This is a genomic window from Agrobacterium sp. 10T429 (genome assembly GCF_056393925.1).
The window spans coordinates 1-214,985 of record NZ_JBFTGV010000011.1 but is presented as its reverse complement, the minus strand read 5'-3'; the positions used below and the strand labels follow the sequence as shown (position 1 = coordinate 214,985).

The 214,985-nt window shown below is 59.2% G+C and carries 203 protein-coding genes, 2 tRNA genes and 2 pseudogenes; 93 read left to right on the top strand and 114 right to left on the bottom strand.

Annotated features, from left to right (window positions below; translation table 11 throughout):
- The 7 genes from AC1DCP_RS22235 to uppW form a co-directional block, all read right to left on the bottom strand.
- On the bottom strand, positions 1-771 hold a 771-nt coding region (locus AC1DCP_RS22235; RefSeq protein WP_476774620.1), incomplete at its 3' end, for a HAMP domain-containing protein.
- Positions 772-1,197: 426 nt separating this feature from the next.
- The gene (locus tag AC1DCP_RS22230) at positions 1,198-2,112 is read right to left on the bottom strand and encodes a homocysteine S-methyltransferase family protein (RefSeq protein ID WP_025594292.1); all 915 of its coding nucleotides are present in this window, start codon (positions 2,110-2,112) and stop codon (positions 1,198-1,200) included.
- A 20-nt stretch (positions 2,113-2,132) separates the two neighbouring features.
- Positions 2,133-2,822: an ABC transporter permease gene (locus tag AC1DCP_RS22225; RefSeq protein ID WP_013636681.1), complete on the bottom strand. Its 690-nt coding sequence runs from the start codon at positions 2,820-2,822 to the stop codon at positions 2,133-2,135.
- A gap of 12 nt (positions 2,823-2,834) precedes the next feature.
- Positions 2,835-3,557 (bottom strand): ABC transporter permease, encoded by a 723-nt coding sequence (locus tag AC1DCP_RS22220; protein ID WP_065687535.1) that lies wholly within the window; start codon positions 3,555-3,557, stop codon positions 2,835-2,837.
- 22 nt (positions 3,558-3,579) lie between these two features.
- A complete protein-coding gene (locus AC1DCP_RS22215) occupies positions 3,580-4,350 on the bottom strand; it encodes a transporter substrate-binding domain-containing protein (protein ID WP_003513835.1) in 771 nt (256 codons plus the stop codon).
- A gap of 44 nt (positions 4,351-4,394) precedes the next feature.
- Positions 4,395-5,171: an ABC transporter ATP-binding protein gene (locus tag AC1DCP_RS22210; protein WP_013636684.1), complete on the bottom strand. Its 777-nt coding sequence runs from the start codon at positions 5,169-5,171 to the stop codon at positions 4,395-4,397.
- Positions 5,172-5,332: 161 nt separating this feature from the next.
- Positions 5,333-6,748, bottom strand: coding sequence for a Wzy-type polysaccharide biosynthesis protein UppW (uppW, locus tag AC1DCP_RS22205; protein ID WP_013636685.1), 1,416 nt, complete (start codon positions 6,746-6,748; stop codon positions 5,333-5,335).
- A 510-nt stretch (positions 6,749-7,258) separates the two neighbouring features.
- Between uppW and AC1DCP_RS22200 the strand changes: the two genes are divergently transcribed.
- Positions 7,259-8,329 (top strand): hypothetical protein, encoded by a 1,071-nt coding sequence (locus AC1DCP_RS22200; RefSeq protein ID WP_003513839.1) that lies wholly within the window; start codon positions 7,259-7,261, stop codon positions 8,327-8,329.
- A gap of 37 nt (positions 8,330-8,366) precedes the next feature.
- On the opposite strand, the gene uppG is transcribed toward AC1DCP_RS22200, so the two are convergent.
- Complete coding sequence (gene uppG, locus AC1DCP_RS22195) at positions 8,367-9,446, bottom strand: polysaccharide biosynthesis glycosyltransferase UppG (protein ID WP_013636687.1); 1,080 nt, start codon at positions 9,444-9,446, stop codon at positions 8,367-8,369.
- A 2-nt stretch (positions 9,447-9,448) separates the two neighbouring features.
- Positions 9,449-10,519 (bottom strand): polysaccharide biosynthesis UDP-hexose transferase UppI, encoded by a 1,071-nt coding sequence (gene uppI / locus AC1DCP_RS22190; protein ID WP_003513843.1) that lies wholly within the window; start codon positions 10,517-10,519, stop codon positions 9,449-9,451.
- A 280-nt stretch (positions 10,520-10,799) separates the two neighbouring features.
- On the opposite strand from uppI, the gene uppH reads away from it, so the two are divergent.
- Both uppH and uppJ read left to right on the top strand, forming a co-directional pair.
- On the top strand, positions 10,800-11,711 hold the full coding sequence (uppH, locus tag AC1DCP_RS22185) for a polysaccharide biosynthesis endo-1,4-beta-xylanase UppH (protein ID WP_013636689.1): 912 nt from the start codon (positions 10,800-10,802) through the stop codon (positions 11,709-11,711).
- Between the two features lie 8 nt (positions 11,712-11,719).
- Positions 11,720-12,664, top strand: a complete 945-nt coding sequence (gene uppJ / locus AC1DCP_RS22180) for a polysaccharide biosynthesis UDP-hexose transferase UppJ (RefSeq protein WP_065687543.1) — start codon at positions 11,720-11,722, stop codon at positions 12,662-12,664.
- 33 nt (positions 12,665-12,697) lie between these two features.
- Here the strand turns inward: uppJ and AC1DCP_RS22175 are convergent, their stop codons facing one another.
- Both AC1DCP_RS22175 and uppL read right to left on the bottom strand, forming a co-directional pair.
- Entirely contained in the window at positions 12,698-12,946 is a 249-nt protein-coding gene (locus AC1DCP_RS22175) for a hypothetical protein (protein WP_065687534.1), read from the bottom strand.
- Positions 12,947-13,194: 248 nt separating this feature from the next.
- On the bottom strand, positions 13,195-14,010 hold the full coding sequence (uppL, locus tag AC1DCP_RS22170; RefSeq protein ID WP_034502051.1) for a polysaccharide biosynthesis UDP-hexose transferase UppL: 816 nt from the start codon (positions 14,008-14,010) through the stop codon (positions 13,195-13,197).
- 241 nt (positions 14,011-14,251) lie between these two features.
- Between uppL and AC1DCP_RS22165 the strand changes: the two genes are divergently transcribed.
- Positions 14,252-14,461 carry a hypothetical protein gene (locus AC1DCP_RS22165; protein WP_003513853.1) on the top strand — a complete coding sequence of 70 codons (210 nt, stop codon included), beginning with the start codon at positions 14,252-14,254 and terminating at the stop codon, positions 14,459-14,461.
- A 19-nt stretch (positions 14,462-14,480) separates the two neighbouring features.
- Here AC1DCP_RS22165 and uppM read toward each other — a convergent pair whose 3' ends face one another.
- Entirely contained in the window at positions 14,481-16,100 is a 1,620-nt protein-coding gene (uppM, locus tag AC1DCP_RS22160) for a polysaccharide biosynthesis protein UppM (RefSeq protein ID WP_065687533.1), read from the bottom strand.
- A 258-nt stretch (positions 16,101-16,358) separates the two neighbouring features.
- On the opposite strand from uppM, the gene uppO reads away from it, so the two are divergent.
- From uppO to AC1DCP_RS22145, 3 genes are all read left to right on the top strand, one after another.
- Positions 16,359-17,774, top strand: a complete 1,416-nt coding sequence (gene uppO, locus AC1DCP_RS22155; RefSeq protein ID WP_065687542.1) for a polysaccharide biosynthesis phosphomannomutase UppO — start codon at positions 16,359-16,361, stop codon at positions 17,772-17,774.
- Between the two features lie 135 nt (positions 17,775-17,909).
- Entirely contained in the window at positions 17,910-18,311 is a 402-nt protein-coding gene (locus AC1DCP_RS22150) for a group II truncated hemoglobin (protein ID WP_367078106.1), read from the top strand.
- A complete protein-coding gene (locus tag AC1DCP_RS22145; protein ID WP_013636697.1) occupies positions 18,308-18,673 on the top strand; it encodes a DUF423 domain-containing protein in 366 nt (121 codons plus the stop codon). The genes AC1DCP_RS22150 and AC1DCP_RS22145 overlap by 4 nt, the downstream gene beginning before the upstream one ends.
- Before the next feature lie 7 nt (positions 18,674-18,680).
- Here AC1DCP_RS22145 and AC1DCP_RS22140 read toward each other — a convergent pair whose 3' ends face one another.
- From AC1DCP_RS22140 to AC1DCP_RS22130, 3 genes and pseudogenes are all read right to left on the bottom strand, one after another.
- Entirely contained in the window at positions 18,681-18,968 is a 288-nt protein-coding gene (locus AC1DCP_RS22140) for a hypothetical protein (protein ID WP_003513867.1), read from the bottom strand.
- Positions 18,949-19,272, bottom strand: a pseudogene (locus AC1DCP_RS22135) (DUF2325 domain-containing protein); the annotation flags it as partial. The gene AC1DCP_RS22140 and the pseudogene AC1DCP_RS22135, both read right to left, overlap by 20 nt.
- Before the next feature lie 254 nt (positions 19,273-19,526).
- Complete coding sequence (locus AC1DCP_RS22130; protein ID WP_003513869.1) at positions 19,527-20,168, bottom strand: TetR family transcriptional regulator C-terminal domain-containing protein; 642 nt, start codon at positions 20,166-20,168, stop codon at positions 19,527-19,529.
- A gap of 262 nt (positions 20,169-20,430) precedes the next feature.
- Between AC1DCP_RS22130 and AC1DCP_RS22125 the strand changes: the two genes are divergently transcribed.
- From AC1DCP_RS22125 to AC1DCP_RS22075, 11 genes are all read left to right on the top strand, one after another.
- Positions 20,431-21,678: a Zn-dependent hydrolase gene (locus AC1DCP_RS22125; protein ID WP_065687530.1), complete on the top strand. Its 1,248-nt coding sequence runs from the start codon at positions 20,431-20,433 to the stop codon at positions 21,676-21,678.
- Positions 21,679-21,680: 2 nt separating this feature from the next.
- Complete coding sequence (locus AC1DCP_RS22120) at positions 21,681-22,661, top strand: hypothetical protein (RefSeq protein WP_065687529.1); 981 nt, start codon at positions 21,681-21,683, stop codon at positions 22,659-22,661.
- A gap of 14 nt (positions 22,662-22,675) precedes the next feature.
- Positions 22,676-24,133 (top strand): dihydropyrimidinase, encoded by a 1,458-nt coding sequence (gene hydA / locus AC1DCP_RS22115; protein WP_065687528.1) that lies wholly within the window; start codon positions 22,676-22,678, stop codon positions 24,131-24,133.
- Positions 24,130-24,573, top strand: coding sequence for an NUDIX hydrolase (locus AC1DCP_RS22110; protein WP_019565127.1), 444 nt, complete (start codon positions 24,130-24,132; stop codon positions 24,571-24,573). Before hydA ends, AC1DCP_RS22110 begins: the two co-directional genes overlap by 4 nt.
- Complete coding sequence (locus AC1DCP_RS22105) at positions 24,570-25,364, top strand: ABC transporter ATP-binding protein (protein ID WP_065687527.1); 795 nt, start codon at positions 24,570-24,572, stop codon at positions 25,362-25,364. The genes AC1DCP_RS22110 and AC1DCP_RS22105 overlap by 4 nt, the downstream gene beginning before the upstream one ends.
- A gap of 42 nt (positions 25,365-25,406) precedes the next feature.
- Positions 25,407-26,282: an ABC transporter permease gene (locus AC1DCP_RS22100; protein WP_112153294.1), complete on the top strand. Its 876-nt coding sequence runs from the start codon at positions 25,407-25,409 to the stop codon at positions 26,280-26,282.
- Positions 26,279-27,151, top strand: coding sequence for an ABC transporter permease (locus AC1DCP_RS22095; RefSeq protein WP_013636703.1), 873 nt, complete (start codon positions 26,279-26,281; stop codon positions 27,149-27,151). The genes AC1DCP_RS22100 and AC1DCP_RS22095 overlap by 4 nt, the downstream gene beginning before the upstream one ends.
- A gap of 21 nt (positions 27,152-27,172) precedes the next feature.
- Entirely contained in the window at positions 27,173-28,165 is a 993-nt protein-coding gene (locus tag AC1DCP_RS22090) for an ABC transporter substrate-binding protein (protein WP_003513879.1), read from the top strand.
- 365 nt (positions 28,166-28,530) lie between these two features.
- The gene (locus AC1DCP_RS22085) at positions 28,531-29,724 is read left to right on the top strand and encodes an efflux RND transporter periplasmic adaptor subunit (protein ID WP_065687525.1); all 1,194 of its coding nucleotides are present in this window, start codon (positions 28,531-28,533) and stop codon (positions 29,722-29,724) included.
- A gap of 13 nt (positions 29,725-29,737) precedes the next feature.
- The gene (locus AC1DCP_RS22080; RefSeq protein WP_065687524.1) at positions 29,738-33,058 is read left to right on the top strand and encodes an efflux RND transporter permease subunit; all 3,321 of its coding nucleotides are present in this window, start codon (positions 29,738-29,740) and stop codon (positions 33,056-33,058) included.
- A gap of 334 nt (positions 33,059-33,392) precedes the next feature.
- On the top strand, positions 33,393-34,082 hold the full coding sequence (locus AC1DCP_RS22075; RefSeq protein ID WP_019565122.1) for a Crp/Fnr family transcriptional regulator: 690 nt from the start codon (positions 33,393-33,395) through the stop codon (positions 34,080-34,082).
- 74 nt (positions 34,083-34,156) lie between these two features.
- On the opposite strand, the gene aidB is transcribed toward AC1DCP_RS22075, so the two are convergent.
- The 21 genes from aidB to AC1DCP_RS21970 all read right to left on the bottom strand — a co-directional run bounded on the left by aidB (position 34,157) and on the right by AC1DCP_RS21970 (position 51,406).
- On the bottom strand, positions 34,157-34,981 hold the full coding sequence (gene aidB / locus AC1DCP_RS22070) for an AidB family quorum-quenching N-acyl homoserine lactonase (protein ID WP_174049900.1): 825 nt from the start codon (positions 34,979-34,981) through the stop codon (positions 34,157-34,159).
- A gap of 3 nt (positions 34,982-34,984) precedes the next feature.
- Positions 34,985-35,596 (bottom strand): urease accessory protein UreG, encoded by a 612-nt coding sequence (ureG, locus tag AC1DCP_RS22065; RefSeq protein WP_013636707.1) that lies wholly within the window; start codon positions 35,594-35,596, stop codon positions 34,985-34,987.
- Between the two features lie 106 nt (positions 35,597-35,702).
- Positions 35,703-36,374: an urease accessory protein UreF gene (locus AC1DCP_RS22060; RefSeq protein ID WP_162696141.1), complete on the bottom strand. Its 672-nt coding sequence runs from the start codon at positions 36,372-36,374 to the stop codon at positions 35,703-35,705.
- A 3-nt stretch (positions 36,375-36,377) separates the two neighbouring features.
- The gene (gene ureE / locus AC1DCP_RS22055) at positions 36,378-36,872 is read right to left on the bottom strand and encodes an urease accessory protein UreE (RefSeq protein ID WP_038492924.1); all 495 of its coding nucleotides are present in this window, start codon (positions 36,870-36,872) and stop codon (positions 36,378-36,380) included.
- Between the two features lie 150 nt (positions 36,873-37,022).
- Positions 37,023-37,559, bottom strand: coding sequence for a redoxin family protein (locus AC1DCP_RS22050; RefSeq protein WP_476774619.1), 537 nt, complete (start codon positions 37,557-37,559; stop codon positions 37,023-37,025).
- Between the two features lie 168 nt (positions 37,560-37,727).
- Entirely contained in the window at positions 37,728-38,396 is a 669-nt protein-coding gene (locus AC1DCP_RS22045) for a TIGR02117 family protein (RefSeq protein WP_162696142.1), read from the bottom strand.
- 9 nt (positions 38,397-38,405) lie between these two features.
- A complete protein-coding gene (gene ureC / locus AC1DCP_RS22040; RefSeq protein WP_013636712.1) occupies positions 38,406-40,115 on the bottom strand; it encodes an urease subunit alpha in 1,710 nt (569 codons plus the stop codon).
- A 4-nt stretch (positions 40,116-40,119) separates the two neighbouring features.
- Positions 40,120-40,764 carry a hypothetical protein gene (locus AC1DCP_RS22035; RefSeq protein ID WP_038492010.1) on the bottom strand — a complete coding sequence of 215 codons (645 nt, stop codon included), beginning with the start codon at positions 40,762-40,764 and terminating at the stop codon, positions 40,120-40,122.
- 5 nt (positions 40,765-40,769) lie between these two features.
- Positions 40,770-41,180, bottom strand: a complete 411-nt coding sequence (locus AC1DCP_RS22030) for a lysozyme inhibitor LprI family protein (RefSeq protein ID WP_025594323.1) — start codon at positions 41,178-41,180, stop codon at positions 40,770-40,772.
- Between the two features lie 9 nt (positions 41,181-41,189).
- Entirely contained in the window at positions 41,190-41,546 is a 357-nt protein-coding gene (locus tag AC1DCP_RS22025; RefSeq protein ID WP_038492016.1) for a GFA family protein, read from the bottom strand.
- A gap of 1 nt (position 41,547) precedes the next feature.
- The gene (locus tag AC1DCP_RS22020) at positions 41,548-41,853 is read right to left on the bottom strand and encodes an urease subunit beta (RefSeq protein WP_003491734.1); all 306 of its coding nucleotides are present in this window, start codon (positions 41,851-41,853) and stop codon (positions 41,548-41,550) included.
- Positions 41,854-41,873: 20 nt separating this feature from the next.
- Positions 41,874-42,131: a DUF1272 domain-containing protein gene (locus AC1DCP_RS22015; RefSeq protein WP_003513907.1), complete on the bottom strand. Its 258-nt coding sequence runs from the start codon at positions 42,129-42,131 to the stop codon at positions 41,874-41,876.
- Between the two features lie 10 nt (positions 42,132-42,141).
- Complete coding sequence (locus AC1DCP_RS22010; protein WP_003513909.1) at positions 42,142-42,444, bottom strand: urease subunit gamma; 303 nt, start codon at positions 42,442-42,444, stop codon at positions 42,142-42,144.
- Positions 42,445-42,553: 109 nt separating this feature from the next.
- Positions 42,554-43,405, bottom strand: a complete 852-nt coding sequence (locus tag AC1DCP_RS22005; protein ID WP_003513912.1) for an urease accessory protein UreD — start codon at positions 43,403-43,405, stop codon at positions 42,554-42,556.
- The gene (locus AC1DCP_RS22000) at positions 43,312-44,565 is read right to left on the bottom strand and encodes a CE1 family esterase (RefSeq protein ID WP_019565111.1); all 1,254 of its coding nucleotides are present in this window, start codon (positions 44,563-44,565) and stop codon (positions 43,312-43,314) included. Before AC1DCP_RS22000 ends, AC1DCP_RS22005 begins: the two co-directional genes overlap by 94 nt.
- A gap of 255 nt (positions 44,566-44,820) precedes the next feature.
- Entirely contained in the window at positions 44,821-45,516 is a 696-nt protein-coding gene (gene urtE / locus AC1DCP_RS21995; RefSeq protein ID WP_038492022.1) for an urea ABC transporter ATP-binding subunit UrtE, read from the bottom strand.
- Between the two features lie 209 nt (positions 45,517-45,725).
- Positions 45,726-46,487: an urea ABC transporter ATP-binding protein UrtD gene (gene urtD / locus AC1DCP_RS21990; protein WP_003513917.1), complete on the bottom strand. Its 762-nt coding sequence runs from the start codon at positions 46,485-46,487 to the stop codon at positions 45,726-45,728.
- 7 nt (positions 46,488-46,494) lie between these two features.
- Complete coding sequence (gene urtC, locus AC1DCP_RS21985) at positions 46,495-47,673, bottom strand: urea ABC transporter permease subunit UrtC (protein ID WP_003513919.1); 1,179 nt, start codon at positions 47,671-47,673, stop codon at positions 46,495-46,497.
- Positions 47,670-49,283, bottom strand: coding sequence for an urea ABC transporter permease subunit UrtB (gene urtB / locus AC1DCP_RS21980; protein ID WP_065687541.1), 1,614 nt, complete (start codon positions 49,281-49,283; stop codon positions 47,670-47,672). The genes urtC and urtB overlap by 4 nt, the downstream gene beginning before the upstream one ends.
- A 283-nt stretch (positions 49,284-49,566) precedes the next feature.
- Positions 49,567-50,856, bottom strand: coding sequence for an urea ABC transporter substrate-binding protein (urtA, locus tag AC1DCP_RS21975; protein ID WP_003513924.1), 1,290 nt, complete (start codon positions 50,854-50,856; stop codon positions 49,567-49,569).
- 343 nt (positions 50,857-51,199) lie between these two features.
- A complete protein-coding gene (locus AC1DCP_RS21970; protein ID WP_003513926.1) occupies positions 51,200-51,406 on the bottom strand; it encodes a DUF2735 domain-containing protein in 207 nt (68 codons plus the stop codon).
- 481 nt (positions 51,407-51,887) lie between these two features.
- Between AC1DCP_RS21970 and AC1DCP_RS21965 the strand changes: the two genes are divergently transcribed.
- The 5 genes from AC1DCP_RS21965 (at position 51,888) to AC1DCP_RS21945 (ending at position 59,005) form a co-directional block, all read left to right on the top strand.
- Positions 51,888-52,922 (top strand): glutamine synthetase beta-grasp domain-containing protein, encoded by a 1,035-nt coding sequence (locus AC1DCP_RS21965; protein ID WP_003510168.1) that lies wholly within the window; start codon positions 51,888-51,890, stop codon positions 52,920-52,922.
- Positions 52,923-53,139: 217 nt separating this feature from the next.
- Positions 53,140-53,910, top strand: coding sequence for an SDR family oxidoreductase (locus AC1DCP_RS21960; RefSeq protein ID WP_065687522.1), 771 nt, complete (start codon positions 53,140-53,142; stop codon positions 53,908-53,910).
- A 43-nt stretch (positions 53,911-53,953) separates the two neighbouring features.
- Entirely contained in the window at positions 53,954-57,349 is a 3,396-nt protein-coding gene (locus AC1DCP_RS21955; protein ID WP_065687521.1) for a hybrid sensor histidine kinase/response regulator, read from the top strand.
- Positions 57,346-58,275: a response regulator gene (locus AC1DCP_RS21950; protein ID WP_112153296.1), complete on the top strand. Its 930-nt coding sequence runs from the start codon at positions 57,346-57,348 to the stop codon at positions 58,273-58,275. The genes AC1DCP_RS21955 and AC1DCP_RS21950 overlap by 4 nt, the downstream gene beginning before the upstream one ends.
- 193 nt (positions 58,276-58,468) lie before the next feature.
- Positions 58,469-59,005, top strand: coding sequence for an AAA family ATPase (locus tag AC1DCP_RS21945; protein ID WP_065687520.1), 537 nt, complete (start codon positions 58,469-58,471; stop codon positions 59,003-59,005).
- A gap of 203 nt (positions 59,006-59,208) precedes the next feature.
- Here AC1DCP_RS21945 and AC1DCP_RS21940 read toward each other — a convergent pair whose 3' ends face one another.
- The 6 genes from AC1DCP_RS21940 to AC1DCP_RS21915 form a co-directional block, all read right to left on the bottom strand.
- Positions 59,209-60,327 (bottom strand): branched-chain amino acid ABC transporter substrate-binding protein, encoded by a 1,119-nt coding sequence (locus AC1DCP_RS21940; RefSeq protein WP_003513936.1) that lies wholly within the window; start codon positions 60,325-60,327, stop codon positions 59,209-59,211.
- A gap of 118 nt (positions 60,328-60,445) precedes the next feature.
- Positions 60,446-60,799, bottom strand: coding sequence for a DUF6867 family protein (locus AC1DCP_RS21935; protein ID WP_003513938.1), 354 nt, complete (start codon positions 60,797-60,799; stop codon positions 60,446-60,448).
- Between the two features lie 170 nt (positions 60,800-60,969).
- A complete protein-coding gene (locus AC1DCP_RS21930) occupies positions 60,970-61,698 on the bottom strand; it encodes an ABC transporter ATP-binding protein (RefSeq protein WP_003513939.1) in 729 nt (242 codons plus the stop codon).
- Positions 61,698-62,576, bottom strand: a complete 879-nt coding sequence (locus AC1DCP_RS21925) for an ABC transporter ATP-binding protein (RefSeq protein WP_019565106.1) — start codon at positions 62,574-62,576, stop codon at positions 61,698-61,700. The genes AC1DCP_RS21930 and AC1DCP_RS21925 overlap by 1 nt, the downstream gene beginning before the upstream one ends.
- The gene (livM, locus tag AC1DCP_RS21920; protein WP_370647612.1) at positions 62,576-63,928 is read right to left on the bottom strand and encodes a high-affinity branched-chain amino acid ABC transporter permease LivM; all 1,353 of its coding nucleotides are present in this window, start codon (positions 63,926-63,928) and stop codon (positions 62,576-62,578) included. The genes AC1DCP_RS21925 and livM overlap by 1 nt, the downstream gene beginning before the upstream one ends.
- A 49-nt stretch (positions 63,929-63,977) precedes the next feature.
- Positions 63,978-64,880 carry a branched-chain amino acid ABC transporter permease gene (locus AC1DCP_RS21915; protein WP_003513958.1) on the bottom strand — a complete coding sequence of 301 codons (903 nt, stop codon included), beginning with the start codon at positions 64,878-64,880 and terminating at the stop codon, positions 63,978-63,980.
- A 335-nt stretch (positions 64,881-65,215) separates the two neighbouring features.
- On the opposite strand from AC1DCP_RS21915, the gene cysQ reads away from it, so the two are divergent.
- The 4 genes from cysQ to AC1DCP_RS21895 all read left to right on the top strand — a co-directional run bounded on the left by cysQ (position 65,216) and on the right by AC1DCP_RS21895 (position 68,408).
- Positions 65,216-66,010 carry a 3'(2'),5'-bisphosphate nucleotidase CysQ gene (cysQ, locus tag AC1DCP_RS21910; protein WP_065687519.1) on the top strand — a complete coding sequence of 265 codons (795 nt, stop codon included), beginning with the start codon at positions 65,216-65,218 and terminating at the stop codon, positions 66,008-66,010.
- 385 nt (positions 66,011-66,395) lie between these two features.
- Positions 66,396-67,439 (top strand): DUF2793 domain-containing protein, encoded by a 1,044-nt coding sequence (locus tag AC1DCP_RS21905; protein ID WP_112153298.1) that lies wholly within the window; start codon positions 66,396-66,398, stop codon positions 67,437-67,439.
- A gap of 191 nt (positions 67,440-67,630) precedes the next feature.
- Positions 67,631-67,906 (top strand): CtrA inhibitor SciP, encoded by a 276-nt coding sequence (sciP, locus tag AC1DCP_RS21900; protein WP_003513963.1) that lies wholly within the window; start codon positions 67,631-67,633, stop codon positions 67,904-67,906.
- Between the two features lie 220 nt (positions 67,907-68,126).
- The gene (locus tag AC1DCP_RS21895) at positions 68,127-68,408 is read left to right on the top strand and encodes a GNAT family N-acetyltransferase (RefSeq protein WP_065687540.1); all 282 of its coding nucleotides are present in this window, start codon (positions 68,127-68,129) and stop codon (positions 68,406-68,408) included.
- A 210-nt stretch (positions 68,409-68,618) separates the two neighbouring features.
- Here AC1DCP_RS21895 and AC1DCP_RS21890 read toward each other — a convergent pair whose 3' ends face one another.
- A complete protein-coding gene (locus tag AC1DCP_RS21890; protein WP_003513967.1) occupies positions 68,619-68,822 on the bottom strand; it encodes a DUF1059 domain-containing protein in 204 nt (67 codons plus the stop codon).
- A gap of 312 nt (positions 68,823-69,134) precedes the next feature.
- Entirely contained in the window at positions 69,135-69,485 is a 351-nt protein-coding gene (locus AC1DCP_RS21885) for a flagellar export protein FliJ (RefSeq protein ID WP_013636730.1), read from the bottom strand.
- A 481-nt stretch (positions 69,486-69,966) separates the two neighbouring features.
- Here AC1DCP_RS21885 and ctrA point away from each other — a divergent pair, with 481 nt between their 5' ends.
- Together ctrA and AC1DCP_RS21875 are read left to right on the top strand one after the other, a co-directional pair.
- Positions 69,967-70,671, top strand: a complete 705-nt coding sequence (gene ctrA, locus AC1DCP_RS21880) for a response regulator transcription factor CtrA (protein WP_003491823.1) — start codon at positions 69,967-69,969, stop codon at positions 70,669-70,671.
- Positions 70,672-70,753: 82 nt separating this feature from the next.
- Positions 70,754-71,269 (top strand): GNAT family N-acetyltransferase, encoded by a 516-nt coding sequence (locus tag AC1DCP_RS21875; protein WP_065687517.1) that lies wholly within the window; start codon positions 70,754-70,756, stop codon positions 71,267-71,269.
- Between the two features lie 50 nt (positions 71,270-71,319).
- Here AC1DCP_RS21875 and AC1DCP_RS21870 read toward each other — a convergent pair whose 3' ends face one another.
- The 3 genes from AC1DCP_RS21870 to chpT form a co-directional block, all read right to left on the bottom strand.
- Positions 71,320-72,366, bottom strand: a complete 1,047-nt coding sequence (locus AC1DCP_RS21870) for an alpha/beta hydrolase family protein (protein WP_065687516.1) — start codon at positions 72,364-72,366, stop codon at positions 71,320-71,322.
- Between the two features lie 122 nt (positions 72,367-72,488).
- Positions 72,489-73,016, bottom strand: a complete 528-nt coding sequence (locus AC1DCP_RS21865; protein ID WP_065687515.1) for a GNAT family N-acetyltransferase — start codon at positions 73,014-73,016, stop codon at positions 72,489-72,491.
- 86 nt (positions 73,017-73,102) lie between these two features.
- Entirely contained in the window at positions 73,103-73,750 is a 648-nt protein-coding gene (gene chpT, locus AC1DCP_RS21860; protein ID WP_003513974.1) for a histidine phosphotransferase ChpT, read from the bottom strand.
- Between the two features lie 250 nt (positions 73,751-74,000).
- Between chpT and AC1DCP_RS21855 the strand changes: the two genes are divergently transcribed.
- On the top strand, positions 74,001-74,597 hold the full coding sequence (locus AC1DCP_RS21855; protein WP_003513975.1) for a DUF1134 domain-containing protein: 597 nt from the start codon (positions 74,001-74,003) through the stop codon (positions 74,595-74,597).
- A gap of 143 nt (positions 74,598-74,740) precedes the next feature.
- On the top strand, positions 74,741-75,940 hold the full coding sequence (locus AC1DCP_RS21850; protein ID WP_065687514.1) for a coiled-coil domain-containing protein: 1,200 nt from the start codon (positions 74,741-74,743) through the stop codon (positions 75,938-75,940).
- Between the two features lie 213 nt (positions 75,941-76,153).
- On the opposite strand, the gene AC1DCP_RS21845 is transcribed toward AC1DCP_RS21850, so the two are convergent.
- Together AC1DCP_RS21845 and AC1DCP_RS21840 are read right to left on the bottom strand one after the other, a co-directional pair.
- Positions 76,154-77,026, bottom strand: a complete 873-nt coding sequence (locus AC1DCP_RS21845) for a TrmH family RNA methyltransferase (protein ID WP_065687513.1) — start codon at positions 77,024-77,026, stop codon at positions 76,154-76,156.
- Positions 77,016-77,408, bottom strand: coding sequence for a hypothetical protein (locus tag AC1DCP_RS21840; protein ID WP_003513978.1), 393 nt, complete (start codon positions 77,406-77,408; stop codon positions 77,016-77,018). The genes AC1DCP_RS21845 and AC1DCP_RS21840 overlap by 11 nt, the downstream gene beginning before the upstream one ends.
- Before the next feature lie 38 nt (positions 77,409-77,446).
- Between AC1DCP_RS21840 and AC1DCP_RS21835 the strand changes: the two genes are divergently transcribed.
- The 4 genes from AC1DCP_RS21835 to rpoH all read left to right on the top strand — a co-directional run bounded on the left by AC1DCP_RS21835 (position 77,447) and on the right by rpoH (position 80,646).
- Positions 77,447-78,469 carry an RluA family pseudouridine synthase gene (locus AC1DCP_RS21835; RefSeq protein ID WP_065687512.1) on the top strand — a complete coding sequence of 341 codons (1,023 nt, stop codon included), beginning with the start codon at positions 77,447-77,449 and terminating at the stop codon, positions 78,467-78,469.
- A 2-nt stretch (positions 78,470-78,471) separates the two neighbouring features.
- On the top strand, positions 78,472-78,720 hold the full coding sequence (locus AC1DCP_RS21830) for a hypothetical protein (RefSeq protein WP_003513980.1): 249 nt from the start codon (positions 78,472-78,474) through the stop codon (positions 78,718-78,720).
- A 33-nt stretch (positions 78,721-78,753) separates the two neighbouring features.
- Positions 78,754-79,578, top strand: a complete 825-nt coding sequence (locus AC1DCP_RS21825) for a class I SAM-dependent methyltransferase (RefSeq protein WP_112153299.1) — start codon at positions 78,754-78,756, stop codon at positions 79,576-79,578.
- A 165-nt stretch (positions 79,579-79,743) separates the two neighbouring features.
- Entirely contained in the window at positions 79,744-80,646 is a 903-nt protein-coding gene (rpoH, locus tag AC1DCP_RS21820) for an RNA polymerase sigma factor RpoH (RefSeq protein ID WP_003491840.1), read from the top strand.
- A 253-nt stretch (positions 80,647-80,899) separates the two neighbouring features.
- On the opposite strand, the gene AC1DCP_RS21815 is transcribed toward rpoH, so the two are convergent.
- Both AC1DCP_RS21815 and AC1DCP_RS21810 read right to left on the bottom strand, forming a co-directional pair.
- Entirely contained in the window at positions 80,900-83,203 is a 2,304-nt protein-coding gene (locus AC1DCP_RS21815) for a hypothetical protein (protein ID WP_065687510.1), read from the bottom strand.
- 70 nt (positions 83,204-83,273) lie between these two features.
- A complete protein-coding gene (locus AC1DCP_RS21810; RefSeq protein WP_003513983.1) occupies positions 83,274-84,572 on the bottom strand; it encodes an adenylosuccinate synthase in 1,299 nt (432 codons plus the stop codon).
- A gap of 241 nt (positions 84,573-84,813) precedes the next feature.
- Here AC1DCP_RS21810 and AC1DCP_RS21805 point away from each other — a divergent pair, with 241 nt between their 5' ends.
- Complete coding sequence (locus AC1DCP_RS21805) at positions 84,814-85,701, top strand: DMT family transporter (protein ID WP_025594357.1); 888 nt, start codon at positions 84,814-84,816, stop codon at positions 85,699-85,701.
- A gap of 52 nt (positions 85,702-85,753) precedes the next feature.
- Here the strand turns inward: AC1DCP_RS21805 and AC1DCP_RS21800 are convergent, their stop codons facing one another.
- The gene (locus tag AC1DCP_RS21800) at positions 85,754-86,287 is read right to left on the bottom strand and encodes a transglutaminase-like cysteine peptidase (RefSeq protein WP_013636741.1); all 534 of its coding nucleotides are present in this window, start codon (positions 86,285-86,287) and stop codon (positions 85,754-85,756) included.
- 682 nt (positions 86,288-86,969) lie between these two features.
- Between AC1DCP_RS21800 and AC1DCP_RS21795 the strand changes: the two genes are divergently transcribed.
- Positions 86,970-87,554: a transglycosylase SLT domain-containing protein gene (locus AC1DCP_RS21795; protein ID WP_013636743.1), complete on the top strand. Its 585-nt coding sequence runs from the start codon at positions 86,970-86,972 to the stop codon at positions 87,552-87,554.
- 117 nt (positions 87,555-87,671) lie between these two features.
- On the opposite strand, the gene AC1DCP_RS21790 is transcribed toward AC1DCP_RS21795, so the two are convergent.
- The 5 genes from AC1DCP_RS21790 to AC1DCP_RS21770 form a co-directional block, all read right to left on the bottom strand.
- Positions 87,672-88,286, bottom strand: coding sequence for an alpha/beta hydrolase (locus AC1DCP_RS21790; RefSeq protein WP_065687509.1), 615 nt, complete (start codon positions 88,284-88,286; stop codon positions 87,672-87,674).
- A gap of 169 nt (positions 88,287-88,455) precedes the next feature.
- The gene (locus AC1DCP_RS21785; RefSeq protein WP_065687539.1) at positions 88,456-89,400 is read right to left on the bottom strand and encodes a VOC family protein; all 945 of its coding nucleotides are present in this window, start codon (positions 89,398-89,400) and stop codon (positions 88,456-88,458) included.
- Between the two features lie 165 nt (positions 89,401-89,565).
- Entirely contained in the window at positions 89,566-90,642 is a 1,077-nt protein-coding gene (locus AC1DCP_RS21780; RefSeq protein WP_065687508.1) for a siderophore-interacting protein, read from the bottom strand.
- Between the two features lie 120 nt (positions 90,643-90,762).
- Positions 90,763-91,455: a uracil-DNA glycosylase gene (gene ung, locus AC1DCP_RS21775; protein WP_025594362.1), complete on the bottom strand. Its 693-nt coding sequence runs from the start codon at positions 91,453-91,455 to the stop codon at positions 90,763-90,765.
- A 14-nt stretch (positions 91,456-91,469) separates the two neighbouring features.
- On the bottom strand, positions 91,470-91,865 hold the full coding sequence (locus AC1DCP_RS21770) for a VOC family protein (protein ID WP_003514001.1): 396 nt from the start codon (positions 91,863-91,865) through the stop codon (positions 91,470-91,472).
- 259 nt (positions 91,866-92,124) lie between these two features.
- On the opposite strand from AC1DCP_RS21770, the gene AC1DCP_RS21765 reads away from it, so the two are divergent.
- Positions 92,125-92,481 carry a YbaN family protein gene (locus AC1DCP_RS21765; RefSeq protein WP_003514002.1) on the top strand — a complete coding sequence of 119 codons (357 nt, stop codon included), beginning with the start codon at positions 92,125-92,127 and terminating at the stop codon, positions 92,479-92,481.
- A gap of 71 nt (positions 92,482-92,552) precedes the next feature.
- Here the strand turns inward: AC1DCP_RS21765 and AC1DCP_RS21760 are convergent, their stop codons facing one another.
- The 3 genes from AC1DCP_RS21760 to AC1DCP_RS21750 are packed head-to-tail and all read right to left on the bottom strand — an operon-like array spanning position 92,553 to position 95,310.
- Positions 92,553-93,335 carry a heme ABC transporter ATP-binding protein gene (locus AC1DCP_RS21760; protein ID WP_019565087.1) on the bottom strand — a complete coding sequence of 261 codons (783 nt, stop codon included), beginning with the start codon at positions 93,333-93,335 and terminating at the stop codon, positions 92,553-92,555.
- Positions 93,332-94,420 (bottom strand): FecCD family ABC transporter permease, encoded by a 1,089-nt coding sequence (locus AC1DCP_RS21755; protein WP_003514007.1) that lies wholly within the window; start codon positions 94,418-94,420, stop codon positions 93,332-93,334. Before AC1DCP_RS21755 ends, AC1DCP_RS21760 begins: the two co-directional genes overlap by 4 nt.
- Positions 94,417-95,310 (bottom strand): heme/hemin ABC transporter substrate-binding protein, encoded by an 894-nt coding sequence (locus AC1DCP_RS21750; protein ID WP_003514008.1) that lies wholly within the window; start codon positions 95,308-95,310, stop codon positions 94,417-94,419. Before AC1DCP_RS21750 ends, AC1DCP_RS21755 begins: the two co-directional genes overlap by 4 nt.
- Positions 95,311-95,506: 196 nt before the next feature.
- On the opposite strand from AC1DCP_RS21750, the gene hmuQ reads away from it, so the two are divergent.
- From hmuQ to AC1DCP_RS21725, 5 genes are all read left to right on the top strand, one after another.
- Positions 95,507-95,854 (top strand): heme-degrading protein HmuQ, encoded by a 348-nt coding sequence (gene hmuQ, locus AC1DCP_RS21745; RefSeq protein WP_003514016.1) that lies wholly within the window; start codon positions 95,507-95,509, stop codon positions 95,852-95,854.
- A 9-nt stretch (positions 95,855-95,863) separates the two neighbouring features.
- Positions 95,864-96,385 carry a heme utilization cystosolic carrier protein HutX gene (hutX, locus tag AC1DCP_RS21740; RefSeq protein WP_476774618.1) on the top strand — a complete coding sequence of 174 codons (522 nt, stop codon included), beginning with the start codon at positions 95,864-95,866 and terminating at the stop codon, positions 96,383-96,385.
- Positions 96,386-96,542: 157 nt separating this feature from the next.
- Positions 96,543-97,319: a YbaY family lipoprotein gene (locus AC1DCP_RS21735; protein WP_065687506.1), complete on the top strand. Its 777-nt coding sequence runs from the start codon at positions 96,543-96,545 to the stop codon at positions 97,317-97,319.
- Positions 97,320-97,523: 204 nt separating this feature from the next.
- Entirely contained in the window at positions 97,524-98,408 is an 885-nt protein-coding gene (gene purU / locus AC1DCP_RS21730) for a formyltetrahydrofolate deformylase (protein WP_003514019.1), read from the top strand.
- Positions 98,409-98,506: 98 nt separating this feature from the next.
- Positions 98,507-98,836: a hypothetical protein gene (locus AC1DCP_RS21725; RefSeq protein WP_065687505.1), complete on the top strand. Its 330-nt coding sequence runs from the start codon at positions 98,507-98,509 to the stop codon at positions 98,834-98,836.
- Positions 98,837-98,878: 42 nt separating this feature from the next.
- Here the strand turns inward: AC1DCP_RS21725 and AC1DCP_RS21720 are convergent, their stop codons facing one another.
- Complete coding sequence (locus AC1DCP_RS21720; protein WP_367078086.1) at positions 98,879-100,255, bottom strand: sensor histidine kinase; 1,377 nt, start codon at positions 100,253-100,255, stop codon at positions 98,879-98,881.
- Positions 100,252-100,932 carry a response regulator gene (locus AC1DCP_RS21715; protein ID WP_065658689.1) on the bottom strand — a complete coding sequence of 227 codons (681 nt, stop codon included), beginning with the start codon at positions 100,930-100,932 and terminating at the stop codon, positions 100,252-100,254. Before AC1DCP_RS21715 ends, AC1DCP_RS21720 begins: the two co-directional genes overlap by 4 nt.
- A gap of 69 nt (positions 100,933-101,001) precedes the next feature.
- On the opposite strand from AC1DCP_RS21715, the gene AC1DCP_RS21710 reads away from it, so the two are divergent.
- The 10 genes from AC1DCP_RS21710 (at position 101,002) to dps (ending at position 110,338) form a co-directional block, all read left to right on the top strand.
- Positions 101,002-102,081, top strand: a complete 1,080-nt coding sequence (locus tag AC1DCP_RS21710; RefSeq protein ID WP_112153301.1) for an ABC transporter substrate-binding protein — start codon at positions 101,002-101,004, stop codon at positions 102,079-102,081.
- Between the two features lie 252 nt (positions 102,082-102,333).
- Positions 102,334-103,278 carry a Bug family tripartite tricarboxylate transporter substrate binding protein gene (locus tag AC1DCP_RS21705; RefSeq protein WP_003514032.1) on the top strand — a complete coding sequence of 315 codons (945 nt, stop codon included), beginning with the start codon at positions 102,334-102,336 and terminating at the stop codon, positions 103,276-103,278.
- Complete coding sequence (locus AC1DCP_RS21700; protein WP_013636754.1) at positions 103,275-103,769, top strand: tripartite tricarboxylate transporter TctB family protein; 495 nt, start codon at positions 103,275-103,277, stop codon at positions 103,767-103,769. Before AC1DCP_RS21705 ends, AC1DCP_RS21700 begins: the two co-directional genes overlap by 4 nt.
- Before the next feature lie 107 nt (positions 103,770-103,876).
- Positions 103,877-105,394, top strand: a complete 1,518-nt coding sequence (locus AC1DCP_RS21695; RefSeq protein ID WP_003514036.1) for a tripartite tricarboxylate transporter permease — start codon at positions 103,877-103,879, stop codon at positions 105,392-105,394.
- A 129-nt stretch (positions 105,395-105,523) separates the two neighbouring features.
- Positions 105,524-105,784, top strand: coding sequence for a hypothetical protein (locus AC1DCP_RS21690; protein ID WP_003514037.1), 261 nt, complete (start codon positions 105,524-105,526; stop codon positions 105,782-105,784).
- 200 nt (positions 105,785-105,984) lie between these two features.
- The gene (locus tag AC1DCP_RS21685) at positions 105,985-106,923 is read left to right on the top strand and encodes a siderophore ABC transporter substrate-binding protein (protein ID WP_013636756.1); all 939 of its coding nucleotides are present in this window, start codon (positions 105,985-105,987) and stop codon (positions 106,921-106,923) included.
- 119 nt (positions 106,924-107,042) lie between these two features.
- Positions 107,043-108,008: an ABC transporter permease gene (locus AC1DCP_RS21680; RefSeq protein ID WP_038492099.1), complete on the top strand. Its 966-nt coding sequence runs from the start codon at positions 107,043-107,045 to the stop codon at positions 108,006-108,008.
- Positions 108,001-108,969, top strand: coding sequence for an iron chelate uptake ABC transporter family permease subunit (locus AC1DCP_RS21675; protein ID WP_065687503.1), 969 nt, complete (start codon positions 108,001-108,003; stop codon positions 108,967-108,969). Before AC1DCP_RS21680 ends, AC1DCP_RS21675 begins: the two co-directional genes overlap by 8 nt.
- Positions 108,966-109,724 (top strand): iron ABC transporter ATP-binding protein, encoded by a 759-nt coding sequence (locus AC1DCP_RS21670; RefSeq protein WP_025594380.1) that lies wholly within the window; start codon positions 108,966-108,968, stop codon positions 109,722-109,724. The genes AC1DCP_RS21675 and AC1DCP_RS21670 overlap by 4 nt, the downstream gene beginning before the upstream one ends.
- Positions 109,725-109,849: 125 nt before the next feature.
- The gene (dps, locus tag AC1DCP_RS21665; RefSeq protein ID WP_065687502.1) at positions 109,850-110,338 is read left to right on the top strand and encodes a DNA starvation/stationary phase protection protein Dps; all 489 of its coding nucleotides are present in this window, start codon (positions 109,850-109,852) and stop codon (positions 110,336-110,338) included.
- Between the two features lie 77 nt (positions 110,339-110,415).
- Here dps and AC1DCP_RS21660 read toward each other — a convergent pair whose 3' ends face one another.
- On the bottom strand, positions 110,416-110,637 hold the full coding sequence (locus tag AC1DCP_RS21660) for a hypothetical protein (RefSeq protein WP_013636760.1): 222 nt from the start codon (positions 110,635-110,637) through the stop codon (positions 110,416-110,418).
- Between the two features lie 373 nt (positions 110,638-111,010).
- Between AC1DCP_RS21660 and AC1DCP_RS21655 the strand changes: the two genes are divergently transcribed.
- Positions 111,011-111,085: transfer RNA gene (locus AC1DCP_RS21655), tRNA-Gly, on the top strand.
- Positions 111,086-111,489: 404 nt separating this feature from the next.
- Positions 111,490-113,451 carry a methyl-accepting chemotaxis protein gene (locus AC1DCP_RS21650; RefSeq protein WP_193559213.1) on the top strand — a complete coding sequence of 654 codons (1,962 nt, stop codon included), beginning with the start codon at positions 111,490-111,492 and terminating at the stop codon, positions 113,449-113,451.
- A gap of 142 nt (positions 113,452-113,593) precedes the next feature.
- Here the strand turns inward: AC1DCP_RS21650 and AC1DCP_RS21645 are convergent, their stop codons facing one another.
- Positions 113,594-114,427, bottom strand: a complete 834-nt coding sequence (locus AC1DCP_RS21645; protein WP_065687500.1) for an aldo/keto reductase — start codon at positions 114,425-114,427, stop codon at positions 113,594-113,596.
- A gap of 66 nt (positions 114,428-114,493) precedes the next feature.
- Positions 114,494-115,675 carry an MFS transporter gene (locus tag AC1DCP_RS21640; protein WP_065687499.1) on the bottom strand — a complete coding sequence of 394 codons (1,182 nt, stop codon included), beginning with the start codon at positions 115,673-115,675 and terminating at the stop codon, positions 114,494-114,496.
- A 162-nt stretch (positions 115,676-115,837) separates the two neighbouring features.
- Here AC1DCP_RS21640 and AC1DCP_RS21635 point away from each other — a divergent pair, with 162 nt between their 5' ends.
- Positions 115,838-116,737 (top strand): LysR family transcriptional regulator, encoded by a 900-nt coding sequence (locus tag AC1DCP_RS21635; protein ID WP_013636764.1) that lies wholly within the window; start codon positions 115,838-115,840, stop codon positions 116,735-116,737.
- Between the two features lie 9 nt (positions 116,738-116,746).
- Here AC1DCP_RS21635 and AC1DCP_RS21630 read toward each other — a convergent pair whose 3' ends face one another.
- A complete protein-coding gene (locus AC1DCP_RS21630; RefSeq protein WP_003514057.1) occupies positions 116,747-117,646 on the bottom strand; it encodes a LysR family transcriptional regulator in 900 nt (299 codons plus the stop codon).
- A gap of 134 nt (positions 117,647-117,780) precedes the next feature.
- Here AC1DCP_RS21630 and AC1DCP_RS21625 point away from each other — a divergent pair, with 134 nt between their 5' ends.
- The 4 genes from AC1DCP_RS21625 (at position 117,781) to AC1DCP_RS21610 (ending at position 123,686) form a co-directional block, all read left to right on the top strand.
- Positions 117,781-118,578 (top strand): alpha/beta hydrolase fold domain-containing protein, encoded by a 798-nt coding sequence (locus AC1DCP_RS21625; protein WP_013636765.1) that lies wholly within the window; start codon positions 117,781-117,783, stop codon positions 118,576-118,578.
- A 116-nt stretch (positions 118,579-118,694) separates the two neighbouring features.
- Complete coding sequence (locus tag AC1DCP_RS21620) at positions 118,695-119,885, top strand: efflux RND transporter periplasmic adaptor subunit (RefSeq protein ID WP_065687498.1); 1,191 nt, start codon at positions 118,695-118,697, stop codon at positions 119,883-119,885.
- A 114-nt stretch (positions 119,886-119,999) separates the two neighbouring features.
- Positions 120,000-123,194: an efflux RND transporter permease subunit gene (locus AC1DCP_RS21615; RefSeq protein ID WP_476774617.1), complete on the top strand. Its 3,195-nt coding sequence runs from the start codon at positions 120,000-120,002 to the stop codon at positions 123,192-123,194.
- A 288-nt stretch (positions 123,195-123,482) separates the two neighbouring features.
- Positions 123,483-123,686, top strand: coding sequence for a hypothetical protein (locus tag AC1DCP_RS21610; protein ID WP_003514064.1), 204 nt, complete (start codon positions 123,483-123,485; stop codon positions 123,684-123,686).
- A 32-nt stretch (positions 123,687-123,718) separates the two neighbouring features.
- Here the strand turns inward: AC1DCP_RS21610 and AC1DCP_RS21605 are convergent, their stop codons facing one another.
- A complete protein-coding gene (locus AC1DCP_RS21605) occupies positions 123,719-124,564 on the bottom strand; it encodes an endonuclease/exonuclease/phosphatase family protein (RefSeq protein ID WP_013636769.1) in 846 nt (281 codons plus the stop codon).
- A gap of 59 nt (positions 124,565-124,623) precedes the next feature.
- Positions 124,624-126,084: a phospholipase D-like domain-containing protein gene (locus AC1DCP_RS21600; protein ID WP_025594389.1), complete on the bottom strand. Its 1,461-nt coding sequence runs from the start codon at positions 126,082-126,084 to the stop codon at positions 124,624-124,626.
- Between the two features lie 270 nt (positions 126,085-126,354).
- On the opposite strand from AC1DCP_RS21600, the gene pdxY reads away from it, so the two are divergent.
- Together pdxY and AC1DCP_RS21590 are read left to right on the top strand one after the other, a co-directional pair.
- A complete protein-coding gene (pdxY, locus tag AC1DCP_RS21595) occupies positions 126,355-127,230 on the top strand; it encodes a pyridoxal kinase PdxY (RefSeq protein WP_025594390.1) in 876 nt (291 codons plus the stop codon).
- A gap of 74 nt (positions 127,231-127,304) precedes the next feature.
- Positions 127,305-127,946, top strand: coding sequence for a carbonic anhydrase (locus AC1DCP_RS21590; RefSeq protein ID WP_003514071.1), 642 nt, complete (start codon positions 127,305-127,307; stop codon positions 127,944-127,946).
- Between the two features lie 168 nt (positions 127,947-128,114).
- On the opposite strand, the gene AC1DCP_RS21585 is transcribed toward AC1DCP_RS21590, so the two are convergent.
- A complete protein-coding gene (locus AC1DCP_RS21585) occupies positions 128,115-128,930 on the bottom strand; it encodes a lytic murein transglycosylase (protein WP_003514072.1) in 816 nt (271 codons plus the stop codon).
- Positions 128,931-129,145: 215 nt separating this feature from the next.
- Positions 129,146-130,180: an aspartate-semialdehyde dehydrogenase gene (locus AC1DCP_RS21580; protein WP_003514078.1), complete on the bottom strand. Its 1,035-nt coding sequence runs from the start codon at positions 130,178-130,180 to the stop codon at positions 129,146-129,148.
- 508 nt (positions 130,181-130,688) lie between these two features.
- On the opposite strand from AC1DCP_RS21580, the gene AC1DCP_RS21575 reads away from it, so the two are divergent.
- The 3 genes from AC1DCP_RS21575 to AC1DCP_RS21565 all read left to right on the top strand — a co-directional run bounded on the left by AC1DCP_RS21575 (position 130,689) and on the right by AC1DCP_RS21565 (position 135,788).
- A complete protein-coding gene (locus tag AC1DCP_RS21575) occupies positions 130,689-132,572 on the top strand; it encodes an MFS transporter (RefSeq protein WP_003514082.1) in 1,884 nt (627 codons plus the stop codon).
- A gap of 188 nt (positions 132,573-132,760) precedes the next feature.
- Complete coding sequence (locus AC1DCP_RS21570) at positions 132,761-134,335, top strand: Re/Si-specific NAD(P)(+) transhydrogenase subunit alpha (protein WP_003514084.1); 1,575 nt, start codon at positions 132,761-132,763, stop codon at positions 134,333-134,335.
- A gap of 19 nt (positions 134,336-134,354) precedes the next feature.
- Positions 134,355-135,788 (top strand): NAD(P)(+) transhydrogenase (Re/Si-specific) subunit beta, encoded by a 1,434-nt coding sequence (locus tag AC1DCP_RS21565; RefSeq protein WP_003514086.1) that lies wholly within the window; start codon positions 134,355-134,357, stop codon positions 135,786-135,788.
- A 173-nt stretch (positions 135,789-135,961) separates the two neighbouring features.
- On the opposite strand, the gene rutF is transcribed toward AC1DCP_RS21565, so the two are convergent.
- The 7 genes from rutF to AC1DCP_RS21530 form a co-directional block, all read right to left on the bottom strand.
- Complete coding sequence (gene rutF / locus AC1DCP_RS21560) at positions 135,962-136,486, bottom strand: NADH-dependent FMN reductase RutF (RefSeq protein WP_013636774.1); 525 nt, start codon at positions 136,484-136,486, stop codon at positions 135,962-135,964.
- A gap of 26 nt (positions 136,487-136,512) precedes the next feature.
- Positions 136,513-137,103, bottom strand: coding sequence for a malonic semialdehyde reductase (locus tag AC1DCP_RS21555; RefSeq protein WP_003514089.1), 591 nt, complete (start codon positions 137,101-137,103; stop codon positions 136,513-136,515).
- Positions 137,104-137,120: 17 nt separating this feature from the next.
- Complete coding sequence (rutD, locus tag AC1DCP_RS21550) at positions 137,121-137,912, bottom strand: pyrimidine utilization protein D (RefSeq protein ID WP_065687497.1); 792 nt, start codon at positions 137,910-137,912, stop codon at positions 137,121-137,123.
- Between the two features lie 14 nt (positions 137,913-137,926).
- Positions 137,927-138,313, bottom strand: coding sequence for a pyrimidine utilization protein C (rutC, locus tag AC1DCP_RS21545; RefSeq protein ID WP_003492069.1), 387 nt, complete (start codon positions 138,311-138,313; stop codon positions 137,927-137,929).
- Between the two features lie 26 nt (positions 138,314-138,339).
- Positions 138,340-139,080 (bottom strand): pyrimidine utilization protein B, encoded by a 741-nt coding sequence (rutB, locus tag AC1DCP_RS21540; protein WP_003514094.1) that lies wholly within the window; start codon positions 139,078-139,080, stop codon positions 138,340-138,342.
- On the bottom strand, positions 139,077-140,168 hold the full coding sequence (gene rutA / locus AC1DCP_RS21535) for a pyrimidine utilization protein A (protein WP_065687496.1): 1,092 nt from the start codon (positions 140,166-140,168) through the stop codon (positions 139,077-139,079). Before rutA ends, rutB begins: the two co-directional genes overlap by 4 nt.
- A 464-nt stretch (positions 140,169-140,632) precedes the next feature.
- On the bottom strand, positions 140,633-141,244 hold the full coding sequence (locus AC1DCP_RS21530; protein ID WP_003514096.1) for a biliverdin-producing heme oxygenase: 612 nt from the start codon (positions 141,242-141,244) through the stop codon (positions 140,633-140,635).
- Positions 141,245-141,524: 280 nt separating this feature from the next.
- Between AC1DCP_RS21530 and AC1DCP_RS21525 the strand changes: the two genes are divergently transcribed.
- The 9 genes from AC1DCP_RS21525 to AC1DCP_RS21485 all read left to right on the top strand — a co-directional run bounded on the left by AC1DCP_RS21525 (position 141,525) and on the right by AC1DCP_RS21485 (position 150,489).
- A complete protein-coding gene (locus AC1DCP_RS21525) occupies positions 141,525-142,409 on the top strand; it encodes a dihydrodipicolinate synthase family protein (RefSeq protein ID WP_003504010.1) in 885 nt (294 codons plus the stop codon).
- A gap of 21 nt (positions 142,410-142,430) precedes the next feature.
- Complete coding sequence (locus AC1DCP_RS21520; RefSeq protein WP_065662132.1) at positions 142,431-143,087, top strand: GntR family transcriptional regulator; 657 nt, start codon at positions 142,431-142,433, stop codon at positions 143,085-143,087.
- 104 nt (positions 143,088-143,191) lie between these two features.
- Positions 143,192-144,523: an ABC transporter substrate-binding protein gene (locus tag AC1DCP_RS21515; protein WP_003514099.1), complete on the top strand. Its 1,332-nt coding sequence runs from the start codon at positions 143,192-143,194 to the stop codon at positions 144,521-144,523.
- Positions 144,523-145,461 (top strand): carbohydrate ABC transporter permease, encoded by a 939-nt coding sequence (locus tag AC1DCP_RS21510; protein ID WP_003514101.1) that lies wholly within the window; start codon positions 144,523-144,525, stop codon positions 145,459-145,461. The genes AC1DCP_RS21515 and AC1DCP_RS21510 overlap by 1 nt, the downstream gene beginning before the upstream one ends.
- Positions 145,461-146,297: a carbohydrate ABC transporter permease gene (locus AC1DCP_RS21505; RefSeq protein WP_003504003.1), complete on the top strand. Its 837-nt coding sequence runs from the start codon at positions 145,461-145,463 to the stop codon at positions 146,295-146,297. The genes AC1DCP_RS21510 and AC1DCP_RS21505 overlap by 1 nt, the downstream gene beginning before the upstream one ends.
- 32 nt (positions 146,298-146,329) lie before the next feature.
- Positions 146,330-147,388: an ABC transporter ATP-binding protein gene (locus AC1DCP_RS21500; protein ID WP_013636780.1), complete on the top strand. Its 1,059-nt coding sequence runs from the start codon at positions 146,330-146,332 to the stop codon at positions 147,386-147,388.
- A gap of 49 nt (positions 147,389-147,437) precedes the next feature.
- On the top strand, positions 147,438-148,400 hold the full coding sequence (locus AC1DCP_RS21495) for a sugar kinase (protein ID WP_013636781.1): 963 nt from the start codon (positions 147,438-147,440) through the stop codon (positions 148,398-148,400).
- Between the two features lie 143 nt (positions 148,401-148,543).
- Positions 148,544-149,602, top strand: coding sequence for a P1 family peptidase (locus AC1DCP_RS21490; RefSeq protein ID WP_112153303.1), 1,059 nt, complete (start codon positions 148,544-148,546; stop codon positions 149,600-149,602).
- Between the two features lie 20 nt (positions 149,603-149,622).
- A complete protein-coding gene (locus tag AC1DCP_RS21485; protein ID WP_013636783.1) occupies positions 149,623-150,489 on the top strand; it encodes a D-amino-acid transaminase in 867 nt (288 codons plus the stop codon).
- A 6-nt stretch (positions 150,490-150,495) separates the two neighbouring features.
- Here the strand turns inward: AC1DCP_RS21485 and AC1DCP_RS21480 are convergent, their stop codons facing one another.
- The 7 genes from AC1DCP_RS21480 to AC1DCP_RS21450 form a co-directional block, all read right to left on the bottom strand.
- Positions 150,496-151,392, bottom strand: a complete 897-nt coding sequence (locus AC1DCP_RS21480; protein WP_013636784.1) for a LysR substrate-binding domain-containing protein — start codon at positions 151,390-151,392, stop codon at positions 150,496-150,498.
- 88 nt (positions 151,393-151,480) lie between these two features.
- Positions 151,481-152,992 (bottom strand): serine hydrolase domain-containing protein, encoded by a 1,512-nt coding sequence (locus AC1DCP_RS21475; RefSeq protein ID WP_065662129.1) that lies wholly within the window; start codon positions 152,990-152,992, stop codon positions 151,481-151,483.
- 116 nt (positions 152,993-153,108) lie between these two features.
- Positions 153,109-153,849, bottom strand: coding sequence for an ABC transporter ATP-binding protein (locus AC1DCP_RS21470; RefSeq protein ID WP_003514115.1), 741 nt, complete (start codon positions 153,847-153,849; stop codon positions 153,109-153,111).
- Entirely contained in the window at positions 153,846-154,676 is an 831-nt protein-coding gene (locus tag AC1DCP_RS21465) for an ABC transporter ATP-binding protein (RefSeq protein ID WP_003503986.1), read from the bottom strand. Before AC1DCP_RS21465 ends, AC1DCP_RS21470 begins: the two co-directional genes overlap by 4 nt.
- A 3-nt stretch (positions 154,677-154,679) precedes the next feature.
- Positions 154,680-155,582, bottom strand: a complete 903-nt coding sequence (gene nikC, locus AC1DCP_RS21460; protein ID WP_013636786.1) for a nickel transporter permease — start codon at positions 155,580-155,582, stop codon at positions 154,680-154,682.
- Positions 155,579-156,592 (bottom strand): ABC transporter permease, encoded by a 1,014-nt coding sequence (locus AC1DCP_RS21455; protein ID WP_003514118.1) that lies wholly within the window; start codon positions 156,590-156,592, stop codon positions 155,579-155,581. The genes nikC and AC1DCP_RS21455 overlap by 4 nt, the downstream gene beginning before the upstream one ends.
- A gap of 2 nt (positions 156,593-156,594) precedes the next feature.
- Positions 156,595-158,190 (bottom strand): ABC transporter substrate-binding protein, encoded by a 1,596-nt coding sequence (locus tag AC1DCP_RS21450; RefSeq protein ID WP_003514121.1) that lies wholly within the window; start codon positions 158,188-158,190, stop codon positions 156,595-156,597.
- Between the two features lie 235 nt (positions 158,191-158,425).
- Here AC1DCP_RS21450 and AC1DCP_RS21445 point away from each other — a divergent pair, with 235 nt between their 5' ends.
- Positions 158,426-159,466 (top strand): dipeptidase, encoded by a 1,041-nt coding sequence (locus tag AC1DCP_RS21445; protein ID WP_065687537.1) that lies wholly within the window; start codon positions 158,426-158,428, stop codon positions 159,464-159,466.
- A 60-nt stretch (positions 159,467-159,526) separates the two neighbouring features.
- Here the strand turns inward: AC1DCP_RS21445 and AC1DCP_RS21440 are convergent, their stop codons facing one another.
- Positions 159,527-159,820, bottom strand: a complete 294-nt coding sequence (locus AC1DCP_RS21440) for a hypothetical protein (RefSeq protein ID WP_003514125.1) — start codon at positions 159,818-159,820, stop codon at positions 159,527-159,529.
- 275 nt (positions 159,821-160,095) lie between these two features.
- Here AC1DCP_RS21440 and mprF point away from each other — a divergent pair, with 275 nt between their 5' ends.
- The 4 genes from mprF to AC1DCP_RS21420 all read left to right on the top strand — a co-directional run bounded on the left by mprF (position 160,096) and on the right by AC1DCP_RS21420 (position 168,397).
- Positions 160,096-162,696 (top strand): bifunctional lysylphosphatidylglycerol flippase/synthetase MprF, encoded by a 2,601-nt coding sequence (gene mprF / locus AC1DCP_RS21435; RefSeq protein ID WP_065687491.1) that lies wholly within the window; start codon positions 160,096-160,098, stop codon positions 162,694-162,696.
- 11 nt (positions 162,697-162,707) lie between these two features.
- The gene (locus AC1DCP_RS21430; RefSeq protein ID WP_019565052.1) at positions 162,708-164,078 is read left to right on the top strand and encodes a virulence factor; all 1,371 of its coding nucleotides are present in this window, start codon (positions 162,708-162,710) and stop codon (positions 164,076-164,078) included.
- 288 nt (positions 164,079-164,366) lie between these two features.
- Positions 164,367-165,692, top strand: a complete 1,326-nt coding sequence (gene telA, locus AC1DCP_RS21425; protein WP_065687490.1) for a telomere resolvase TelA — start codon at positions 164,367-164,369, stop codon at positions 165,690-165,692.
- Between the two features lie 377 nt (positions 165,693-166,069).
- The gene (locus tag AC1DCP_RS21420) at positions 166,070-168,397 is read left to right on the top strand and encodes a DUF1217 domain-containing protein (RefSeq protein WP_476774616.1); all 2,328 of its coding nucleotides are present in this window, start codon (positions 166,070-166,072) and stop codon (positions 168,395-168,397) included.
- A gap of 53 nt (positions 168,398-168,450) precedes the next feature.
- Here the strand turns inward: AC1DCP_RS21420 and AC1DCP_RS21415 are convergent, their stop codons facing one another.
- From AC1DCP_RS21415 to graD, 7 genes are all read right to left on the bottom strand, one after another.
- Positions 168,451-169,737: an MFS transporter gene (locus AC1DCP_RS21415; protein WP_065687488.1), complete on the bottom strand. Its 1,287-nt coding sequence runs from the start codon at positions 169,735-169,737 to the stop codon at positions 168,451-168,453.
- A 220-nt stretch (positions 169,738-169,957) separates the two neighbouring features.
- On the bottom strand, positions 169,958-170,296 hold the full coding sequence (locus AC1DCP_RS21410) for a YciI family protein (RefSeq protein ID WP_065687487.1): 339 nt from the start codon (positions 170,294-170,296) through the stop codon (positions 169,958-169,960).
- The gene (gene graB, locus AC1DCP_RS21405; protein ID WP_038492156.1) at positions 170,293-171,180 is read right to left on the bottom strand and encodes a hydroxyquinol 1,2-dioxygenase; all 888 of its coding nucleotides are present in this window, start codon (positions 171,178-171,180) and stop codon (positions 170,293-170,295) included. Before graB ends, AC1DCP_RS21410 begins: the two co-directional genes overlap by 4 nt.
- A 40-nt stretch (positions 171,181-171,220) precedes the next feature.
- On the bottom strand, positions 171,221-172,276 hold the full coding sequence (gene graC / locus AC1DCP_RS21400; protein ID WP_038492159.1) for a maleylacetate reductase: 1,056 nt from the start codon (positions 172,274-172,276) through the stop codon (positions 171,221-171,223).
- A 3-nt stretch (positions 172,277-172,279) separates the two neighbouring features.
- The gene (gene tsdA, locus AC1DCP_RS21395; protein WP_003514143.1) at positions 172,280-173,263 is read right to left on the bottom strand and encodes a gamma-resorcylate decarboxylase; all 984 of its coding nucleotides are present in this window, start codon (positions 173,261-173,263) and stop codon (positions 172,280-172,282) included.
- A gap of 46 nt (positions 173,264-173,309) precedes the next feature.
- Positions 173,310-174,539 carry an FADH(2)-dependent resorcinol hydroxylase oxygenase component gene (gene graA / locus AC1DCP_RS21390; protein WP_038492162.1) on the bottom strand — a complete coding sequence of 410 codons (1,230 nt, stop codon included), beginning with the start codon at positions 174,537-174,539 and terminating at the stop codon, positions 173,310-173,312.
- Positions 174,540-174,575: 36 nt separating this feature from the next.
- Positions 174,576-175,115, bottom strand: coding sequence for an FADH(2)-dependent resorcinol hydroxylase reductase component (gene graD, locus AC1DCP_RS21385; RefSeq protein WP_003514147.1), 540 nt, complete (start codon positions 175,113-175,115; stop codon positions 174,576-174,578).
- A 206-nt stretch (positions 175,116-175,321) separates the two neighbouring features.
- On the opposite strand from graD, the gene AC1DCP_RS21380 reads away from it, so the two are divergent.
- A complete protein-coding gene (locus AC1DCP_RS21380) occupies positions 175,322-175,753 on the top strand; it encodes a MarR family winged helix-turn-helix transcriptional regulator (RefSeq protein ID WP_476774615.1) in 432 nt (143 codons plus the stop codon).
- 104 nt (positions 175,754-175,857) lie between these two features.
- On the top strand, positions 175,858-176,244 hold the full coding sequence (locus AC1DCP_RS21375) for a hypothetical protein (protein ID WP_065687486.1): 387 nt from the start codon (positions 175,858-175,860) through the stop codon (positions 176,242-176,244).
- A gap of 248 nt (positions 176,245-176,492) precedes the next feature.
- On the opposite strand, the gene AC1DCP_RS21370 is transcribed toward AC1DCP_RS21375, so the two are convergent.
- The 3 genes from AC1DCP_RS21370 to AC1DCP_RS21360 all read right to left on the bottom strand — a co-directional run bounded on the left by AC1DCP_RS21370 (position 176,493) and on the right by AC1DCP_RS21360 (position 179,369).
- The gene (locus AC1DCP_RS21370) at positions 176,493-177,890 is read right to left on the bottom strand and encodes a sensor histidine kinase (protein WP_320187483.1); all 1,398 of its coding nucleotides are present in this window, start codon (positions 177,888-177,890) and stop codon (positions 176,493-176,495) included.
- Between the two features lie 35 nt (positions 177,891-177,925).
- Positions 177,926-178,600 carry a response regulator transcription factor gene (locus AC1DCP_RS21365; protein WP_003514154.1) on the bottom strand — a complete coding sequence of 225 codons (675 nt, stop codon included), beginning with the start codon at positions 178,598-178,600 and terminating at the stop codon, positions 177,926-177,928.
- A 139-nt stretch (positions 178,601-178,739) separates the two neighbouring features.
- Positions 178,740-179,369: a TetR/AcrR family transcriptional regulator gene (locus tag AC1DCP_RS21360; protein WP_003514156.1), complete on the bottom strand. Its 630-nt coding sequence runs from the start codon at positions 179,367-179,369 to the stop codon at positions 178,740-178,742.
- Positions 179,370-179,514: 145 nt separating this feature from the next.
- Between AC1DCP_RS21360 and AC1DCP_RS21355 the strand changes: the two genes are divergently transcribed.
- Positions 179,515-181,551, top strand: a complete 2,037-nt coding sequence (locus AC1DCP_RS21355) for an oxidoreductase (protein WP_112153305.1) — start codon at positions 179,515-179,517, stop codon at positions 181,549-181,551.
- A gap of 27 nt (positions 181,552-181,578) precedes the next feature.
- Here the strand turns inward: AC1DCP_RS21355 and AC1DCP_RS21350 are convergent, their stop codons facing one another.
- From AC1DCP_RS21350 to AC1DCP_RS21335, 4 genes are all read right to left on the bottom strand, one after another.
- Positions 181,579-182,640, bottom strand: coding sequence for an ABC transporter ATP-binding protein (locus tag AC1DCP_RS21350; protein ID WP_065687483.1), 1,062 nt, complete (start codon positions 182,638-182,640; stop codon positions 181,579-181,581).
- Positions 182,637-184,868 carry an ABC transporter permease gene (locus tag AC1DCP_RS21345; protein WP_065658625.1) on the bottom strand — a complete coding sequence of 744 codons (2,232 nt, stop codon included), beginning with the start codon at positions 184,866-184,868 and terminating at the stop codon, positions 182,637-182,639. Before AC1DCP_RS21345 ends, AC1DCP_RS21350 begins: the two co-directional genes overlap by 4 nt.
- Before the next feature lie 86 nt (positions 184,869-184,954).
- The gene (locus AC1DCP_RS21340) at positions 184,955-185,980 is read right to left on the bottom strand and encodes an ABC transporter substrate-binding protein (protein ID WP_003514162.1); all 1,026 of its coding nucleotides are present in this window, start codon (positions 185,978-185,980) and stop codon (positions 184,955-184,957) included.
- A 117-nt stretch (positions 185,981-186,097) separates the two neighbouring features.
- Positions 186,098-187,090, bottom strand: coding sequence for an ABC transporter substrate-binding protein (locus AC1DCP_RS21335; RefSeq protein ID WP_041694495.1), 993 nt, complete (start codon positions 187,088-187,090; stop codon positions 186,098-186,100).
- Positions 187,091-187,319: 229 nt separating this feature from the next.
- Here AC1DCP_RS21335 and AC1DCP_RS21330 point away from each other — a divergent pair, with 229 nt between their 5' ends.
- From AC1DCP_RS21330 to AC1DCP_RS21320, 3 genes are all read left to right on the top strand, one after another.
- Entirely contained in the window at positions 187,320-188,060 is a 741-nt protein-coding gene (locus tag AC1DCP_RS21330) for a response regulator transcription factor (RefSeq protein ID WP_003514167.1), read from the top strand.
- Positions 188,057-190,171 (top strand): sensor histidine kinase, encoded by a 2,115-nt coding sequence (locus AC1DCP_RS21325; protein ID WP_065687482.1) that lies wholly within the window; start codon positions 188,057-188,059, stop codon positions 190,169-190,171. The genes AC1DCP_RS21330 and AC1DCP_RS21325 overlap by 4 nt, the downstream gene beginning before the upstream one ends.
- A 139-nt stretch (positions 190,172-190,310) precedes the next feature.
- Complete coding sequence (locus AC1DCP_RS21320) at positions 190,311-192,038, top strand: chemotaxis protein (protein ID WP_081308439.1); 1,728 nt, start codon at positions 190,311-190,313, stop codon at positions 192,036-192,038.
- Between the two features lie 58 nt (positions 192,039-192,096).
- Here AC1DCP_RS21320 and AC1DCP_RS21315 read toward each other — a convergent pair whose 3' ends face one another.
- The 10 genes from AC1DCP_RS21315 to AC1DCP_RS21270 all read right to left on the bottom strand — a co-directional run bounded on the left by AC1DCP_RS21315 (position 192,097) and on the right by AC1DCP_RS21270 (position 201,522).
- A complete protein-coding gene (locus tag AC1DCP_RS21315; protein ID WP_013636809.1) occupies positions 192,097-192,798 on the bottom strand; it encodes a ParA family protein in 702 nt (233 codons plus the stop codon).
- Between the two features lie 117 nt (positions 192,799-192,915).
- A complete protein-coding gene (locus AC1DCP_RS21310; RefSeq protein ID WP_003514176.1) occupies positions 192,916-194,004 on the bottom strand; it encodes a protein-glutamate methylesterase/protein-glutamine glutaminase in 1,089 nt (362 codons plus the stop codon).
- Positions 194,005-194,016: 12 nt separating this feature from the next.
- Positions 194,017-194,886, bottom strand: a complete 870-nt coding sequence (locus tag AC1DCP_RS21305; RefSeq protein ID WP_065687480.1) for a CheR family methyltransferase — start codon at positions 194,884-194,886, stop codon at positions 194,017-194,019.
- Positions 194,883-195,377, bottom strand: a complete 495-nt coding sequence (locus AC1DCP_RS21300; RefSeq protein WP_003514179.1) for a chemotaxis protein CheW — start codon at positions 195,375-195,377, stop codon at positions 194,883-194,885. The genes AC1DCP_RS21305 and AC1DCP_RS21300 overlap by 4 nt, the downstream gene beginning before the upstream one ends.
- 2 nt (positions 195,378-195,379) lie before the next feature.
- Complete coding sequence (locus AC1DCP_RS21295) at positions 195,380-197,197, bottom strand: methyl-accepting chemotaxis protein (protein WP_065687479.1); 1,818 nt, start codon at positions 197,195-197,197, stop codon at positions 195,380-195,382.
- 1 nt (position 197,198) lies between these two features.
- A complete protein-coding gene (locus AC1DCP_RS21290; protein WP_003514184.1) occupies positions 197,199-197,744 on the bottom strand; it encodes a chemotaxis protein CheW in 546 nt (181 codons plus the stop codon).
- Positions 197,741-199,708, bottom strand: coding sequence for a chemotaxis protein CheA (locus AC1DCP_RS21285; protein ID WP_003514186.1), 1,968 nt, complete (start codon positions 199,706-199,708; stop codon positions 197,741-197,743). The genes AC1DCP_RS21290 and AC1DCP_RS21285 overlap by 4 nt, the downstream gene beginning before the upstream one ends.
- Entirely contained in the window at positions 199,705-200,073 is a 369-nt protein-coding gene (locus tag AC1DCP_RS21280) for a response regulator (RefSeq protein WP_003514188.1), read from the bottom strand. Before AC1DCP_RS21280 ends, AC1DCP_RS21285 begins: the two co-directional genes overlap by 4 nt.
- Positions 200,070-200,396 (bottom strand): hypothetical protein, encoded by a 327-nt coding sequence (locus AC1DCP_RS21275; protein WP_003514190.1) that lies wholly within the window; start codon positions 200,394-200,396, stop codon positions 200,070-200,072. Before AC1DCP_RS21275 ends, AC1DCP_RS21280 begins: the two co-directional genes overlap by 4 nt.
- The gene (locus AC1DCP_RS21270) at positions 200,389-201,522 is read right to left on the bottom strand and encodes an HD domain-containing phosphohydrolase (RefSeq protein ID WP_035198757.1); all 1,134 of its coding nucleotides are present in this window, start codon (positions 201,520-201,522) and stop codon (positions 200,389-200,391) included. The genes AC1DCP_RS21275 and AC1DCP_RS21270 overlap by 8 nt, the downstream gene beginning before the upstream one ends.
- A gap of 425 nt (positions 201,523-201,947) precedes the next feature.
- On the opposite strand from AC1DCP_RS21270, the gene AC1DCP_RS21265 reads away from it, so the two are divergent.
- Positions 201,948-203,312, top strand: a complete 1,365-nt coding sequence (locus AC1DCP_RS21265; RefSeq protein ID WP_065687478.1) for an LLM class flavin-dependent oxidoreductase — start codon at positions 201,948-201,950, stop codon at positions 203,310-203,312.
- Positions 203,313-203,323: 11 nt separating this feature from the next.
- Complete coding sequence (locus AC1DCP_RS21260; protein WP_065687477.1) at positions 203,324-203,839, top strand: flavin reductase family protein; 516 nt, start codon at positions 203,324-203,326, stop codon at positions 203,837-203,839.
- A 23-nt stretch (positions 203,840-203,862) separates the two neighbouring features.
- On the opposite strand, the gene AC1DCP_RS21255 is transcribed toward AC1DCP_RS21260, so the two are convergent.
- Entirely contained in the window at positions 203,863-204,783 is a 921-nt protein-coding gene (locus AC1DCP_RS21255; protein WP_029658811.1) for a LysR family transcriptional regulator, read from the bottom strand.
- A gap of 129 nt (positions 204,784-204,912) precedes the next feature.
- Here AC1DCP_RS21255 and AC1DCP_RS21250 point away from each other — a divergent pair, with 129 nt between their 5' ends.
- The 6 genes and pseudogenes from AC1DCP_RS21250 to AC1DCP_RS21225 all read left to right on the top strand — a co-directional run.
- On the top strand, positions 204,913-205,953 hold the full coding sequence (locus AC1DCP_RS21250) for an aromatic ring-hydroxylating dioxygenase subunit alpha (protein ID WP_065687476.1): 1,041 nt from the start codon (positions 204,913-204,915) through the stop codon (positions 205,951-205,953).
- A 138-nt stretch (positions 205,954-206,091) separates the two neighbouring features.
- Positions 206,092-208,053: a DUF2817 domain-containing protein gene (locus AC1DCP_RS21245; RefSeq protein ID WP_081308437.1), complete on the top strand. Its 1,962-nt coding sequence runs from the start codon at positions 206,092-206,094 to the stop codon at positions 208,051-208,053.
- Between the two features lie 71 nt (positions 208,054-208,124).
- Positions 208,125-208,919, top strand: a complete 795-nt coding sequence (locus tag AC1DCP_RS21240; RefSeq protein WP_003514202.1) for a transporter substrate-binding domain-containing protein — start codon at positions 208,125-208,127, stop codon at positions 208,917-208,919.
- Between the two features lie 137 nt (positions 208,920-209,056).
- Positions 209,057-209,764, top strand: a complete 708-nt coding sequence (locus AC1DCP_RS21235; protein WP_013636822.1) for an ABC transporter permease subunit — start codon at positions 209,057-209,059, stop codon at positions 209,762-209,764.
- A 4-nt stretch (positions 209,765-209,768) separates the two neighbouring features.
- Positions 209,769-210,455, top strand: a complete 687-nt coding sequence (locus tag AC1DCP_RS21230) for an ABC transporter permease (protein WP_003514208.1) — start codon at positions 209,769-209,771, stop codon at positions 210,453-210,455.
- Positions 210,434-210,559: pseudogene (locus AC1DCP_RS21225) on the top strand (S-(hydroxymethyl)glutathione synthase); the annotation flags it as partial. The gene AC1DCP_RS21230 and the pseudogene AC1DCP_RS21225, both read left to right, overlap by 22 nt.
- Positions 210,560-210,610: 51 nt before the next feature.
- On the opposite strand, the gene AC1DCP_RS21220 reads toward AC1DCP_RS21225, so the two are convergent.
- The 4 genes from AC1DCP_RS21220 to AC1DCP_RS21205 form a co-directional block, all read right to left on the bottom strand.
- Positions 210,611-212,032 carry an FAD-binding oxidoreductase gene (locus tag AC1DCP_RS21220; protein ID WP_112153306.1) on the bottom strand — a complete coding sequence of 474 codons (1,422 nt, stop codon included), beginning with the start codon at positions 212,030-212,032 and terminating at the stop codon, positions 210,611-210,613.
- The gene (hisC, locus tag AC1DCP_RS21215; RefSeq protein WP_065687474.1) at positions 212,029-213,150 is read right to left on the bottom strand and encodes a histidinol-phosphate transaminase; all 1,122 of its coding nucleotides are present in this window, start codon (positions 213,148-213,150) and stop codon (positions 212,029-212,031) included. Before hisC ends, AC1DCP_RS21220 begins: the two co-directional genes overlap by 4 nt.
- 41 nt (positions 213,151-213,191) lie before the next feature.
- Positions 213,192-214,301 carry a 2Fe-2S iron-sulfur cluster-binding protein gene (locus tag AC1DCP_RS21210; protein ID WP_065687473.1) on the bottom strand — a complete coding sequence of 370 codons (1,110 nt, stop codon included), beginning with the start codon at positions 214,299-214,301 and terminating at the stop codon, positions 213,192-213,194.
- Positions 214,302-214,837: 536 nt separating this feature from the next.
- Positions 214,838-214,914: transfer RNA gene (locus AC1DCP_RS21205), tRNA-Met, on the bottom strand.
- Between the last annotated feature and the right edge of the window lie 71 nt (positions 214,915-214,985).

The window sequence follows — 214,985 nt, the reverse complement described above, 5'->3', positions numbered from 1 at the left end:
GCGGAACACCTGAACGGCAACCGCCATCTGGCCGACTTCGTCCTTGCGGTCCATGCCATCGATCTCGGCTGCCGTATCGCCGCCTGCCAGCGACACCATACGCTCCCGCAGGCGGGCAATCGGCGTTGTGATGCCACGCGAGGCCACGAACAGAGCGAGAATGATGCCGGCTGCAAAGCTGATGCCAACCACAACAAGCGAGGTCAGGATCGTGGAATTCGTCTGATCCGTCAGATCGTCGCTGCCTGTCGCAACACCCTTGGCAAGCTTGTCCAGCAATGCCGTTATGATGGCTGACGTTCGTTGGATGGAGACGTCTGCGTGGGCGAGTTGCACGGCGGATTCCGCATTTCTGTTCGCCATTCCCAGCTCAACGGCCTTGTCGGTAATTTGCGCGATGGACTGGGATTGTGCGATCAAGGTATCGACAGCAGCGCTCTCTTCCGGAAATACTGTCTTGACATTGCCCAGCCGCTCCAGAAGCTCGCGTTTGCTGTCAATATAAGCCTGCTTGGCAACGTTGATTTCCGCAGCATTCGCATCGTAAGCCATGACCTGATAGGCGCCATATGCCAGGGCGACGAGATTACGGTTTGCCCGCGCAAGCTCCACCAGCGCAGCATTATCGCTGGCGATGAATTCGGAATAAAGCGTGTCGGCTTCCTTGTAACGCGTTGCCATGAACGCGGTGGCACCGAGACCGACGATGCAGAGTGGCAAAATGAGTGACAGGATTTTGGTGCGGATACGGGCATTTTGAAGAAAGGACACGGGAAGCTCCTGAAATGGATGCCGCTCCTTTCCCGTGCCGGAGGTGTTCGGCAAAAATGACATTGCACGTCTAAAGCCTTCATCATCAAGGCCCATCAGCCGGATCATCGGCCCTTGTCGCAAACTGCATCATGCATCTGGCCCGCAGGGGGATGCCTGCCCTGAAATTTATGCAAGCACCTGTTCCGGGAATCCGGCGGCTACGCAACAGACGGAAAAGACTGGCCGCAACAGGAAGAAGATCAAGAAAAAGTACTTTATAATATTCTTTTATTTGCTTACAAATGCAACAATTATACTTTAAAACTTTAGGATTCCTTTATGCCGCATGATCTGCTTCGAATTTGCGCGGGACAAAAAAACGGCAGGCCTTTCAGCCTGCCGCATGCATTTCCGATAGTGGCGTTGGGAGCGCTCGCGGTAGCGTCAGGCGGCCGCGCGCCGCAATGCCGTTGCAACCGTGTGGATATGGGCAGCGCCAATGCCGCAGCAGCCGCCGATCATGGTTGCGCCGGCATCCGCCCAGGAGCAGGCGAACCGCGAATAGACATCGTCGGTCAGGTCGGTGCGCGTGCCGTGCAGACCTTCATTGGCGGCGGAATCGCCCTGTTCACCTTCGAAGGCATTGGCATAAACGCCGATCTCAAGCGAAACGCCCTTTTCCGCAAAGACGGCGGATGCCGTTTCCACGGCGGCTTTCATGATTTCCGGCTTGCTGCAATTGAACAGCAGGGCGGCAGCGCCAGATTGCGCGGCCCATTCGGCCGCCGCCTTTACCGTTTCACCAGAGCGCAGCGCAGGCTCGCCGCCGCCTGTCGCAGCCGCATCGTCGTTCAACGTGAAGGAAATCCAGAACGGTTTGCCGGTTGCGGCCACGGCTTCCCGCACCGCCTCGCCTTCGGCGATCAGGCTCAGCGTCTCACCCAGCCAGACATCGACGAAGGGCCCGAGATTGTCGACCAGTACCTTCAGATAGTCCTGCACCCTCGTGGCATCGAAATTCTGCGGCTCATAGGAGCCGAAGATCGGCGGCAGCGAACCGGCCACCAGCACGTCGCGACCGGAGGCGTCCGCAGCCTCGCGTGCCAGCCTGCCGGAAAGGGCGATCAGCGATGCGCCATCCTTCTGGAAACGCTCCTCGCCGATATGGAACGGCACCAGCGCATAGGAATTGGTGGTGACGACATCGGCACCGGCCTCGATGAATTCCTGATGCACCTGCCGCACGATATCAGGTGAATTGATGAGCGCCAGCGCCGACCATTCCGGCTGTTTCAGCTCGGCGCCGAGCCGCTGCAATTCGCGGCTCATGCCGCCGTCGAGAATACGGATAGTGCCCATGTTCATGCTCCTTGAACGGTTTACCGCCGGACCGGCACCTGCTGTTCGATGAGACCGAAACAGCGGGCAATTATGGCGGTGAGAATGAGATAGAAGACGGTGACGACGATCAGCGGCTCATAGACGAGCAGCGTGTCCTGCCGCACCTTGTAGGCGACGGCGTAGAGGTCCATCACCGTCACGGTAAAGGCAAGCGGCGTGGCTTTGAGCTGCATCACCACCTCGCCCGCAATTGTCGGCAGCGCGATACGGATGGCGCGCGGCAGCCAGATGCGGCGAATAAGGGTGAAACGGCCCATGCCGAAAGCCCGGCCCGCCTCCAGCTCACCCTTTGGCACAGCCAGCAACGCGCCGCGCAGAACCTCGGCCTCATAGGCCGCGTAATTCAGTGTGAAGCTGACGGCGGCGAAAAAGAAGCCCTCGCGCAGCACCGGCCACATGAAACTCTGACGTAAGCCGGGGATCATCGGCAGAAACGAGCCGACGCCATAATAGAGCAACCAGAGCTGGATCAGAAGCGGTGTGCCGCGAAAGAAGGTGCAATAGGCGCGCGCCAGAATTTTTGTCACCCGCCCGCCGCTGACCTGCGCGAAGGCAAGCCCGATAGCGAGAAGAAAACCAATGCTGACGGAGATGACGAGCAGCGCCAGCGTTTGCCAGGCACCGGACAAAAGCAGCGGCCAATATTTGGCGATCCATGAAAAATCCATGCCGCGTCCCCTTTATGCCAACGCCGGCTGGCCGCGCCGCACACGGCGCTCCAGCAGCGAAAAGACGAGGTTGGAAACCAGCGTAATGGAAAGGTAAAGCAGGGCTGCGGCAAGAAAGAACAGGAAATATTGCTTGGTGCTGGCCCCCGCCAGCCGTGTCGCAAGCGCCAGTTCCTGATAACCGACAACCGCCACCAGCGCGCTATCCTTCGTTACCGCAAGCCAGAGATTGGCAAGGCCCGGCAGTGCGTTCGGCAACAGTGCAGGCAAGACCACACGGCGGAAACGCAAGGCCGGCGACATGCCGAAGGCGCGGGCCGCCTCGATCTGCCCGTTCGGAATGGCAAGGATCGCACCGCGCAGCACCTCGGTCATATAGGCACCCTGCACGAAACCCAGAACCGCAACAGCGGCAACGAAACCGTTGACTTCCAGAGGCGGCAGGCCTGCCAGTTGTAGCAGCCGGTTCAGGCCATCAGTGCCGGCGTAATAAAGCCCGACGATGAGGATCAGTTCGGGAACGGCGCGGATTGCCGTCGTGTAGAGATTGAGCAGAAGGCCAAGCGGCCTGTTGCCGGAGAGCTTGCCGAGTGCACCGGCAAGCCCGATGACGATGCCGATCAGATAGGCACCGGCGGAAATGGCAAGCGTCGACGCCGCACCCTTCAAAAGGGTGCCGCCCCATCCCGGAGGATAGGGTGACAGCAGTTGCAGCGTGGTTTCAAGGCTTGCCATTTATCTGACCGGTCAGGAGAAATTACTTACCGTAGATATCGAAGCTGAAGTATTTCTTGGTGATCTCGTCATACTTCCCGCTGGCGCGAACGGCAGCGAGAGCAGCGTTCAGCTTGTTCTTGAGTTCGGTGTCGTCCTTGCGCAGGCCGCCGGAAACGCCAAGGCCGAGGATTTCCTTGTCATCCGCAACGTTGCCCATGTCGGCGCAGCAATCCTTGCCGGCATCGCTCTTCACGAAGGCATCGAGAACGAGCGAGTCGCCGAACACGTAGTCGATACGGCCGGCTGCGAGATCCTGAAACGCCTCGTCCAGCGTCTGATAGGTCTTTTCGTCTGCGACAGCAGCGAAATATTTCTTGTAATATTCGGACTGGATGGTCGCGACCTGAATACCGATGGTCTTGCCCTTGACGTCTTCCGGCGCCGCACCCGGCTTGCCATCCTTGGCGCCGATCAGCTTGCTCGGCGTGTTGTAATATTTGTTGGTGAAATCGATGACCTTCTCGCGCTCTTCCGTGTTGGACATGGACGACCAGATAACATCGAACTTCTTCGTCTGCAGCGCCGGGATGAGGCCATCCCAGGAAAGCTCGACGATCGAGCATTTTTCCTTCATTTCCGCGCAGACGGCGTCCATGAGATCGATTTCCCAGCCCTGCCACTTGCCGCTGGCATCCTTGGCGAAGAAAGGCGGGTAGGATTCGTTCATGATGCCGAACCGGACATCGGCGCTGGCGGTGAAGGCGGAAACCGCAAATGCCGTTCCGGCAAGCAGCGTGGCGAAGAATTTCATTTAAAGTCTCTCCTGTTAAAACAAACGGCGAAGCGAAACGGCCATCACGCCAGCGCGCCGGTAAATTCCCTGCAACGGGCGCTTACGGGATTGCCGAACACCTGCGCCGGTGGCCCCGCTTCCTCCACACGGCCCTGATGCAGAAACATCACCTCGGTGGAAACATCGCGCGCAAAGCGCATCTCGTGAGTAACGAGCAACATGGTGCGGCCTTCCTCGGCCAGATCGCGGATGACCTTCAGCACCTCGCCCACAAGTTCCGGATCGAGCGCCGAGGTGGGTTCGTCGAACAGCATCACCGCCGGCTCCACGCAGAGCGCGCGCGCAATCGCGGCGCGCTGCTGCTGCCCGCCGGAGAGGAACGCCGGATAGGCATTTTTCTTGTCGTAAAGGCCAACCTTGTTCAGCAGGGCTTCGGCCTTTTCCACCGCCTCCTGTCGCTTGACGCCGAGAACGTGAACAGGCGCTTCGATGACATTTTCCAGAACGGTGCGGTGGGCCCAGAGATTGAAATTCTGGAACACCATGCCAAGCCCTGTCCGCAGCTTTTCCACTTGCCGCCAGCTTTTCGGCACAGCCTTGCCGTCCCTGCCAATCTTCATGGCGATCTCCTCGCCATTGACGATGACCCGGCCGCGATCCGGCGTTTCGAGAAAGTTGATGCAGCGCAGGAAGGTACTCTTGCCGGAACCGGACGAGCCGATGATCGATATCACATCGCCTTTGTGGGCCTTCAGCGAAACGCCCTTCAAAACTTCGTGTGTGCCGAAGCTCTTGTGGATGTCATCCGCTTCGAGCGCACAGGCGCCTGTATCTGCCATTTATTGACCTTGCCGATCCGGTTCATTGCGTGTCGAGCAAAATGCGGAGCGGTTTTGCGACAGGACATGCATAACAACAAAGACTTAAGCCACGCATGTTTAGCGAAACCTGCCGCAAACGCGCGCAATATCAGGCTCTTTTACACATTTGAAACGAAAAATCATTTCAAAATATCATCTGCGAGCAACGATCTGCGCGATTTGCCCCTGATGCGCCTCGCCACGCTGGCCGCGTTACTGCCAGTCAGGGCCAATTGCGGTTCCGCCTGCGCCTCATCCTCGACAAGGCTGGCATTCGCCTGCAAACGCAGGCCCATCACGGCAACGACGAGGAAAAACCAGACGAAACCGGTACTGAGGAAGAACATCGTTTCGAGAAAGCCGTAGAGCAGGACATAAAGCCAGACGCCGACATAGAGCTTCGTCAGCGGGCTTTTGCGCGTGGCCTCATCCATCTTGCCGAGATCGCGAAGCGGCATCAGACAAATCCACGTCAGCACCAGAATAAGACCTGGCACGCCGCCGCCAAGCACAAGGTCGAAATAGCCATTGTGGGAATCCGGCGCCGTCGTTGCCCAGGTATTGTTTTCGGTGAAGCTCGTCATCAGGGTGTCGCTGCGCCAGAAGGCCTGGTAGCCGTATCCGACGATCGGGCTTTGGCGGATATAATCTATCGAGACGGTCCAGATATCGGTTCTGCCGGTGAAACTGGCGTCGATCCCCAGTTTCGTCAGCATCTGTGAAAAGACCGGATCAACGGTCGTGCCGACGATCACCACGGCGAAGGTTCCCAGAAGCAGGGTCACGACCGCGTAACGCCATCTTGGCCAGCCCACGATGAACCAGCCCGTGGCGATGATAATCGGCATCAGGCCGAGCGCGGTCTTGCCACCCGACTTGACGAGAAAGATCAACGACAGCAACAGCACCGCGAGGCCGCCGATAAGGGACCAGCGCTTGCACAGATAAATCCCGACGATCATCAGCACCGCCATGATCGAGGCTGCCTCGTTCTTGTGACGGAAGACCCCGCGCCAGTTGCCTGCAAGGAGCGGCTCCAGCGCATCGCTTGCCTGATGGATCGACCGCGACGGCAGGACAGCAACGCCGAAATAACAGAGGAACAGGATAATCAGCACGCATGTGGCAAGCAGCGTGGTGAAATGCCGCTCGGTGCGCGGCAATTGCAGGAAGCAGCTGGCGAGCACGCAGATGATGGCGCACATGGCAAGCCGCCGCAGCGAAAACACCGGCGCGCCGCCCACCACCGAGGTGAAGATATACCAGCCGAAGATCGCGAGCATCAGCAAACGCGGCGTAAAGACGATGGAAGACGACCGCTCCTTTGCCATGAACGCCACGAAACTGATGAGCAGGATGATCGCGGTGAGCTGGTTGAGGAGGTTGGACCCGGCCGCCATGGCGGACCCCAGATAGGTCGAGGAAAGCGAGATATAGGGCGAGAAGCCGACCGTGAAATAAAAGAACGTCACATAAAACAGTGCATTCCGCCAGGCGACACTCGCCTGCTCATCATGCGCTGCATCCATCAGGTAATTTTCTCTACCTTTTTCCATACGTTCTCACATCGTACCCGATGCTTCGTCTCGGTAACATGAATATCCCGTCAAAACCCTATTTTTTAGTTATCCATAATACACGGAGGAATAGCGCCGGGACTTGCCGCTTTTTTCTTCAGGAAATCGGAATCGGCAGACAAGGGACACCGCCCTCGCATCTGGAAGTTAAATTCCAAAACTCAAAAATAACAGCAAAATTGCTCCATATTTCGTCCATTAGTTGCTTGTTTAAGTATATTTTGTTAACCTAACGCAATACGGGCGGCATCCACTAACAGATTGAAACAAGGCGTTTTATTCTCCGGATGATATTACGGTACCGCAGAATTGCAAGTTTTATACCTATATTAAGATATTAAAATCTACACTGCCTATGGTTGATTTCATAAACGCGTAAATAGCTGGAAACCGACGGTGGACGTTCCGATACACACCAATATGGACGATAGCAACAACGAAGGGGCGACACAACGCCCGGTTCAGCCAGCTGCGCCCGGCGTTCGACCCATGCGCAGGGACGATCTTCCGGCTGTCGAGGTTGTGCTCAACAGCGCGTTCAAAAAGACCGGGCTTGATAGAAACTTCGACTTCGGCGCTTACGTCGAAACATTGTTTTTCAGCAGTCCTGTGTTTGATCCCGAATATGGCAGCGTTGTCTACGATGCTGGAGAGAGCGGCGTTACAAGCGTTATCCTTGCCGTCCCCATGCGGTTTGTCGCGAATGGAAAACCCATTACCGCAAGGTTGTTATGTGCTTTCGCGTCGAAAGGAAAACTCGGCGCACTCGGCGCCGCGCGCCTGTCCCGCGGCATGCGGGCGACGAAACACGATATGCTGTTTTCGGACACGGCCTCCCCCGTCAGCGCCGATCATTGGCTTGCGATCGGCGGCAGCATGTTGCCGATGGAAAGCCTGCAATGGCACAAGGCGCTCAAGCCTTTCAGCGCGATTGCCCTGCGCATGCCGCGCCGTTCGCAGGTAGTCAAATCCAGGCCCGGACTTATGGCGCTTGGATTTGTGGACCGTATCCTGCGATCGTGGAAAAAGGGCATAAGGCCCAATGAAGTTGCCGGCACCACGGTCAGACCGGTGGATTTCGAGACGTTCCGACGCAACGCGCTGAAAATGATCGAGCGTTTTTCCGTCCGCCCGGAATGGTCCCACGAGGAATTCCACTGGCTGATCGAAATGAGTAAAACCAACGGCACCCTTGGTGAATTGAGTAGCCTGGCGATCGAAAATGCCGAAGGCCGCATCATCGGCGCTGCCCTGTTTTTCGGACAGGCGGGACGGACCGCCTATGTGCTGAACCTCGTCTGCGATGCCGGTCGCGAAAACGACGTACTCGGTGCGCTGTTCCGCCATTTCGATGATGAGAACTATGCCCATGTCACCGGCATGTCGCAGCCGTTTCTCATGAACGCGCTCTACCGTCAGAACCACGTGACCTTCCATCATCGCGGTTATTTCTGCATGGCCACCCGGGATGAAGCCCTCCGGGATCGGGCGCTTGCCGGCGATATCTATATTGGCGGGCTAAGCTCGGAAAGCTGGAGCAAGCTCATCACAGATTTCTAAGGCACATGCGCCGGTTGTGAAGAAAATGCCGAGCCTTCTATGCCCCAGTGAAGCGCTGGACATTCGCTGAAATCAGGTGACGCAGCGCCTTCGCGTAACGTTTGGAGCGCGTCTTGGCCGCAAGGGCGCTCGACCAGTCCACCATCGATCCGTTGATATCGAAATCTCCGAGCTGGCCTTCGGGAACGTCACCCTTTTCGATGCGCTCGACGATGGAGCCCAGCGCCGCGTAAAACTCGGGCGAGCGATAAGGCGGATGCAGCGAATACATGCCCTTGCCCGTGCCGAGAAAATCAAGCCGGTATACGCCGATGCGCATCATGTTGTCGCTTAGCACCTCTTCGGCAGGCATTGAGACCGGTTGCTGATTATAGGCATAGGAGCGGATGCGCCGTTTGACGTCGGGTCTCAGCAGTTCGAGCGAGCCGATACGCTTGGCGAAACGGTCCATGTCGATCATGAACAGGCGGGTGGAAACGGTCGCGAACCGCCATGTGGGAACGCGGCTCGGCAGCTTGCGCGGTTCGGGAATGTTCTTCACCCCCGGCATGCCGACATGGCGGGAGATATCGAGATCGCCGCGCACGGTGGGCGGCCCGGAAAACGGCGTGATGCAGAGCGCGTCCGGGTTGGCCTTCTGCAGCGCAATGGCTTCGTTGAACCAGCTCTGGCTACCGCCGCCAAACATCATGTCGCTGTCCATATGCAGCACATAACGGGCGTTGGCACGTTTCAACCCGTGAAAATAAACATGGAAAGGCCCGCCGTCGAAAGCCTTGGCGGGATAAGGAACCGGCGAGCGCGAAAAGAACGTCTCCGCCACCGCACTGCGCGCCGCATCGCTATAGTCGGCAATATCCACATACAGATGCGGATAGTTGGCCTGCATTTCCTCCAGCATGTCAAACAGGCGTTTGCTGGCGGCCTCGAAACCGTTGCCCTTGTAGCGGCCGGCTCCAACCTGGCCGGTATCCACCGTCAGGAGAATGCGGTCCACCTGCCCGCCCCAGACCCGCAGCTGATGCGGAACGGTCAGGGCCGCATGCGGTGCGTCGAAGGGATGCAGATTGATTTGCAGCGCCTTTTGTACGGGAGGAAGCGGCATTTCAGCAGTCATAATTACGCACCACGGTTCCGGAATTCATTGATGACGGCCATCATGGGTTTTTCGTTGAAGCTCCAGTCGAGCGGCAGCGGCCGGTTCGCGGTGCCATCCCGGCGGGGATAGGCCCAGCGGATCCAGGTATATTGGTCCGAAATGCCCCATGTGGTGATGGAGGAAAGCGGGCCGCCTTCGCACGCCGCTTCGAGAAAATCGCGGACCTGACCGTTTATCAGCATGTCGCGCTCGGCTTCCGGGGCGGGAAGCGTCTGGTCCATCGCGTCCAGTTCCGTCACCAGAACGGCAAGACCATAACTGCGCATTTCCTTGGTAAAGGCTGCAAGCTCGTCTTTCGCAATGGGCCAGCCACCGCGCAGATGCCCCTGCAGGCCGATAGCGTTGATCGGAGCGCCTTTCTCTAGCAGCTCGAGGATGAGATTGCGGAAGGCCGCGCGCTTGGCCGGCGATTTCTCGACCGCAAATTCCACATCATATTCGTTGAGGACAAGCTGGGCCTTCGGATCGACGGAATGGGCGATGTCAAAGGCCTTTTTGATGGCGTCCGGGCCTGCGCCATAATACCAGGCGTCGCGGCGCGAGCGCACATTGCCGGGCACGTCGGGGATAGGTTCATTGACCACATCCCAGCTGTGTATCACGTCCTTGTACCGTTCCATCACCTTGACGATGTGGGTTTCCATCAACTTCTCGACCTTCGCGCCGCTGCCGATGCTGGCAAGCCAGGGCGCGTTGGAAGCGTACCAGATAAGCGGATGACCATGCATGGTGAGTTTGTTCTGGCGCGCGAAGTTCGCAAGCGCATCGGCAGCGGCAAAATCGAAAACGTCTGCCGAAGGCCGCATGACCTCCCATTTCATTTCAGTAACGGGTGTGATGCGCGAGCAATATTTGACCACCGCTTCGCCGATGCGGCTATCGGCGGTAAGGTCCGGCAGATAGATGGCCGCACCGTAAGGGGCAATCTTTGTCGACGTTTTCCTGGTAGCGGCAACGCCCTGCCCTGCCATGGCATGCAACAGGCCCGCGCTTGCAGCACCACCCAGAAAATTCCGCCGCCCGATCCGCATTCGCCCGCCTCCACAACCCCGGCGCATCGGCCTGAAAATCGAAAGCGATTTTCGACAGGGACGATGCGCATATCACAACTGTCAGAACGTCGCTGATGCGTCCCAATGGCCGCACGGCGCTCTAATTCTCAAAACATAACATCTTGATCATGCCAAAAGGATATTAAAGATTTGCAAGGTTAACTGACGCTATACCACGTCACAATTGGCGCAAGCCGGCTTAATCCGGTAGTAACTTCAGTGTGAGAATTATTGATCCGCCCCTGATGGAGTAAAAATATTGGTTTCCGTCTCGATTGTCATTCCCGTTCGCAACGGCGAGCGTTACATCGTGGAAGCGATCGAAAGCGTGTTGTCTCAGGGGAAAACCGTTTGCGAAGTGCTCGTCGTCGATGACGGCTCCACCGACACAACGGCGCAAAAGGTGCAAAGTTTCGCCGATCCCCGCGTAAAACTGCTGGCCCGGCCGCAGGGACGGCAGGGCGTTTCCGCCGTGCGCAATTTCGGCCTGTCGCAGGCGCGCGGTGAATGGACGATGTTTCTCGATGCCGACGACCGCGTGAAGCCGGGCGCGATCGCCGCCCTATGCGCCGGCATCTCCGGACCGGATGTCGTTGCCGTCTACGGTGATTATGAGCGCATTGACGAGAATGGCGCTAAGATCGGACGGCGCAACCTCATCAGACGGCGGGAAAAACCTGATGGTTTCATCCTCCAGCCGCTTTTGGGCGGAAACTTCATCGTCAATGGCGGCATCATGCTGGTCAAAACCCGCATCTTTCAGGATTTCGGCGGTTTCGACGAGACATTGCGTTATGCAGAAGACTGGTATGGCTGGTGTCGGCTGGCTGCCTCCGGCCGTTTCGCCTATCTGCCCGGCCGCCACGTGCTGGATTACCGGGTGCACCGGACAAGCGTGATGATGAACCGCCTTTTGACCTTCCGGGATTGCGAACCGGCGATCGAAGCGGTGTTTTCCGATCCCGCCATCGTCGCCGCCATTGCGCCGCAGGAATTGCGCCGGCTTCGCCGCAAATCCGAAAATCACATGAATGCCTATACCGTGGCGCAGGCCTTTCGCGCCCGGCGCTATCGCGAGGCCTTTTCGGCGCTTGCCGATACATTTGTCAATCGCCCGCGCCAAAGCCTGCGCGCCGTCGTGTTTTCCGCCGCAGCCCTTGCCGGAATTTAGGAGTGTTCATGTCCGAAATCATGCCGGAAGCGGTGGTGTGCATTCCGAGTTTCCGCAGGCCGGAAGGTTTGCAGAAAACGCTGAACTCGCTGGCAGCCCAGAAGGTCGATTTCCCCTTCGCCATCGTCGTCGTCGATAATGACGGGGTGGGCCAGGCGGGGCTGGCCGTCGCGCGCGCTTTTTTTGCCGAGAGCGGAATGATGGGCCAGACGCTGGTTGAGCCGACGCAGGGCAATTGTTACGCCATCAACACGGCATTCCGCACGGCGCGGCAGAGCTATCCATCCGCGCAGTGGTTTCTGATGATTGATGACGACGAAGCGGCCTCGCCCGTCTGGCTCGCTGAAATGGTCTCTGCCGCAAAATCCTTCGGCGTCGATATCGTCGGCGGGCCGGTCGATCGCGAATTCGATGCGCCCGCACCCAAGGCGGTTCTGGCACACCCGCTGTTCGGCTCCATCGAGGCGCCGACCGGCGTAGTCGATCAAATCCATGGGTCCGGCAATTGCCTGATCTCGAGGCGGGTTTTCGAAACGCTGGAAAAGCCGGAATTCGATGTACGGTTCAACTTCCTCGGCGGCGGCGACATGGATTTCTTCACCCGTTGCCGAAAGGCGGGTTTCAAATTCGCCTGGAACGCTCAAGCCCTCATCATCGAATATGTGCCGGAAAACCGCATGGCGCCGCGCTGGATCATGGAGCGCTCGCTCCGAACCGGGATCATTAATTACAGCATCGACCGCGCCCGACGCCCCGGCCTGAAGGGCGGGCTGCTGCTTGCCGCCAAAAACGTTGTCAGCCTGTGCCTGTCGCTGGTCCGCGCCGTTTCCGCATTCCTGAAAACCGGTGCGCTGCTGCCCGCCACGCATCCACCGCTGATGTCCATCGGCCGCGTCATGGCGAGCCTCGGTATTACGCTCACGCCCTATAAGGCGCCGGCGAAAAAGGCCTGAACGCGGGCTCGTCCGGCAGTTAATATCAGCTTTTCAGCTCAGGGTTTTTTCCCTGCGCAAAGAGATCCCATTCACATGCCGTTTCTGGGAAGCGAATGACGAAAAAACGGCTGCAAGAATGAGAAGCGGCACAAGAATCGGCCAGAAGAAACAAAGGATGATACCGGTCACCCGGTAAAAGTCCCAATCCTTGTCGCGGCGGGCGCCTTCTATATAGGTCATGGCAAGAGAAGTAACGGTGCCAATCCCATATACGAAAAGAGAAATGGACGTAATTACCATCGCTGTCCTCAATATATTTCTGATTCGAATAAATATGTAATATCCGCTCAGTGTACCGCCGTTACGCCCACTTGCAACGATTTTCCGCGGAAAGACACCTCCACCCCGATACGTTAGAGCGACCTCATATAGCGCGACTCCATATGATGATTGCATGCGCCGGCAGATGCCGCTCAAATGAGCTCAGTCCTGAACCGGCCGGACGGTCAGGGGCAATTCCGTAAAGAATCAATGAGAATGCGCAGATTTCAGACCTTGCCGGCCCCGAACCCGTAGCGATGCTTCAGCAGCGAATATATGGCGATGGGATTGGTCAGCAGGTAGCGCTTGCCGAGACGCCTCGGCTCAAGCATGGCCCTGTAGAGCCATTCGAGCCCCATATCCTGCATCCATTGTGGTGCCCTGCTATTCTTGCCCGCGAGAAAATCGAACAGACCGCCGCAGGTCTTGATCACCGCAATGTCGGAAAGCCTGTCGAGATTGCGCGCGACGAAACGTTGCTCCAGCGGTATGCCGAAGCCCACCCAGAGAATATCGGTCTGCGATGCGACGATATCGGCAAGGATCGCCTCCTCGTCGCCGGGTCTGAAATAACCATTGCGCCGACCGGCAAAAACAAGCCGTGGATAGAGCTTTTGCATTTCCTCGACTGCCGCACGGTTCACCTCTTCGGAACCGCCGAGAAAATAGAACCGCGTGCCGGTCGCCTCAGCCCTCCGGGCCACCGCATGAACGAGATCCGTCGTCGCCACACGTTCCCGCAGCGCTCTTACGCAGAACTGGCGGGAAAAGATCACCAGCGACATGCCGTCGGCATGAATCTGGTCCGCCTGCCGCAGCAGGGCTTCGAATTCCTTGTCTTGGTGACAGAGTGCGATGACCTGACCGTTCGCCGATGTCGAATAGAACGGCTTTGCGCCGGCCGCGCGTTCACGTTCCGCCCGCAGGATAAAATCCTGCGCCGTCTCTTCGATGGTCGCATCGGTGATGGGCAAAGCCGCAAGCGGAACAACCGGCCAGTGTGTGCCAGGCCCTTCCGCATGCGGGACATCTCTCCCTGTCATATTCTGTCCGGTGTCCAAGATAGGCATCGTTTCACTGTTATATTCACGCATAGGATTAAGGTATAAGGCTTCAAACACTACGAATAACTATCATTAATATTCTTATAAATCTGACGCTTGAATCAAACAATTATACGCCCGGGGGTTGAGTGACCACCCCAACCTCTCCTCCCCCCTATTCCGGTTTTGCGGCTGATGGGTTAAGGGACGACGAAACCACACCATAGAAAAGGTCCCGGCCATGGAAACCATATCGATCGACAACCGCGGCGATTTCGGCCTTTGGGCCATCGAACGGGCAAAGGAAATCGTCGCCAACGAGGCGTCCGATCTTGCCGTTTCGGTCCGTGACGGCGACGAGACAGGCATTCGCGATGCGGGTAATGCGCTGGGTGCCGCCATCGCCGCCGCCCTGCTCGAGGTCTATGACGGCCTGATGTCCGAGGAATAAGCGCGCGCGGTCGCAGCCCTCAGGCGTAGCGTTCCGCGTGGTCTGTCCGGCGCAGAAAACCCAAAAGCCCCAGTGCGATGGCAATTCCGAGACCAAGGAACAGACCGCCCACGCCACCGGCGATCAGGAAGATCAGCTTGCCGGGCGGCCAGCTTCTGGAATTGGGCGCTACCGGCTGCGAAATCACCCGCACATTGGTGGAATCGATTGTCTGCTGCTCGGCGATCTGGCGTGATCGGTTGAGATAGGTCTCGTAGATCGCAGCAGCTGAGTTGGCGTCTCGCTCCAGATCGCGCAGCCGCACCTGCGCCTCATTGTCGGTGAAGACATTGGCGCGTTCCGCAACCGCCTTCAGCCGCAGGGCATCAAGCGAGGAGCGGGCCTCGGCGACATTGGTCTTGGCCGCCAGCAAAATCCGCTGCGCCTCATCCGCAATGCCGCGTTCCAGCATGTCGCGTTCCGCCCCCGCCGTCGCCAGACGCGGATGGCGGGCGCCATAGGTCAGCGTCATCGCCCCAATCTGCTGCTGCAAGGTGCTGTATTGCGCACGAATGGTGTTCATGGTCTGGCTGTCGAAGATCGCGTCGCTCTGGGTGCGGTTCTGGGCAATCGCCGCCTGCATCTGCTTGAGGCGCGACTCCTCCTGAATGACGCGCTGCTGCGCGGCAAGAACCTGCGCATTCAGCTCGCCGGACGCCAGATTGCTGACCAGCTGGCCGTTATTCTCCTGCAGGCCGTTTTCGCGGCGGAAATCGGCGACGCGCTTTTCCGCAACCGTCACGTTCTGACGCATTTCCTCAAGCCGCTTCTTTAGATCATCGACGATACGCAGGCTGCTGTCGGAGGTCGTCTGGAACAACTCGCTTTCGAAAGCCTTCACGATCGCCTTCGAGACTGTCACGGATTTGTCCGGATCATTGGTCCAGACCGCAAGCGTCACCACGAAGGAACGCGGATCCCGTTCCGCCGCAACCCGTTCGCCCAGCGAACGAAGCGCGCCGACCTTGTTGTCACCATCTTCCGGCTTGGGTGAAAAAAATGCTTTCAGCCGCGCAAGAGGCGGTGGGGATATGAATTCCGGGTCCTCATCCAGTTTCAGCTCGTCCACCACCCGCGCCAGCACGTTGCGCGACGTGACGGTGCGCAGCTTGCTCTCCACTTCGAGAATCTGGGTGTCGCGCTGCTGGTTGGGCGAAAACACCCCGTCATTGACGACATTCAGGTTGGAGGGATTGACGACGATATCCGTATAGGCGGTGTAACGCGGCGGCGTCATATAGGCATAGGCGAGTGCAGCGGCGACGCAGAGAATGATCGCAAGCACAATCCAGACGATCCCGGCACGCAGCCAGCCGAGTACCTCGTCCACACCGATCCGGTCGATATATTTCAGGCCCGGCAGCGTGGCCGCGAAACTGTTGCTTGGCGAGGCCGGCCTTGTGGGCTTTTCAGCCGGAGCGGGTTCGGCAACGGCAGCCGCCGGCTTCGGCTCAAGATGCTCTTTCAGCACCGTGCGCTCGAAAACCTCATCCTCATCCACCAGATCGTCCAGCAGGGAACCGTGGGGTCTGGCGGCGGGCGCCGCTTTTTCATCCAGCGGACGTGCCTGCTTATGTCCCGCCTTTTGAAGCCTGTACATCAGCCAATCCAACTTGAACGAACCACAAAAAAGGCCTGCAACAGATGGTTTTCATCGTCGCCAGAACCACTATTAACCGGCAAGTCTAGATATAACGGGTGAATTTTAGGTTACCCGCATCATCCCCGCCATCATCACCTATTCGCCGCGTCCATGAAAGAGATGATTGACTTGAATGGATCGATACGGTTCTTTCTGGCGTTATATTTTTGTATTATCCATTTGAACCTCAAAGATTTTATCGAAACGGAGTTTGGCATGAGCCTGAAATTTGGAACGAGCGGCCTTCGCGGCCTGTCTGTCGATCTGAAAGGAAAGGCCTCGGCCGTCTACGCAACGGCATTTGCAAGGCACCTTCTCACATCGGGTCAGACAAAGGCGGGCGACCCCATTCTCGTGGCCCGCGATTTCCGCGATTCGAGCCCGGATGTTTCCGCAACCTGTATCGCCGCGCTGAAAAAGGCCGGCCTCACACCGCTCGATTGCGGCACGGTGCCGACACCGGCACTGGCGCTTTACGGACTTTCCCTCAAGGCCGGCGCGCTGATGATAACCGGTTCGCATATTCCGGCCGACCGCAACGGCATCAAATTCTACCGCCCGGACGGCGAAATCGACAAACAGGACGAAACGGCGATCGCCGCACTCGCAGCCGAAGTCGAGGCTGAAGGGATTAACGACGAGGCCGCAACGGCGGACGACCATTCTGCAATTGCAGCCGAGCTCTTTTATGAGCGCAATGCCGCACTCCTGCCGGCAAAGGCGCTGTCGGGCCTGAAGATCGGCGTTTACCAGCACAGCACGGTGGCGCGCGATCTCTTCGTCGACGTTCTCGCCCACTATGGCGCCGAAGTTGTGTCGCTCGGCCGTTCCGAGACCTTCATTCCGGTCGATACCGAGGCGGTCTCCCCTGAAACGCTGGAGCTTCTCAAAAAATGGGCACCGGAACACGGCCTCGATGCCATCGTTTCCGCCGATGGTGACGGCGACCGGCCCCTGCTTGCCGATGAAAACGGCGTGCCGCTGCGCGGCGACCTGATCGGATTGATCACGGCGAATTTTCTCGATGCCGGCGTGGTCGTCACCCCCGTCACCTCCAATTCCGGCATTGAGGCGAGCGGTTCGTTCAAGGTCATCCGCACCAGGGTCGGTTCGCCTTTCGTGATTGCCGGCATGGCACAGGCCCTTGCCGAAGGAAACAACGGCGTCATGGGTTTCGAGGCCAATGGCGGCCTTCTGACAGCCTCCACCTTCACATTGAACGGCAAACCGCTATCGCCCCTGCCGACGCGGGACAGCTTCCTGCCCATCCTCGCCGTATTGCTTCTCTCCGCCGAGCAGAAAAAGCCGCTATCGCAGATTGCCGCCGCCTATAACCTGCCGGTCGCGGCTGCCGATCGTCTGGAAAACTTCGCACAGGAAAAGAGCGCTGCCCTGATGACGCATTTGCGCGCCTCGCGGAATAATCTCGAAACCTTCCTCGCCCCCGTGGGCACGGTCAAGGCGCTGAGCGACATTGACGGCCTGCGCGTGGCCCTGACCGACGGCAGCACCATCCATTTCCGCCCGTCCGGCAATGCTCCGGAAATGCGCTGCTACGTCGAGGCAGCCAATCAGGACGAAGCCGAAACGCTGCTCAGCAAGGGCCTCGATCTCATCCGCAACTTTGGATGAGTGGATGGCGCTGAACGCTTGAAGCGGACGGCCACCATGAATGTCCCAGTGTCGCAAATGTCGCATCCCGTCTTTGCCTGTTGCTCTTCCCGCTCGGGAAAGCGATAAGGGCCGCAGGGCTCAAGGAGGCGGGATGTGAGCGGCGAGACCATTACCCTTTATGAAGCGATCGGCGGCGATGCCACAGTCAGAGCACTGACCCGGCGCTTCTACGAATTGATGGACACCCTGCCAGAGGCGGCGCATTGCCGCGCCATCCATCCAGCCGATCTTTCCGGCAGCGAAAGCAAGTTCTACGATTATCTGACCGGATATCTTGGCGGACCGCCGGTCTATTTCGAAAAACACGGCCACCCGATGTTGCGCAGGCGTCATTTCGTGGCCCCTATCGGACCCGCCGAGCGGGACGAATGGCTGCTCTGCTTTCGCCGCGCGATGGACGAGACCATCGAGAACGCAAAGCTCCGGGACATCATCTGGGGACCCGTGGAGCGGCTGGCCTTTCACATGCAAAATCAGGAAGCGAATAACCCATGACGACGGAAAGATTGCGCGCCTTGATTTTGCTGCTGGGCAGCCTTTTGGGTGCTGCCGGCGTCATGCTTGCCGCCGCCGCCACCCATACCGGCGAAACCTATATGCTTGGCAACGCCTCGGCCATGGCGCTTGCCCATGCGCCGGTGCTTGTGGCACTGCATATCGGCGCGGACCGCATCAGAACCGCCATTCCGGCAGGGCTGATCCTTGGCTTCGGCACGGCGGTTTTTGTTGGTGATCTCGTCACCAGACATTTTTCCGGTCACAGCCTGTTTCCCTACGCGGCTCCCTTGGGTGGCCTCGGCATGATCGCGGGATGGCTGGTGCTCTGCGCCGGTGCATTTTTGAAGCCGAGGGGCTAAATCGGCATCAACGCCGTTTCCAGCGAAACGACAGGATGTTGCCGCCACGTTGAGCCGCGTCACCGATCTCGAAGAACGGCTTTTCGCCCGGCTGGCGGGTGCGCAGATAGGGAAAAGCGAGCACATTGCCGCCGTCAGCTGCGGCGCGGTTGCGCCGCTCGCGTTCGCCGACGACTTCATACATCTCCGTCAGGGCCGGATCGGCGCCCTGGTCGGCCATCTTGTGCAACTCCACGCGGCAGGCCTCAGCCACCGCCTGCTCTGCATCCTTAAAATTATTGCGCTCGTCGCTCATCGTTTAAGGTCCGTTCATTCATCGTCTGCAGCGCCCGCTCCAGACTGGATTTGCTGCCATTGCGCAGCGGAATGAACGTCTTGCCGAATTTCTTGCAACCGGACTTCACCCGCAGACACGCATCGTGGCTGATACAGTCGATCGGGCAGAAAACGCAGTCGACGGACGGAAGAACAGTGTCGATACGCGAGACCGCCTCACGCAATCCGCCATCGTGATGGATAAGCTCGGCGCCGAAATTGCTGGCGATCTGGCGAAGATGGGCAACCTGACAGTCACGGCCGCCAACATAAAGAAAGCTCTTCGGACCGGAAAGCTGCTGTTCGGCCACATCCTTTTCAGGTTGAGGCGCGCCCTTGCCCTGCTTGCCGCCGCGTTCGGCTTTCTTCTTTTCCTTGCGTGCCATTCCCTCACCTGCCGGTTGATTTTTTCATGCCCCGACGTTCGGGATGCCGGCACCATAATAAAGATGAGTTTTGGAGTAAAGTATAAAGGTGATAATTTTCCTCATGTTTTGACATAAAGAATCGATCACATATTCGCGATAACCTCACCAGATCAGTTGTTGATCTTCAATCCACCCATGAAAAGCTGCTCCAGGTGCCGGGCTGCATCCTCAAACCGGCCTTCACCACCGTTCTTGTCGCCCAGCACTGCCCGCACCTGCACGTCGAAATCCGCATAGTGCTGCGTGGTCGACCAGATAGAGAAAATCAGGTGATAGGGATCGCATTTCGCCATCCGCCCGGCCTTGATCCAGACGCGGATTACCTCCGCCTTTTCATCCACCAGTTGCTTCAGCGGACCCTTCAGCTCATCCTCGATATGTGGCGCGCCCTGCAGGATTTCATTGGCAAACAGGCGGCTCTCGCGCGGAAAATCGCGCGACATTTCCAGCTTGCGGCGAATATAGGAGCGGATTTCGCTTTCAGGATTGCCCTCGGCATCAAAAGCCCTGAGCGGATCCAGCCAGGTATCCAGCACCCGCTCGATCAACGCGCGATGCATCGCCTCCTTGGTGCGGAAATAATAAAGTACGTTCGGTTTCGACATGCCGGCGGCCTCGGCAATCTGGTCGATGGTGGAACCGCGAAAGCCGTTGGTGGAAAACACACTCAGCGCGGCCTCAAGAATCGCTTCCTGCTTTTCTTCCTGAATGCGGGTCCGCTTCTGTGTTTTCGCTGCGCGCGGTATGGCCATACTCTGCTCTCTGTGTTTCTTTTCGATGCAATTGCCGCTACAGTATGCTTAAAAAATAATCGCCGCGTACAGTTTAGGCAAAATTAGTGCGATTCGTCACGAAAATCCCTTGCTGACGTCATGGCGAATTTGCAATGTTTACCAGCCGGTCAATTTATCCACCATCACCATCACAAGGCAATGGCTGTTATCTTAACCGGCAAAAACGGGAACGGCACAAGCTTTGCTTCGATAAAAACAAAACAGGTGAGGACGACACTTCATGGCAGCGGGTAAGAACTTGACGGTCAATGGCGACCGTCTGTGGGACAGTCTGATGGACATGGCGAAAATCGGCCCCGGCATTGCCGGCGGCAATAATCGCCGCACGCTGACGGATGAAGATGCTGAAGGCCGCAGCCTGTTCAAGAGCTGGTGCGAAGCGGCCGGCCTCACGATGGGCGTCGACAAGATGGGCACGATGTTCGCCACCCGCCCCGGCGAGGACCCGGATGCACTGCCGGTCTATATCGGCAGCCATCTCGACACCCAGCCGACCGGCGGCAAGTTCGATGGCGTTCTCGGCGTGCTGGCTGGACTGGAAGTCGTGCGAAGCCTGAACGATCTCAACATAAAGACGAAACACCCTGTTGTCGTCACCAACTGGTCCAACGAGGAAGGCGCGCGCTTTGCTCCGGCCATGCTGGCTTCCGGCGTCTTCGCCGGCATTCACGATCTCGATTACGCCTATAGCCGCACCGATACCGACGGCAAGACCTATGGCGACGAGCTGAAGCGCATCGGCTGGCTGGGTGAGGAAGAGGTGGGCGCCCGCAAGATGCACGCCTATTTCGAATATCATATCGAACAGGGGCCTATCCTCGAGGCGGAAGGCAAGCAGATCGGCGTCGTTACCCATGGTCAGGGCCTGTGGTGGCTGGAAGTGACGCTGACAGGCAAGGAAGCGCATACCGGCTCGACGCCGATGGCCATGCGCGTCAATGCCGGCCTCGCCGCCGCCCGCATCCTCGAAAAGGTGCAGGAAGTGGCGATGGCCCACCAGCCGGGCGCCGTCGCCGGCGTCGGCCAGATGATCTTCACGCCCAATTCCCGCAATGTGCTGCCCGGCAAGGTGGTTTTCACCATCGACCTCAGAACCCCCTCGCAGGCAAAACTCGACAACATGCGCGCCATTTTCGAACGCGAGGTGCCCGTTATCGCCGAAGAACTCGGCGTCGGCTGCTCAATCGAGGCCATCGGCCATTTCGATCCCGTCACGTTCGATCCGGTGCTGGTGGGCCGCGTGCGCGCTGCTGCCGAAAAGCTGGGCTACAGCCATATGGACATCATTTCCGGCGCTGGCCATGATGCTTGCTGGACGGCAAGGGTTGCCCCCTCCACCATGATCTTCTGCCCCTGCGTGGACGGTCTTTCCCACAATGAAGCCGAAGACATCTCCTCCGAATGGGCCGCCGCGGGCTGCGACGTGCTGCTGCATGCGGTGCTGGAAACTGCGGAGATCGTGGGATAACGATGGACCTGGGCACCATAATCGCAGGAATGACTCTTCTGTCAGGCGTTCTGGCGTTCTTCTACAAGAAGGATGGCGCGGTAGACAAAGTTGGTGGCGTGGGCGTTCTACTGATTATGCTCATTATAGTAACCGGTAGCGTCAACATCTTCATCAGCCGGGAATCGGCCTATCAGGCAGATCAGGCGAAGAGGGAGACGGAAACGCTCAAAACTGAAAACCGACGAGCGCAAACCACCATTCAGCTACAGTATCTGGATATAGAAAAGCCTTTTGACGGCGGACATATCTCCTTCTCGGTCTTCGAGAAAAGCGAAGACTTTCCTGACAGGCAAGCGCACCCACTCGGAGAGCAAAACCTGATCATATTCCGTAACCCGGCGAATGATGGACCAATCGGCAAACTATGGTTGGACGCGGCAGACATGGGGTTTACGAGCGCGGAACTGGTAAAGGAGAAAGGCAGAATAAAAGTCACGCAGGAAGGCTCAAAGCGAGGAACATTCGCCTACGACCTCGAAGAAGGAAACCACTGCGCGATGGCCGGAGAATGCCCGAAACAGTTCGGGCGGGACGATTATCTCTTCTTTACACAGGAACTGGCCGGGATCGACGGTGATTTTCATATCGGATTGGACATTCCGGACTTCGTCGAGCAACCTGCCCTAATGTCGGTTTCAAAAATTCTGCAAAACCCGGTGATCGGTTATTTCAAGACAAACGTACAGTATAAAATGAACGTTGAAAAATTTGAGAAATATTATTCAGATAATATAAATGGGAAAATCTATCTCACCCAGTCCAACGCCAAAAACTCTTCTCTTGCCGACTGCAAGAGAACAGCCACGCTTCCTATTCGAATCGAGAAAATCGAAAAAACCAAACAGGATATAGATGCGGAGTGCGCAGGATCGGGAACATGCTTCCGGATGGTTCACGATAGCAATTTTACAATAAACGCTTGTCAGATCTCGGAATTCTAGCAGGGAACAGCCCTATGAAGAGCACAGTCATCAAGAACGGCACCATCGTCACCGCCGACCTGACCTACAAGGCCGATGTTAAAATCGAAGGCGGCAAGATCACAGAGATCGGACCCGATCTGACCGGCGGCACAGTGCTCGATGCCACGGGATGTTACGTCATGCCTGGCGGCATTGATCCGCATGTGCATCTGGAAATGCCCTTCATGGGCACATATTCCGCCGATGATTTCGAGAGTGGCACGCGTGCCGCCCTTGCCGGCGGCACGACCATGGTGGTGGATTTTTGTCTGCCCGATCCCGGCCAGTCGCTGCTCGATGCCCTGCAAAGATGGGACAACAAGGCAACGCGCGCCAACTGCGATTATTCTTTCCACATGGCCGTTACCTGGTGGGGCGAGCAGGTCTTCAACGAGATGAAGACTGTGGTTCAGGAAAAGGGCATCAATTCGTTCAAGCACTTCATGGCCTACAAGGGCGCGTTGATGGTGAATGACGACGAGATGTTCGCCTCCTTCTCGCGCTGCGCCGAGCTTGGCGCCATTCCCTTCGTGCATGCGGAAAACGGCGATATCGTCGCGCAGATGCAGGAAAAGCTGATGGCGGAAGGCAATGTCGGGCCGGAAGCGCATGCCTATTCACGGCCGCCCTCCGTCGAAGGTGAGGCCACCAACCGCGCCATCATCATCGCCGATATGGCCGGTGCGCCGCTTTATGTCGTTCATACATCCTGCGAGCAGGCACATGAAGCCATCCGCCGTGCGCGTCAGAACGGCATGCGCGTTTATGGCGAACCGCTGATCCAGCACCTCATCCTCGACGAAAGCGAATATGCCAATGCCGACTGGAACCATGCTGCCCGCCGGGTCATGTCGCCACCCTTCCGCAACCGCCAGCATCAGGATAGCCTCTGGGCGGGTCTCTCCTCCGGCTCGCTGCAATGCGTGGCGACCGACCATTGCGCCTTCACCACCGACCAGAAACGCTTCGGCCTCGGTGATTTCCGCAAGATCCCCAATGGCACCGGCGGGCTGGAAGATCGCATGCCGCTGCTCTGGACCCATGGCGTGGCGACCGGCCGGCTGACGATGAACGAATTCGTCGCCGTCACCTCCACCAACATTGCGAAAATCCTCAACATCTATCCGAAAAAGGGCGCGATCCTCGTCGGCAGCGATGCCGATCTCGTCGTCTGGGACCCGGCGCGGGAAAAGACCATCCGCGCGGAAAACCAGCAATCGGCCATCGATTACAACGTGTTCGAAGGACAGAAGGTGAAGGGCCTACCGCGCTTCACCCTGTCGCGCGGCATCGTCAGCATCGAGGAAAGCACGGTCAAGACGCAGGAAGGTCACGGCACGTTCGTCGCCCGTGATCCCTATCCCGCCGTCAGCAAGGCGCTGTCCACATGGAAAGAGCTCGTCGCGCCACGCAAGGTGGAACGCAGCGGCATCCCGGCATCGGGTGTATGACCTTGAGCACCGATCCGAAACGCGAAATCGTCATCGCTGCCGCCGTTCTCCTGAATGCGCGGCGGCAAATGCTTGTCGTGCGCAAGCGCGGCACCACGCAATTCATGCAGCCGGGCGGCAAGATCGATCCGGGTGAAACGCCTGAGCAGGCGCTTCACCGTGAACTTGCCGAGGAAATCGGCCTCACGCTTCCTGAAAATGCCGCGCGATACGAGGGCATCTTTCGGGAGGAGGCCGCCAATGAGACAGGGGCGGAGGTCGTGGCCCATGCCTTCGTCGCCCAACTGAATATCGACGTTACCCCGCAGGCCGAGATAGAGGAGGTGCGCTGGCTCGATCTGGATGCGGCCTCCAATCTGCCGATCGCCAAACTCACGGAAACACGTATGCTGCCGCTGGCACGCGCAGCCCTGACGGAAAGTGGAAACAAGCCACGATGAACCAAGCCTCGTCCTATTCCGTCGTTTCCGCCGGAAATCTCGGCCTCACCTTCGAAACCGGCGATGGCCCGGTGCACGCGCTTTCCAATGTCGATCTGGAAGTGGGCAAGGGCGAGTTCGTCTCCTTCATCGGCCCTTCCGGCTGCGGTAAGACCACGTTCCTGCGCGTGATTGCCGATCTCGAAAAGCACACATCCGGCGATATCACCGTCAATGGCACCACGCCGGAAAACGCCCGCAAGGACCGGTCCTACGGCTATGTCTTTCAAGCCGCCGCACTCTATCCGTGGCGGACCATCGAAAAGAACATTGCACTGCCGCTCGAAATCATGGGCTATACGAAGGCCGAACAGAGGGAGCGCATCGACCGCACGCTCGATCTCGTCAATCTCAGCGGTTTCAGCAAGAAATACCCATGGCAGCTTTCCGGCGGCATGCAGCAGCGCGCCTCCATCGCCCGCGCGCTGGCCTTCGATGCCGACCTGCTGTTGATGGACGAACCCTTCGGCGCGCTGGACGAGATCGTCCGCGACCATCTGAACGAACAGCTGCTGAAACTGTGGGATACGACCGGCAAGACCATCTGCTTCGTCACCCATTCCATCCCGGAAGCCGTTTATCTCTCGACCAAGATCGTCGTGATGTCACCACGGCCCGGCCGGGTAACGGATATCATCGAATCCACGCTGCCAAGGGAAAGGCCGCTCGAGATCAGGGAGACTCCGGAATTTCTGGCAATTGCGCATCGCGTGCGTGAGGGATTGAAGGCGGGGCATAGCTATGAGGGTTGAGGTCAGCGCCAGCATTACCCCCCATCAACCGAGGGCAACCCGATGACCCTCCTCCGCCACCGCGTCCTCCCCATCCTCACCGTCCTCCTCGCCATCCTCATCGTCTGGCACCTTTCCGTCATCTACCTCAACATGCCCTTCGTCCGCGATCAGGCAAACCGCGCCGGCCGGACGCCGAGCTTCATGGAGCTTCTGCCGCAAACCTTCGCACAGGAGCGCCCGGTTCTCCCCGCCCCGCACCAGATCATCGCGGAACTGTGGGACACCACCGTCAACAAGGCGATCACCTCGAAGCGCAGCCTCGTTTATCACGCGGGCGTCACGCTTTCGGCCACGCTCCTCGGTTTCGCCATCGGCGCGGTGCTCGGCATCCTGCTTGCCGTCGCCATCATCCACAATCGCGCCATGGACCGCTCGGTCATGCCGTGGATCATCGCCAGCCAGACCATCCCCATCCTTGCTGTCGCGCCGATGATCATCGTCGTCCTGAATTCCATCGGCATTTCCGGGCTTTTGCCCAAGGCGCTGATTTCCACCTATCTCTCGTTCTTCCCGATTGTCGTCGGCATGGTGAAGGGCCTCAGAAGCCCCGAAACCATCCAGCTGGACCTGATGCACACCTATAATGCCTCGCCCGCACAAATCTTCTGGAAGCTGCGCTGGCCGTCTGCCCTGCCCTATCTCTTCACCTCGCTGAAGATCGCCATCGCGATTGCGCTGGTCGGGGCCATCGTCGGCGAATTGCCGACGGGCGCCGTCGCCGGTCTCGGCGCCCGTCTGCTCTCCGGCTCCTATTACGGCCAGACGGTGCAGATATGGGCAGCGCTGTTCATGGCCGCCGGTGTGGCCGCCATTCTGGTATCGATCATCGGCATCGCCCACGCTGCCGTCCTCAAGAGAATGGGAGCGCGGCCATGACAAATCCCGTCTGGTTTATTGGCGCAATCCTGTTCTGGCTTGCCGCCTGGGCCTCCAACGAATGGCTGGTGCGCCACACCTTCGCATCACAGTCGGCAAAGCGAATGAGCCGCATGGCCGTACCGCTTCTCTTCGGGCTGGCCATTCTCGCGCTTTGGGAAGGTGTGGTGCGCGGCTTCTCCGTCCCACCCATCCTGTTGCCTGCCCCGAGCGCCATCCTCGCCCGCCTTCTCGGCTCGCTACCGATCCTCTGGGCGGATTTCCGCCAGACCTTCCTCAAATCGGTGCTGACAGGTTATGTGCTCGGCTGCGGCCTCGGTTTCCTCGTCGCCATCCTCATCGACCGCTCGCCTTTCCTGCAACGCGGGCTTCTGCCCATCGGCAATTTCGTCTCCGCTTTGCCAGTCGTCGGCATCGCGCCGATCATGGTCATGTGGTTCGGCTTCGACTGGCAGTCGAAAGTGGCTGTCGTCGTCATCATGACGTTTTTCCCGATGCTGGTGAACACGGTTCAAGGGCTTGCCGCCTCCAGCCACATGGAACGCGACCTGATGCGCACCTATGCCGCAGGCTGGGGGCAGACATTGCTGAAACTGCGCCTGCCCGCCGCCTGGCCCTTCATCTTCAACGCCCTGAAGATCAATTCCACACTGGCGCTGATCGGCGCCATCGTCGCGGAATTCTTCGGCACGCCCATCGTCGGCATGGGTTTTCGCATCTCGGCGGAAATGGGCCGCAGCAATGTCGATATGGTCTGGGCAGAAATTGCCGTGGCGGCGCTCGCAGGCTCAGGATTTTACGGTCTGGTGGCGCTCATCGAGCGCGCCGTCACCTTCTGGCATCCGTCCGTCCGTGGGGGACGAACGTAAATAACGAAAAAGGGAACAGCGATGAAAATGAAACTTGCCTCCATGCTTCTTGCCGGCGCGTCACTTCTGAGCGCATTTGAGGCTCAGGCCGCCGACAAGATCACCCTGCAGCTGAAATGGGTCACCCAGGCGCAGTTCGCCGGTTATTACGTCGCCAAGGACAAGGGCTTTTATGAAGCCGAAGGCCTCGATGTCGATATCAAGCCGGGCGGACCGGATATTGCGCCTGCGCAGGTTCTGGCCGGCGGTGGCGCGGATGTGATCGTTGACTGGATGCCATCGGCACTCGCCACCCGCGAAAAGGGCGTGCCGCTCGTCAACATCGCCCAGCCGTTCAAAACGTCAGGCATGATGCTGACCTGCCTCAAGGAAACCGGCATTACCAAGCCGGAAGATTTCAAGGGCAAGACGCTCGGGGTCTGGTTCTTCGGCAATGAATATCCGTTCCTGTCGTGGATGGCGCACCTGAAAATCCCGACCACCGGCGGCGCGGATGGCGTCACCGTCCTCAAGCAGGGTTTCAACGTCGATCCGCTACTGCAAAAGCAGGCCGCCTGCATTTCCACCATGACCTATAATGAATACTGGCAGGTCATTGATGCCGGCATCAAGCCGGAGGAACTCGTCACCTTCAAATATGAGGACGAAGGCGTGGCAACGCTGGAGGACGGGCTCTACGTTCTCGAAGACAAGCTGAAGGACGCCAAGTTCAAGCAAGACATGGTCAAATTCGTCCGCGCTTCCATGAAGGGCTGGAAGTGGGCGGAAGAACACCCTGACGATGCAGCAGGTATCGTTCTTGAAAATGACGCCTCCGGCGCCCAGACCGAAAAGCACCAGAAGCGCATGATGGGCGAAGTCGCCAAGCTGACCGCCGGCTCGAAGGGCGCGCTGGACAAGGCGGATTACGAGCGCACCGTCAAGACGCTGCTCGGCGGCGGTTCCGATCCCGTCATAACCAAGGAGCCGACAGGCGCCTACACCACTGAAATCACCGATGCGGCGCTGAAATAGTCACGTCGAAGCCGAAAACATGGAAACGCGCGGCCATCACCGCGCGTTTTTTTGCGCGCTGGTGACCCGTTTGATGAATTACAACACTCGGCCATATACAAAAATGTATATCAACCCTCGAGGCTATGCGGATTGATTTGTATAGCAACAACAATTAGAGTCCCCGCCAACAAGACTGCCGAATTTGATCTTGTAAAAAAGCACGAGGCAAAGGTGCTTAAGATTCGCGTTGAGGGGCGTTTGAATCGGGAGGATCGAGAAGGAAGTATTGTGATCCCTTGTTTCACATTCGTTGCCGCATGACCTTTTAAAACACGCCTTCAGGCTGAAGGACATGCGATCGAATATTGCGCGAGCCAAGACACATGCAGCATAAAGTCACGTTTAACCGCTTTGTTTTCCTTTTTCTTTCCGCAACGGCCCTGCCATTTTCGGCCGTGGCCGAGGGAGAAGTGCCGGAACCGGTCAAACAGCAGAACCTGCCTTCCATCATCGTCGCGCACGCCGCAACACGCGATCTCGTGGACCGCATCATCGCCACCGGCACCATCAGGCCCGTGGACGAAATTTATGTACAGCCGCTGGTCGACGGCCTGTCGATCGACGAACTGAACGTCGATATCGGCGACAGGGTCGAGGCGAATGCGGTTCTGGCCGTGCTTTCCTCGGATAGTCTTCTCCTGCAAAAAAGCCAGCTTGAGGCCAACAGGGCCAAGGCGCAGGCCGCCGTTGCGCAATCCAAGGCGCAGGTTTTGGAGGCTGAGGCCAACAAGGCGGATGCCCTTCGCCAGCGCGACCGCGCCGCCAAGCTCGGCCAGAGCGGTTCCGGTTCCGTCTCCGAGACGGAAAAAACCGAGGCCGCTGCCCAGGTTGCGCAGGCACGCCTTGATGCCGCCAAGCAGACCGTTTCCGCCGGAGAGGCAGACATCAAGGTCGTCGACGCGCAGATTGACGACATCAATCTGAAACTGACGCGCACGGGTGTGAAAACCCCCGTCACCGGCATCGTTTCCGCCAAGAATGCCAAGGTCGGCGCCATCGCCAGCGGTGCGGGAAACCCGCTTTTCACGATCATCAAGGACGGCGCGATCGAGCTTGTCGCCGATCTTTCCGAGACTGACATCCAGCGGGTGAAGGCCGGCCAGAAAGCTTTCTTGACGGTTGCCGGCGGAGCCAAAAAAATTGAGGGCAAGGTGCGTCTCGTTTCGCCGACCGTCGATCCGGCCACGCGCCTTGGTTCCGTGCATGTTGTGCTGCCGACGGACAGCCCGGCACGGTCGGGCATGTATGCCAGCGCGGAGATCATCGTAAAAGAGACGAACGCGCTTGCCCTGCCGCTTTCGGCCGTCACCTCCGGGCGTGAAGGCTCAACCACCCGCAAGGTGGAAGGCGACATCGTCAAGCAGGTGAAGATCGAGACCGGCATTGAAGACAGCGGTTTCATCGAGATTGTCAGCGGACTTGCCGCTGGTGACAAGGTTGTCGAGAAAGCTGGAGCATTCGTGCGTGATGGTGACCGGATAAGACCGGTGGAAGGCCAGACGGCTGCGTCCAACTGACTGAGGGAATGAAATGAACTTCTCCGCATGGTCAATCCGTAACCCGATTGCGCCGCTTCTCGGCTTCGCGCTTTTGATGTTCCTCGGCATCCAGGCCTTCAACGCCCTGCCGATCACTCGCTTTCCGAATATCGACGTTCCCGTCGTTGCCGTCACCGTGACCCAGAGCGGCGCTTCGCCGTCCGAGCTGGAAATGCAGGTGACGAAGGAGATCGAAGATGCCGTCGCTGCCATTAGCGGCGTCGACGAAATCCAGTCGACCGTCACCGACGGACAATCCCTGACAACCGTCGTCTTCCGCATCGAAAAGCCGACGGAAGAGGCGGTTCAGGACGTCAAGGACGCTATCGACAAGATCCGCAGCGATCTGCCATCCGACATCGAAGTGCCTGTTGTCAGCAAGATCGACGTGGAAGGCCAGGCAATCCAGACCTTTGCCGTCTCCTCGCCGAACATGACGCTGGAAGAACTGTCCTGGTTCGTGGATGACACCATCAAGCGTTCGCTGCAGGGCAAGTCCGGCATCGGCAAGGTCGACCGTTACGGCGGCGCCGACCGCGAAGTGCGCGTTTCGCTCAGCCCCGAAAAGCTCGACGCCTACGGCATCACCGCAAGCGAAGTGAACGGCCAGCTGCGCGGCACCAATATCGACCTTGGCTCCGGCCGCGGCCAGGTTGGCGGCAACGAACAGACGATCCGCACGCTCGGCGACACCCGCGATGTCACCCAGCTTGCCAACACCACCATCGCGCTCTCCAATGGCCGTTTCGTAAAGCTCGCCGAACTCGGCACCGTCACGGACACCTATGAGGAGCAGAAGTCCTTCTCGCGCTTCAACGGCAACCCGGCCGTTACCTTTGCGGTGTTCCGCTCCAAGGGCGCCAGCGAGGTTTCGGTCGCCAAAACCGTGGCCGAAAGCCTCGATCAGGTCCGCAAGGACCATCCCGACGTCGCGATCCAGATGGTCGATGACGCCGTCTACTTCACCTATGGCAACTATACGGCAGCGCTCGATACGCTGATCGAAGGCGCGGTCCTCGCCGTCATCGTGGTTCTGCTGTTCCTCAGGAACTGGCGCGCTACCCTGATTGCCGCCGTGGCCCTGCCGCTCTCCGCGATCCCGACATTCTGGATCATGGACATCATGGGCTTCTCGCTCAACCTCGTCAGCTTCCTCGCATTGACGCTCGCCACGGGTATTCTCGTGGACGACGCCATCGTGGAAATCGAGAACATCGCCCGCCACATCAAGATGGGCAAGACGCCGTATCGCGCCTCGCTGGAAGCCGCAGACGAAATCGGCCTTGCCGTCATCGCCACCAGCTTCACCATCATCGCCGTCTTCGTACCCGTGTCGTTCATGCCCGGCATTCCCGGCCAGTACTTCATCCAGTTCGGTCTGACGGTCGCCTTCTCGGTGTTCTTCTCGCTGGCGGTCGCCCGTCTCATCACGCCCTTGATGGCCGCCTATCTCATGCGCGCCGAAGACGCGATGGACGACCATGCCGACAATGACGGCTGGCTGATGAAAGCCTATACGCGCATGGTTTCCGCCACCACCTCCAAATGGTGGGCGCGTTACCTGACGCTGGTCGGCGCCATCGGCTTCCTCATTGCTTCCGTCATGCTTCTAAGCCAGGTGCCGGGCAGCTTCCTGCCGCCGGACGACGCCTCGCGCGTAACGCTTTCGGTGGAACTGCCGCCCAATGCGACGCTGGACGAGACAGACCGGACGACGACCGAAATCTTCCACGCCATCCGCGATATCAACGGTGTGGAAAGCGTCTTCATCCTCGGCGGCGCCTCGCCCAAGGGCGATCTGGAGCTTCGCCGCGCCACCGTCAACGTCATTCTCCATCATATCGACCATTCGCTGCTGAAAACCCTTGTCAACAAGGGTCTCGGCTCGCTTCCGCTTGTCGGCCAATATCTTCCGAAGATCGAGGAAAAGGGCCGTGTCCGTCCGCAGTGGGATGTGGAGCGGGATATCTTCGCCAAGGTCCGAAGCATTCCGGATGTGCGCATCATCAAGCTGAACGACCGCGCGGAACGCGAACTGAGCTTCAACTTCCTCTCGTCCAACGAGAAGGATCTGAACGACGCCGTCGGCATTCTCGAAAGCCGCCTGCGCGCCTCGCCCATCCTTGCCAATGTCAGCTCGGAGGGAGCGCTTCCCCGTCCTGAACTGCAGATCCGCCCGCGCAAGGACGAGATCGCCCGCCTCGGAATCACGCCGCAGCAGATTTCGCAGACGGTGCGTGTCGCCACCATCGGTGACATCGACGCACAGTTGACGAAAATCTCGCTGGACGACCGGCAGATCCCGATCCGCGTGCAGGCATCCATCGATACCCGCCGTGACCTCGCCACCATCCGCGCGCTGAAGGTCAAGACCGCATCCGGTTCGCTGGTGCCGCTCTACAGTGTTGCCGATATCGACTATTCGGAAGGTCCAAGCTCGATCAAGCGCAACGACCGCAACCGCGTCGTCTCCATCGGCTCCGATGTACCGTTCGGCACAGCGCTCGATACATCGACGGCGGAGTTCAAGCGGATCGTTTCGGAAACCGAACTGCCGGCAAGCGTTCGCCTTGCCGAAAGCGGCGATGCCAAGGTGCAGGGCGAAATGCAGCAGGGCTTCGTCAACGCCATGCTGCTCGGCCTGCTTCTGGTGCTGGTGGTGCTTATCCTTCTGTTCAAGGATATCATCCAGCCTTTCACCATCCTGTTCTCACTGCCACTCGCCATTGGCGGCGTGGCCGTGGCGCTCATCATCACGCAGAACGCGCTTTCCATGCCCGTTCTCATCGGCATTCTGATGCTGATGGGTATCGTGACGAAAAACGCCATCCTTCTGGTGGACTTCGCCATTGAAATGCGCCGGCACGGCATGGAACGGGTGCATGCCATGGTCGAGGCCGGCCGCAAGCGCGCCCGCCCGATCATCATGACCTCCATCGCCATGTCGGCGGGCATGTTGCCCTCGGCACTTGGCGTCGGCGAAGGCGGCTCCTTCCGCGCGCCGATGGCGATTGCGGTGATCGGTGGCATCATCGTCTCCACGGTGCTGTCCCTGATCGTGGTCCCCGCCTTCTTCCTGATCATGGATGACCTGTCGCGCCTGCTCGCCCACCTCTTCGGCCGCTTCGTCGGCAAGAAGGAAGAGGAGGAAGAGTCGCTCTCCAACGAAAAACTCTCGGAGATCGCCCGCGAAAACAGCCTGGCGCTCTCCTCGCTGGAAGCGCGCGTCGCCGGCATGGAAAAAGGCTCCGGTGAAAAATCCGGTGACAAGGGCAGCAATATATTGCGGTTGCCGCCGCTCGCTGCCGAGTGAAAGTTAAAACGCCGGGTCCAGTGCCCGGCGTTTCCTTTTGTGGTGAGTTTGCTTGGTCGCGACTGCGTTGCGGCTGGCTTCTTCTCCACGCCGGGGAGAAGAGATAGGCCGCACCCGCTCGCTCCACATTTCCCTGCTCCCCGCACAACAACGCCAAACCCATTTGATCGAAATCAATTCGCTTTTCAGGTGAACTGCTAATCTCCCTCGCATCGGGAATTGCCGGTCGAAGGATAATGCGATGAGCTCTTTTCAGATAGGCGTGAGGGAAAAGGAACATCCCCGGTTTCGTATCGCTTCGGACAACCCGGCAAAAGGTTTGAGCGGGAGCCGGATGGACGTGAACAAGACCGTAAAGCTGAGCAACAGGGACAGGAACATTCTGCTGCGCGTGCCCCTGATAGGGATTGCGGATGAAGCGGCGGCGTTGAAACTGATGGAGGCGGCAACCGTCACCAATCTCAATGCCCGCCATGTGCTCTTCAAGGAGGGCGAGGCAGCGCAATATTTCTACTGTGTGCTGTCGGGCTATGTCCGCCTTTACCGGCTGGACAGGCACGGGCGCGAGGCGGATGTGCGTGTCAGCGGTCCGGGCGATACCTTCAACGAATGCCTGATCTTCGGCAGCGACAGCTATCGTTACAGCGCGCAGGCGGCGGAAAGCTGCACCGTGGCGCGTTTCGAACTGGCAAGAATCCGCAGCCTTGTGGATCAGGAACCGGCAATCGCCAAGGCCGTGATGCGCTGCCTCTCCAACAGCCTGCTCGGCACCATGGATTGCATTGCCAACGACCGGCTGCAAACCGCGCCGCAACGCGTTGCCCATTACCTGATCAATCAGGGGCCTCGCGACGCTACGTCCTTTTCGCTGCGTCTGCCGTTCCAGAAAAGCCTGCTCGCCGGCAAGCTCGGCCTTGCGCCGGAAGCGCTGTCGCGCGCTTTCTCCGCACTGAAAAAGGCGGGCGTCACCGTTCGCGGCCGCATCGTGCAGGTCAATGATGTCGCGGCGCTGAAGCAGATTTGAAGAAGTACCGGGGAGAGGAAGAGGACGGGACGCCTACGGGTATCCCGTCCTCTAATTTTTTGTCGAGCAGGATATCAGACCGGCTGCGGCACGAAGCGGAAGCGATCGCCCTCTCGCTCGACGCGGAAAAACCCGCCAAGATGGCCGCCGGAAACCAGCCAGCCGTGATCGGCAACCTGGGTCAGCGCATCGAGACGTGTCGAGTATGCGGTTTCGGAATCGATATCATAGACGAAACCGATACCCGGATCGTCCGCCTGCAACGCGCTCACATGCAGCACATCGCCCCACAATAACAGCCGGTCATCGCCGTTACCGATGAGATAGCCGGTATGGCCAGGCGTATGGCCGGGCATGGCGATGGCTTCCATACCCTCGGCAATCCTGCCAGTTGGGATTGGCCGCAGCATGGCACCACAAATGTCGAGCAGCCGGGCGGCAATATCGAAGGCGCCCTGCCTCGCAGGCGGCAATCTCTTGCGTGCATCCTCGCTGGTGAAAAAGGCAAGATCGGCCTCGGGCACCCATATGTCCGCATTGGGAAAATAAGGCTGGTCGCCTTCGATAAGTCCCAGCGCATGGTCGCCGTGAATATGGGTGAGGATAACACGGCTGACATCATCAGGCTGGATCCCAGCGGCAATCATCCCCGCACGGGCATGGCCGTAGGTCGGCCCCCAGGCCGTGCCGCAACCGGTGTCTATCAGCGAAATACCATCAGGCCCTGACAGCACAAAACAGTTGACGTCCATATCCACCGTTTCGCCCTCATGCCCGGCAAGCGCCGCCGCCAGCGCATCCGCGCCCTGCCGGTGGATCAGGTGGCCGACAGGCGCCTTGTAGACACCATCGACAAAGCGGGAAACGTCATAGGAACCAAAACGGAGGGGCGTGGTCATGTCTCAGAGACCGCCCTGCTCTTTCAGGAAACCGACGATGCGATCGACACCCTCGCCGCGCTTCATGTCGGTAAAGACGAAAGGCATGGCATTGCGCATGCGGGTGGCGTCACTGTCCATCACCGTCAGATCAGCGCCGACGTAAGGGGCAAGGTCTTTCTTGTTGATGACCAGCAGGTCCGAGCGGGTGATGCCCGGCCCGCCCTTGCGCGGAATTTCCTCGCCCTGACAGACGGAGATCACATAGATGGTGATATCGGCAAGATCGGGCGAGAAAGTCGCCGCAAGATTGTCGCCACCGGATTCGATGAAGACAACATCGAGATCGGGAAAGCGCGCATTGAGACCGGCAATCGCCTGCAGATTGATCGTCGCATCCTCACGGATGGCGGTATGCGGACATCCGCCCGTCTCCACTCCAACGATACGCTCGGACGGCAGCGCCTGCATGCGCACCAGCGCTTCCGCATCCTCCTTGGTGTAGATATCGTTGGTAACGACGGCGACGGAGTAATCGGCGCTCATCGCCTTGCAAAGCTTTTCCGTCAGCGCGGTCTTGCCGGAACCGACCGGCCCGCCAATGCCGACGCGCAGCGGACCGTTGCCCGATTTCATGCCCGATGTCACAACCATGTTCCCTTCAATATGCTTTGATGTTGTCCCACCATAACGCTTCGCACGACCGCTTCAAGGGCGGCAATGCTGCATTGCGGCGAGATATTCAGGAGCGGAAAAGCCGCGTTCCCTGCATCTCGTGCCGCATGGTCGCGGTGTCGGCGATAACAGTTGCGCTGCCGAGATCGTCGAGCGTGGATTGCACTGCCCGTGCCGCCATTTCGCCAATCGACGCCTCGCTTGCGGCGAGAATGGCAACGCCATCCTTCTGCCCCGCGACGCCGAGGCGGATACCGGCGGAGACGATCTGCGAAACACCGGCATGCAGGAATGCGGCAACCGTTTCCCGAAGCGGCACGCCATGCCCTGCCGCCACCGCACCTATGGCAACAGGATAAGGAACCTCTTTCGGCAACAGCTCAAGAACCGCGTTCGGCCAGGCGCCGGCGGCGGAAACGAAGGCATCGCCGAGGAGCACCGTCTCGCGGTTGCGCTCCGCAGAACCGGCGAGCGCGCGAGCCAGATCCGCCGCTTCACTCAGGGCGACGGCGTCCGTTCCATTACGCCAGGCATCAGCCAGAAATACCGCATCGTTCCACAGACTGCCGGAACGCAGAAGCACCTCCACCCAGCCGTAAAGACCGGCGGCATCACTGACGCGCCGGTCCTCCACCGCCTTTTCAAGGCCGCCAGAATAGGAAAAGCCGCCGACAGGAAAGGCCGGCGACATCCAGGCCATGAGCCGCAGCAGCGCGGCAACGCCGCGATCTTCGCTCATGCCTCAGCCATGGTCGTGATGGTGACCATGGTCATGCCCGTGCCCATGACCGTGGGAATGGCCGCCATGGGCGTGGTAAGCACCGCGCGCTGGCTGGAAAGGTTCTTCCACATCACGCACTGTTGCGCCAAGGCCTTCCAGCATCGCGCGGATCACGTGGTCACGCAGGATGAGAATACGCTCCTCCTCGATCTGCGCCGAAAGGTGCCGGTTGCCCAGATGCCAGGCAAGCTCGATCAGGTGAAGACGGTCCTTCGCCTTGATTTCGAACAGCTTTTCGTCCGCAGCGCGAACCTCCACCAGATCACCGTTCTCCACCACCAGCAGGTCGCCATGGGCAAACAGCACAGCTTCCTTCAAATCCAACATCACCATCTCGTCATTCTGCAAATGCAGAAGTTTGCGGCGCAGATGTCGCTGGTCATGCGCGAGAGTGACATAACCTGAAGGTTCGTCGGCTGGAGTTCCGGCGGGGTGATAGGACGTGACGCGCAGCATGGGATGATCCATTTCAGAAACAGTCTTGGGGTTCCGATTGTTGACGGATAGCCCGGCCGATTTCAAGGCGTGTTTTCAGGTCGAACGCGTCTCGGAAAACGAAAAAGCCCGGCATCGCTGCCGGGCCTTGTCAAAAAAAGCAAACCGCAATCAGGCCGCAGCGCGGCTCTTCAGGTTTTCCAGAATGTTCTGCGGCGAGGAAACGCCGTAAGGGTCGGTATCGCTATTATCGCAATAGCCCTCTTCCTCGAACCACTGCTCCACCAGACCGTCGTTGATGACGGCGGCGTAACGCCAGGAGCGCATGCCGAAACCGAGATTGTCCTTGGCGACCAGCATGCCCATCTTGCGGGTGAACTCGCCCGAACCGTCAGGAATGACCTTGACGTTTTCGAGGTTCTGGCCTTTTGCCCAGGCGTTCATCACGAAGGCATCGTTGACCGACAGGCAATAGATTTCATCGACGCCGAGCGCGCGGAATTCGCCCGCGAGCTTTTCGAAATCGGGAAGCTGGTAGGTCGAGCAAGTCGGCGTGAAAGCGCCGGACAACGAGAAGAGAACGACCTTTTTGCCCTTGAAGTAATCGTCGGAGGTCATGTCCTGCCAACGGAAAGGGTTGGGGCCACCAACGGCCTCGTCGCGAACACGCGTGCGGAAGGTAACGGCGGGCACTTTTTTGCCGAGCATGTCTTGTCTCCTGATCTGTCTTCAATTTTCTGGCGTTTTGCACGGATCGCTTGGGACCGATCCGCACGGAATTCTTTTGCCGTTTCTTTAGCGCAAGATGCGCTGCGGTGCAGCATAAAAATCGGATTACCAGACGTCAAATCAACGAAACGTCGCACCGCGGGAAGATCAATTGTGCAGCGCTACCGACCAGCGCAACAGTGGCGGCAACGGTGTCCACCAGCCGGTGCGAATGCCGGCTTGCCGCAGCATGGCGGCAGACCACGTGTTGCAGCCGGCCAGCGCATTGAACCAGCCATTCGCCTCGAAAAATCCATCCGTCAGGCTGTAGGAAGCACCGGGTATAAGCTTAACTTTGCCATCGTCCCGCAGGAAGCTCGCACGAATGCCCGCCACAAGTCGCTGATATCCCGCTTCGGAAATGCGAAGGCGCTTCACCCCGGCAAGGTCGGCGGGAAAATCCCCCGTCACATCCACATGCATCACCGACTGGTCGAGTGTCAGAGAGCGCAAGACCGGCATCGGCTTCAGGTCGGCCCAAGTCGGCGTCTGTATGTAAAACGACCGGCCACCCCAGCCGAACACCAGATAGGCAGCAGCCGGATGGTTGACCGCGATACCGCCCTCCTGCAATTCGGAAAAGACCCGCCGCAGATCGTCATCAACAGGCAGGGCGATATCGGTATGGATCGGATTGGATAACAGCAATATCGCGCGATCCCTCACGCCGCTTGTTTCATCGGCAAAAAAGGGTCGCGGCACGACGGTGCCGAGCACAAGAAGCAGGATGATCAGCAGCAGGCCACCGCCGATCCACCTTGTGATAAATCTCACCACGAAACGCCGTTAAAACAGGAAATAACGCTGCGCCATCGGCAGCACCGTCGCCGGTTCACAGGTCAGAAGCTCGCCATCGGCGCGCACCTCATACGTTTCCGGGTCAACCTCGATATGCGGAGTCAGCGAATTGTGGATCATCGAGGCCTTGGAAATGCCGCCGCGCACGTTCTTCACCGCCATCAGTTTCTTGGCAACACCAAGACGCCCTGCAAGGCCGGCATCCAGCGACGCCTGACTGACAAATGTAACCGAGGAATTGGTGCGCAGCTTGCCATAGGCGGCAAACATCGGGCGGTAATGCATCGGCTGCGGCGTGGGAATGGAGGCATTCGGATCGCCCATCGGTGCCGCGGCGATGGAACCGCCGAGCAACACCATTTCAGGCTTCACGCCGAAGAATGCCGGGTTCCACAACACCAGATCGGCACGCTTGCCGACTTCGATGGAGCCGATCTCATGGCTGACGCCCTGCGCGATGGCCGGGTTGATGGTATATTTGGCGATGTAACGGCGGACGCGGAAATTGTCGTTTTCGCCGGTCTCTTCCTTCAGACGGCCGCGCTGGCGCTTCATCTTGTCAGCCGTCTGCCAGGTGCGAATTGCCACTTCGCCGACACGGCCCATGGCCTGGCTGTCGGAGGAAATGATCGAGAACGCGCCGATATCGTGGAGAATATCCTCCGCCGCGATGGTTTCCTTGCGGATGCGGCTTTCGGCGAACGCGATATCCTCAGGGATGGACGACGACAGGTGGTGGCACACCATCAGCATATCCAGATGTTCGGCCAGCGTATTGATGGTGTAGGGCCGCGTCGGATTGGTGGAAGACGGGATGACGTTCGGATTGCCGCAGACCTTGATGATATCAGGCGCATGGCCACCGCCTGCCCCTTCGGTGTGGAAGGCATGGATGGTGCGGCCCTTGATGGCGGCAACCGTGTCCTCCACGAAACCGCTCTCGTTCAGCGTATCGGTGTGGATCATCACCTGCACGTCATATTCGTCAGCCACCGTCAGGCAATTGTCGATGGCGGCGGGCGTCGTGCCCCAGTCCTCGTGCAACTTCAGCGATGAGGCACCGGCAAGGATCATCTCTTCCAGCGGCGCGGGCAACGAAGCATTGCCCTTGCCCGCCAATGCGAGGTTCATCGGGAAAGCATCGAAGCTCTCGATCATCCGCTCGATGTGCCACGCGCCGGTGCAGGTGGTGGCAAGCGTGCCATGCGCGGGGCCGGAACCGCCGCCCAGCATGCAGGTAACGCCGCTCATCAGCGCTTCTTCGATCTGCTGCGGGCAGATGAAGTGGATATGTGCATCCATGCCACCGGCAGTCAGAATCTTGCCTTCGCCGGCAATCGCCTCTGTCGAAGGGCCGACAATGATTGTCACGCCCGGCTGCGTATCGGGGTTGCCCGCCTTGCCGATGGCGTGGATGCGCCCGTTCTTCAGGCCCACATCCGCTTTGTAGATGCCGCTATGGTCGACGATGACGACGTTGGTGATGACGGTATCGACAGCGCCCTCGGCCCGCGTCGCCTGGCTCTGGCCCATGCCGTCGCGAATGACCTTGCCACCGCCGAATTTCACTTCCTCGCCATAGGTCGTGTAGTCCTTCTCGATCTCGATGAAGAGTTCGGTATCGGCAAGACGCACCTTGTCGCCGACGGTCGGGCCGAACATGCCGGCATAGGCGGCGCGGGAAATCTTGTAAGGCATGGGTTCAGGCTCCTTCGGACGCGGAGAAAATCGATATGGGAGAAATTCGTGTCAGCCGGCCCTCGTGTGTGAGGGCCTCTACAAGCTGTTTTTCGGCGGCAAACGGATGCCCGTTCCAGCCTTGATGACCAAAGCCCGCAATCGCCACCTCGTCATCGCCGCCGCTCACGGTCTCCAGAACATGGGCGATGGCAAGAAGCCCGGTGCTCGGGCAGACGTAAGGGGCCGGCGCATAGACCTGCAATGCGTGATCAAGCCGCTCATGCACCCCGCGCGGAATGACGAGGTGGCTCTTGCCGGTCTCTTCGGCTAATGCTGCGAAACCGGCGGTATAATCGGCACAAAAATCGGTCAGTTCGGGCCAGCGAGCGCGGATATCCGGCTCCATCTGCGAAAATTTCGCGGGATCGCGCACCGACCAGATGGCGGAAGCCTGCTGCACCCCCTCATTGTCGCGCCACGCGGCCCCTTCGCTCATCTCGCGGCCGGGCCGGCCGGTGTTGCAAACGGCCACCACATCCGTGCGGCTGCCGCCAGCGCCCAGCGAACGGCAATCGTTGAAGCGGATGACAATGTCGGAAAGGTCGATGAGATCAGCCACGCCCTGCGGCATTTCTCCGTTTCCGACAATCATGATCCGCCGCCCCATACCGTTCAGAAACCTTCGGACAACTGGCGCAATTCATCAGCGCGCTTATTGCTCATATCGGCCAGGCATGAGGAAACCAGCATCGGCTCCATCGTGCCGCCACGCGCCTGAAACCCGAAGGCATCACAATTTGCATCGCGAAACGCCACCCAGGCACGCTGGGCGGCAACCAATGCATCCACGGCACCCTTGCCGCTTTCGTCTGCCGTCTTGTCACGCTCCGCAAGCTGCTTGCGAACCTTCTGGTAGGCGGCGTTCAACTGCTTGTCGGCCTTTTCGTAATCCTTGCCGGCGCAGATGGTCATATCGGCCTGCGTTTGCGGCGAGGTGCAATCGGGCGCGTCATCGGCAAATGCGGGAGACGCCGCAAGAGACAGCAGGACAGCCGCACCGAAACAGAATTTTTTCAAAGTCATGGCCATCACTCAGGCAGCCGCGCCATCGAAAGCCTGCGGCTTCAGCGCACGCGGATCGACACCATCAAGGCAATTGGTATTCACCGCCACCATCGGCGTCCCATCCGGCCCATCGGCATAGGCAAAACTCTCAATGCCGCAGGTGGCGCAGAACAGATGATGGATCTTGTGCTTGTTGAAGAGATATTCCGTCAGCTTGTCGTCGCCGGAAAGCAGGGTGAATTTTTCGCGCGGCGCAAAGGCAAGCGTCGAGCCCAAGCGCTTGCAGCGCGAGCAATTGCACACGACCGTGTGGTCGAGATCGGCATCGACCTCGAAGCTCACGTCGCCGCATTGGCAACTTCCGTGATAATGCGCCGTCGCCATCTCATAACCTCCCCATGATCTGTTGACGAAACCCGTAAACCTCGCGCTTGCCGGAAAGCGGCACCAGCGTCACTTCCCGCTTCTGGCCGGGTTCAAAACGAACCGCAGTGCCGGCCGGAATGTCGAGACGCATGCCGCGCACCTTGTCGCGGTCGAAGACAAGACCCGCATTGGTCTCGAAGAAATGGTAATGGCTGCCCACCTGAACCGGCCGGTCACCGGTATTGGCCACCTCGATCGTCACCGTCGGCTGGCCGGCATTGAGTTCGATGGTGCCCTCTGCGGCAATGATTTCGCCTGGTTTCATGGTGCTCCCCTTTGTCTCTCTCAAGCAGCGGTGGCTGCCGCGCAGCCTTCAGCCTTCAGCACCCGTGTCGTCGATGCCGGATTGTTGACGAGTTTGGCCGCCGGGCGGATGGGCCTGCGAACCAGCTCGCCGCCGCAATTCGGGCAGGCGCCTTTGAGCACATCGGTCGCGCAATCGGCGCAAAAGGTGCATTCGAACGAGCAGATCATCGCAACCCGGCTGTCGGGGGCAAGATCACGGTCGCAGCATTCGCAATTGGGCCGAAGCTCCAGCGCCATATCGTCCCCCTCAGCGTATCGGTTCGTGAACGGTCACAAGCTTGGTGCCGTCGGGAAATGTTGCTTCCACCTGCACATCATGGATCATGTCGGCGATGCCTTCCATAACCTGATCGCGGGAAATGACATGCGCGCCGGCTTCCATCAGGTCGGCCACCGCGCGACCATCGCGGGCGCCCTCGACAACGAAATCGGTAATCAGCGCAATCGCTTCCGGGTAATTCAGCTTCACGCCACGCTCCAGCCGGCGGCGCGCCACCATGGCGGCCATGGAAATCAGCAGCTTGTCTTTTTCTCTCGGAGTAAGGTTCATCGTCGTCCCGCAGCTTTCGCACCTGCCCCGCAAAACACAGTGTTTCGGGGGCTGATCCGACTTGTTTGACAGACCCCGGAAGGTCGCCTGTCGCGGGCGATCCGGAGCTTTACAGATTCCAGACTTTCGGCACTGGCGCGCCGTTTCGCAAGAGCGAAATGATCGGAAAAAGTATTTTTCTAAGGGAGAAACCGTCGGCGGCGGACACGCGCACGACAAGCTTGCCCTGCCATTCGCTGGCGCCGCCGCTTTCCCCGGCAATAGCCCGGATTTTAGGCAAAAGCGCCTCGGCCAGAGGCCCGATATAAAGAAGCGTGGCAAAGGCCACCTGCCCGGCAAGCACCGCCGGTTTTGCAGTCAGCTCCGCCACTTCTCCCGCAAGCAACAGCTCTTCGGCATGTACCAGCCGGCCGCCATGGCGAATGCGCCATCGATCCCGGAACAGGCCATGCTGCATCGCTTCGCCCATGGCCTGACGCCCGAGCAGCACGGCTTCGACGGCGATGAATTCGGAGGTTGCGTCGAGATCGGCTTCCAGCCTGCGGGTCAGCGACGCGCGGTCGAAAAGAATGGTTTCCTGCGGCAGCCAGTGCAACCGGGCGCCCGGCCCTGCGGAAACGCGGGCGGTGACGGTGGCGGTTCCGGAGGATGCCTTGTAGACCTTCTCGCAGGCCTGCGTCGTCACCACCAGCGAGGTGCCGGCTCCGGCAACAGCCTGCCATTCCATTTCATCTCCGCCGGTCAATCCGCCGGAGGAGTTGATGAGGATGGCCTCGATCTCGTTGGAAAACGTATCCGGCAGGCGGATCTTGGCGCAACCTTCCTGGAACAATTGGTCCAGCCGGCTGCGCCCTTCGACAGCCTTGGTTACAATGCGTCCTCTGCCACGGGCGCGCTGCTGCCGGGCAGGTTCGCCGTCTTCGAGACCGGAAGGGCGGATGGCTTGCTGTTCTGGCTGCACGCGGTCTCCGAAACGGTTGCGGAAGCGGACCCGGCCTTGGCGCCGCAATCTTTTTTGACGACGGCATCCACCACCATCTGTCCTTCCGTGTTGCGGAAGAAATCCCACATTCTTTCCGCCGCATCAACCGTGCGCGTCACTTCGCCTGTGGGCATCTTGCGCTCCACGGCAGGTTCCGCCTTCGGCGTCTGCTCGCCACCCGGCTTGCGGGTAAGGACCGCCGACGCTGCCAGCACTTCCGCCTTCATGGTGGCGCGCGGCCAGGCATGGTCCCAATTGTCAATGACGTAGGACTGGATACGTGCCCCGCCCTTGCAAACGTCATAGGAATTGACGGTGAAGCTCTCGCCCGGTCTGGTTTTCGCGCCGCCCTTGCAGCCGTCCATTTCCGCCCAGCGTTTCAGCGCCGTCTCGCCGCCATATTGCCAGTAGGACTTGCCACCACCCTGATAGGGATTGGCCGGATCCTTCAGACCCGCAAAGGCGATGATCGACATTGGCCGCGCCGGCTTGCAGCTTGCCGCATCCGGTCCCCATTTGCCCTCTGTCTCCAGCGGATAACCCGCGCGCAACGATGCAACGAAGCCGGCAGCGGTGAAATCCGCGCTGCCATTGCAGATGAATTGCGACAGCATGCGCCCGCCGCCGGAATAACCGGAACCGTAAAAGCGCTCCTCATCCACGCAGAACTTGCCTTTCACCATGGCAATTGCATCGCGAATGAAGCTCACCTCATCCAGCCCGCCGGGACGGGTGGTAACACCAGGAACATTCCAGGCATGGGTGCCGGGCAATTCGCCATTGAGGCTGCCCGCCAGCGCCACCACCATCAGGCCGTCGCGCTCGGCAAGCTTGTCCCAGCCGCTGCGGTTCAACTGGCCGTGCGGATTGCTGTTGGAGCCGTGGAAATCGAACACGACAGGCACCGGTTTTTTTCCGTCATAGGCCGATGGAACGAAATAAACGCCTTCGCGTTTCTGACCACTGGAGAGAATGGAAAAATCATGCCTGCCCGGTTCCACGCCGGGTTGAGCAAGCTGACCGCAGGTCGAGGCCGACGCTGCGACACTCGCGCTCGCGCAGATCGCAAGACCCAGAAACAGGGTACGGGCGGAGCGGAACAGCCGGGCAGCCCGGCCAAGGGCAAAGTCTTGATGCATTGACACGCCTTTATTGGGCACGGTTTCCCCGACGATACGTCGGACGCGCGTGGAATGTAAGGGATCAACTGTCGCGGCGTGCGAATAGACTTCGTCTGTGTCTCGCATGCAGCATTTCCGCTGCCAATATCACAGGCGTTTATTCAATGAAATGCTAAAATTGCGCATAAAAGCCATGCAGACACGCATAGACTTTCAAAATATTAATCGGCCGTTTGCACGCCGTGATCGGCGTGCGTGGCTACTAGTCTCGATTTATACTGTCAGATGGCGACGCGCCTCGGGCGTATCCAGCGTTTCGGCAAACCCCTCATGCACAATTTCGCCCCGGTCCATGATGTAGACATAGTCGGCAAGCTCACGGCAGAAATCCAGATATTGCTCGACCAGCAGGATCGCCATACCGGTGGAATCCCTGAGATATTTGATTGCGCGGCCGATATCCTTGATGATCGACGGCTGAATGCCTTCGGTCGGCTCGTCGAGAACGAGGATTTTCGGCCGCGTCACCAGCGCCCGGCCGATGGCGAGCTGCTGCTGCTGGCCACCGGACAGGTCGCCGCCGCGTCTGCCCAGCATGGATTGCAGCACCGGAAACAGGCTGAAAATATCGTCGGGAATGAAACGCTCCTTGCGCGGCAGCGGCGCATACCCGCTTTCAAGGTTTTCCTGCACGCTGAGCAGCGGAAAGATTTCACGCCCCTGTGGCACGTAGCCGACACCGCGCTTGGCCCGGTGGTAAGGCGCAAGCCCATCCAGTGCCGCCCCTTCAAAGCTGATCGACCCGCCACTGATGGCATGCTGGCCGGTGACCGCGCGCAACAACGAGCTTTTGCCCACGCCGTTTCGGCCGAGAACACAGGTGATCTTGCCCATCTCCGCTTTCAGCGACACGCCCCGCAGAGCCTGTGCTGCGCCATAGTGGAGGTTGATGTTTTCGACGTTCAGCATGGTGCAACTCCATTGATGCTTTGGTGGGCGGCGCTACCCCCCTCTGCCCTGCCGGGCATCTCCCCCACAAGGAGGGAGATCGATTCGCGGCTATGTCTCGCCCATCTCGACTCTAGAGTACGAAGTGGTGGAAGAGAGTCTTGCCGATCTCCCCCTGGTGGGGGAGATGCCCGGCAGGGCAGACGGGGGTAAAGCCGCAGACGCTTCCATCACCGCCCCAGATAATTCTCGATCACCTTCGGATCGCTGGACACAAAATCGATCGACCCTTCAGCCAGCACCGAGCCCTCGGCAAGACACGTCACCTTCACGCCCAGCTCGCGGATGAAGCCCATGTCGTGCTCCACCACCACGACCGAGCGGGTCTTGGCGATTTCCTTCAGAAGCACGGCGGTTTCGGCTGTCTCCGCATCCGTCATGCCGGCCACCGGCTCATCCACCAGCAGCAGCTTCGGTTCCTGTGCCAAGAGCATGCCAATCTCCAGCCACTGTTTCTGGCCGTGCGAGAGGTTGGCCGCGAGATCGCCGCGGCGGTGGCTGAGACGCACGGTGGCGAGGATTTCCTCGATACGCGCCTTGTCCTCCGCTGTCAGCCTGTAGAACAGCGTGGCGAAGACGCCGCGTTTGCGGTTCAACGCCAGTTCCAGATTGTCCCAGACGGTATGGCTTTCAAACACCGTTGGCTTCTGGAATTTACGCCCGATGCCCAGCTGGGCAATATCCGCCTCGTCCTTTTTCGTGAGGTCGATGCTGTCTTCGAACAGCACCGTGCCGGTATCCGGCCGGGTCTTGCCGGTGATGATATCCATCATCGTCGTCTTGCCGGCGCCATTCGGACCGATGATGGCCCGCAGCTCGCCCGGCTCCACCACGAAGGACAGGGAATTGAGCGCCCTGAACCCGTCGAAGGAAACGGAAACACCGTCGAGATAAAGCAGGCTTTTGGTTCTGTTTTCGGAAACCGTGTTCATATCAGCCTCACTCCGCCGCCTGTTGCGCCGCTGTTGCAGCACTGTCATTGCCCGGTTGTCCGGCCGCACTTGCCGCCCGCGCAACACGCTTTTCGCGCCGGCCGACCAGATAATGCTGCACGGTGCCGACGATGCCCTTGGGGAAGAACAGCGTCACCGCGATGAACAGCCCACCCAGCGCAAACAGCCAGAATTCGGGGAAAGCACCGGTGAAATAGCTCTTGCCGCCATTGACCAGCAGCGCGCCGATGATCGGCCCGATCAGCGTGCCGCGCCCGCCGACTGCGGTCCAAACCACCACCTCGATGGAGTTGGCGGGGGAGAATTCGCCGGGATTGATGATGCCCACCTGCGGCACGAACAGCGCACCGGCAATGCCCGCCATCATGGCCGAGACGACGAAGGTAAAGAGCTTGATGTTTTCCACCCGGAAACCGAGGAAGCGCACCCGGCTTTCGGCATCGCGCACGCCCACCAGCACCTTGCCGAATTTGGAATTGACGATGCCGGATGCAATCAGCAGCGAAAGCGCCAGCATCACGGCCGTCATCGCAAACAGCACGGCACGGGTGCCATCCGCCTGCACGGAAAAGCCGAGAATATCCTTGAAATCGGTGAGACCATTGTTGCCGCCAAAACCCATGTCATTGCGGAAGAAGGCAAGCAGCAGGGCGTAGGTCATGGCCTGCGTGATGATGGAGAGGTAAACGCCGTTGACACGTGAGCGGAAGGCGAACCAGCCGAACACGAAGGCGAGCAGGCCGGGCACCACCAGCACCATCAGTGCTGCAAACCAGAACATGTCGAAGCCATGCCAGAACCACGGCAGTTCCTTCCAGTTGAGGAACACCATGAAGTCAGGCAGCACGGGATGGCCGTAAACACCACGCGTGCCGATCTGCCGCATCAGATACATGCCCATGGCATAACCGCCGAGCGCGAAGAAGGCGGCGTGGCCGAGCGAGAGAATGCCGCAATATCCCCAAACCAGATCAAGCGCCAGCGCCAGCAGCGCATAGGCCAGATATTTGCCGAGCATCGACATGATGTAGGTCGGGATGCGGAACGCGCTATCAGCCGGCAACAGCAGATTGGAGGCGGGCACCAGCACGGCGATGGCCAGGATGATGCCGATGGCGATGGAAATGCGGCGATCGAGCGCGCGCAGGAGGAAGCCGGTAATCATGCTTCGATCGCCCTTCCCTTGAGTGCGAAGAGACCACGTGGCCGCTTCTGGATGAACAGGATGATGAGAACGAGCACGAGGATCTTGCCGAGCACGGCGCCCACCGTCGGCTCAAGGAACTTGTTGAGCACGCCGAGCGACAGCGCACCCACGAGCGTTCCCCAGAGATTGCCGACCCCGCCGAACACCACCACCATGAAACTGTCGATGATGTAGCTCTGGCCGAGATTGGGCGAGACATTGTCGATCTGCGACAGCGCCACGCCGGCAAGGCCGGCAACGCCGGAACCGAGCGCGAAGGTGAAGGCATCCACCCAGGGCGTGCGGATGCCCATGGAAGAGGCCATGCGGCGGTTCTGGGTCACAGCGCGCATCTGCAAGCCGAAGGCGGAGCGCTTCAAAAGCACCAGCAGCGCGAAGAAGACGGAAAGCGAGAAGCAGACGATCCACACGCGGTTCCAGGTGAAATTGAGGTAACCGACGCTGAAGGAGCCGGACATCCAGCTCGGGCTGCCGACCTCACGGTTGGTCGGGCCGAAGATGGAACGCACGCCCTGTTGCAGGATCAGCGAGATACCCCAGGTGGCGAGCAGCGTTTCCAGTGGTCGCCCGTAGAGATAGCGGATGACGCCGCGCTCCATGATGAGGCCGACGCAGGCTGTGACCAGAAAGGCGGCCGGCAGGGCAATCGCCAGTGACCAGTCGAACAGGCCGGGGAAATGGCTGCGGATCAGCTCCTGCACCATGAAGGTGGAATAGGCGCCGATCATCACCATCTCGCCATGCGCCATATTGATGATGCCCATGACGCCGAAGGTGATGGCAAGACCGATGGCGGCGAGCAGCAGCACGGAACCGAGCGACAGGCCGTACCAGACATTCTGTGCGTAGTCCCAGATGGCAAGCGCGCTTTCGATGCTGGAAATCGCCTCGTCCACATCGGGCTTCAGGCTCGGATCAACCGTGGGCGTCGCCGCCATCAGAATGCTGATCGCATCGCGCCCGCCAAGCGCCTTGATGGTGGCGATCGCTTCTTTCTTCACCTCAAGGGGGCGGTCGGAGGAAAGCAGCGAGACTGCCCGCGCCTCCTCCATCCGCGTCCGCACCTCTTTGTCGGTTTCCTTGGATATGGCCGCTTCCAGCAATTCCAGATTTTCGGCACTGGGGGCTTTCAGAACCGCATCGGCGGCGGAAAGCCGCACCGAGCGTTCCGGACTGAGCAACGTCAGGCCGCCCATCGCGGCGCGGATGACGCGACGCAGATTGTTGTTGACCCTGATCTTGGTAACCGCCGCCTTCGGCGCTTCGCCAGCACTTTCGCCGGTCAGCGGATCGATGAGCGTGAAATTGGAACCCGACGGCTTGGTCATGAACACCAGATTGTCGGCCTTGCGCACGTAAAGATCGCCTGATGCAAAAGCCTCAAGCGCCGGCACCACCCGCGCGTCGCCGGTGGCAGCAATCTGGCCGATCAATGTTTCGGCCTGCTTGAAGTCAGCCGTGCCGAGCTGGTCTATCAGCGCCTTCGGATCGCTCTGCGCGAGGGACTGGGCGGCGATCCCCAGGGTGAGCCAGAGGAAGATGGCTCCGAGAAAAGATCGGATCGTCATGTCGGGTTCCTTGGAGCGGTTTGCGACTCTGCGGTTGCGTGTGGCACGACCTGAATATGCGGCTTCACCCACCTCTGCCCTGCCGGGCATCTCCCCCTCAAGGGGGGAGATCGACCCGTGGCAAGGTCCCGTCCATCTCGACGTTCAAGGATGAAATGGCGGGAGAGCATCTTGCCGATCTCCCGCCTTGAGGGGGAGATGTCCGGCAGGACAGAGGGGGGTAATTCTGGCTCAGTTTGTAAACAATCCGCCCCTCCAAAGAGGGGCGGCGTTCGTTTCCTTATCAGCTGCCCTTGCCGCCGCACTTGCCCGTGGCCACGTTGAAGTTGCCGCAGGACATCGGCTTGCGCCAATCCGAAATCAGATCCTTCGAGTCAGGCAGGTAATCCGACCATTCGTCACCCACGACCTGTGGCGTCTGCTGCACGATTTCGAACTGCCCATCGGCCTGGATTTCACCGATCAGCACCGGCTTGGTGATGTGGTGGTTCGGCATGACGGTGGAGTAACCACCAGAAAGGTTCGGCACGGAAACGCCGATGATGCTGTCAAGAACCGCGTCCGTATCGGTCGTGCCTGCGGTTTCGACGGCCTTAACCCAGGCGTTGAAACCGATATAGGCGGCTTCCATCGGGTCGTTCGTCACGCGCTTGTCGTTCTTGGTGAACGCATGCCAGGTCTTGATGAATTCGGCGTTGACCTCGGTATCGACAGACTGGAAGTAGTTCCAGGCGGCAAGGTGGCCGACCAGCGGCGCGGTATCGAGACCGGCAAGCTCTTCTTCACCGACCGAGAAGGCGACGACCGGAATGTCCTCGGCCTTGATGCCCTGGTTCGCCAGCTCCTTGTAGAAGGGCACGTTGGCATCGCCGTTGATGGTGGAAACAACGGCGGTCTTCTTGCCGGCCGAGCCGAACTTCTTGATGTCGGACACGATCGTCTGCCAGTCGGACTGGCCGAACGGCGTGTAGTTGATCATGATGTCCTCTTCCTTGACGCCCTTCGACATCAGGTAGGCCTTCAGGATCTTGTTTGTGGTCTGCGGGTAGACATAGTCGGTACCTGCCAGAACCCAGCGCTCGACGCCTTCGGTCTTGGCGAGATAATCGACGGCCGGAATGGCCTGCTGGTTAGGCGCTGCACCGGTGTAGACGATGTTGCGGGAGGATTCTTCACCCTCATACTGCACCGGGTAGAACAGCAGGGAATTCAGCTCTTCGAAAACCGGCAGCACGGACTTGCGCGACGAAGATGTCCAGCAACCGAAAACGGCGGCGACCTTGTCCTGCGAAATCAGCTGGCGGGCCTTTTCGGCAAACAGCGGCCAGTCGGAGGCCGGGTCGACCACGACGGCTTCGAGCTTCTTGCCGAGAACGCCGCCCTTCTTGTTCTGCTCGTCGATGAGCATCAGCATGGCGTCCTTCAGCGTCGTCTCTGAAATCGCCATGGTGCCGGAAAGAGAATGCAGCACGCCTACCTTGATCGTATCGTCGGCGGCAAATGCGCCATGGAAGGCGGTGGTGGACATGATTGCGCCGAGCAGCGCGGCGCTAAGCGTCTTGCGGAATGTCATCGGAAGAACCCCTCTCCTTGTTTAGCCCTCACGGGGCTTCAGCGGCATCGTTGACCGCTGCTGGAAGGGACTATCGATCTCGCGGGCGAGAAACCGTATACGTCAATTGACGTAGGCGGGGTGGCGAAAGCTGCAGGGGGTGTTGGGGAGAGGGAAATCCCGGCCGGGGCAACCGATGTGAAACCTGGCGTTTCAACTTGCTTCTTCTCCGGCAGGCAAGACGAGAGCAGCAGCGGGTCGAGGGTGCGAGGTCGGAGGCAGACTGAGAAGTCGTCCCTTAATCCGGCGCTTCGCGCCACCTTCTCCCCGGCAGGGGAGAAGAAACGATCAGCAACGCTTCACATCAGGCGTGCGGCTTGTCGTCCCGCTCTTCGTCGCGGATCGCATCGTCATGATACCAGGAGCCGAAATCGACATGCGGCTGACGTGCCTCGCGCTCCAGATCGCTCAGCCCGATGTTACGGAACTTTGAGAGCCCCGCGCGTCCGCCGACCGGAAATTGAAAGATCGTTGCCGTTTCACGATGAAAGCCAGTTGCCATATCGAACATCTCACTTTGTTTGCATCGAAGCACTTTGATTGTGAAGCAAACCCGTTAGCTCTGGTTTAGCTCCATCTGATTAAAAAAAAATCACGTTGCGAAAAATATAGGCATTAAATGGTCATTCAGCAAGAAAAACCATTCCGGAAGCGCCGGTTTTTGGGGCAAATGCCGATCCGTCGTTCGCAATCGAAAACATTGCACCGCAACAGGGCATTTTGAGCGATGCCACCCGCTATCTGTTAGGAATCACTGACGAAACATTAGGGTTCGATTTACCTGCCGCAGTGCAGCATGAGCGGTTAATGGCCATATCAGCCCCCTCGGCCCTGAGCATGCCTGAAAGATTTTTCGAAGAATTCGCAAAACATCGCCAATCTGGCACGCGGCATGCATCTATATGGCCAGCCCTTGAACGCGAATGTGCTTCCGGTGGCGAAAGCCACGGCAAGCCTCAAGGCTTCGCATTGTTACCTATGAGAGGTTCGTAATGACTAAGTTCAAACTCGAGTACATCTGGCTTGACGGTTATAAGCCGGTCCCCAACCTGCGCGGCAAGACACAGGTCAAGGAATTCGATGAATTCCCGACGCTCGAGCAGCTGCCGCTTTGGGGTTTTGATGGCTCGTCCACGCAGCAGGCCGAAGGCCACTCTTCGGATTGCGTGCTGAAGCCTGTCGCGATTTACCCCGATCCGGCCCGCACCAACGGCGTACTGGTCATGTGCGAAGTCATGATGCCTGACGGCGTCACCCCGCATGCATCGAACAGCCGCGCGACCATCCTCGACGACGAGGACGCATGGTTCGGCTTCGAACAGGAATATTTCTTCTACCAGGACGGCCGCCCGCTCGGCTTCCCCGAGCAGGGTTACCCGGCTCCGCAGGGTCCGTATTACACCGGCGTCGGCTTCAAGAACGTCGGCTCGGTTGCCCGCGAAATCGTTGAAGAACATCTCGACCTCTGCCTCGAAGCCGGCATCAACCACGAAGGCATCAATGCCGAAGTGGCCAAGGGTCAGTGGGAATTCCAGGTATTCGGCAAGGGCTCCAAGCGCGCCGCCGACCAGATCTGGATCGCCCGTTACCTGCTGCTGCGTCTTTGCGAACAGTACGGCATCGACGTCGAATTCCATTGCAAGCCGCTCGGCGATACCGACTGGAACGGTTCGGGCATGCATTGCAACTTCTCCACCAAGTTCATGCGTGAAGTTGGCGGCAAGGAGTATTTCGAAGCCCTCATGGCCGCTTTCGCCAAGAACTGGCAGGAGCACATCGACGTTTACGGTCCGGACAACCACCTGCGCCTGACCGGCAAGCACGAAACCGCTCCGTGGAACAAGTTCTCCTACGGCGTTGCCGACCGTGGCGCCTCGATCCGCGTTCCGCACTCCTTCGTCAACAACGGTTACCGTGGTTACCTCGAAGACCGTCGTCCGAACTCGCAGGGCTGCCCTTACCAGATCGCTTCCGTTGTTCTGAAGACGATTGCAGAAGTGCCGCTCGCAAAGTCGGCTGCGGCCTGATAACCCAAGACATGGCGTCGCCCGCAACCGGGCGACGCCATTTTTATGTCCACCGAACGGCCGGACCGGACAGGCGACCTTTCGCCCTCTGCCCTGCGTGGAATATTCTTGCCTATGCGCAAACTCGAAGACGTTGCGTGGCTTTGACCAACCGCATCGGCTTTTCCGAACCGCGACACGGTTTTCGGTCCGATGCTCTAAAGCAAGAAGGTGAGCGATGGGCATTCTCAAAAAATTCTCTCTCGAAAACCGCATCGCCATCATCACCGGCAGCGGCCGCGGTCTCGGTTTTGAAATCGCCAGGGCCTTTGCCGAGGCTGGCGCCCATGTGTGGCTGACTGGCCGTAACGCCGAGGCGCTGGAACAGGCAGCAGGCACACTTCGGCAAGCCGGCGGAAAAGCCGATTATGCCGCTTTCGACATTGCCGATACCGCCGCCGGAACTGCCCTCGTCCACCGCATCATGGACGAATTCGGCCATCTCGATATCCTCGTCAACAATGTCGGCGCACGCGACCGCCGCCCGCTTTCCGAATTCAGCGACGAGGACGTGCTGGAGCTTATCCGCACCGACCTCACCTCCTCCGTCTCGCTGTCGCGAGACGCCGCGCAAGCCATGAATTCCAACGGTTACGGCCGCATCATCACCATCACCTCCATTCTCGGCCACATCGTCAGGCCGGGCGATGCGATATATCCCGTTGCCAAGCAGGGGCTGACCGGGCTGATGCGCGCAATCGCTGTCGAATATGGCGCGCGCGGCATCACCAGCAACGCCATTGCACCCGGCATGTTCGCCACGGAAACCAATGCGGCCCTTGCCGAAAACCCTGACATGGTCGCATTCGCCAAACTGCGCGTGCCGCTGGAACGCTGGGGCAGGCCGGATGAAATCGCCGGTGCAGCCCTGTTTCTGGCCAGCGACGCCTCCTCCTTCGTCAACGGCCATGTGCTGACGGTGGATGGCGGCATGTCGGTGCGGCTGTGAGAATGGCAAAACACCTTTTGCGGGAAGGGGCTGGATCCTAGGCATGGCCGCACGGCAACGCATCATCCCCGTCAGGCGCGAATATAACCGCTGGGTCGCCAACCAGACGCTGGAAGATTATGCGCTGCGCTTCACCGCTAAAAGCGCCCGGCAATTTTCGTCCAACCGCATCTCCCACACCGCCATCGGCGCTATTTCCTTTCTGGCACTGGAAGCCATCGGCGGCGCGATCACGCTGTCATACGGCACCACCAACGCCTTTTACGCCATCATCGTCGCGGCCATTGCCATGCTTGCCGTCGGCCTGCCGATCAGCCGTTACGCCATCCGTCACGGCGTCGATATCGATCTCCTGACACGCGGCGCGAGCTTCGGTTACATCGGCTCCACCATCACCTCGCTGATCTACGCCGCCTTCACCTTCATGCTCTTCGCCATCGAGGCGTCGATCATGTCCGGCGCGCTGGAGCTGGCGCTCGGCATTCCCCTGTGGATCGGCTACATCATCTCCGCCGTCATGGTCATTCCGCTCGTCACCCACGGCGTGCGCCTCATCAGCCGTTTCCAGATCATCACCCAGCCCTTCTGGATCGTGCTGAACGTATTGCCCTTCATCTTCATCGCTTTGATGGACTGGGAAAAATACGATCTGTGGCGGGCCTTTTCCGGCATTCATCACGCCTCCGGTCCGCCGGGCACCGTGGCCCATTTCAATCTGGTGGAATTCGGCGCGGCGTCTGCCGTCATCCTCGCGCTGATGTCGCAGATCGGCGAACAGGTGGATTTCCTGCGCTTCCTGCCCGCCGAGGGCCAGAGCCGTTTGCGCCATCGCATCGCGGTCTTTCTGGCCGGTGCTGGCTGGGTCGTCGTGGGCGTGCCGAAGCTGCTGGCCGGTTCCTTCCTCGTGGTCTTGACCTTCAGTTCCGGCGTCTCGGTGGACCGCGCCGCCGATCCGGCCCAGATGTACCTGACCGCCTTCGGCTACATGATCCCCAACCATACGGCAGCCATGCTGCTGATGGTCGCCTTCGTGGTGGTCTCGCAGCTGAAAATCAACGTCATGAACGCCTATGCGGGTTCGCTCGCCTGGTCCAACTTCTTTTCCCGCCTCACCCACAGCCACCCCGGCCGCGTCGTCTGGCTGGTCTTCAACGTGGTGATCGCGCTGCTGTTGATGGAACTCGGCATCTATCGCCTGCTGGAAGAAACGCTCGGCATTTTTTCCATCGTCGCCATGGCCTGGCTCTGCACCATCTCCGCCGATCTGTTCATCAACAAGCCGCTCGGCCTTGCCCCACCGGGCATCGAGTTCAAGCGCGCCCATCTCTACGATATCAATCCCGTCGGCGTCGGCTCCATGGCGCTTTCGGCCACTATTGCGCTGATGGCGCATTTCGGCACCTTCGGCGCACTCGCTGCCTCGCTAGCGCCCTATCTCACCCTCATCGTCGCCTTCATCGCCTCGCCGCTGATCGCCTGGGGCACGAAGGGCAAATTCTATCTGGCCCGCAAGCCGCGCCAGAAATGGCGCGAGCTGAGCGCCATCACCTGCTCCATCTGCGAACACCCGTTCGAGCCGGAAGACATGGCATGGTGTCCGGCCTATGCGGCGCCGATCTGTTCGCTCTGCTGCTCGCTGGACAGCCGCTGCCATGACATGTGCAAGCCAAAGGCCAAGCTCAACTATCAGGTCGCGACGGTCGCAAAATCTTTCCTGCCCCACCAACTGGTTGCAAAACTCGCCACACGGCTCGGACGTTATGGCATGGCGGCGGCCATTGCCGTCACCGCCATTGGCGGCATATTGGCGCTCATCGCCCATCAGGTCGGCACCGCCTCGCCGGCAACGGCTGACGTGGTCAACCGCACCATCCTCATCGTGTTTTTCGTCTTTGCCGTCATTGCCGGCATCGTCTGCTGGTTTCTAGTTCTTGCCCATGACAGCCGGGTGGTCGCGGAAGAGGAATCCTCACGCCAGAACACGCTGCTGTTGAAGGAAATCGCCGCCCACAAGAAGACCGACGCCGCCCTTCAGGACGCCAAGGACACGGCTGAGGCCGCCAACCGCGCCAAGAGCCGCTACGTGGTCGGCCTCAGCCACGAATTGCGCACGCCGCTCAACGCTGTTTTGGGCTACGCCCAGATCCTCGAACGCGATGAGACCATTCCCGCGCCGCGGCAATCGGCCATCAAGGTCATTCGCCGTTCCGCCGACCATCTCTCCGGCCTGATCGACGGGCTTCTGGATATTTCCAAGATCGAGGCTGGCCGCCTGCAGGTCTATTCCAACGAGATCAATATTCAGGATTTCCTCGACCAGATCGTCGATATGTTCCGCCCGCAGGCGCAGGCAAAGGGTCTGGAATTCCGGCATGAACGCGCCCATTCCCTGCCGCAATATGTCCGCACGGATGAAAAGCGTCTGCGCCAGATCCTCGTCAACCTGCTCTCCAACGCCATCAAGTTCACCGACGAGGGCAGCGTCACCTTCCATGTCGCCTATCGCAGCCAGGTGGCGAGCTTCACGGTGTCGGATACCGGGCGCGGCATTGCCGAAAAAGACCTCGCCCGCATCTACGAGCCTTTCCAGCGCGGCGAGGCCGAAAGCGTGCGCCCCATGCCGGGCCTTGGCCTCGGCCTCACCATCACGAGGCTTCTGACCAACACACTGGGCGGCGAGATTTCCGTCTCCAGTGAAAAGGACAACGGCTCCACCTTCCGCGTCCGTCTCATGCTGTCGGCCGTGCACCGGCCAAGTACCGCACCTGCGCCGGAAAAAACCATTCGCTCCTATTCGGGCCCACGCCGCACCATCGTGGTGGTTGATGATAACGAGGATCACCGCGAGCTGATGCGGCAGGTGCTTTCGCCGCTCGATTTCGTGGTGCTGACCGCCCAGAGCGGACCGGAATGCCTGACACTCATCGAAGGCGTGCAGCCCGACCTCTTTCTCATCGATATCTCCATGCCCGGAATGTCCGGCTGGCAGCTTGTGACGAAGTTGCGTGAAGCAGGGCAGACGGCTCCGCTCATCATGCTCTCGGCCAATATCGGTGACGGCACCGTAGCGGGTGCCGGAGAAGACAATCACAACGACGCCATCGCCAAGCCGGTCGATATCCGCCACCTGTGCGACAGGCTTGCGGTGCATCTCGGCCTGAAATGGATTTACGATACCGACCTTCCCCCGGCACCCATCCCCCAGCCGCCGGCGCAGATCGTTCATCCCGGCGCAATTCATATCAAGGATTTGCAGAGGCTCGGCGAAATAGGCTACATACGCGGCATAGAGGCAAAACTCGCAGATCTCGCCCGCAACACAAACAACCTGCCCTTCACGCAAGAGCTTGGCACCTATGTGCAGGCCTTCGATCTGGCCGGTTACGCCCATTTTCTAAAGCGGTTTGAAGAGAACGACAGGGGAGACGGCAAGGCATGAGCGGGCAAGGCGCAGCACTGCCGAGAGACATTGTATTGCTGGTGGATGACAGCCCGGAAGCGCTGGGGTTCCTCACCGATGCGCTGGAACAGTCAGGCTTTTCGGCGCTGATCGCCACATCCGGTCAGGCCGCGCTCAACATTGCCGAACGCATCACGCCCGATATCATCCTGCTCGATGCGGTCATGCCGGCCATGGACGGTTTCGAAACCTGCCGCCGGCTGAAGGCCAACGCCGCCGTGGCCCAGGTGCCTGTCATCTTCATGACCGGGCTGACGGAAACCGAACATGTGGTGCGGGCGCTCGAATCCGGCGGTGTCGACTATCTCACCAAGCCGATCAACATCGATGAGCTGCGCGCCCGCATCCGTGTGCATCTCTCCAATGCCCGCTCGGCGCAGAGCGCCCGCGTGGCGCTTGATGCCGCCGGACGCCACCTGCTTGCCGTGCGCGCCAACGGCGCGATCCACTGGTCCACACCACAGGCAACCCGGCTGGTCAACGCCGCCACCGGCCGTGATGATGGGCTGGAGATTGTCGTTGCCCATATTTCCGGCTGGCTGGCCGACAGGACAACGGTGGATTCCGCCCGCGATGCACCGCTGACGATCACCGAGGCCGGGCGGCCCGCTTTGCACCTCTCCTTCCTCGGCGCAATGGGACCGGACGAATATCTCTTCCGTCTGACAGCCGCCAACGAGAAATCCGACGACCACCTGCTGAAGGACCACTTTGCCCTGACAACGCGCGAATCGGAAGTTCTGCTCTGGATTGCCAAAGGCAAATCCAACCGCGATATCGGCGATATTCTCGGCCTTTCCGCCAGAACCGTAAACAAACATCTGGAACAGATCTACGTCAAACTCGGTGTCGAAAACCGCGCCTCCGCCGCCGTCAAGGCCGCGCATATTTTGCATCAGGGGTGACGGCTGCAACTGATGTGATACGGTTGGAAAAACATATATTTTCCGCTTAAGCGTAGAGCATCGACTTATTCGCCGAGCGAGTGCAGCACATTTCTTCTCCCCTCGAGGAAAGAAACAAGCGGCAACGCCGCAATCCAAGCCCCCCCAAAACATCATCTTCCATCCAACCCAAACCCCGCGCAGGGAGGTTCCCATGCACCATTTCATTATTCTTTCCGGCTGCTCCGGCGGCGGTAAATCAACCCTGCTTGCCGAGCTTGCTCACCGTGGTTTCGCGACCGTCGAGGAACCGGGGCGGCGCATCGTGATTGAGGAAACGAGAAATAACGGCACCGCCCTCCCCTGGATCGACCTGGAAGCCTTTGCCCGCCGGGCGATCGCCATGGCGCTGGAGGACCGGCAAAAGGCGCCAGCGGAAGGCTTCGTCTTCTTCGACCGCGGCCTGATCGACGCCGCCTCAGCACTTCATCATATTAGCGGCGATGGCTTCATCGAAACGCTGCGGCGCACGCACCGTTACAACCCGCTGGTCTTCCTCACCCCGCCCTGGCCGGAGATCTACCGAGGCGACAGCGAGCGCAAGCACGGTTTCGAGGTGGCAGTGGAGGAATATCAACGCCTGATGCACGACTATGCCCGTCTGGATTATGAGACGATTGTGCTGCCGAAAGCACCCGTCACGGAACGTGCCGATATTGTGCTGGAGAGGCTGGCGGCTGAAGCTGGCTGAAGGCGCGATCGGAGCCAAGTGTTTCGAGCCTTTCCCATCACCGTCATTCCGTCTTTGAGACGGAATTCGTCTGACGTGCGGCTCGGAAAGTGTTTTAGCCCAAGGACTTGGGCTGGCTGGGTGCTGACGCCGGAAATGCCCCGCACCAGAAAGCAGAAAGCCCGGTCTTGCGACCGGGCCTCCATATTGCAGTCCAGTAAGACTTACGTCCCCTGCTGGATGTAGGTGAACTTGCCGTCCGGGCCCTTCTTCCACTCGTACATGACGTAACCGGGAAGCTTCGGGTCGCCCTTCTCGTCGAAGGAGATATCGCCGAGTGCGGTCGGGAAGGTGCCCTTCTTCAGAGCTTCGGCAACCTTTTCCGGCTCAACGGAACCGGCAGCCTTGGCAGCACCGGCAATCGCCTGCAGGGCGGCGTAGGAGTAGAGCGTGTAGGCTTCCGGGTTGAAGCCGGCGGCCTTGAACTTCTCTACCAGTTCCTTGTTTTCAGGACGCAGCGTCGGATCGGGACCGAAGGTGTTCAGCGTACCTTCGACGGCGTCGCCGGCGATGGAGGCAAGTTCGTTCGAAACGATACCGTCGCCCGAAATGAGCTTCGCCTTCAGACCCTGGTCAGCCGACTGGCGGATGATCAGACCGGCTTCGGTGTGCAGGCCACCCCAGTAGATAACGGAAACGCCGGCTTCCTTCATCTTGGAGATCAGTGCGGAGAAGTCCTTGTCGCCGACATTGACGCCTTCATACATGGCTTCCGTCAGGCCGGCCGCATTGGCTGCCTTCTTGGTTTCGTCGGCAAGGCCCTGACCATAGGGGGTCTTGTCGTGAATGATGGCGATCTTGGCGTCCTTGTAGTGGTCGGCCAGATATTTGCCGGCAATGCCACCCTGCTGGTCGTCACGACCGCAGGTGCGGAAGGTGTTCCACAGGCCACGCTCGGTGAAAACCGGGTTGGTCGCAGCAGGCGTTACTTCGAGAATGCCGTTTTCGGCATAAACTTCGGAAGCCGGAATGGAGACGCCGGAGTTGAAGTGACCGACGACGAACTTCACGCCATCAGCAACGAATTTGTTGGCAACCGAGATACCCTGCTTCGGGTCGGAAACGTCATCGCCGAGAACGATCTTGATCTGCTCGCCGTTGATGCCGCCTGCAGCATTGATATCCTTCGCAGCCTGTTCAGCACCCTTCTGAAGCTGAGCGCCAAATGCGGCGTTCGGGCCTGTCAGCGGGCCGCCGACAGCGATCACGATATCGGCCCAGGCCGAACCGCTGAAGGCGACCATGGCGGTCAGCGCAACGGCGGAAAGAAGAGACTTCTTCATTACTATACTCCCAGTTCCTTTGGATGGGTTGACTACCAGGACCTGTTCAGTACCCACCTTAACCGAACAGGAAACGTTCCACTCACGCGAGTATCGTGCAGCCGGAGGAATCCGGCTGTCAATCTTTCTTTTTATATGAAAATGCCGACGTCCGATCGTAGAGCCAATAGTAGTTATTGACCATCTGGCTCGTCCTGCGCATGCGGAAACCGATGCTGGAAAAAGCCAGAAGAAGAACGACGTCAAACACGTAGTAGAAGCCGTTGATGAACGGCCCGTTGAAAAGCGCGAAATGCAGAAACCGCATCACGAGCCCCAAAGCCAGCGTATAGATCACCACACGCGGGAAATCGCCCCAGCCATCGGCGACGGATCTGCCCGTGCGCCACGCCGTCCAGAAACCAAGAAGAACAACCAGTGCGCGCAGAATATAACGCACGCCGCTATCGGTCTCGAATAAAAGGCCCTGCATCTTCTTTCCCCATCAGCGCCGGGATGCAAATGTCCGGCCCTGCCTTGTTGTCGTCCCGCCGTTTTTCCGGCAGGCATTTTATTGTTTGCCACCGGCCATTTCCCCTTCGAAAACGGCCGGCGGCGGTTCGTTATCTTGCGCCGCAAAATTTCCGGCGCAAGTAAAATCTTTCAGTGCCGGCCGCCTTCGAGATAGGCCGCGCGTACCTGCGGATCAGCCAGCAATTCCCTGCCCGAACCGCTCATCGTCACCTTGCCGTTGACCATCACATAGGCGCGGTCGGAAAGCTTCAGTGCCGCAAAGGCGTTCTGTTCAACGAGGAAGACGGTCAGGCCCTCTTCCTGGTTGAGCTTCTTGATGGCCTCGAAGATGCCCTTGACGATCAGCGGGGCAAGGCCCAGCGACGGCTCGTCGAGAAGCAGCAGTTTCGGCCGTGCCATCAGCGCGCGGCCGATGGAGAGCATCTGCTGCTCGCCGCCGGAAAGCGTGCCACCACGCTGGCTCTGACGTTCTTTCAGCCGCGGGAACATGACGAAAATCTTCTCGACGTCCTCTTTGAAATATTTGAGGTTGTCGAGATTGGCGCCCATCTGCAGGTTTTCCAGCACCGTCATGCGCGGGAAAATCCGGCGGCCCTCGGGTGATTGGGCAATGCGCTTGCGGGCGATGAGGTGCGTCGGCAGGCGGGTAATGTCTTCGCCGTCGAACGTCACCTGGCCAGTGCGCGCCTGCGGGCTGCCGCAGATGGTCATCATCAGTGTCGATTTGCCGGCGCCGTTGGCGCCGATAAGGCTGACGATCTCGCCCTTGTTGACCTCGACATCGACACCGGCCAATGCCCGGATGTTACCGTAGTAGGTTTCGACACCCTGTACTTTGAGAAGCGGTTCACCGGACATCAGGCCACTCCTCCGTCGAGTTCTTCCGCAATCACGTCTTCCACTTCATCATCCTCGACACCCAGATAGGCGGCGATGACCTTCGGGTCGTTCTTCACATGGTCCGGCGAACCGTCGGAAATCTTCTGGCCGTATTCGAGAACCACGACGTGATCGGAAATCTGCATAACCACCGACATGTCGTGCTCGATCAGAAGCAGCGACGTGCCTTCGTCGCGGATACCGCGCAGCAGCGCATTGAGCGCCAGCGATTCCTTCGGGTTGAGACCGGCCGCCGGTTCATCGAGGCAGAGAAGTTCCGGCCCCGTGCACATGGCGCGGGCAATTTCCAGACGGCGCTGCGCGCCATAGGGCAGATCGCCGGCCGGGTCGTCGGCGCGGTCGGTCAGATCGGCCTTGTCCAGCCAGTATTTGGCCTTATCGATCGAACTGTTGACCGCCCTCTTGTAGGCGGGCAGGCCGAGAAGACCGAGAATGGTGTAGCCCGATGCCTTCATAAGCGCATTGTGCTGCGCCACCAGCAGGTTTTCCAGAACCGTCAGACCCGAAAACAGGCGGATGTTCTGGAAGGTACGCGCCACCTTCGCCTTCTTGGTGATCTCGAAATCCGGCAGGCGCTCCAGAAGATGCGCCTCGCCGTTTTGCTGACGCATGGTGATCATGCCCATCGTCGGCTTGTAGAAGCCTGTGATGCAGTTGAAAACCGTGGTCTTTCCAGCACCGTTCGGACCGATCAGCGCCGTGATCTCGCCACGCTTCGCCTCAAAGGAGAAGTCATTGATGGCCATCAGGCCGCCAAACCGCATCGAGAGATGTTCGACCTTGAGGATCGTGTCGCCAGTTAGATTGGGTGTCATGTTTGTCGTTCCGGAAGCCATCAACCGTGACCTTCCTTGGTAAAGCTGCCCGAGACGGCCTTGCGTTCCCTGAGGAAGGCCGTCGGTTCTCGTGAGCCGACAAAGCCGCGCGGCTTGAACAGCATGACGATGACCATGGCGAGACCGAACAGCAGCATGCGGTAGAGTTCCGGCGTGAAATCAGGCCCGAAGACATGCTTCAGGAATTCCATTTCGCGCAGCAGCTCCGTGCCGCCGACCATGACGAGGGCGGCAATGGCGATGCCCGTGAGCGAACCCATGCCGCCGAGAACGACAATGGCGAGGATGACGGCCGATTCCAGGAAGACGAAGCTTTCCGGCGATACGAAACCCTGACGGGCGGCGAAGAACGAGCCAGCGAAACCGCCAAACATCGCGCCTGTCGCAAAAGCGGTAAGCTTGGTGATGACGGTATCGATGCCGAGCGAGCGGCAGGCGATTTCGTCTTCACGCAGAGCTTCCCACGCCCGGCCGATCGGCATGCGGCGCAGCTTGATGGTGACGTAAGCCGTCAGCATGCACAGAAGCAGGATCACGTAGAACAGGAAAATCTTGTAATAGGCCGACGACATCGTCAGGCCGAAGGCCTTGGCGAAATTGTTCGGCGCGCCGACATCGAAGGACCAGATGCCGAAGATAGACGCCTTGGCGATGCCGGAAATGCCGAAGGTGCCCTTGGTCACATCCGTCCAGTTCAACAGCACGAGACGGATGATTTCACCGAAGGCGAGCGTGACGATGGCAAGATAGTCGCCACGAAGTCTGAGCACCGGGAAGCCGAGAATGATGCCCCAGAAGCCCGCGAGAATGCCGGCCACCGGCAGAAGCACCCAGAAGGAAAGGCCGAGATGGCTTGACAGCAGCGCGTAGGAATAGGCGCCCACCGCATAGAATGCCACATAACCGAGATCGAGCAGGCCCGCGAGGCCAACGACGATGTTGAGGCCCCACGCCAGCATCACATAGATCAGGATCTGGATGCCGAAATTGTCGACGAATTTCAGCGAGCCCTGAAAACCGAACAGCTGCACGGCGACGACGGGATAAAGCAGCAGCAGGACAAGCGCGAGCTTCAGGAAGTGCTTGTGGAAAAAGCCTTTTTCCTCGGAGATTTCCAGAATGCCGCTTTTGGCCTTGGCAAGCTTGCGGCGATCCATCGACGGCCGGATGAAGCCGACCATCAGGAAACGGCCGATGGCGGCGACGCCGACGAAGATCGACAGAAGCCCCCAGCGGGTGCCCCAGATAAGCTGGTTGTTGATGTCCTGATAGGTGACGATACCGACGTAAAGAATGAACATGCCGAGCGAGACGATGCCCGCAAAGATGCCTTCCTTCACCGCCGTTGCCATCAGGCTCGGGCTGGAAGTGTCGTTTTCGGAAGCGATATTGGTCATGGGATCACACCTTCTCGACTTCCGGACGACCGAGAATGCCGGTCGGCTTGAAGATCAGCACGAAAGCCAGGATGCCGAATGCCGCGACGTCCTTGTAGGCAATGGAGAAATAGGCGGACCAGAGAGATTCGATGAGGCCGATCAGGAGACCGCCGAGAACGGCGCCCGGAAGCGAACCGATACCGCCGAGAACCGCTGCGGTAAACGCCTTGACGCCCGGAATGAAGCCATCGTTGAAGGATGCGACACCGTAATACATCAGATACATTGTACCGGCGACCGCCGCGAGTGCGGCCCCCATGATGAAGGTGATCGAGATCGTCTTGTCGACATCCACACCCAGAAGGGCCGCCATCTTGCGGTCCTGTTCCGTGGCGCGCTGCGCCCGGCCGAGCGGAGTCTTGTTGACGATGTACCAGAAGGCGAACAGCAGCACCGACGTCACCGCCATGATGATGAACTGCTTCAGCGAGACGGTGATGGAGCCGAAATGGTAGCTGTCCGTCACCATTGACGGGATCGGCTTGTTACGCGGACCCTGTGTCACCTGGATGAAGTTGGACAGCGCGATCGACATGCCGATGGCGGTGATCAGCGGCGCAAGGCGGAACGAGCCTCTGAGCGGACGGTAGGCCACGCGCTCGATCACCCAGTTCCACAGGCCGGTCATCAGCATGGCGACGACCATCATCAAAATCAGAAGAAGCGCCACCGGAATACCGGCAAAAAACGATGTTGCGATCAGAAAAACGATCAGCGCGGCGAAACCGCCAAGCATGAAAATATCGCCATGGGCGAAGTTGATCATGCCGATGATGCCGTAGACCATCGTATAGCCAATTGCGATGAGGCCGTAGATCGATCCAAGAGTCAGCCCGTTGATGAGCTGCTGGATAAAATACTCCATGTCTTTCCCCTGGGCATGACCTCTAATGAGCCACGCCTCGTTTATGTTAATTATAGGGGGAACCTTTTCGATTAGCCCCCACCTGCAAAATGCATATCGTGTTCGCTAAAAATGTGAAGTCAAAAACGGGCGATCCTGCACAAAATTTGGAATTTCCACATTCGTTGCCGTTTTCCCGATCAGAATAGCCAGGATTTCGGCAGTAAGTGCTAAAAAAATGGCGTTCGAATGCTTATTTCAGTGTTGCCTGACGCATTGTTTGACGGGTGGCGGGCAAAAGAGTAGCGAAATAGAGGGGCAAAGGATCCCCGGCACGAAATGGCAACGGCAACAAGATGATCGACATATTGACGAAAGCGGCGCTGGACGCCGGGCAGGCAATCATGGCGGTCCATCGCGCCGGGCCACACGTATCATACAAGGACGATTGCTCACCCGTGACCGAGGCAGACCAGCGGGCGGAGGTGATCATTCTGCAGGCACTGGCTACGCATTTTCCCGAAATCCCGGTCATTGCCGAAGAAGCGGTCTCGAACGGCATTCTGCCGGAGACAGGCACGGAATTTTTTCTGGTCGATCCGCTGGATGGGACCAAGGAATTCATTTCCGGCAAGGATGATTTCACCGTCAATATCGCCCTGATCAGAAACGGCGTGCCGGTTGCAGGCGTGGTTTACGCCCCCTGCCGCGGCCAGGCATGGACCGGCAAGGACAACAGCGCCGAAAAGCTCGCAATATCAGGCGAAGGCGTGATCCTCGCGCGCCACCCCATCCGGGCACGCCAGCGCGGCGCCTCCCCCGTGGCGCTGATCAGCCGCTCGCACTGTACCGCGAAAACGGAAGCCTTCGTGGCCGAACACGGCCTGAAAGACTGCATTTCCGTTGGTTCCTCACTGAAATTCTGCATGCTGGCGGAAGGTGCTGCCGATATCTATCCCCGCTTCAGCCGCACCATGATGTGGGATACGGCGGCAGGCGACGCCGTACTGCGCGCCGCCGGTGGCAGAACGCTGGATTGCGAGGGGCGGCTGCTTGCCTATGAGGTGAGAGGCGATGGTGAAGATGCACTCGCCAACCCGGATTTCATTGCCGAGGGCGCAATGGCAGCGACGGTGGAAATTGCGACATAAGCCTGCGAGGAGACCGCTAGACCTCCTTCGTGATCAGGCGTTTTTAGGCGTTCGCTTCGGTGTCTGCGGCTTACCCCCCTCTGCCCTGCCGGGCATCTCCCCCACAGGTGGGGAGATCGACTCGTGGCAAGGTCTCGCAGATCTCAATGTTTGAGAATGAAGCGACGGTAAAGCCGCTTGCCGATCTCCACCCTTGTGGGGGAGATGCCCGGCAGGGCAGAGGGGGGTAAGCCGCATACGCCGAGCCCCAAAATCAGTTCCTCCATATCGATCAAACCGGCGTTGAACCGGTATCTCGGAAAATAATTTCATCCCCGCTCATCCCCGCCCCGCCGCGCCGCATCACAATCGCCGGCGAACAGCCACGGAGCGCGGAAGAGACATCATGACTGAACAGACGGCGAGACTTAGGCTTCCTTATATCCTGCCCTCGCAGGCACAGAAACACGTCACCCACAACGAGGCGCTGCAGCGGCTGGACGCGATCGTCCAGCTGGTCGTCAAGGACGTGGTCGCCGCCCCGCCCGACAATGCGCCGGAGGGAGACTGCTTCCTGCTCTCGCTTGACGCCGCTGGCGACTGGGCGGGCAAGGGCGGGAAGCTTGCCTTCCGGCAGGACGGTGAATGGCTGCTGATAGCGCCGCAACCCGGCTGGACGGCATGGTTTGCGAGCGAGGGTAAACATCGCGTCCTGCGGGACAGCGCATGGCGGGACGTGCCGCTGCCTGCCGCAGCGACCCTCGAAAGGCTTGGCATTGGCACACAGGCCGATGTCACCAACCGTCTGGCGCTTGCCGCCCCCGCCAGCCTCTTCACCCACACAGAAGAGAACGGCAACCACCGCATGGCGATCAACAAGGCGGCAAAGGCCGATACCGCCTCGCTGCTGTTCCAGTCCGGCTGGAGCGGCCGGGCGGAAATGGGCCTTGCAGGCAATGACGGTTTTTCGATCAAGACCAGCGCCGACGGCATTTCCTGGCAAACGGCCCTTTTGTGCAGCGGCGACGGCAGGGTCACGATGCCGAACCGGCCCGTGGTTCTGGCAAGCCTGCCTTCGGGCACGACGAGGCCGGCCAACGGCTCGGCTTCGGGGTTTTCCATGCTCTTCATCGATGAGGGTGGTTTCGTTCTCGGCGACGCGGTCGGCACAGGCGGCGGAAGGGAACTCGTCGTTCCCGTGAAAGGTCTCTATCTGGCCACCCTGTCGCTTGCCGTGGTGTCCTCATCCGGGCACCGGGTTTCGCTTGCCGTCAACGGCGCGGCTGGCGGCCTCACTGTAGCGGGCAACGCCTCCAATGCCGGCACCTCGCAGTCGACGACCCTTATCCTGCCCCTCAATGCCGGCGATCGCCTGCGGCTGGTGCATGAGGGAACCGCGGAATTTGCCAACGGCAGCGGGAAAACGTGCCTTTCGCTTGCGGCGCTGTGAGGAAAACAACCGATGGACGATAAAAAACACGATTTTTGGAAAAATTTTTTCCCGACAAAATAAGGCGACTCGAACAGATCGGGCGAAACCGTTCAAATTCTTAATAAATTGTCACGAACTGCTTAGGCAATTTTTAAAGGTACGGGGCTAAAGTTCCCGTCATATGGTCTTGAGTTTGTATAGAGTGTCCAATGACCGAAATGATACGCCCACGAGTTAAATATGTCATCGGCCCCGATGGCAGCCCTCTGACGATTGCGGATCTTCCGCCGTCAAATACCCGTCGATGGGTTATTCGCAGAAAGGCAGAGGTCGTCGCCGCCGTGCGCGGAGGACTTCTGAGCCTTGAGGAAGCCTGCGAGCGTTATACGCTCACCGTCGAAGAATTCCTGTCCTGGCAGTCGTCGATTGCCGATCATGGCCTTGCCGGCCTGCGCACGACGCGCATTCAGCAATATCGCCACTAAACCAGTGCGCCGGCGCGGCAACGCGCCCAAACCGAACTTCCAAAACGCCCCGTCGCATCGACGGGGCTTTCGGTTTGATTTTGGATTTCCCCTGAAAATTGCCAGACACAGCCGGTGACTGTCACCGGTTTGTGTCCACTGCGTTCGCTATCCCGCTGTTTCAATTCAGGCGCAGGCCGTTACAGTGGAAAAAACGAAAAGCAATGCGAAGGCAGAGATCATGGATATCAAGACAACCGAAACCGGATCGCGCGGCGAATATTCGGCAACCATCGACGGCCACAAGGCCGAGATGACCTATTCGCGCACCTCCCCTTCCCTCATCATCATCGACCATACCGGCGTGCCGGATGCCCTGCGCGGCAAAGGTGTCGGCCAGGCGCTCGCGGCCCATGCCATCGATGAAGCGCGCAAGGGCGGCTGGAAAATCATTCCGCTCTGCCCTTTCTTCAAGGCTCAGACGCTACGCCACCCTGATTGGGCAGATGTCATTCAGGGGTAACCAGCCAGACGGGCTGAGGCTTGGGACAAAACCTCAAGTTTGTTTTTTAGCGAAAGCGGAGCCCACACGCTCCGTCACCCCGGCCAAGAGCCGGGGTCCAGCCAGCTCAAATCCTTGAGCTTAAGGGAATCTTCCGCCGCGCAGACGCGCGTCGGCTGGATGCCGGATCAGGCCCGGCATGTCGACGGATAGATTTCAGGCTGCCAGCAATCACGCCACCTTCAGCGGCGGTGTTCCTGCATGTATGCTCCTTCGAACTTCGGCCCGAAATTCCGGCGTATCCTCGGCGCCATGCACTGCCACGGCATGTTGAACCGCCGCTTCCATGAGCTCCTCCGGCGTATCGGCTGAGATGGCGATCGAGCATTTGCTGTCGCTCGGGAATTCGCGGCAATCGATATATTGGCGGGCCATTTGTTTCCTCCCCGCTTCTGGCCCACCCGCGTCCGCGCAGGGCGCGCGTGGGACAAGCCTCCGGCTCTTAGTCGGAACTTCACCAAGTTACGCCTTTCCCCGGTCCCGGACAATCGAAAACGCAGGGATTCCCTGCGTCCCTGCCCCGCAAGAAACCAGCAGGGCAAGGCGCTGCGGTGCGCCAAAGCAAAAGGCCGCCAACGAGGGGCGGCCTTCCAGAAAAAAGCATGGGCATCCCGTCATTGAAAGCCGCCTCCTGATCCACCGGCAGCCGTCAATGAGGACGATCCTTATATGATCTTGCGCCAATACCTAGGCGCGGGCGCGGATCGCTCCGTCGCGGTTTTCCAGTGCCGCCGCCTTTTCATATTCGGCCTGCACCTCTTCCAGAGAAGCCTCTGCGGCTTCCTGCTGGGTCTTCAGCTCCCGGATCGAGACCTGAAGATTGTCCGCACGCTGACGCGCGGCCTTGGCGAAGGTCGGATATGCGAAGTGGGTCGGATCGGTAATGCCGGACTTGCTCTCTTCCAGCGATATTTGATGCACCAGTTCCTTTGCCATCCGCTCAAACTCGGACATCATCTGCTGCAACTGGCTAAGTTGCCGGCGTTTTTCATTAACCTGAAATTCTTTCAGGCGAACCAGGCTGTCACGCGACTTCATACGCAATACTCCATGGATAGCGAGACCCGGATCAAAAAGGCACTATGCCCCCTCGATCGGCCCGTTTAACCCGCCCGCTCAACCGGCCCGGTTAACCCGTTGTGCCGGAATGATTCCCAAAAGTTACCCGGCGTTAATAAAAAAACGCCGCCGTTAACCTTTCGTTTACGGGCATCGTTAATGATAAACACGATCATTTAAGGGTCGGTAAATGCCAGGTCCAAAAAAACGGGCCCGACGATGTAAGAGTCGATTGAATCACTTAGCGAGATATCCTCACGTTAAGCTTCAATTTTGGCGATGGTGGATTCACGTGCAAAAACAGCGAAATGCCAACTTTGCTTAATAAATTCGATACACCTTGCCAAAGGCAATTAGAATTTGTTAACCATTTGGTGGCAGCCTGCAAATCAGGCAACGTCTGGATCCGCATCGCGCGAGGCAATGATTTACCAATCTGCGGGCGGCAAAGGGGATAATTATGCGGGTTCTACTTATTGAAGACGACAGCGCAACAGCGCAGAGCATCGAACTGATGCTCAAGTCGGAAAGTTTTAACGTCTACACGACCGACCTCGGCGAGGAAGGCGTGGACCTCGGTAAACTCTACGATTACGACATTATTCTTCTCGATCTCAACCTGCCCGATATGTCGGGTTACGAGGTCTTGAGAACCTTGCGCCTTTCCAAGGTCAAGACACCCATCCTCATCCTCTCCGGCATGGCCGGCATCGAGGACAAGGTTCGTGGTCTCGGCTTCGGCGCAGACGACTACATGACGAAGCCGTTCCACAAGGACGAGCTTGTTGCCCGTATTCACGCAATCGTCCGCCGTTCCAAGGGCCATGCGCAATCGGTCATCTCCACCGGCGAGCTGATCGTCAATCTCGATGCCAAGACGGTTGAAGTGGGCGGCCAGCGCGTTCACCTGACCGGCAAGGAATATCAGATGCTTGAGCTGCTTTCGCTGCGCAAGGGCACGACGCTGACCAAGGAAATGTTCCTGAACCACCTTTATGGCGGCATGGACGAACCGGAACTGAAGATCATCGACGTCTTCATCTGCAAGCTGCGCAAGAAGCTCGCAAATGCCGCAGGCGGCGCAAACTACATCGAAACCGTCTGGGGCCGCGGTTATGTCCTGCGCGAGCCTGATGGAGCCACGGAATTTCTCGAAACCGCCTGATCCCCTTCAGGATATGGCAGTTTTTAAAAGACCCGCTGGCGACAGCGGGTTTTTTGTTGCGATTTCATGATTGGATAGTGCCATGGACCATTCTATCCCCACCCTCAGAACGGAACGCCTGATTTTGCGCCCGCAGATCATGGCGGATTTCCCCGCCTATAGAGACTTTATGGCGTCGACCCGCTCCATCGGCGTCGGCGGACCATATGACCTGCCGTCAACCTGGGGCGTTTTTTGTCACGATCTCGCCAACTGGCATTTTTTCGGCCACGGGGCGCTGATGATCGAACTTGGCGAAACCGGGCAATGTATCGGCCAGGTCGGCATCAATCACGGCCCGCTATTTCCCGAAAAGGAACTGGGCTGGCTGCTTTATGGCGGCCAGGAAGGCCACGGTTATGCTGCGGAAGCGGCCTCTGCACTGCGCGACTGGGCATTCGAGACCCTGCAATTGCAGACGCTCGTCAGCTATGTCTCGCCGCGCAACAGCAAATCCGCAGCGGTTGCACAGCGCCTCGGCGGTGTTATCGACCCATCGGCACCACGGTCTGATCCCGAAGACCTTGCCTATCGGTATCGTCCGCAAAAAGTGGCCTGAAGGATCGGGACGTCGCGCAACGGTTCATCGAGACGTTCCGAACACCTGTCTTAATGCATTTCCACGTTCAGGAAGCCGACAATCGCCTCCGCGATCTGCCGGTGGATGGCCAGGCGGTCCCTGCCCCCGCCGTCACGGCAGACGAAACCTTCCCCCGGCGAAAGCTCCTCGACGATTTTTTCGCCGTTTGGCTTGCATGTCTGCATGAAGCTGAAATGGCTGGCATCCGGTATTTCGCGATAAACCGTGGTCGCCTTTGGCAGATTGCGGGCGATATATTCCGAATCAGCCTTGAGGGCGGCAATCTCGGGCGTTTCCACACCGGCGGCCAGAACCAGAACCGGTACATCGACACGTTTCAGTGTTTCCGGCAGGAAACCGGCGGCCGGGCCAGCGTCCAGCGCAATCACCGCGAGGATGCGAGCATCGCGCAAATCCATCGAAAGGCGTGGATCGGCCTTGCCGCCGTTAACGATCCCGACCTTGGCCAGCAACCGTGGCGCCTTGCATTGCGGCAGAACCTTCTCCGCATTGCAGTCTTTTAGCGCGAGATCGGCGCTGTAGCGGGCGCCAGTCAGCTCCATAGCGGTCCAGCCTCCGAGAGAATGGCCGATGACCGCGATGCGTGCCCTGTCGATTTTTCCAGCAAGTTGATCGTTATCGAGCAACGCCGTCAACGTTCTGCTGATGTCGCGCGGGCGTTCCCATAACGGCACGATCTCCATCGCATTCTCTTCAGTGAATGATTCGCCCGCGTGATCCGGCGCGGCCACGATATAACCCTGCTGAACAAGCTCACCGGCGATCCAGTTCAGATTGCGCCAGCTTCCGCCAAATCCGTGTGACAGCAACACCAGAGGACGGGAACCGGCCAGAAACGACGCATCAGGTTGAACCTCGAGACCATAAAAAGCAGCGTTTTCGCCCACCGTCTCAGTTTTTCCCGATGGTGCGGACGGATACCACAATGACAGGTTCAGCATTCGCGTGCCCGAATCATCGGACAATTCCAGCTGTCTGAAACCAATCGCGTTCTCCGCCATCACGGGCGCAGCGGTGGAGAGGATGGCGATGGCGACCACAAGAAAATAGCGCATGTGAAGCTCCAAAAATTGATCTTGGATCAACCCTTGGTTCAAACCGCCACCGTCCGAGACCTCGAACAGATTTCAGGTCGCCCTGAAACGCGATCGAGACGGCACGGCGGGAATGCGCAGCACTAAACCCCCACAACCCGCTCGAAAAGCCGGATGGGATTGCCCCGGAATGTCGAATCGCGAAACAGGCGGAAGCCGAAACGGGTGGCGATGACGAGCGAGGGGGTGTTGAGCGGGTCGATCATGCAGACGGTCCGCTGCGAAATTCCGCTGCGATCAAACCACCCTGTTGCCGCCGCCACCGCCTCGGTCGCGACGCCCTTGCCGTTCAGATCAGCATCGATTTTCCACATCGCTTCTGGCACGCCATCGAAATCGGTGCCGTTTCCACGGCGCATATGGGCAAAGCCCACCTCGCCGACGATACGCCCGGAGCTTGCCTCCTCCACGACAAAGGGACCGAAGCCGAAGACCGACCAATGGCCGATGAAGCGCAAAAGACGGGCAAAGGCGATTTCGGGGTCCAGCGGCGTAATCGATGTGACCCCTTCGATGGGCCGGACATCCGCGCTCCAGAACGCACAATAAAGCGCTTCATCCGTGATGGCGTGCGGCCGCAGGACGAGGCGCGCGGTTGTCAGACGTGTCATGAACCTCTTCCCCAAAAGCAAAAAAGGCCGGCGCGTCGGAAAACGCTAACCGGCCCTTTCGCAAAACTACCTCTGCAACTGAACGATCACGCGGCAACCGTCTTTGCGGTAAACACGATGCGATCCTCATGCACCTTGTATTCCACGGCCATATCGGCCTCCTCCGCCAGAAGCAGCGTGTAATAGGGCTGCACGGAATGGGCGTCGACCGCCTCTTCCAGCCTGCCTTCGTAGATCTCGGCGAATTTGGCCGGAATGCGCATCATCTTGCCCTTGACGGTGATTTCGAATTTGGCGTCACCTTCCGGATCTTCCAGCACCACATCCACATTACCACCGCGCGGGATCGCGCTGTAGGACACGAGAAAGAGGTTGAGCAAAAGTTTGACACGATTTTTCGCGACGATGGCGCGTGGGCCGTTCCAGGTCACTTCGGCCTTCTTTTCGGCGGCAGCGAAATCCTTGGCGGCTTTTTCAGCCTCGCCGGTATCGATCGAAGCACCGGCGGAGCCGGACGCGCCGAAAGCGAGGCGGGCGAACTTCAGCCGCACGGATGCGTTAAGAGCGGATGTGCGGATGAGATCCAGCGCATCGTCATCGGTGCCGCCCTCGTCCAGCAATTCGAGGCCGTTATTGATGGCGCCGACAGGGGAGATCACGTCATGGCACACACGACTGCACAGAAGAGCTGCCAGATCGGGACCGGACAGCGTGATATTGAGTTTGCTCGTCATAAAATTCTCTCCTGCGCAAGGGAAGCGCGGACGGTGTGGAAATTGTTAAGCCATAATGACACCATATTTGGTAAACCGATTGTTAATAGGATGGTTTCAAAATGCCAAATGCCTTAACAGGCCACCCTGGAGCGCCCTGCGTCCGTTCGGACGTATAAAGGATGCTCTGGAACTTTGAATCTTCGCATGGGCCCTGCCGAAAATTGATTCGGATTTTCGGGCTGATGCACCAACGAACAGACGGACGGACATGACGATGCGCCTTACGAAAACCCGCACCATTGCACGCCTCGGACTGGGAAAGATTTTTGCGCTCCTTGCCAGCCTTTTGATGTGGGCCGCACCGGCCTCGGCCCAGAACAGCGATCAATATTCTTTTCAGGAAGTCGTGGATGCAGGCCACGGATTCTTCGGTGAAACCACCGGCGGCCTCGCCAAGGTGGTGGAACGCGCCTTCCAGCAATACGGTCTTCCGAACGGTTATATTCTGGGGCAGGAAGGCTCTGGCGCTTTCGTCGCGGGCCTCACCTATGGCGAAGGCACGCTTTATACCAAGAATGCCGGCCAGCATCCCGTCTTCTGGCAAGGCCCGTCGCTCGGCCTCGATTACGGCGGCCAGGGCACCCGCGCCATGATGCTGGTCTACAACCTGCCTTCGGTCGATTCGCTTTATCGCCGTTACGGCGGCGTCAGCGGCTCGGCCTTCATCGTCGCCGGCGTCGGCATGACCTATCTGAAAAGCAGCGATGTCACGCTGGCACCCATTCGCACCGGCATCGGCGCGCGCCTCGGCATCAATGTCGGCTACCTGAAGCTTACCCAGGAACCGACCTGGAACCCCTTCTGACGCTGAGATGGGGAGGCACTCTTGCGGCTCCCCGCGCAACTGCCTTGGCGATACCCCTCCCAACGGTTGCAATAATAGCGTAACGTGCTCTCGCGCTCCTCTTTCCGAATGCGCGCGTATCTGAGTTTCGGAGACTGTCTCGCGTGATTGAATATGCCATTCTTTTCGGATTGGGTTTTCTCACCGCAACCCTGCTGGCCTTGCTGATCGCGCCCGCGATCCATCGCCGCATCGTTGCCTATACGGAAAACCGGCTGCGCGCGACAATGCCCATCAGCCCCCAGGAAGTTCGCGCCCAGAAGGACATGGCACGCGCGCTCTATGCCGCCGAAAACGCCAAGGTTCGTCAGGAACTGGACACCGAACGGGAAAAGAACACCTCGCTCCGCCTCGCCAACGAGGCAGCATCCAGCGATGCCTATCGCCTCGGCGAGCAGAACCGCGGCCTTTTGCTGAAAATCGAGGAATTGACGCTGGAAATCGGTGAATTGCGAGGCGCACTCGACGCCAGCGAGGAACGCGCGAGCGCAATACAGGCAAACCTTCTGGAGCAGGAACAGGCCGCAAATGCGCGTGCCGGCCAGATGTCTGAGATCACCGCTCGCCTCACCAATCTGACCCGCGAGCTGGATGATTCGAAAATCCTCGCCGCCACCCGCGATCTGGAGGCCGAGCAGGCAAAACAGACCGCCTCGCGTTTCCGCAAGGAGGGCGAAACGGCGACCCGCGAATTGCAGGATGTCGCTGCCCGCAACAAGGAGGCCATGACAGCGGTTGCGCGCGAAAGCCGCAAGGTCACCCGGCTGGAAGAACAGATCGCCATTGTCATGGCAAAAAATGCCGATCTCGACACCATGCTGACCCTGCGCAATCAGGAGGTTGCCCGCCTGAAGGAACAGCTTGCCGCAACCGGCGGCCGCGCCGACGACATGATCATCCGTCTGCCCAACCCCGCCGTACTGAACGGGGAAACCGCAAGCCAGCAGCAGAAGGCGCCCGTCCTGCCCGAAATCGCGCCCGTGGTCGCGGCAGACATTCCACCGGTCTCAACCGCCATGGAACCGGCAGCGACGCCGCCGGAAGGTCTGGAGCAGGAGATCGAGGATATCCGCAATCAGGGAACGGCACTCACCGAACGCCTGCTGAATGTGCGCGGCACCGGCAACGACGAACCGATCCGTCGCGAAATCGCCCGCATCGCCGCCCAGATGATCGCGCTCACCGCAGCGCAGGAGGGCGAGAAATCGCCGATCCCGGGGCTGCTTGCGAAGGCCAGCGCCTCGACCGGCCGTGAGAGCCTTGCGAAGCGGGCGAGTGTGTTGATGGAGAAGCGGAAGGGTTGATATTCCCTTCGGTGGGTGTGGTTTACCCCCCTCTGTCCTGCCGGACATCTCCCCCCCAAGGAGGGAGATCGGCAAGAAGCTTTACGTCACTTCATTCGCAAACATCGAGATGGCCGAGACCTAGCMTCAGGTCGATCTCCCCCCTTGTGGGGGAGATGTCCGGCAGGACAGAGGGGGGTGAGCGGCATTCGTCACGAGTAACATCGCGAAGACCTAAACCCGCCCTATCGCCCCCGCCATCTGATAAAGCGCCAGCCCCGAAGCCGTCCCCGCATTCAAACTGTCCAATTGCGGCGACTGCGCAATCCGGGCGGTATGGAACCGAGACAGTACCGATTGCGGCAACCCCTCGCCTTCCGTGCCGATGACCAGCGCCATGCGCTCCGAACGTGGAATATCGCGAATCTCGGTCTCGCCATTCGGCGAAAGGCTCCAGATCGCAAAACCGGCCTGCGAAAGCCGCTCCAGCATCTGCACCGCACCACCGCCGCGATGATAGGGAACCGAGAGAACGGAACCGACGGACACCCGGAGCGCCTTGCGATAGAGCGGATCGCATGAAGTCTCGTCCAGAAACACCGCATCGGCATAAAAGGCCGCGGCGTTGCGGAACATCGCACCCAGATTGTCGTGGTTGGAAATGCCGCAGCCCACCAGCACCAGCGACGAGGCGGGAAGCGCGTCCGTCAACCCGTCCAGCATAATGTCACGCACCCGGCGGCCGAGCGCCAGAATGCCGCGATGCAGGTGAAAACCGACAATGCCATCCAGCACCGGCGCTTCCGCCACATAGACCGGCACATCGGGCGGAAAATCGGCAAGGATATCCGCGACGCCGGAAAGCCGGTTCTTGAGGATGAGAATGCTTTCCGCCGCAAAGGCACCACCCGCCTTGTGGGCGGCGGCCAGCATGCGCAACACAACCGTGCCTTCCGCGATGAAACGGCCCTGGCGACCGGTGAGATCACGCTCGCGAATATCGCGAAAGGCGGCAATGCGCGGATCGGCCGGGTCTTCGACCGGGATCAGAGCCCGACCGTCCAGGAACGCATGCACGCCCGCCGGATCAATATCCTCACTGGGCATCGACCGTCACATCGGCGAGAAAGCGGCCGGCCGCGACGTTGAAGACCAGCGCCTTGCGGGTGCCGTTGGCAAGCTTGCCGTAAAACAGCATGTCACCGCCGGAATAGCTGACATTGTCGATTGTAAAGCCCTGCGGCAGGCTGGCGGTCACGGCAAGCGGTCCGTTGCCGGTGGGAACCGCCAGATTTTGCGGTACGCTCTGCGTTACAACGGTTTTCGATGGTCCTACCGCCTTGTAGACAACCGCGCCGAACACAGCCATAAGGCTGATGAACATCACGGAGCCCGACACGATCTGCAAACGGATCATCTTGCGGCGAACTTTATCCATGGCCGGATCAAGCGGCTTGTCTTCCTGTTCGTCTTGCTCGATGTGCGTCATCGGGTTCCCTAGAATGCTGATTGATCGGAAAAATAAGAATGAACGACCCCTTTAAACAAGGCGGAGACGCAAGGAAAGTCCTGATTGCCGGCGAAGACGCCGAAGGCCGCATCGATGTGTGGCTGGCGGGCGAAGTTGGCGGCGATCTGTCGCGCAGCCGCCTGAAAGCCCTGATCGAGCAGGGTGCCGTTTTATTGAACGGCACGCCGGTGACCGAGCCGAAAAAGAAGGTGCACCCGCACGACCGCGTCGAGATCGTCATGCCGGAGCCGGAAGACCCCGAACCCAAGGGCGAGGATATCCCGCTCGATGTGGAATATGAGGACGACGACCTGATCGTGCTCGTCAAACCCGCCGGTCTCGTCGTGCATCCCGGCGCCGGCAACTGGACCGGAACGCTGGTCAACGCCCTCATCTATCATTGCGGCGACAGCCTCTCCGGCATTGGCGGCGTGAAGCGCCCCGGCATCGTGCATCGGCTGGACAAGGAAACCTCCGGCGTCATGGTCGTGGCAAAAAACGACAATGCACACCGCCATCTCGCCGCGCAATTTGCCGATCACGGCCGCACCGGCCCGCTGGAACGCGCCTACAAGGCCGTCGTCTGGGGCCGACCGCGCACGCTGCGCGGCACCATTGACGCCGCACTCGGCCGCGGCGCCGACCGCACCAAACGCGCCGTCAAGCGCGAGGACACGGACGATGCCCGCGAGGCGATTACCCATTACGAGGTTATCGAACGTTTCCATGAAAAGGCGGATGCGTCCTGCCTCGCCTCGATGGTGGAGTGCCGCCTGGAAACCGGCCGCACCCATCAGATCCGCGTGCACATGGCCCATATCGGCCATCCGTTGATCGGCGACCCCGAATATGGCGCTGCCTTCCGCACCAAGGCGAACCTGCTTGAGGAACCGGCAAGAAGCACCGTCAACCGCTTTCCGCGACAGGCGCTGCATGCCTATCTCCTGGCCTTCGAACACCCCCGCACCGGCGAGGTGATGGAATTCGAAACAGACATGCCTGATGATATGGAAGAACTGCTCATCGCCCTGCGGAGCTGAAAATGCCGCACGGCGAGGTCAAAAAAACCACGCCGTGCATCTTGCCGGAAGCCACGGAAAATAAAAAGAGATTAGCGGATAGCGATATTCCCCACATGGTCTTTCTTGTAGACCGCCCCAATTCCGCTTCAATCGTCGCACCTCTTCGAACCCCGGAAAGCTTGAAATCGTCACCGCGAATGCCGTGGCCGGACCTCTGGCTTGCCGAAAGACAGACGTTGCAAGGAACGCCGTTTTATCCGCAGAGCTGAACGGAACCGGCATGACGACGGGATCTATCGCGCATGAACACCGATGAACGCCAGTTTATCTTTCAGGGATTACGAAGCGTCGAAGGCTATATCGACCCACCCGACGCGCTTGTCTTCAAGGCGCTGCTGCAGGCGCAGACAAGGGACGGCCTGAAGGGCGGCATTGCGGAGATCGGCGTCTATTATGGCCGCTCCTATTTTCTGCTGCGCAAATTCGCGCAGCCGCAGGAAAAGGTTCTGGGCGTCGACCTGTTCGAACTCGACCCACCCTCGGACGGAAGCCTCGACCAATATGACCGCCTGATGGAAAACGGCAGGCGGTTGGGTTTTGCGATGGATGAGGACTTGATCATCAAGGGCGACAGCACCCGGCTCGCACCCACCGATATTACTTCGCGGACTGGTCCCGTCAGGTTCTTCAGCATCGACGGCGGGCACCACCTGCACCATGTGCTGGCGGACGCGAAACTGGCGCTGGAGGTGATCGCCCCGCACGGCGTCATCGTCTTCGACGATACCTTCAACCCCGCATGGCCGGAAGTGACCGTTGGCGTCGCCGATTTTCTGCGCACCCACGGCCACAGCCTCGCCTGCTTCGCCATGACGAAATACAAGACCTATGTCTGCCGCCGCGAATTTCACGCTGTCTACGCGGACGCGATTGCCTCTGGCCCCGACTTGCAGACACTCGATCATGTCGAAACGGAGTTTCTTGGCTCCCGGGTCGTTCGCCTGCACAACCCCACCCGCCGGCGGGTCATGTATGAGTTGATGGTGCGCTCCGGTCTCGGTGGTTTTTCGGAACGAATTTACCGTTCGAAAGTTAAACAGGTCAAAGAAGGTGTCGCCGGGACATAACGCATGTGTGAACGCTGTGTTCGCTTGAAACGCGGCGGGTGCATACATATTTGTTACGTGGGTTCGTGCGGGGTCGGTAACGACCCGCCACTAGCGGTGTGCCTTGGGCGAGTAATCGCCAATCGATGAGGGTGCCGTTCCAGACCATAGATAAGGGGGTGCTTTATGGCCCGCAATAGTTTGCCTACAATTACGGCCGGCGAAGCCGGTCTCAATAGATATCTCGACGAAATCCGTAAATTCCCGATGCTGGAGCCGCAGGAAGAGTACATGCTTGGCAAGCGTTACGCCGAGCATGGCGACCGCGACGCCGCTCACAAGCTCGTCACCAGCCACCTGCGCCTTGTTGCCAAGATTGCCATGGGTTACCGCGGTTACGGCCTGCCGATTGGCGAAGTCGTGTCCGAAGGCAATGTCGGCCTGATGCAGGCGGTGAAGAAGTTTGATCCGGAACGCGGTTTCCGTCTGGCCACCTACGCCATGTGGTGGATCAAGGCTTCGATCCAGGAATATATCCTGCGTTCGTGGTCGCTGGTGAAGATGGGCACGACTGCCAACCAGAAACGCCTGTTCTTCAACCTGCGCCGGCTGAAAGGCCGTATCCAGGCGATCGACGATGGCGATCTGAAGCCGGAACACGTCAAGGAAATCGCCACCAAGCTGCAGGTTTCCGAGGAAGAAGTGATCTCGATGAACCGCCGCCTGCATGGCGACGCATCGCTGAATGCGCCCATCAAGGCATCCGAAGGCGAATCCGGCCAATGGCAGGACTGGCTGGTGGACGACCATGAAAGCCAGGAAGCCGTGCTGATCGAGCAGGACGAGCTGGAAACCCGCCGCCGCATGCTGGCCAAGGCCATGGGCGTGCTGAACGATCGTGAACGCCGCATCTTCGAGGCCCGCCGCCTTGCCGAAGACCCGGTGACGCTGGAAGAACTCTCATCCGAGTTCGATATCAGCCGCGAACGCGTGCGCCAGATCGAGGTTCGCGCCTTCGAGAAGGTTCAGGAAGCCGTCCAGAAGGAAGCCCTCGAAGCCGCCCGCGCGCTGCGCGTGGTGGATGCGTAAGGCTCGGTCTTTTTAAGAGAGTGGGGCTGAACTTATGGACCACGTCATACTCGGGCCTGTCCCGAGGATGACGTCGGAGTAATTGGCTCTACTGCCATCCCCTCTCACTCCCCTTGGTGTCCGGCGTGACGAAAGAGTGAGGTTCTTTGCCAGTAAATTTCTCAGCCCGCAGATCGAGAGATCTGCGGGCTTTTTATTTGCAAGACATAAGAAAGAAATGAGGGGACCGGCTTTAGCCGATCCCCCACACAAATCACTGACCGGTCGCGGGCTTTGCAGCCGCCCATTCGCGTAGCGCCGTATCGAAGGCGGCGATGCCGTCATTGCCCTTTTGCAAGGTCAGAAGCGCACGGCGGCCGTTGCGGTAGGAAACCGGGATGTCGATCCAGTTGCGGCTCTTCAACAGCTCCAGATTGGTCTTCATCGCATCCGGGAAGTCGTTAAGCGCGATCATGTGGAAATCGTCGGTGATTTTGGCCGGAACCGCGATCAGGGCGTTACCACGATCCTGCTCCGTGCTCTTCATCGCGATACGCTGGACGCTGTCGATCGCGCCGCCTTCGAAACCGGGCGAAACCGAGAAGACGATCTCGATCAGATGGCTTGCCGGAAGCGAAGGATCGGTGTTGCGCTTGAAGGTAATGAGCGCGCTGAGGCCACGGCCGGGAACCGTGATCTGGCCCTGCACCGTTGCGGACGGACGACCCTCATTGTCGTTCTCCTGCTGCAAGGACCAGGAAACGCTGCCCTGAATGGCGGTCGGAACCGTCTGGCCCAGCACTTCCTCGTAGAGGAACATGCGGTCGCCCGTGGCGGCAGCGGCCGCAGCAGGCGGCTGTGCCGGCGGCGTACCAGCCGGAGTACCCGCAGCCGTATTGGCCGGAGCCTCGCCCGCAGGCGGCGGCGCGACATTCTGCTCATAGACCGACTGGCCTTCCGCCGTGACGGGCTGGCCATTGGCGCCCGGCGCCGGCCCCTCGTCGCGCTCGGTCCCGTCGGCCAGAAGCCGCTGGGTGAACTTCGTGCCGGTGACGGACCCGTCATCGGCATGCGGCTGCGCCTGATGGTTGGTGGGGCTTGTCGTCGGCTGCTGCCCGCTGGCGGGCGGCTGCTGGGCAGCTGGCGGTGTGGATGTCGGCGTTTGCGCCGTATTGGCTGGAGGCGTCTGGGTGCCGCCATCCTTCTGTGCCGATTGCACCAGGCCGCCGACCATGTCGTTCAGCGCATCACGGTTCAACCAGAGCGCATAACCACCACCGGCAAGAAGCCCGGCGCCCACAAGCGCAAGTACCAGCGAGGCATAATTCCGGCGCGGCTTCTTCTTGACCATGTAAGCGGGCGTCGCGGCACCAGCACCGAGAGCGGGCATTTCGTTCGTCGTTGCCCGGCTGGAAGACGATGCGCCGTCATAACCGATCAGCTCGTCCAGATCGTCCCAGGGCGTGCGCTCCTTGTTGTCCTTGGAGGCACGGTCATCGAAGGGATCGTTATCGGCGCGCGGCAACGCAGGCGTGGCCTTCGGCGGCATCGCGAGATCCGTGTCCTCGAAATAGGACGAGAAGTCCTCGACGACAGCAGCCTTTTTCGGGGCCGTGTCTTCGGTCTGCCGGGGTTCGGAAAAATCGTCGTGCCCGCCAAAAATCGGATCGTGATCGGCAGCAGCGCGGTAACCGGCATGCTCGTTCCCGTCGCGCCGCTCAGGCTCGAAGCTGACATCCGGGGCCTGATAGTGCTGCGCGGAATAACCGGCGACGACGGAATGGTCGTCCCTCTCGTGGCGCACTTCGGCCTCGGCAGCCGGGCGAACATCCTCGTCCTGCGCTTCTTCGAGCTTGCGCCAGTCATCCTCGTCAACCGGCTGCGCCCAATGGGGCGGCACGGAATCATCGGCATGGGGGGCCGCCGCTTCAGGCGCGACATCATCAACGCGCTCGTCCTCCGGCTGATAGACCGGCTCTTCATGCGCGCGGGTGAAATAGGTACCGGCTTCCTCGTGAGGACCGGCTTCATGAACCGGCGCGACACGGGCCGGTTCGGGTGCGTCGTAAAGCTCCTCCGGCTCACGCGCGCCGTAATGCTGCTCCTCATGCGGGATTAAAGCGGCGACGGGTTCCTCGGGGAGAGGCTCCTCTTCGCGGGCCGGTTCTTCATAAACCGGCTCTGGCTGGACAGGATAAACCGGCTCCGAATGTGCGGGCACAAGCGGAGCAGGCTCTTCCTCCACCGGCTCGTACCGCTCGGCGGCATGAACGGCAGGCTCTTCGGCAACGTCCTGCGGATGATAGACAGCATCCGCCTCTTCCGCCACGGGGGAGAAAGCATCATCCTCCTCCAGTGCCGGCAAGGCCTCGGCATATTCACTGTCCACCTCGGCTATGGCGGCGTCCAGCTTGGCGATCTGCCGGCGCAACAATTCTTCCGGCGGACGTGGCTTCATATTCTCGAGCTGGCGCACAACCGCACTGCGCGCCTTGTCGTAAACCTTCGCCCGGTTTTCGGGAGTATTGTTCGCCAAGCCATCCACGGCCTTGCGAATGACTGCTACAAAATCCGCCATAAGCACTTTCTCGTCGTGACCGGCGACGTACCGGCCCGATATGGTTTATGAATCTAGATCGCCGAGGACATTAGTCCTCAAACGGATCAGTCACAAGTATGGTGTCGTCACGCTCCGGACTTGTCGACAGAAGCGCGACAGGCGCCCCGATCAGTTCTTCCACCTGACGGACATATTTAATTGCCTGAGCAGGCAAATCCGCCCATTTTCGGGCGCCGACGGTAGATTCTTTCCAGCCTTCCAGCGTGACATAGATCGGCTCGACACGAGCCTGCGCACCCTGGCTTGCGGGAAGATGATCGATTTCCTGCCCGTCGAGCTTGTAGCCGACGCAGATTTTCAGCTCGTCCAGACCGTCGAGAACGTCAAGCTTGGTGAGCGCGATGCCGGTGATGCCGTTGGTGGCGACTGACTGGCGCACCAGCGCTGCGTCAAACCAGCCACAACGACGCTTGCGGCCGGTGACAGTGCCGAACTCATGGCCCTTTTCGCCCAGGAACTGGCCGATTTCGTCATGCAGCTCGGTCGGGAAAGGACCTTCGCCAACGCGGGTCGTATAGGCCTTGGTGATGCCGAGAATATAACCCAGCGAACCCGGACCCATGCCCGAACCGGCAGCGGCCTGACCGGCAACCGTGTTGGAAGAGGTGACATAAGGGTATGTGCCGTGGTCGATATCGAGCAGCGAGCCCTGCGCGCCTTCGAACAGGATGCGCGCACCGGCGCGGCGCTTCTTGTCGAGCAGCAGCCATACGGTTTCGCTGAACGGCAGGATGCGTTCTGCAACCGAGCTCAACTCTTCCATGATGGTTTCATGCGAAACTTCAGCAGCGCCGAAGCCGCGACGCAGCGCATTGTGATGCGTCAGGATGCGATCGACCTTGGCGGACAGCGCCTCCATGTCGGCCAGATCCATTACGCGGATGGCGCGGCGGCCGACCTTGTCTTCGTAGGCCGGGCCGATGCCGCGGCGCGTGGTGCCGATCTTGGTGCCGCTGTTGGAGGCAGCGTCTTCGCGCATGCCATCAAGTTCGCGGTGCAGGGAAAGAATGAGCGTGGCATTGTCTGCAATGCGCAGGTTTTCCGGCGTGACCTTTACGCCCTGCACTTCCAGACGGCCGATTTCAGCGATCAGCGCATGCGGATCGACCACGACGCCGTTGCCGATGACGGCGAGCTTGCCCGGACGCACGACGCCGGAAGGAAGAAGCGAAAGCTTGTAGCTGATGCCATCGATGACAAGAGTATGGCCGGCATTGTGGCCGCCCTGATACCGCACGACGACATCTGCCCGCTCGGACAGCCAGTCGACAATCTTGCCTTTGCCTTCGTCGCCCCACTGCGAGCCGACCACCACAACATTCGTCATTTCTTGCTTTCCTGCTCATGGCGCTTGCGCGCCCGATAACCCGATGGGAAACCCAAACCCGCGAATGTATACTGCGTTGTTTTACGGAAAGCGACCCTGTTTCTTATGGTGAATTTTGCTTTTTCCGTGACAAAACGTCGAATTCCGCATTATCTCGCCCCGTGGGGGGACAAGCGCGGACACAAGGCCGCTATTCACCCCTTAGCCTTTTTCCCGCCCCTTGAAGAAGCGAAACATCAGCGTGCCTTCGAAAGCCTATCTCGCCCTCATCATCGCCACGCTCTGCTGGGGTGGCAATACCGTTGCCGGAAAGCTCGCCGTCGGCCACATCAGCCCCATGGCGTTTACCTTCCTGCGCTGGGTTTTGGCCGTCGCCATCATCTTCGCCATTTCCGTGCCGCAGCTCATCAAGGACTGGCCGGTGGTGAAAAAACGCCTGCCTTACTTCTTCGTGCTCGGCAGTATCGGTTACACCGCCTTCAACGTCTTTCTTTATACCGCGCTTCAGCACACCTCCGCCATCAATGCCGCCGTCATCCAGGCGGGCATTCCCATGGTAATATTCGTGCTGAACTTCATCCTGTTCCGCACTCGCGTGCTGTTCGGCCAGATCGCCGGTTTCTGTCTTACCATTGCCGGCGTGGCGCTTCTCGCCTCGCATGGCGATCCGGTCTCGCTGCTGCAACTGGAGATGAATGCCGGCGACGCCATCATGCTGCTGGCGGTGTTGGTCTATGCCATCTACACCGTCATCCTGCGCTGGAAACCAATCGTGGACTGGCGCACGCTGATGGCGATCCCAGCCTTTTTCGCCCTCCTAACCTCAGTCCCGCTGGTCTTTTGGGAAATCTCACGCGACAACGTCGTCTGGCCCGATCAGAAGGGTTGGGTGCTGGTGGTCTATGCCGCCATCTTCGCGTCGCTCATCGCCCAGATCCTGTACATCAAGGGCGTGGAGCAGATCGGCGCCAACCGCGCCGGTCTTTTCATCAACCTCGTCCCCGTCTTCGGCACGCTTCTCTCCGTCATCGTCCTCAGCGAAACCCTGCATCCCTACCAGATCGCGGCGCTGGTGATGGCACTGGCCGGCATTGCCGTGGCGGAACGAAAAAAATCGCCGGCTTCCTGATCCCCTAAGGGTCTGGAAACCGGCGCAGTCTGGCAGGCATGAAAAGTTCGGGTTAGAGCGCGGTTTCGCGCTCAACCGGAGAGAAAGCGGCGTTGCCGAGCACGATATCGCCCTTGTCTGTGGTGACAACAAGCACCTTTTCGAGCGATCCGTCATCATCAAGCAAAAAGGCAAGGCGCAGTGCTGCGGAAGACCAGCCGGCACCGGCCAGTGCCGTGCGCTTGATCGCGGCACAATCGCCACAATCGTTGGCGCTTACCGAAGGCGTTGCCGGAACATCGGCTGAAAAGCCGGAGAAATAATCATCGAGTGCGCCCATGGTGGCGTTCACATCGCGGTTGACGCGCAGCAGTTCATCGCGGCGTTCGCCAGTCAGCGGCGCGGCAATCGTCGAAACGCATTGGCCGGCGGACAGAACGCAGCCATCAAAACCGCCGGGCGCCGAAATACCGATCTGTGTTACGGCGCTCTTTTCGGCTGCGGCAAAGCTGCGGGCAAAACCCGCGGCACCAGCCGCATCGGCATGAGTGGACATGGAAGCAATGGCAATTCCGCAGATGGCGGCAGCAATAATCTTCTTCAGCATTTTCATACCCCGTTTGACGATCCGCCGGCTTGTGCCGGTCTCGATTTCTGTTTTCCGCAGCGGCCCCGTCCTTGCAGGTTGTCCGCTCCTTGTCTGTGATCCCACAATGGCACAGCACTGTTTTCAGCCGCTTTAAGCCGATTGCTACAATTTTATCGGTTTTCATTTTTGTACAGCGGGCAGGCTCTCCGGAAACATAGCCCGCGCCCGTCGCCCCGAAACCGAGGCAACGCTTAGAAGCGATAAAGGGGCCGCATCGCTGCGGGAGTATCAAATGGTGTAGTAGGGTTTTGCAGACGATGCGGCCCCGGCTTCAACATGTGACCCGCCCGCCAAACCGGTTCCTGTTTGGAGGATGAGCACATGCCGGCCGCCTCAACCGTGACATCGGGAAACTCCCCGGTTTTGGCCGCCTGCCCCGCCCACCTTGCGCCGCGCGCACGCTGGATGACCGGGATGGGATAAGCATAAGCGGCTTTGTGAGACCGGGGATGTGCGGGGATGCCGGCAATGCCATGCCCGGAAAAAAACGCCACTCACCCCATGGTTTTGCCGCATCCCGGACACAGGAATTTTCAGCGGGTTAACAAGCGCTTGATCGGCGGCATTTGAATTAACCTTGTCTTAAAACCCGACGTTAATGGTTAGCAATTTAAGAATAGCGGAACGAAAGGGTTCCGCGATGCGTGGCGTATTTGCCGTTGTTTTACTGATGACTGTTCTGGCCGGTTGCGCAACCGCACCGTCGCAGGTCACCAATGCCTGTGCGATTTTCGAGCAGCGGAACGGCCTCTTCAACAATTGGCGACGTGACGCAAGGGCAGCCGAACGGGAGTTCGGCGTGCCGGTGCCGGTGATGATGGCAACGATCTACACCGAATCTGCCTTCCGCCCCTATGCCCGCCCGCCGCGCACCAAACTCTTCGGCTTCATTCCCTGGACGCGCCAGTCCACCGCTTACGGTTATGCCCAGGCGCTGGACGGTACATGGGAAGTCTACAAGCGCGAAACCGGCCGCTGGTCGGCAAGCCGCACGGATTTCACCGACGCGATCCATTTCGTCGGCTGGTATCACGCCAAGAGCCGCCGCGAAAACGGCATTGCGCTGAACGATCCCTATAACCTCTACCTCGCTTATTATTCCGGCCATGCCGGTTACGCCAAGGGAAGCTGGCGCAACAATTCCGCCGTCCAGAAAGCCGCCCGCCGCTCCGCCAACATGGCGCTGCGTTACGAGGCGCAGTTGCAGCAATGCGGATATCGCTAAGGCGGGGGTAGCAGGATCGTTCTGCCTGGCTGCGATGCGGAAAGGCGGATCACCTACCCTCACCGTCACCCCGGACTAGATCCGGCATGCCGGTGAGGAAGGAGGCCGGGCAGAAAGCTACCCTCCATAAGGCGCTAGAAACTCCCGCACCGCCTCGATCTCGTTCGAACGGATTTCATGCCCGCCCGGATGCCAAACCGTTTCCACCGTGCCGCCCTGCGCTTCAAGGCTCTTTTCCAGCGCCTTCGTCAGCGGCACCGGGCAGATGGGATCGCGTTCTCCGGCCGTGATCAGCACCCGGCGCGAGGATTTGGCCGCAGCCGCCTGCGGCTCGAACGGGATGAGCGGATGCATCAGCACGGCGGCATCAAAAAGCTCCGGCTGTTCGATCAGCACATTTGCGAGGATATTCGCGCCGTTGGAGAAACCGAGACCGATTACCGGACCAGCCTGATAGTGCTCCCGGTTGGCTTTGACGAAATCCGCCAGCTTGGCTGTTGCCCGCTCTAGATCGGCCATGTCGTAAACGCCCTCACCCGTGCGCCGGAAAAACCGCGCAGCGCCATGTTCGGCGACATCGCCGAGCGGCGAGACAATCGTGGCATTCGGCAACAGGCCCGAGCCGAAGTCGAAGAACTGATTTTCATCACCGCCGGTGCCGTGCAGCACGACGAAAAGCGGTGCACCCGCAACGCCGGCACGGGATTTGTGGAAATATGTGTCTTTGGTCATTGGATAATCCTTTCTGAAAGGAGAAATGCAGCGATACCGAACTCACTCTGCCGCAAGGCATTAGGCATCACATGTCGAGCGAGAGGTTTCAGCGTGTCGTCTTCTCCCCGGACGGGGAGAAGAAAAGAGTGGCTAACGTTTCGCCAAAGGATGGCCAGGTCCGATAGGGTTAAACCGCCTTCTCGTCACCCAGCGGCTCCAGCTGCTTTTCCAGCTGGGCGCGCAGATGCGCGTGCTGGGTCGGCAGCTTCAGCGCCTCGCCGAGATGCGCCGTATCCTCGTCGCGGTCGAAACCTGGCTCGTTTGTGGCCACTTCGAACAACACGCCGCCGGGCGTGCGGAAATAGATCGCCCAGAAATAATCGCGGTCGATCACCGGGGTCACCTGATAGCCCGTATCCATCAGCGCCTTGCGGACTTCGAGCTGCTTTTCGCGGTTTTCGACCGCAAAGGCGATGTGGTGCACCGAACCCGCGCCAAGGCGCGCGCCGGAGATGTTCGGCATGGTTTCGATGTCGATGACATCAGCACCGTTGCCGCCGGGCATGCCGAGACGCAGCACGCCATCCTGGCGGTCCACTTCCTCATACCCCATGAACTTCAAAAGCTCGGCGGTTGCCCCTTCGTCATGAAGGCGCAAGGACGCGCCCTGAAAACCGTGGATCGCCTGATCCGCACTGACCCCATTGCCGGTCCACTGCGCACGGGCATCATCCTTGACCTCGACCAGCGCAAAACCATCACCATCGGGACCTGCAAAATGCAGGCGCTTATTGCCGAATGCCTCGTCAGCCTTCAGACCGTCCACGCCCGCCTTGGAAAGACGATCCTGCCAGTAGCCGAGCGAGCCTTCCGGGACGGAAAACAGCGTTGTGCCCACTTCGCCGGTGCCGGGACGACCACGGGCAATATGCGGGAACGGGAAGTAAGTCATGACGGAGCCGGGCGTGCCGAGCTCATCGCCATAATAGAGATGGTAGACATCCGGCGCATCGAAATTGACCGTCTTCTTCACCCGGCGCAGGCCGAGCGTATCGGTGAAAAAGCCGTTGTTCTGGCGCGCACTACCGGCCATGGAGGTGACGTGGTGCAGGCCCTTGATCTGGTTCAACATGAAAAACCCCTTTTCGCCCTGGCGGCCCGTCAATCGGGCCAGCCGTGTTCATGGCGTGAAGATGGGGTAAGAAGTGCTGCGGGCATAGACCGGCAACAGGAACGGATTGTTCCCGATTGGTGAACGATAAAACCGACTGTTCAACCCAGTCGATAGAGGCATGCCTCAATGATCGTCGGCGAGGCCCATGCTCCAGTAACCGACGGCGCGCAGCGATGCCTTGGGGAAGGCGATCTCATCAGTGAGGAAGGATTTCGCCGCCCTCGCCTCGGACTTCTCGCAGGCGACGAAAACATGCAGGCCGTCATGCTCGCCCGTCCAGGCATGGCCGCGCAACGCCTGTTCGATAAGGCCCGATGTGCCGGCGGGCTTGCCGCGCCGATAAAGCCATGTCCATTCGACATTGGCTGCGCAGACGATCTCCTGCCGTTCCGCCTCGTTGTCGATCTCGGCATAGACGCTGAGCGTCTTGCCAACAGGCATTTCCGCCGCCATGCGCAGCATCACCGGCAGCGCGGTCTCGTCGCCGGCAAAGACGTAACGCTCCGCTTCCGGGCAAGTGCCGCTCGGACCGATGATGCCGAGAACGTCGCCCGGCTTTGCCGTCGCACCGAAATTTGCGCCCGGCATGTCATCGCCCTCATGCATGACGAAATCGATATCCACCTCACCGCGGCCGACATCGCCGGAGCGGATGGTATAGACGCGCCGCGTCAGAAGATCGTCGCCCGCCGGCCAGACGATCGCGCCGGTGGGCGCGAGGTAAGGCCAGACCGCAGCGCGCGCCTGATCGGGAACGAGCAGCAGGCGAACATGCATGCCGCCGGTGACAAGCCTTTCAATACCGCTTTCGACGGACACCACGAGACGGCGCATATGCGGCGTCAGATTATAGGCGCGGGCAACCTTGCCGACGAAGAGATTGGATAGCTCGCGCTGATAGGCGCCGTGTCCGCTCCAACGGAAATCGAGTCCCGTCTTGCCGGAAAACTCAACGATATGCTCAGCCACCATGGCCTTGACCGACGTCAATATATGTTCCGAAACGCAGCTTACCCGGGCGGCGAACCGGCCACCTTCGGCGCTGAAGCTGCCATGGCCATATTCCGCCTTGAAACGCACCGTCGTCCCTTCCCGCTCCATCTCCATATGCTCCGAAAAATGATCCTCGAAAGCATCGACGATCGATGCGGGATCGGGCAGCGAGACAGAGGTTTCTGCAGACAGGAGAGACACGGGCACAAATCCTTCACTTTGTAGTCGAGTATTCTTAAACCGGACCCGACTGCGCTGTAAAGATGTTTGCTGCACTCCCCATCAAGCCCGTCTTGAGCCGGCATGACGGGGAGGCTGGAAGGTTGCTTAAGCAGTTTCCGGCAATTGCCAGTCGATAGGCTCACGGCCATGGGATACCAGGAAGGCGTTTGCCTTGGAAAAATGGCCATTGCCGAAAAAGCCGTTATGGGCCGAAAGCGGCGAAGGGTGCGGCGAGCGCAGCACGAGATGTTTTTTCTGGTCCACGAAAGCCGCCTTCTTCTGGGCATAGGAACCCCAGAGCAGGAACACCACATGCTCGCATTCGTCATTGACGGCGCGGATGACGGCATCGGTGAACTTTTCCCAGCCCTGCCCCTGATGCGAGGCAGCGCGCGATTCTTCCACCGTCAGCACGCTGTTGAGCAAAAGCACGCCCTGTTTCGCCCAGCTTTCCAGAAAACCGTGACTGACGGGGCGGATGCCCAGATCGCTCTGCAATTCCTTGTAGATATTGACGAGCGAGGGCGGAATGCGCACGCCGGGCTGCACCGAAAAGCAAAGCCCATGTGCCTGGCCAACCCCATGATAGGGGTCCTGCCCCAGAATGACGACCTTGACCCTGTCGAGCGGGGTCAGATCCAGCGCTCGGAAATATTCGGCACCCTTGGGAAAGATGTGCTTGCCAGCAGTTTTTTCGGCAAGCAGGAAATCTTTGAGCTTCTGCATGTAGGGGCTGGCGAATTCGGTGGAAAGAACACGTTTCCAGCTGTCTTCGAGTTTGACGCCTGCCTCTGCCATGATGTGCCTCTTTGTTACTTGAACCGGTTGCCGCGCTGCAGCACTTCGATCTTGTAGCCATCCGGATCGCAAATGAAGAAATATTTCGCGAAAGGCTGACCTTTATGGTCGGCTTCGATGATCTTGCCCGGAGACAGGCCAAGCTCGATGAAACGCTGATGTTCGGCATCCACATCGGCAACGCTGACCGCGAGATGGCCGTAGCCGTCACCCAGCGCATAGGGCACTTCGCGACCCCGGTTGACAGTCAGCTCCAGCTCGAAATCGCCTTCGGCATTGCTGAGATAGATCAGCGTGAAATTTTCGAACTCGGCACGTTCCGCAATCTCAAGCCCGAAAGCCTGCTTGTAAAACTCCACCGAACGCTTTTCTTCCAGCACCCGGACCATCGAGTGGATCAGCTTGGCCATGGTGTTTTCCTTCTGCTTCTTATCTCGTCGTCGTCCGGTTGTGCTCCGGACATTGCGGACCAAGGGGATAAAGACAGAGTGCCGTGCTTTCAACCCTAAAGACGGATTAAGGAGCAGGGGAAACCGCCCGATCACGGCAAATGTGATGGCGAAACAGTTGGCGCATGACCTGGACACGCGGGCTTTCCGGTCAAAATGGCCCTCACATTTCGCCCCGCCGCTCTATCCTGAGTAGAGAACTCATGATACCGGCATATCCATGCGCCTTCTGTACCTCTGTCTTGGCTGGCTTATGGTCGCGACCGGCATCGTCGGCGCGTTTCTTCCCGTTTTGCCCACCACGCCATTTCTGCTGCTGGCGCTCTGGTGCTTTTCCCGCTCATCACCGAAACTCGAGGCGTGGCTTCTGACCCACCCCCGATTCGGCCCGTCGCTTCGGCAATGGCGCGAACGCGGCGCAATTGCCCGCAAGGCGAAGATTGCGGCCCTGTCGGCCATGTGTGCGAGTTATGCCGCCTTCTGGTTCCTGAGCGACCCGCCGGCTCTGCGCGCGGCAATCGTTGCCGCCGTCATGCTCGGCTCTGCACTCTTCATCGTCACCCGGCCGGAAAGCTGAGGCGACATCACCTTTAGAGCCTTGTCGCATTTCCTGACGGAAAACCGGGCTCCACTTTTCCTGGAAATGCTCTAGCGATGCCTCGACTGCGGCAGCACATAAGGAATATGCCGCGCCGGCAGACGTCCGACGACGCCGCCAATGCCATAGACCCTTGCAATCGTCTCGTCGCTGATCGTGTCCAGCGATGGACCGCTCGCCGTTACCCGGCCGCCATGCATGACGATAAGTTGATCGGCAAATTCTGCCGCAAGGTTGAGATCGTGCAGGATGGCAAGCACGAGACCGCCGCCAATAGCGAAATCCCGCGCCGTTTCCAGCACCGCGATCTGGTGGCCGATATCGAGACTGGCCGTCGGCTCGTCGAGAAAGAGAGCCCGCACCTCGCCGTTTTCCACGGGATGCGGCACCTGGGCGAGAGCGCGGGCAAATTGCACGCGCTGCTGCTCGCCGCCAGACAGCATGTTGTAGGAGCGCTGCTCGAACCCGCGAAGCCCGGCCCTGGCGAGCGCCCGGCGGGCCTGCTCTTCCGGCGCGCGCGACCCTTGCGCGACAGCGCCCATTCGCACGATTTCGAGCGCGGTGAAAGGAAAGGCAAGCTGGGTATTCTGCGGCAGCACGGCGCGGATGCGCGCAAGCTGAACCGGCGTAAACAACGGCAGGGCAACATCATTATAGGTCACTGAACCGGCCTCGGCACGCATCTCGCCGGACAGAACCTTCATCAGCGTCGATTTTCCGGCACCGTTCGGACCGATAATGACATTGACCTTGCCGGGCTTCAGATCGACGCAGACCTCGTCGAGCAGACGGCGGCCGGAGCGGATGAGGGTGAGGTTTTCGGCCTGGATCATGACATGTTCCGCATGGAAAATCCGCCGCGGCCAAGCAGCAGGAACAGGAAGACCGGCGCGCCGATCAGCGCGGTGACCACACCGATGGGCAATTCCGCCGGTGCCGCAACCGTGCGGGCAAAACTGTCGGCGAGAAGCAGAAGTGCGGCCCCGCCAAGTGCAGAGGCCGGCAGCAGGAAGCGGTGCGATGGGCCAATGGCAAGCCGCAGCAGATGCGGCACGACGATACCGACAAAACCGATGGAGCCGGCAGCCGCCACGCTCGCCCCGCAGGCAGCGGCAACGGCCAGAATGATGACTCGCTTCAGCCGCTGCACGGGAATGCCCATGTGAAAGGCCGCCGCATCGCCAAGGATCAGCGCATCCAGCCCCCTTGCGACAAAGGGAATGATGGCGAGCACGACGATGATGAAGGGCAAGGTGGCGAGAACCTTGGCAGGGGTGGCCCCACCAAGCGAACCGAGAGACCAGAAGGTGATGTCGCGGAGCGCACGGTCATCGGCCACAAAAATCATCAGGCCGGTCAGCGCACCGCTAATCGCCGCAACCGCAATGCCGGCCAGAATAAGCGTCGTCGTGGAGGTGGCGCCATCCCTTGTGGCAATGACGTAAAGCAGCCAGGTGTTCAAAAGCCCGCCGAAAAACGCCATCAGCGGCAGAAAATGCGGGCCGAAAAATACGGCGACCGTTGCGAGCGCACCTTCCCCAAGAGAGATTGCCGCAACCGCAAAAAGTGCTGCACCCGAGGTGACACCGACAATGCCGGGATCGGCCAGCGGATTGCGGAAAAGACCCTGCATCATGGCGCCCGAGACGCCAAGCCCAGCACCGATCAACATGCCGAGCGCCGTGCGCGGCAGTCGCACCGCCTCGAGAATGACTTTATCACGCGCATCGAGTTGATCCGCGCTGCCAGTCAGATAGGCCCAGAGTTCGGAAATGCCCACACCCGTGGGCCCGCTGACGAGCGACACGCCGCAGGCAAACAGCAGGATGCCAACGAGCACGGCAAGGGTAACGACCCCCTGACGGGATCTGTCACCGGCAACCCTGCCCTCCGTGGAACTCAAGGCAGCAAGGCTCACGGCTTCACCACATCAGGGTAGAGCTTGTGCGCCAGTTCACGACCGGCGGCGGGCGTGCGCGGGCCAAAACCGATGAGGTAAAGCCCGTCCATGCTGATCAGCGCCTTCTCCGCAGCAGCCGGCGTGGACTGGAACGCGGGCAGCGCGAAAATCTCATCCGCCTTGCCGGCATGGTCGCCGCGCGCCATGGTCAGCACCACATCGGGCGCGGAGGCGATGACCGCCTCATCCGTCAACGGCTTGTACCCGCTGATTTCCTGCGCGGCATTGATGCCGCCGGCCATTTCGATGATCGCCGCCGCTTCGGTGCCCTTGCCCGCCGCCATGATGCGACCGCCGGCGCTGGAGAGCACGAAGAGCACACGCTTCCTGTTCTTTTCCGGCACGGCTGAGACGTCCTTGGCGAGCACATCAAGCCCGGCTTTGGTTTCCGCGGCCAATGCCTTTGCCTTGTCGGCAAGACCAACTGCCGCACCGACATCTTCGATCTTCCTGGGGATGGCGTCGCCGCTCGGCGGGGTATCGACGGTGACGAAAGGCACCGCACTGGCCTTGAGGATGGCAACGACATCCGCCGGGCCGGACCCGTCTTCAGACAGGATGAGATCGGGCTTCTGCGACAGAATGCCCTCAGACGAGAGCGCCCGCATATAGCCGATATCGGGCTTGGACAGCACGTCCGCCGGATAGCTGCTGGTGCTGTCACGCGCAACGATGCGGTCGCTCGCGCCAAGCGCATAAAGGATTTCCGTTACCGTACCGCCGACTGCAACGATGCGTTTCGCCTCCGGATTGCCCTTGTCCGAAGCTCTAGCTCCGGGCGCGGCAACGGCGATGACGGCGGGCACGAGGGCGGCGAAAACGAACGAGCGAAGGCTTAAATTCAACATGACGCTATCCTGAAACACAAGCTGGCACGGGCGGATACGGGATTGCCCATCTTATTTAACTTGAGTTATTTGCACATGTTTATAGAAGGCGCAATCGATAAGTGGAGTAAAATTGTTCGCTTTATCGTCAGCCTCTTTCCATCCACGCTTCGGCTGGATATCCTGACTGCAACTGTAAACTTAAAGGGAGACTTCCATGTTTATCGCAATGAACCGTTTTCGCGTCGTACCGGGCTATGAGGATACCTTTGAATCCATCTGGCGCGAGCGTAAATCGCACCTGAGCGAGCTGCCGGGCTATATCGAATTTCACATGCTGAAAGGCCCGAAGGCGGATGACCACACGCTCTATGCCTCGCACACCGTCTGGGCCACCAAGGACGATTTCCTGAGCTGGACCAAATCCGAACAGTTCCGCGCCGCCCATGCCAAGGCCGGTGAGAACCGTGGCAAGGTCGAATATCTTTCCGGCCCGCATTTCGAAGGTTTTGACGTCATCATCCACGAAGACAAGAATGGCGAACGCCGTTCGATTGCCGCCTGAGGCTCGCCTATGAGCATTGCAGCACAAAAGACCGATGGTCGGCAGGCCCGCGCTGCCGCAGCACTTGCCGAAAAGCCCGACGGCATCGTGGAAGCCATTGCCGCCAAGGCAGAGGTGACATCAGCCGAAGTTCTGGCGATCCTGCCGCAAGGTGCGGCCGTTTCGGCTGGTTCCGATCAGTTCGACGCGATCTGGAACGATATGCGCGGCTGGGGCGAAGTCCTGATGATCGTCCAGACCGGCGATATCGTGCTGGAAGTGCCGGGCGACCTGCCAGAGGGCAGCGAAAGCCACGGCTGGTTCAACATCCACGGTGACAGCCCCATCGGCGGCCACATCAAGAAGGACAATTGCACTGGCATCACCTTCGTCGATCGCGGCTTTCATGGCCGACGCTCCTGTTCCGTCTGGTTCATGAATGCCGCCGGCGGCGCCATGTTCAAGATTTTCGTCCGTCGCGACGAAAACAAGGAACTGCGTGGCGATCAGCTGGCGAAGTTCGAAGCGCTGCGGGACAGTTTCCGTGGCTAAGTGAATGGGAGGCTGCTGGTGGTGGCCTCCCTCCTTCCTCATCAATCCACGATGGCTCAGCCCCACTCGTGAGGAAACATTCACCGGTTCATCGCCCGTTCAGTGCCGTTTTTTATCATCCGCTGAAATTCGATCAGCAGCACGGAGCAAGCACCATATGAACGACCGCCAGCCACTTCTTTCGCGCCGGAATTTCGCAGGGCTCCTCGCGCTTGCACCGCTTTTTGCAGCGGGCGGTGCGGCTGCCGCACCCGCAAGCCTGCGCGGCAGCGTTTCCTATCGCGAGCGGATCGCCCTGCCGCCGGGCGCGACTGTTACGGTGCGCCTCATCGATGTCTCGCTGGCGGACGCGCCTTCGCAGACGATCGCCGAAACAACCATACGCCCGCGTGGGCAGGTGCCGGTACCCTTCGTTTTGCGTTATGACGACCGCGACATCCGTGGCCGCCGCTCCTATGCGCTCAGCGCCGAAATCCGCGAGGGCGACCGGCTGCTCTTCGCCACCACGCGCCGTTACTCGGTTCTGGCCGGTGGGCGTGACGACACCGATCTCGTTCTGGAACGGGTGGCGGCGGCTCCAGGCAGGCCGGAGCCGCAGGCTGGCATTGAGGGGCGCTGGCTGGTGCAGGAAATCCGTGGCGAAAGGGTTCGCGGCCGCCGCGAGGCAACGCTGGAAATTTCCCGCGAGGGCCGCGTTTCCGGCAATGCCGGCTGCAACGGCATCGGCGGCGAGGTGAAGATAAGCCGCAACCGCGTCGATTTCGGCCGGATGATTTCCACCCAGATGGCCTGCGCTCCTGACATCATGCGCCAGGAACGGCAGTTCATCGAAGCGCTTGAAGGCGCCCGCTCCTTCCGGCTCGAGCCGCGCCGCGGCACGCTGGAGTTGATCGACGGCCGCGGCCGCCCGGCCATGCGCCTGCGCCGCGCCTGAGAGTGGTAACGGCAGGCGGCAACGCCTGCCGCCGCCGTGCTGGCCGTGGAACATTCCATGTCGCTTCCGGCACGGCGCGGCCCCTTTTCCCGTCTTATGACTTTGCTGCACTCGTCTTGGCGCTTTGCTCCGCCACAGAGCTGCGCTATGGAACGCGCCAACTGCGCCGGTTCTCGCCGGTGCAAAGTCTTTGAGGGAAAACGAATGACAACCTATGTTCTGACAGTAGCCTGCAAATCGACCCGCGGCATCGTCGCCGCGATTTCCGGTTATCTGGCGGAAAAGGGCTGCAACATCGTCGACAGTTCGCAGTTTGACGACCTCGAGACCGGCAAGTTCTTCATGCGCGTTTCCTTCATTTCCGAAGAGGGCGCGACGATGCAGGCCATCACCGAGGGCTTTCAGCCGGTGGCGGAAAAATTCGGCATGGAAGCCCGCATCTATAGCGACGGCCAGCGCATGAAAACACTTCTGATGGTGTCCCGCTTCGGCCATTGCCTCAACGATCTGCTCTACCGCTGGAAGATCGGCGCGCTGCCGATCGATATCGTCGGCGTCGTCTCCAACCATTTCGAATATCAGAAAGTGGTGGTCAACCACGATATTCCCTTCCACCACATCAAGGTAACGAAGGAAAACAAGCCGCAGGCCGAAGCGCAGCTGATGGACCTGATCGAGACCAGCGGCACCGAACTGGTGGTGCTGGCGCGTTACATGCAGGTGCTGTCCGATAACATGTGCCGCAAGATGTCGGGCCGGATCATCAACATCCACCACTCCTTCCTGCCATCCTTCAAGGGCGCCAACCCCTACAAGCAGGCCTATGACCGCGGCGTAAAGCTGATCGGCGCGACAGCCCATTACGTCACCGCCGATCTGGACGAAGGCCCGATCATCGAGCAGGACACGGTGCGCGTCACCCATGCCCAATCTGCCGAAGACTACGTCTCTCTTGGCCGTGATGTGGAAAGCCAGGTACTGGCACGCGCCATCCATGCCCACATCCACCACCGCACTTTCATCAACGGCAACCGCACCGTAGTCTTCCCGCCAAGCCCGGGCAGCTACGCTTCGGAACGGATGGGCTAATACGCCACGAAAACAACGCGGAATTATTTTTACCGACCGGCAACCGAGCATCCCATGTGACCGTTTCTTCACTGTAGCCCAACAGCGAGGTCTCTCACATGAAAAAACTCGTCATTGCCGGCGCCGCGTTTCTCATCGCGGCGGGGTCCAGCTTCGCCCAGCAGCCGCCACCACCGCCAGGACCAGCGGACGCTGGTTCAAGGGCGGATGCGCCGCCGCCACCTCCTCCGCCCGGCCGTGGTGGTCCGAGGGAAGCAGGCTGGCGGGACGGCCCGCATGGCAGGAGAATGCCACCCCCGCCCTCCAAAGCAGCGCATTTCAGGATTGAAGACGGCGAGCGCAAAATCGACGTCAAATGTGCCGATGACGAGCCGATGAAGGCCTGCGCTGACATCATGATGCAGATTATCGACAAGATGAACGAATAGGACCGCGAGTCTCATCCAAGGGGACGGCGCGGCAGTGCCGCCTCAGGAAAACTCCACCCGGGCCCTTAAACCCCGCCCGCCCGCGCCGTCCTCCAGCGTCAGTCGCCCGCCGAACAGCCCGGCGATCTCCTCGATGATCGCAAGGCCGAGGCCGGCGCCGGGGGCGGCGTTGGCTTCGCCGCGGGCGAAGCGCTGGCGCACCATGGCGCGTTTTTCCGTGGGTATGCCGGGGCCGCTATCTTCCACTTCCAGCCAGACGGCGCCCGCTTGCCTGCCGACGCGCACGGTGACTTCCGCACCACGCCCCGCGTAGTTGATGGCGTTGGAAACGAGATTGCCGATCAGTTCACCGATAAGGAGCGGCTCGGCGAGAATTGTCGCTTCGCCCTCGCCTTCGAAACCGAGATCGATGCCGGCGTCGGCCGCGCGTGGCACGAAATCTGCCGTCACGTTTTGCGCCACCGCCACGAGGTCGATCTCGGAAAAATCATGTTTTTCGCTCGAACCGGCAGCATCGATATTGGCCATGCGCAGCAACTGGGCGAGGATGTGTTCGGCATGGGCCACCGAAGCGCCGCCCTTGCGCGCCGCCGCCTGCGCGTCTTCGAGACTTGCGGCGCGGGCGGAAAGCGCAAGCTGGGTGCTGATGATGGCAAGCGGCGTGCGCAATTGATGGCTGGCATTGCCGGTGAAATGCCTGAGCGCATCGAGCGCCGATTGCAGCCGCACCATGAAGGAATTGACCGTTTCCACCAGATTTTCCACCTCCACCGGCACGGATTGCCGGATTGGATGCAGGTCGTTGGGGCTGCGCTCGGCAATCGCTTCGCTGAGCCGGTAAAGCGGCCGGAGCGAAATCGTCACCGCGATCCAGACAATGATCGCCGCGCCCACGATCATGAACAGCAGGCGCAAGGCCGAGCGCAGGATGATGGCCTGCGCTAGCTGGCTGCGGGCGATCGTCGTTTCAGCCACCGTCACGGAAAAGGGCACGGAATTGATGCCGGTGGAAGCAAAACGGCGGATCGCGGCGATGCGGATCGGCTCGTCACGAAACACTGCATCGCGATAGGCAGGCGTTTCTCCGGCCGGATTCTCCACCGTCGGCAGGTTCTGGTAACCGGTGAGAAATTGCCCGTTTGGCCCGTCAACACGATAAAACACCCGGTCCTGCGCCGCCGATGTCAGCATTTCCAGCGCGACATAGGGAATATCGACCTCCAGCGAGCCGTCTTCGGCCACCACCACCCGCTCGGCAATCGCAAGCGCGGAACCTGACAGCACCCGGTCGGAGACGACATTGGCCGTATTAACCGCCTCGCGCCAGGTATCAGTGAGCGCAACGCAGCCGATGATGGCGGTGGAGATGAGAAGCCAGCCTAAAAGACGCCGCCTGAGCGAATAGGCGGCCTGTCTCATTCAGCCATCTCCGGCAGCTTTTCCAGATAATAGCCGATGCCACGCGCCGTCTTCACCGTCAGCCCGTGGGGGGCAAGCCGCTTGCGCAGCCGGCTGACATATTGCTCGATGGCGTTGCCTGATATCTCGTCGTCGAAACCGGTCAGCGATTGCACGATCGCCTCCTTGGCAACCACCTTGCCCGCCCGCATGAACAGCACCTCGAGCAGCGCCACTTCACGCGCCGGAATATCGAGCGGGCGCCCATCGGCTGAAAAGGTGCGAGATGTGAGGTCGAACAGGACTTTGCCGAAGCTGAGCGTAGACGAGCGCAGTCCGGCATTGCGGCGCAGCAGCACCCGCACCCTCGCCTCAAATTCGGTGATGTCGAAGGGCTTGATCATGTAGTCGTCGGCCCCGAGATCGAGCCCCTTGACCTTCTCCTCCGGCGTGCCACGCGCCGTCAGGATCAGCACCGCCGCCTTGTCCTGGCGCGAGCGCATGGAGCGCAGCACCTCGATGCCGTCCATTTCCGGCAGGTTGAGATCGAGAATGACGAGATCGAAATTTTCCGCCGCAATCGCCGCGTCGGCGGAAGCGCCGTCTGAAACGACATCCACCGCATAACCGCTGCCGCGCAGAAGCGCACACAGCCCTTCCGACAGCACCTGATTGTCCTCGACTAGCAAAATACGCAATTCTTCCTCCCGCAACATTGCCGAGCTTATCCAAGCCCTTGGCGCTTGTGAATGGCAAGCGCGTGCGGCATGATCTTTTCCATGCGTATCGCCGTTTTTCTCTGTCTCTGTCTTTGCATGGCCTCACCGGCGCTTGCACAAGTCGCCGTTTTCCCTGCACCATCAGGCAAGGCGGATGCGGAAACGCTGGTGGTTTATTCCTCGCTGGACGAACCGCTGGCCACGCCGATGATCGAGGGTTTCCAGAAGGCCAACCCCCATATCGCCGTCCATTACGAGGACATGCTGACCGGCGAAATCTATGATCGCATCGTGAAAGAAACCGATGCGGGCAAAAAGACCGCCGATTTCGCCTTTTCATCCGCCATGGATTTGCAGGTGAAGTTGAGCAATGACGGTTACGCCCAGCGCTCCGACCTTGCCATGAGCGCGCGCTGGCCCATCTGGGCCAACTGGCGCAACACCGCGTATGCGCTGACCTTCGAGCCGGCGGTGTTCGTGTATCACAAGCCGAGCTTCACCACCGAAAAGCCGCCCGCCACCCGTGCCGAATTCGTCGATTATCTTGAGCGCCACGCCAAGGAAGTGCATGGCCGCATCGCTACCTACGACATTGAGCGCTCCGGCGTCGGCTTCCTGTTCATGTCGCGCGATCAGGAGCAGTTCGGCGATATATGGAGCGTCATCAAGGCCATGGGCGCGGCCGGCGTGAAGGTCTATTCCACGTCATCCGCCATTCTGGAGCGTGTCTCCGACGGGCGCTTCGTGCTGGGCTACAATATTCTCGGTTCCTACGCGGCCGACTGGGCCTCGCGCCATCCCGATGTCGGCATCGTGCTGCCCAAGGACTATACCGTGGTCATGTCGCGCATCGGGCTGGTGCCGGAAGCCGCCGCCAACCCGGCGCTCGGCCGCCGCTATCTCGAATTCTTCATGTCCAAGGAGGGCCAGACGATCATGGCCCGGCAATTGCAGATCCCCGCCGTCAGCCCTGACGTGGCGGGCGAAAACACCGCCAACACCATGCAGGCGATCCACGGCGCACAATTGCGCCCCGTGCCCGTCAGCCCGGGCCTGATGGTCTATCTGGATCAGGTCAAGCGCAGCCGCCTGATCGAGCGTTGGAACGAGGCGCTACGCTCGCAATAGTAGACGGCGAGCACAAATTAATAGAGAGTAAATGCGCAAGGACTTGCGGTGCGTCAGTTAGATGACAGCTTTTTATGATGCTCTGCAATCCTTCTTCATTCCGTGGAGGCGGAAGAAGATGCGGGAGGAAATCTTGAGGACCGTAGAGTTCCGCGCTGCCCTGGCAGCGTCAGGATAAGCACGGCCTGAAACTCCCTTCCGCATAAACGAAAAACGACGCCCAAAAAGGGCATCCTGAGGAGGGTTTTCTAAGTGAAACATTTTCTTATCGGCACATTTCTGGCAGGCGTGATCGCGCTTCCGGCGGTCGCAGCGGACTACACCATCATCGCGCCGGCCAATCCCGGCGGCGGCTGGGACCAGACCGCGCGTTCCCTGCAGACCGTGCTGCAGGAAGAAGGCATTTCCAAGAGCGTTCAGGTGCAGAACGTGCCAGGTGCCGGCGGCACCATCGGTCTTGCACAGTTCGCCAGCCAGCAGAAGGGCAACCCGAACGCCCTCATCGTCGGCGGTTACGTGATGGTCGGCGCGATCCTCACCAACAAGGCGCCCGTCACCCTCAAGGAAGTGACGCCAATCGCCCGCCTGACCGGTGAATATGAAGCAATCGTCGTTCCGGCATCTTCGCCGCTGAAAACCATCGGCGACCTCGTCGACCAGCTCAAAAAAGATCCGGGCAGCGTGTCCTGGGGCGGCGGCTCGGCCGGCGGCACCGATCATATCGCTGTTGGCCTGATCGCCAAGGCGGCCGGCGTCGATCCGACCAAGATCAACTACATCGCCTATTCCGGCGGCGGCGAAGCGCTTGCCTCGATCCTCGGCTCGCAGGTAACAGCCGGCATTTCGAGCTACGGCGAATTCGAAAGCCAGGTCAAGGCGGGCACGCTGCGCCTGCTGGCCGTTTCCAGCGAAGAGAAGCTGGAAGGCGTTGACGCACCGACGCTCAAGGAAAGCGGCCTCGACGTCGTCGTGCAGAACTGGCGCATGGTCGCTGCTCCTCCCGGCCTGACACCGGAACAGGAAAAGGCAGTCAGCGCCGATATCGAGAAGCTGGCGAAATCCGCAAAGTGGCAGGAAACGCTGAAGACCAAGAGCTGGATGGATACCTATCTTTCCGGTGACGAGTTCAAGGCGCAGCTTGCCAAGGACACCGACGCCACCGCCGCCATCCTCAAAGAAATCGGACTGGTAAAATGAGCCAGGGTTCCAACCCTTCACAACATCAAGAGCGCCGCCCTGACTGGGCGGCGCTGGCGATCGCCGTAGCCCTCGTCCTTATCGCCTGCGTGATCTTCTGGGACAGTGCGCGTCTCGCCAGCGTCACCGGCTACTCGCCGGTCGGTCCGGCAACGGTCCCCTACGCCATCGCCTTCTGTCTTGTCGGCCTTGCGCTCTGGACGGCCATCGAAGCCTGGCGCGGTGATTTTCCTGAACGGGACAAACAGGAAGTCGCCCCGGTCATATGGGTCGTCGCCGGCCTTGCCGCGCAGATGCTGTTGCTGAACGTCGCCGGTTTCTCCATCGCTACCGGTCTCCTGTTTGCGTTTACGGCGCGCGCCTTCGGCAAACGCAAGCTCTGGTATTCGATCCCCATCGGCATCGCTCTGAGCTTCGTCATCTGGATCATCTTTGCGCGGCTGCTGCAACTTTCTCTGCCTGCCGGGCCTCTGGAACGGCTGTTGTTCTAACAGCCATTCCGGCCAAAATTCGAGATCACAGGAAACCGCCGGCGCGCGATGACGCAAACGCCAGCCGTTCCGCCCGCCCATCTGCTCGACTTGGGGGACATCTGTCCATGAGTACGTTTGAATTCCTGCTGCACGGTCTTGAGGTTGCTGCCCAACCCATGAACCTGCTCTATGCGCTGATCGGCGTGACACTCGGCACTGCCGTCGGCGTTCTGCCCGGCATCGGGCCGGCGCTGACGGTCGCTCTGCTTCTGCCCGTTACATACCGGCTTGATCCCGCCGGTTCGCTCATCATGTTCGCCGGCATCTATTATGGCGGCATGTATGGCGGATCGACCACCTCGATCCTGCTCAACACGCCGGGCGAAAGCGCATCGATCGTGACTGCGCTCGAAGGCAACAAGATGGCCCGTGCGGGCCGCGGCGGCCCGGCACTTGCCACCGCCGCCATCGGCTCCTTCGTCGCTGGTCTCATCGCCACCGTCGCTCTCGCCTTTGTTGCACCCTATATCGTCAAGCTGGCGCTGGTTTTCGGCCCGCGCGAGTATTTCGCGCTGATGGTGCTCGCTTTTGTCACCGTCTCCTCGGCTTTCGGAGACTCGGCACTGCGCGGCCTTACCTCGCTGTTCATCGGCTTCGCGCTCGCCATCGTCGGTATCGACCAGTTGACCGGCCAGACCCGCATGAGCTTCGGCATTCCCGACCTTCTCGACGGCGTGGAAGTGACGACGCTTGCGGTGGCCATGTTCGCCATCGGCGAGACGCTGTTCATCGTTGCGCAGGGCCAGAGTGGCGACGAGAAGGTCGAAGCCGTCAAGGGTTCGGTCTGGATGAGTGCACAGGACTGGGCGCGTTCCTGGAAACCCTGGTTGCGCGGCACATTGATCGGCTTCCCGATTGGCGCCATGCCTGCCGGTGGTGCTGAAATCGGCACCTTCCTTTCCTATGCCACCGAAAAGCGGCTCAGCAAACATCCGGAAGAATTCGGCCATGGCGCCATCGAAGGGGTTGCCGGTCCGGAAGCCGCCAACAATGCCTCCGCTGCCGGTACGCTCGTGCCCCTCCTGACGCTCGGCCTGCCGACGACGGCAACCGCTGCCATCATGCTTGCCGGTTTCCAGCAGTTCGGTCTTCAGCCCGGCCCGCTGCTGTTTGCCACCAATCCGCAGCTGGTCTGGGGTCTTATCGCCAGCCTGTTCATTGCCAACCTGATGCTGCTGGTGCTCAATCTGCCGCTCATCGGCCTGTGGGTGAAGCTGCTGACCATCCCGAAACCCTGGCTCTATGCCGGCATCCTGCTGTTTGCGACGCTCGGTACCATCGGCGCCAACCCGTCCGTGTTCGAACTCGGCATGCTGCTCGCCTTCGGTATCCTTGGTTACATCATGCGCATCTTCGGTTATCCGATCGCGCCTGCCGTGGTCGGCCTCATCCTCGGGCCGCTTGCCGAACAGCAGCTTCGCCGTGCACTCGCCATCGGCCAGGGCGACCCGACCGTGCTGCTCACCTCACCGATTGCCGTCGGCCTGTTCCTTGTCGCAGCCGCCGCCTTCATCGTCCCGCTCATCATGCGCATCCGCGGCCGCGGCGAGGTGCTGACGCAGCTTGCCGCCAACGAGGACTGATAACAAACAGCCTCCCAAGGCAACTGGCCCCGTCTCCTTCCGGATGCGGGGCCCTTTTTATTCACGGCAACGGGATGTGTGGCGCAGGCACGGCCGTGATAGTATTCCTGTCCAACGCAGGAGAAAAACATGCGCAAGATCGCGATCATGCTGGTTCTGGGCCTTGCCGGCTGTGCCACCGCGGCACCCGACGTGCAACCCATTCCGGGCAGCATCACCTATGGCGGACAACCCCATACCAAATTGACCAAGTCACCCATCGGCAGCACGCTCAGCCACGAATTCGTCATGGGCGATGGCCGGCTGGCGATTGAAACCTACCGCATCCAGCCTGACCGGTCGCTGAAACTGGAAAGACGCGAGATCGTCGGCGACTGGCCGCCGAATTGAAAGAAGATACGGCCCCTGATGTGGCTCCGGGGTTTGCTTCCGGTGCCACACACATTTCCCGCTCACGGCAATTCAGAATTATTCTAAAACATATTTTTGATTTCCGCATACCTTGCCAATAAAGCTGACAGCGAACATCAAGTTACGCCTGCGGGATCCGCTTCCGCAGGGTCAAGAACCATATTGCAAGGGACATATCCGTGGCCATCAACTTCACCTTCCCCGTTCGGCTGCTGGCAGCAGCGGCCTTCAGCCTTGGCGCAATGACCGCAGGCGCTGAGGAAATGACGATCAAGCACGCGCAGGGCGAGACCGTTCTCAAAGCCGCGCCGAAAAAGGTTCTGGTTCTGGATATCCCCTCGCTCGACAATCTCGATGCGATGGGCGTCGAGCCAGCTGGTGTCCTTGGTTCCAACCTGCCGACCTATCTCCAGAAATATGCCGATGGCAAATATCTGAAGGTCGGCACGCTGTTCGAACCCGATTACGAGGCGATCAATGCGGCAGAAGCCGATCTCGTCATCGTCGGCGGCCGTTCGCGTGCGAAATATCCCGATGTTGCGAAGATCACGCCCGCCATCGACATGTCGATCGATTCCAAGGAATTCATCGCGAGCGTCAAAGCCAATATCACCAAGCTCGGCGATATCTTCGGCAAGCAGGAAGAAGCAAAGAAGCTCGACGCCTCCATCGACGAGAAGGTCGCAAAGCTGAAGGCCATCGCGCCGAATTCCGGCACGGCGATGATCCTCGTCACCAATGCCGGCAAGGTCGGTGTTTACGGCCCAAGCTCGCGCACCGGCTGGCTGCACACGGAAATCGGCTTCAAGCCGGTCGCTCCTGATATCGATGACCGCTTCGACCGGGGCGATGTCGTGTCCTTCGAATATCTGGCCGAGGTCAATCCCGAATGGCTGTTCGTGATCGACCGCGATGCCGGCATCGGCCGCGCAACGGACCCAGGCAAGGCCGCCGCCCAGGTGCTGGACAACGAACTGATCCACCAGACCAACGCCTGGAAGAAAAAGCAGATCGTCTATCTCGACCCGCAGGCGGCCTATATCGTCAGCAGCGGTTATACGGCGCTCACCACCTTGCTTGATCAGGTCTACGAGGCCGTGTCCGAGAAGAAGTCGTAAAAACTGCCTTCGCGACGTCATCCCCGGGCTTCTCCCGAGGATGACGAAGGAGAGGTTCAGTCCTCCGGGCAATCTGCGAGGTCGAAGCGAGCCATCACCATTTTCGAAAAACCACTGACGTGAAATCCCTGTCCCTCATCCTCGCCCTCCTTCTGGCGCTGACACTCGCCATCGTCAGCCTGTTCGTCGGCGTGAGCAACGTCTCGCTGGCGACGCTTTTTGCGCCGGATACGAGCGCGGATGCACTGCGGGTGCTCCTCGTCAGCCGCATTCCGCGCACGCTGGCGCTCATACTAGCCGGAAGCTCGATGGCGATTGCCGGTCTCATCATGCAGATGCTGGTGCGCAACCGCTTCGTGGAGCCTTCGACGGCTGGCACCACCGAATCCGCCGGCCTTGGCCTGCTCACCGTCACCCTGCTTGCCCCGGAAACGCCGATCTTCGGCAAGATGTTGGTGGCCGCCGCTTTCGCGCTGGCTGGAACCGCACTTTTCTTGCGTATTCTACGGCAGGTGCCGCTGCGCGATGTGCTGCTGGTGCCGCTGATCGGCATCATGCTGGGCGGCGTCATTTCTGCCGTCACCACTTTCTTCGCCTATCGTTTCGATCTGCTGCAATCGCTCGGCGCGTGGATGACAGGGGATTTTTCCGGCGTGCTGCGTGGCCGCTATGAATTGCTGTGGATCGGCTTCGTTTTCGCCATCGCTGCCTATCTCGCCGCCGACCGTTTCACGGTGGCAGGCATGGGGCGCGACTTCACCACCAATCTCGGACTGAACTATCGCCGGGTGATGGCGCTCGGCCTCACCATCGTCTCCCTGGTCAGTGCCGTCGTCGTCGTCACCGTCGGCATGATCCCCTTTCTCGGCCTGATTGTGCCGAATGTGGTCAGCCTGATTATCGGCGACAATATGCGCCGTTCCGTGCCCTGGGTGGCGACGCTTGGCGCGGTCTTCGTTCTTGCCTGCGACATCATCGGCAGAACGGTGCGCGCGCCCTATGAGATACCGATTGGAACCGTGGTCGGCGTCATCGGCAGCGCGTTGTTCCTCTATCTCCTGCTCCGGAAACGCCACCATGCATGAGAGACATCCCGACCGGCGCGCGAAACTCGTGCTGCTGATGCTTCTCGCACTGACGCTCATCTCCATGGCTGCCTTCATGACGCTCGGTGCAAAGGGCAGTTGGAGCTTCATCCTGCCGTTTCGCGGCATCAAGCTTCTGTCGCTTTTGTTGGTGGCCTATGCCATCGCCGTTTCGACGGTATTGTTCCAGACGGTCACCAACAACCGCATTCTCACCCCTTCGGTGATGGGTTTCGATTCGCTCTATGTGCTGGTGCAGACGGCGCTGATCTTCGTATTTGGCTCGGCAACCGTGGTGATGATCGATCCGCAGCTGAAGTTTCTTGCCGAAACCGCGCTGCTCGTCACCTTCTCCGCCCTGCTCTACCGCTGGCTTTTCGTCGGCGCGGAACGCAGCCTGCATCTTCTGGTGCTGGTCGGCATCGTCTTCGGCGTATTCTTCCGCAGCCTCTCGGGCTTCATGCAGCGCGTACTGGACCCCAATGAATATGCGGTGCTGCAGGATGTGCTGTTCGCCAGCTTCAATTCCATCGATCCCACCCTTCTTGCGGTATCAGCCATCATCGTCGGCGTGGTGACGATTATCGGGTTGCGGCTCCTGCACACGCTCGACGTTCTTTCGCTCGGCCGCGCAACGGCCATCAGCCTTGGCGTGGACTACAAGCGAACGGTGACGATCATCCTCGTGCTGGTCTCCGTTCTCGTTGCCGTTTCCACCGCACTCGTCGGCCCTGTCATGTTCTTCGGGCTGCTGGTTGCGGCGCTGGCCCATTATCTCACAGGCAACGGCAAACATGCCTATGTGCTGCCGGCTGCAATCCTCATCGCCATCATCTGCTTGGTCGGCGGTCAGGTGGTGCTGGAGCGGATCTTCGCCTTCAACACGGCGCTTTCCATCATCATCGAATTTCTGGGCGGCATCGTCTTTATCGGTCTTATTCTCAAGAGGGGTGCGCGATGATCATCGCCAGTCAGATCAGCAAATCCTATGGCGAAACGGTTGTTGTCGATGGCGTCTCCGTCGCCATTCCGGCAGGCGGCGTCACCTCCATCATCGGGCCGAACGGGGCGGGAAAATCCACGCTGCTCTCCATCGTGGCACGGCTGATGTCCATGGATGCGGGAACCGTGACGGTGGACGGGCTGGATGTGACCAAGACCCCTTCCGACACTCTGGCAAAACGGCTCTCGATCCTCAGGCAAGACAACCACATCTCGTCACGCCTGACGGTGCGCGATCTCGTCGGTTTTGGACGTTATCCCTATTCCAAGGGCCGTCCCACCATCGAGGACAAGGTCCATATCGACCGGGCGCTGGAATATCTCCATCTCGAAACCCTTTCCGGCCGCTTTCTCGACGAGCTTTCCGGCGGCCAGCGTCAGCGCGCCTTCGTGGCCATGGTTCTGTGTCAGGACACGGACTATGTGCTCCTGGACGAGCCGCTCAACAATCTCGACATGAAACACGCCTCAAGCATGATGAAGATCATGCGTCGCGCCGCCGACGAGCTGAAGAAGACCGTGGTTCTGGTACTGCACGACATCAACTTCGCCTCCTGGTACTCCGACACCATCATCGCCATGCGTGATGGCCGAATCTGCCGCCAGGGACCGGCGGAACAGATTATCCGTCCGGAGGTTCTGCGGGAAATCTACGACATGACCATCAGTGTCAACGACATAGACGGTCGACGCATCTGTCTGTTTTATGAGTGAGATACGACGATTGCAGAGGTTTTTTGCCATTGCCGTCCGAGCGACGGAACAGGGCAACCGGCCAGGGCGTTAATCGGCGGAGATTTTGCCAAACGGCATTCCGTCCGCAACGTCAGGAGACATCGATGAAGACGCACAAGACGAAGAACGACCTGCCTTCCAACGCCAAATCAACGGTGATGGGTATTCTGAACGAATCGCTCGCTTCGGTGATCGACCTTGCACTGGTGACCAAGCAGGCGCACTGGAACCTGAAAGGTCCGCAATTCATCGCCGTGCACGAACTTCTCGACACCTTCCGCGCCCAGCTCGACAATCACGGCGATACCATTGCCGAACGTGTGGTGCAGCTTGGTGGCACGGCGCTCGGTAGCCTGCAATCCGTCTCTTCGATGACCAAGCTCAAGGCCTATCCGACCGATATCTACAAGATCCACGATCATTTGGACGAACTGATCGCCCGTTATGGCGACGTGGCCAACATGATCCGCAAGGCTATCGATGATTCCGACGAGGCCGGCGACCCAACGACAGCGGATATCTTCACCGCCGCCTCGCGCGATCTCGACAAGGCGCTGTGGTTCCTCGAGGCGCACGTTCAGGAAAAGAGCTGAGCCGTAACGCGGCTACTGACACCACACACACGAAAGCGCCCGAGATGCCCGGGCGCTTTTTTTATGAAATGGCGCAATCAGTGCCGACGTAAAACCGCAAGACCGATGTCGCGCAACATCTCATGATCGAGAATGCCGCGCTGGGCGCTACGGATCAAAACCGCCGCGCACTCGTTGGCGACGTGGCTACAGCGATCTTGAAGGCACTCGAAACATACGCCGTCGAAAATATTCTGCAGATCGGTGATCTGCTGGGGCGACAATTGTGCGCCGACTCTTTCAAAAGCTGCATACGACAAGGCTCATCCTCCCGATGATGACATGCCAAGTATCGTTTCTTTTTTTGTGGACATGAAATTTGTACACCCGAACGAATCACTTGTCGAATCAGATTTTAACCAAATGTAAACAGGTTATTTTTTGGCCATCCGGCCGGTTGTGTGCTTTTACAACCCAAATAAAGGCCAGCCGAAACAATACCTTCGCCCGCCAACACCCTTTTTTACGACGCATCGGGCCGGTCGTTTTGAATAAACCCACAGGCCAGACGGATTTCCACCGAAACCGCAAAAGAAACTGTTGCATTCCAAAAACGATTGAGCGATATAGCACCCGTCGCCGCGCTTTGGCGGCCCGCGGTCCAGCGAACTACCCCGGACCAGCGGTTTTTGAGCGGGTGTAGCTCAGGGGTAGAGCACAACCTTGCCAAGGTTGGGGTCGAGGGTTCAAATCCCTTCGCCCGCTCCAGTTTTCCATGGAAAACGTCGGGAATGTCAAAGCGCTTACAGGCACCGCCCTGATTTTGCCGCCGGTCCCAGATAGCTCCTCTTCAACCGAAGCCTACCCGCATGTTCTGGGCCGATCTGACGCCCAACCATAGTCCCGTGCCCTAGATACCGAACTTATTCGCTTCGGGAAGGCGTTCGCGGACGCGCAAGACATGACAACCGATTTGAGATGCCCATTAGAATTATTCAGTATTAAATGCTATTCTTATTTAATATAATAGTACAGTATCTTATTATAAGATACGTAATTACTAATAATACATAATTGTTTCTTAAATTTGTAAGTATAATCATCACCGGAAAAGCGCATGATGCCGAAATATGACCCATGAAGGGCTCGATTTTCTTGTGGGAGCCATAACGATGAGAAATATTCCCGTTGTCGGAAAGTTTTTGACGGTATTTGCGCTATTCGGCGTATGTGCAATCCTGATTGCGGCCTACTCCGCCATACAGATCAAATCGATCGATGGAAGTTATAGTGATCTTATTGCTCGTGACAGCGCAGCGGCCTTGAATTTGGCGCTCGCGAACAAGGAACTGCTGAACGGGCGTGCGGCTCTGGCCGATATGATGATCGCCTTTACGGAACAGGGTAATGCCGCTGCCGAAGCTGAGGTGAAGGCCACACGCGACAAGTTCATGGTATCGATGGATGGAGCCATCGCCAATATCCCCGAAGACAACCGCCTGCGCGTACTCAAGGACGACGTGACGACGCTCTATAACGTGACGTGCAAGAACGCCTGGCACCTGGGCCGAACCGCATCAACCGTGGATGAGGCACTTGCGTCGCAAAAAGCGTTTGGCACCGAGTGCCAGCCAGTCTTTGCCAAGATCGGCGCGAAACTTACACAGATAGCCACTGATATTTCGAACCGTAGCGCCAAGCAGAGCGATGATCTGAGCGACATAAGCCAACGGACTGCACTGATTACCGTCGCGGCGGTCGTCCTCGGCTTCATCACCGTCGTCGTCATCGGATATTTCGCGATCAGCAGCTGGCTTGTCACGCCGATCCGGGGTCTTGTCGGCACGATGCAAACGCTTGCGGAGGGTAACCTCTCCGTCAATGTCGAGGGAACGGACCGGCGCGACGAGGTCGGCACGATGGCAAAGGCCGTTGAGGTCTTCAAGGATAACGAATTGAAGGCCCGCCGGCTGGAAGCGGATGCGGCGCAGGTGCGTAACCAGTCCGAGGCAGAGCGTCAAAGAACCGCCGAAATTGATCGCAGGCGCGCCGCCGAAATGGCGGAAGCGACCAGCGGCCTTGCCGAAGGTCTGAAGCATATGGCCAATGGCGACCTGTCCTACCAGCTGAAAACGCCTTTCTCCGCAGAATTCGAAAGCCTGCGTGCGGACTTCAATATCGCCGTAAACCAGCTTAGCAAAACACTACTGTCCGTTGCCGATGTCACGGCCACGATCGACAACGGCTCTCGCGAGTTGAGTTCGAGTGCGAGCGACCTGTCGCAACGCACGGAAACCCAAGCCGCATCGCTGGAAGAAACAGCCGCAGCGCTCGACCAGATAACCAGCAACGTCAGCAATTCGACCAGACGGACTGAGGAGGCGCGGATCGTGGCGGTCGAGGCCAACAGATCCGCGCAGACATCCGGTCAGGTCGTGGCAACTGCGGTCGATGCCATGAAGCGCATAGAAAGCTCTTCAAGCCAGATTTCCAACATCATAGGCGTCATCGACGAGATTGCCTTCCAGACCAATCTTCTGGCACTCAACGCCGGCGTCGAGGCGGCCCGTGCGGGCGAGGCAGGCAAGGGCTTTGCGGTTGTGGCACAGGAAGTGCGTGAATTGGCCCAGCGCTCGGCGCAAGCGGCCAAGGAAATCAAGGAGCTTATCCGCAACTCCGCCGACGAAGTGCAGAACGGCGTGAAACTCGTGACCGCAACCGGCGACGCACTCAAGATCATTGAAAGTCACGTCATCGCCATCAATACACAACTCGACGCCATAGCGACATCCGCAAGGGAACAGTCGGTCGGGTTGGCCGAGGTCAACAGCGCGGTGAACCAGATGGACCAGGTCACGCAGCACAATGCCGCGATGGTCGAAAGGGCGACGGCCTCCAGCGCATCGCTTGCCGGTGATGCCGAAAAACTCCGCCAGATCGTCGGCCAGTTCAAGCTGGATGGCGCAATGGCCAGCACCAGCACGGCTAGAACCGCATATAAGCCTTCAGCGCCGGTGCGCGTTGCGGACAACGCACAGCCGAGACCATCCCCGGCGCGTCGCATGATCGGCCAGGTGGCCGCAGCGCTCGGCGTATCCACGGCCTCGAAAGATCAGACATGGGGCGAATTCTGATCCACTCTCTCAGAAGACACCCGGATAGCTTATCCGGGTGTCTTAAGGTTATCTATATCAGTGAAAACCGCTCCCCCGTCATGCCGGGCTAGACCCGGGTGACGGCACCAGGAGGAATTCCACCCACACCCGTTGGCAACGGTCAGGCAGCCGCGTCCCATACCGGCGCAAGCCCGTCCGGCGAGACGATACGGCCATCCGGTCGAGCAAGAGCACGGATCGCATCCGTCTCAGCGACCGACAGCGTGAAATCGAAGATCGCAAGGTTTTCATCAACACGGGCTTCGCTCACGGTCTTCGAAAGCGCAATCACACCCTGCTGCTGCACGAGCCAGCGCAGCACCACCTGCGCCACCGACTTGCCCCGGCTTGCGGCGATGTCCTTTAAAACCGGATCGGCAAAAACCTTGCCGTCGGCCATACCGTAATAACCCGTCACCGACATGCCGGCAGCCTTGGCCGCCGCGATCACCATATCCTGATCGATATAGGGATGGTATTCGATCTGATTGGTGACGATCGGTGCCTTCGACAAACTGACCGCCTCAGCCATCAGCGCCGTATTGAAGTTGGACACGCCGATATGGCGAACCTTGCCGGCGTCGCGAACCGCGTTCAGCGCGCCGATCTGCTCGGCCAGCGTTACCGCCTCGTTCGGCCAGTGCAGAAGCAGGAGATCGACATAATCGGTCTTCAGTTTTTTCAGGCTCTCATCGACGGAGGCAAGAAAGGCATCGTGCCTGTAGTTCTCCACCCAGACCTTGGTGGTCAGGAAGATATCGCTGCGTGCCACGCCGGAACCGGCAATGGCTTCGCCGACTTCGGCCTCATTACCGTAAATCTGCGCGGTATCGATATGGCGAAAGCCGGCCTTCAGGGCATGCGGAACGATCCGAAGAACATCGGGGCCGGGAATACGGAAGGTACCGAAGCCAAGCGCCGGGATCGATGCGCCGTTGGCGGTGACATCAAACATATATTTTCTCCTTTTAGGGTACACCCGGCCAGCCCTTAGGCAGTGGCCGGGATTTATATGAAAAACTCAGGCAGTCTTCAGCGAGAGCGAGGCGCGCCGGTCGAGTGCACTGCTCCAGAGGGTGAGAATGAGGGCAATGGCGACAAGGATGGCGCCGACCCACGGGGTTGCGGCAAGGCCCATCGGCGATTCCACCACCAGACCGCCAAGCCACGCACCAATCGCGATGCCGAGATTGAAGGCGGCGATATTGAGCGCCGAGGCGACATCGACAGCGCCGGGGCGGTGTTCCTTGGCCAGCTGCACCACATAAAGCTGCAGGCCGGGAACGTTGGCAAAGGACAGGAAGCCGAGCGCCACCAGCGTGATCAGGGTCGGAATCGGCGAAACGGCGGTGAAGGAAAAGACCAGCAGCACGATGGCTTGTGCCAGAAAGAGGCCGATCAACGCCTTGACCGGATTGTGGTTGGCGATTTTGCCGCCACCGATGTTACCGGCGGCAATGGCGATGCCGTAGAGCACAAGGATCAGGCCGACGCTCTTTTCGGAGAAGCCTGTGACATCCTGAAGGATCGGCGCCAGAAAGGTGAAGGCTACGAAGGTGCCGCCGTAACCAAGTGCGGTCATGGCGAAAACGATGAGTAGTCGGCCGGAACCCAGCACCCGCACCTGATCGAGAAGGCTGGCGGGCGGCGCTTTCTTCAGCGTTCCCGGCAACAGGGCCGCGATACCGGCAAAGGCGATGACACCAAGACCTGCAACCGCCCAGAAGGTGGCGCGCCAGCCGAAAATCTGCCCGATATAGGTACCGATCGGCACGCCGGTGACGATGGCGACAGTCAGACCCATGAACATCATGGCAATCGCCGAGCCACGGCGGTTTTCCGGCACGAGATCGGCGGCGATGGTGGCGCCAACAGAGAAGAACACGCCATGGGCGAAGGCGGAAAGCACCCGCGCGACCAGAAGCGTCTCATAGCTTGGCGACACGGCGGCTGCGACATTACCGACGACGAACAGCGCCATCAGACCCAGCAGCAGCGGCTTTCTTTCGATCTTGCCGGTCAGCGCAGTCAGGATCGGCGCACCGAAAGTGACACCCAGCGCGTAAACGCTGACGATAAGGCCGGCAAGCGGCAGTGTAATGTGAAGATCTGCGGCGACCGTCGGCAAAAGACCGACGATGACAAACTCCGTGGTTCCGATCGCGTAAGCAGCGATCGTCAAGGCAAATATGGCCAATGGCATGACGAGTACCTCTTCGCCCGGAGCGGGATCGCGGGCGTTATGGACAGCGGGTGCTGTCCGTTTGGATCAACTGTGTGATTGCAATATGGGCGAAGGGGACTTGCATGATAATCAGCAAGATTGGATAAAGGCCTTTGAATTAATTTCACAAGCGGTGCAGCGATGGACAACAGGGCCGGAGAAATGGAAGTCTTCGTCGCGGCAGCCGAGCTGGGGAGTTTTTCCGCAGCCGGGCGCAGGCTCAAGCTTTCACCCTCGGCGGTGAGCAAACTTGTCACCCGCATTGAAGACCGCCTCGGCACCCGCCTTCTCGCTCGCTCCACCCGCGTGGTGACGTTGACGCCGGAGGGGGAAATCTATCTTTCCCGGGCAAGGCGCATTCTGGCCGACATCGCCGATACGGAGCAGATCGTAGCAGGCGGCGGCAAGGTGGTGCCGCGGGGGCTACTGCGTGTCAACGCCACGCTGGGCTTCGGCGAAAGGTATCTTCTGCCGCTCGCACCGGAGTTTTTATCTCTTTATCCGGAAATCGAGCTGGATATCTCGCTGACCGACGGCGTCATCAGCCTGATCGAGGAGCGCACCGATATTGCGATACGATCCGGCGGGATGGCGGATTCGTCCCTCAAGGCAAGAAAGCTGAAAGAGGTCCGACGGATCATCGTCGCCTCCCCTGCCTATATCGAAAAACATGGCATGCCGGAAAAGCCGCAGGATCTGGCCCAACACAATTGCATCAGCTTCAATTTCAGTCGCAGCCTCAACGAATGGCCTTTCCGTGATCCAGGCACGACGGAAGTCTACCGCCTTCCCGTGACCGGCAATGCCTCGGTCAACAGCGGCATGGCAATGCGTCGGCTGTGCCTGACGGGCCTTGGGCTGGGAAGGGTCGGAGAGTTTCATGTCGAGCCGGATATCGAGGCCGGTCTGCTCGTGCCGGTGCTGGAGGATTACAATCCGGGCGACATGGAGGTGATCCACGCCGTTTATGCCGGACATGATCACCTGGCCGCCCGCGTACGCGCCTTTATCGATTTTGTCGCGGCAAAGGTCGGGCGGTGACTAGCCGCCTCAGACCAGGCTGTGAACCATCTTCGCCAGCCAGTCCACGAAAACACGGACCTTGTTGGTGACGTGCCGTGTCTGTGGGTAGACCACATAGATCGGCATCGGTTCGCGCCGCCATTCCGGCAGAACCGGCACAAGCTCGCCACGCGCAAGCGCATCCTTGACCATGAAAACGGGCAGCTGCACCATGCCCATGCCCGCCAGCGCGGCGTTGAGATAGGTGCGGCTGTCATTCACCGACACGACATAGTTGGGCGTAATCTCGACGCTGCGAAGCCCGTTGTCGAATGAGATCGGCATGATCTGGCCCGTGGTGGCATTGAAATATCCCACGGAATGATGTCCGTTTTCGAGATCTTCCGGCTGTTGCGGCATGCCGAAACTCTCGATGTACAGGGGAGAGGCGAAGGTTTCGAATTTCAGCTCGCCGACCTTGCGCGCTATAAGGGATTGATCCCGCAACGTGCCGACCCGCAGCGCGCAATCGACATTCTCCGCGATATAATCGACCAGACGGTCGCCGACGCCGAGATCGAGCCGGATTTGCGGATAGCGCTGGTAAAATTCGCAAAGATGTGGAATAACCACGAGGTCCGCGAAGACACCGGCCATTTCCACCCGCAACCGGCCAGACGGCTGCACCTGCGCGCTGGACATGCTGCCATCAAGCTCTTCGATTTCCGACAGAATCTGCGAGGCCCGCTCATAATAGAGAGCGCCGTCCGTCGTCAGCATCACCCGCCGCGTTGTGCGGTTGAGAAGCGTGGTATGTAAATGCGCCTCCAGCGCCTGGACCATGTTGGTGACGGTGGTTTTGGGCATGTTCAGCGCGGTCGCGGCGCGGCTGAAATTGCCGGTTTCGACGACGCGAGTGAATACCCGCATGGCGGAAAGCTGATCCATGTCGCTATTATCCGTTTTTTTGGAATAGTGTTTTCATTTTGACGTACTTGATCGTTTTCTCCCGAACAATAATATGAATTTCAGATTTTGCAAATATGGTGAGCTGCTGATGGCGGCGCACGGGACCGGATCAGATGAAAGCGCACTGGGAAAATATCGAAGGCTGTGGGGGCTCGGCGTCCCAGCTTTCCGTGCGCCGATATGAAAGTGCCGGCCTGTGCACCAACCCGCCCGTGGTCCTTTATTTGCGCGGCGGCTCGTTTCTTGAAAAGGGCGGCAATTGCCCGGAGCTTCCGGTGGCACGCGCGCTCGCTGAAAGCGGCGCGATCGTCGTCGAGGCCGACTATAGCAAGTCGTCCGGCAACGAGTTTCCGATGGTGATCGATTGTGCCTTCGAAGCGCTGGATCATCTGAGCCGGGACCGCAAGCATTATGGCGGCGCAAAATCGCTGCTGTTTGTGGCCGGCGAAGAGGCTGGTGGCAATGTGGCGGCTGGGCTTGCGCTGAAGGCGCGTGACCGCATGCCGGGCAAGCTTGCCGGTCAAATACTTCTGTCGCCCATGATCGACCCGATGATGACGACGGAATCCTTCCGCGATGCGGACAGGATCGGCATGCGCCAGCGCTGGGCGGATGGCTGGAGCCATTACCTTGCCAAGGCCTGCGGGTTTTTTCACCCCTATGCCGCGCCCTGCCAGTGTACGCGGCTGAACCGGGTGGCGCCGGCGCTGATCTTTACCGCCGAGGACGACCCTCTGCGCGACGAAACGGTCGGTTATGCCGACAGGCTCATCGCCTCCGGTGTCAGCGTCCGGCAGCATGTTTTCCCCGCCGGTATTGGCTGGACGGGGCTTTATCAAGGAAAGGGCGGCGGATGGGTTCCATCCGTCTGTTCGGAGTTCAAGACCTTCGTTGACCAGATAAAACACTGAAATCGCATTTTGAGCATGTCCAGTAAAAGTGCGTAGCGGTTTTACGCCCGGACCATGCGACAAAACACACAGATAGAGAAACTGACCGGCTCCTGATCCGAGCCAAGGAGAGACCCATGACGCTGACCACAAAGCGCCGGGCCCTGACGGGCGCCGGTATCGGGCTTGCTATGTCCGTTGCAGCCGCAGCACTCATTTTCGACCTGCCCACCAGCCGTGATGCGACGGCAGCTTCCGCCCCGGCCGAAACGCCGGCTATCCCAGTCACCGTCGCCAAGGTGGAAAGCCGCGATGTGATGCGCTGGGAAGAATTTTCCGGCCGTCTCGAAGCCGTCGACCGCGTGCAGATCCGCTCCCGCGTCGCTGGCCAGATCAAGGCCGTGCATTTCCGCGAAGGCGCGCTGGTGAAGGAAGGCGACCCCCTCTTCACCATCGATCCGGCCCCCTATCAGGCAGCCGTTGCAGGTGCTGAAGCCCAGGTCGCCTCCGCCGAAGCCAAGGTCAGCCTTGCCAAGACGGAACTCGACCGTGGCCGCAGGCTTTCCGACAATCGCACGATCTCCCAGAGCGATCTCGACCAGCGGCAAAGCTCGTTTGCGGATGCCGAAGCCCAGCTTCGCGCCGCCCGCGCGACGCTGACGACGGCTCAGCTCGATCTTGGTTACACCGAAATCGTTGCACCGGTTTCCGGCAGGGTAGGCCGCATCGAAATCACCGCCGGCAACCTCGTTGCCGCCGGCTCGACATCGCCTGCCCTGACGACGCTGGTTTCGGTCAACCCGATCTATGCCAGCTTCAACGCCAGCGAAGGAACGGTAGCGAAAGCGCTTTCCGAGCTGCCGAAGACGACCGACGCCCTGCCCGCGCTCGAACAGATCCCGGTGGAAATCGGAACGCTTTCGGATGAAGGCACGCCGATCAAGGGCACCCTGCACCTCATCGACAACCAGGTCGATTCCGCCAGCGGCACCATTGGTGTGCGTGCGGTCTTCGAAAATCCTGATGGCAGGCTCATTCCCGGCCAGTTCGTGCGGGTGCGCATGGGTGAACCGAAGCCGGAAAACCGGATAGTCATCAGCGACCGCGCCATCGGCACGGATCAGGACAAGCGGTTCGTCTTTGTCGTCGATGCCGAAAACAAGGTGAGCTACCGCCAGATCAAGCCCGGCGCACCGGCTGACGGCCAGCGCATCATCGACAGCGGCCTTGCCGCCGGCGATACGATCGTCGTCAACGGCCTGCAGCGCATTCGCCCCGGTGCAACCATCGCACCGCAGGCGGAAGACAAGGTCGCCGCCTCGCAATAACGCCGTCCCGCCTCCGGCGAGACGCATTTCACAAAGAACCGGCCCTCACCGGCGGCCATGATGCCGCCGGAACGGTCCTTGCATTTCCAAATCTACCCGGAGAGGGGACTGGATATGAATATTTCCAGATTTTTTGTCGACAGGCCGGTCTTCGCCGGCGTGCTGTCGATCCTGATCGTGGTCGCAGGCCTTCTCGGCATGCGCGCCCTGCCGATTTCCGAATATCCGGAAGTCGTGCCGCCATCCGTCGTCGTCCGCGCCACCTATCCCGGTGCGAACCCTGCCGTCATCGCTGAAACAGTCGCCACGCCGCTTGAAGAACAGATCAACGGCGTCGAGGACATGCTCTATATGGGCAGCCAGGCGACATCGGACGGCGTGCTGACGCTGACCGTCACGTTCAAGCTGGGCACCGACCCGGACAAGGCGCAGCAGCTGGTGCAGAACCGCGTGTCGCAGGCCGAACCGCGCCTGCCCGCGGAAGTGCGCGCACTCGGCATCACCACCGTCAAAAGCTCGCCCGACTTCATCATGGTCGTCAATCTCGTGTCGAAGACCGATGCCTATGACATCACCTATCTGCGCAACTATGCGACGCTGAACGTCAAGGATCGCCTCGCCCGTATCGAAGGCGTGGGTCAGGTGCAGGTCTTCGGCGCGGGTGACTATTCCATGCGCGTCTGGCTGGATCCGCAAAAGGTGGCCGAACACGATCTCGCCGCCAGCGACGTATCCGACGCCATCCGTCAGCAGAACGTCCAGGCCGCAGCCGGCGTTATCGGCGCATCGCCAAGCCCCAACGGCGTCGACCTGCAGCTCAACGTCAATGCCCAGGGCCGTCTGACGACTCCGGAGGAATTCGGCAACATCATCGTCAAGAGCGGCGCGAACGGCCAGATCACCCGTCTTCGCGACGTCGCCCGCATCGAACTCGGCGCTGCCGACTATACGCTGCGCTCGCTGCTCGACGGCGAACCCGCCGTGGCGATCGCCGTATTGCAGGCTCCCGGCTCCAACTCCATCGAAATCGCCGACAATGTCCGCGCGACAATGGACAATCTGCAACTGGCGATGCCTGATGGCGTGAAATATGAAATCGTCTACGACACGACGAAGTTCGTTCGCTCGTCCATCGAAAAGGTCGTTGATACACTCCTCGAGGCCGTTGGCCTCGTGGTACTGGTGGTCATCCTGTTCCTCCAGACCTGGCGCGCCTCGATCATTCCGCTGATCGCCGTTCCGGTGTCGATCATCGGCACCTTCGCCGTCATGTATGCCTTCGGTTTCTCCATTAACGCGTTGACCCTGTTCGGCCTCGTGCTGGCCATCGGCATCGTGGTGGATGACGCCATCGTGGTGGTGGAAAACGTCGAGCGAAACATCGAAAACGGGCTTTCTCCGCGTGATGCCACCTACAAGGCGATGCGCGAAGTCTCCGGGCCGATCATAGCAATCGCGCTTGTGCTGGTCGCCGTTTTCGTCCCACTAGCCTTTATCTCCGGCCTTTCCGGCCAGTTCTACCGGCAGTTCGCGCTGACGATCGCGATTTCGACCGTCATTTCGGCGATCAATTCCCTGACGCTGTCACCCGCTCTTGCAGCCCTGCTGCTGAAAGAGCACGACGCACCGAAAGACTGGCTGACCCGCTTCATGGACCGGATTTTCGGCTGGTTCTTCCGTGGCTTCAACCGCGCCTTCGGCGCCGCCTCCAACGGTTACGGCAAAACCGTAGGCGGGCTGGTAACGCGCAAAAGCCTCGTCATGATCGTCTATATGGCGCTGGTGGCTGCCACCTACGGCATGTTCAGCGCGGTCCCAAGCGGGTTCGTACCGGCGCAGGACAAGCAATATCTCATCGGCTTCGCCCAGCTTCCGGACGGCGCAACGCTTGACCGGACGGAAAGCGTCATCAAGCGGATGAGCGATATCGCCATGCAACAGCCGGGCGTCAGCCACGCCATTGCCTTCCCCGGCCTGTCGATCAACGGCTTCACCATCGGCTCCAATTCCGGCATCGTCTTTGCAGTTCTCGACGACTTCGAAAACCGCAAGACGCCGGAACTGTCAGGCGGCGCCATCGCAATGCAGCTGAACCAGAAGTTTGCCGGCATTCAGGATGCCTTCATCGCCATGTTCCCGCCGCCGCCGGTTAACGGTCTCGGCCAGACGGGCGGCTTCAAGCTGCAGATCGAGGACCGTGCCGGTTACGGCTACCAGACGCTTGACGAAGCGGCCAAGGCGGTCATCGCCAAGGCATACCAGACACCGGAACTGGCAGGCATCTTCTCCAGCTTCCAGATCAACGTGCCGCAGCTCTTCGCCGATCTCGACCGCGCCAAGGCCGAGCAGCTGGGTGTTTCGGTCAGCGACGTCTTCCAGACGCTGCAGATCTATCTGGGCTCGCTTTATGTCAACGACTTCAACGCCTTCGGGCGGACATACAGCGTGCGTGTGCAGGCAGATGCGCAATTCCGCGCCCATGCCGAAGATATCGGCCGCCTGAAGGTTCGCTCGTCCACCGGTCAGATGATCCCGCTTTCCACGCTGTTGAAGGTAGATGCAACAACAGGACCGGAGCGCACAAACCGTTATAACGGCTTCCTTGCAGCCGATATCAACGGCGGTCCGGCACCGGGCTTCTCCTCTGGACAGGCGCAGGCAGCGATCGAGAAAATCCTTGCCGAAAACCTGCCGGCCGGGATCGAATACGAATGGACGGACCTGACTTACCAGCAGATCCTTGCCGGTAATTCCAGCCTCGTGGTCTTCCCGCTGGCGCTGCTGCTCGTCTATCTCGTATTGGCTGCGCAATATGAAAGCCTGACCCTGCCGATCGCGATCATTCTGATCGTTCCGMTCGGCGTTCTCGCCGCATTGACAGGCGTCTGGCTGACGGGAGGGGACAACAACATCTTTACGCAGATCGGCCTTGTCGTCCTTGTCGGACTATCGGCGAAGAACGCGATCCTGATCGTGGAATTCGCCCGCGAGCTGGAATTCGAAGGACGAACGCCGCTTCAGGCCGCAGTCGAGGCAAGTCGCCTGCGCCTCCGCCCGATCCTGATGACCTCACTCGCCTTCATCATGGGCGTGGTGCCTCTGGTCATCTCCACCGGTGCGGGTGCGGAAATGCGCGCGGCCATGGGTGTCGCAGTGTTCTCCGGCATGATCGGGGTGACGTTCTTCGGCATCTTCATGACACCGGTATTCTACGTGCTGGTGCGCAAGCTGTCGGGTAACCGTCCTCTCATCCAGCACAAACAGGAAGAACCTGCCAATTCGGACTACAAGCTCGAAAAGTCCGGCTGAGACCTGATCCAATCCACCGCAAACTTCGACGAAAGCCCGCCGCGCATCTCACGATGCGCGGCGTTTTTGTTGGTGGGAACGTCCATGTGCATCGCCTGAAACAGAATCTGTTTCAATGACTTAAGCAGCAAGCACATACATGTTGCGCCGCAATAAAGAAATAACGAATACACTATATCCGCATAAGGCAGCAGATACGTAAAGGAACAATGCTATTTTATGCTTTCCATTTTGTGGTAATTTCAAGAACAGGGTGATTCGGGCTAAATGATTTAGTTCAGGGGTGACATGATGGAGCAGGAATACGAGAACTGGGCGACAACCATTGCCTATTCGATAGTAATGCATGAAGGTCTCGATCTGGCGCTTGCCGCGCAGAATCTGGACAGATGCAAGACCAGAAACAACCGTGAACGGCTGATGGAAGCCATCCGCACATCGCTGCTGGAGGCCCGTTCGCGCAGCCATCTGACGGTAGCGCAGCGGCTCTGAAGTCTGTCGCCGTATCCGATGCTGCCACAGGATCAGGTTGGAAGCAGATCGGTCCTTATCGCGGCTTTCAGCGGCAGGTGGTCCGAGGCAATGCGCGCCAGCGCACTGTCATGCGCTTCCACCTGCTCGATCAGCCCTTCGCGGTTGGCGATGATCCTGTCGAGCGCAAGCACCGGCAGGTTGGATGGAAAACTGGGCACTGCTGGCGGCAGGGCGCCGAATGCATCCCTCAGAGTATTGAGCGACGAGCCATTGCCGAGACGCCATTCGTTCAGGTCTCCCATGAGGATGGTCGCGCATTCGTTTCGCGCTTCCAGAAGACCGATAAGCGCCTTTGCCTGCTGGGCACGGGAATGCCTCAAAAGACCGAAATGCGCGGCGATTATTCGCAGTGCGCCACCGCTTTTCAAATCCAGTTCCACCACCAGCGCGCCGCGCGGCTCCAGCCCCGGCAATTTCAGCGTATGAACATCCCGCACCGCACCTTCCTTGAACAACAGGACATTACCGTGCCATCCATGCGCCTTCACACCCGCCAGAACAGGCACGGGGACAAGCCCGCTTTCCCGCTCCAGCCGGGCAAGATCGAGCAGGCCCGTGCGCTCGCCGAAACGGCTGTCCGCCTCCTGTAGCGCGATGATATCCGCGCCGATTTCCTGAATGACGCGGCTGGTACGATCAGGATCGAACCTGCGGTCGCGGCCGACGCATTTATGGACGTTGTAAGACGCGATGACCGGGAAGGAGTGATCTCTCTCCACCTGCCCGGCATTCTTCCGTTGGTGGCGGTCGCGCAGTGACTGCATGACGAAGGCGGGCAGGCTGCTGTTTTTCGCCAGTGCCGTTTTTCCACGCTCCAGCAAACTGTTTTTCTTCACGCTGCGACGCCTCCGATGCGCAAATTAAAAGTTCTAGAGCGTTTCCGACGTATGGCGCTCTAAAGATACGGCGAAGCGAGCCACAGGACGCGCTCCACAAAACGGACAACGAATGGCCGCGCATTCAGTTCGCTCAGTCGCACGGGTAAAGCGGTTGCCCGTGCTTCCCGGATGCGGTTTCCGATGGTCGCGGCGAATTCCTCATCCATAACTTCCAGATCAACTTCGAAGTTCAGCCGCAATGAACGAGGGTCCAGGTTGGAAGAACCGATGTAGCTCCAGCGCTCGTCGATCACCAGAAGCTTGGAATGATTGAAGGGCCCTGTCGCCCGCCAGATGCGGCAGTAATTCTTCAACATCTGGTCGAATTGCGCCGTCATCGCCCTGTCCACAAGCACCAGATTGTTGCTTTGCGGCACGATGATATCCACCACGACTCCCCGCCTCGCTGCGGTAATGAGCGCTGAAATAAGCTCCCGATCGGGGAGAAAATAGGGCGACATGACGAGAATGGAGGAGCGGGCGACGGAAAACGCCCCCATCAGCATCTTGTGATTGGTCTCTATGCTCTTATCCGGCCCCGAGGAGGAAACGCGGGCGACGATCTGTGAACCCGGCACACCATCGGGAATGGCGATATCCCAGACCGGCGTGTGCAGAAGCTCCCCCGTCGTGAACCTCCAGTCCTCCGCCGCAATGGAGAAAAAATCAGAGACTACCGGTCCGCTGATCTTGAAATGTGTGTCGTGCGCCTGTTTTTCGCCGCCGAATTCAAGGGTGAAGCCCTCGCGGATATTCATGCCGCCGCTAAAGGCGAGGCGCCCGTCCACCACGAGGATCTTGCGGTGGGTGCGCAAATTCGCATAGGGCAGCCGCAGCCCCATGATGACATTGCCGTTGAATACATCGGCAACGATGCCTTTTTCCCGGAGCGTCGGCAGGATGCTCGGCACGGAATAGCGCGCGCCCACGGCATCCACCAGCACCCGCACCTCCACGCCCCGGAACTTCGCCCTTTCCAGCGCGGCGACAAAACGGGCGCCGATCCTGTCATTGTCGAAAATATATGTTTCGAGGATGATCGACCGCTTCGCCTCGCCTATCGCCTCCAGCATGGCGGCATAGGCTGCGTCGCCGGTGACAAGCGGCTCGATGCGGTTACCGGTCGTCAGTGCGTGGCGCGTAACCCGATCGCCGAGCGTCTTCATCGCCTCGAAACGGCGTCCGAACCGCGCGGCAATCACCTCGCCGCTCGCATCCAGGCGCGCCACGCGATCCATGATCTCGTCCTGCATGAAAGACCGCTGCTGCCTGATGCTGGACCGGCGAATCCGGTTGATGCCGGCAATCGCATAAATGACTGCACCGACGATCGGCGACAGAACGATGACGCCCACCCAGCCAAGCGCGGAGCGGACCTCTTCCTTCGTCATCGTGGCATGTACGGCCGCCACGGTTCCCATCAAAATGGAAAGAGCGGCAAGGATATGAGGCCAATAGGCGATGACGAGATCGAGCATGATGCAACTATAGGGCATCGTGCCGAAAAGTGTACCGCGGTTTTGGGAAAACCCGATGCGTAAACAAAAAGGTAGGGCAGTTCGCCGATACCGCAATACCGGACCGGCACCGGAAAGGCCAAGAAGACCGGACGCCCATCGTTTTACGGGATAGACCCTTGCGGGATTAACGGTGGAAAGTGACGATGCGATATGTCATGAGAGCGCATCTTGATCTGTGAGCAGGGGCACTTGCGGGCTTCTGTGGCGTTTGAAAGCAAGAAGGCCGTGATGCAGGAAAATACCCAGGGCGCCGTCATCGTCATTTCCAGCCACGTCATGCGTGGATCGGTCGGCAACCGTGCCGCAGTCTTCGCGCTGGAGACCCTTGGCTATCCGGTATGGGCGGTGCCCACAATCGTTTTGCCCTGGCACCCCGGCCATGGCCCGTCCACCCGGATGCGCTTTCAGGACGACGACTTCGACAAGGCCATGACCGACCTCGAAAACGCCAAATGGATCGGCGAGGTCAAAGCCGTACTGACCGGTTATTTCGGCGGCGCGGCGCAGGTGCGCTCCGTCGCAAGGCTGATCCGCAATCTCAAGGAAAAGAACCCGTCGCTGATTTATGCCTGTGACCCGGTCATGGGCGATCTGGGCGGACTATACATTCCCCTTGAGACTGCCGAAGCCATCCGCGATCACCTCATTCCGCTTGCCACCGTCGCCACGCCAAACCGTTATGAACTGGCCTGGATGAGCGGTGCCGAGCTTGAGACCAACAATGCCATCATGGATGCCGCGCTCGCACTCGGCCCGCCGAAAATGCTGGTCACCTCAGCCGTGTCGATGATGGCGGGCGGCACGGGAAATCTCTATTTGAGCGGCCGGCACGCGCTGATGGCGGAACACCGCGCCATAGAAGACGCACCGAACGGTCTCGGAGACCTGATGGCGGCACTGTTCCTTGCCCGGCTGCTGGAAGGCATGGACGACGAGAAGGCGCTGCAACTGGCCACCGCCAGCGTGTTCGAAATTCTGGCGCGAACCAAAAAACGCGACATGAACGAATTGACGCTGGAGACGGATTCTTCAAGTCTCTCCACACCCATGGCGATGGTGCAGATGCGCCATCTCTTGCATCCTTCGCGCAGCAAGCGCAAATAGCGGCTAAAGGATTGGTCTTCAACGCACCGAGTTCTTCTCTTGATCTTGGTCCAAGCACAACGGTACTGCGATAGATGAAAGATTTTCCGGAAAACCTTCTCAACGGCTACAAGAACTTCATGAGCGGCCGCTATGCCGACGAGCGCGAAAGATACCGCGTTCTGGCTGATACCGGACAGAAACCGCAGACCCTGTTCATTGCCTGTTGTGACTCCCGTTCGGCGCCGGAAACGATTTTCGACTGCGGACCGGGAGAACTTTTCGTCGTGCGGAACGTCGCCAACATGGTGCCGCCCTTTGAGCCTGACGGTCAGTACCACGCCACATCAGCCGCCATCGAATATGCCGTGCAGGTTCTGAAGGTGAAGGACATCGTCGTCATGGGCCATGGCCGCTGCGGCGGCATTCAGGCCGCACTCGACCCCAATCTTGAACCTCTGTCACCCGGCGACTTCATCGGCAAGTGGATGAACATGGTGAAATCCGCCGCCGAGCAGATCCAGAGCAACGACGTCATGACCGCCTCCGAGCGCCAGACGGCGCTGGAGCGCGTTTCCATTCGCAACTCCATCGCCAACCTGCGCGGCTTCCCCTTCGTCAAGGCGCAGGAAACCGCCGGCAAGGTGAAGCTGCATGGCGCCTGGTTCGATATCTCGACCGGCGAATTGTGGGTGATGGACGGCAAAACGGGCGACTTTCGCCGCCCGGACCTGTGATTGTCGAAACCTTCTCAAAGCTTCGTCACCCCGGACGTGATCCGGGGCCAAGTGCGATCAAGTCTTTGATTGCTTAGGATTGTTTTCACGGCGCAGACGCGCCGTGACTGGATGCCGGAACTAGTCCGGCATCACGGAAGTGGACGTTCCAATTGGGAGAAAGCGGCCTTATTGGCCGTCAATCGCCTTGCCGATAAACGCAATCGCCTGCTGATAAACGCTTGCAGCGTTCCAGCCCTGAATGGCCGCGTAATTCGTCTGCCCCTGCTGATAACCCGCACCGCGCTGCCAGCCGTGGCCGACAAGGAAGTTGGCGGTGGAGGCCAGCGCATCGGCGCGCGAACCGACGAGATCGATGCGTCCGTCGCGGTCGAAATCCACGCCGTAGCGCACAACGTTCAACGGCAGGAACTGCGTCTGGCCGATTTCGCCATGGGCAGCACCCTTGGCGTTAACGTTCAGCGATCCGCTGCCGACGAGCTTCAGGGCCGCATAAAGCTGCTCGGTAAAATAATCCGAACGGCGGCAGTCGAAAGAAAGCGTCGCCACGGCGGACAGCGTGTGCTGGTTGCCCATGAAGCCGCCAAATCCGGTTTCCATGCCCCAGATGGCGAGCAGCGGGCCGGCCGGCACACCATAGGCCTTTTCAATCGAGGCGAAGAGAGCCGCATTGTTCTTCTTCATGGTCTTGCCGCGCGAGATGATCGTCTGGCCGCCACGCTTCTGCATGAACTGGTCGAAGGACAGCTTGAAGCTGTGCTGGCCGCGATCGGCGCGGATGGTCGGCTGATTGTAGGAGACGCCGGAGAAGGCACGATCAAGCACCGAGGCGCTGACACCGCGGCTCGCCGCTTCCTGCTTGAAGGCACCGACCCAGGCGTCGAACCCTGCCGAAGTGTTGCCGCATTGCGCAGCCACAACCGGCGTCGCCGCCAAAACCGAGACCATGGCCACACCAGCCAGAATTGCCTTCATTGCCCGCATCAAAATCTGCCTTCGATATCCTTTGGGGAATTTATCCCGAGAACCAAAACGTCGCTGCTGTATGGGCTCGGGTGCCAAATTGCTTTTTGGCCGCCTAAATTGCCTTTTGGCAGCAAGGCCTGCAAATAAACTGGCCGTGATGATAGCCAATTGGAAAACCCGCCTGCCCCACACAGAACAGACGGGTTATACTTAACGAACCTTAAAAAATCGTATCAAGCCGCCGCCTTGCGGGGCTTGATGAGACCACGATTGACCAGGAGTTCGGCGATCTGGATGGCATTGAGGGCAGCGCCCTTGCGCAGATTGTCCGAAACAACCCAGATGTTGAGGCCGTTTTCAACCGTCGCATCCTCACGGATACGCGAAATATAGGTCGCATCCTCGCCGGCGGATTCAACCGGGGTGATGTAGCCGCCATCTTCATGCTTGTCGATCACGAGGCAACCCGGCGCTTCGCGCAGGATATCACGCGCCTGATCGGCGGTGATCTCGTTTTCGAACTCGATGTTGACCGATTCCGAATGACCGATGAAAACAGGAACGCGCACGGCCGTGCAGGTTACCTTGATCTTCGGATCGAGCATCTTCTTGGTTTCGGCCAGAACCTTCCATTCTTCCTTGGTATAGCCGTCTTCCATGAAGACGTCGATATGCGGGATGACGTTGAAGGCGATGCGCTTGGTGAACTTCTTCGTTTCGACCGGATCGGCCACGAAGACGGCGCGTGTCTGCTGGAACAGCTCGTCCATGCCTTCCTTGCCAGCGCCGGAAACGGACTGGTAGGTGGAGACAACGACGCGCTTGATCTTGGCAAAGTCATGCAGCGGCTTCAGCGCGACAACGAGCTGGGCCGTGGAGCAATTCGGATTGGCGATGATGTTCTTGCGGGTGAAGCCCGAGATCGCGTCGGCATTGACTTCCGGAACGATCAGCGGAACGTCCTGGTCGTAGCGCCATGCAGACGAGTTATCGATGACGACGCAACCCTGCTGGCCGATCTTCGGCGACCACTTCTTGGAAATCTCGCCGCCGGCCGACATCAGGCAAATATCCGTGTCGGAAAAATCGTAGTTTTCGAGGTTGGAAACCTTCAGCGTGCGGTCGCCATAGGAAACTTCCGTGCCCTGCGAGCGGGAGGAAGCGAGCGGCACGACTTCGTCTGCCGGAAAACCACGTTCGGCCAGGATGTTGAGCATTTCGCGACCGACATTGCCGGTGGCGCCTACAATTGCAACTTTGAAACCCATGATCAAGCTCTCTTTCTGTCTCTCCTCTTTTGGGTGAGGTGGGGAACCCGCATCGCATTGCGGCTTCCTCGATCCCCAGCCAAACCGGGGAGAGAGCGGTGGCCAGAGACGTCAGACGGTTTTAATCGTCGTTTTGGCCGTAATTCGGATAGAATAAGAAAGACGCGGATCATCGCCGGCGGATTGTGCCGGTCCTTCCATGACAATCATGTCTGCAACATGCCTGCGCAAGGTGATGCTCCTTCTTCGCGAGAAGCTATTAGAAGGTTTGGTGTTCGTGTCAAGAAAAAAGGCACGTTGCGAGCGACCCGGCGCATAAGCGCAAATGCCACCTCGCGACATTTTTGCACGTTATGCATTAGACTAAAGTCATAATCCGAAAGCATCGCTCTCATTGGGGTTAATTTTCTGTCACTCTAACATTACGCGCATTGCACCCTTACGGGGGAGTCCGGAGGAGAGACAGGGCTCTGCAATGCGCTCATTTGACATCTGTGGAGGACAGACAATGGCAAACGTAGCAGCCGTGAGCGGCGCCGCCCGTCCCATGACGGGTGAGGAGAAGAAGGTGATTTTCGCCTCTTCTCTCGGAACAGTCTTCGAATGGTACGATTTTTATCTGTACGGCTCGCTCGCGATCTATATCGGCGCGAACTTCTTCAGCCAATATCCGGAAACGACACGTAACATCTTCGCGCTTCTGGCATTTGCCGCCGGCTTCCTCGTGCGCCCCTTCGGCGCCCTGGTGTTCGGGCGTCTCGGCGACATTGTCGGCCGTAAATACACCTTCCTGATCACCATTCTCATCATGGGCGTTTCGACATTCCTCGTCGGCGTCCTGCCCGGTGCATCGCAGATCGGCATCGCAGCCCCGATCATCCTGATCATCCTGCGCATGCTTCAGGGTCTGGCGCTTGGCGGCGAATATGGCGGTGCTGCAACTTATGTGGCCGAACACGCGCCCAACGGTCGCAGAGGCTATTACACCTCATGGATCCAGACGACGGCGACGCTCGGCCTCTTCCTGTCGCTGATGGTCATTCTCGGCGTGCAGTTCGCACTCGGCAAGGAAGCCTTCGCCGCCTGGGGCTGGCGTATTCCCTTCCTCGTTTCGGTTCTGCTGCTTGGCGTATCGGTCTGGATTCGTCTGAAAATGAACGAATCTCCTGCCTTCAAGAAGATGAAGGAAGAAGGCAAGACCTCCAAGGCACCACTCAGCGAAGCCTTCGGCCAGTGGAAAAACGCAAAGATCGCCCTGCTTGCCCTCGTCGGCGCCGTCATCGGTCAGGCCGTCGTCTGGTATACGGGCCAGTTCTATGCACTGTTCTTCCTGCAGAGCATTCTGAAGGTGGACGGCCAGTCGGCCAACATCATGGTCGCGGCGGCCCTCATCCTCGGCACGGGCTTCTTCGTGCTCTTCGGCTGGCTTTCCGACAAGATCGGCCGCAAGCCGATCATCATGGCGGGTCTCGTTCTCGCGATGCTGACCTACTTCCCGCTGTTCAAGGCGCTCACATGGGCGGGCAACCCGGCACTGGCTCAAGCGCAAGCCAGCGTTCGCGCCACCGTGACCGCTGCTCCGGGAGACTGCAAATTCCAGTTCAACCCGACAGGTACGGCGAAATTCACCACATCCTGTGATATCGCCACCTCGTTCCTGACACGCAACTCCGTTCCCTATGACGTCGTTGCTGGAGCGGCTGGAACGCCGGCAAGCGTCAAGATCGGCGACGCCACCATTGCGAGCTACGACGCCATCGCAGCCGGCGCGGATGCTGCCGCAAAAGACAGGGCCTTCCAGAAACAGGTCAACATCGCGCTGCATGACGGCGGCTACCCGCTGGTGCGCGGCGTAGCACAGGTGCCGGACGCAAAACTGGATGCCTTCATTGCCGCCAACCCGGAACTCAACCTCAATGCGGAAGCCGTTCGCGCAGCCGACAAGAAGATGGTGGCGACCGACAAGCTGGTGGCAGACAAGTTGCTGACGCCGGCCGAGACCGCCGGAGCGGCGGAAATGGCCGTCTACAGCATTGCCGGTGGTGGTACCTTCGCCATGGTCGCCGATCCGGCTGCCGTGAACTGGGTCGTCATCATCGCGGTCCTGACCGTCCTCGTGATATACGTGACGATGGTCTACGGCCCGATTGCGGCACTGCTGGTCGAACTGTTCCCGACCCGCATCCGCTACTCCGGCATGTCGCTGCCCTACCATATCGGCAACGGCTGGTTCGGCGGCCTTCTGCCCGCCACCGCTTTTGCGATGAGTGCGGCGAAGGGCGATATCTATTACGGCCTCTGGTACCCGATCGTTTTCGCAGGCATCACACTGGTCATCGGCCTGCTGTTCCTGCCGGAAACCAAGGATCGCGACATCCACACCATGGAGTGAGCGGTTTCGCTCCCGACGATAGAAACCCGGCGCTGACGCGCCGGGTTTTTTATTGCCGCAGTACCGCCAGTGCCCGAACTGGCCTTTCGCAGGCTGTCAATCCGCCGCAGGTAGAAACCGCCAAAAACAAGACAAAAACGCTCGAAATAGGCTATGACGCCGTATCGTGCGGAAAAGGGAGAGCCATTTTGAAAATCGGGACGCCTAAGGAATTATATGATGGCGAGGCGCGCGTCGGTATGACACCCGACAGCGCGCAAGGCCTGCAGAAACTCGGATATGATTGCATCCTCGAAACAGGCGCGGGCAAGGCGGCGGGATTTTCCGACGACGCCTATCGCGCAGCCGGTGTCACCATCGTCGATAGCGCCGATGCGCTTTATACCGGTGCCGACATCATCGCCAAGGTTCGTCCGCCGGAAACGTCGGAGATTGATCGCCTGTCTTCGGACAAGACGCTGATCTCGTTCTTCTATCCCGCACAGAACAAGGACCTTCTGGAGCAGGCGAAGGAAAAGGGCGCAAATGTCATCGCCATGGACATGGTGCCGCGCATTTCCCGCGCCCAGAAAATGGACGCGCTGTCCTCCATGGCCAACATCGCCGGCTATCGCGCCGTCATCGAGGCCGGCAATAATTTCGGCCGCTTCTTCACCGGCCAGGTAACCGCCGCCGGCAAGGTGCCGCCCGCCAAGGTGCTGGTCATCGGTGCCGGCGTTGCCGGTCTTGCCGCCATCGGCACGGCAACCTCGCTCGGCGCCATTACCTACGCCTTCGACGTGCGCCCGGAAGTGGCCGAACAGATCGAATCCATGGGCGCCGAATTCGTCTATCTCGATTTCGCCGACCAGAGCCAGGATGGCGCAGCGACCGGCGGTTACGCCGCCCCCTCCTCGCCGGAATTCCGCGAAAAGCAGCTTGAGAAATTCCGCGAGCTGGCGCCGCAGATCGATATCGTCATCACCACGGCGCTGATCCCCGGCCGTGACGCCCCGAAGCTGTGGCTGGCCGACATGGTGGCGGCAATGAAGCCGGGTTCGGTCATCATCGATCTCGCCGCCGAGCGCGGCGGCAATTGCGATCTCACGGTGCCCGACCAGCGCGTCGTCTCGGACAATGGCGTCATCGTCATCGGCTATACGGATTTCCCGAGCCGCATGGCCACGCAGGCCTCAACGCTCTATTCCACCAACATCCGTCACATGATGACCGATCTGACGCCCGCAAAGGACGGCAAGGTCGTTCACAACATGGAAGACGACGTCATCCGTGGTGCGACCGTCACCTATCAGGGCGACATCACCTTTCCGCCACCGCCACCGAAGATCCAGGCCATCGCCGCGCAGAAACCCAAGGAACGAGCAAAAGAGCTTACGCCTGAGGAAAAGCACGCCAAGGAACGGGCCGAGTTCAAGGCGCAGACGAAAAGCCAGGTCGGTCTGCTCGTCATCGGTACGGCGGCCCTGCTTCTCGTCGGCCTTTACGCGCCGGCAAGCTTCATGAGCCATTTCATCGTCTTCGTGCTCGCCTGCTTTATCGGCTTCTCCGTCATCTGGAATGTCAGCCACTCGCTGCACACGCCTCTGATGGCGGTGACGAACGCGATTTCCGGCATCGTCATTATCGGCGCGCTGCTGCAGATCGGTTCCGGCAACTGGCTGGTGGTGATCCTCGCCTCACTTTCCGTCCTGATCGCGACGATCAACATCGTCGGCGGTTTCCTCGTGACACGGCGCATGCTCGCCATGTTCCAGAAGTCCTGAGCCGTGTAGGGGACACATAATGACCATTGGTATCGTTTCCGCGGCCTATGTTGCCGCAGCCGTTCTATTCATCCTCTCCCTCGGTGGTCTTTCCGGGCAGGAAAGCGCCAAGCGCGCCGTCTGGTACGGCATAACAGGCATGGGTCTTGCCATTGTCGCCACGGTCTTCGGACCTGATGTCGGCAACTGGTTCATCGTACTTCTGATGCTGGCGGGTGGCGCCGTTCTCGGCTACTTCGTCGCAAACCGCGTGCAGATGACCGAGATGCCGCAGCTTGTTGCAGCACTTCACTCCTTTGTCGGTCTGGCCGCCGTCTTCATCGGCTTCAACGCCCATATCGAGGAAGCGCATGTCGCCTCGCTCGATGAGACGGCGCGTTCCCTGTTGACAGGCTTTTCCGCCCTCCTCGCCCACAAGACGCCGGTAGAACTGGCAATCATGAAGGTCGAGGTCTTCCTCGGCGTCTTCATCGGAGCCGTCACCTTCACCGGTTCCGTCGTCGCCTTCGGCAAGCTTGCCGGCAAGGTGGACGGCAAGGCGAAGAAGCTTCCGGGTGGACACGTCCTCAATGCCGGTGCCGCGATCCTGTCGCTCGTCCTGCTCATCATGTATTGCAACGGTGCTGGCGCATGGACGCTGGTGCTGATGACGCTTGCCGCCTTCTTCATCGGCTATCACCTGATTATGGGTATCGGCGGTGCAGACATGCCTGTCGTCGTCTCGATGCTGAACAGCTATTCCGGCTGGGCGGCGGCCGCCATCGGCTTCACGCTCGGCAACGATCTCCTGATCGTTACCGGTGCGCTTGTCGGCTCCTCGGGTGCGATCCTGTCCTACATCATGTGCAAGGCCATGAACCGCTCCTTCATCTCGGTCATCCTCGGCGGCTTCGGCGGCACGACGGGTCCGGCGATGGAAATCGAGGGCGAGCAGGTGGCAATCGATGCTGAAGGCGTGGCATCAGCGCTGAACGACGCTGACAGCGTCATCATCGTGCCCGGTTACGGCATGGCGGTGGCACAGGCACAACAGGCCGTTTCCGAACTGACCCGCAAGCTGCGCGCCGACGGCAAGACCGTGCGTTTCGCCATCCACCCGGTTGCGGGTCGTCTTCCCGGTCACATGAACGTGCTGCTCGCCGAAGCAAAGGTGCCCTACGACATCGTGCTGGAAATGGATGAGATCAACGACGATTTCCCCAATACCGACGTCGTCATCGTCATCGGCTCCAACGACATCGTCAACCCGGCGGCACAGGACGATCCCAACTCGCCCATCGCCGGCATGCCGGTTCTGGAAGTATGGAAATCCAAACTGGTCATCGTTTCCAAGCGTGGCCAGGGCACTGGCTATTCCGGCATCGAGAACCCGCTGTTCTACAAGGACAACACCCGCATGTTCTACGGCGATGCGAAGAAGTCGATCAACGATCTTTTGCCTCTGATCAAGTAATGAAAAAGGGCGTTTCCGGGAGACCGGAAACGCCCTTCTTACTGACGTTAAAAGAAAGCTCCGCCGTCATCCTCGGGCTTGTCCCGGTTGCAGATCCTCGGGACAAGCCCGAGGATGACGGCGCGCAAATAGCTGATCGTGAGTTAAGGGTAAACCGGCCCCAGAAACCGCTCTCAAAGCACCCGGTAACGCCGGTTGAAATACATCAGTGCTTCGTCGCCCTCATTGATCTTCATATCGACGACATCGCAGATCAGGATATCGTGCGTGCCGCCATCATGTGCCTCGCGAATGCGGCAATCGAAGGAGACCAGTGCGTCTTCCAGAACAGGCGCGCCGGTTTCGAGCACGCCCCAGCTTCCGGCAGCGAAACGTTCTTCCGCCGGTGTCTTGCCGCCGAACAGGGTGCTCAGCACCTCGTGCTTGGAAGCAAGCGTGTTGACGCAGATGACGCCATTGCCCTTCACCACATTATAAGCGGAAGAGCCGCGGTTGAGGCAGACGAGAAGCGTGGGCGGATTATCGGAAACGCTGCAAACGGCCGTCGCTGCAAATCCCGCACGGCCTGCCGCACCGTCCGTGGTGACGATGTTGACTGCCGCACCGAGCCGCGCCATGGCATTTCTATAATCGAGGCTGCGTTCCTGTGCAGTCTTCGTCTCCATTTCCGCTTCCTTTTCAAGAGACATCATCCGCATCTAAACCATCCTTCCTTAACAGGCCCTCAAGCCAGAACACAGGCGTCTTCGAACGCAAGTCGCGGCAGGCGGCCGAACAGCTTCGACGGATCGCCGTAACCAAGATTGATGAGGAAATTGGATTTCCACGTCGTACCCGCAAAAAATGCCGCATCCACCTTGCCCTTGTCGAAACCGGACATGGCTCCGGTATCAAGCCCGAGCGCGCGGGCGGCAAGAATGAGATAACCGGCTTGCAGCGTGGCATTGCGGAATGCCGTTTCCTCGGCCATCGCCGCACTGGAGGTGAACCAGGAACGCGCATCGGCATGGGGAAACAGCACCGGCAGCTTCTCGTAAAATTCGCTGTCGATGGCAGCGATGACCGTGACGGGTGCTGCCATGGTCTTTTCCAGATTGCCCGAAGAAAGCGCCGGCCTCAATTTTTCCTTGGCTTCCGGGCTGCGTACGAACACGAAACGCGCCGGCGAGCAATTGGCCGAAGTCGGCCCCATCTTCGTCAGGTCATAAAGCGCTGTCAGCGTCTCATCCCCGATTGGCTTGTCCGTCCAGCCATTGTGGGTGCGTGCCTCGGTGAAAAGTGTTGCCAATGCAGCGTCGTCCAATGCTCTCGTCATTTTACTCTCAAATCCCGTCAGAATGTTTGTGTTGTCGGTAGCAGAAACTGCAAAAGCCGCGCGTTGAAAAGGTCAGAATCGGTGATATTGACCGCATGCGCTCCGAAATCGAGAAGGCAAAGCTCGCTTTGCGGCAAACCTTCCGCAAGACGCAGCGACCGGGTATAGGGCACCAGAAGATCATCCTTGGTTGCCACTATCAGAACCGGATTGCCGATCTCGCCGAGGCGCGCGTCGACATCAAAGGCCCGGAGCGCCGCGATGCGCCGAAGCACATTCGCCCTGCCCTGAAAATGCGCGACGCCATGCGCATCGTCACGTGCCAGCCGCTCCTGATGCTCTGACATCCAGGCCGCCGGATAAAGAAACAGCGGCTGGGCTTTCACGAAAGCCTCGACACCGGATTTTTCCAGAAGCTCGATCCGCACATCGAAGCAGCGCCCGGAATGCGGATCGGCCTTGCTCCAGGCATTGATAAGAACAAGCCTGTCGATGAGGCCGGGCTTGCGAAGCGCGATATCGAGTCCGATCAGACCGCCAAGCGCATGGCCCATGAAGTGAAATTTTTCGAGGTTCAGCGCCGAGACGATCTCAAGCACATCATCGGCCATCGCCGATATGCCGCCATCTGCCGGCACCTCGCCGCCGGTCCGGCCAGTTCCGCGATGGTCATAGGTAACGATCCGGAAATGGCTGGAAAGGGCCTCGATCTGCGGCGCCCAATAGGCGCCCGATCCACCCAGCCCCGATGACAGCAGGATAGTGGGCGCCTCAGGCTCGGCCCGGCCATGAACCTCGAAATGCATCATTTTGCCGTTTCGCCTTACTTGCCGATATGTGCGACGGTGGCGATTTCCACCAGTGCATCAGGCTTTACGAGGCCGCACTGGATGCAATAACGCGCGGGCTTGTCGCCGGGGAAATATTCGGCATAGACTGTGTTTACGGCCTGATAATTCGCCCAGTCGGTGATGAAGATGTGGTTCATCGTCACGTCCTCCATCGTGCCGCCGGCGGTCTCAATAACGGATTTGATGGTTTCCAGAACATGGCGTGTCTGGGCGCTGGCATCGCCCACATGCACGACATTATTGTCCTTGTCGAATGGCAGCGTACCGGAAACGTAAACCACGCCATCGGCAAGGGTTCCCGGCGAAAAAGGGGCGATGGGTTTGCTTGTACCGGCAGGCACGACGATCTTCTTCGGCATTTCATTCTCCTCTTTGTGTTTGGGGATCAATCCCTGACGGGTGCGGCCTGCGAAATGACGCCGCAGAAATCATTGACGGTCGCCACCCAGCCGAAAAATTTCTCGACATTGTAGACAGTCGCCTGCTGGATATAGTCCGGGCCCAGATGGTGCGTGGCATCCTCCAGCATCACCCCGAAATATTCGAGATGGAAAGCGTCGCGCAGCGAGCTTTCGACGCAGACATTGGTGGCGATGCCGACGAACACCAGATTGCGGATGCCGCGGGCGCGCAGGACGCTGTCCATATTGGTGTTAAAAAAACCGCTGTAACGCGTCTTCGGCACCAAGATATCGCCGGGCTGGGGCTGCAACTCGTCAACAATGGCATAGTCCCATGTGCCCTTGGCCAACAGCTGGCCCTGCAATTCCGGCCTTTTGCGCATCGTCTTCAGCGCGTTGGACTTGTGCCAGTTGGGCGAACCCGGCCCACCGGCCTCGACATAATCCTTGTCCCAGCCATTCTGGAAATAGATGACCTGAACACCTGCCGCCCGCGCTGCATCCAGCGTCTTCTTGATGTTGGCGATGGTGCCCTTGGCGCCGGAAATATCGAACCCGGCAAGATCGACATAACCGCCCTCGGTCGAATAGGCGTTCTGCATGTCGACCACGACAACGGCGGTCTCGCTGGGCTTGAGGGTAATCGGCTCCGGCCTTGCGGGAAGTGTGACACTTTCCGAACGGCTTTCCGGCCCCTTGTAACCCGCCACGACGGCTTCACTCATTCCGCTGCCTCCAGTTCGGCCAGCACATGCTGGCGGCTCTTCATCAGCGGCTGTACATATTTGCCGAATTTTTCGACGCCTTCGAGAAAATCGTCAAAGGTCAGCATCACGCCGCCCGTTCCCGGCACTTCGCTCATTTCATCCAGCATCGCCGCCACTTCCTCATAGGAGCCAATCAGCGTTCCCATGTTGATGTTGACCGCCGAGACCGGATTGGACATGTGCCGGACATTGGTATCAGAGCCGGACTTGGTGTCGACAGAACTCTGCAGGCCGAGCCACTTGATCGCGTCCTGATCCGCGCCCGCCTTGTAATGCTCCCACTTCGCCCAGGCATCCTCGGATTTTTCTTCCGCGAGGATCATGGTCAGCACGACGGATTTAACCTCGCGACCCGACTTTTCCGTTGCCGCGAGAAGTCGCTCATTGGTGGGTGCAAAAGCCTTTGGCGTATTGACGCCGACGCCGAAGCAGAAGCTGTAATCGGCGAATTTGGCAGAGAACGCCATGCCGGAATTGGAGGAACCGGCGCAGATGAGCTTCACATCCCCCTGCGGCACCGGCTTCATGCGGCAATCATCCATCTGGAAGAACTTGCCCTTGAAGTCCGACTGCCCTTCCGTCAGCAACTCTTTCAGCACGGAGGTATATTCGCCGAGATATTCATAGCGATCACCGAAATAATCGTCGCCCGGCCAAAGCCCCATCTGGCTGTATTCAGGACGCTGCCAGCCGGTAATAAGGTTGATGCCGAAACGCCCGCCGGAAATGGAATCGATCGTCGTCGCCATGCGCGCAACGATGGCCGGCGGCATGACAAGCGTGGCGGCGGTGCCGAACAGCTTGATCTTGGAGGTTACGGCGGCGAGGCCCGCCATCAGGGTGAAGGATTCCAGATTATAGTCCCAGAACTCGGTCTTGCCGCCAAAGCCGCGCAGCTTGATCATCGACAGCGCGAAATCGAAGCCGTACTTTTCCGCCTTAAGCGTGATTTCCTTGTTCAGGTCGAAGCTTGGCTTGTATTGCGGCGCGTTCTCGGAAAGGAGCCACCCATTATTCCCGATCGGTATAAAAACACCAACTTCCATCTTGCTGTTCCCTTTTTTGGCATCAGGCGTTTTCCTGATTTGAAGAAAGAGTAGCAGGTTCCGTGCCAGACGAAAAAAAATAATTTTATCAATTGGATAATTTTTTGGAGGCCAATTTCTTTTTACCAAAAGATAAAAATTTTATCATTTGGTAAATTAACATGCCTGTTTATTCGGCAAATATCGAACGCAATGTGCGGGAAATGAGCGGCTCTCACAGTGGTTCTGAAGCGTTGCACGACAGCCGAAAACCACTCCTCCGTCACGCCGGACTTGATCCTGTATCCAGCCGCGGCCCGTCCGCGCCGCCAATAGAGCCCCGCGCGATCAAACACTTGATCGCACTAGACCCCGGACCAAGCCCGGGGTGACGGCGTGAGGATGCTAAGACGGGGTCAGCACGAATGTGCAACGAGGCATTTCAAGCGCTGTGAAGACAACCAGCGACAAGCTATGCCAAAACCTCAACCGAGGCGTTGCTGCGCGTAGGCATGCACGGCCCTGAAGGCGGCTTCGGCGCCGGCGACGACCCGCTCCTCTTCTTCGATGGTCAGCGAAATTTCATCGAGCGCGGCCGTAAAGGTACGCCAATGCAGGCCGCGCCCTTCCGGAGCGCCGGCCAGATGGCGCGCGCCGAATTCTTCGGTGAGGCCAAGCTTGGCTGCATCTTTAAGAAGGAAAGCCGCGCCGAGGTTCGAGCCTTCGACCACATAAAGCCAGCCCATGGCCTCAGGTAGATCGAACGGCGTTTCGCTGGTAAAGCGCGGCTCGTTTGTTTCAGGAATGGCGTGTCCCAGATCGGCAAGGTCCTGCTCTATCATGGAGAGACGGCGACGACCCTTAAGATCAGGCAGCAGGCCATCAAGCGTTTCATTGGAGAAAAACGCATCGAGGTCGCGATGGAAAAGATATTGCGTTTCCACGAATTTGCCGAAGTTCTCCCGGCTCTCGAACGGCTTCGCTGCCATGATGAAGGTATCGAGACCACCATGCGCGCCACGCGTGGCAGCCCTCAGGCGCTTCACGCGGCTCTGCTCGATCTCTTCCACAGGCGCTGATGGCTCCACAATGGTCATGACGCTTCCCTTTATCCCATATTCAGATTGCCTGATAAAAATCTTTACTTAAACAGTCAAATTTATTTTAGCATTTTTCCTGTGCATCGCTAAAAAATGGCATTCGCGTAAACCGGTGTAAACATTCCATGCCCCACCGGGCGCAACACCGATCCTGAGGCAGCTTTAGAAGCCAATTCCCCCCGTTCCAGCCTACCGAACAATCATTCTGTAATTACCGCTTTACAACTAACATGTCAGTGTGCCATCAATCTGCAGCCATCTTGGAGGAGCATCTTAATTGACCCAGAAATTCGGCCTTTCGGCAGCACTGACGACCCCTTTCAAAACTGACGGAACCGTCGATACAGACGCCATGATCGCGCATGCCCGCCGTTGCCTTGCAAATGGTTGCGACAGCGTGACACTCTTCGGCACCACCGGCGAGGGATGCTCCGTCGGCAGCCGCGAACGGCAGGTCATTCTCTCCCGCTTCATTGAGGCAGGCATTGCGCCTTCCCGTCTGGTCACCGGCGTTCTCGTGGATTCCATCGAGGATGCCGCCGACCAGTCCGCCGAGGCCCTGAACGCAGGTGCCCGCAATATTCTTCTCGCCCCACCATCCTATTTCAAGAATGTCAGCGATGACGGCCTGTTTGCCTGGTTCTCGGCGGTTTTCGAAAAGATCGGCAAGGGCGCGCGCGACATTCTCGTCTATAACATCCCTTCCGTAACCATGGTAACACTGTCGGTCGAACTGGTGGGGCGGCTGAGACAAGCGTTTCCGGGCATCGTCACCGGCGTGAAGGACTCCTCAGGCAACTGGAGCCACACAGAGCGCCTGCTGAAAGAACACGGCGATCTCGCCATTCTGATCGGCGATGAGCGTGATCTGGCCAAGGGCGTTCGCCTGGGCGGTCAGGGAGCCATCTCCGGCGTTGCCAATTTCCTGACGCAGGAAGTCCGCGCCATGGCCGTTGACGGCAAGGACGATGCGCGCATCGTCGATCTTGTTGTGGAACTTCTGAAATTTCCGGTTACGCCCGCCGTCAAGGTGCTGGTATCACACACGACAGGGGAAAATATCTGGTCTGACGTGCGCGCGCCGCTCGTTGCCATTTCACCGGAGGGCCGGCGGCAGATCGAAGGCGCTTTCGACGCGCTGTTTCGCAAACAGGCCGCCTGAACAGACCTTGAAAGGTTGAGCATGGACGATACCGGCGAACAGACATTGCGGGAACGGGCGTATGAAAGCTTTACGCATCACCTTCTCTCGCGCGACGTTCGCCCTGGGCAATTCATCTCGCAACGCCGCCTCGTGGAATTGACGGGTCTGCCGCTGGGCGCGATCCGGGAAGCAATTCCACGGCTGGAGGCGGAAGGTCTGATCAAGACCGTGCCGCAGCGGGGATTGCAGGTCGCCCATATCGACATCAACCTCATTCGCGAGGCGTTCCAGTTCCGGATCTTTCTCGAGAAGGAGGCCGTGGCGCTCTTTACGCGTTCAGCCTCGGACGAGACCATCGCCAAGCTGTTGAAACAGCACCGCGATATCGTCGAGGCGACGGAAAAAGGTGGGGAATCGCCAGAGCTGGACCAGCACGCGCAGCAGGTGGACTGGGGCATGCACGACGCCTTCATCGATAGTCTCGGCAATTCGATCATCTCGAACGCCTACAGGGTCAATTCCATCAAGATGCGCCTCATCAATCAGGAGCGCTTTCGCATCGCAGGCCATGTCAAATCGGTGATGAAAGAACACCTCGCCATTCTCGAAGCCATTGAGAAGCGATCCGTCGAAGACGCCGTGGAGCGGCTGACCGCCCATATCCGCAACGCAAGGGACAGGGCGCTGGCAGTATAGGGCAATTCCGGTAGGGCAGAAGAAAGGTCCTGGCCGGAATTGCATGAAAATAAGCAACAAGCCGGAGGTGAGGAGAATTTCCGGCTAACTGGAGGAGAACTGACATGACGCATTCATTGCTCAACCCCACGCGTCGCGCCTTTCTGGCAGGCACGGCAGCGATCGGTGGCAGCGCGGTGCTCGGCATCCGCCCCGCATCGGCGGCGGTGAACTGGAAAAAACACGCCGGCACCACGCTTGAAGTCAACCTGGTCAAAAGCCCGCGCAGCGAAACGCTGATCAAATATCTGGGCGAATTCGAGGAACTGACCGGCATCAAGGTCAATGCCGAAGCAACGCCTGAACAGCAGCAGCGCCAGAAGGTGGTAATCGAGCTTTCCTCCGGCAAGCCAAGCTTCGACGTTGTGCATCTGAGCTACCACGTGCAGAAGCGACAGTTCGAAAAGGGCAAGTGGCTGGCCGATATCAGCGGCTTCCTGAAGGACCCGTCGCTGACCGATCCGTCCCTCGTCGAAAAGGATTTTGCCGAAGCCGGCATGCTGTTTGCCAAGGATAGCGACGGCGTGCTGCGCTCGCTGCCATTCTCGGTGGATTACTGGATCGTCTACTGGAACAAGGAACTCTTCGAAGCCAAGGGCCTGAAATACCCTGAGACCTTCGAGGAACTGGTGACGGCAGCGGAAAAGATCACCGATCCCGCAACCAACACCTACGGTTTCGTCGCCCGCGGCCTGAAGAACGCCAATACCCCGGTCTGGACTTCGTTGATGCTGGGCTACGGCGCAAAGCCGATCGGCGCGGACGGAAAGGTCGACACCGAATCCAAGGAAGCGGTCGAGGCAGCGAAACTCTATCAACGCTTGATGACCAAAGCCGCCCCTCCCGGCGTTTCCGGCTTCAACTGGGCCGAAGCGCAGTCTGCCTTCCTTCAGGGCAAGATCGGCATGTGGTTCGATGGCGTCGGTTTTGCACCGCCGATCGAAAACCCGGAAAAATCCCGCGTTGTCGGCAAGGTCGGTTACGGTGTCATGCCGAAGGGCCCGGCAGTACAGGCGGCCGGCACCTTCGGCGATGGCCTCGGTGTCGTCGAAGCCAGCAGCAAGAAGGAAGCAGCCTACCTCTTCTGCCAATGGGCAATCTCGCACGACATGGGTGCGCGCCTGCTGCAGGCAGGTGCAGGCGTTCCGTTCCGCCAGTCCATCCTCGAAGACCAGAAGGTGCGTGAGGGCGTGAAGATGCCGGCCGCCTGGCTGGATGCGGTCGTCGGTTCCGGCAAGGTCTCGCAGCTTGCCCTGCCGGTCATCATTCCGGTCACGGAATTCCGCGACATCTACGGCGTCGGCCTCACCAACATGATCGGCGGCGCCGACCCGGCAGCTGAGCTGAAAAAAGCGACGGAACAGTTCGCACCCGTTCTGGCGCGTAGCGAGGGATAATGGCCTCCGTGAGCATCGAAAACACCAAAACAGGCGTCAGCCGGAAAGAAGGGAGCAGGCCCGCAAGGCTTGCTCCTAACTACTGGCCTTTCGTTATACCGGCACTTGTCGTCATCTCGGCGGTGATCGTTTTTCCGTGGGTCTTCACCCTGTGGATGAGCGTGCATCGCTGGACTCTCGGACAGGAGCAGAGCTTTATCGGTTTCGATAACTATATAAGGCTCGCAAGCGACGTGAGGTTCTGGGAGTCGCTCTGGCACACCCTCATCTATACCGTGCTGTCGGTCGTCGCTCCGCTGTTTCTGGGAACATTGGCGGCGCTGGTTTTCGATGCGCAGTTTCCGCTGCGCGGTTTTCTGCGCGGCGTGTTCGTGATGCCGATGATGGCGACCCCGGTCGCCATCGCGCTCGTCTGGACCATGATGTTCCACCCGCAGCTCGGCGTTCTGAACTATCTCTTGTCCTTCATCCATATTGGACCGCTGGAATGGATCTACAACCAGTCCACCGTCATCCCCTCGCTGGTGCTGGTGGAAACCTGGCAGTGGACGCCGCTCGTCATGCTGATCGTGCTCGGCGGGCTGGCTGCAGTACCCCGCGAACCCTATGAGAGCGCCGAAATCGATGGCGCCAACGCCTGGCAGAAGTTTCGTTACCTGACCATGCCGATGATCGCGCCGTTCCTGATGATCGCCGTCATCATCCGCTCCATCGATGCCGTCAAAAGCTTCGACATCATCTACGCGATGACGCAGGGCGGACCCGGCACGGCCTCGGAAACCATCAACATCTACCTCTACAACACGGCGTTTTCCTACTACGACATCGGTTATGGCTCGGCCATGGCCGTTGTCTTCTTCATCATCATCGTAGCGCTGTCCTTTGTACTTTTGATGGTGCGCCAGCGTGCGCAATGGAACGAGATGGAGGATCGCTGATGGCTCGCCAATTGCTCAAACGTAAAAACCTCGACCGCATCGGCCTGTTTTTCGTGGCGCTGGTGATGATTTCGCCTGTCATCCTGTTCTTCATCTGGATGATTTCGCTATCGCTGAAATATGAAATCGACAACGGCGCCTATCCGCCGATCCTCATCCCCGAGCGTTTCGCATGGTCGAACTATGTGAAGGTGTTCGAGGAGAATAATTTCTTCCTCTATTTCTGGAATTCGGTGCTCGTCACCGGTGCGGCCACCATTCTGGCGCTGGTGATCGGCGTGCCTGCCGGTTACGGCATCGCCCGGCTAAAGGCGGAAAAGTCGGCTGTCGTCATCATGATCGCCCGTATGACGCCCGGCCTCTCCTTCCTTATTCCGCTGTTCCTGCTGTTCCAATGGCTGAACCTGCTCGGCACACTCTGGCCGCAGATCATCATCCATCTCGTGGTGACGGTTCCGATCGTGGTCTGGATCATGATCGGTTATTTCGAAACCACGCCGAAGGAACTGGAAGAAGCGGCAAGCATCGATGGCGCATCCTCCTGGCAGGTGTTCCGGCTGGTGGCGCTGCCGATTGCCAAGCCCGGCATCGTCGTCTCCTTCATTCTGGCGGTCATCTTCTCGTGGAACAACTTCGTCTTCGGCATCGTGCTGGCCAGCCGTGAAACGCGCACCCTGCCGGTGGCGGTCTACAACATGCTCTCCTTCGAACAGGTGAGCTGGGGACCGCTTGCCGCAGCCGCGCTGATCGTGACGCTGCCGGTGCTGCTGCTCACCATGTTCGCGCAGAAACAGATCGTGGCGGGCCTGACCGCCGGCGCCGTCAAGGGCGGCTGAATCAACCAATTAAAAATACGGGAACCAAAAACATGGCACCGGTCAATATTCTAAACGTCCAGAAGCGCTTCGGCGCGGTCAACATCATCCACGGCATCGATATCGATATCAAGGATGGCGAATTCGTCGTGCTGGTCGGCCCGTCCGGCTGCGGCAAATCCACCCTGCTGCGCATGATTGCGGGCCTGGAAGAAGTCAGCGACGGCGAAATCCACATCGGCGCGCGTGAGGTGAGCAACCTGCCCGCCCGCGACCGCGATATCGCCATGGTCTTCCAGAACTACGCCCTTTATCCGCACATGACGGTGAAAGATAATATGGGCTTCGCGCTGAAGCTGAAGAAGGTGAGCGCCGACGAAACCAAGGCGAAGGTCGACAAGGCTGCCGCCATTCTGGGACTGGACAAGCTGCTCGACCGTTATCCGCGCCAGCTTTCCGGCGGCCAGCGTCAGCGTGTGGCCATGGGACGCGCGCTGGTGCGCGATCCGCAGGTCTTCCTGTTTGACGAACCGCTGTCAAACCTCGACGCCAAGCTGCGCGTGCAGATGCGCGGCGAGATAAAGGCCATGCACCAGCGCATCGGCACCACCACCATCTACGTCACCCACGACCAGGTGGAAGCCATGACCATGGCCGACAAGATCGTGGTGCTGCATGACGGCGTGATCGAGCAGATCGGCGCGCCGCTCGAGCTTTACGACCGCCCGGCCAACCTCTTCGTTGCCGGTTTCATCGGTTCGCCTGCGATGAACTTCATTCGTGGACGCGTCGAAGAAGGCGTGTTCCGCACCGTGAAGGGCTTAAGCCTTCCCCTGCCCGCCAACAGCGACATTGCCGCACTGGGCGGTCGCGACCTCGTCTACGGCGTGCGCCCGGAACATATCCGTGCAGCAAGCGGCGGTATCGAAGGCCGGGTCGAACTGGTCGAAGGCACCGGTTCGGAAATCTATGCCAAGCTGAACTGCAAGGGCGACGAGATCGCCTGCCTGTTCCGCGAGCGGCTGGACGTGAGGTTCGGCGATACGATCCATATCGCCATCGACCCGGAAATGGTTCACCTTTTCGACAAGGCAACCGGCAAGCGCATCTAAGGCGCATGCCGAGTAAAATTGCGTAAGACAAAGACATAGGGTGACGGGCATGGACAGCCAACACGAGAGCCGCAAACATGTGCTGTGCGTGGGTGCAGCCGTGCTCGACACCCTGTTTCGCGTCCATGACATGCCAAAGGGCGAAGGCAAGGTCCTGCCCTACGAAATGTTGCAGATCGCCGAGGGCATGGCATCCAGCGCAGCCTATGCGGTGCACCGCATGGGCGGCCGCGCCAGCCTTTGGGGTGCTGTGGGCGACGACGAGACCGGAACCCGCATCCTGCGCGATCTCGCCGAAAGCGGTATCGACACCACAGGCATGACAGTCGCCGCCGGCGCACGCTCCGCACTCTCCACGATCATTATCGATGATCGCGGTGAAAGGCTGATCGTCCCTTTTTATGATCACAGGCTGCATGAGAAGAAGCGCTCCTGCACACCAGCGGACCTCGCCGCTTACGACGCCGTGCTGGTGGATGTGCGCTGGCCGGAACTGGCGCTCGATGTTCTTGATGTGGCACGCGCACTCGGCAAACACGCCATTCTCGACGGCGACGTCGCGCCGGTCGAAACCCTCGAAAAGCTCGCACCCGCCGCGACCCACATCGTTTTTTCCGAACCCGCCGCCGCCCGGCTGACGGGGCTTGAGACGGTAGAGGACATGCTGCCGGTGCTGCATGCCCGCTACCCGCAAACCTTCATCGCCGTTACCGCCGGACCGGCAGGCTGCTGGTGGACGGAAGCTGGCGATCCCACTGTCCATTTTCAGGAAACGATGCAGGTCAAGGCGGTGGATACGCTGGCGGCAGGCGACATTTTCCACGGCACCTTTGCGCTTGCCATAGCCGAAGGCATGGAAAGCCGCGCCGCCATCCGGCTCTCCTCCGTTGCCGCTGCGCTCAAATGCACGGTCTTCGGCGGCCGCATCGGCGCACCCACACGCGAAGAGACCGAAGACGCGATGCGGCAATGGCTGGAGCGTGAACGGGGACCGGCGCTACGCGCCTTCTGAGCGCATCCATTGCCCGCATAAAACTATTCCATTTTTGCGATGCCGTTTCCCGGCGAACTAGGCTAACGTCAAGTCAGAGCAAAGCTTTTCGCAAGCCGCGCTTGTTCCACCTTGAGCCTGCATTCCGCAAAAGTGATCGCCCGATGCATCAGACGACCCGCCCGAGACTGCGCGATATCGGCTTGCCGCCCGGCCATTTCGAGACCGGCCCGCTCAATGCCATCACCGATGTCGAAGGCGTGACGATCGGCCATTCGACCGTCATCGAAGGCGACACGATCCGCACCGGCGCAACCGCGATCCTGCCGCATGGCCGCAATCTTTTTCAGGACAAGGTGCCCGCCGCCTTCGCCGTCTATAATGGTTTCGGCAAGTTTGCGGGCTCGACCCAGATCGAGGAACTCGGCGAACTCGAAACGCCTGTCATCCTCACCAATACGCTTGCAACCGGCCGGGCAATCGAGACGATCAACCGCCACACACTGGCGCAGCCGGGTAACGAAAAAGTGGTGTCGATCAATGCGGTCGTCGGAGAGACCAACGATTCCCGCCTCAACGACATCCGCGCTGGACGCCCGACCGTCGAGGAAATTTCGGCCGCGCTGAAAAACGCTGCCGCAGGCCCGGTGGCCGAGGGCGGCGTTGGAGCCGGAACCGGCACGGTGGCTTTCGGCATGAAGGGCGGCATCGGAACCGCATCCCGCATCGTCACCGTCGCGGGGGAGGCCTATACGCTCGGCGTTCTCGTGCAGTCCAATTATGGCGGCCATCTTCTCGTCTGCGGCAAACCCTATGTGAGCCCGGAGCACAAGGACAAGGACGGCTCGATTGTCATCATCATCGCAACCGATGCGCCGCTGTCGTCGCGCAATTTGAAGCGCTTGGCCGCTAGGAGCTTCGGCGGCCTCTCGCGCACCGGTGCTGCACTGAGCAATGGTTCCGGCGATTACGCGCTGGCATTTTCGACCAACGAGCGGCTTCGCAAAACACCCGCACGCCGCAAGGCCGTGGCGGATTTTCCCGAGCTTTCCAACGATGCGATCTCGCCACTGTTCGAAGCTGCGATAGAGGCGACCGAAGAAGCGATCCTCAATTCGCTATGCGCGGCAACAACAACATCAGGCTTCAACGCTGGAACCGGCAAGGTCTCCACGGTCGAGGCCATTTCCATCGATACGCTTAAAACCCTTCTTTCAGCCTGACTTTTCCAGACGGAGTTTTCATGACTAGCCAATCCGGTCGCATCGTTTATCTCAACGGCGAATTCCTGCCCGAGGCGGAAGCCCGCCTTTCCATCTTCGACCGCGGCTTCCTGTTCGGCGACGGCATTTATGAAGTCACCTCCGTTCTCGAAGGCAAGCTGATCGACAGCGACCTGCACATGGCGCGGCTGGAACGCAGCGCCCGCGAAATCGACGTGCCGCTGCCGGTCACAACAAAGGAAATCGTCGAGGCCGAACGTCGCCTGATTGCCGACAACAACCTTGTCGAAGGCATGATCTACCTGCAACTGACGCGCGGCGCGGAAGACCGCAACTTCCTGTTTTCCGCCGATTTGAAGCCGACGCTGGTGATGTTCACGCAGGACAAGAAACTCGTCGGCACCGCCGTGGAAGAGGCCGGAATTGCGGTCAAATCCGTTCCCGACCAGCGCTGGGCGCGCCGTGATATCAAGACCGTCTGCCTGCTGCCGCAAGTGATGGCAAAACGCATCGCCAAGGCTGAAGGCTGCGATGAGGCGTGGATGATCGAGGATGGTTTCGTCACCGAAGGCGCATCCTCCACCGCCTATATCATCACCGGCGACAGGAAGATCATCACCCGCGGCAACAGCAACAAGACCCTGCCCGGCTGCACCCGCCTTGCCGCCCTGCAACTGGCCAAGGAGGCCGGTTTCACGCTGGAAGAACGGCCTTTCACGCTGGAAGAAGCGATGAACGCAGACGAAGCCTGCCTGACCAGCGCCTCCAACTTCGTGGTTTCGGTGACGAAGATCGATGGCAAGCCGGTGGGTGATGGCAAACCAGGCGCGATGGTGAAACGCCTGCGCGCTCTCTATCTCGAAAACGCCCACCGCACCGCGATCTGACCAGGATCAATCTTCGAGAACCGCCCATATGCGCTCGACAACTGGACGGCGGTTCTCCTTGGAACGATAAAGCCGGATATCCACGGCAATATCGAAACTGTGATCGGCGGCACGCACCAGCGCGCCGCTATCCAGCTCATGCCGCATCAGGCTTTCCGGCACCCAGGCAACACCCCATCCCGCCATCGCCATGGCTTTCAGCCCCACCGACATGCTGCCCTCATGCACCCGCTCGAATTTCGGCAGGCGCGCACTCAGGAGATCGCGCAAGAGCGGCCCGAAGAACGATGCTTTTTCGTAATCCAGATAGGCAAAGGGTTTTTTCGCGCCTTCCGTCAGGCTGTGCAGCGGCGCACCATCCTCCGCGGGGGCAGAAACGGGAATGATGTTTTCCGCGCCAAGCATGCGGAATTCGAAGGTCTGCGCATCGAGCAGCATCGGCACTTCGGGGTGGGCGTAGGTCAGAAGGAAATCGCTCTGCCCGTCCACCAGCGAATTGAGGTTCTCCTCCATGCTGCCGGAATCAGGCCGCAGAACCGAAAACAGCGGTCCCGCCTTCTCGTTCACCCGTTTCAGCCAGTCCGGGAAGAAGGTGAAAGACAGCGTGTGCAGCGCCGTCAGCCGCACTGTTCTGGCATCCTCGCCGTCTTCCTGCAACAGGGTGCGACGGGCGTGGTAAAGCTGCTTCAGGGTTTCCTGCGCCACCGGAACGAACTTCACCCCGGCCTCGGTCAGTCGTGAGGGATAGGAAGCGCGATCGACCAGCGTCGCGCCCACCCAGGCTTCCAGCTGCTTGATCCTCCGGCTGAAAGCGGATTGCGTCACATGCCGCTCTTCCGCCGCCTTCGAAAAATTGAGCGTTCCGGCCAGCGCCAGGAAATCCTCGAGCCATTTGATTTCCAAGGGCCTGTTCTCCCACAAAGATGTTGAACCGGCCTTTAGCTGGAACAAGGGTCTTTATTAGGAGCAATAGCAGCTGATTGAAACCCTCTTAAAGGCTTCTTGAATATTCGATCATTCGCGCCCGGCTCGCCACAAGCTCTATCCGGCCGTCGCTCAATTGATTGAGGCAGATGCGCTTCGTCCACGGCCCGTCCGAGAGCGTGAAGAGGAAGCGACCATTGCCGAGCGCCGTCAAAGGCATGGAGCGGCGCGTGGGACCGATACCCATGGTCAGCGACGAACCGGAAATCGTAAATTCCGCCCCTTCGGTAGAGCGCCAAGATCCGGAAAGCTCATCGGGCACCGCATGGTCGCCAACCGGCAGGAACCGACGAGCGGCGTGGCCTGCCTCGCCGACGATCGCGTCGCCCTCGAGCCTCAGAAGCATCGGAGAGGATGCGGAGCGCGATGACACCCAGCCATCGGCATCTTCATAAAGCGTGTCGTCGCCATCGATGAAGGTCGAGGTACTGCCCTTGATCTCCAGCCACCACGGTCCGCTTTCGGTGACATAGAGGCCTTCCGGCAAGCTGGCGGCGGGTTTGGGTAAAGGCAAACCGGTCAGGGCCGCCATGCTTTCCAGCGCAATCTTGAAGCCGTTGGTATCCTCGCGGTTCGATACCACGACGAAACCCGTGCCGTTTTCCGGATCGAGAAGGAAGTACGTCTTGTAGCCGGGATGCGAACCGCCATGACCGACGAAACGTCTGTCGCCGAGATGTGACCAGCGCAGGCCGAGACCATATTCGCTCATCCGTCCATCGGCGAGCCGCCGCTCGGTGGAAAGCCCGTCCAGAACGGCTGCAAAGCTGCCCTCTCCCCGCATCAGCCCCTGCAGCCAGCGGGTCAGCGCTTCGGCACTGCCGGCAAGACTGCCCGAAGCGGAAATATGCAGCCCCGCCGCCGAAAGTTGCCAGTTGCTCTCAGCCTTCCAGTAACCCGGCACCAATCCGTCCACCGGATCGTTCCAGACGTCCGGCGCCTTCAGGAAAACACCGAACGGTCCGGCAATTTGCGTCTGCACGAAATCGTCAAAACGGAAGCCATGGCGCTCCAGCGCCGCCTCGACCAGACGATAACCGGTATTCGAATAGGAAACCTCGCTGCCGGCCGGAAAGTTCAGCCGGGTCAGCCGCGACAGATAGTCTAGAAGCGGGCCGGCCTTCGTTTCGGTGTAGACGGAAAGACCAAGCAGCGAGAGGCATTCGCGCGTGTCCGGCAACCCGCCGCTCATATCCAGCGCCTGCCCGACAGTGACGTCGCGGAGTGGCGATTGCAGCTCCGGCAGATGCTTTCCGAGCGGATCGTCAAGCCCGATCAGATCGGAATGGGCAAGCACCATGGCACAGAAGGCATGTTTGGTGACGGAAGCGTAACGCACCACGCTTTTCGGCGTGAACGGTGCAAACGTCGAAAGGCTCTCAACCCCGCCCGCATGGGCAAAACGGATGCCATTGAGATCGAAACCGATCACCGCTCCGCCTGGCTCGTTGCCGGCCCATTGCGAGACGAAACTCTCGGCAAGCGTCGAAGCGGCGTTCCAGTCGAATTGCTGTGACATTGTTCGGTCTCGTGTCTTCGTGGGTCTTGTGGGAAGCCTCATACCGCTGCCGCGACCTTCTCCCCGGTGGGGAGAAGAAGCGAGCAGCATCCGCTCGATCTATGTGCGACGTGGGCTCAAGCCGGCTCTTCCAACCGGATACTCAGGCTGCGCAACTCTTCGGTATGCGGGTGTTTCGTGCGGCCTTCGCGTAGATCGCCTGCATTCAGCTGCTCGACCATTTCACCATTCAGCATCACGCCCACCTGTGGGCACAGATGCGCGATAACAGCCAGATTGTGGCTGACAAGGATATAGGTGAGGTTGCGCGCCGCCCGCAGATCCTGCAACAGGTTCAGGATTTCCGCCTGCACTGAAACATCGAGCGCCGAAGTCGGCTCATCGAGCAGCAGAACCTGCGGATCGGCAATCAAAGCACGCGCAATCGCCACGCGCTGACGCTGGCCGCCGGAGAGCTGGTGGGGGTAACGGAAGCGCACCGCCTGCGGCAGGGCCACATCCGATAGCGCCTGCTGGATGCGTTTTTCGATATTGTCCATGCCGTGCACCAACGGCAATTCGCTGAGGATACGGTCGATAGTCTGGCGCGGATGCAACGAACCATAGGGGTCCTGAAACACCATCTGCACCTGCCGGAAGAATTCCGGCGTGCGCTTCAGCGGCGCATCCTTGCCGGCAAAGGCAATGCGGCCTTCCCAGCTTTCATTAAGGCCGGCCATGGCGCGCAAAATGGTGGACTTGCCCGAGCCGCTTTCGCCAACGATGCCGAAGCTGCCGCCCTTTTCGACCGAAAAGGACACGCCCTTCACCACTTCACGGTCGCCGAACTTGATACGGAGATTTTCGACGTCGATCATAGGCTGGACCACGCTGCATCACGGTTGAGAACGGGAAGACGCTCGCGCGGATGCGTCAGCGAGGGAATGCAGTTCAAGAGACCCTGCGTGTAAGGATGCTGTGCTTTCAGGAGTTCGGAAGCTTTCAGTTCCTCCATCACCCGGCCGGAATACATGACAGCCACGCGGTCGCAGAAATGCGAGACTAGCGGCAGGTCGTGGCTGATGAGGATGAGACCCATGCCGCGTTCCGATACCAGCTCCTCGATCAGCCGCAGGATTTCCGCCTGCACCGTGGCATCGAGAGCGCTTGTCGGTTCGTCGGCGATCAGAAGCTCTGGATCAGGCGCCAGCATCATGGCGATCATGACACGCTGGCCCATGCCGCCGGAAACCTCGTGAGCGTAGGACGAAGCGACCTGGCGCGGATTGCGGATCTTCACCTGATCGAGCAGAGCGATTGCCGCCTCCATGGCCGCACGCTTGCTGCCGCCCTTGTGGGCGCGCCAGGCTTCCGCGATCTGTGCACCCATGGTCTTGACCGGGTTCAGCGAATATTTCGGATCCTGAAGGATGAAACCTGCCCGTTTTCCTCGGATCTGGCGCATCTGCTTTTCACTGGCGGAAAGCACGTCGATACCGTCGAAGGAGAGCTTGTCGGCCCTGATATCAGCATTGGAGGGCAGAAGCTTCATCAGCGCGCGCGCCGTGAGGCTCTTGCCCGAACCGGATTCACCGACGATGCCGAGCTTTTCTGTTCCGAGCTTCATGGAAACACCGCGCACCGCCTCGAAGCGGCTGGTGCGGGTCTGGAACGCGATCTTCAGATTTTCGATTTCGACCAGCATGGCTCAATGTCCCTTCGGGTCGAGCACGTCGCGCAGACCATCGCCAAGGAAGTTGAAGGCGAGCGAGACGAGGAAAATGGCGATGCCCGGAATGGTGGCGACCCACCATTGTTCGAAGATGAAGCGCTTGGCCGTCGCAATCATCGCACCCCATTCCGGCGAAGGCGGCTGCGCGCCCATGCCGAGGAAGCCGAGGCTTGCGGCGGTGATGATGATCGAGCTCATGTCGAGCGTGATGCGCACGATGAGGCTCGGCACGCAGAGCGGCGCGATGTGACGGGCGATGATGCGCCAGGCGGAAGCGCCTGTCAGCCGGTAGGCCGCAACGAAATCGCTGCCGCGAACCGTCATGGTTTCGGCGCGAGCGAGACGCGCATAGGGCGGCCAGGCGGTGAGCGCGATGGCGAGAATGGCGCTTTCGACGCCAGGCTTCAGCGCCGCGACGAAGGCAAGCGCCAGGATGAGGCGCGGGAAGGCCAGGAACACATCGGTCACCCGCATCAACACCGTATCGACGATACCACCGAAATAACCGGCGATGCAGCCGATGGCGAGACCGATCGGCGCAACGAGAACAACGACGGCAATGACCATGCCAAGCGTGACGCGACCACCATAGAGAATGCGCGAAAGAATGTCGCGACCCAGCTCATCCGTGCCGAACCAGTGCTCGGCACTCGGGAAGGCAAGGCGGTTGCCGAGGTTCTGCGCGGCCGGATCGTAAGGCGCGATGAACGGCGCCAGCAGCGACAGCGCAATGAAGATGATGATGATCGTGAGACCGACCACCGCCAGCGGATTGGACTTGAGGTTCAGCCAGATGCGGTACCGGTTTCCCCAGGCAGCCTGCCTGCGGGAATGCGGCGTCTCATCCAGAGCCCAGTTTCTGAAAGTTGCTAACATCATCGAACGCGGGGATCCATTACTCGGTAAAGTACGTCTGCGAGCAGGTTGAGGCCGACATAGATCAGGCCGATCAACAGGGTCGCTCCGACGACAGGGTTCATGTCCGCGTTCATGAGCGAGACGGTGAGATATTGGCCAAGGCCCGGCCAGCTGAAGACGGTTTCCGTCACCACGGCACCTTCCAGAAGGCCGGCATAGGTGAGTGCGAGAACCGTGACGAGCTGTACGGCAACCGTCGGGAAGGCGTGCCCCCAGATAACGGTCATTGCCGAAAGCCCCTTGGCACGGGCGGTAATGACATATTCGCCCTTCAGCGCATCGATCATGAAGGCGCGTGTCATGCGGGTGATATAGGCCATGCTGAAATAGGCAAGGATGCAGACGGGCTGCACCATATGGGCGATGGCGTCGTAAAACGCGTCCCAGTCGCCGGCAAGCAGCGTATCGACCGTCATCAGGCCGGTGACCGGCGAGATCATGCCGTCATAGATGATGTCCTGCCTGCCCGGTCCGGGTGCGACGCCAAGCGTGGCGTAAAATACCAGCAGCGAAATCAGCGCCAGCATGAAGACGGGCACGGAATGGCCGGCAAGGCAGACGACGCGGATGATCTGATCCGTCAACTTGCCCTGCTTCACGGCGGCCCATACGCCGAGCGGAATGCCGATCAGCGCAGCGAGAATGAGTGCTGCCGTAGCAAGCTCGAAGGTGGCGGGGAAAACGCGCTTGATATCGATCCAAACCGGGTTGCGGGTCAGGATGGAATTGCCGAAATCACCGTGCAGCACCTGCGACACATAGTGGAAAAACTGAACGACCAGTGGCTGGTCCAGGCCCATTTCGGCCCGAACCCGCACAATGACGTCTTCAGGCGCGTTGTCGCCAACTGCCGCGATGACAGGATCGACAGGCATGACGCGCCCGATCAGGAAGGTGATGACCATCAACCCGAACAGCGTCAGAATGACGCTGCTCAGTGTCGACGATATGCTTTTGACGCGCTTGTTCAATGTTACGCTTTCTTAGCATCGTGGTAGGAATTGCCCTCGGAGAGAACGCCGAGTTCAAAGCCGGAAACGCCCTTGCGGAACGCGGCCGTCTTCGTCGTCTGGAACATGAAGACGAAGGGGCTGTTTTCCATGTGCTCGCGCTGCAGCGCTTCATAAAGCTCGATGCGCTTTGCCGGGTCCTTCTCGTCACGGGCGGCTTCTGCCTTCGCGGCAAAGTCGTCGTTCTTGAAGCGCGAACGCCACAGGAAGGGCTTGGACTTGGCGTCGTCGCCATTGTCCTTGTTGATGTTGAAGACATCGGCATTGGAATGCGGATCGAAGTAATCCGTGCCCCAGGCGGAAAGCGCCATCTGGTGTTCGCGGCCACGCATCTTGGTCAGAACCTGACGGTTCTCGGCAGATTGCAGACGCACCTTGATGCCGATATCGGCAAGATTTGCCTGGATGGCCTGCGCCAGATCCGGGTAAGGCTGGGCGGAATAGTGATCCATGGTGATTTCGAAACCGTCGGCAAGACCGGCTTCCGCCATCAGCGCCTTGGCCTTTTCGACATCTCGCTGGTACGGCGTGTCGTTAACGGCGCCGGGGAAACCTTCCGGCTCGAAGCTCTGGTGAACCTTGTGCGTCAGCGGCACAATGTTTTCCTGCATGCCCTTGTAGTCCAGCGCCCATTTGATGGCCTGCCAGACCTGTGGTTTGGCAAGGTTCTCATTGCCCTGATTGAGCGAGATCAGCACCAGCGAGGCGATGCTCTTGCGCTGCAACTCGATGTTGGCGTCGTTCTGGACGGTACGCAGCTGTTCCGAAGTCAGGTCGCGGGCAATGTCGATATCGCCTTTCTGCAACATCAGAAGCTGGGAAGACGGATCGGTGACATGGCGCAGGATGACGCGCTTGATGTTACCCTTGTAGGGGCCATTCGGGTTGACGGTGAGCGCTACGCTCTCGCTCGGCTTCCAGGCCTGCAACATGAAATCGCCGGAACCGGCGCTGTTTTTCTGCAGCCAGCCATTGCCGAGGTCTTCGCCCGAGGCATTTGCCAGCACGGCCTTCTTTTCAACGATCGCGCCGATATTGGCGGAGAGGCAATAGAGCAGGAACGAGATTGCGGTCGGCTTTGCCGTCGTCAGCTTCACCGTCTTTTCGTCGGCGGCAACGATGGTGGTTTCGGCATTGTCAGGCGTGAAGCCGAACTGGCCGATGATGAAGGCCGGGCTCTTGTTCATCTTGATGGCGCGCTGCAGAGAAAAGGCCACGTCTTCCGCGGTCACTTTCGCACCGCTCGAGAAGGTCGCATCGTCACCGATCACAAAGGTGAAAACCTTGCTTTCCGCATCGGCTTCCCAGGACTTCGCGATGACCGGATCGACCTTGGTGGAATCTTCACGGTTCGCCCGCACCAGCTTCTGGTACATGTTGGACATGATTTCACCGCCGACGGCTTCGAAACCCTCATGCGGATCAAGGCTCGTCATGTTGTCCAGCTGCTGCGCGACCACCAGAATATCCTTGGGTGTCGCAGCAAATGCCGGAATGTGCGCATAGGACAGGAACGGTACGGCAGCGCCGGCAATCAGCAGGTTGCGTCTTGAAATCATCGAAAATCCCCTTTCGGACCTTATTTTTCGGAAACGGTATGGGTTCGCCCCAATCCAGTCATTTTTTTTATGTTTTCCCGCGATTACCACGAGCAAACGAGGCGCGACCAATTCCAAATTTGGCAGAGCCTATGCACGGATTGCATTTGCTCCGACCTTGACCTTTCCTCTACCAATTCTCAAAAGTCTGACGACCGCGCGCCCGCGCCCCGCCCGTATCCAAAGGTGAATGACCATGACCGATGAAAAAACCGTACCCGTCTTCGACGGCCACAACGACGTGCTTCTGCGGTTATGGCGATCGGGCAATGCCTCTCCCGAAACGCTTCTCATCGAGGGTGATACGGTCGGCCACATCGACCTGCCGCGCGCCCGGAAGGGCGGGTTGGCCGGTGGCCTCTGCGCCATCTACGTCCCCTCGCCCAGCATGGAGAAGGACGCGAACGGCGACTTCACGACACCGGCTGAAGCGGACGCGCTGAAGGCGACGCTTGGCATGGCGGCCCTGCTGTTCCGCGCCGAGAAACAATCAGGCGGTGCGCTGAAAGTCTGCCGCACGGCCGCCGAGATCCGCAGCGCGATGGCAGAGGGCGCCTTTGCCTCCGTCTTCCATATCGAGGGCGCAGAAGCGATCGGCGCCGATCTGGATGCGCTGCATGTTCTCCACGAGGCTGGCCTTCGCACGCTCGGCCCGGTCTGGAGCCGCCCGAACATCTTCGCCTACGGCGTTCCCTTCCGCTTCCCGTCGACACCGGATATCGGCCCCGGCCTCACCGATGCCGGAAAACGGCTGGTAAAGACCTGCAACGAACTGAAGATCATGGTCGACCTGTCGCACATGAACGAACAGGGTTTCTGGGACATCGCGAAGATATCGGACGCACCGCTGGTGGCGTCCCATTCCAACACCTATGCGCTGTGCAACCACAGCCGCAACCTGACGGACCGCCAGCTGGACGCGATCCGCGACACAGGCGGTCTTGCCGGCATCAATTTCGGCGTTCTGTTCCTGCGCCAGGACGGCGTGAAGAACCCGGCTACCGATCTTGGCGAACTGGTCCGCCATGTCGACTATATCGTCAACCGCATCGGCATCGATCACGTCGCACTCGGCTCGGATTTCGACGGCACCACCATTCCAGCAGCCATGAAGGATGCGGCCGATCTGCAATTGCTGGTCAAAGCCCTGCGCAACGGCGGTTATGACGACGCCGCACTCGCCAAGATCTGCCATGGCAACTGGGTTCGCGTGCTGGAGAAAACGTGGGGCGCGTAACGCGCCCCGACTTTGGCATTCTCCCCGGACTTCCGTGCCGGAGACATGAAGCGGCAGGCCTCAGGCCTTTGCCGCTTTCTTTTTGCCCGTGGACCGAAACGCCAGCAGGCCTGCGACCAGGCCAGCAATGGCCCATTTGATCGGCAGTACATCCGCCGTCTCGCTACGGATCGGCAGAACGGTCACTGTTCCCGGACGCGATTCATATCCGGCCTGCCCGCCGGCCTTCGCATCAGCAATCTGCTGCGGCGAGACAACCCATTCGGCGCCCCGCATCTTGTCATAAGCCATGTAGCCGCCGCCCACCAAAAGAGCTGCGATCAGCGAAATTACTATTCTTGTAGGCATGTTCATTTTGCATTTCCTTCAATTGAAAGAAGCGTTTAATCACATCAAACATCGCCTCCAAGCAATCGGAACGTTTAATTCACGGAGTTTTTGATCTAAAATTTGAACATCGCTCTTTTTGGTTGCATTTTTCATTTTAACGGCGAAAATCTCGTTGGTTTGTCGCCAAACTTCACATCGACACGTCACGCATTTCTGCTAAGCAAATTTCCTCAACCGAAACGAATTAGCGACACAATCCTGTGGTTCGCCAACCAAGGGACTGGCGCTGGAAAAAGCAAATGGCAGACAAGAGCGAAATTATACAGACCGATATTACCGAATCCCCGGTTGAAAGCTTCTTTGCCAGAAACCGGCCCTATCTGACGGCCATCGCCATTACGCTCATCTTCGTGATGATGACGTTTGCGATTTACCGCCTCACATCCGAAGTGCGGTACGATGATGTGATCGCAGCTCTTCTGGACACTTCGCTTCCGGCCATTCTTCTTGCAATGGTCTTTACGGCGCTGAGCTTCCTGTCGCTGATTTTCTATGACGCCAACGCTATCGAATATGTCGGCAAAAAGGTGCGCTTCCCGTCCATGGCGGCCACCGCTTTTGCCGCTTACGCCATCGGCAACACTGCTGGATTTGGCCCGTTGAGCGGCGGCGCAATACGCTTTCGCGCCTATTCCAGGCTGGGACTTTCGCCGGGTGACATCGCCCGTGTCATCGCCTTCGTCACGCTGTCCTTCGGCCTGGGGCTTATGTCTGTCAGCGCCCTTTCGACCTTCATCGTCGCACCACGCATCGCCGCCATCATCGGTCTCGACCCGACTGTTCTAAGGGGCGGAGCGCTCGCCGTCATTGCCGTTCTCGTTACCACCGCCTATATCGGCCGCAACGGCAAGGCGATCCGGCTCGGCAAATGGCGACTGCGCCTTCCCGACAGCCGCACCTCCTCGCGCCAGTTCCTCGTCTCCGCCTTTGATATCGCCGCCTCCGCCTCCGTGCTTTATGTGCTCCTGCCCGAGACGCATCTCGGCTGGCCGACATTCTTCGCGATCTATGCCACCGCCGTTGGCCTTGGCGTTCTCAGCCACGTTCCCGCCGGTCTCGGTGTGTTCGAAACGGTTATGGTAGCCGGGCTCGGCAACGCGATCAGCGTCGATCAGCTGCTCGGAAGCCTCGTTCTTTATCGCGTCATCTATCACGTCCTGCCGCTGGTTGTTGCCATTCTGGTAATGATCGTTTCCGAAATGAAGCAGTTCGCGGCCAAGCCGGTGGTCTCCGATATCAGCCAGCTTGCCGTGCGGCTGGCGCCACCGCTGCTCTCCACCTTCGCGATCATTCTCGGCACCATGCTGATCTTTTCGAGCGTGACGCCGACGCCCGGCAGCAATCTGGATTTCCTGTCGAATTTCGTGCCACTGCCGATCATCGAGGCGGCGCACTTTCTGACGAGTATTCTCGGCCTTGGACTCGTTGTCGCCTCCCGCGGCCTCGGGCAGCGGCTGGATGGGGCGTGGTGGATTGCCCTTGTCGCCGCATCGCTGGCGCTCATCCTGTCGCTGGTGAAGGCGATTGCCGTTTTCGAGGCAATCTTCCTCGGCATCTTCATCGCGGCGCTAGCCCTCAATATGCGCAGCTTCAACCGTCACGCCTCGCTGGTCAAACAGGCGCTGGGACCGAGCTGGCTCGCCGCTATGGCCGTCATCATCGCTGGCGCGGCAACGATCCTTCTGTTCGTCTACCGCGACACCGATTACAGCCACACATTGTGGTGGGAATTCGAGTTCTCTGAGGAAGCACCGCGCGGTCTGCGCGCCCTTCTCGGCCTGGTGCTTGCTTCCTCCACCATTGCAATTTTCAGCCTGATGCGGCCGGTCACTTTCAAGCCGGATTCCATCCAGCCGGAAGACGTTGAACGTGCAACCGACATCGTCATGCAGCAGGATTCGGCCGATGCCAATCTGGTGCGCATGGGCGACAAGCATGTGATGTTCTCGGAAAGCGGCAGCGCCTTCATCATGTACGGCATTCAGGGCCGGTCATGGATAGCCTTCGCCGATCCCGTCGGCAACGAGGAGGATTTTCCCGATCTGGTCTGGCAATTCGTGGAATCCGCCCGTTCGGCGGGTGCGCGCGCCGCATTCTACCAGATTTCGCCCTTCCTCCTGTCCCATTGCGCCGATGCGGGCCTGCGTGCCTTCAAGCTTGGCGAACTGGCGCTGGTCGATCTTACCGCATTCGAATTGAAGGGCGGCAAGCTCGCAACCCTTCGCCAGTCACTGAGCCGCGGCGCCCGCGACGGGCTGACCTTCGAAGTTGTCGAGCAATCGCATGTTGCCGATATTCTGGATGATCTCAAGCAGGTCTCGGATGGCTGGCTCACCCACCATAATACAAGGGAAAAGCGATTTTCTCTCGGTGCGTTCGAGCCCAACTACATTCTCTCCCAGCCCGTCGCCGTGCTGCGCAAGGATGGCAAGATCACCGCCTTCGCCAATCTGATGGTGACGGACACCAAAAAGGAAGCCACCGTCGATCTCATGCGCTTTTCACCGGACGCACCGCGCGGCTCGATGGATTTCCTTTTCGTCAGCATCATGCAGCACCTGCGCGAGGCGGGATATGAGAGCTTCAATCTCGGCATGGCACCCATGTCCGGCATGTCGAAGCGCGATGCGGCACCGGTCTGGGACCGCATTGGCAGCACGCTTTTCGAACATGGCGAACGTTTCTACAACTTTAAGGGCCTTCGTGCGTTCAAGACGAAGTTCCACCCGAAATGGGAACCGCGTTACCTCGCCGTACAAAATGGCGCAGACGCCGCTCTGGCGCTGATGGACGCGACGGTTCTGATCAGTGGCGGTGTCAGAGGAGTGATCGGAAAATGAGAAAATACAGCATGCTGAAGGCAGCCCTTGCCGCCTCCGCCCTGTTCCTCTCCCCATTGTTTGCTTCCAGCGCCGCCTTTTCGCAGGACAAACCAGCCTATGACACTGGCATGATCCCCGCCGAGCACATCATGGTGCCTGATGGCGAAATTCTCGCCAGCGTCTTCCTGATTTCCGATGCGGACGGATGGACCGGCACCGACGAAGAACGCGCCAAAGCACTGGTGGAAAAGGGTGCCGCGGTGGTCGGCATCGATTTCAAGGAATATCTGAAGGCACTCGAGGCCGATGATGACGAGTGTATCTATATGATCTCGGACATCGAGTCGCTGTCGCAGCAGATCCAGCGCACCGCCGGGACGGCCAGCTATCGCCAGCCTATCCTCACCGGCATCGGCAAGGGCGGAACGCTGGCGCTCGCCATGATCGCGCAAAGCCCGGTCTCCACCGTTCAGGAAGCCATCGCGGTCGACCCCAAGGCTGGCCTGCCGCTTGAGAAGATACTCTGCACCCCCGCCACCAAGGACAAGGTGGACGGTGAAACGGTTTATGGCCTGACCGATGGCCCGCTGCCAGCTCCTGTCAGCGTGCTGTTCACGCCCGATGCGGATCAGAAGGGCCGCGACCACGTTAACGCCCTGGTGAAGCTTCATCCCGATATCGAAGTGACTGATGTGACAGGCAAGGCGGATGAGATTTTGTCCCAGACCCTGTCCGACAAGGTCGATGCGGCGGGCGACACCAGCAGCCCGCTAGGCCTGCCGATCACGGTTCTCGAAACAAGCCCGGCGATGGACACCATGGCGGTGATCTATTCCGGTGACGGCGGCTGGCGCGATCTGGACGAGGAAGTCGGCGGCGCGCTGCAAAAGCAGGGGATACCTGTGATCGGTGTCGATGCCCTGCGTTACTTCTGGAAAGAAAAACAGCCGCAGGAAGTGGCCAATGACCTTGCGCGCATCATCGACACCTACCGCAAGGAATGGAAGGTTCGGAACGTCGTGCTGATCGGCTATTCCTTTGGCGCCGATATCATTCCCGCCACCTATAATCTCCTGCCCGAACGCGCGAAATCCCATGTCGTGCAGCTGACGCTGCTTGGACTTTCGACCGAAGTCGATTTCGAGATTTCCGTCCAGGGCTGGCTCGGCGTTGCCGGCGAAGGCAAGGGCGGCAAGACCATCGACGACATCGTTAAGATCGATCCGAAGCTGGTGCAATGCGTCTATGGCACGGAGGAAGAGGATGAAGACCCCTGCCCCGGCCTGAAGGCAAAGGGCGTGGAGACGGTCGGCATCGAAGGTGGCCACCATTTCGATGAGGACTATGAGGGGCTTGCCAAGCGCATCGTGACCTCCCTGAAAACCCGGCTACCGAAATAGGCTGTCGCAACCTCTGCGGCTTCGGGAGAATTCCCGAAGCCCATACTTCCATCAGAATTCAATCACCCGAAGCGCCGCCGGCAGGATGCCGGCTCCCCGACTTGCCGATCTCGGCTCGCAAACCTTCCTTGAAGGTTCCACGCATCACGGCCATACTTGCGGAATCGATTAAACTATTATTCAAAAGAAATATGCTGGAGGCGGATATCCATGGCATTTCCGCAACCATGCTTCTGTTGATTGCCAATCATAGATTTTATATTTCCCGACCGGTTCAGGGGCCGCCGCATGCTCGCACGAAAGACCAAAACTCCAGTTCTCGTGGAACGCATCGACCAGTTCGTCGGTCGGGTCAGGGAGGCGATGAAAAGCAGCGAGACGTTGCGAAACAAAAAAATCCGCGATCTTTGGGACGCAGAGGTCCGCTACCATTTCGACAATGGCCGCACGGAAAAGACGCTCGAACTTTACATCATGAAATATCGCTATGCCCTGAAGGCCGAATTTGGAGCTAAGAGCACCCCGCTTGCCATCTGCAACATGAAAAAGCTGCGGGAGCGGCTGAAGACCTATATAGAGCGGGCCGACTATCCGAAAACCGGCGTGGCGACTTCCATTGTCGAAAAGATCGAACGGGCGGAGTTCAACACCGCCGGCCGCAAGCCGACAGTGCTTTTGCGGATCGCGGATTTTATTGCAGCGATGAACGGCCTGGGCTCGAAAGAAGAGATGCAGGCCTTGTGGGACGCCGAAATCGCCGTCATGAAGGGCCGCGCCCAGACGACGATCATTTCCTACATCACCAAATATCGTAACGCCATCCGCGAAGCCTTCGGTGACGACCATCCGATGCTGAAGATCGCCACCGGCGATGCCGCAATGTATGACGAGGCACGCCGGGTGAAGATGGAGAAGATCGCCAACAAGCACGGCGCGCTAATCACATTCGAGAATTACCGGCAGGTGCTGAAGATCTGCGAGGATTGTCTCAAGTCCAGCGATCCGCTGATGATCGGCATCGGCCTGATCGGCATGACGGGACGCCGCCCCTATGAAGTCTTCACCCAGGCCGAGTTTTCACCCGCTCCCTATGGCAAGGGCGTTTCCAAATGGAGCATCCTGTTTAACGGCCAGGCCAAGACGAAGCAGGGCGAAGGAACGAAATTCGGGATTACCTACGAGATCCCGGTCCTTGCACGCTCCGCAACCATCCTGTCCGCCTACCAGCGCCTGCGCGAAAGCGGGCAGGGAAAATTGTGGCACGGCATGTCGATCGACGATTTTTCATCGGAAACTCGCCTGCTGCTTCGGGACACGGTTTTTAATCTGTTCGAGGATCTCTGGCCGAAGGAAGAACTGCCCAAGCCCTATGGCTTGCGGCACCTTTATGCGGAGGTGGCGTATCACAATTTCGCGCCGCCCCATGTCACCAAGAACAGCTATTTCGCGGCCATCCTCGGACACAACAATAACGACCTCGAAACCTCGCTGTCCTACATGACCTACACGCTGCCGGAAGATCGCGACGATGCATTGGCGCGAGCCAAACGCACGAATGAGCGCACATTGTTGCAGATGGCGACCATCGCCCCCGCCTCCCGCAAGAACCCGTAGCGGTACCCGGAACTGCACTAGAAAAAGCCTCTAATCCGGCCTTGCCTCAGGATAGCGCTGAACACGCTGCCAGCGGTATTTTCGCATGTCTGTCCCAACAGCCCGGACAAATGTGCCGCCCTCAGCTTTTGCCAAGTCTTCCCCCTTTGTCTGCCGGCGTGGTGTTGGCGTTGGCGCTTGGGGCCGCCTCTGCCTGCACGCGATCTGAACGCAGCCACGCACCAAACAATCAATATAAATCTCAACTAATTTAATAATACAAAATATTTACTCTAAATATTACTTTTAATTATACAGCTACGCGCAAGACTATACTGCAATTATCCGCTTCATAACTGGTTCACGCACAGATTTTGCCATAGTTTTTTCGGAGACACATGGTGCTGCCCGCATATACGACTTACGCTCTTTACAATCGTGATATGGAATTGTCGCTGAAACGCGTCGCGAACGACCCCGTCGTATCTCGCGACGCCAAATATTATGCGGATAATATCGGCAAGGTCAAAAACCTCGACGCGTTCCTGAAGGACTTCCGGCTCTATTCCTATGCCATGAAGGCACATGGACTGGAGGAAATGATCTATGCCACCGCCTTCATGAAGAAGGTGCTGGAAAGCAATCTCAACGATCCGAACAGCTTCGCCAACAAACTGAAGGATACGCGATACCGCGACTTCGCTGCCTCTTTCGATTTCGGCACGATCAAAGCGGAAAAATCGGTTCAGACAAAATCCCAGCAGGACCGGTTGATTGCCACCTATCATGCTACGATCGAACAGGAAGGCGCCGAATTAAAGGAAGAGACCCGTTTTTACAACATGGCCATCGAGAAGGTCGGGCATGTCGACGATATCTTCAAGAACACGCGGCTTCGGGATTATATCTTCAAATCCTTCGGCATCGACCCCGAGACCTTCAGCTACAAGCACGTCAAAAACGTTCTGACGAGCGATATCAGCAATGCCGATAGCTACATCAACAAGACCTACAAGTCATTGATACCGGAGTGGAAGGCGAAGGCGGCCGATCTGCGCATAGAACGTGCAGGCGTCGCGTCCACCGACAAACCGGCGCTCGCAAAGATCGACTACCTGATCAGCCAATATAACAAGCGTATCAACGATGCCAACAAACTGTTCGAGATGGCGGCCGCGTTTAATTTCCGGGACGACGGCCGCGTAGATGACGGCATGCCGGCGCAGACGGCTGCGCAGAGGCGACTGATTAACGAAACCTACGTTCTTTCAAATCCCCGCCTGACGCAGGCCGGAGCTGTTCTCAACCGCGAGTATTTCGCGGATAAGATGAAAACCATCACCGAGGCCAGCCAGATGACGCAGTTTGCGCGCCTGAGAACGATGCTCATCGTCAGCTTCAATCTGACCGACAATGATGAGACGGACAAGAAAATCGGCTGGGCCGTCTTGCAGGATCCGAATGATCCGCAAAGCCCAATCCACAAGGAGAAGGACAAAGGTCTTGTCGATCTGGCACGCGCCTTCAATTTCGGTGCGGATGGCAAGATCAAGACCGGCAAGGTCGCGCAGACCGCCGAACAGCTCAACACCATGATGAACCTCTACTTCAGCCGTTACGATGACAAGGACGAAGCAGCGGACGAAAAGGCAATCAAGAACTACCAGCGCTATATCGGCCTGACGAAAAATCTCGAGGATTTTCTGTCGAACGCGCAGGGCGCGGTCATCATTCGAAACTTCGCCCTGAAGGCCTTCGATATTACCGCTGAAGAAGCCTCGTCCTTCACGCTGAAACGGGTATTTACCAGCGATCTGTCAGACCCGAAAAGTTACGTTTATACTTTGAAAGACGAGCGTTTCGTGCGGCTGGCCAAGGCTTTCAACTTTGATGCCGAGGGCAAGATCGGCTCACCCCGGCTCGCCCAGTCGGAAAACGAGATCACCCGAATATCACGAAATTATCTGAAGGAAGTTACCCGTTGGGACAAGGACAAAAAGGTCAGGGAGAAAGGCGAAAAGGAGGTCACCTATTATCGCCAGAAAATGGAAACGATTGAAACCGTCGATCAATTGCTCTCCGACCGCCGCCTTCTCGATTTCATGCTGATTGCGCAGCGTATCGACCCCAAAACGGTCACCACCGACTACCTCAAGAAGATCTTCAAGTCCGACCTCAAGGACCCCAAAAGTTTCGCCAATACCGAAAAAGATGCCCGCTTCCGCGCACTTGCCGGCTCCTTCAATTTCGACGCCAAGGGGAATATCGTCGCGAAAGCCGGCCAGAGCGTGCAGAACACCCGCAGCCTCATGGAAACACGCGACAAATATGTTCGGCAGACGCTGGAACAGCGGGTGGGCGAAGAAAATTCCGGCGTTCGCCTTGCGCTCTATTTCAAGCGCATGGCTGCCAGCATTTCCAATCCCTACGACATACTCGCCGATAATGCGCTTGCGGAGTTCACCCGCACCGCCCTTGGAATTCCCGCAGAAACCGCAAACTCCAAGGTGGATGCGCAGGCAAAGATGATCGAGAAGAAGCTGAAGATAAAGGACCTGCAGAACCCCAAGAAGGTCGAAAAACTGGTCAATCGCTTTTTGCTGACATTCGAGGCGAACAACGCAACGTCGGATCCGCGTCTCGCTCTATTCGGCAGCGGCAGCACGTCCATCAGCGGCAATACACTCGCGACGTTGGGGCAACTCCGCAGCCGCCGCAGAGGTTAGACCATCCATAAGTGTTGGCCGCAGGTTTTGCCCTGCGGCCAACATCATCTTAGTCAAACCCGCCCGTCGCCTGAAGTGCGGTAGAGCAGGGTCAATACGGTCAAAGCCAGCCCGACCAGCGCGACCGAGCCGAAAATGTAGAAGTTCCACTCCGGAGCCAGGCCCCTTTGCAGCACGAGACCGCCGATCATCGGACCGGCGATGCCGCCCAGCCGCCCGACGGCCAGGGAAAAGCCAAGACCCGTACCGCGAATATGGACAGGATAAAGCCGCCCGACCAGAACGTTGGCAAGAATCTGGGTTCCAATCGTTCCCGCACCCGCAAGGGCAACGAAGAGATAGAGCAACGGCCCCTTGTTTACCGTCAATGCCCAGATCGAAGCCGCGCCAATGGCAAAGAGGACAGCCACAACCACTTTAACGTTACCCTTGTCGGCGAAACGCCCGCCGATGAGAATGCCAATTGCGGCTCCGACATTGAGCATGATGGAAAAACTGAGCGCCGAACTGATGTCGTAGCCCATCTTGTTCATGATGGTGGGCAGCCAGTTGACCATGCCGAAGGTCAGCAGAAGCGAGCAAAAGTGAATGCCCCAGGCATTCAGCGTCGAAAGCAGCCGGCCTTCCGAGAAGAGGGCGCCCACGCCGCCCTTTTGGATCTTGGCATGCGGCGTAATGCGTTGCAGGCCGTAAGTGTCGCAAATCCCGTCTGCCTCTGCCTGCCGGCCCTTGCTTGCCAGCCATTCCGGCGATTCCGGCAGGAACCGCATGAAGATCGGCAGAAGAATAAGCGGCAGGCCGCCGATCAGCATCAATGGCCGCCAGCCATAGCTCTCCAGAAGCAAAATACCCATAAGGCCGGAAATAATGCCGCCGATAAGATAACCGAGGAACGACAGGGAGTTTGCCTGTGCCCTGCGCTTGGGCGGCGAGAATTCCAGCACGAGCGCGGTAACCGTCGGCAGGAGCGCGCCAAGGCCGAGACCGGCGAAGAAGCGCGTGATTTCGAAAGCAAGAAAGTTCGGCGTCACGGCCGAGGCAATCATCATCGCTGAAAATCCGGCAAGGCTGATGAGAACGACCTTCCGGCGGCCGATACGGTCCGCCATGGTGCCGGCAAACAGCGCGCCGAGCAGCATGCCCACCAACGTCAAGGCGGCAGCGCGCCCGACCATGGCCGGATTGAGCGCCCATGCGCCTTCTTTCAGCAACGCCGGTGCGACCGCGCCGTAAACGACAAGATCGTAACCGTCGAACATGATCATCAGGCCGCATGTCGCGATGACGCCAGCCGGGTTCTTCGTCCGCACCGAGGCGGCGCTCATATAGTTCGTGGACATATTCCTCCCTTTCACGCATGAACGCGCCACCCGGAATGGATCGACGTCTTCCCGTTCCTGCGATTGCTCCCTGGGTGCCCGGCTTGCTCCACCCTGATGTGCGTCTCGCTCCTGTCAAGACACATATCGCCGGTATCACCCGCCTTCGATTAAATGTTTCGTTTGCAAAAATTGCAATTGAAATATTAACAATCGTCAACAGCCATTGCAGGCGTGGATTTCAGTCGCCTTCCAGCCCCGAAATCCTCGACAAAGTCGGCGTCCAGTTCAAAATACGAATGCGGTTATAGACGCCGTGAATGACAAAAGGGTCGGCGTCGCTAAAAGCCATGATGTCCTCGATACAGCGGGCTTCAGCAATGATGAGGGCCGCGGCAGACCCTCCGCTTTCCGCCTGCATCGGGCCGGATGCGAGAATTCTGAATCCTTCCGGAACGCCATCTTCGTTGCGTAAATGAGCCTTGTGGGCACTCATTTGCGCCAACCTTTGCTCAGCGGCAGCGGGATCACTTTCCGCAAAACGCACATAGAGCCGGGGACGATCGCTACCGCGGGTCATCGGGCGAGCACGAAATCGTGGTCCACCGACCAGAACCAGCCGTTGGCGAACCCAAGCTCCTGCGCCCTCTGCGCATCCTCCACGCGCTGAAAATCGGCCAGCAGGCTTTCCTTCACACCGAAAACTGCATCCGAACGAATGTAAGGATCATCAGGGTCGAAAATATGCGTGACGAGCGTGGTGAAGCCTTCTGCCGAAACGATGTAGTGCAGATGCGCTGGTCGGTAGGGATGACGCCCCATGGCCCGCAGAAGCTGCCCCACGGGGCCATCATCCGGTATCGGGTAATATTTCGGCTTCGCCGCCCGGAACCAGTAGCGTCCGTCCTCACCGGTGACGAATACGCCACGCAGGTTGAAATCGGGCTGAATGCCCTTCTGCTGCACGTCGTAGAAACCTTCGTCATTGGCCTGCCAGACGTCAATGCGGGCGCCTGCGACCGGCATTCCGTCGGTGTCGAGAATGCGGCCGGTTACCAGCATGTCCTCGCCCTTGCCGTCGAGGCAGATATTGGCGCCCATCGGCATCTCAGGCGCATCGGCCACATGAAAAGGCCCGAGAACGGTGGATTCCGACGCGCCGCTCGGCTTGCGGTGGTTGATCGCATCGACCAGCATGGAAACGCCGAGAATATCGGAAAACAGGATCCACTCCTGCCGCCATTCATTACAGATCTGGCCGACCTCGGTCAGAAAATGGATCGCCTTCATCCATTCCTCTTCAGTCGGCTCAATCTCTTTCACCGCCTCGTGAAGCTTGCGGGTGACGACCGACATGATCTCCTTGAGACGCGGATCGTCACAATCGCGCATACGGGCGATCACGGTTTCGGCCGAACGTTCCTCGACGAAATAGCCGTCGTCACCGGTCGTTTTCATGTCCATAATGTCCTCCTCCCATCATTGCTACTCCCTGCTTGCCGGATCACTCTGGCCTTGCGCCCTCGAAGGCGCGTTGCAACAGGGCGCGGATCGCGGTTTTTTCAACTGGCCGCGGGCACCAGTAAGGATTGGCGGTCGCAAGCTCGGCCATAGCGTCGAGATGTTCCTCGCCAACACCGAGTGCTGCAAGGCTTGCCGGCGCGCCGAGCCGGGCGGCAAAATCGTAAAGACCCGTCCCTGCCCTGCCACCGACAAGTGCGGCCAGCGGCGCAAGCTGATCCGGCACCGCCTGTTCCACATAAGCGATGGTATGCGGCAGAAGCACCGCATGGGTTTCCGCATGCGGCAAATCCAGACTGCCGCCCAGCGTATGACAAAGCTTGTGATGCAGCGACATGCCAACAGCGCCAAGCACCGTGCCACACAGCCACGCGCCGTAAAGTGCCGTTTCGCGCGCCTTGGTATCTTGCGGCGCCATCCTCACACCGGGAAGCGCCTCGATCATCGCACGCAACCCTTCCACCGCCATCATACTGGCGATGGGATTGCGATCCCGAGCATAAAGCGCCTCTGCCGCATGGGCCATGGCGTTTAGCCCGCTGGTCATGCTGATGCCAACAGGTAATCCAAGTGTCAGCTCGGCATCGTAAATCACCACTTCCGGCAGGATTTCCGGACCGCGCAGGGTGGTCTTCACGCCATTTTCCGTTTGGCCAAGAATGGGCGTCACCTCAGAGCCGGCATAGGTCGTTGGAATGACGATCTGGGGCGCATCGGTGCGCAAGGCAATGGCCTTGCCAAGACCGGTGGTAGAGCCGCCGCCGAGCGATACGACGCAATCGGCACCGGCAGCGCGATAGGCCTCGACCGCCCTTTTCGTCACCTCGACCGGCGTGTGCATGGCCGCATCGGAAAAAACACCGGCAGCCAATGGGCCAAGCCGGGCTGCCAAAGCCTCCGCATCGCCCTTCTGGTGGGGTGTGGAAAGCACCAACGCCCGTGACAGCCCGAGGCGACGGATTTCCTCCGCCACCCCCACGGAGCTACCCGTGCCAAAGACGATGCGGGCCGGGGCCATCGTATAGACGAACGGCTGCATGGATCAGGCTCCGTCGAGCTTGAACAGGCGGCGCGCATTGGTGCGGCCGATCTTTACCCGGTCGGCCTCGGCAATGCTCGTCGCATTGAACCAGTCGGAGGCGTGATCGATGTTCTCGAAGGGCCAGTCGGTGGAGAACAGGATGCGGTCGGCACCGATTTCCAGAATGGCATCGATCAGGGTCTGGGTGCGGAAATTGCCAGAGGTGGTGATGTGGAAATTCTCGTTGAAATAATCCATGAAACGGCGCTTGGCCGGATAGCGCGGCGGCAGTTTCACCCAGGCATTGCGGTGGTCGATGCGCCACATCATGTAGGGCAGGCCCTCGCCCATATGGCCAAGAATGATGTTGAGGCGCGGATGCTCGTCGAACAGGCCTGATGCCATGAGGCGCAGCGCGTGAACCGCCGTTTCCTGCGCAAACGCCCAGGTGGGGCCAAGCAGCCAGGGGTGGCCGTCATAGATGCGGGAATCCTGCGGTAGCGGATTGCGCGGATGCAGATAGAAAGGCACATCAAGCTTTTCCACCTCGCCCCAGAATGGACGATATTGCGGCAGGTCGTAATAAAGCGGTGTCTGGCCATCGCCCTCCTGGCTGAAGCCGTTGACGAGCGCGCCGACGAAACCGAGGTCGTTGACGCAACGCTGAAGCTCCTCGGTCGCCGCATCCGGGTCCTGCAACGGCAGGGCTGCGAAGGCGAGGAAGCGGTCCGGCCGCTTGGCGCATTCTTCAGCCAGGACGTCATTGGCGCGGCGCGCAATCTCGATCGCCTTCTTCTTGTCGGGAATAGCCTGCACCGCCGGCGCATTCAACGACAGGATCATGGTTTCGATGCCATGCGCATCCATCAGCTTCAGGCGCGTATCCTGAATGTCGAGCAGGCGATGCTGCAGTTCCTTCCAGTAATCACCGGGCACGAACCCGGCCGAATCCTGAAGTGTTTCCGGGATTGCGAAATGCTCTTCGAGAGCGACCTTGCCTTGCATGTTATTTCCTCCGAAAATCGCTGTTCAGTTGCCGCCACGTGTGCGGTCAATATTGGCCCTTGGGTTCCAGGCCGAGCATGCTCTGGCCGATCATGGTGCCCACGGCATCCCAGTTCATGCTGATATGGCGGCCCACCGCGTTCGCATCCCGCCAGGCCCGCTGGACCGGATTGGAAAGATCAAGCCCGACACCGCCGGTGGAATCGTTGAGTGCCTGCACGGCGCGCAGCGCCAGAGAGACCGAAAAGGACTGGCCGCGACGGCTCAATAGCCGGTCGTCCACCGAAAATTCCGCCCGCCCTTCAAGCCTTGCCTGTGAGAGTGCCTGAGCCCTCGCAACGTCGCGCAACAGGATTTCACAAGCGGCATCCACGCTCGCAGCGGCTTCCGCGACACGCAGCTGGATGGTTGGAAATTCCGCCATGCGGTTATTGCCGCCCGCCACCGCACCGCGGGTCACCCGGCCACCCACATGATCGACATAGGCTGCCAGGGCACCCTTGGCTGCGCCGACGCCAGTCGAGGCGAGACAGGAAGGAATGCCGGTCAGAAGCGGCATGTTGAAGAGACCTTCCTGCGCATAAAACCGCCCGCCCGGCGTGTGGCCGCTGGTCGCGTCCGGAAAGGTCAGAACCCGATGTTTGGGAACAAAGACATCATCGAGAACCAGCGTCTTGGAACCCGTGCCGGCAAGCCCGACCACATGCCACGTGTCTTCAATGGCATATTGGCTCGCAGGCACGAGAAGGAAGGCCGGAACCGGCCTGCCTTCGCCCTGCGGCGGCAGGATGGCGGCGCAGAGAGACCATTGGGCATTCTCGCAGCCCGAGGCAAAGGCCCATTTGCCGCTCAGGCGGTAACCGCCGTCAGCGGCCTCCGCCATCTTTACCGGCGCATAGGAACCACACAGAAGCGCGTCAGGGTTTTCGCCCCAGACATCCGCTTGCGCCTCCTCTGGAAACATCGCCAGCAGCCATTGATGGGCGGAAAGCAGGCCGGCAACCCAGCCGGTCGACGCGCAGGCCGCCGAAAGCTCGATATTGGCTTCGACAAGCTCGGCAAATTCACCGCCCTGCCCACCGAAAGCCCGCGGTTTGACGACGTCGAAATAGCCGATGCCGCGCAGCGCCGCGATATGACTGGCGGGAACGCGGCGCGCCTCCTCTGTTTGTCGGGCGCTGGAGCGGAAAAGATCCGCTACACCGGCAACGCGACCGACGAGGCGGACATGCGGGTTCGTTTGCGCCGGCTGCGGCGCATGGCTCATATCGTTCATGATTGTCTCCTCCGAGAATAGTCTAGCCGGGAAATATCAGGCGGACAGGCCTGCCGGGCTTGCGGCGCAATATTGGGCATTTTCGTAAAGCAGCGGTCGTGTCGTCTCGCTTACATCGGCCGACACCACCTGTCCGATAAACACCGTATGCGTTCCATATGGCATTGCCGCGACACGGCGGCAGGCGATGGCGGCATGGGCCGTGGGCAGATAAAGAACACCGTTGTCATGACGCTGCCACTCGCCGTTGCGGAAACGCTCCTCCGGTGAAACCTTGCCGCTGAAAGCATCAGACAAGGCAATCTGGTCCTGCGTCAGTACATTCACGATGAAATCGGGCCGGCAGAGCAGCAATTCGTGCAGAAACGTGCGGTTGTTCAGGCAAACCAGAAGAGAGGGCGGCTCCATCGAAACCGAGGTGACGGCGGTAACCGTCATGCCGTGATCGCGCTGATCACCCGTGGCACAGGCAGTGATGACCGTCACGGTCGCCGGAAAACGACGCATTGTCGTGCGGAAATTCTGGCCGACGCCTTCAGGCGCAAGATTGTTCAGGCCAAACAGTGCTGATGTCATGAGATCCTCCCAAATCCTGCATTCTTAAATATTTTCATTTGCAACATTTGTCAATGCAAATGTTTTATGGCGGAGGAAGCTGCGATATGGCCTCGCCGTCCCCGGTCTTCTGGAGCGAAACTATTGAAACTGATAGATTATGCCGGTACAGCCGATGGGTGCGCCACGTCATCCGCGCACGTGTTTCTCAAAACGGGGTTTTGCTTGTGTCTTATCAGTTCACTGACTCGGTACCCTACCTGCTCAACTGGGTAGGTGTTCGGCTTGGAGAGCGCTTCTCCCTGAGGCTGGCATCCTATGACATCACCCTGCCGATGTATCGTGTGCTGGCAACGCTGAGACAACAGGAAAGCAAAACGCTGACCGAGCTTTCAGACMTCGTGTCGGTGGAGATTTCCACGCTTTCCCGGCTTGTTGGCTTGCTCGTCAGACGCAACCTCGTCAGCCGCGAGCGACCGGTCGACAATGCGCGGATCGTGCGCATCACGCTGACGCCAAAGGGTGAAGAACTTGCCGAGGAACTGATGCCGATCGCCGCCATGTTCGAAAAGACCGCGATCGAAGGCCTTGACCCGGCCGAAGTGAAACTTTTCAAAAGCATCCTGCGCCACATCGGCCGCAACATTGCCGGTCTCTGATCCCCCAAGGATCCGCTGACCCGTCGCGACCTTCGCGTGCAATGTACTTGTAATGGCTGGTTCCTATCCCTGTGGCAACTCACCACAGCGGAGGAAATTTGCCCATGTCCGAGAGATTGTCACCCGCCTACCTGACAACGCTCGCCCTTGTCACAGCATCGATCCTGGTTTCGGCCTGCGCCTCGACAGTCATGAAAAGCTACATCGGCGCGCCCATCACCAGCGTGATGCTGGACTATGGGCCGCCGGACAATATCTATAGCCTTGGCGGTGGACAGCAGGCCTACCAGTGGCGGAAGAACAAGACACAAGCTGTCGCCGGATCATCGAGTGGCGAAGTGCGGACAACACGAAGCGGGGAGCGTTACGAAGTGTCCGAGACGCCGAGTTATGTCGAGCGCATAGACTGCTTCTACACTTTCTACACACGCAATTCCCGCGGCGAATGGTATGTCACGAGCTTCCGGCAACCGGCGCTCGAATGCGAGTGATCGTTTCCGGATTTCAAACTCCGCCCTCCCAGATTTTTGACCGCCGCTTTGATGCTCGAAGCGGCGGTTTTCGTTGGAACGTTCTCCCTGGGATTTCTCATCGGATGGGCCGGTCAGAAGCGGTAGTTCAGGCCAGCCTTGATGACGTGATCATTTAGATCGGTCTTCGACCTGCCGCTCGCCAAACTTGGCCGACAGGCCGCCGCCGAAGCCGGGGAAACATGCCTGATCGCTTAAAATCCCGTCAGCTAGACAGTGTCAGCCGCAGCATCTTTCGAAGCCACCGAGCGAATTTCCAGCCGGACGCAAAAACCGGGATTGAGGTCGAGGAAGACAACGCGTCCGCAATGGATCTCTGCCGCCTTCTGGACTAGGTTCAACCCGAGGCCGGCTCCTGGCGAGTTCGTATTGACGCGGTGAAACGGCTCGAATACCTGCTCGCGCTCCGAGACGGGGATGCCCGGCCCTTCATCGCAAACGTCAATGAAGCCCGCAGCACCGACCCGGATCGTGATAGCACCCTTGCCGCCGCCATGATCGATTGCGTTGCGAACGAGATTGACGACCGCCATCTCGATGATCGAAGTCTGGACCGTGAACACGGCCTCTCCTTCACTTGGCTCGAAATCGAACTCGTAACCGGCATCCATCGCAATCGGCGCGAGATCGGTCGCGATGCGCTCGACAAGGATGTTCAGGTCCTGCCGCTCGGCGGGTAATTCCACCACGCCGACCGCCTGCATCTCCAGCAACTGGTGCGCAACGCGTGTGAGGCGATCGATATCGGCCCGGAGTTGTCGGCTCAGCGGGTCATCGGGCAAAAGATCGGCCCTGATCCGCGCGATTGCAATCGGCGTTCTCAGCTCATGCGCGGCATCGGCAAGAAAGCGGTTACGGCGATTATATCCCTCATCCAGCTTGGAGAGCGCGACGTTGAAGGCATTTACCAGGGGAATGATTTCGCTGGGCACCTTGGAACGATTGATACGGGCAGACCGGTTCTCGAAATTGATGGATTGCGCCTGGCTGACCGTTTCCATGAGGCCGCCAAGTGAACGGCCGACCGCCCTCGGGGTCACGATCAATGTCGCGATACCAGTCAGGATCAGCATGGGCACGACGGCGATAAGAATGACGAAGCCCACACCCGGCAAGACAGTAAGCCAGCGGATCTCGCCGTTGGCATCTTTTTCCAGATCTAACTGCATACTGATCCATAGGCTGAGGCCGTCATTCGGGATGCCTTTTTCCGTCCCGGCAATGAATTGCAGCCGCCCGGCAGGCGTATTACGGTTTTCCATGGTGGCCCGGACTGTTTCCCCCGCTTCCAGACGCGCCCTTTCGATGCTTGACGGAAAAACTGCCGCCAAAGCCGGTACTGGGATTTCTCCATATCGCAGGACGATTTCATCGGCGTCCCGCACCAAGAACCAAAGATTCGGATAGCGCTGTTTCAGCTCGACCAATCCGGGCGTGGGCAGAACTTGCGCCCGGCCCTGCCCATCCTTTGTCACGCTTTCCGCAACGATGCGGACAGCCTCTTCATTGGCGCCCTCCAGCCGTGGATCAATGATCCAGATCCAGCCGACGAGGAGGATGACAAACAGAACGAGCAAGAACGCCTGCAAGGCGAAAAGACGCTTCATCAGCGCCCACCGCAGGGATCGGTTGCGCTCCTGCTTCATGTGTTCGCTCGGATGAGATAGCCGATGTTTCGCACGGCTCTTATCTCGACGGTGGCTTCGGCCTGCGCGAGCTTCTTCCTGATGCGGGAGATATGGGCGTCGAGAGCGTTGGATTCGATCTCATCATCCAGGTTGTAAACCGCTTCGACCAGATTGGAACGCGTCACGATGCGGTTCGGGCGTCGCATCAGAGCCTCGAGCGCCAGATATTCCCGCCGCCGAAACTCGATGATGGCACCGGCAACCGTGACTTCATTGCTCTTCGGATCAATGCTCAGATTTCCGAAGCTCACATATTGGCTGGAAAGCGAAGGGCCGCGCCTGTGCAGCGCCCGAAGGCGGGCAAGCAATTCCTCGATCGCAAAGGGCTTGGCGAGGTAATCATCCGCTCCGGCGTCAAGACCGTCAACGCGGTGATCGACACTTCCGAGCGCCGTCAGAACGAGGATCGGCACCGAATGCCTGGCTTTGCGAAGCGAAGACACAAGGTTCAACCCTTCACCATCCGGAAGGCGACGATCCAGAACCAGCACATCGTAAGACCCGTCACGCGCCAGCGCGTCGGCATCGGCAATCGTCCTGACATGATCCGCAAGCACATCACGCCGTCGCAGGGCTTCGAGCAGGGCCCGCGCCATTTCAGGTTCATCCTCGAGAAGCAGGATTCGCAATGACTTTTCCCCAAAGGTGAATGCTTGCCGTCCTCACCACTGGTCGGTGAATGTTACAGCTACATTGCAGGCAAGGAGCCGGACTATCCTTCTCTCACCCTCCTGCCAGACGCAAATCGACCGTCACACCTTGGATGCCTTATCCCGGCCTGTACCCATGTCTTGCATAAAACCGGTCAAGCTCGCGCTGCTTCGGCACCTCACCGGTGTAGATCGCAATATAGTCCGGGATCCTTTTCATGCGCACGGCCATATCTTCCTCCGACTGCATGGAGATATAGCCGATCTGCACGAGATAGGTGGTGCGGGCACGCACATCCGCCATATTTTCCGAATGGCCAAACCGCATGAACATGCGCGAAAGTGCATCCATTCTCGTCTGATCGGCCTTACGCACCTCGGCAAGAATATCATCGGACTGAAGAGCCCAACTGCGAACCGCAAATTCGAACCTGTTGTCGAAGAGGCCAGCATCCAGCCAGCAATCGAAGACATTCAGCATCGCTTCGGCCAGGGTCTCCGCATAGGCCTCCGACTGCCTGACGATGCTGCCGGTATTCTTTTCGCGCCAGCGGGAGACGAGTGCGGCCAGCAACTCCTCCCGATCCCGGAAGAACCAGTAGAAACTCGTGCGCGACAGACCGAGTTTTTTCGCCAACGGCAGGATTTTCACGGAATCCACGCCGGATTCGAGAAGTGCCTGGTAGGCGGCCTCAAGCCAGCCCTCCTGCGATCCGCGCCAACCGGTCTCGTTCAATGTCGCTTCCATGATGATTTCCTAGCAAATCGGTCTGGTCGCGACAAGGCGAATGTCCACTCATGTCGAATGCATAAACACAAGTGTTTTATTAATTGACACCTATGTACATTCCCGCTTAGCCTTCTCCGATAAACGTTCTCGGAGCCCGGTCGCCATGTCGAATGACCCTCTTCTTCAGCCCTACCAGCTAAAGCATCTCACCCTGCGAAACCGCATCATCGTTACCTCGCATGAACCCGCCTATCCGGAGGACGGCATGCCGAAAGGGCGCTACCGCGCCTATACGCTCGAGCGGGCAAAGGGCGGCGTCGCCATGACGATGACGGCAGGCTCCGCAGCCGTCTCGAAAGACAGCCCGCCCGTCTTCAACAACCTCTTGGCCTACAAGGATGAAATCGTTCCGTGGATCAGGGAAATGACCGACGCCGTGCATGAAGAGGGTGCAGCGATCATGATCCAGCTGACGCATCTCGGCCGCCGCACGCGCTGGGACAAGGGCGACTGGCTGCCGGTGCTGGCACCATCCCACCAGCGGGAAGCCGCGCATCGCGCTTTCCCGAAGAAGATCGAGGATTGGGATATCGAGCGCATCATCAAGGACTTCGCCGACGCTGCGGAACGCATGAAGGCGGGCGGCATGGACGGGGTGGAGCTTGAAGCCTATGGCCATCTCATCGACCAGTTCGTCTCGCCGCTGACCAACGAGCTGGATGGCCCCTATGGCGGCTCGCTGGACAACCGCATGCGTTTCTGTTTCGACGTCTTCAGGGCGATGCGCGAACGTGTCGGCGACGATTTCATCCTCGGGGTTCGCTATACCGCCGACGAATGTCTTGAAGGCGGCACCGGAAAGGCGGAAGGCCTCGAAATCTCGCGCCGGTTGCGGGATAGCGGCCTGATCGACTATCTCAACGTTATCAGGGGCCATATCGACACCGATCCCGGCCTGACCGACGTCATTCCCATTCAGGGCATGGCGAACGCGCCGCATCTGGACTTCGCGGGCGAAATCCGCGCGGCAACCCGTTTCCCAACCTTCCACGCCGCCAAGATCCAGGATGTCGCCACCGCCAGATACGCCATCGCTTCCGGCAAGGTAGATATGGTCGGCATGACCCGCGCCCACATGACGGACCCGCATATCGTGCGCAAGATCATGGAAAAGCGGGAGGACGATATCAGGCCTTGCGTTGGCGCCAATTACTGTCTCGACCGCATCTATCAGGGCGGCCTCGCATTCTGCATTCACAATCCGGCGACAGGCCGCGAAGAAACGATGCCGCACGAAATTACCAAGGCGACGGAAAGCCTGAAGGTCGTGATCGTCGGCGCCGGTCCGGCCGGGCTTGAGGCCGCGCGAGTCTGTGCCGAACGCGGCCATGAGGTCGTCGTCTTCGAGGCCGCAAACGATCCGGGCGGCCAGATCCGCCTGACCGCGCAAAGCGAACGCCGCCGCGAAATGATCAGCATTATCGACTGGCGCATGAGCCAGTGCGAAAGGCTCGGCGTTACCTTTCACTTCAACAGCTGGGCGGAAGCGGACACGGTTCTCTCGGAGAGCCCAGATGTCGTCATCATCGCCACCGGCGGATTGCCGCATACCGATGTGCTTTCAAACGGCAATGATCTGGTCGTTTCCTCGTGGGATATCATTTCCGGCGACGTCAAGCCGGGAACGAATGTGCTGGTTTTCGACGATGCCGGCGACCATGCGGGCTTGCAGGCAGCAGAATTTCTCGCAAAGGCGGGCGCAAAAGTGGAGATCATGACCCCGGATCGCGCCTTCGCGCCGGAAGTCATGGCGATGAACCTAGTTCCTTACATGCGCTCACTGCAAAAACTCGACGTCACCTTCACCGTCACCTATCGGCTGGAAGCGGCGGAAAGAAACGGCAACCAGCTCGTCGCCCACGTCGGCAGCGATTATGGCGGCGTGACGAAATCAAGGACCGTGGACCAGATCGTCATCAATCACGGCACGGTGCCGCTGGACGATCTCTATTTCGACCTCAAGCCGGGCTCCAGGAACCTTGGCGAAATATCCTACGACGCCTTGCTGGAGGGCTCCGCCCAAACCGTCGACCGCAACCCTGGCGGTGCCTACCGGCTGTTCCGCATCGGCGATGCGGTCGCCGCACGCAATACACATGCGGCGATCTACGATGCGCTGCGTCTCGCAAAGGACATTTGAGAGGGCCACCGCGATACGCTTTGAAACTCAGGCCTGGATCAAGGCAATGCCACGGTTCTTGAACCCGAGTGTGACATCGCTTTCGGGCGGCAGACTGGTCTCGACCGCATGGTCGATGATGAAGAGCGTGCCGATATCGGTCTTGACTTCATATTCGACGTGACCGCCGAGATAGGCACTGTGCAGCACCCGCCCGGCAAGTCCCTGTCCGCCCGATTGGGCAATGGAAATCGAACCCGGACGAACCGCAAGCTTTGCCGGGCCGGGTTTGGCGTTGCGTGCCGCAACACGGTGATCGATCCCTCCAACGCGGATCAACGCATCGGCGCCCTCAAGGCTGACCACTTCGCAGCCGACGACATTCGCCTCGCCCATGAAGTCGGCGATGAAGGAAGAAGCCGGCGCCTCGTAGAGTTCCCGCGGCGCGCCTGACTGGGCGATCTCGCCTTCCTTCATCACGATGATCCGGTCGGAAACGGCCAGCGCCTCGTCCTGATCATGCGTCACATAAACAGCGGTAAAACCAAGCCGCTGCTGCAATTCCCGGATTTCGGTACGAACCCGGCGGCGAAGACGCGCATCGAGGTTGGAAAGGGGTTCATCGAGCAGCAGCACCTGCGGCTCCAGCACCAGAGCGCGGGCAACCGCCACGCGCTGCTGCTGACCACCGGAAAGTTCGGCAGGCAGACGATGCCCCATGCCGGCCAGCCCCACGAGCTTCAGACCTTCCTCGGCCTTCTCCCGTGCTTCCGCCTTGCGCAGTCCGGAGGATTGCAGACCATAAGCGACATTGTCGAGCGCCGTCATATGCGGGAAAAGCGCGTAGGACTGGAAAACCATCGAGACATCGCGCTCATTGGCCGGCAGCATGGTCACATCCTTGTCGCCGATCAGAATGCGACCGGCCGTCGGATGTTCGAGCCCCGCCAGCATGCGCAGCGTCGTCGTCTTGCCGCAACCGGAGGGACCGAGAAGTGTCACCAGCGTGCCGGGTTCGATGGTGAGCGAAAGGTCGGGGATGGCGGTGAAGGCGCCGAATGTCTTGCGGACATTCTGAAAGGTGACGGAGCCGGGCTTTACGGAAATCATGCGGTTTTCTCCTGAGCGAGAGGAACGGAGGACGCGGACGGCAGCCCCGCGACGCGGTTTTCGCGGCGCAGGCGACGCTCGCCTACAATGAGCTGGAAGCCGGTGATAACAGTGATCATCACCACGATCAGCATGGAGGAATAGGCAATGGCCACACCGTATTCACCGTTTTCGACGAGACCGACGATGTAGGAGGTCGCCATGTTGTACTGGGCGCTGACGAGGAAGATGACGGCGCTGATCGAGGTAATCGCTCGGACGAAGGAGTAGACCAGAGCCGCCGTGATCGCCGGGCGCAGCAGTGGCAGGATCACTTTCCTGATCGTGCGGAAACTGTCGGCGCGCAGCGTCAGCGAGGCCTCATCGAGGCTTTTGTCGAGTTGGCTCATTGCCGCAATGCCGCCGCGCACGCCGACCGGCATGTTGCGGAAGACGAAGCAGGCGATCAGGATCAGCGCCGATCCCGTCATTTCCACCGGCGGCAGGTTGAAGGCCATGATGTAGCTGACGCCGATGACCGTTCCGGGAATGGCAAAGCTCATCATCAGGGCAAATTCGAAGATGTTCCGACCGGCAAACTTCTGCCGCACGATGATATAGGCCGTCAGCAGACCGACGGCAGCGGTCAGCGGCGCCGACACCAGCGCGATCTCCATGGTCGTCCAGAACGAGTTCCAGGCAACACCGGTCCAGGCAATCGAGCCGTTGGAGAAGCTGACGGAGAACGCGCGGATGTAGTGGTCAAGCGTCAGCGAATTGTCCAGGCCCCAGGTCTTCACGAAACCGCCGACGAGGATCATGCCGTACACGACGATGGTGAAGACCATCCACGGCACGACGACAGCGTGGACACCAATGGACAGGCCGCGTGGCAGCGCGATATGCGCGCCGCTGTCGCCCTTGCCGGTAACCGTGGCGAAGTTCTTGCCGGCCAGCCAGAAACGCTGGGCGAGGAACGCCGAAAGCGTGAAGCACAGGAGGATAATGGCGAGAACAGCGGCGCGTGAAGGGTCGTTCTGCGAACCGACAACGGCAAAGAAGATTTCCGTCGACAGCACCCCATGCGTGCCACCAAGCACCAGCGGATTGCCGAAATCCGCCATGCTTTCGATGAAGCCGATGAGAAACGCATTGGCGAGACCCGGCTTCATCAGCGGCAGCGACACGCGCCAGAAGGTGCGCCAGCGGTCGGCGCGAAGCGTTTGCGACGCCTCCTCCATCGACGGGCTGACACCTTCGACGACACCGATCAGCACCAGGAAGGATATCGGCGTGAAGGAGAGAACCTGCGCGATCCATATGCCAGTCATGCCGTAGAGCCAGCGGCCGGGTTCGATGCCGAAGAGATAGGAAAGCCATTCGGTGACGACACCGGCGCGGCCGAAGAGCAGCGTCAGGGCAAGACCGATGACGAAAGGCGGCGTTATGATCGGCAGAACCGTCAGAAGGCGCAGGCCCTTCTTGAACGGAAAACGGGTGCGGGTGGCGACGAGCGCGAAACCCAACCCAAGCACTGTGGAGCCGAAGGCGGTCATCAAGGCGAGGAAGAGCGTTCGCCAGGCAACGCCGCAGCGCTCTTCACCCGTGACACAGCCAAGGCTCCAGATGCCGGGATCCTTGATATTGCGGATGAAGCCATCGGCATTAAAGGAGCCATCGAAATCCTGAACGGATGCGATCAGCATGCTGCCGATCGGATAGAACACGAAAACGGTAACGAGGAAGGCCAGAATGGAAATCGAGCCGACGACAAAGGCATCGCCCTTCATCACGCCGCGTTCGGCAAGCCCGAAGGCAAAGAAAAGTACAAAGACCAGCGACATGACGACGGCACCGGCGCCCATGGCGGGCTGGCCATCGGAAAGCACGCCGAACAGGTTTTCACTGACGCTCCATGTCCAGCCGGTAAAGCCGATCGCCAATCCCTGCAAAATCAGAACCACGAGACCGGCAGCACCAATCCACGCAAGCAGCTTGCCCCGCAGCATCGGATCGCCAATCGGGCGGACAAGGCATCCGGCGAGGAAAAACAGGCCGGCACCGGCAAGCCAGGGTTTTCCATAAACCAATATTTGCAGCACACCGGGCGCATTGCTGGGGGAAGAGAGAAACTCAGACAGCCAGCGGAAGCTGAAGAAGCCGCCTTCAATGCGATACCAGGGAAGAAAAACCAGGGCAAAAGCCCCGAGCGCCAGGACAATGTTCAGCCTGCGATTGCCACGTGTCATGGCCGACCTCGCTTATTTCATGCCGATGAAAGAACGGCGGACATCCCGGCTTTCAAAGGCCGGGATGCCGATCGCCGGAGTTCAGATCAGTTTGCGACTGCACCGACCTCGCGGTCCCAGCGTTCCAGCAGCGCCTTGCGCTTGGCCGGGTCGCCATAGGTCTTGAAGTCGTAGTCGATGAGCTTGATGTCCTCGAACTTCGGCGCTTCCTTCGGCACTTCCGCGGTCTTGTTGGAGGGAAGCTGGAAGGACTTGGCGTCCTTCATGCGTGACTGGACCTCTGGCTTCAGCGCCCAGTCATACCAGGTCTTGGCATTTTCGAGGTTGCGGGCACCCTTGATGATCGACATGGAGCCAATTTCGTAGCCGGTACCTTCGCAGGGCGCGATGGACTTGACGGGGAAACCTTCCGCTGTCTGCGCCACGGCATCATGCATGAAGACGATGCCGAGTGCCGTCTCGCCACGCGCTGCCGCCTTCACCGGCGCGGATCCGGACTTGGTATATTGCGAGATGTTGGCGTTGAGCTTCTTCAGATAATCGATCGCCTGGTCTTCGCCCATGATCTGCACGAGCGAGGCAAGCGCCGTATAGGCTGTGCCCGAAGAGTTGGGATTGGCGATCTGGATTTCGCCCTTCAGTTCCGGTGCCAGCAGATCGGCCCAGCACTTCGGCTCCTTGTAACCCTTGGATTTGAAGATTTCGGTGTTGTAACCCCAGCCCAGCGCGCCGGCATAAACGCCGACGGTTCTGTAACCGGTGCTTTCCGCCTGTTTGACGGCCCAGTCCTGCAGCTGATCCAGCATCGGCGACTTGTATTCGAGCGTCAGGTTTTCGGAGGCCGCCTGCATGTGCGGATCGCCGGTGCCGGCCCACCAGATATCGGTCTTCGGGTTGCGGGCTTCCGCACGCACCTTGGCATAAGTTTCGCCGGAAGACAGGCGAACCATATTGACCTTGATGTCATGCGACTTTTCGAAATCGCCCTTCATCTGTTCGCAGATGACGACATCGGCAGAGCATATCAGGTTAAGCTCGCCTGCCGCCTGCACCGATGTGGTGCCGAGTGCCGTACCGGCAAAAAGCAATGTGGAAAGTATCGTCAGTCGCATGGTTATCCTCCTGTAGCTTGCGTCTGAATGGTTCGGCAGTCCACAAACATGGCGCTGCCGGTCGCGGCATCTTGTGCTGCCACGCTGTCTGTCTTTTCGGTCTTGGATTGCTGACCCCTACTGGGTCGGATGAATTTCGTTGTCGAAGCGGCTTAACAATCGACTTCGCTCTTCGGGTTGGCCAAAGGTGGCGAAGTCGTAATCCACCATCTTGATCATCGATATATCGGGCGCCGTTAGCGGCAATGTCGCCCGGGCGTTGGATGGCACCTGGTTCTGCCCCGCCTTTGCCCCGGTCGCCTGTCCTTCCGGGGTCAGCGCGAATTCAACGAAGGCCTGCGCCAGCGCATCGTTGTGGTTGCCCTTGACGATGCTGACCGCCCCGATCTCGTAACCGGTTCCCTCGCAAGGGGCGACGATCACCAGCGGAAAGCCTTCGATCTTCTGTGTCACGGCGTCATGCATGAAGGAAATCCCTATCAGAACCTCCCCCCGCGCCGCCGCCTTTACGGGCGCCGAGCCGACCTTGGTGTAACTCACCACATTCTGGTTAAGCTTGCCCATGAAACTGAAAGCCTCCTCCTCGCCAAAGAGCTGGACAAGCGTGGCAAGCATGGTGAAGGCCGTGCCCGAATAGTTCGGGTTGCCGGTCTGGATATGGCCGCGATAAATCTCCTTCGCCAGATCCTTCCAGCATGTCGGGGCCGGCAGACTGTTCTTGGCGAGCAGTTCCGAATTATAGGCAAAACCGAGCGCACCGGCATAGATCCCGGCCGATTTCGATCCCGACATCGCATTGAAATTCTGCGCCCATGGCAGCAGATCCTGCTGATGCGCGGGCTGATACTCTTCCAGAAGGCCTTCCGAACCCGCCTGCAAATGAGTGTCGCCGGTACCGCCCCACCAGACATCGACAGTCGGATGGGCGCGTTCGGCACGAATCTGATCGAGGATTTCGCCGGTGCTCTTGCGAACCATCGAAATCTCGACCCCCATCCGCGCTTCGAAAGCCCGCTGCATGGTCACGCACCAAGCCTCGTCGACGCCGCACAGGACGTTTAACTTCGTCGCGGCCATGCCATGCCCTGCGCCGCACAGCCATAAGGCCATGCTCGCCGCAAGTGCGGTCAATGCTCTCAACTGAGCCTCCCTGCTTGGAACCTCCCCGTTCCAATCTCCGCCATTAGCATGTCACATCCTGACCGCACCGCAATCGAAGAATGGTTACCAATCTTTCCGAACAAGATTACAGATATTACAAATATGACAGGGCGGATAACCAGCTAGGCTTTGAAGATCGCGTCTGCCGCGCCTATGATGATGGCGGGAGGAATACGCAGTGCTTAATCAGAAGGTTCGCATTCTGATCGTCGAGGACGATCCGGATATGGCAGAGCTTATCTCGGACCTCGTCGAGGCCGAGGGCTGGCTGCCCACCTGCGCGCGCTCCGCCGAGGAAGCGGACGAGATATTGGCGAAGGACGTGATGCAGCTGGTGCTCGTGGACCACAACTTGCCCGGCACCTCCGGCCGCACCTTTGCCCAGAGACTACGCAGTAAGGTCGATATCGGCATCGTCATGGTAACGGCTGCCGGCAGCGCCGCCGACCGGGTTCTCGGCCTGGAAACAGCAGCCGACGATTATGTCGTCAAACCCTTCGAACCGATCGAACTCACGGCACGGATCAAGGCCGTTCTGCGCCGGACGATCCCCTCCTTAAAGCAGGAAAAGGACAGTGAGCGCGACCACGGCCGGGCGGCATTGCTCCTCAGCGACTGGGCGATTGATCTCAATGCCCGACAGGCGGTCTGCCTGACCGATCGCAGCAGAACGCTGACAAGTGCCGAATTCGCACTTCTGGAAATTCTGGCCGAAACGCCCAACCAGCCCGTCAGCCGCTCCCAGATCCTCGACAGGCTGGGCTCGGAAAGCGACCGCTATATCGATAGAAACGTCGATGTGCTGGTGCTGCGGCTGAGGCGGAAGATCGAGCGAAACCCCGATCTGCCGCGTCACATCAAGACGCGGCGCGGCAGGGGTTATGTGCTCCACACCGACGAGGGCGAGCTTTCTCCGTGATCAGCCGTTCCTTCCTTTCCTCGATCGCCTTTCGCCTGCCCTTTGCGATCGTCTTCATCTGCATCCTCGTATTCAGCCTATCCGCCATCGCCATCTACGGCCTGCAACGCGCTCGCGATGAAATGGCCGCCTACGGCCTGCAGGCCTTTTCCAGCCTTGCCAAGGCATCGCTGGTTTCGCGGCAGGTCTCCGACCTCGTCTCGAGTGCACCTTTCCTGATGAATGCCGCCTCGCCCTATCGCGTCTCCAGCGAAAGCCGGTCCGTGGTCCAGCAGGTCGATATCCTGCTGGAGATGACAGGGCCAGGCAACGGTGATCGGGTCGCCCGCGGCTTTGCCAACGAGCGCATCGTCGAACTCCTTGAATTGATCAGAACACAGACGCTGGATCTGGCAAAGGATGCAGATGCGGCGCAGGGCCACAAGGCGGAAGCGGCAGCCGCGCTTGGCGAAATTGCCACGGGTCGCGGCATCACCGATCCCGAACTGCGCCGGCGGATGAACGGCATCGTGCAGGCCGCATCCGCATCCGACAGCCTCTTCCAGCTTGGTGAACTGCGCCGCCGCTATGTTGCCGAAACCACCGCGCGCCAGGAAGGTTATCCCGGAGAGCGGCTCCCCGTGGCCGAGCTGCAACCCTATGAGCGGGTCTTTGAAGCGCAGAGCCGTTACCTCTTGGAAATGTTTGCGATCCGCGCCTCGGTGTCGCGGCTTCACATTGTGTCGCGCGATCTGTCCCATGTCACAGAAACCCAGAGCGATGCGGTTGCCCGCAGCCTCAACGAGGATCTGATCTCGACCTCGGACGCTCTGAGCCGGCTATTGGTCATCGTCGCAGTCGCTTCGCTTCTGGTTCTGGTCATGGCAACATTCTCGATTCGATCAGTGATGCGTGTCTCACGCGGGATCGCGACGCTTTCCAACGGCATGAACGCGCTCGCCAAGGGTGAAAAGGATGTCGGCCCGCCATCCTACACCGGATCGGAGACGGAACTGATCCGCCTGCTCGATGCTTTCCGGGCTTTCCATGACAGCGTCGATCGTGTCTCCCGCCTGCGGCGCACGGCAGAAGCGGCGGCCCGAACCATCCGCTCGACCTTCCGCAACATGAATGAGGGAATAGCGCTGTTCGATCCGACCGGTCGGCCAATCACCATGAACCGCCGGATCATAGAACTTGTCGGTCGTTCCGGCTCGTCGCGTAAGCTGCCGCTTCGCCGTTTTGTCGAACCGATACCGGAGATCGATCCCGCACTGTTCCCTTTCGAGAGCGGCCGAGGCGAGCTGATGGACCGGGCAGTCGTGCGCCATCGCACTGGAGATCAACGAGTGATCGAAATATCGATGTCACGCCAGCCGGATGGCGGTATCGTGCTGCTCGCCCGGGATGTAACTTCTCTCGATCGTCAGGAGGCGGAGGCCGCAAAAGCCCAGAGGCTTGATGGCATCATGCGCATGACCCATCAGGTCAGTCATGAAGTGGGCAACATGATCGGCATCATCACCGGCAGCCTCGGCCTGCTGGAGCGCGAAACTGGTTTCAACGATCGCCAGAAACGCCACATCGCCCGTATCCGCAAGGCGGCGGATCGCGGCCGTTCTCTGGCCAGCAGCATGCTGACCATCGGCAGCCAGCAGCCCATTCATCCGAGCTGCATCAACGTCGCAAACCTGCTGCGCGGCATGGCCGATATCCTTGAGATTGCAGTCGGCCCGAAATGCCGGATTGCGCTGGAGATTGACGAGGATCTTCCCTCGATTGCGCTAGACCCTGCCCTCCTCGAGCAGTCCATCCTCAACCTTTGCCTGAATGCGGCAGCGGCCATGCCCGATGGTGGCCTGATCTCGATCAGCGCCGCTTCCGAGAAGGATGCACTTGTGATCGCCGTCACCGACGAGGGAGTGGGCATGACGCCCGAGGCGGTGGACAAGGCCTTCGAGCCCTATTTCACCACCCGGCAGGAACACGGCGGGGCAGGCCTCGGCCTTGCAATGGTCTACGGCTTCGTCCGGCAGAGCGGCGGCGAGGCGCATATCAGCTCAATGCCGGGCGATGGCGCAAGGGTACAACTGACTTTTCCAGTAGGCGCCGACCACGTCCAGATTCGATAAGCCCCGAGAAGGCCTTCCAGGGGGAGAGGAATTCGTCAACCAATTGAGTTGTTAACTCCCGATCAACTCAGAATATTCACTGTCCGTTTCTTCCTGCTCTCTAGGATCACGCCATCCGAGTATGGGAAACAGTACCGTCGTGAAAAATCAACCAAAAGCTGAAGCCAGTGATCCGCAAGCGTACCTGACCGCGCGCCTTGCAACCGCACAGTCTCGTATCGAGAAGACCTTTCTCGAAGGCGGCTCCGTGCTCGTTTCAGTCATGGAGATCCTGAACCAGCTCATCACCATATTGGACCGCATGACGGGTTCGATGGACGGCGATACCGCGGATGCGGCAATGGCCAACATGCAAAAGACCATTGAGGACATGGTCCGCCTGCCGGAAACCGAACAGTTGCGACAGGCCGCCTTCGTTGAAATGAGTTCCCTTTGCAAGTCTGCAAACGGCCATGTCGATGATATCCGCGAGACGATCCGTTACCTGAAAACCTTTGCGGTCACGGTAAAGATCACCGGCGCAGGCATCGCCGAATTTTCCTCCTTTGCCGAGGAAATCCGCGAACGCATCCATTTCGGCGGTACTGAAGTCGGCAAATTCGCGCAATATCTCGATCTCATGGACAAGCAGCTTGCCAGAGCGCGCGACGTCTCATCCGTCATCGGCGCCGATTTCGAAGCAACGATCCCCGGCATCGTCGGAGGCTTGAAGACAAATTCCGGTCGCATCGGCGAACAGCATCGCGCCATGACGGCCATGGCGGCCAAGGTGAAATCCGTCGCGCAGGGCGTGCAGGGCAAGATAGCGGCAACGCTGTCCTCCCTCCAGATCGGCGACATTACCCGCCAACGTGTCGAACATGTGCAGACGACACTCGCCCTGTTCAGCGATTATCTGAATTCCGAAGAGGCGCAGGCGTTAAATTCCGCCGAAATGGACGCTCTTTACGACACCGTTTTCGAGATGGTCAGCGCCCAGATCGACGAGATGGCAACCACCTTCCAGCAGGATTGCCGCAAGATCTTTGCAGGCATCTCAAGTTTCGCCGACGATGCCGCAACCATTCTTTCACTGCGCGACACCCTGGTGGAAGATGCTGCCAATGATGGCGGCAGCGCGTTGCAGCTGCTTGAGAAGGACATAGCAAAGGCGTGCGATCTGGCCGGGCGCGTTCAGGAAGGCATGGCGGATGCCAATGCGGTCGTCGCTTCCGTTACCCGTACCGCACAGGACCTGTTGCACGGCATTGAAGTGCTGCGCTCGATCAAGACTGAAATCCATTATATGGCGCTGAACTCAAACCTGCGCTGCTCGAAACTGGGCGACGAAGGCCGGTCGGTCAATGTCGTCAGCGGCGAGCTGCGGGTCTTTGCCGACAAGCTGGAAAGCCCGGCGGATTCGATCGTTGCCGATCTCCACCGGATCGAAAGCGTCATTACAAATCTGAAGACGGCAGAGAACCGGAGCGCCGGTGACCTGCGGGAACCATTGAACGAAGCACTGGAAGCCATAAGCCACGCCAAGGGTCAGATGGAAACCGGTCTTCAGGATCTCGCCACGGAAGGTCAGGCCGTTTTCAGCCGCATCAGTGCCGCCGTGATCAAGCTCGATTTCGAAAGCGAACTCGGCGATGTCCTGAAAGAATGCCATCAGGTGGCAAGCGGGCTGGCCGCCGGCGGCGCCGGAGACATTTCCGGCTTTGCGGAGAAAATCCAGCCGTTTTCGACACGCATCTACAAGATATACACGATGGCGCAGGAGCGCGACGTGCATCTTCGCTACTTGCCGGTCGATCTTGCGCCCGGGCAGAAAGCACCCGCCACCGTCGAAGATGACGACGATCTCTTTGCCGACGCGCTTTTCTAGAGCGTACCCGATCTAAACAGGATCGATGGGGCGCTTTTACTGCGCCGGGTTCCCGGCGTCAGGCCGCCTGCATCAGTTTGCCAGGGCTTTTCTTGCTGGAGGCCTCAAGGAGACGGAGAACCTCGGCGGCAAAAGCTTCGGCATTCTGCAGAGCCTTGTCGAGATTGCTGACATGGCCGGCTTTCATCATATGCAGGCATCCATCGAATTCGAACATATCGCGAAACGCAGAACGTTCGAAAATCGGCGTATCGAGAACACGTACATTCCTTTGCGCCAGCAGTTCCCGTGCAGCCAGAAGCGCGCGGGTCGTGACCAGCGGATTGACGCGGGTCAGCACGACGGAATGGTCGATCCGGATATTCGCCTTTTCATCGAGATAACGCAGCAGCTCGAGCACCTGCGCCCCGCCCTGCGCATCCATGGTGCTGCCCTGAACGGGTATCAGCACATGGTTGGAGAGACCGATCGCAGTCGCGAGCAGGGGCGATTGCGCACCGGGCAGGTCGATGATCACATGATCGAATGCACGGCGGCTGTCGATGACATGCTGCTGTAACGTCGCCGCCGTCACATAGGTGATGACTGAAAAATCGACACGCGCATCGGCCTTTTCACGCCAGCGGGAAATCCAGCGCTGTGGATCTGTATCGATGACGCAAACCCGCGATCCGCGACGCGCCAGTTCGGACGCCAGGAGAAGAACCGCCGTGGTTTTCCCGGCACCGCCCTTGGTGTTCGCGAAGGTGATAACTGGCATGGCATGATCCGGAAAACTGGGCGGAGACTGTCATGCCTCGCGGAACGCACCTGTCGCATGGTGTTGCCGCCATCATTGGCGAGTTTGGTTAATGCCGGGTAAAAAAGGGTCGCGCCATCAGCGGCGGCGGTCTTCGGCCTGAATTTCCAGCGCGATCCTGTCGAGTGGCAGAACCTTGTCGACACCGCCATGGGCGATCGCTTCCTTCGGCATGCCGAAGACAACAGAGGATGCTTCGTCCTGTGCCACCGTGAAGGCGCCGGCCTGATGCATTTCCAGCATGCCGCGTGCGCCATCATCACCCATGCCTGTCATGATGATGCCCATGGCATTGGCACCGGCGGCACGCGCGGAAGAACGAAACAGAACGTCCACCGAAGGCCGGTGTCGCGAAACCAGTGGCCCGGTGCGGACCGAAACGCGATAACGTGCACCCTGCCGCTCCAGCAGCATATGTCTGTCGCCCGGCGCAATCAGCACATGGCCGCGCAGCACCGGATCGCCGTCCTCGGCCTCCTTGATCTCGACATCGCAGAGACTGTTCAGGCGTTTTGCAAATGCGGCGGTAAATTTTTCCGGCATATGCTGAACGATCACGATGCCGGGTGAATTGGCCGGCAGCTTCATCAGCATTGCGCGCAACGCTTCTGTGCCGCCGGTGGATGCACCGACACAGACCACCATTTCAGTGGTGCGTGCCATGGCCTTGCCCGAAGGCGGCGGCAGCACGGCATCGGCGGTCAGCTTGGCCTGCGGACCGCTTGCGGCAGCAGAACGCAGCACCGCCCGCGCATTGCCGACGCGGGCGTGCGCCGCACTTTTGACGACCTCGCAGATGCGCGTGGCCTGTTCCGCCAGATGATCCGCAGCGCCTATCCTCGGCTTGAGGATGATATCGACCGCCCCCGCCTCCAGCGCCTGAAGCAGGGTTTCCGATCCGGCCTCGGTCAGCGACGAGCACATGACTACAGGGATCGGTTTCTGCGACATGATCTTGCGCAGGAAGGTGATGCCGTCCATGCGCGGCATTTCCACATCAAGCGTGATGACATCGGGAATTTCTTCCTGAATGCGCTTGGCCGCAACAAACGGATCGGCAGCGGCCCCGATCACCTCAATGCCGGGATCGCTTTCGAGAACCTCCGTCAGGGTCTGCCGGACGCTGGCGGAATCGTCGACGATGAGAACGCGGATTTTTTTCGACATGGCTCTCTGCCGCTATTGCTTCTTGAAAACGGTATTGGCGACCTGCCGCAGGGGCAGGTCGATACCGGTTATCGTTTCGGAATGACCGATGAAAAGGTAACCGCCCGACACCAGGCGCTTGCACAATTGGGTCAGGACGTGCACCTGCGTTTTTTTATCAAAGTAGATGAGAACGTTACGGCAGAAGAGAAGGTGCACCGCATCGCCGATCTGGTAGGTCGGGTCCATGAGGTTGAGGCGGGCAAAACCGATCTTGGAACGCAGCCGCGGCACGATACGAACCTCCCGTCGTCCGGCATCGACCGACCGCATGACATATTTGCGCATCATGTCGGCCGGAACCGGTTCGAGCAGTTCACGGGCATAGATACCGCTATGGGCCTTCCTGAGCACATCAGTGGAAAGGTCGGTCGCAAGGATGCTGAAATTGTTGATGACCTGTTTCTCGGCCGCTTCGGCCAGCACCATCGCCATGGTATAGGGTTCCGCACCCGTCGAACAGGCGGAACTCCAGGCACGGATACGCCCATGGCCTTCACCCGCAAGTGCAGGCAAAGCGAATTTCTCCATGTAGTCGAAATGGTTCGGCTCACGGAAAAAATCCGTCTTGTTGGTCGTCACCACATCAATCAGGTAGATCGCTTCCTCTTCCAGCCCGTCTTCGCGGAAGAGGAAACTGCAATATTGAGCGAAGGTGGCATGCCCCGTGGCGCGAAGACGCTTGCGCAGACGCCCTTCCAGCATGGTGCGCTTGCTGTCCGGCATCTTTATGCCGCTGTAATTGTAGATGTATTCGGCGAGCAGCCGGAAATCCCGCTGACTCAGGCCATCATGCGCGGAGCTGGCAGCAATGGAGGCATCCACGGAAAGGGCTCTCCTCATGCCGCCTGAACCGGTGTGCCGCCCTGGCGGGCAATGGCGTTTTCTTCGTTCGAGAAAAGCTTTGCAAGATCGATGATGACGACAAAATCACCTTCGCGGCGAACCACACCTGCAATGTAGTCGGAGTTCCAGTGAACGCCGATATCGGGTGCGGTTTCCATCTGGTCGCGACGGAACGGCGTCACCTCGAATACCTTGTCCGCCACGAGACCTATCGCCAGCGTGCGGGATGGAAACGGAATATCCAGCACCAGCACGCGGGTATGGGGTGTCCGCACGCTGCGGCTCATTCCGAGCCGCAGCCGCAGATCGATGATGGGCACACCCTGCCCGCGCACATCTCTCAGACCCAGCAGATATTCAGGACTATGCGGAATCTTGAACGTGTCCTCATAGTCGAGGATTTCACGGACGACCGCGACGGATACCGCAAAGACCTCCTCACCGAGGCTGAATGTCACGAACTGGCCTTCTGAAGATGTGCTGGTCATGGTCAGGCGCTTTCGCGGAAATCCGCGTCGTCAGCATCGGGACCGCCCATGGACATATCCAGTGCGAAACCTTTGACGCGGGCTTGCTGGGCGCTGACGGTGTTGCCCGTCTGCGGTTTGCGAACGGGGGCCGGCTTCATCGCCGGACGCGTCGCAGCAGGCTTTGCGGCAGGCCGATGTGCAGCCTGTGCGGGGCGCGACGAGACGCTTGAGGCATCCACCTTGAAGAAGGCGATACTGCTCTGCAACTCTTCGGCCTGTGCGGCCAGCTCTTCCGAAGTCGCCGACATTTCCTCCGAAGCGCCGGAGTTCTGCTGCGTCACCTTGTCAAGCTGCTGGATTGCCTCGTTGATCTGGGAGGCGCCGATATCCTGCTCACGGCAGGCGGCGGAGATTTCGGCAACCAGCTCGGCGGTCTTGCGAATGTCCGGCACCAGACGGTTCAGCATGTCGCCCGCTTCGGTTGCCACCTGCACGGTCTCGCCGGAAAGCGAGCTGATCTCGCTGGCAGCAGCCTGGCTGCGTTCGGCGAGCTTGCGCACTTCCGATGCCACGACAGCAAAACCCTTGCCGTGTTCCCCAGCGCGCGCCGCCTCAACGGCGGCGTTCAGCGCCAGAAGATCGGTCTGGCGTGCAATTTCCTGCACGATGGAAATCTTCTCGGCGATGGTGCGCATGGCGACCACAGCGCGGTTGACGGCTTCACCGCTGGCTTCGGCGTCCTTGGACGACTGACGCGCGATCTTTTCCGTCTGCGCGGCATTGTCGGCATTCTGCTTGATGTTGGCAGCCATCTCTTCCATCGAGGCCGAGGCCTCTTCGGCAGACGATGCCTGCTCGGTCGCGCCCTGGCTCAGCTGTTCGGAGCTGGCCGACAGTTCCTGGCTGCCGGAGGACACATTGTCGGAAGCGGAAAGCGCATCGGCGACAATGCCACGCAGGCGCTCAACCATCCGTTCCAGCGCAAGGCCGAGAGTATCCCTCTCGGACAGGGGTTTCGGCATGACGGTAAGATCGCCATCCGCAATCCGGTCGGCAATGCCTGCCGTATTGCGCAGATTGCCCGTCATCGTGTTGATGCGCGCAACGAGATCCTTGATCTCGTCATTGGTCTTGATCTCGACATTCTGATCGAGATCGCCGATCGCAACCGCCTCAGCCACGGTCATGATCTTGCGCAATCCGCTGCTGATGCCGAGCGCGATCCAGAATGCTGTCGCGATGGCGATGAGTACGGCAATGACCGATGCACTGACCAGCAGGGTGCGGGTCTGCTCATAGTCATCAGCCGCCAATTGCTTCGATTCTTCAAGACGGTCGCGGTTCATCTTGACGCCCTCGCCCAGTTTCCCGGTCAGGGCATTGGCAGCGTCACGGCCCTTGCCGGACGAGTACGACGCGGCGAGCGACGTATTGCCCTGCGCAACCAGTTCCCGGACGTGATCATCACTGGCCTCGAAAGCCTTGGTGATGGCCTGCAGATCCGTCCAGAACGCACGCGTCTCGGCGCTGGCGGTGGCTGCCATATCATTCAGCATGGCCGTCAACTGGTCGCGACTTTCGTTACCTGCCGCCTTGAAAAGCTGGGTTTCCTCCGGCGAAGCAGCAAGGATGATATTCTTCTGCGACCGGACAGTTGCCAGCGCCAGTGCGTTCATCTGGTGAACCTTGTCGAGGCGCACGACGGTGCCATCGACCACATCGTCCATGGCATTCTTGGCAATACCGAGGCTGTAGATGCCATAGCCGGCCGTTCCGGCAAGCATCAGGATCAGAAAGCCGAAGGCAACCGCCAGCTTCATCTTGATTGTAAATCGCATCTCAATGCTCCTTGGAAAGTTCGATGACGTTGCCACGCGCGCTGGACGAAACCGGTCCGGACTCGCGATGCCCCGTGAAAATTGCTGTCAGATTTGGAAGAATGACGAACTCGCTGCCGCGTTTGATGAGGCAATGGATGTAATCCGCCCGCCACCGCATGCCGACGCTCGGCGGCGGTTCGCTGGCTGCCCGGCTGAACGTGGTCACCTCGTTGACCTTATCGGTCCTGATGCCGATCAATGCCGGCTCGCCATCGAACGGCAGTTCTATGACGACGATACGGCTATCAATGGTTCGCTCGGTGGCTTCCATGCCGAAGGCAAGACGGATATCGGCCAGAGGGATGACCTTGCCCCGGAAGTTGATGACACTCGCCACGAAGGCTTTAGCACCGGGAACGGCGGTTTCGGGCAGAAGATCCAGAATTTCCCGGACCTTCACCGCCTCGATGGCGAAGGTCTCGCCCGCGATGTTGAAGGTCAGAACTTCCACGGCGTCGGACACGCCCCAAAATTCGTCCGTCTGCTTCAAGAGAGACTGGTTCATCCCGCGGCCCGCAATCGCGCCTCCTGCTGTTGCCCCGCCATCACCAGATGTGCGACATCGAGGATAAGGGCGACATTGCCGTCACCGAGGATGGTCGCGCCGGAGAATGTCGCGACGTCATGGTGCAGTTTCGACATGGCCTTGATGACCGTCTGGTGATCGCCGATGATCTGGTCAACCACAAGCCCGACCCGCTCGGAGCCGGTGGAAATGACGACGATCTTCTGGAACTGATCCGGCTTGGTTCCGGTGTTGAACAATTCGCGCAGGCGAATGAAGGGAACGAGGCTCTCGCGCAGTGAAATGAAGGACCGGCCCCGCGAACGAATATCGTCGTCAGGCGACAGTTCCAGGCATTCCTCCACCGCCGGCAGCGGAATGACGTAGCAACCATTGCCGACCCGCACCAGCAGGCCGTCGATGATGGCCAGAGTCAACGGGATCGCCAGCGAAACTTCCGAACCCGCGCCCGGCGTGCTGGTAACGCTGATCGTGCCGCGAAGGGCCTCGACACTCTTTTTCACCACATCCATGCCGACACCACGGCCGGAAAGACTGGTAACTTCAGAGGCTGTCGAAAAGCCCGGCTGGAAGATCATCTGCAGCAGTTCCTGATCGCTGACCTGCGCGTTCGGAGCCAAAAGGCCGGAAGCCTCAGCTTTTGCCCGGACGCGCTGGCGATCAATGCCACGGCCATCGTCACGGATGGTGATCGTCACATCACCGCCCGACTGGCGGGCAATGAGGGTGATCCGCCCCGTCGCCGGTTTGCCGGCCGCCACACGCTCATCGCTTTTTTCGAGTCCATGGTCGCAGGAGTTGCGGACAAGGTGCACGAGTGGATCAGCCAGGCGTTCGATAACCGCCTTGTCGACCTCTGTGCCTTCGCCCTCGGTCTCCAGCTCGATCTGTTTGCCCGTTTCCCGCGCCAGGTCATGAATCAGACGGCGGAACCGACCAAAAAGCTGGGCGATCGGCACCATTCGCAGGACCATCATCGTATCGCGAAGTTCTCCGGAAAGACGTTCGACATCCTCCGAAACAGAGCGCAAAAGAATATCGACGCTGCTACCCGCCAGCTGCGAAAGGCGGGACTGGGCAATGACGAGTTCACCGACCCGATCCATCAACTCGTCAAGTCTTTCAGCAGGCACCCGTACGTTTTCGGCCGCCTTGCCGCCCTTCGGATCGGCGGCGACCTTTCTGGCTTCCGGCAGGATTTCGGAAACGGGGAGCTCTTCTTCGACAACCGCTTCGATTGCGCGGATATCGATCTCCATGTCATCCATCACGAAGATGAAAACGTCGTCGATTGCCGATTGCGGCTGCTCGGTCGTCAGCCGGACTGTCCAGCCCAGATGGAGATCGCTCGGATTGAGTGCATCGAGAGACGGCACCGTCGAGGTGTCGGCAACGATTTCACAGTCGCCGAGTTCGGCCAGTTCATCCAGCAGACCAAGGGGATTGGTTCCGTTTGCCATGGCATTGACGGGCAACCGGAACCGGATTTCCCAAGTGGCAGCTTTTGCCTTTGCCTGCTTCCTGGCGAGATTCTGCGCCGGAACATGTGTCAGGACACCGCCATCGCCACGAGTGCCGACTGCCGCACGAAGCTTGGCGAGCAGCTGCTCTCCAACATCACCCTGCACACCGTGCGGATTGTCGACCAGCGCCTGCATATGATCCTGCGCTTCAAGAACGGCTGCGACCAGTTCGCTGGTTGCCGGAACCTCGCCCTTGCGCACCCGGTCAAAGGCGGTTTCGCAATGGTGGGTGAAGGCGGCAAGCGCCTCGAACCCGAACATTGCCCCGGACCCCTTCAATGTATGCAGTCCGCGGAAAACGGCGTCGATCTGATCCTGATCGGTCAAATCGTGAAGCAGATCGAGAAGGCCACCCTCGATTTGCTCGAAAAGCTCCGCAGCCTCCGTTCTGAAAACCTGAATAGGGTCCAGCGTCGTCATTTTCCGAGGACCTTTCTGACGATCTTGACCAGATGTTCGGCATCGAAGGGCTTGGTCAGCCAGCCGGTGGCACCGGCGGCCTTGGCGCGCGCCTTCATGTCCGCATCGGATTCCGTCGTCAAAAAGATGATCGGAATGCCGGTATGAGCCGGAGATTGCCGAAGCGCCTCAATCATCTCGAGACCATTCATGTTCGGCATGTTGAGATCAGTGACGATGAGGTCGAAATTCTCGGCCTTCGCCTTGGCAAGACCGTCCTGCCCATCAACGGCCTCGGTAATCTGGTAGCCCGCGCCTGTGAGGGCGATCTTCGTCGTCATGCGAATGCTGGCAGAATCGTCGACCGTCAAAATATGTGCGCTCATGATATGTCCTTTCCATGCAACCAGAACTGGCGGGAGGCTTCATCCATCCGCGACAGGAAACCGCCCCGCCGCAATGTCTGCAAAACCTGACCGTCAGCCGGCTCTTTCAATGTTATCGTCTTGTTGTTCTGCGCCGCGAAATTGCGCGAGGCTTCCATCAGCTGCACGAAGCTCAAATCCGCATCCGCATCCTTGGGCACCTCGACCACCAGCCTGTCGGTGTCTTTGAGACGGTCGAGAAGAAGACTGTGTGCCGACGCAATCGACCGTATGGAAAGCGCTTGCGGCATCTTCAGTGTCTCGTTCGTGGTTTCATCAAACATGGGGAGTCTCCCGAACGGCTGCGGCTTGCATGCCGCCATCCGCCCTGATCGGTTGTTCTTCCGGTGTTTCGAGGCTCGGCACTTCGATCTCCAGAACGCCGTGGCCCGTCATGAGCCTCTCGATCAGCGTCCATTGGCGCTGGAACGCCGCGACGCAAGCGGGATCGAAATGGCTGCCACTCTGCGCGACAACATGCGCATAGGCCTCTTGGGTCGACCACGCCTTCTTGTAAGGACGCTCGGAGCAGAGAGCCTCAAAGACGTCCGCAATGGCGACGATACGGGCTTCCAGCGGAATGCCATCGCCCGACAAGCCGTGCGGATATCCCGTTCCATCCCATTTTTCGTGATGGCCGCCTGCAATCGCCTCGGCTATGCGCAGCAGATCGGATGAACCGTTTTCGAGAATCTGCACGCCGATACCGACATGTTTTCGCATTTCGGTGATCTCATCAGGCGTCAGGCGACCCGGCTTCAGCAGCACGCTGTCGGAAATTCCGATCTTGCCGACATCGTGCAAGGGTGCCGCGAGATAGATCATGCGGCAATGCTCGTCATCGAGGCCGAGATCCTTTGCCATCAGCATGCTGATTTGCGCGACGCGGGAAATATGGTCGCCGGTGTGGCCGTCGCGGAATTCGATGGCCCGCGCCAGGCGCCAGATGATTTCTTCTTCGCGGGCCGCGAGTTGCCGGGTGGCCTTGCGCACCTCATCCACAAGGCTGCGCGCCTGTCCGGCAAGATCGCGCTGCGCCTTGCGCAAGGCGAGAAGGTTGCGCACCCGCGCCTTCAGCTCCACCGGGTCAAAGGGCTTGTGGATGAATTCCGTGACACCGCTCTCTATCGCTTCGATAAGGACAGGCCGGCCTCTTTCCGATGTGATCATGATGACAGGCACATGCGCGAAATGCTCATATGTATTCAGTGCCTTGAGGAGCTGTATGCCGTTATATTTCGGCATCGTATAATCCACCACAAGCAGATCGACCGCATTGTTGCGGCAGAATTCCAACGCCTCCGTGGGATCGGTGAAGCCCACGATGGTGCCGACATCCGGAAGCCCGCGGACCGTCGCTTTCAGGGCAACAAGAATCGACTTGCTGTCATCGACCAATACGATTTGCACTTGTCCTCGCTATCATTGGATTGCGGGCGAATAGACGCGCGAACTCCTCGGCTTTCACCGAGCGAATTCAACGGATCTGGAAACATTTGTTTGGGAAAAGACGACCGCGTCATGTGGTCATGAAAATGAAGCGCCTGCGCGAAATTCGCCTGCGAAGACAACTTCTTATATGAATAAATTGACCAGATGTTGGTTAACAGCGACTTAAGTGTGACTTATGAATACTTATAGTGAAGCGCCATCATCAGGCCTTCCAACGGGAATGTGATCCTTGCGTGGCGCCGCAGCCTCTCGGGCTGATGCGCAGACGCGCCACTAATCCTTGTTAGTATTTCTAACCTACGGAGAAGATTTCGGCCGATTGTTGCAGCGTTGATCCTCGAATAGCCTGAGACCAGAATTGGTATCAGTCAAAAGAGGGAACGATGTCGAAACGGCAGGACAAGATCAAGCTCGGAACCTTTGTTTACACGTTCGGCTTCCATGCAGCCGCATGGCGGCACCCGGCAAGCAAGGTAACGGCAGCAACCGACTTCAGCCACATGTTGAATGTGGCCAGAATTTCTGAAGCTGCCAAATTCGATTTCATGTTCCTCGCCGATTCCGCTGCGGCTGCCGTTGGTGACCCCGACGCCCTGGCGCGCAGCCCGACCAAGCAGAACCGGTTCGAACCGCTTTCTCTCATCTCGGCACTTTCGGTGATGACGGAAAGACTGGGTTTGGTCTCGACGGTATCGACGAGCTATTATGAACCCTTCAATGTCGCCCGGATTTTCGCGTCTATCGATCAGCTGAGCCGGGGACGCGCCTGCTGGAATGTCGTCACCTCCGATCATGACGAGACCGGCTACAACTTCAATCGTCAGGGTCTCGATCCTCACGCCGTCCGTTACGAGCGCGCGCAGGAATTCATCGACGTAGTGTTCGGCCTATGGGACAGCTTTGAACGCGATGCCTTGCTGCTCGATCGCGAAAGCGGCGTTTATTATGACAAGGACAAGCACCATACCCTCAATCATGTCGGCAAGCATTTTCAGGTGCGCGGCCCCCTCAACATTGCGCCTTCCGAGCAGGGGCGGCCTGTTATTGCTCAGGCCGGCGGCTCCGAGGCCGGAATGAACCTTGCTGCACGGACGTCTGAAATCGTCTTCAGCCTGGCATCCAACATCGAGAGCAACAGGGCTTTCTACCAGAACGTCAAAGGACGTATGCCGGCATTCGGTCGCGATCCCGAAGATCTCAAGGTCATGCCGGGCATTGTCGTCAATGTCGGGGAGACCGAGGCCGAGGCGAAGGCAAAAGTCGATTTTCTCATCGACAGCCTGGATCCGGACGTAGGTCGGTTGATGCTTTCGGAGTTCCTCGAAGCCGACCTTCGTGGCGTCCCCCTCGATCAACCATTTCCGATGGACCGGCTGCCCGCCGAGCCGAAAGGCTCGCGCAAGATGTTTGACCAGCTCGTCGAGTTCGTCAAACAAGGACAGACAGTGGGACAATTGATCCGCCACTACGCAGAACGCCACACCGGAAACGGAATAACCGGGACACCAAAACAGATCGCAGACTACATGGAAGAGTGGTTCGAAACCCGTGCCGCCGACGGTTTCATTCTTATGTTCCCGACACTTCCCGCAAGCCTGGAAGATTTCGTCCGCCTTGTCTTGCCGGAGTTGCGGCGACGCGGACTGTTTCGTGAGGAATATGAAGGATCGACGCTGCGCGAGAACCTGGGGCTTTCGATGCCTGCCAACCGTTACACGGCCGCTAAAGGCGATAAAGAGCGCATCTGAAGGAGCCGATCATGGTGGACCAGATGAAAATGCAGGTGCCGTCTCCGGGCGCTGACCTCTTCAAATCCTCCATGCGGAATCTGGCGGGTGCCGTTTGCGTCATCACGACAGGCACGGGTGAAACACGAACCGGCTTCACCGCAACATCCGTCACAGCACTTTCTGCGGATGGCCCGACTGTGATGGTCGCACTCAATCGAGGATCCTCGTCCTGGGAAATCGTCGAGAAAGCCAGACGGTTTTGCGTCAACGTCGTCGCTGAAGGTCAGGAAAACGTCGCCCACTCATTCTCGGGTTTTAATGGCCTTAAGGGTGCCAGCCGCTACGATGGCGCCGTCTGGCACACGATGGCGTCAGGCGGCCTTGCGCTGGATGGCGCTCTGGCAAGTCTGGACTGCGAACTCGAAGACGCGATCGTCCATCGATCCCATGTGATCCTGATCGGCCTCGTCCGGTCGATAAGGACGCATGACGATGCCCGGCCACTTCTGTACTGGCGCGGAGAATATCAACACATCAGAAGGTGATATCCCGAGCGGTAGGCCCTTGGTCACGCACTGCGGTTCGGGGACGATGCGACAGACTGCTTTTTCGCGATCCCCATCACCCACATATGAAATTCTCTTCCGTAGGGCTTATCGAAAACGGAACGATCCCATGCCAGATAGTAGCTCTCGGGAAGCGGAAGGCGGATGTCGAAAGGAACAACAAGTGTACCGGCCTGCAACTCGTCCTCAATCATCGAGACCTGAGCCAGCACGAAGCCGTGTCCGTTGACCGCAGCGTCGATTGCGTTGCTCGACAGCGCGAAAAACAGGCTCGAGAGTTTTTCATTCACGGTCGCGCCAACCAGCTGCGCCCACTCGCTCCATTGTGGCGGACGGCTGTAATGGGCTTCCCACTCGATATTGAGCAAAGGGAATTTGAGAAGGTCGGCGGCCGCCGATAATGTCCGTCCCCCGAGCAGACGCGGCGAACATGCGGGAACCACCCAATCCGTATAAAGCGGCACGAAATGCGCGTGCACCTCTGCCCGCTTTCCATAGGTTATGCGAAAATCGCTCTGGCCGCCCGACAGGCTGGGTTCGTCATCCTTGCCGATGATACGGACATTGGCTTCCGGATAGAGAGCCTGCCACTCGAAGATCTTGCGGCCGATCCACTTGTTCACCACCGAGCTGAGCGCAGTCAGCACGATGCCGGTCTGGCTCCGCGCCCGTTCGAGAACATCGACGGAATGATTGAGCTGGCTGAAGCCTTTGGCGACTTCCTTGTGAAGAAGAACACCCCACGACGTCAGTTCCACACGGCGTCCGATACGTTCGAGGAGCGTAACGCCGAGATGGTTCTCAAGCTTGCGCACCTGTTGGCTGATGGCACTGGGTGTTACGCCCAGTTCTTTGGCGGCCGTGCTCATCGTGCCGCACCTTCCTACGGCTTCGAAAGCTTGCAGGGCATGGAGTGGGGGCATAGCCAATAGAGCATCTCCAGTTCTGCTTTTTGTTAAGTTTTTCTAAACAAAAACGCAACGAAAATCCGCTTGTCCCGCATCGCAACAAGGAAAATACTGTTCCGATTGAAGCGAGAACGGGGGAAGAAAATGTTTCTCAAGAATGCTTGGTACGTCGCCACCTGGGATCACGAAATCGGGCGAGACCTGACACCCGTAACGATGCTCGGCGAAAATATCGTTCTTTATCGTCTTCAGAATGGCAAGCTGGCAGCGCTCGAAGATGCCTGTCCCCATCGCAAGCTCCCCTTGTCCATGGGGCGTATCAAGGGCGACGACGTCGAATGCGGCTATCACGGACTGACCTTCGACTGTTCCGGCGCCTGCACCCGCGTGCCGGGTGCAGAGCGTATTCCACATGTGGCCTGCGTCCGCTCCTACCCGGTGGAGGAACGTTACGGGCTCGTCTGGGTCTGGATGGGTGAGGCCGCGAAAGCCGATCCCGCAGAGATTTTCCATGTCGAACATTTCGGTGATCCGTCTTGGGGCGTCAATCGCGGCGAGTCGATGACGATCAACTGCAATTACCTCTACATGACGGACAATCTGCTGGACCCATCCCACGTCGCATGGGTGCATCAGAGCTCGTTCGCCAGTTCCGCCTGCGAAGAAACGCCATTGGAAACAACGGTGAAAAGCGATGGCGTCGTCGTCTGGCGCTGGATGCTGGATTCAGATCCAGCCCCCTTCTACGCACCGTTCCTGCAATTTAAGGGGAAATGCGATCGAAAACAGCATTACGAGGTTCGCTACCCCAGCAATGCCATCATCAAGGCCATCTTTGCACCATCAGGCTCCGGTGGCGAAGGCCGCGAATTGCCAACCAATACGTTCTTGATGGACAGCTACAATTTCATGACGCCAGTCGATGAGAACCGCACGAAGTATTACTGGTTTCAGATGCGAAATTTCGCGCCCGACGACCCGGACGTTTCAGCGCGCTTCGCAACATCCGTACGCGGCGCATTCGAGGAAGACCGTGTCGTGCTAGAGGCGGTCCACCACGGGATCGCGAACAAGAAGACTCCAAACCTCGATCTGAAGATCGATGTCGGACCGCTGCGGTTCAGACGCAAGCTTTCACAGATGATCGATAGCGAGACCATGAATGTCGTCGCTGCCGCGGAGTAAGCGCCTGCGCCGGAATGACTAACGATATGGTCTTCGCCTGCTCAAATGGTCAGGCGGAGATGGCAAAAAAATAATAACCGGGAACATAGCTTGTGATCGGCAAAAGCCGACGCCCGCCACAAATCGGGAGTATCCTTGATGCGCCACATCAGGCAGCCTGAGCTCTATTCAGTGGACTATAATGTGCTGCGGCAACGTTTTCTTTCCGCCGCGCGCCGGTCGAATGCTGCGTTGTTCGAATATAAGCATCCATTGCATTGCCCAGATGGAGAGCACCTTTTCACGGATGTTGCATATCTGGGCGAACGCAACGCGTCAAAAAAACTCGTCATCTTGTCCGGCACGCACGGAGTTGAGGGGCAATTCGGATCGGCTTGCCAGGCTGAATGGCTTGCCGCAAATAACCCGTTACCGCTTCCTCCCGATACGGCTGTGGTGATGATCCATCTGATCAACCCGTGGGGAACAGCATGGAGCCGACGGGTCAACGAGGACAATGTCGATCTCAACCGAAACTTCGTTGACTGGAAGAGAGCCGTTCCACGAAACGAACGATACGCCCCACTCCATAATGCATTTGTCTGCGCCGAGTGGGATGGGCCCGATCGTGACCGTGCCGATCAACTGCTGAGAGATGCCAAGGCCGCTTTAAATGGTCACGCCGGGATCGCCGCGATTATCGAAGCAGGCCAATACGACTTTCCAGACGGACTGTTTTATGGCGGCAACGGCCCGACATGGTCGAACCGCACCCTCAACGATATCTTGAGCACTTTCGTCAGTGGCGCGTCGGATGTCGTCGTCTTCGATCTTCACACCGGTGCAGGCCCTTACGGATATCCCGCGCTGCTATCCGTGGCGGAAGAGGACCATGCCGGTCTGGAATGGGGCAGAAAAACCTATGGGCACGCACTCACGGTCGTGATGACCGGCAAGGGCGCAACGACCGATACCGGCATTGCGGCAACGGCCACGGGCTACGTTTCAGCAGCGGTCTGCAAATCCTTGCCGGACAGCCGCGTATTGCCGCTGGTAATCGAATGCGGAACCCTTGAAGGCCCGGTGGTGATGGACGCCGTGCAGGCGGATAACTGGCTGCATCTTTTCGGGAATATCGAATCTCCGCTTGGGCAGAAAATCAAGAAGACGCTGAGAACTGCGTTCATTCCTGACGATCCCGAATGGCAGCAGAACTGTCTTGGGACAAGCTTGCGATATTTCGACCGCGCGCTGACCGCACTTGCCTCGGTTACTCCCCTGGCTTCTAAGGGCGCGACCGCTCCGGCTTTGGTGAGCGACTGGCCACCGGCCGTGCCTGTCAACACCAAAAGCCATGAACGGCCAGCCGTTGAAGTTCATGATCTCCACAAAAGCTTCGGCACGCACGAAGTCCTGTCGGGCGTGGGGCTGAGTGCCGATCCCGGTGAAGTCGTTTCCATGATCGGCTCGTCAGGTTCCGGCAAGAGCACGTTTTTGCGCTGTATAAACCTGCTCGAACAGCCCAGCAGTGGAACGATCGTCGTTGATGGCGAGGAAATACGAATGAAGGGCGGAGCGAATGGCCGTTCGCAGCCAGCAGACATGCGCCAGGTCGAAAGAATTCGCGCCCGCGTGGGAATGGTATTCCAGAACTTCAACCTCTGGCCCCACATGTCCGTGCTTGAGAACATCATCGAGGCTCCCGTCCATGTTCTTGGCGAGCGTCGCCAGGATGCAATCGACCATGCCCATCAGTTGTTGAAGAAAGTGGGACTGTCGGAAAAGCATGCCCAATATCCCGGGCAGCTCTCCGGCGGCCAGCAGCAACGTGCGGCCATCGCAAGAACACTGGCCATGCGGCCAAAAGTCATCCTCTGTGACGAACCGACATCCGCTCTCGACCCCGAACTTGTGGGAGAGGTCCTGCGCGTGATCCGTCAGCTGGCAGAAGAGGGCAATACCATGATCCTCGTGACGCATGAAATGCAGTTTGCGCGCGAGGTATCTCACAAGATTCTCTTCTTACACAAAGGAAAGGTGGAGGAAGAGAGTACCCCGGCGGAATTGTTCACCAATCCGCGATCGGAACGCCTGCGTCAGTTTCTGTCGCGAACGTTATGACGTGATCCGCTGTGCCGGCGCTGTGTCCGGCAAATMAAACCCAACAAATAACCAAATAGGGGAATTCGCATATGAATCTGAAAGTCCTGTCACTCGCCCTGCTTCTTGCAGGCGTCAGCACGGCGCACGCTGCCGAAGGCGAATTGTCGATCGGCACCGAAGGTGCCTATCCACCATGGAGCATGGCCGATGCTGCCGGCAATGTAACCGGCTTCGACGCCGATGTCGGCAACCTGCTCTGCACGAAGCTCGCCGTGAAGTGCCGGTTCGTCGTGCAGGCCTTTGATGGCCTGATCCCTGCCCTCAAGGCGAAGCGCTTCGACGTCATCATCTCCGGGATGTCGATTACCCAGGATCGAAAAAAGGAAATCAATTTTTCGGTCGGATATGCTGAGCTGGCAAACATGTTCCTCGTTCCCAAGACATCCGATCTCGCCGGCATCAAGGATATCGACACTTTGTTGAAGGGCTTGGACGGCAAGACGATCGGCGTTCAAACCGGAACGACGCACGCCCACTTCATCGAAAAGCGGGTGCCGAATGCCAATCTCAAAACCTACGACACGCTCGACAATATGCAGATCGATCTCGCAAGCGGCCGCGTTGAGGCAGCATTTGCAGACGCCTCTGCGCTTCAGGATTTTCTCGCCAAGCCCGAAGGCAAGGACTTTCAGTTTGTCGACGTGAAAGTTCAGAGCAAATTCGATTCCACCCTCGGCGAAGGGATCGGCGTCGGAATTGCCAAGGAGAACACCGAGCTGAAGACGAAGATCGACAAGGCACTGTGCGAGCTCGTCGCGGATGGTTCGATCGGCAAAGCGAGCCAGAAGTGGTTCAAGATGGATATCTCCAGACCCTGCAACTAAGACGCCTGCCCCGCTCTTCCCAGAAGTGCGGGGCAACCACTCAATCGCAACCTGACAGGGTGCGCACGGTCGAAGACGCTGACGATGCCTGCTGCCAAAAAGGCAAGGGAGTGCGCAGCAAAACCAAGGCAAATCCAATGGAGTCTAGTCTGATCCTAGTTTGGCAGGGTGGTTGGATAAGAGCCATTCTGCAGGGAGCCGCAATAACGATTGCCGTCGGTACGGTCAGCATGCTTGTCGGTGCGTTGATCGGAACCTTGTGCGGGGTCATCAAGTGGGCGCGGATATTCCCGCTGACACTTGTGGTAGACGCCTATACCTCTCTCGTGCGGGGGGTGCCTGAACTGCTTATCATCTATCTGCTGTTCTTTTCTTCCGTGCAATTCGTGACACAGGTTGCCACAGCTTTCGGATATGCTGCCCTTGCGGACAGCGGATATGCCTTCATCATTGCCATCATTGCCATCGGTACGATTGCAGGCGCCTACTCGACCGAGGTTATCAGGGGAGCATTGGCTTCCATCCCGACGGGACACATAGAAGCTGCGCGTGCACTGGGGATTCCCGGGCGCCGCATCTTCAGGCGCATCATCATCCCGCAAATGCTACGCATTGCCATCCCCGGCATGAACAACGTCTGGCAGACAACCATCAAGGACACGGCACTGGTATCGGTTGTCGGGCTGCAGGAACTGATGCGCGCCGCCTCGGTTGGCGCCGGTAGCACCCGCAATCCCCTGATTTTCTTTCTTATCGCAGCCGTCGTGTATTTCGCGATCACCATCATAAGCCAGGCTGGATTCGACAGGGTCGAACGCCTGGTGAGACTAAGGGCGAGGAAGTAACGCGATGGATATCGAATTCCTGAAAACATCGATGCCTTTCCTCTTGAAAGGGCTTTCCACAACGGCGACCATAACCGCGATATCTGTCGCGATCGGTTTCAATCTCGGCCTTGGTCTTGCGCTCATGCGGCTGTCCGAAAACCATTTCCTTGCCGGGTTTGCAAAATATTACAGCATGGTCTTTCGCGGGACGCCGCTGCTTGTACAACTGTTCCTGTTTTACTACGGGCTTGGCCAAATTGGATTTATCAAAGGCAATGCCATAACGTGGTGGGTGATTAGTGATGGTGCGCGCTGCGCGGTCATGGCGATGGCGCTCAACACAGCCGCCTATACATCGGAGATTCTGCGAGGCGGATTATTATCGGTTCCCGCGGGTCTCAAGGAAGCGGCCAAAGCCACGGGAATGTCACCATTTATGCGTTTCCGCCGGATCGAATTCCCGCTCGCCATTCGCCAGGCTCTGCCTGCTTACGGCAATGAGCTGATCCTCGTCGTCAAGGGTACGAGCCTTGCCTCGACAATCACGGTTCTCGAGATCACGGGATATGCAAAGCGCCTGATGAGCCAGACATTCGCGATTTTCGAGGTTTTCGCCTTGGCCGGTGCCATCTACCTCGTCATCAACCTCACCCTCGTCATGCTCATCCGCATGCTTGAGGCACACCTGATGCGTCACGAAGCGCGCTGAAGGCCATTAGTATCGAACCTTACGACTGCCTGTCATCCGCATCGATGGACTATATCGCCACCTGGACAGCCAAAAAAATGGCGTTCTGGCGAACTGAAACGTAGTCGCCCATATCGTGTCAGCGCCGCGCGCCTAAAGAGCGCGGCGTTGTCATGTCAGCCGGTGACTTTGCCGGGGTTAAGAGTATATCCGCCATCGATTGCGGCCTTGATCTGCGTCATCAAGGCAAATTTTACCGGGTTCGCTGTCTCCCGCAACGCATGAATGCGTTTGGAGCCTATCCCATGTTCCGCCGAGAACGAACCACCCGATTGCGCCAGGTCGCGGTAGAGAACGGATTCGATGGCAGCAATCTTGGCGGGCGTCAGAGCTGCCCCGGCTGCATTGAGAACAATGTGAAGATTGCCATCGGCAATGTGGCCGAAGAGGTAGGGATCGAGGAGAGGATCGATTGACCGAAGCTCCGGTACGCAGCGAGCCACATATTCTCCGATCTGCGACAAGGGGACGGAGACGTCAAAGGACGGCGCAGCCGGATATCTGCGATAGATAAGGTCCGTGTCCTCCCTCAGACGCCACAACTCTGCTTCCTGCGCCTTCGATGTTGCGACGACAGCGGACACGTTCGGATAGGTTTCATACAGCTCCTCGTAAATCCGGCCGAGCTCCATCTGAAGCTGTTCCTCGTCACCGCCGCCCAGAGACATGATGAGGTTGACGGGATAGTCAGGGGCATAATCTGCCGCCGACCAAAGGTGCTCGCCCGCCGTCAGGGCGAAAAACGAATTCCAGATCGCTTCCGCCGCACACATGTGGCCATACCTCACGGACAACCCCAGCCTGGTTGCCTCAAGAGCCGCTTCAACGGAGGGAAGCCCAAAAAGTGCGGTGGCGGTTGCTGCGGGAACAGGTTCAAGCTTGATGGCAACCCTGGTCACAATACCAAGCGTACCCTCGGCCCCGATGAAGAGATGCTTCAGATCGTATCCTGCGGCGTTCTTCACCACGCGTGTCAGGTCGGAATATATCGAGCCATCAGGCAATACGACTTCCAGCCCGAGCACGCGATGTCGCATCACCCCATATCGAAAGGCAGAAATCCCGCCGGCATTGGTCGAGACCATTCCGCCAATCGTGGCAGAACCACGCGATGGCAAGTCGATGCCTGGCTCGAGACAATGCTCCGATGCGGCCGCCTGCAACGCTTGAAGCGTAACGCCCGCCTCCACAACGGCAACCCGCTCATCTGGATAGATTTCCACGATCCGGTTCAGCCGGGCGGTCGACACCACGATTTGACCGGGGACGGACACACCCCCGCCAACAAGCCCGGTTCGGCCACCCTGTGGTACAACCGATATACCATGGGCAACCGCAGTTTTTATGATCGACGCAACCTCGTGCGGAGATGAAGGGAAAGCAACCGCATCCGCACCGAAATTCGCAGGCGTTACGCCATAATCGAGATTGGCAACGGCATCACCGCGTTTCAGGTTCGACAGGCCGATAATCTGGTCGATTTCATTGAGAAACGCGGCGGACAAATCCCGTGTTAAGGCGGTATTGTGTTCGATCATGACGCGACTTTTGCCTCAGGAAGCTTATCTTTGAGTGAGCGTAACGCTTCAAGAAAACGGTCGTTTTCCGCAGGAAGCCCGACGGTCACACGAATGAAGCTGGCGAACTCCGGTTCTTTCCAGGGTTTGACGATGACGCCATGGGACAGGAAATGATCGAAAGCGATCGAACTGTCGCAACCAACATCGATGAAGAGAAAATTCGTCTCAGAGTCCGGAACGAAAAGATCAAGCGAGGCGATTGCCGCAGCCATGCGCCTGCGCTCCTTGACGACGCTTTCGACGGAAACCCGCATCCAGTTTTCGTCATCGAGCGCGGCAACTGCGGCCAATTGCGCGGCTGCATTGACGTTGAACGGTGTCTTTGCAGATGACATGGCCTGTGCCAGCCGCTCATCGGAAGCCACGGCATATCCGACGCGCAACCCAGCCAGCCCATAGGCCTTCGAGAAGGTTCTGAGCACGACCCAGGAGATAGCGCTGTCAGCCAGTGTCTTAAGCCCATCTGGCGTATTCCCGTCGCAGAATTCGAAATAGGCTTCGTCGAAAACAAGCAACGTCTCTTTCGGGACGGCTGCAATGAGGCTTGAGAGCTGATCCTGTCGCAACGCCGGGCCCACGGGATTGGAAGGCGAGGAGATGAAGAATATCGATGGCTTTTTGCGCAATGCGGTCGTCATCGCCTCAAGATCGAACCGAAGATCCTTCGTCATCGGTATCTTGATGATTTTCGCACCATTTGCTTTGGGTTCGATTTCGTGAAGGCCGAAACCAGGTAGCATCGCGACCACGGTAGCATCCGGACGCAGGACCGCGCGACAAACGGCAGCAATCATCTCTTCCGAGCCGTTTCCAATGACAATCCGGTTTCCGGCAACGCCGAGCTTTCGACTAAGCGCATCACGCAAGATCACACAAGCAGGATCCGCATAGCGTGAAGGGTCGAGACTGGCCAGCGCAGCGGTTACCTTCGGAGAGCAGCCATATGGATTCTCATTGCTGGCAAGGGCCGCAATTTCGGTCAAACCCGTCTTGCTTCGCGCAACGGCGATATTCATTCCAGCATTATAAGGCGGAAGTTCAGCAACGTGCGGGTTGAGTCTGAGTATATCGGACATGGGTTGATCTCGCTGATTTGGATAAACGCTGGAATCTGATTTCAGAGGTCGAGTACGACTGAACTCACGGGCTTGGAACAACAGAGGAGAATCTGCCCGGATGGCACGTCATCCAGCGGCTCTTCCACATATTCAACGTCGCCGGACACAAGGTTTTGGACACAGCTGCCGCAGACACCCGCGCGACAGGAGAATGCTGGCTCAATACCCCGGCTCTCCAGAAAGCTCAGGATGGATTCCGAGGCTGAATCCCACTCGAATCTGGCATTTGACTTTCCAAGAACGATCTCGATGCCTGAGTACTCGGGCTCTGACGCCACCGGAGCAACAGTGAGGCTGAGGTTTGCTTCCTTCTTCGGCTGCGATGGCGAAAGCAGGGAGGCAGGCCCGAAAAACTCGTAGGCAATCTTGCTTTTCTCCAAGCCGAGGGAGAGGAGCAGGTCATACATCGCCTGCATGAACGGCGGTGGTCCGCACATATAGACTTCGTAATCGTCCAGCGGCAGAAACGACTGCAAGGTCTCCCGCGTGATGAAACCGGCGGAATGGAATAGTCCGGCCTTGGCATCCTCGTCGGTCGGAAAACGATAACAGTAATGAATATGGACGTTGCTGCGCTGTTCAGCGAGCACCCGTACTTCTTCACGCAGCGCATGGGTAGCAGCCCCGTCGCAGGCATGGACGAACCAGACGGGCCGATCGCTTTCCGCAACCAAGACCTTCAACATGGATATCGTAGGTGTCAGCCCGACGCCACCGGACAAGAGAATAACCGGTCGATGACTGGCCTTGTCGAGTTTGAAGGCACCACGCGGCCTGTCAATATGGATGACCGCACCCTCTTCAACGGCGTCATGGAGCCAGCACGAAACAAGACCATCGGCCATATCGGGCGTTAAAGCGGCTTCCCGTTTCACGGTAATACGATAGACCCCGATCTCATTTGGTCCTGACGAAACCGTGTAATTCCGGACAAGCGGTTCTTTGCCTTCGGGCTGCGGTATCTGGATCGTCAGAAACTGGCCCGCCTCAAAAGTACACCAATCCGCAGGATCGACAGGCGTGAGGTAAAAAGACGTGATCGTGGCACTCTCGCGCACCTTGCGCTTTACCTCGAACGGGCGAAAACGTGGATCCAGGCGGGTCGTCATGATTTGCTTGTCCTGATGATTGCAATATCCGGAAATCCGCAGATCGCCTCGAAAGCCCTCCCCGTGAGATCGCTCAAGGCTTGCTTCAACCTGCAGACGGTCAAAGGTTTTCGTGGGAGGCAGAACTTCCTCAAAAACTCGCTGGCAATTTGGTCTTCACCAATTTGCAGCCCCAAGGCCTCACCTCAATTTATCCCTCTGACAAATCTCATTATTTGCGCGTCAACAACGAGAGACAATCCCGCCACAGATGGGTTTTTGTTTAGAAAAGCTAAACTATGGGGGTTTGAATTGGCGCGAGCAACTCTGGATTTGCGCCCTCGTTTTTAACGGGATCGCCAAGTAGAACGTGATCTTCATAACCAATCGTTAGATAGTTGCAGAGTGCTCCGCGAGCAGGATATAGGCCTAGGTGCACGCTATCAGAGCCCCACGGTGATATATCGCCAGCAATTCATTTGCGGTATCCAACGCCCAAAACGCACGAAAGCCCTCTACGATGAGAGGGCTTTCGTGTTGAATTTATTCGTAAATTTTGGTTGCGGGGGCAGGATTTGAACCTGCGGCCTTCAGGTTATGAGCCTGACGAGCTACCGGGCTGCTCCACCCCGCGTTACCAGCGTAAATCCCTATGGGATTTATCGCGACCAGCGTAAATCCCTATTGGATTTATCGCGACTGCAT

Coding starts and splice junctions, on each gene's coding strand:
- AC1DCP_RS22230 (WP_025594292.1), bottom strand. CDS start 2,112: ATGGGCACTATCCGTATTCTCGACGGCGGCATGAGCCGCGAATTGCAG.
- AC1DCP_RS22225 (WP_013636681.1), bottom strand. CDS start 2,822: ATGGATTTTTCATGGATCGCCAAATATTGGCCGCTGCTTTTGTCCGGT.
- AC1DCP_RS22220 (WP_065687535.1), bottom strand. CDS start 3,557: ATGGCAAGCCTTGAAACCACGCTGCAACTGCTGTCACCCTATCCTCCG.
- AC1DCP_RS22215 (WP_003513835.1), bottom strand. CDS start 4,350: ATGAAATTCTTCGCCACGCTGCTTGCCGGAACGGCATTTGCGGTTTCC.
- AC1DCP_RS22210 (WP_013636684.1), bottom strand. CDS start 5,171: ATGGCAGATACAGGCGCCTGTGCGCTCGAAGCGGATGACATCCACAAG.
- uppW (WP_013636685.1), bottom strand. CDS start 6,748: ATGGAAAAAGGTAGAGAAAATTACCTGATGGATGCAGCGCATGATGAG.
- AC1DCP_RS22200 (WP_003513839.1), top strand. CDS start 7,259: ATGCGCAGGGACGATCTTCCGGCTGTCGAGGTTGTGCTCAACAGCGCG.
- uppG (WP_013636687.1), bottom strand. CDS start 9,446: ATGACTGCTGAAATGCCGCTTCCTCCCGTACAAAAGGCGCTGCAAATC.
- uppI (WP_003513843.1), bottom strand. CDS start 10,519: ATGCGGATCGGGCGGCGGAATTTTCTGGGTGGTGCTGCAAGCGCGGGC.
- uppJ (WP_065687543.1), top strand. CDS start 11,720: ATGTCCGAAATCATGCCGGAAGCGGTGGTGTGCATTCCGAGTTTCCGC.
- AC1DCP_RS22175 (WP_065687534.1), bottom strand. CDS start 12,946: ATGGTAATTACGTCCATTTCTCTTTTCGTATATGGGATTGGCACCGTT.
- uppL (WP_034502051.1), bottom strand. CDS start 14,010: ATGACAGGGAGAGATGTCCCGCATGCGGAAGGGCCTGGCACACACTGG.
- AC1DCP_RS22165 (WP_003513853.1), top strand. CDS start 14,252: ATGGAAACCATATCGATCGACAACCGCGGCGATTTCGGCCTTTGGGCC.
- uppM (WP_065687533.1), bottom strand. CDS start 16,100: ATGTACAGGCTTCAAAAGGCGGGACATAAGCAGGCACGTCCGCTGGAT.
- uppO (WP_065687542.1), top strand. CDS start 16,359: ATGAGCCTGAAATTTGGAACGAGCGGCCTTCGCGGCCTGTCTGTCGAT.
- AC1DCP_RS22145 (WP_013636697.1), top strand. CDS start 18,308: ATGACGACGGAAAGATTGCGCGCCTTGATTTTGCTGCTGGGCAGCCTT.
- AC1DCP_RS22140 (WP_003513867.1), bottom strand. CDS start 18,968: ATGAGCGACGAGCGCAATAATTTTAAGGATGCAGAGCAGGCGGTGGCT.
- AC1DCP_RS22130 (WP_003513869.1), bottom strand. CDS start 20,168: ATGGCCATACCGCGCGCAGCGAAAACACAGAAGCGGACCCGCATTCAG.
- AC1DCP_RS22125 (WP_065687530.1), top strand. CDS start 20,431: ATGGCAGCGGGTAAGAACTTGACGGTCAATGGCGACCGTCTGTGGGAC.
- AC1DCP_RS22120 (WP_065687529.1), top strand. CDS start 21,681: ATGGACCTGGGCACCATAATCGCAGGAATGACTCTTCTGTCAGGCGTT.
- hydA (WP_065687528.1), top strand. CDS start 22,676: ATGAAGAGCACAGTCATCAAGAACGGCACCATCGTCACCGCCGACCTG.
- AC1DCP_RS22110 (WP_019565127.1), top strand. CDS start 24,130: ATGACCTTGAGCACCGATCCGAAACGCGAAATCGTCATCGCTGCCGCC.
- AC1DCP_RS22105 (WP_065687527.1), top strand. CDS start 24,570: ATGAACCAAGCCTCGTCCTATTCCGTCGTTTCCGCCGGAAATCTCGGC.
- AC1DCP_RS22100 (WP_112153294.1), top strand. CDS start 25,407: ATGACCCTCCTCCGCCACCGCGTCCTCCCCATCCTCACCGTCCTCCTC.
- AC1DCP_RS22095 (WP_013636703.1), top strand. CDS start 26,279: ATGACAAATCCCGTCTGGTTTATTGGCGCAATCCTGTTCTGGCTTGCC.
- AC1DCP_RS22090 (WP_003513879.1), top strand. CDS start 27,173: ATGAAAATGAAACTTGCCTCCATGCTTCTTGCCGGCGCGTCACTTCTG.
- AC1DCP_RS22085 (WP_065687525.1), top strand. CDS start 28,531: ATGCAGCATAAAGTCACGTTTAACCGCTTTGTTTTCCTTTTTCTTTCC.
- AC1DCP_RS22080 (WP_065687524.1), top strand. CDS start 29,738: ATGAACTTCTCCGCATGGTCAATCCGTAACCCGATTGCGCCGCTTCTC.
- AC1DCP_RS22075 (WP_019565122.1), top strand. CDS start 33,393: ATGGACGTGAACAAGACCGTAAAGCTGAGCAACAGGGACAGGAACATT.
- aidB (WP_174049900.1), bottom strand. CDS start 34,981: ATGACCACGCCCCTCCGTTTTGGTTCCTATGACGTTTCCCGCTTTGTC.
- ureG (WP_013636707.1), bottom strand. CDS start 35,596: ATGAAATCGGGCAACGGTCCGCTGCGCGTCGGCATTGGCGGGCCGGTC.
- AC1DCP_RS22060 (WP_162696141.1), bottom strand. CDS start 36,374: ATGAGCGAAGATCGCGGCGTTGCCGCGCTGCTGCGGCTCATGGCCTGG.
- ureE (WP_038492924.1), bottom strand. CDS start 36,872: ATGCTGCGCGTCACGTCCTATCACCCCGCCGGAACTCCAGCCGACGAA.
- AC1DCP_RS22050 (WP_476774619.1), bottom strand. CDS start 37,559: ATGCTCGGCAAAAAAGTGCCCGCCGTTACCTTCCGCACGCGTGTTCGC.
- ureC (WP_013636712.1), bottom strand. CDS start 40,115: ATGCCTTACAAGATTTCCCGCGCCGCCTATGCCGGCATGTTCGGCCCG.
- AC1DCP_RS22035 (WP_038492010.1), bottom strand. CDS start 40,764: ATGGGGCGGCGGATCATGATTGTCGGAAACGGAGAAATGCCGCAGGGC.
- AC1DCP_RS22030 (WP_025594323.1), bottom strand. CDS start 41,180: ATGACTTTGAAAAAATTCTGTTTCGGTGCGGCTGTCCTGCTGTCTCTT.
- AC1DCP_RS22025 (WP_038492016.1), bottom strand. CDS start 41,546: ATGGCGACGGCGCATTATCACGGAAGTTGCCAATGCGGCGACGTGAGC.
- AC1DCP_RS22020 (WP_003491734.1), bottom strand. CDS start 41,853: ATGAAACCAGGCGAAATCATTGCCGCAGAGGGCACCATCGAACTCAAT.
- AC1DCP_RS22015 (WP_003513907.1), bottom strand. CDS start 42,131: ATGGCGCTGGAGCTTCGGCCCAATTGCGAATGCTGCGACCGTGATCTT.
- AC1DCP_RS22010 (WP_003513909.1), bottom strand. CDS start 42,444: ATGAACCTTACTCCGAGAGAAAAAGACAAGCTGCTGATTTCCATGGCC.
- AC1DCP_RS22000 (WP_019565111.1), bottom strand. CDS start 44,565: ATGCATCAAGACTTTGCCCTTGGCCGGGCTGCCCGGCTGTTCCGCTCC.
- urtE (WP_038492022.1), bottom strand. CDS start 45,516: ATGCTGAACGTCGAAAACATCAACCTCCACTATGGCGCAGCACAGGCT.
- urtD (WP_003513917.1), bottom strand. CDS start 46,487: ATGAACACGGTTTCCGAAAACAGAACCAAAAGCCTGCTTTATCTCGAC.
- urtC (WP_003513919.1), bottom strand. CDS start 47,673: ATGATTACCGGCTTCCTCCTGCGCGCGCTCGATCGCCGCATTTCCATC.
- urtB (WP_065687541.1), bottom strand. CDS start 49,283: ATGACGATCCGATCTTTTCTCGGAGCCATCTTCCTCTGGCTCACCCTG.
- urtA (WP_003513924.1), bottom strand. CDS start 50,856: ATGACATTCCGCAAGACGCTTAGCGCCGCGCTGCTCGGCGCAATCATG.
- AC1DCP_RS21970 (WP_003513926.1), bottom strand. CDS start 51,406: ATGTTCGATATGGCAACTGGCTTTCATCGTGAAACGGCAACGATCTTT.
- AC1DCP_RS21965 (WP_003510168.1), top strand. CDS start 51,888: ATGACTAAGTTCAAACTCGAGTACATCTGGCTTGACGGTTATAAGCCG.
- AC1DCP_RS21960 (WP_065687522.1), top strand. CDS start 53,140: ATGGGCATTCTCAAAAAATTCTCTCTCGAAAACCGCATCGCCATCATC.
- AC1DCP_RS21955 (WP_065687521.1), top strand. CDS start 53,954: ATGGCCGCACGGCAACGCATCATCCCCGTCAGGCGCGAATATAACCGC.
- AC1DCP_RS21950 (WP_112153296.1), top strand. CDS start 57,346: ATGAGCGGGCAAGGCGCAGCACTGCCGAGAGACATTGTATTGCTGGTG.
- AC1DCP_RS21945 (WP_065687520.1), top strand. CDS start 58,469: ATGCACCATTTCATTATTCTTTCCGGCTGCTCCGGCGGCGGTAAATCA.
- AC1DCP_RS21940 (WP_003513936.1), bottom strand. CDS start 60,327: ATGAAGAAGTCTCTTCTTTCCGCCGTTGCGCTGACCGCCATGGTCGCC.
- AC1DCP_RS21935 (WP_003513938.1), bottom strand. CDS start 60,799: ATGCAGGGCCTTTTATTCGAGACCGATAGCGGCGTGCGTTATATTCTG.
- AC1DCP_RS21930 (WP_003513939.1), bottom strand. CDS start 61,698: ATGTCCGGTGAACCGCTTCTCAAAGTACAGGGTGTCGAAACCTACTAC.
- AC1DCP_RS21925 (WP_019565106.1), bottom strand. CDS start 62,576: ATGGCTTCCGGAACGACAAACATGACACCCAATCTAACTGGCGACACG.
- livM (WP_370647612.1), bottom strand. CDS start 63,928: ATGGCAACGGCGGTGAAGGAAGGCATCTTTGCGGGCATCGTCTCGCTC.
- AC1DCP_RS21915 (WP_003513958.1), bottom strand. CDS start 64,880: ATGGAGTATTTTATCCAGCAGCTCATCAACGGGCTGACTCTTGGATCG.
- cysQ (WP_065687519.1), top strand. CDS start 65,216: ATGATCGACATATTGACGAAAGCGGCGCTGGACGCCGGGCAGGCAATC.
- AC1DCP_RS21905 (WP_112153298.1), top strand. CDS start 66,396: ATGACTGAACAGACGGCGAGACTTAGGCTTCCTTATATCCTGCCCTCG.
- sciP (WP_003513963.1), top strand. CDS start 67,631: ATGACCGAAATGATACGCCCACGAGTTAAATATGTCATCGGCCCCGAT.
- AC1DCP_RS21895 (WP_065687540.1), top strand. CDS start 68,127: ATGGATATCAAGACAACCGAAACCGGATCGCGCGGCGAATATTCGGCA.
- AC1DCP_RS21890 (WP_003513967.1), bottom strand. CDS start 68,822: ATGGCCCGCCAATATATCGATTGCCGCGAATTCCCGAGCGACAGCAAA.
- AC1DCP_RS21885 (WP_013636730.1), bottom strand. CDS start 69,485: ATGAAGTCGCGTGACAGCCTGGTTCGCCTGAAAGAATTTCAGGTTAAT.
- ctrA (WP_003491823.1), top strand. CDS start 69,967: ATGCGGGTTCTACTTATTGAAGACGACAGCGCAACAGCGCAGAGCATC.
- AC1DCP_RS21875 (WP_065687517.1), top strand. CDS start 70,754: ATGGACCATTCTATCCCCACCCTCAGAACGGAACGCCTGATTTTGCGC.
- AC1DCP_RS21870 (WP_065687516.1), bottom strand. CDS start 72,366: ATGCGCTATTTTCTTGTGGTCGCCATCGCCATCCTCTCCACCGCTGCG.
- AC1DCP_RS21865 (WP_065687515.1), bottom strand. CDS start 73,016: ATGACACGTCTGACAACCGCGCGCCTCGTCCTGCGGCCGCACGCCATC.
- chpT (WP_003513974.1), bottom strand. CDS start 73,750: ATGACGAGCAAACTCAATATCACGCTGTCCGGTCCCGATCTGGCAGCT.
- AC1DCP_RS21855 (WP_003513975.1), top strand. CDS start 74,001: ATGACGATGCGCCTTACGAAAACCCGCACCATTGCACGCCTCGGACTG.
- AC1DCP_RS21845 (WP_065687513.1), bottom strand. CDS start 77,026: ATGCCCAGTGAGGATATTGATCCGGCGGGCGTGCATGCGTTCCTGGAC.
- AC1DCP_RS21840 (WP_003513978.1), bottom strand. CDS start 77,408: ATGACGCACATCGAGCAAGACGAACAGGAAGACAAGCCGCTTGATCCG.
- AC1DCP_RS21835 (WP_065687512.1), top strand. CDS start 77,447: ATGAACGACCCCTTTAAACAAGGCGGAGACGCAAGGAAAGTCCTGATT.
- AC1DCP_RS21830 (WP_003513980.1), top strand. CDS start 78,472: ATGCCGCACGGCGAGGTCAAAAAAACCACGCCGTGCATCTTGCCGGAA.
- AC1DCP_RS21825 (WP_112153299.1), top strand. CDS start 78,754: ATGAACACCGATGAACGCCAGTTTATCTTTCAGGGATTACGAAGCGTC.
- rpoH (WP_003491840.1), top strand. CDS start 79,744: ATGGCCCGCAATAGTTTGCCTACAATTACGGCCGGCGAAGCCGGTCTC.
- AC1DCP_RS21815 (WP_065687510.1), bottom strand. CDS start 83,203: ATGGCGGATTTTGTAGCAGTCATTCGCAAGGCCGTGGATGGCTTGGCG.
- AC1DCP_RS21810 (WP_003513983.1), bottom strand. CDS start 84,572: ATGACGAATGTTGTGGTGGTCGGCTCGCAGTGGGGCGACGAAGGCAAA.
- AC1DCP_RS21800 (WP_013636741.1), bottom strand. CDS start 86,287: ATGCTGAAGAAGATTATTGCTGCCGCCATCTGCGGAATTGCCATTGCT.
- AC1DCP_RS21795 (WP_013636743.1), top strand. CDS start 86,970: ATGCGTGGCGTATTTGCCGTTGTTTTACTGATGACTGTTCTGGCCGGT.
- AC1DCP_RS21790 (WP_065687509.1), bottom strand. CDS start 88,286: ATGACCAAAGACACATATTTCCACAAATCCCGTGCCGGCGTTGCGGGT.
- AC1DCP_RS21785 (WP_065687539.1), bottom strand. CDS start 89,400: ATGTTGAACCAGATCAAGGGCCTGCACCACGTCACCTCCATGGCCGGT.
- ung (WP_025594362.1), bottom strand. CDS start 91,455: ATGGCAGAGGCAGGCGTCAAACTCGAAGACAGCTGGAAACGTGTTCTT.
- AC1DCP_RS21770 (WP_003514001.1), bottom strand. CDS start 91,865: ATGGCCAAGCTGATCCACTCGATGGTCCGGGTGCTGGAAGAAAAGCGT.
- AC1DCP_RS21765 (WP_003514002.1), top strand. CDS start 92,125: ATGCGCCTTCTGTACCTCTGTCTTGGCTGGCTTATGGTCGCGACCGGC.
- AC1DCP_RS21760 (WP_019565087.1), bottom strand. CDS start 93,335: ATGATCCAGGCCGAAAACCTCACCCTCATCCGCTCCGGCCGCCGTCTG.
- AC1DCP_RS21750 (WP_003514008.1), bottom strand. CDS start 95,310: ATGTTGAATTTAAGCCTTCGCTCGTTCGTTTTCGCCGCCCTCGTGCCC.
- hmuQ (WP_003514016.1), top strand. CDS start 95,507: ATGTTTATCGCAATGAACCGTTTTCGCGTCGTACCGGGCTATGAGGAT.
- hutX (WP_476774618.1), top strand. CDS start 95,864: ATGAGCATTGCAGCACAAAAGACCGATGGTCGGCAGGCCCGCGCTGCC.
- AC1DCP_RS21735 (WP_065687506.1), top strand. CDS start 96,543: ATGAACGACCGCCAGCCACTTCTTTCGCGCCGGAATTTCGCAGGGCTC.
- purU (WP_003514019.1), top strand. CDS start 97,524: ATGACAACCTATGTTCTGACAGTAGCCTGCAAATCGACCCGCGGCATC.
- AC1DCP_RS21725 (WP_065687505.1), top strand. CDS start 98,507: ATGAAAAAACTCGTCATTGCCGGCGCCGCGTTTCTCATCGCGGCGGGG.
- AC1DCP_RS21720 (WP_367078086.1), bottom strand. CDS start 100,255: ATGAGACAGGCCGCCTATTCGCTCAGGCGGCGTCTTTTAGGCTGGCTT.
- AC1DCP_RS21710 (WP_112153301.1), top strand. CDS start 101,002: ATGATCTTTTCCATGCGTATCGCCGTTTTTCTCTGTCTCTGTCTTTGC.
- AC1DCP_RS21700 (WP_013636754.1), top strand. CDS start 103,275: ATGAGCCAGGGTTCCAACCCTTCACAACATCAAGAGCGCCGCCCTGAC.
- AC1DCP_RS21695 (WP_003514036.1), top strand. CDS start 103,877: ATGAGTACGTTTGAATTCCTGCTGCACGGTCTTGAGGTTGCTGCCCAA.
- AC1DCP_RS21690 (WP_003514037.1), top strand. CDS start 105,524: ATGCGCAAGATCGCGATCATGCTGGTTCTGGGCCTTGCCGGCTGTGCC.
- AC1DCP_RS21675 (WP_065687503.1), top strand. CDS start 108,001: ATGCATGAGAGACATCCCGACCGGCGCGCGAAACTCGTGCTGCTGATG.
- AC1DCP_RS21670 (WP_025594380.1), top strand. CDS start 108,966: ATGATCATCGCCAGTCAGATCAGCAAATCCTATGGCGAAACGGTTGTT.
- dps (WP_065687502.1), top strand. CDS start 109,850: ATGAAGACGCACAAGACGAAGAACGACCTGCCTTCCAACGCCAAATCA.
- AC1DCP_RS21650 (WP_193559213.1), top strand. CDS start 111,490: ATGAGAAATATTCCCGTTGTCGGAAAGTTTTTGACGGTATTTGCGCTA.
- AC1DCP_RS21645 (WP_065687500.1), bottom strand. CDS start 114,427: ATGTTTGATGTCACCGCCAACGGCGCATCGATCCCGGCGCTTGGCTTC.
- AC1DCP_RS21640 (WP_065687499.1), bottom strand. CDS start 115,675: ATGCCATTGGCCATATTTGCCTTGACGATCGCTGCTTACGCGATCGGA.
- AC1DCP_RS21635 (WP_013636764.1), top strand. CDS start 115,838: ATGGACAACAGGGCCGGAGAAATGGAAGTCTTCGTCGCGGCAGCCGAG.
- AC1DCP_RS21630 (WP_003514057.1), bottom strand. CDS start 117,646: ATGGATCAGCTTTCCGCCATGCGGGTATTCACTCGCGTCGTCGAAACC.
- AC1DCP_RS21625 (WP_013636765.1), top strand. CDS start 117,781: ATGAAAGCGCACTGGGAAAATATCGAAGGCTGTGGGGGCTCGGCGTCC.
- AC1DCP_RS21620 (WP_065687498.1), top strand. CDS start 118,695: ATGACGCTGACCACAAAGCGCCGGGCCCTGACGGGCGCCGGTATCGGG.
- AC1DCP_RS21610 (WP_003514064.1), top strand. CDS start 123,483: ATGATGGAGCAGGAATACGAGAACTGGGCGACAACCATTGCCTATTCG.
- AC1DCP_RS21600 (WP_025594389.1), bottom strand. CDS start 126,084: ATGCTCGATCTCGTCATCGCCTATTGGCCTCATATCCTTGCCGCTCTT.
- pdxY (WP_025594390.1), top strand. CDS start 126,355: ATGCAGGAAAATACCCAGGGCGCCGTCATCGTCATTTCCAGCCACGTC.
- AC1DCP_RS21590 (WP_003514071.1), top strand. CDS start 127,305: ATGAAAGATTTTCCGGAAAACCTTCTCAACGGCTACAAGAACTTCATG.
- AC1DCP_RS21585 (WP_003514072.1), bottom strand. CDS start 128,930: ATGCGGGCAATGAAGGCAATTCTGGCTGGTGTGGCCATGGTCTCGGTT.
- AC1DCP_RS21580 (WP_003514078.1), bottom strand. CDS start 130,180: ATGGGTTTCAAAGTTGCAATTGTAGGCGCCACCGGCAATGTCGGTCGC.
- AC1DCP_RS21575 (WP_003514082.1), top strand. CDS start 130,689: ATGGCAAACGTAGCAGCCGTGAGCGGCGCCGCCCGTCCCATGACGGGT.
- AC1DCP_RS21565 (WP_003514086.1), top strand. CDS start 134,355: ATGACCATTGGTATCGTTTCCGCGGCCTATGTTGCCGCAGCCGTTCTA.
- rutF (WP_013636774.1), bottom strand. CDS start 136,486: ATGCGGATGATGTCTCTTGAAAAGGAAGCGGAAATGGAGACGAAGACT.
- AC1DCP_RS21555 (WP_003514089.1), bottom strand. CDS start 137,103: ATGACGAGAGCATTGGACGACGCTGCATTGGCAACACTTTTCACCGAG.
- rutD (WP_065687497.1), bottom strand. CDS start 137,912: ATGATGCATTTCGAGGTTCATGGCCGGGCCGAGCCTGAGGCGCCCACT.
- rutC (WP_003492069.1), bottom strand. CDS start 138,313: ATGCCGAAGAAGATCGTCGTGCCTGCCGGTACAAGCAAACCCATCGCC.
- rutB (WP_003514094.1), bottom strand. CDS start 139,080: ATGAGTGAAGCCGTCGTGGCGGGTTACAAGGGGCCGGAAAGCCGTTCG.
- rutA (WP_065687496.1), bottom strand. CDS start 140,168: ATGGAAGTTGGTGTTTTTATACCGATCGGGAATAATGGGTGGCTCCTT.
- AC1DCP_RS21530 (WP_003514096.1), bottom strand. CDS start 141,244: ATGACCATTGTGGAGCCATCAGCGCCTGTGGAAGAGATCGAGCAGAGC.
- AC1DCP_RS21520 (WP_065662132.1), top strand. CDS start 142,431: ATGGACGATACCGGCGAACAGACATTGCGGGAACGGGCGTATGAAAGC.
- AC1DCP_RS21515 (WP_003514099.1), top strand. CDS start 143,192: ATGACGCATTCATTGCTCAACCCCACGCGTCGCGCCTTTCTGGCAGGC.
- AC1DCP_RS21510 (WP_003514101.1), top strand. CDS start 144,523: ATGGCCTCCGTGAGCATCGAAAACACCAAAACAGGCGTCAGCCGGAAA.
- AC1DCP_RS21505 (WP_003504003.1), top strand. CDS start 145,461: ATGGCTCGCCAATTGCTCAAACGTAAAAACCTCGACCGCATCGGCCTG.
- AC1DCP_RS21500 (WP_013636780.1), top strand. CDS start 146,330: ATGGCACCGGTCAATATTCTAAACGTCCAGAAGCGCTTCGGCGCGGTC.
- AC1DCP_RS21495 (WP_013636781.1), top strand. CDS start 147,438: ATGGACAGCCAACACGAGAGCCGCAAACATGTGCTGTGCGTGGGTGCA.
- AC1DCP_RS21490 (WP_112153303.1), top strand. CDS start 148,544: ATGCATCAGACGACCCGCCCGAGACTGCGCGATATCGGCTTGCCGCCC.
- AC1DCP_RS21485 (WP_013636783.1), top strand. CDS start 149,623: ATGACTAGCCAATCCGGTCGCATCGTTTATCTCAACGGCGAATTCCTG.
- AC1DCP_RS21475 (WP_065662129.1), bottom strand. CDS start 152,992: ATGTCACAGCAATTCGACTGGAACGCCGCTTCGACGCTTGCCGAGAGT.
- AC1DCP_RS21470 (WP_003514115.1), bottom strand. CDS start 153,849: ATGATCGACGTCGAAAATCTCCGTATCAAGTTCGGCGACCGTGAAGTG.
- AC1DCP_RS21465 (WP_003503986.1), bottom strand. CDS start 154,676: ATGCTGGTCGAAATCGAAAATCTGAAGATCGCGTTCCAGACCCGCACC.
- nikC (WP_013636786.1), bottom strand. CDS start 155,582: ATGATGTTAGCAACTTTCAGAAACTGGGCTCTGGATGAGACGCCGCAT.
- AC1DCP_RS21450 (WP_003514121.1), bottom strand. CDS start 158,190: ATGATTTCAAGACGCAACCTGCTGATTGCCGGCGCTGCCGTACCGTTC.
- AC1DCP_RS21445 (WP_065687537.1), top strand. CDS start 158,426: ATGACCGATGAAAAAACCGTACCCGTCTTCGACGGCCACAACGACGTG.
- AC1DCP_RS21440 (WP_003514125.1), bottom strand. CDS start 159,820: ATGAACATGCCTACAAGAATAGTAATTTCGCTGATCGCAGCTCTTTTG.
- mprF (WP_065687491.1), top strand. CDS start 160,096: ATGGCAGACAAGAGCGAAATTATACAGACCGATATTACCGAATCCCCG.
- AC1DCP_RS21430 (WP_019565052.1), top strand. CDS start 162,708: ATGCTGAAGGCAGCCCTTGCCGCCTCCGCCCTGTTCCTCTCCCCATTG.
- telA (WP_065687490.1), top strand. CDS start 164,367: ATGCTCGCACGAAAGACCAAAACTCCAGTTCTCGTGGAACGCATCGAC.
- AC1DCP_RS21420 (WP_476774616.1), top strand. CDS start 166,070: ATGGTGCTGCCCGCATATACGACTTACGCTCTTTACAATCGTGATATG.
- AC1DCP_RS21415 (WP_065687488.1), bottom strand. CDS start 169,737: ATGTCCACGAACTATATGAGCGCCGCCTCGGTGCGGACGAAGAACCCG.
- AC1DCP_RS21410 (WP_065687487.1), bottom strand. CDS start 170,296: ATGACCCGCGGTAGCGATCGTCCCCGGCTCTATGTGCGTTTTGCGGAA.
- graB (WP_038492156.1), bottom strand. CDS start 171,180: ATGGACATGAAAACGACCGGTGACGACGGCTATTTCGTCGAGGAACGT.
- graC (WP_038492159.1), bottom strand. CDS start 172,276: ATGCAGCCGTTCGTCTATACGATGGCCCCGGCCCGCATCGTCTTTGGC.
- tsdA (WP_003514143.1), bottom strand. CDS start 173,263: ATGCAAGGCAAGGTCGCTCTCGAAGAGCATTTCGCAATCCCGGAAACA.
- graA (WP_038492162.1), bottom strand. CDS start 174,539: ATGAACGATATGAGCCATGCGCCGCAGCCGGCGCAAACGAACCCGCAT.
- graD (WP_003514147.1), bottom strand. CDS start 175,115: ATGACATCAGCACTGTTTGGCCTGAACAATCTTGCGCCTGAAGGCGTC.
- AC1DCP_RS21375 (WP_065687486.1), top strand. CDS start 175,858: ATGTCCGAGAGATTGTCACCCGCCTACCTGACAACGCTCGCCCTTGTC.
- AC1DCP_RS21370 (WP_320187483.1), bottom strand. CDS start 177,890: ATGAAGCGTCTTTTCGCCTTGCAGGCGTTCTTGCTCGTTCTGTTTGTC.
- AC1DCP_RS21360 (WP_003514156.1), bottom strand. CDS start 179,369: ATGGAAGCGACATTGAACGAGACCGGTTGGCGCGGATCGCAGGAGGGC.
- AC1DCP_RS21355 (WP_112153305.1), top strand. CDS start 179,515: ATGTCGAATGACCCTCTTCTTCAGCCCTACCAGCTAAAGCATCTCACC.
- AC1DCP_RS21350 (WP_065687483.1), bottom strand. CDS start 182,640: ATGATTTCCGTAAAGCCCGGCTCCGTCACCTTTCAGAATGTCCGCAAG.
- AC1DCP_RS21345 (WP_065658625.1), bottom strand. CDS start 184,868: ATGACACGTGGCAATCGCAGGCTGAACATTGTCCTGGCGCTCGGGGCT.
- AC1DCP_RS21340 (WP_003514162.1), bottom strand. CDS start 185,980: ATGCGACTGACGATACTTTCCACATTGCTTTTTGCCGGTACGGCACTC.
- AC1DCP_RS21335 (WP_041694495.1), bottom strand. CDS start 187,090: ATGGCCTTATGGCTGTGCGGCGCAGGGCATGGCATGGCCGCGACGAAG.
- AC1DCP_RS21315 (WP_013636809.1), bottom strand. CDS start 192,798: ATGCCAGTTATCACCTTCGCGAACACCAAGGGCGGTGCCGGGAAAACC.
- AC1DCP_RS21310 (WP_003514176.1), bottom strand. CDS start 194,004: ATGTCGAAAAAAATCCGCGTTCTCATCGTCGACGATTCCGCCAGCGTC.
- AC1DCP_RS21305 (WP_065687480.1), bottom strand. CDS start 194,886: ATGAGGAGAGCCCTTTCCGTGGATGCCTCCATTGCTGCCAGCTCCGCG.
- AC1DCP_RS21300 (WP_003514179.1), bottom strand. CDS start 195,377: ATGACCAGCACATCTTCAGAAGGCCAGTTCGTGACATTCAGCCTCGGT.
- AC1DCP_RS21295 (WP_065687479.1), bottom strand. CDS start 197,197: ATGCGATTTACAATCAAGATGAAGCTGGCGGTTGCCTTCGGCTTTCTG.
- AC1DCP_RS21290 (WP_003514184.1), bottom strand. CDS start 197,744: ATGAACCAGTCTCTCTTGAAGCAGACGGACGAATTTTGGGGCGTGTCC.
- AC1DCP_RS21285 (WP_003514186.1), bottom strand. CDS start 199,708: ATGACGACGCTGGACCCTATTCAGGTTTTCAGAACGGAGGCTGCGGAG.
- AC1DCP_RS21280 (WP_003514188.1), bottom strand. CDS start 200,073: ATGAGCGCACATATTTTGACGGTCGACGATTCTGCCAGCATTCGCATG.
- AC1DCP_RS21275 (WP_003514190.1), bottom strand. CDS start 200,396: ATGTTTGATGAAACCACGAACGAGACACTGAAGATGCCGCAAGCGCTT.
- AC1DCP_RS21265 (WP_065687478.1), top strand. CDS start 201,948: ATGTCGAAACGGCAGGACAAGATCAAGCTCGGAACCTTTGTTTACACG.
- AC1DCP_RS21260 (WP_065687477.1), top strand. CDS start 203,324: ATGGTGGACCAGATGAAAATGCAGGTGCCGTCTCCGGGCGCTGACCTC.
- AC1DCP_RS21255 (WP_029658811.1), bottom strand. CDS start 204,783: ATGCCCCCACTCCATGCCCTGCAAGCTTTCGAAGCCGTAGGAAGGTGC.
- AC1DCP_RS21250 (WP_065687476.1), top strand. CDS start 204,913: ATGTTTCTCAAGAATGCTTGGTACGTCGCCACCTGGGATCACGAAATC.
- AC1DCP_RS21245 (WP_081308437.1), top strand. CDS start 206,092: ATGCGCCACATCAGGCAGCCTGAGCTCTATTCAGTGGACTATAATGTG.
- AC1DCP_RS21240 (WP_003514202.1), top strand. CDS start 208,125: ATGAATCTGAAAGTCCTGTCACTCGCCCTGCTTCTTGCAGGCGTCAGC.
- AC1DCP_RS21235 (WP_013636822.1), top strand. CDS start 209,057: ATGGAGTCTAGTCTGATCCTAGTTTGGCAGGGTGGTTGGATAAGAGCC.
- AC1DCP_RS21230 (WP_003514208.1), top strand. CDS start 209,769: ATGGATATCGAATTCCTGAAAACATCGATGCCTTTCCTCTTGAAAGGG.
- AC1DCP_RS21220 (WP_112153306.1), bottom strand. CDS start 212,032: ATGATCGAACACAATACCGCCTTAACACGGGATTTGTCCGCCGCGTTT.
- hisC (WP_065687474.1), bottom strand. CDS start 213,150: ATGTCCGATATACTCAGACTCAACCCGCACGTTGCTGAACTTCCGCCT.
- AC1DCP_RS21210 (WP_065687473.1), bottom strand. CDS start 214,301: ATGACGACCCGCCTGGATCCACGTTTTCGCCCGTTCGAGGTAAAGCGC.